Here is a 230,686-nt window from a genome sequence, read left to right as displayed (position 1 = left end):
GCGATGAGCCCGCTGTCCAGCGGCGCGAACCAGCTGAGGCCCAGCTGCCACAGCGGACCGGCGAACTCCTCCTCGCGGGGGCAGAGCGGGACGGCGTCGCCGTCGGGCCCCGCGCGGTACAGGTTCCACCAGCCCGTGCGGTCGCTGGCGAACAGCAGGCGTCCGTCGGGCGCCCACTCGGCCTGGGCGATCGACTCCTCGGGGCCGCCCGCGAACCGGCGCGCGCCGCCGAAGGTGCCGTCCGCGCGGACGTCGGCGACCATCAGCTCCGTGCCGTCCCAGGGCATCCTCGGGTGGTCCCAGCCGAGCCAGGCGACGTGCGCGCCGTCCGGTGAAAGCCGGGGCCCGGTGACGAAGCGGTGCGCGCCGTCGGACAGCTCCCGCACGGCCGCGCGGTCCTCGGCGGCCGAGCCGTCGAGCGGCACGGCGGCCAGCACGCGCCGTACGTCGGTGGGCTCTTCGCCGGTGAACTCCTCCAGGACGCACCACACCTCACCCCGGCCGAGGTGGATCCGCGGGTCGGCCCAGCGCCGCCCGCCGCCCACGTCCGAGACCGGGGTCAGGGGTCTTGGCTCCGCGCCGGGGGCGTCCGGCTCGTAGGCGTACAGGCGCTGGTCGGCGAAGTCCACGAAGACGATCAGTGGTCCGCGCGGGTCGTCGGGGCGCCCGGCTCCGGCCCAGGGCAGGCCGCCGTACTCGATGACCCTGCTGCGGACGTTCCACGGGGCCGGGAGCACGGACTCCTCGCGGCCGTCCGGGCGGCGCCGCATCAGGGCGCGCCTGCCCGCTTCCAGCGGGCGCGGCTCCGTCCACCACGCCTCACCCCCCACGAACCCCACGAACGCGGGGTGGCCGTCGTGCGCCGCGGCCAGGCCGGCGTCGATCGGGGACAGCCATGAGCCGTACGGCTTCGTCTGCGCCATGTCGTTCTTCTCCCCCAGAGTCCGTTCCCCCATGTTCCGTCAGGCCGTTCGCAGATAGCGGTCGAGGACCCGCGTCCCGAAGTGCAGTGCCTCGACCGGCACCCGCTCGTCCACTCCGTGGAAGAGCGCCTGGTAGTCGAAGCCCTCCGGCGTCCGCAGCGGCGAGAAGCCGTAGCCCCGGATGCCGAGCCGCGAGAACTGCTTGGCGTCCGTGCCGCCCGACATGCAGTACGGCACGACCCGGCCCTCCGGGGCGAACTCCGCCACGGCCGCGCGCATCTTGGCGAACGTGGGCGTGTCCACCGGCGCTTGCAGGGCCACCTCCCGGTGGTGGAACTCCCAGTCGACGTCCGGTCCGGTGAGCCGGTCAAGGGTGGTGCGGAACTCTTCCTCGCCGCCGGGCACGAATCTGCCGTCCACGTAGGCGGTCGCCTCGCCGGGGACCACGTTCACCTTGTAACCGGAGCGGAGCATCGTGGGGTTGGCGCTGTTGCGGACCGTCGGCTCGACCAGGTCGGCGGTGGGGCCGAGCTTCTCCAGGAAGCGGTCGACGTCGAAACCGGGGGCGTCCGGGTCGGCCTCCAAGCCGTAGATCCCGGCCATCTCCACCAGGGCCGCCCGCACGGTGGGGGTCAGCCGCACCGGCCAGCGATACTCCCCGATGCGGTGGATGGCGGCAGCGAGCCTGCTCACCGCGTTCTCCTTGTTGACCTTGGAGCCGTGGCCCGCCGTGCCGCGCGCGGTCAGCTTGAGCCAGCCGGTGCCGCGCTCCCCCGCGGCGATCGGGTAGAGCTGATTGCCGCGGCCGTCGTGGAAGGTGAACGCGCCGGACTCGCTGACGCCCTCGGTGCAGCCCTCGAAGAGCTCGGGGTGCTCGTCGGCGAGGAAGCCGGAGCCGTCGCGGGCGCTGGCCTCCTCGTCGGCGGTGAACGCGATCACGATGTCGCGCCGGGGCCGCACTCCGGCGCGCGCCCAGCCGCGCACGACCGCCAGGATCATCGCGTCCATGTTCTTCATGTCGATGGCGCCGCGGCCCCAGACGACGCCGTCGTGAACCTCGCCGGAGAACGGGGGCACGCTCCAGTCGGCGGCCTGGGCGGGCACGACGTCGAGGTGGCCGTGGACCAGCAGGGCGTCGGCGCCGGGGTCCGTGCCCTCGACGCGGGCGATCACGTTCGTGCGGCCTGGGGTGCGCTCCAGGAGCGTGGGCTCCAGGCCGGTCTCGGCGAGCAGCGCCGCGGCGTACTCGGCGGCGGGGCGCTCGCGGCACTCGCCGTCGCCGCTGTTGGTGGTGTCGATGCGGATGAGGTCGGAGGTGAACCGGACGACCTCGTCCAGCGCCTGGGAGTCGACCTGCTCAGCCATATTGCTCCTCGACCGCGGCTGAGGCGATCGTGGTGACCGCCTTGAACGTGCGAATGCCTTCGTACATGGTGGCGCTCGTGTACGTGACCTTCCGCTCCGCCACGCGACGCACTCCGGGAACAACCGTCGCCGCCATCGACAGGTGCTCCGCGTCGAACTCCACCGCCACGGTGAACGGTCCTTCCGCCACCGGGTCGTGCCGCACGGCGAGGGCGGCGGCCTCCTTCGCGGCGGCGCGGATGTCGGCCGCGGTGCGGGTGGGGGTGCGGCACACGGCCGCGTACCGCGACACGTGGTCCTTGACGGCCACCTTCAGGGCGCCGGGCGCATAGCCGAGGGCGTCCTCGCAGGCCAGGTCGTCGCCGGTGACGAGGATGACGGGGACGCCGAACTCGGCGACGACGTGGGAGTTGAGCAGGCCCTCGCTGGCGCGCACGCCGTTCACCCAGACGCCCGTGATCTGGTTGGCGAGGTAGGTGTGCGCGAGGACGCCTTCCATTCCGGCGCCCGCGTGGTAGCCGATGAAGGCGATGCCGTCCACCGCTCGGTCGCCGCCGTGCTGGACGCCCTCGACCATGGACAGGGGCTTGTGCCGGCCGGTGAGCATCTCGGCGCGCGGGTCGAGGTCTTCGAGCAGCAGATTGCGCATCGTCCAGTGCGCCTCGTTGATGAGCACCTCGTCGGCGCCGCCGTCGAAGAAGCCGAGCACGGCGGCGTTCACGTCCGAGGTGAACATCGACCTGCACCGCTCCCACTGCGGGGTGCCGGGCAGCACGTCGGCCGGCCAGGTCACACCCGTGGCGCCCTCCATGTCGGCGCTGATGAGGATCTTCATGCCTCGAAACCGTACGCGGTCGCGCCGACCCCGTGCCAGGCCTGTGGATAACTCTCACTGGTCCAGACCAGTTGAGCCGTCGGGTTCACCCGGACAGCCTCACGGGCTTACGGTCACGACCAGCGAGAACACGGTGGCGCGGGGTGGCCGGGGCGGGGCCGGGGCCGTGGTGTCAGGCCCCGCGGCCCGTGGTGTCAGGCCCCGCGGCCCACCACCAGCCACGTGGACGGCAGCTCGACGCGGGTGCCGTCGGCGGTGAACTCGGTCGTGGCCAGGGGCAGTTCCCCACTCGCGTGGACGGTCAGGCCCGCCGTCCGCACGCGGTCGAGGAGCTCGGCGTCGCTGACCTCGCCGGGTGCGATGCCGTGGGCGAAGACCGGCGCCAGCTTGGGCGGCGGGCCGCCCGCGTCCTGGACGAGCCGGGCCAGGGCCGGGCCCGCCGCCTGTGCCAGCTCGACCACGATGGCTCTGCCGCGCTCGCCGAGCAGCGTGGCCAGCGAGTCGGCCAGCGGCTGCCGGTCGTCCGGCTCGCACTGGTGCAGGACGCCCCGCATGTACACGTTCACGTCGCCGAGTTCCGCGTGCAGTTGCGCCGTCGCGCTCTTCTCGGCCGCGTCCAGCTGCCGGAACTCCACCTGCCCCGCCGGGTCGGCGCGCTGGGCGTGCTCGATCGCGGCGGCCGACAGGTCGACGCCGAGGACGCGCGGGAAGCGGTCGGCGATGAAGCGGGTCTGGGTGCCGTTGCCGCAGCCGACGTCCACCACCGGCAGTCCCGGCGCGGCCAGGTGCGGCTCGAACAGGGCCAGGTGGAGCCCGGCGGTGAGGGCGGGCTCGGCGTCCCAGAAGACGGCGCCCTCGTCCTCGGGGGCCTCGCTCCAGAATCCCTCCCACGCCTCCCGGTACTGACTCGTGACGCTCATGCCAAGCTCCCCAGGGTGTGACCGGCGCCGCCGAAGCCGACGACAAGATCGGTCTACCGCTCACGGGGGCGCTCGACAACCCGCACGCCCGCACCTTCACCACGCTTTCGAAACACGTTCCCCGGCGCGGTCCCGCGCGCGGGCGCAGGACCTACCGGCCGGGCGGCTCCAGTTCGAACCACACCGTCTTGCCGGTGCTCCCGCTGCTCGTGCCCCACTCCTTGGCGAGCCGTGTGACGATGCGCAGACCGCGCCCGAACTCGTCACTGGGGCCCGCGTTCAGCAGCGTCGGCAGCGCGGCGTCCCCGTCCTCGACCTCGCACAGGACCCGGCCCGAACGGACCAGGCGGAGCCCGATGCGCCCGCCGCGCGCATGCCGTACGGCATTGGTGACGAGCTCGCTGACCAGCAGTGTCCCCGTGTCGACCAGGGAGTCGAGGCCCCACGCGCGCAGTTGGCCGCCCACCAGTTCGCGGGCCCGGCCGACCTCGCAGGGGTCCGGGGCGAGCCGCCAGTGCCCGACGTCCGTGGACGCGACGCCGTTGAGGCGCGCCATCAGCAGCGCCACGTCGTCCTTGCGGCCGCCGCGCGTGTTGAGCGCGCGGATGATCGTGTCGCAGGCGTCGTCCATGGAGGCGGCCGGGTGGGCCGCGGACTCGACGAGCGTGGCGAGGCCGACGCCGATGTCCTCGCCGCGCACCTCGACGAGCCCGTCGGTGCACATCAGGAGCCGGTCTCCGGGGGCGACCCGTACGCGCACCGACTCGAAGGGAACGCCGCCGACCCCGATGGGCGCGCCGGTCGGCAGGTCGAGCAGTTCGCTGCGGCCGGAGCGGGCCCGTACCACCACGGGCGGTATGTGGCCCGCGTTCGCCAGGTGCAGCTCGCCCGCGATGGGGTCGTACACGGCGTACAGGCACGTCGCCAGATAGTGCTCGCCGAGGCGCTGCGCCAGGTCGTCCAGGTTCCGCAGGAGCTGGGCGGGCGGCAGGTCGAGCGCGGCCATGGTCTGCACGGCGGTGCGCAGCTGGCCCATCATCGCCGCCGAGTTCAGGCCGTGCCCCATCACGTCGCCGACGACCAGGGCCGTTCTGGCTCCGGGCAGCTTCACGGAGTCGAACCAGTCGCCGCCTACGCGGCCCAGGAGGGTGCCCGGCAGATAGCGCGTGGCGATGTCGCAGCCCGACATCCGGGGCTGGATGTGCGGCAGCATGCTGTCCTGGAGGGTGTCGGCGACCGACTCCTGGTACGTGTACATGCGCGCGTTGTCCAGGACGAGCCCCGCGCGGGCGGCGAGTTCGGCGCCGGTGACGCGGTCCATGTCGTTGAAGACGGGGCGCTCCCGGTGGCGCAGCAGGATCATGAAGCCGAGGACCACGTTGCGTGCCTTCAGGGGCACGACCAGCATGGAGCGGTGGTTGATGAGCGGGCGGATGTCGCGCTTCTCGAACTGCGAGGCGATGGCGTTGCCCATCTCCTCGGTGATGCGCGGCACCAGGACGGGGTCGCCGGAGGTCATGCACTGGAAGAACGGCGTGTGCGCGGGGAAGGGCATGGACTCGCCCACGGGCACGACGTCGTCCCAGCGGCCCGGCTCGTCGGTGTGCTCCACGGCGACGCGGTGCCACAGCGTGGTCTCGTCGGGGACGCCTTCGGGGAAGCCCTCGCCCGCGACGACCTGTTCGCGCAGATAGGTGCCCGCCACGTCGGTGAAGCGCGGCACGACCGCCTTGCTGACCTCCTGGATGGTGCGGGCCAGATCGAGCGAGGAACCGATGCGCGCGCTCACCTCGTTGAGGAACTCCAGGTGCTCGCGGACCGCCGCGTACTCCAGGTCCTCGGCCTCGTCCGCCGTCTGGGGCGCCGGGGCGATCCCGGCGGCGGCCTCCTCGGCGGCGCGCCGCTTGCGCGCCAGGCGTTCGGCCCTGCGGGGCACGCCCCAGTCGGGCGTCACGGGCACCCGGTCGTGCTGGCTGAACTCAAGGACCGGATAGCCCAGTTCCAGGACCTGCGAGACGATACGGGCGCTTTCGGAGACGCTCATGCTGGGGAGGATCTCCGGGAGCCGTTCGGCCAGTTCGGTCGCTCCGGGGAAGTCGGTGTGCAGCGCGAACCCTGGGGCTATGCGCTCCACATGGGCGCTGTCGGGAGCGTCGGCGGGCACCAGGCGCGCGGCGTCGGCGGCGAGTACGAGCAGCCGCTCGGGGCCGGGGCCGACGAGCGGATAGGCCCACCACAGGACGTCGATGCGCCCGGCGTCGCGCGCGGCCGCGGTCAGTTCGCGCGCGGCGGCGGCCACGGTCAGCCGGGCACGGCCCGCCGCCGGGTAGGAGATGTGGCCGTCCAGGGAGGTGCCGAGGTCCGGGCCGAGGCCGTCGTACGCGGCGTAGCGCGCTCCTTCCTGGGGCAGCGCGCCCGCGACGGGCAGCAGGTCGCTCGCCGGATGCCCCACGGCGTCTTCCCTGGCGTACCCGAACAGACGGCAGGCGCCGACGCTCCAGTGCGAGACGAGTCCGGTGCCGTCGATGACGACGACGGCCAGCGGGACGCGGCCGGGCACGACGCTGTGTGCCACCGACCCGCCGTCCGGGGTCTCACGCTCCATGGCCAAGGCTCCTTCCCGCGGGCGGCAAGATCTGCACCGCCCCTCAACCACCGTACGACCGTGGCGGCTCGCCGTGCGGCCCCTTGGGGGAATTGCCCCCGCGGGGGCGCCTCCGGGGCGCACGGGGCGCCGGGCGGGCGGCCCGCGGGGCGAGCGGTCAGTCCTCGTGGCCGAGTTGGAGGTCCCGCTCGGTGCGGCCGCCTCCGGCGACCTGGAGCACGGTGGCGACCGGCGGATAGCCCGCCGCGATCACCGTGTACTCGCCGGACGACAGGTCGACGAAGCGGAACGTGCCCTCGGGGCCGGTGGTGAGGGTGTCCACGACGTTGCCCGCGGCGTCCAGGAGCGTCACGCGCGCGTCCTCCACGGGCCGCCCGCCACCGGCGCGCACGGTGCCGCGCAGCACCGCTCCCCCGGCCAGCTCGACGTCCTGGCGGGTCTCCCGGGAGGCCTGGACGCTGACGGGCAGGGCGGCGGGGCGGAACGCGGGGGCGCTCGCGGCGAGGGTGTACTCGCCCGCCACCAGCTCCGAGATGACGTAGCCGCCCTCGCGCCCGCTGCGGGTCGTGGCGACGACGTCGCCGCGGACGTCCGTGAGGGTCACCGCGGCGTCCCTGACGGAGGTGCCGTCGGCGGTGCGCACGGTGCCCGCGAGGCGTCCGGCGCCGCCGAGCACGACGTCGAGCTCCACGGGGCGCTCGCCGACGGTGACGGTGACGGCCTGCGGCTGGTGGCCGCCCGCGGCCGCGATCAGCACGAACGATCCGGCGCCTGGAGTGGCGAGCGCGTACCGCCCGTCGTCGCCGCTCGCGCCCCGGCCGATCTGCTGGCCCGCGACGTCGATGAGGGTCAGGGCGGCGCGGGGCACGACGGTGCCGTCAGGGTGCTGCACGGTGCCGCAGACGGGCACCCCGGGGACGTACGGGGAGCGGGCCTCGGGGATGACCGGGGGCTCGGCGAGGGAGGCGTTCGTGGACGCGGCACTGGACAACAGGGGGGTCTCCTTGAGGAAAAAGGCCAGCAGCAGGCCGAGGACGAGCACCGGCACCAGGTAGAGGAAGATCCGCGGCATCGCGTCGGCGTACGCCTGGATGTAGCCCTCGCGCAGGTGCGCGGGCATCGCGTGGACGACCTGTGGAGTGAGGGATTCGGCGTCCGGCAGACCGGCGGCGTCGGGGAACCGGTCCGCGAGCGCGTCGGTGAGCCGGTCGGCGAAGAGGGTGCCGAAGACGGCGGCGCCCACGCTGCCGCCGATCTGCCGGAAGTAGTTGTTGGCGCTGGTGGCGGTGCCGAGGTCGGCGGGCGGCGCGGCGTTCTGCACCGCGAGCACGAGCACCGGCATGACCAGGCCGACGCCGGCGCCGAGGACGGCCATCCAGATGCTGTACTGCAGCCGGGGCGTGTCCGCTTCGAGGCGCGAGAGCAGGTACATGCCGACGACGGAGAGCGCGCAGCCGAGGATCGGGTAGAGGCGGTAGCGCCCGGTGTGGCTGATGAGGTGCCCGGCGATGATCGAGGCGCCGACGACGCCGCCCATCATCGGCAGCATCAGGAGCCCGGACTCCGTCGCGCTCGCCCCGTCGACCATCTGGAGGTACGTCGGCAGATAACTGGCCGCTCCGAAGAGGGCCATTCCGACAACGAGCCCTACTAGACCCGTGATGGCGAAGACGGAGTCGCGGAACAGCCGCAGCGGGATGATCGGTTCTGCCGCGAAGCGTTCGACGACCAGGAAGAGCACGGTCGCCACCACCGCCCCCGCGGCGAGCCCCAGGATGACGTGTGAGCCCCACGCGTACCGGGTGCCGCCCCAACTGCTCAGGAGCACCAGGCAGGTGGAGGCCGCGGTCAGGAACAGCGCGCCAAGGACGTCGAGGCGGCCCCTGGCCGCGGGCTTGGGGAGCTTCAGGACGAGCGCGGTGACCAGCAGGGTGACCAGGCCGAAGGGCACGTTGAAGTAGAAGCACCAGCGCCAGGAGAGATGGTCAGTGAAGAAGCCGCCGAGCAGGGGGCCCGCGACGGACGCGAGGCCGAAGGCGGCGCCGATCATGCCCATGTAGCGGCCCCGCGCGCGGGGCGGCACGATGTCGGCGATGATCGCCTGCACGCCGATCAGCAGGCCGCCCGCGCCGACGCCCTGAAGGGCCCGGAAGGCGATGAGCTGGTCCATGGTGCGCGACCAGCCAGCGAGCGCGGAGCCCACCACGAAGACCACGATCGCGAACTGGAAGACGCCCTTGCGCCCGAAGAGGTCGCCGAGCTTGCCGTAGACGGGAAGGCCGACGGTGGCCGTGAGCAGATACGCGGTGATCGCCCACGACATCCGGTCCACGCCGTGCAGTTCGCCGACGATCTTCGGCAGCGCGGTGGCCACGATCATCTGTTCCAGCGCGGCGAGCAGCAGGGCCAGCATCAGGCCGAAGAAGACCATGCGGACCCGGGCGGGGCTCAGCTCGTGCGGGGCCTGCCCCCGGGCCCGCGGGGGCGGGGGTTCCTCAGCCGCGTCGGCCACCGGTGGCCGGCTGACCGTCCGCTCGTCGTGCCCGGTGCTCTTCGTCAGCGTCGTCCCGCCCACCTGCTGCTCCCCTCGTCACGCCTGCGCGGCCCATTTCTCGCATTACGCGACAACTGCGAGCAAGCGCGACGAGTCCCCCCCGAGAGGTGCACCGGCGCACGTAAGCGCCGGTGGGAGCCCTACGGCGCACCACCGGGCCGTGCCGAAAACCACTCGAAACGGTGAGCGTGGGAGCAACGCTGAGGGGGCGGAAGGGAGTTGGGGTCCGCACGGCCGGTCCACCGGTCGTGCGGACCCCAACTCCCGTGGTCCGTGAGGCTACTTCTCGGCCGCCCCCAGGGGTGCTATTTCTCGGTCTCGGCGGCCAGGTTGGCCAGAACCGCGTCATAGATGCGGACGAGGCCCTTGGGGGCGAAGGTCTTCTCGAAGAAGCCGCCGATGCCGCCCGCACCGTCCCACACCGTGGTGACGACCACGCGCGCCTGCCCCTCGCCCCCGGGGGTCACGCGCCAGGTGGTGACCATGGACGAGTTGCGGTCCTTCTCGACGAGCTCGCCGTCGGTGGGCTCGCTCACCTCGAACAGACAGTCGCGGACGCGCTTGCTGGTCGCCTGGAGCTTCCAGTGGACGAGGGTGCCCTCGCCGTCGCCGCCCTCGCGCACCTCGTACTCGCTGAAGTGCTCGGACAGGACCTTCTCGCGCGTGCCGCTGTAGTCGGCGAGTGCGTCGAAGACGTCCTCCGGCCGCGCCGCGATGATCCGCTCCGTGGTCGCCTCGACCTGCGCCATGGCACTTCCTCCAGTTGGTGTCTCGGGGGTTCGACGGTCACCCAACCACCCCGCGCGGCGGCGCCCCAAATCGGGTCCCCCCAGGTCCGCGCTGACGGTCGCACGATCATGGGAACATGTGTTCTATTCTGTGGCCAGTGCTACCGAGGAGGCGTCATGCGCTGGGAGAACCTGTCCGACGGGCCGCGCCGGGGCGCCGCGGACGCCGCGCTGTTCGGCGCGGACGCGGTGACCACACGGACCTTCGACACCCCCGAGTTCCGCGGGGTCACCTTCCACGAGATCCGGGCCAGAACGATCGTGAGCCGGGTGCCGGGGGCGTCCCGCATGCCCTTCGAGTGGACGATCAACCCCTATCGGGGCTGCACGCACGCGTGCGTGTACTGCTTCGCCCGCAAGACCCACAGCTATCTGGACCTCGACACCGGGCTCGGCTTCGACAGCCAGATCGTCGTCAAGGTGAACGCCCCGGAGCTGCTGCGCCGCCAGCTCGCCTCGCCCCGCTGGCGCGGCGACCACATCGCGATGGGCACGAACGTCGACTGCTACCAGCGCGCGGAGGGCCGCTACCGGCTGATGCCCGGCATCATCGAGGCGCTGCGCGACCACGCGAACCCGTTTTCGATCCTCACCAAGGGCACGCTGCTCCTGCGCGACCTCGACCTGCTGCGCGAGGCCGCCGCCGTCACCGACGTCGGCATCTCGATGTCGGTGGGCTTCCTCGACGAGACGCTGTGGCGCACCGTGGAGCCGGGCACACCCGCGCCGGGGCGCCGCCTGGAGGCTGTGCGGGCGCTGAGCGAGCACGGCATCGACTGCGGCGTCCTGATGGCGCCGGTGATCCCGTTCCTCGGCGACCACCCGGACCAGCTGCGGGCCACGGTGCGGGCGATCGCCGAGGCCGGGGCGACGTCGGTGACCCCGCTCGTGCTGCATCTGCGGCCCGGCGCGCGCGAATGGTTCATGGAGTGGCTGGAGCGCCACCACCCGCATCTGGTGCGCCGCTACGAGCGCCTGTACGCGGAGGGCGCCTACGCCCCCAAGTGGTATCAGCGGCGGATCACCCGCCAGGTGCACGAGCTGGCCGAGGAGTTCGGCATCGGCCCCACGCGCGCGGGCGCCGCCCGCCGCATCCGTGCGCCCCGGGAGCCCGAAACAGCGTCAGGAGCCACTCAGCTGACGCTGTTGTGACCCCGCACGCCCTTCTGGGCGCCCGAGTGGCCCACGGAGCATAGGGGCAGGCGTCCAGGAGATGCTCCTTTCAGGTCATTTATCTCCAGAACGTCTCCTTCCGGGCAGGGTTTCCGGGACCATGCGGCGGGGGTCGTGGGCCGCACGGCCCCGGAACCCTCCGTCCTGGGAGGCTCGATGAGAAGAAGCGCCGTCTCTCTGTGCGGCGTCGCCGCCTTGGTGGCCGGTCTCGTCACGGTGGCCCCGTCCACGGCGGGCGCCGACCCGCGGACCGCTCCGCGCGCCCCGTACACGCCCAAGCCCCTCGTGTGGAAGAAGTGCGCGACGCCGTCCTATCCGAAGCTGGAGTGCGCGTCCCTGAAGGTGCCGCTCGCCTACGAAGACCAGCGCCACGGGCACGGCCGCCAGATCACGCTCGCCCTCTCGCGCGTGCGGCACACCGCGAAGCCCTATCAGGGCCCGCTCCTGGTCAACCCGGGAGGGCCCGGCGGCAGCGGTCTGACGATGGCCGGGGCCGTCGCCGCCGGACTGCCGAAGAAGGTGGCCGCGCGCTACGACGTCGTGGGCTTCGACCCGCGCGGCGTCGGCCGGAGCACCCCGTCCCTCAACTGCCGCCCGGGGCACTCCGCACCGGTGCGGCCCGATTCGGTGCCGGCCACGCCCGCCCTGGAGCGGGCCAACCTCGACCGGGTGAAGGCGTTCGCCAAGGCGTGCGCGAAGAAGCACCACGACCTGCTGCCGTACATCGACACGGTCAGCGCGGCCAGGGACCTGGACGCGATCCGGGCGGCGCTCGGCGCCCGGAAGATCAACTACTTCGGGTACTCGTACGGCACGTACCTGGGTGCCGTCTACGCGAAGCTGTTCCCCCAGCGCGTGCGGCGCATGGCACTGGACTCCGTGGTCGACCCGACGAACGTCTGGTACGAGGCCAACCTCACGCAGGACTTCGCCTTCGACGCCCGCCACCAGGCGTTCCTGGCCTGGGTCGCCAAGCACCACGCGGTCTACAAACTCGGCAAGGACCCCGCGAAGGTCGAGGCGAAGTGGTACGCGATGCGGGCCGCCGTCGCGAGGAAGCCCGCGGGCAAGAAGGTCGGCGCGGCCGAACTGGAGGACACCTACCTGCCGGGCGGCTACTTCAACGGCTACTGGCCCCTGCTCGCCGAGGCGTTCGTCGCGTACACCAAGGGCAAGACAGGACCGCTCGTGAACGCCTACGACACCCTGGGCGCCGTGGACGCGGCGGGCGACAACGGCTACTCGGTGTACACGGCCGTGGAGTGCAGGGACGCGTGGTGGCCCCGCGACTGGAGCCAGTGGCGCGAGGACAACTGGGCGGTGCACAAGAAGGCGCCCTTCATGACCTGGAACAACGCCTGGTACAACGCGCCGTGCGCGTTCTGGCCCACCCTGTCCCAGCAGCCGACGGACGTCTCCAACTCCGCCCTGCCGCCCGTGCTGCTCTTCCAGGCGACCGACGACGCCGCCACTCCCTACGAAGGCGCGATCACCCTGCACCGCAAGCTGCGCGGCTCCCGCCTGGTGGTCGAGTGGGGCGGCGGCAACCACGGGGTCACGCTGAGCGGGAACGCCTGCCTCGACCGGCATCTGGCGGCGTACCTCGACAAGGGCAAGGTGCCGCAGAGCGGTGGCGAGGTCGACGCGGTGTGCAAGGCGCTGCCCGATCCGAAGCCGCGCGGCACGCGCTCCGGCAGCGGGGCGGCGCGCGGCGCCGAACTGCACGGGATGCTGGGATTCCGGGGCTGAGCCACACCCAGTCCGGGACGAACGGCCCACCGCGCCCGGGGCGTTGTCAGACCCATGGTCCACCATGGGGATCATGAGCCGACTTACGCACCTCCACGCCCCCGACGGTGTCGCGCCCGCGACGGCGTACACCCACGTCGTGACGGGCACCGGCCGCCTGGTCGCCGTGTCCGGCCAGCTCCCCCTCGACGAGCGGGGCGAGCTGGTCGGCGCGGGTGACGCGAAGGCGCAGGCCCTGCGGGTGTTCGAGAACCTGCGCCGCTGCCTGGCCGCCGCGGGCGCCACCTTCGACGACGTGATCAAGCTGACGTACTTCGTCACGGACATGGCGCACATGCCCGCGGTGCGCGCCGCACGGGACGCCCACCTAGACCCGCGGCGGCTGCCCGCGTCCTCGGCCGTGCAGGTCGCGGCGCTGATCGCACCCGAGTTCCTGATGGAGATAGAGGCGCTGGCCGTCGTGCCGGAGGAGACCGCCGGGGAATCCTGAGCGGAGCGTCCGCCGCGCGCCCCGCGCGGGTCACCGCGCACCGCCGCGCGGGTCACCGCGCATCCCCGCGCGGGTCACCGCGCACCCCCGCGCCGGTCACCGCGCAACGCGCGTGGGTCACCGCGAAACGCGCGCGAGGGCCGCCGAGGCCGCCGCCGCCAGGCGCGGATGGGCACAGGCCGCCGTGAGCACCGGGATCGCCCGCGCGTCCCCGAGCGCGCCGAGGCCCTCCACACAGGCGAGCGCCACCTTGCCGTAGGGGTCGTTGGGCGTCAGGCGGCGCTGGAGCGTGACGATCAGCGCGGGCGCCGACTCCGGGGCGCGCAGCTCGGTGAGCAGCCGCACCGGGTGCAGCGCGTAGGCCACGCGCAGTTCGTTCGTCGCGAGCGCGGCGGCCGCGCGGGCCGTGCGCGGATCGGCGAGCCGGGCGAGCGCGTACGCGGCGGCGGCGCAGCGCGGCGGATCCCGGTGGTTGAGGAGCAGCACCAAGGGCTCGAAGGCGCGCTTGTCCCCCGCCGCGCCGAGCCGGACCGCCGCCAACTCCCGTGCCCACAAGGGCTGTCCCGCCTCCTGGAGCGCCCCCGCGAGCGCGTCCGGATCAGCGACGGCCAGCAGCCTCTCGTACGCTTCCAGTGCCCCCGACGCCGCCGCCTCGCGCCGTAAGCGACCCGTCACCGTCCGCAACTCCGCATCCATGCGGCGAGCCTAGTCGCGACGGAGGTCACAGGCACCGGGGGCTGGCGCGCTCGTTACTCGCCGGTTAATCTCAGGTGAGCGGGGCACACTCCTCGCGGACAGCTTTCTCAGCTCCTGACGGCCTGGTGACGCAGCCGTCGCGAGTGTTGTCGGTTCGGTACGCACGTACCGCAGGACGGCGTGGCTTCGGGACAGGGCCCGCCGGTTCATCCCTTCGCGCAATTCACGCACGCCGTACGCCACTTCACGCCGCTCGCGTGGCTTCCACGCGCGCGCTGACGTGTCCGGTGCGCCCCTGCCACGCGCCCCGCGCGTGCGCCCCTCAGTCGTCACTCTTTTCCCTGGAGTCCCCGCATGGACACTCCCTCCGCCAGTGCGTCCCGTACCTCCCTGGGCACGGTCGCCGTCGTCGGCCTCGGCACGATGGGCGCCGGCATCGCCGAAGTGCTCGCCGTCGCGGGCCGCGAGGTCATCGGCATCGACGTCAGCGAGGAGGCCGCCGCGCACGCCGTCGCCGCCCTTGAGGCCTCGACGGCGCGTGCCGTGCGCCGTGAGCGCCTCACCGAGCGGCAGCGCGCGGACGCCCTCGCCCGCTTCCGCACCTTCACCGACCTGCGGGCCGCCGCCGACGCCGACTTGGTGATCGAGGTCGCCCCGGAGTCGTACGAGATCAAGCAGCGGATCTTCCGCGAGCTCGACGGGATCGTCAGGACCGACACGATCCTCGCGACCGGCACCAACGCGCTGTCCGTGACCCGTCTCGCCGCGGAGTCGGCCCGTCCGGAGCGGGTGCTCGGGCTGCACTTCTTCAATCCGGCGCCCGCGATGAAGCTCGTCGAGGTCGTGTCGTCCGTGCTGACCGCCCCGGCCGCCGTCGCCGCCGTCACCGAACTCGCGGGCGCGCTCGGCAAGGAGCCCGTCGCGGTCGGCGACCGCCCCGGCTTCGTCGCGGACGGTCTCCTTTTCGGCTATCTCAACCAGGCCGCGGCGATGTACGAGGCGAAGTACGCGACGCGCGAGGACATCGACGCCGCGATGCGGCTCGGCTGCGGCCTTCCGATGGGGCCGCTCGCGCTGCTCGACCTGATCGGCGTGGACACCGCCCGCACCGTCCTCGACGCCATGTACGCCGAGTCGCGGGACCGGCTGCACGCGCCCGCCCCGATCCTCAAGCAGCTCAGCGAGGCGGGCCTGACCGGGCGCAAGGCCGGTCGCGGCTTCTACACGTACGCGGAGCCCGACAGCTCCGAGGTGGTGCGGGACGCGCTGACGCCCGTCGAGGGGGCGCGGCAGGCGCGGGGGCGCGAGGTGCGCTCGGTGGGCGTGGCCGGGTCCGGAACGATGGCGTCCGGCATCGCGGAGGTCTTCGCGAAGGCCGGGTACGAGGTGGTGCTCGCCGCCCGCAGCGAGGAGAAGGCCGCGACGGCCAAGAACCGTGTCGCCACATCGCTTTCGCGCTCCGTCGCCAAGGGCCGGATGACCGCGGAGTCGGCCGCCAAGACGCTGGACCGGATCGTGCCGAGCGGCTCGTACGAGGCGTTCGCCGAGGTCGACCTCGCCGTGGAGGCGGTCGCGGAGGACCTGGAGGTCAAGCGGCAGCTGTTCGCGACGCTCGACAAGGTCTGCAAGCCGGGCGCGGTCCTCGCCACCACGACCTCCTCGCTGCCCGTGGTCGCCTGCGCCCGCGCCACCTCGCGCCCCGGGGACGTGATCGGCCTGCACTTCTTCAACCCGGCGCCCGCGATGAAGCTCGTCGAGGTGGTGCGGACGGTGCTGACCGCCGACGAGGTGCACGCGACGGCCAGGGAGCTGTGCGCGACGCTCAAGAAGCACCCGGTGGACTGCGGGGACCGGGCCGGGTTCATCGTGAACGCCCTGCTGTTCCCCTACCTCAACAACGCGATCAAGATGGTTCAGGAGCACTACGCGTCCCTGGACGACATCGACGCGGCGATGAAGCTGGGCGGCGGCTACCCCATGGGGCCCTTCGAGCTCCTGGACGTCGTGGGCCTGGACGTGTCGTTGGCCATCGAGAAGGTGCTGCACCGCGAGTTCCGCGAGCCGGGCCTCGCGCCCGCCCCCCTCCTGGAGCATCTGGTGGCCGCGGGCTGCCTCGGCCGCAAGACGGGCCGTGGCTTCCGCGAATATGCCCGGCGCTGACGGGTCCGCGGAGGCCGGGGCCGGAGCGTACGACGCCGCGCGCGGCGGGCGCGCGGACTGGGGCGGGCTGCTCGAACCGTCGGGCGGCCCCGTCCCACGGGCGCACTCAGCTGCGCACATGCAGTACGTTCGGGGCATGTCCAAGGCCGCCAAGTCCTCACGTACGACCGCTACGCCCGACGCTCCGGAGAGCGCCGCGGGCAGCCGTGCCGCCGCCCAGCGGCTCAAGATGCGCCGCGAGCTGGCGGCCGCGGCCATGGAGCTCTTCGCGACCAAGGGCTACGAGGCGACGACGGTCGACGAGATCGCCGCCGCGGCCGGGGTCGCCCGCCGGACCTTCTTCCGCCACTTCCGTTCCAAGGAAGAGGCGATCTTCCCCGACCACGACGACACGTTGATCCGCGCGGAGGCCGTGCTCAACGCGGCGCCCGCGCACGAGCACCCGCTCGACACCGTGTGCCGGGGCATCAAGGAAGTCATGAAGATGTACGCGGCCTCGCCCGCCGTCTCCGTGGAGCGCTACCGGCTCACGCGCGAGGTGCCGACGCTGCGCGAGCGGGAGATCGCGTCGGTGGCGCGCTACGAGCGCCTGTTCACGCGGTATCTGCTCGGCCACTTCGACGAGCACGCCCACCACCACGGCAACGACGACCCGCTGCTCGCGGAGGTGGCGGCGTCGGCCGTCGTCACGGCCCACAACCACGTGCTGCGGCGGTGGCTGCGCGCCGGGGGCCAGGGAGACGTGGAGGGGCAGCTGGACCACGCCTTCGGGATCGTGCGGCGCACCTTCGGGACGGGGATCCCCGCCGGGCGGGACACGGTGCCCTCCGGGCCCGCGGCGACGGTCTCCGACGGCGGCGAGGTCCTGGTCACCGTCGCCCGCACGGACGCGCCCCTGGACGAGGTCATGCGCACGATCGAGAAGGCGCTGCGGGACCGCGGCTGAGGGCCGCGCCACCGCCGCGCCACCGCCGCACCCCCGCCGCATCGCCGTCGCACCACCGCCGCATCGCCGTCGCATCGCCGTCGCATCCCCACCGCACCACCGCCACGCCGCGCGCACGTACTCACTCGCCGGACGGGCTGACTATCTACCGGCAGGTAGTCAGCCCGTCCGGCTTTTGCATGCCCTCTGACCTGCAATGATCGATCATCGCTCAGATGAACCCACCCGGTGACAACTGAGAGAAACTATTGGCACTGAGTGTCTTGCCGACTGGCACGCGGTGTCATACGTTGATGTTGTCCGGGTGGCCGGAGCGTGGACAACACCCGCGCACCGGCTGTCCCCGCAAGCCTCGGCGAGCGCACCCGGACGCCTGCGTCACAGGCACCCTCCGCGCCCCACCACGGCGCCGCCAGAGCACCACCTCCGCCGAACCGACGGCACCGCTCCTTCGAACCCTTCGAGCACTCGAACCCTTCGAAGCACCACCCCGACGTACCCCTCAGAGCGCCCCGCCCGGGGCGCCCTTCGCCGGAGGCAACCCATGCAGGAAATCCTGGACGCGATCCAGTCGCCGGACACGACGGCCGCCGACTACGCCGCGCTGCCGCTGCCCGAGTCGTACCGCGCGGTGACCGTGCACAAGGACGAGACGCAGATGTTCTCGGGACTCGCCACGCGCGACAAGGACCCGCGCAAGTCGCTGCACCTGGACGACGTGCCGGTGCCCGAACTCGGCCCGGGCGAGGCCCTGGTGGCCGTGATGGCGTCGAGCGTGAACTACAACTCCGTGTGGACGTCGATCTTCGAGCCGATGTCGACCTTCGGATTCCTGGCGCGCTACGGCAGGGTCAGCGAACTGACGAAGCGTCACGACCTGCCGTACCACATCATCGGCTCCGACCTCGCGGGCGTCGTGCTGCGCACCGGCCCCGGCGTGAACGCCTGGAAGCCCGGCGACGAGGTCGTCGCGCACTGCCTGTCCGTGGAGCTGGAGTCCTCCGACGGGCACAACGACACGATGCTCGACCCCGAGCAGCGCATCTGGGGCTTCGAGACCAACTTCGGCGGCCTCGCCGAGATCGCCCTGGTCAAGTCCAACCAGCTCATGCCCAAGCCGGACCACCTCAGCTGGGAGGAGGCGGCGGCTCCCGGCCTGGTGAACTCCACCGCGTACCGCCAGCTCGTCTCGCGCAACGGCGCCGGGATGAAGCAGGGCGACAACGTGCTGATCTGGGGCGCGAGCGGCGGACTCGGCAGTTACGCCACCCAGTTCGCGCTCGCCGGGGGCGCCAACCCCATCTGTGTGGTGAGCAGCCCGCAGAAGGCCGACATCTGCCGTGCCATGGGCGCCGAGGCGATCATCGACCGCAACGCCGAGGGCTACCGGTTCTGGCAGGACGAGAACCACCAGGACCCCGTGGAGTGGAAGCGGTTCGGCAAGCGCATCCGCGAGCTGACCGGCGGCGAGGACGTCGACATCGTCTTCGAGCACCCCGGGCGCGAGACGTTCGGCGCCTCGGTGTACGTCACGCGCAAGGGCGGCACCATCGTGACCTGCGCGTCCACGTCCGGATACCAGCACGAGTACGACAACCGCTATCTGTGGATGTCCCTGAAGCGCATCATCGGCTCACACTTCGCCAACTACCGCGAGGCCTGGGAGGCCAACCGGCTCATCGCCAAGGGCAAGATCCACCCGACGCTTTCGAAGGTGTACTCCCTGGAGGAGACCGGGCAGGCCGCGTACGACGTGCACCGCAACCTCCACCACGGCAAGGTCGGCGTCCTCGCGCTCGCCCCCGCCGAAGGCCTCGGCGTGCGCGACCAGGAGATGCGCGAGAAGCACATCGACGCCATCAACCGCTTCCGGAACATCTGAGGCCCCTAGATGACTGAGCGCCAGAAGGACCGGCCGTGGCTCATGCGGACCTACGCCGGTCACTCCACCGCCGAGGCGTCCAACGAGCTCTACCGGCGCAACCTCGCCAAGGGCCAGACCGGACTCTCGGTCGCCTTCGACCTGCCGACGCAGACCGGCTACGACCCGGACCACATCCTCGCGCGCGGGGAGGTGGGCCGGGTCGGCGTCCCCGTCTCTCACCTCGGCGACATGCGGCGGCTGTTCCAGGACATCCCCCTGGAGCAGATGAACACCTCCATGACGATCAACGCGACCGCCATGTGGCTGCTCGCGCTGTACCAGGTCGTCGCGGAGGAGCAGGGCGCCGACATCGGCCTCCTCCAGGGGACGACGCAGAACGACATCGTCAAGGAGTACCTGTCCCGCGGCACCCACGTGTTCCCGCCGGGTCCCTCGCTCCGGCTGACGACGGACATGATCTGCTACACGGTCAACCACATCCCCAAGTGGAACCCGATCAACATCTGCAGCTACCACCTGCAGGAGGCGGGGGCCACCCCGGTCCAGGAGATCGCGTACGCGATGTCCACGGCGATCGCCGTCCTCGACGCGGTGTTCGCCTCCGGCCAGATCCCCGAGGACCGCAAGGGCGACGTCGTCGGCCGCATCTCGTTCTTCGTCAACGCGGGCGTCCGCTTCGTCGAGGAGATGTGCAAGATGCGGGCCTTCTCCCGCATCTGGGACCGGGTCACCCGCGAGCGCTACGGCGTCGTGAACCCCAAGCAGCGGCGCTTCCGCTACGGCGTGCAGGTCAACTCGCTCGGCCTGACCGAGGCACAGCCCGAGAACAACGTGCAGCGCATCGTCCTGGAGATGCTCGCCGTCACGCTCTCCAAGGACGCACGCGCGCGTGCCGTGCAGCTCCCGGCCTGGAACGAGGCCCTGGGCCTGCCCCGGCCCTGGGACCAGCAGTGGTCGCTGCGCATCCAGCAGGTCCTCGCGCACGAGTCGGACCTCCTGGAGTACGAGGACATCTTCGCGGGCTCGCACGTCGTCGAGGCCAAGGTGGAGGCGCTGGTCGACGCGTCCCTGGAGGAGATGGACCGCATCGAGCAGATGGGCGGCGCGATGGCGGCCGTCGAGTCCGGATACCTCAAGTCGCAGCTGGTGTCCTCGCACGCGGAGCGCCGCGCGCGGATCGAGGCGGGCGACGAGAAGATCGTCGGTGTCAACGTCTTCGAGTCGACGGAGCCGAGCCCGCTGACCTCCGACCTGGACACGGCGATCATGACGGTCGACCCCGCGGTCGAGGCGCGCGTGGTGACCGCGGTGGGCGACTGGCGCACCACCCGTCAGGAGTCCTCCGACCGGCAGGGCGGCGGCGACCCGTTCCACTTCCCGACCGTCCAGCAGACCATCGACCGGCTCAAGGAGGTCGCGGCGGGCACCGGCAACCTGATGGAGGCCACCCTGGAGTGCGCGCGCGCCGGTGTGACCACCGGGGAGTGGGCGGGCGCCCTGCGGGAGGTCTTCGGCGAGTTCCGGGCGCCCACGGGCGTCTCCGGGGCCCCGGTGGCCGTCACCGCCGAGGCGGGCACGCCGCTCGCCGTTGTCCGCGAGAAGGTCGAGAAGACGGCCGCCGACCTCGGCACCGGCAAGCTCCGCTTCCTGGTGGGCAAGCCGGGCCTCGACGGGCACTCCAACGGCGCCGAGCAGATCGCGGTCCGCGCCCGTGACGCCGGGTTCGAGGTCGTCTACCAGGGCATCCGGCTCACGCCCGAGCAGATCGTCGACGCGGCGCTCGCGGAGGACGTGCACGCCGTGGGCCTGTCGATCCTGTCCGGCTCGCACGCGCAGCTCGTGCCGGACGTCCTGACGAGGCTGCGCACGGCCGGGGCGAACGACATTCCCGTGATCGCCGGCGGCATCATTCCCAGCAGCGACGCCGAGGACCTGAAGGCGGCGGGTGTGGCCGCCGTGTTCACCCCCAAGGACTTCGGCATCACGGAGATCATCGGTCGTATCGTCGACGAGATCCGCAAGGCGAACCACCTCGACCCCCTGGAGGTCCCCGCATGACTCAGCAGCCCCCGGCCGTGAACCGGCTCCGCCCGCGCCGCTCCTGCCTCGCGGTCCCCGGCTCCAACCCGCGCTTCCTGGAGAAGGCCCAGGGCCTGCCCGCCGATCAGGTCTTCCTCGACCTGGAGGACGCGTGCGCGCCCCTGGCCAAGCCCGAGGCGCGGCACACGATCGTCAAGTTCCTCAACGAGGGCGACTGGACGGGCAAGACGCGGGTGGTGCGCGTCAACGACTGGACGACGGAGTGGACGTACCGCGACGTCGTGACCGTCGTTGAGGGCGCGGGCCAGAACCTTGACTGCATCATGCTGCCCAAGGTCCAGGACGCCCAGCAGGTCGTGGCCCTTGACCTGCTGCTCACGCAGATCGAGAAGACGATGGGCTTCGAGGTCGGGCGGATCGGCATCGAGGCGCAGATCGAGAACGCGAAGGGTCTGGTCAATGTTGACGAGATCGCCGGTGCCTCGTCACGTCTTGAGACGATCATCTTCGGCCCCGCGGACTTCATGGCGTCGATCAACATGAAGTCGCTCGTCGTCGGCATGCAGCCGCCCGGCTATCCGGCGGACGCGTACCACTACATCCTGATGCGCATCCTGATGGCGGCCCGCACCCACGATCTGCAGGCGATCGACGGCCCCTTCCTCCAGATCAAGAACGTGGACGGCTACCGCGAGGTGGCCCAGCGCGCGGCGGCGCTCGGCTTCGACGGCAAGTGGGTGCTGCACCCCGGCCAGGTGGACGCCGCCAACGAGGTGTTCTCGCCGTCCCAGGAGGACTACGACCACGCCGAGCTGATCCTGGACGCGTACGCGTACTGCACGTCCGAGGAGGGCGGCAAGAAGGGCTCGGCGATGCTCGGCGACGAGATGATCGACGAGGCGAGCCGGAAGATGGCGCTGGTCATCGCGGGGAAGGGTCGTGCGGCGGGGATGCGGCGCACGAGCACGTTCGAGGCTCCGGAGGCGTAAGGGACATGCAGTTCGGCCGCACCTACGAAGAGTTCGAAGTCGGCGCCGTGTACAAGCACTGGCCTGGCAAGACGGTCACCGAGTACGACGACCACCTGTTCTGTCTGCTCACCATGAACCACCACCCGCTGCACATGGACAGCAACTACGCGGAGAAGACGACCGACTTCGGGAAGAACGTCGTCGTGGGCAACTACATCTACTCCCTGCTGCTCGGCATGTCCGTGCCGGACGTGTCGGGGAAGGCGATCGCCAACCTGGAGGTCGAGTCGCTCAAGCACGTGGCGCCGACCTTCCACGGCGACACGATTTACGGGGAGACGACGGTCCTCGACAAGACGCCGTCCAGGTCGAAGTCGGACCGCGGCATCGTCTACGTGGAGACCAAGGGCTACAAGCAGGACGGCACGCTGGTCTGCGTGTTCCGCCGCAAGGTGATGGTGCCGACCGAGACGTACATCAAGGAGCGCGGCGGCGAGCAGCCCGGCCGCCCGGACCTGAAGATCCAGGAGAAGTAGCCATGAGCCGACTCGCCCAGACCCACGGCCTCACCGACGTGCAGCGGGAAATCCTGGCCACCGTCCGTGACTTCGTCGACAAAGAGATCATCCCGGTCGCCACGGAGCTCGAGCACCGCGACGAGTACCCGCAGGCGATCGTGGACGGACTCAAGGAGTTGGGCCTGTTCGGCCTGATGATCCCCGAGGAGTACGGCGGGCTCGGCGAGTCGCTCCTGACGTACGCGCTGTGCGTGGAGGAGATAGCGCGCGGCTGGATGTCGGTGTCCGGCATCATCAACACCCACTTCATCGTGGCGTACATGCTCAAGCAGCACGGCACGCCGGAGCAGCGGGAGCACTTCCTGCCGCGGATGGCCCTCGGCGAGGTGCGGGGCGCGTTCTCCATGTCGGAGCCGGGGCTCGGCTCCGACGTGTCGGCGATCACGTCGAAGGCGGTCAAGGACGGCGACGAGTACGTCCTGAACGGTCAGAAGATGTGGCTGACCAACGGCGGAACGTCAACGCTGGTCGCCGTGCTCGTCAGAAGTGACGAAGGACACTCCGCGGCCGAAACGGCGTCGGCGCCCCATCGCTCGATGACGACCTTCCTGGTGGAGAAGGAACCGGGCTTCGGCGAGGTCCGCCCGGGTCTGACCATCCCGGGCAAGATCGACAAGATGGGGTACAAGGGGGTCGACACCACCGAGCTGATCATGGATGACCTGCGTATTCCGGCCAATCGCGTGCTCGGCGGCGTCACGGGCCGGGGTTTTTACCAAATGATGGACGGCGTCGAGGTCGGCCGCGTGAACGTAGCGGCGCGTGGCTGCGGCGTCGCTCAGCGTGCTTTCGAGCTCGGCGTCTCTTATGCCCAGCAACGGCACACTTTCGGCAAGCCCATCGCCCAGCACCAGGCAATTCAGTTCAAGCTCGCCGAGATGGCTACCAAGGTCGAGGCCGCCCATGCGATGATGGTGAACGCAGCACGCAAAAAGGATTCCGGGGAGCGAAACGACCTGGAAGCGGGGATGGCAAAGTACCTGGCATCCGAATACTGCAAGGAAGTCGTAGAGGACGCGTTCCGGATCCACGGCGGCTACGGCTTCTCCAAGGAGTACGAGATCGAGCGTCTGTACCGCGAGGCACCGATGCTGCTGATCGGTGAAGGGACCGCCGAGATTCAGAAAATGATCATTGGCCGACGACTCCTCGAAGAGTATCGACTTCAGGGCTGAATGCCCGTTTTGGGGCGGTTTCTTCGAGATCACATCGAGAAGAAGATCACACTCAGTCAGCACGCACCGGCGGCCGACTCGGCTTCCTGGCTTGCCCAGTTGTGGCTCGCTACCGATACGATCCCGGGAAAGCCGCCGTCCCCCCGTATGCAGTGCGGCATCATCCGCTACGAAGGTCATCCATGCCCCACAGCCAAACCTCTGCACCTCGCGACAGCCTGGCCGGCGTACGCCTCGCGCGCGGAGCATCGCCGTGGCTCCTGCCGACCGTCGCCACCGCGGCCCTCAGCCTGGCCCGCGCGCGCCGGTCCAAGGTAGCCGCGACCCTCGCCGTTCCGACCACCGCACTCGCTGCGGGCATGCTGTGGTTCTTCCGCGACCCGGAGCGCGAGATCACCCGGGGCAGGGTGATCTCGCCCGCCGACGGCGTCGTCCAGAGCATCATGCCGTGGAAGGACGGGCGCACCCGCGTCGCGATCTTCATGAGCCCGCTGAACGTCCACGTCAACCGCGCGCCGCTGGCCGGAACGGTGACCTCCGTCGAGCACATCCCCGGCGGTTTCGTCCCGGCGTTCAACAAGGAGAGCGAGAACAACGAGCGCGTCGTCTGGCACTTCGACACCGAGCTCGGCGACATCGAGATGATCCAGATCGCCGGCGCGGTGGCCCGGCGCATCGTGCCGTACGTGCCCCAGGGCACGAAGGTGGAGCAGGGCGAGCGCATCGGCCTGATCCGCTTCGGCTCGCGCGTCGACATCTACCTGCCCGAGGGCGTGGACGTGGATGTCGAGGTCGGGCAGAAGACCGTGGCTGGGGTGACTCGCATTGACCGTGACTGATCCCGAGGCACAGACGGGCTGGGTGCCCGAGGCCGCCGAGGACGAAGCCGATGAGGAGATGCCGCTCTCGCTCCGCCTTTCGATAGCGGACACCCTCACGCTCGGCAACGCCACCTGCGGCTTCATGGCGGTGTACTTCACCACCACGGGCATCCTCATCCCGCACCTCACGGGCAGTGACGAGTCGGGCATGGCCCGCCACAGCGCGGCCACGGCCGTGATCCTGATGCTGTGCGCGGCGGTCTTCGACCTGTTCGACGGGCTCGTCGCGCGCAAGCTGCGCAGCTCGCCGATGGGCGCGGAGCTGGACAACCTCTCGGACCTGATCAGCTTCGGTCTCGCACCCGCGTACTTCGTGCTCGTGTACGGGATGGTCGCCGACGACGCGCACCAGCGGGTCGCGGCGGTGGGTGCGATCGTGGTGCTTCTCGCGGTGGTGCTGCGCCTCGCGAGATTCTCCTGCGTGACCTTGCGCGACGGCGTGTTCCAGGGGATGCCGTCGCCCTTCGGGGCGCTGACGGTGGTCTCCATCGTGCTCCTGGAGCTGCCCTTCGTGGCCACGCTCCTCGCGATCATCGGCACGGCGTGGCTGATGGTCAGCCGGGTCGAGTACCCGAAGCCGCGCGGCCCCCTCGCGGTGGCCATGCTGGCGTGGATCGTCTCGGCGATGGGGCTGCTCGCGGCGTGGGCGTTCGACGCGCCGGGCGGGCAGCTGCTGCTCCAGACCGGCTGCGCGCTGCAGCTGGTCCTCGGCGCGGTGATCCCCCTCTTCGCCACGGCCCGCAGGGTGAACAACTTCCGGGACAACCGGCGCGAGGCGCGGGCGGCACAGCTGCCGTAGCGCTTGAGCTGACACCGGGTGGGCCCGAACCTTCGAGGTTCGGGCCCACCTTTTTCGTGCCCGCCTTCGCTCCCGCCTCCGGGCCCGCTTCCGCTCCCACCTCCGGGCCCGCTTTCGCTCCCGCGAGAGCCATGGATCGACAGCTTTCGTTGGCCATCGCGAATTGGCCATTCCTCGCCGCTCGGAACCCCCGCTCGCGCTTCCGCTTTCGGGTGGCCTGTGGGCCTCACGCATGCCACGTCGTCGCGGTGCGCCCGATGAGGGCATTCCACTCCCCGTGCTGAATTCCGGCCAGCCTCTGCCGCATTCACTGTGAGCATGTGCAAAGAGCATGGCCGTGCGTAGAGTGATCGACGCTCACCAGATGATCTCAAGTCCGGGGCCCGGCAAGGGCCCTGGGCCTGGATGAACGCGCTTCCACATCGCCTTTCACTTGTCCTGCTCACGTCAAGTCAATGTGTGACGACACCTCCGAGGAAATCAACGCCTTGAGACAGAGAAGCAGATTCAGGGCCGCGCGCGTCTCCGTCAGCTGCGCCATCGCCACCGCGATAGCGATCGGGACCGCGACGCAGGCCTACCCCGCCACGGAACGACCATCCGCACCCGCCAAGGCCGCCGAAGGGCGCGGCGACGCGCCCGCTCCGTCCAAGCGGGCGGACGAGGACGGCCCCAAGGACCGGGTTCCCGCCAAGGACCGCGGCGAGGTGCTCGGCGACGGCTACGCCAAGTCCGCCGACACCGCGTGGACCACCATCGGTGACGCCACCGGATTCCATCTGATGACCGCCGACGAGGCCGACGGATACCGGTGGAAGACCGCCGCGACCCTGACCGAGCCCGGGTTCTTCGACACCGACACCTGGATCGGCAACGCCTGCGTCACCGCCTCCGGCGACCGCGCCCTCGTCGCGTACGCGCCGCGCACCTTCACCAACAAGCCGGACCTGATGGCGCGGGGCGCGTTCACGGCCACCGTCGACCTGAAGACGGGCGCGGTCAGGAAGCTCCCGTACCAGGCGAGTCTCGCCTACTTCTCGCCCGGCTGCGGCGATGGCGAGCAGGCGGTCCTTTCGCAGTTCACCGACGAGAAGACGTCGGACGAGAACGAGACGCGCCTGATCACGATCGACGCCCGCACCGGGAAGACGGCCGGGTCGGTCACGATCGACGGCCAGATCACCTCCGCGGTCCCGACCCGCGAAGGGCTCGTCGCCGCGCAGGGCAACGCGATCGTGCGGATCGGCGAGGACGCCAAGCCCCAGCTGGTCACGCGCACGGACAACGTCCCCTTCAGCCTCTCCGTCACCCGGGGCGGAGGTCTCGCCTTCCTCGACCGCGGGCGCGACGGGAAGGCCCCGGAGAAAGCCACGAAGGGCGCCGCGAAGCGCGGTGCGGCGAAGGCTCCCGCGGGCCCTGCGACCAAGGTCAAGTACCTCACGGGCGGCCAGGTCGCGGGTGCGGCGGCGAAGGCCCGTACGGTCGCCGAGGGCGCTCTGGCCGACGTCGACCTCACGCGCTCCGCCGACGGGACCGCGCTCGTCACCGGCGCCGCGAAGAGCGTCGGGCCGCTGCCCAAGGGCGTGCGGAACCCGGGCGGGATCGACAAGGACGCCACCGCCTCCACCCGGGCGCACGCCGCCGTGACCGCCGCGTGGGCCGACGGCAAGGACACCCGCATCCGCGCGTCCGAGTACGCGACGGCGCGCACGGCGCACATCGAGATGCGCCACCTGCCCACCAAGAGCACCCCCGACTTCGAGGCCAACCCGGCCACGGCCCCGGTCAACCCCGACCCGGCCGAGGGGCAGGACCGCTCCCCCGCCCTCGGCACCGCCCCGGTCGGGGGCGGCGCCGGCAAGGGCCGCGGCGGGCAGTCGCGCCTGGACATCTCCGAGCCGGAGTCCGAGCGCACCTGCTCGGTGGAGCGCGGCAACCCGCAGAAGCAGGCGTTCCAGCCGAAGCCCCGCCAGATCGAATGGGCGGTCAACCGGTCCGTCGAGGGCAACCTCGACGGCCATGTCTCCCGGCCCGCGAACTGGAAGAACATGGGCATGGGCGCCTACAAGCCCCAGTCCCTCATCGGCGGTCTCACTCCGCTCTCCGGCGGTGGCCGCATTCCCGCGCAGGTATTCCTCGGCATCACCGCGCAGGAATCCAACATGTGGCAGGCCACCCGCTTCGCCGCGCCGGGCACCACCGCCAACAGCCTCATCGGCAACTACTACGGCCTCAAGCACGATGAGCACGGGGGCGTCAACGACCCCTGGGCCATCAACTGGAAGGCCGCGGACTGCGGCTACGGCATCACGCAGGTCACCGACGGCATGCGGCTGCCCGGCAAGCCCTACGAGGACGGGCCCGCCCGGCCCGCCAAGCCGCGCGCGTACCAGGAGGCCGTGGCGCTCGACTACACGGCGAACGTCGCGGCGGGCGTGAACATCCTCGCCGAGAAGTGGAACTCGACGCGCGCCGACGGGATGACCGTCAACAACGGCGACCCGAAGGGGATCGAGAACTGGTTCTTCGCCCTCTGGGCCTACAACTCCGGCTATTACCCGAAGTCGGATACGGGGAAGAACGGCGGCAAGTGGGGTGTGGGCTGGGCCAACAATCCCGCCAATCCCACCTTCAAGCCCAACCGCAACCCGTTCCTCCAGACCGCGGCCGGTGGCCCCGACTACTCGCACGCCGCGAAGCCGCAGTTCTGGCCGTACCCGGAGAAGGTCATCGGCTGGGCCGCGAATCCGCTGGAGACGCTGGAGGAGCCGGGCAAGCTCGTCCACGGCTACCGCCCGGCCTGGTGGACCACCACCCCGCACCGCATCACGTCGAAGCCGCCGGTCCACCAGTTCTGCAGCGGCTCCAACGAATGCGACCCGGCGAAGATCAAGGAGGGGGCGTCGAACGACTCCCCCGCCACCGGACCCTGCCAGCGTTCGGACTGGAAGTGCTGGTGGAACACGAAGGTCGCGTGGAAGAACTGCGACAACCGCGAGTGCGGCTTCGAGCTGTTCCGCTTCGACAACACCTATCCGGAGGAGGCGGACGGCAACTCCCACCCGCCCCGGTGCGAATCCGGACTCCCGCTGGGCACCCCGGTCGTCGACAACCTCAACACCGGTCAGCGCGTCGCGGGTTCCGACCTCAGAAGATGCACGGACAGCGCCCAGTCGTCCGGCTCGTTCAAGTTCGACTTCGCCTCACCTTCAGCGAAGATGGACACGCATCAGCTCGGGGTGGGATACGGCAACCACATGTGGTTCTCCAGTACGCGCAAGGCCAGCTCCGAGGAGGCGAAGCGGCTGAAGGTCACGGGGACGTGGACAGGACCCAGCTCCACCAAGGGCTGGACCCGCGTCCTGGTCCACATGCCGAACGTCGCCGCGCGCTCCCAGCAGGCGAAGTACTCGGTGTCCGGCACCGATGCCACCACTCCTCCGCACCGGGTCGCCCCGCAGCGCGTCCGCGGCAACGAGTGGCGGTCACTCGGCGTGTTCAACTTCACCGGATCTCCGAAGGTGTCGCTGTCCAACATCACCGAAGAGGACGTGTCGGTGGACATCGCCTGGGACGCCGTCGCCTTCCAGCACCTCGACTCCAAGCCCTACCAGGTGGTCGGCATGGGCGACTCCTTCGCCTCCGGTGAGGGCGCGGACGACAAGGACGGAAAGGACTACTTCCGGGAGACGGACTACCGGGAGGACATCGGCAAGGACGGGGTGGTCAACAAGTGCCACCGCTCCAAGTACGCCTGGATCCGTGAGGCGAAGCTGCCGGGGAAGTCCAAGTCCATCGGTGAGCTCTCGGATACGTACGGCAATGTCGACCTGAGCTTCGTCGCCTGCTCCGGCGCCCGTACGTACAACATGTGGTCGGGCGGCAAGACCCAGGACAACTCGCTGCCCCAGATGGACCTCGGCTATCTCGACAAGAACACCGACCTGGTCACCCTCGCCGTGGGCGGCAACGACTCGCTGTTCGCCGACGTGATCTCGGAATGCATCCTCTACGCGGGCATCAAGCTCTGCCAGGACGCCGAGTTCGAGATGAGGGATCCGGACACGGGAAGCAAGACCGGTAGGTTGACCGGGGCGTTGAGGAACTTCCTCCCCGACTGGATCACCAGCCAGGTGAAACCGCGCATCGCGAGGGTCCTCAAGGAGATCAAGGACCGGGCGCCGAACGCCAAGGTCGTCCTCATGGGCTATCCCCCGCTCTTTGAGAAGGGCGGCGCCTGCGTGCCCGGAACCAACGTGGCGGAGGTTCTCTGGCTGAACGACGAGATCAGCCCGCACCTGACCAAGGAGATGGCGGCGGCCGCCAAGGAGAACGGGGCGACGTTCATCGACCCCGCGCAGGAGTTCAACGGCAAGGCGATCTGCGGCGACCCCGAGTCCATTCACGGCATCGTCACCGGCGGCCGGTCCGAGGCGGACAACTCGCTTCCCCAGCCGTCGATGAAGTCCTTCCACCCGAAGATAGCCGGCGCCCGCCTGTACGCTGACGCCCTGGAGCGCGGCCTGCGGTAACGCCCGGGCACACCCACGACCGGACCCGCCGTCGAGCGGTTCGGCCACAGCTGACCGACGGGCCCCGGCACGCGTGCCGGGGCCCGTCCCGCACGGTCTCGGAATCGACATGGACTACATACGACACGCCAAAGGCGCCCTCGCCGCCACCATGGCCACGGCCGCCTGCCACACCGTCATGTCCGGCGGCTACGCGTGGGCGCGCGATGCCAAGGACCAGGACCCGGACGCGTGGTTCGCCGGAGCCACCCAGTTCGTCCTCACCACGCTCGCCTCCTGGGCGCTCATGCCGCTGCTGCTGTGGGCCGTGATGCGCCTGACGCGGGAGACCGGCACCCAGCGGCTCGTCGTCGTCGGGAGCGTGGTCTGGCTGGGGCTTTCCGGCTACTCCATCGACGCCATCGACCAGTCGGGCGGGCACATGCCCGTGCCCGCCCTCGTCTCGTACGTCCTGATCTGCGCGCTGCTGTCCGGTCACCGGAGCGACAGCGACAGCGGCACCGGCTGAGCCCGACCGGGCCGGACCGCGGCGGCCCGGCCCGGTGGGGTTCAGGCGCTGAGGTAGTCCCTGGCGACGGCCGCCGCCACCCGTTCCAGGAGCGGGCCCGCCTCGGTCAGGCAGCGCTGGACGTCGGGTTCCAGGTCCGTGAGGGCGTAGGCGCGGCGGATGCCCGCGGCGCCGAGTGCCGACGGGGACAGGGCCAGGCGGCCGCAGACGGCGACGACGTCGACACCGGCGGCGCGGGCGGCGGCCGCCACCCCCGCGGGCGCCTTGCCGTGCAGGGTCTGCTGGTCGAGGGAGCCCTCGCCGGTGATGACGAGCCGTGCCCCGGCCAGGGCGGGCGCGAAGCCGAGCACGTCGAGCATCACCTCGATGCCGGGCCGGAAGGACGCGCCGAGGCCCACGAGGGCGCCGTAGCCGATGCCGCCCGCCGCTCCGGCGCCGGGTGCCTCGGCGTGCTCCAGGGCCGCCGGGCCCACCGCGTCGGCGAGCACCCGGGCGAAGTGCGCGAGCGCGGTGTCCAGGGCCGCCACGTCCTCGGGCGATGCGCCCTTCTGCGGGCCGTAGACCGCGGGGGCGCCCTTGGGGCCCGTGAGCGGGTTGTCGACGTCGCTGGCGAGGACGATGTCGGTGTCCTTCAGGCGCGGGTCGAGCCCGGACAGGTCGGCGGTCGCCAGGTCGCGCAGCGGCCCGCCGCCGGGGGCGACCGGCTGCCCGGCCGCGTCCAGGAACCGCCCGCCGAGCGCGGCCAGCATGCCCGCGCCGCCGTCGGTGGTGGCGCTGCCGCCGACGCCGAAGACGACGGTGCGCGCGCCCGCGTCGAGGGCGGCGCGGAGCAGCTCGCCGGTGCCGTACGTCGTCGCGGTGAGCGGCGCGAACACGCCGTCGGGCAGCCGTTGCAGGCCCGAGGCCTCCGCCATCTCCACCACGGCGGTGCCCTCGCGCAGCGCGTACGCCGCGTCGACCTGGGTGCCGAGCGGTCCCGTGACCCGTACGCTCCGGCGCTCGAACCCGGCCGCGACGGCCGCGTCGACCGTGCCGTCGCCGCCGTCCGCGACGGGCAGTGCCCGCACCGGCTGGTCCGGCACGACGTGGCGCAGGCCCTCCGTCACGCGCTGTGCGACCTGCACCGCGGTGAGCGACCCCTTGAACTTGTCCGCGGCGATCAGCACATGGCCTCGGTCACGGCCGTCGCCGTGCGCGGCGCCGTGGCCCCCGTCGTGAGCTGTCGTCGCTGCAGCGTCCGCCACCTTGCATTCCCCTTAGCTTTCGGGCCTTGCTCGCGTCAAGGCAGTCGCGCCGCTGCGACCATAACCGCAGGAGGGGCCCGCTGCCCAGGGGCGCAGGGGCGGCCCGCGGCCGCCGTGGCTGATGCGGGCGACCGGGGGGCGCGGCGTCCGGGAATTCGGTAGACCGGACCCATGACGCCCACGACGCCCACGACGCTGACGGCACCCGGCACGGACCTCGCGGACAAGGTGCTCGGCGGCTGGCTCGGCCGGATCGCGGGCAACATGCTCGGCAAGCCCGTCGAGCGCGGCGACTACTGGACCCGCGACCGCATCGACCGCTATCTGCGGCTCACCGACGCCCTCCCGCTCACCGACTACCTGCCCCCGCCCCCGCCCGGCGCCACCGGCTTCGAGCTGCGGCCCGAGTGGCCCTCCTGCGTGCGCGGCGGCATCAGCGGCAGCTGCCGCGACGACGACGTGGACTACGCGATCCTCGGCCTCGAACTGCTGCGCACGCGCGGCTTCGACTTCAGCACCGAGGACGTGGGCGAGCTGTGGCTGCTGCGGCTGCCGTACCGGCAGACGTTCACGGCGGAGCGCGCGGCGTACCGCAACCTCGTGAACGGCCTGCGGCCGCCGCTGACCGCGACGTACGACAACCCGTACCAGGAGTGGATCGGCGCCCTGATCCGCGCCGACGTCTACGGCTGGACGTGCCCGGGCGAGCCGGTGCGGGCCGCGGCCCTGGCCCGCAGGGACGCGGTGCTCTCGCACACCGGCAACGGCGTGTACGCGGCGATGTGGGCGGCGGCGCTGATCGCGGCCGCGTTCACGGCGGCCGGGCCGCGCGAGGCGGTGGACCGCGCGCTCGGGGTGATCCCGGCGGGCTGCCGGATCGCGCGCACCGCGCGCCGGGTGGCGGCGCTGCACGAGGCGCGGCTGAGCTGGGAGGAGACGCTCACGGCCCTGGACGGCGAGACGGCGGGGCTCGGCTGGATCCACGCGGTGCCGAACGTCGCCGTGCTCACCGCCGGACTGCTGTACGGCGGGGGCGACTTCACGCGCACGCTCGCGCTGACCGTGCGCTGCGGCCTGGACACGGACTCCAACGGCGCGACCGCCGGGTCGTTCGCGGGCGTCCTGTGCGGGGCGGCGGCGATTCCGGGGCGGTGGCGCGAGCCGCTGGAGGACCGGGTCAGGAGCGCGGTGTTCGGCTACGACGGGGCCCGCGTCAGCGAACTGGCGGCCCGCACCACGGAGTTGGCGCGGGCGTCCGCGACGGCGGCGCCGCCGCCCGCGTAGGCGCTCGGGCCGCTGCGGCTACGCTTCCCCCGTGACGACCCTCGACTACACCGCGTACATCGCCGGGCTGCCCCGCGTCCTCGCCGGAGCCGCCGCCCTCATCCGCGATCCGGCGGGCCGCCTGCTGCTCGTCGAGCCCAACTACCGCGAGGGATGGGCGCTTCCGGGCGGCACCGTCGAGTCGGACGCGGGGGAGAGTCCGCGGCAGGGCGCGCGCAGGGAGACCGCCGAGGAGGTCGGCCTGGACGTCGAGCTCGGCGGGCTGCTCGCGATCGACTGGGTGCCGGGGACGGCGACGCGGCCGCCGCTGGTGGCGTATCTGTACGACGGCGGGGTGCTGCCCGAGGAGCGGTTCCAGACGATCAGACTCCAGGAGGAGGAGCTCCTGTCGTGGCGCCTGGTGGACCGTGCGGATGTGCCGTCGTACCTGGCGGTGCCGCACGCGCGCCGGGTCCTCGCGGCGCTCGACGCGCTGGACGCGGGCAGCGGCACGGTGGAGCTGGAGGACGGCCACCGGGTCGCGTGATTCCGCCTGCTTCGGCGCGCGGTCCGCGCCGAAGCCGGGGAGAGTCGGTGGGGAGCGCTCGGCGAGCGCGGAAGGGCGGAGCACGTCGATGACAGCACCAGCACACCCTGAGGAGCCCCGGGTCCGTACGCACTCCTGGAGGCCGCCGGTGCCCTGGGCCGAGGCGGGCGACCTGAGCGGGCTCGAACACCTCCAGAAGATCGCCGCCGGGGAGCTCCCGGAGCCGCCCATCGCCTCCACCCTCGGCTACCGCCTGGTGGAGTTCGGTGAGGGCAGGGCCGTGTTCGAGGGCGACCCCGGCGAGCATCTGCTCAACCCGATGGGGACCGTGCACGGCGGCTATCTGGCCACCCTGCTCGACTCCGCCCTGGGCTGCGCGATCGCCACCGTGCTGCCCCGGGGCCGGGCCTACACCACGACGCAGCTCAGCGTGAACTTCGTGCGTCCGGTGTTCGCCGACACGGCGCGGCTGCGCTGCGAGGCGACCGCCGTCCACGTCGGGCGGACCACCGCCACGGCCGAGGCCCGGGTCGTCTCCGCCGCCGACGGCAAGCTGCGCGCCCACGCCACGACGACCTGCGCGGTCTTCGCGGCGCCGGGTGCGGGAAGCGGCGCGCGGTCATGAGCCGTACGACCGTCGTGAACCTCAAGGGCCACCGCGGCGACCCGGACTACGCCGACGTCGTCTATGTGGGCCGCGCCCTGCACCGGGGCGGCTGGGACCTGGCGGGCTCGCCGCTTGCCAGCCCCTTCCGGCCCGGCAAGGACGGGACGCGCGAGGAGGTCGTGGCGATGTACCGGGACCATCTGCTCAGCCGCCCCGACCTGCTCGCGCTGCTGCCGGAGCTGCGGGGGCGGCGCCTTGGGTGCTGGTGCGTGCCGGAGCCCTGTCACGCCGAGGTGATCGCCGAGCTCGCCGACTCCGGGGGCGGGGGCCGGGGGTTAGAACAGCGCGGCCCCGTTCTCGAACTCCAGCAGCCGCCGCTTGCGGTCGACGCCGCCGCCGTAGCCGGTCAGGCCGCCGTTCGCGCCGATGACGCGGTGGCACGGCACGATGACGCTGATGGGGTTCTTGCCGTTGGCGAGGCCGACGGCGCGGGACGCCGCGGGCTTGCCGAGGGCGTCGGCGAGCTGCCCGTACGTACGGGTCTCGCCGTACGGGATCTCCAGGAGCCGCTGCCAGACGGATCGCTGGAACGGTGTGCCGTGCAGGTGCAGCGGCAGGTCGAACTCCTTCAGCTCGCCCGCGAAGTACGCGGTGAGCTGCTCGGTCACCGGGCCGAAGGCCTCGGGGTCGCGGTCGCCGAAGGTCTCGTCGGCGGGGCGGTGGCGCTGCTCGGTCATATACAGGCCGCTGAGGGTGCCGTCGGTGGCGACGAGGGTGAGCGGTCCGTAGGGGCTGTCGATGACGGTGTGCGTGCGGTGCGTGTGCTGCATGGCGGTGCGGGCCCTCCGGTTCTGGCGGTCTCAGGGTGCGGGGATGTGGTTGATCGGGTGATCGTCGGTGGCCCACAGGTACTGGACGGCGTACGCGCGCCAGGGGCGCCAGGCCGCGGCGCGGGCGGTGAGCGCGGCGGGCGTGTGCGGCAGGCCGAGCCCCTGGGCGGCGCGCCGGACGCCGAGGTCGGAGGGCAGGAACGCGTCCGGGTCGCCGAGCGCCCGCATGGCGATGACCTCCGTGGTCCACGGACCGAAGCCCGGCAGCGCGGTGAGCTGGGCGCGGGCCCGCTCCCAGTCGTTCTCGACGCCGAGCTGGAGGGTGCCGCCGGCGAGGTGGCGTACGAGGGTCGTCAGGGTGGTGCGGCGGCTGCGGGGCAGCGCGAGCGACTCGGGGTCGAGGGCGGCGAGGGCCTCAGGCGTGGGGAAAAGATGGGTGAGGCCGCCCTCGGGGTCCTCGACGGGATCGCCGTGCGCGGTGACGAGGCGCGCGGCGTGGGTGCGGGCGGCGGCCGTGGAGACCTGCTGCCCGAGGACGGCGCGCACCGCGAACTCGGCCTCGTCCACGGTGCGCGGCACGCGCCGCCCGGGGGCCTTGTCGACGAGCGGGGCGAGCAGCGGGTCGGCGCGCAGCTGGCCGTCCACGGCGACGGGGTCGGCGTCCAGGTCGAGGAGCCTGCGGCAGCGGCTGATGGCGAGGGTCAGGTCGCGCGGATCGGTGAGGGTGAGGCGGCAGGCGATGTGGTCGGGGTGCGGGGTGAGGGCGGCGATGCCGTGCCCGTAGGGCAGGCGCAGGGTGCGGCGGTAGGCGCCGTCGCGCCACTCCTCGACGCCGGGGACGGCCGTCGCGATGAGGTGGCCGAAGAGGTTGTCGGGGTGGAGCGGGGCCCGGAAGGGCAGCCGCAGCGAGAGGGTGCCGTTGGCTCCGGGGGTGCGTCCTTCGTGGCCCTTGCGGGTGGCCGCGCGGGTGCGCAGTTCGCCGGGGGCGAGCGCGAAGACCTCGCGGACCGTGTCGTTGAACGTACGGATCGAGGAGAAACCCGCGGCGAAGGCGATCTCCGCCATGGGCAGCGCGGTCGTCTCGATGAGCAGCCGCGCGGTCTGCGCGCGCTGGGCGCGGGCGAGCGCGAGCGGCCCGGCACCGAGCTCGGCGAGGAGCTGGCGCTCGACCTGGCGGGTGCTGTAGCCGAGGCGGGTGGCGAGGCCCGGCACGCCCTCGCGGTCGACGACGCCGTCGGCGATGAGCCGCATGGCCCGGGCCACGAGGTCGGCCCGCTGGTTCCACTCGGGCGACCCCGGGCTGCTGTCGGGCCGGCACCGCTTGCAGGCCCGGAACCCGGCCTGCTGGCAGGCTGCGGCGCTCGGGTAGAACGTCATGTTCTCGGGCTTGGGCGGCACGACCGGGCAGCTGGGCCGGCAGTAGATCCGCGTGGTCAGCACGGCGGTGAAGAACCACCCGTCGAACCGCCCGTCCTTGGACCGCACGACACGGACACACCGCTCGAAGTCCCCGTGCATCCCTGCGGGCGCGGCTGTTTTCGGGGGTGACTGCACCTGCGGTGCGGGGGGCTGCTGTGCTGCGTGCCCTGCGTGGCGATCCTGCCCAGCGGGGCGGCCCAGACCGGCGGGGCGCTCTCGCCCTGCGGTGCGGCCCTGCCCCGCGGGCTCGGACCGCGTTGGTGTGGCTGTCAGTGGGCCCGCCCTGGTGCGGGCGGGCTGGGCCGTCCAGGGCGTGGGAGTGGTGGGGGTGGGCATGGGTTAAGGATCGGGGATCGGTGGGGGTGGTGGCTGGCGGGAAAACGACATCAGCCTTGTGCTGCCAGGGCCTCCTCGAACGCCTGGAGTGCTGGCTCGTCGAAGAGGACGAAGCGGATTTCCTCGAAGGTGGCCGCTTCCGGGGCGTCCCGTACGGCGTGGACGGCGATGCGGGCGGCGTCGCGCATCGGCCAGCGGTACGCCCCCGTCGAGATCGCGGGGAAGGCCACCGTGCGGGCGCCGACGGCGGCGGCGACGCGCAGGGACTCGCGGTAGCAGGAGGCCAGCAGCGCGGAGCGGTCCTCGGTGGCGGACCAGACGGGGCCCACCGTGTGGATCACGTGGGCCGCGTCGAGGCGCCCGGCCGTCGTGGCCACCGCCTGGCCGGTCGGCAGGCCTTTGCCGTAGCGCGCGGCGCGCAGTCGGCGGCAGTCGGCGAGGATCTCGGGGCCGCCGCGGCGGTGGATGGCGCCGTCGACGCCGCCCCCGCCGAGCAGGGAGGAGTTCGCCGCGTTCACGAGGGCGTCGGCGCGCTGCCGGGTGAGGTCGCCCTGGACGAGCGTGATCCGGGCGGTCACCGGTCCTCCCGCAGCCGCTTCCAGACGGCCTTGGCTGCGTTGTGCCCGGACATGCCGTGCACGCCGGGTCCTGGCGGGGTCGCGGACGAGCAGAGGAACACGGCGGGGTGCCGCGTGCGGTACGGGAACGCGGTGAGCCGGGGCCGCAGGAGCAGTTGCAGTCCGCTGGCCGCGCCGCAGGCGATGTCGCCGCCCACGTAGTTGGCGTTGCGGGCGGCGAGCTGGGGCGGGCCCGCGGTGGCGCGGGCGAGGACCCGGTCGCGGAAGCCGGGCGCGAAGCGCTCCAGCTGCCGCTCGATGGCGTCGGTCAGATCGCCCTGCCAGCCGTTGGGGACGTGCCCGTACGCCCAGAAGACCTCCTTGCCCTCGGGCGCGCGGGAGGGGTCGGCGACGCCGGGCTGGACGGTGATCAGGAACGGCGCGTCCGGGGCCCGGCCCTCACGCGCTGCGGCGCGCAGCGCGGCGCCGATCTCCCGGCTGTCGGCGCCGATCTGCACGGTCCCGGCGCGCCGCGGCGCCCGCGCGGTCCAGGGCACGGGCCCGTCGAGCGCGTAGTCGATCTTGAACGCGCTGGCGCCGTACCGGTACCCGTCGTAGTAGCGGCCGAGTCCCGCGATGCGGGCGAGCGCGGCGGGCGAGGTGTCGAAGACGTACGCGCGCGCGGGCGGCAGGTCGTCGAGGCGCTTGACCTCGTAGTCGGTGTGGACGGTGCCGCCGAGGTCCAGCAGGTACGCGGCGAGGGCGTCGGAGATGGACTGGGAGCCTCCGCGGGCGACGGGCCAGCCGCGCGCGTGGGCGGCGAGCGCGAAGACCATGCCGACGGCGCTGGTCGCGAGGCCGTTGAGGGGCGCGATGACATGGGCGACGAGCCCGGCGAACAGCGCCCGCGCCGGTTCGTCGCGAAAGCGCCGCAGCAGCCACGTCGACGGCGGAAGCCCGAGCAGCCCGAAGCGGGCGAGCCGCACGGGGTCGCGGGGCAGCGCGGTCAGGGGCAGCGCCATGAAGTCCCGTACCAGCGCGTCGAAGTGGGGCAGATAGGGCTCGACGAGCCGTCGGTAGGTGCCCGCGTCGCGCGGGCCGAAGGAGGCCGCGGTCTCGGCGACGGAGCGCGAGAGCACGGCGGCGCCGCCGTCGGGGAACGGGTGGGCCATGGGCAGCGGGGCGTGCAGCCACTCGAGGCCGTACCGCTCCAGGGGCAGGGCGCGGAACGCCGGGGAGTTGATGCCAAGGGGGTGCGCGGCCGCGCACGGGTCGTGCCGGAAGCCGGGCAGCGTGAGCTCCTCGGTGCGGGCGCCGCCGCCGACGGTGTCCCGGGCCTCGAAGACGGCCACCGAGTGGCCGCGGCGGGCCAGCTCGACGGCGGCGGTCAGGCCGTTCGGTCCCGCTCCCACGACGACGGCATCGAGCATCGACGGCACCTTCGGACTCCTTTGTCAGCCGATGGCCAGTGCCGCACAGGATATGCCGGAGGAACCGCGCCGCCGAGGTCGCGGGGGCCTGCGGCCGCGGCCCGTCGCCGCCCGCCCCCGGGCCCCGCCCCGGCCGGGCGGAGGGCCCGCCGCGCGGGCGGGCCCGCGCTCAGGCCCCGCCCGCGAGGGCGTCGGCGACACGCCGGGCCGTGGCCTCGTCCCGGGCGGCGGTGAACGGCAGGGCGTTGCCCCCGGTGATGGCGAAGGGCACGCCCTCGCGCGTGAGGTGGGCGCCGCCCGCCTCCTCGACCAGGAGCAGCCCCGCCGCGTGGTCCCAGGCCAGCTCCCAGCTGAACGCCACGGCGTCGAGCTCGCCGCGGGCCACGGCGAGGTACTCCAGGCCCGCGGAGCCGCAGGGCCGGGGGGCGAAGCCGTCGGCGCGCAGGCCGATCAGGGCGTGCTTCTGGTCGTCCGTGGTGAAGTCCGGGTGGGAGGTGGCCACCGTGAGGGGGCGGCCGGGCTCCGGGGCGCCGGTGCGCAGCGCCGTGCCGTTCAGGGCGGCGCCCCGGCCGCGGATCGCCGTGGCGAAGGCGTCGAGCGCGGGCGCGTACGTCCAGGAGGCGAGCACGACGCCGTCCAGGGCGAGGGCGACGAGCGTGCAGAAACCGGGGTCTCCGTGGACGAACTGGCGTGTCCCGTCGACGGGATCGACGATCCACACCGGCGCTTCGCGGGATATCGCCTCATAGGCGGAGGGATCAGCGTGCACCGCCTCCTCGCCGACGACGGCGGAGCCGGGCAGCAGTGCCGTGAGCTCGCGGGTGAGGAATTCCTCCGCCCTGCGGTCGGCGACCGTGACCAGGTCGTGGGGGCCGCTCTTCTGGACGACGTCCGCGGCGGCGAGCTGCCGGAACCGCGGCGTGATCTCCTCGGCGGCGGCCTCGCGGATCACGCGCTCCACGTCGGCGGCCTGACGTGCGAGAAAGTCGTCGATGCTTTCCTTGATGTGTCGTCCCTGCGTTTCGATCATGACTCCATGAGAGCACGCGGCACTGACATCCCGTGCGCGCGGGGTGAACAGAGGGTGGAATCCGGATGAAACCGACGGTTCCCCCGCCGCGTCAGTCGGCCCGGCCCCGCCGGAGACCCTTCAGCAGGCCCTAGCGCCCCGCCGGAGCCCCCTCAGCAGGCCCTAGCGCCCCGCCGGAGCCCCCTCAGCAGCCCCTAGCGCCCCACCGCGTACCCCTGCATCCCCCGCGGGTTCGCGGCCGCCGAGAGCACCCCGGTGCGCGGGTCCCGCGCCACCGCGCACAGCCGCCCCTCCGACCAGGCCTTCCCCACGGTCACCTCGTGTCCCCGGCGGCGCAGTTCGGCGACGACGGCCGGGTCGGTGCGGGACTCCACAGTGACGCTGCCGGGCCGCATGCCGCGCGGGTAGAACGACTCGGGGAAGGATTCGTTGTGCCAGTTCGGGGCGTCGATGGCGCCCTGGAGGTCGAGCCCGCCGCGGACGGCCCCGCGCAGGGCCACCGCGAGGAAGAAGTGCAGCTGCCACTGGTCCTGCTGGTCGCCGCCCGGCGTGCCGAACGCCATGACGGGCACGCCGTCCTTGAGGGCGAGCGACGGCGTGAGCGTGGTGCGCGGGCGGCGGCCCGGGGTGAGCGTGTTCGCGAGGCCCTCCTCCAGCCACGCCATCTGCAGGCGGGTGCCCAGGGGGAAGCCGAGTTCGGGCACCACCGGGTTGGACTGGAGCCAGCCGCCGGAGGGCGTGGCGGCGACCATGTTGCCCCAGCGGTCGACGATGTCCAGGTGACAGGTGTCGCCCCGGGTGGCGCCGTCCCGGGCGACGGTGGGCTCACCGGCGCCCGCGGCGGCCCCGGTGCCCGCCAGGGCGCCCCGCGCGTGGGGGGCCGGTTCCCCGGAGGCGACCGCCCGCGCGTGGGCGGGCAGGCGCGGCTTGCGGCCGCCGGGGCTGCCCGGCCTGAGCTTGTGGGAGGCCTCGCCGTCGACGAGGGCGCGCCGCCCCGCGTTGTAGGTCGCGCAGAGGAGGTCGTCGAGGGGCACGTCGGCGGCGTCGCCGTACCAGGCCTCGCGGTCGGCCATGGCGAGCTTGCAGCCCTCGACGAGCAGGTGCACGTAGTCGGCGGAGCCGTACGCGGGCAGTTCCGGCGGCAGCAGGGCGAGTTGCTGGAGGAGGGCGGGGCCCTGGCTCCAGGGGCCCGCCTTGCACAGGGTCCAGCCCCGCCAGTCGTACGTCACCGGGTCCTCGTACGTCGCCGACCAGGCGGCGAGGTCGGCGGCCGTGAGCGTGCCGGTGTGGCGCGTGCCGCTGGTGTCCATGGTGGGCCGGGCGGCCTGGCGCACCAGGGCCTCGGCGATGAAGCCGGTGCGCCACACCGCGCGTGCCGCCTCGATCTGCGCCACGCGGTCGTCGCCGCCCGCCGCCCGCGCCTCGGCGAGCAGGCGCCGCCAGGTGGCGGCCAGGCTCGGGTTGCGGAACAGCTCCCCCGGCGCGGGCGCCGCGCCGCCTCGCAGGTACACCTCCGCCGACGACGTCCACTCGGTCTCGAACAGCTCGCGCACCGCCTCCACGGTCACGCCGACGCCCTCCACGGGGGCGTGCCCGTCCTCGGCGTACCCGATGGCGTACTTCAGGACGTCGGCGAGCGGCTTGGTGCCGTGGTCCTTGAGGAGCAGCATCCAGGCGTCGAACGCGCCGGGCACGGCCGCGGCCAGCGGTCCGGTGCCGGGCACGAGGTCGAGGCCCAGCTCGTCGCGGTAGTGGGCGACGGTGGCCCCGGCGGGCGCCACGCCCTGCCCGCACAGGACCCGCACCGGGCCCGTGGCGGGCGCGAGGAGGAGCGGCACCTCGCCCGCGGGCCCGTTCAGGTGCGGCTCGACGACGTGCAGGACGAAGCCGGCGGCGACGGCCGCGTCGTAGGCGTTGCCGCCGTCTTCGAGGACGGCCATCGCGGACTGCGAGGCGAGCCAGTGCGTGGACGACACCATGCCGAAGGTGCCCTGAAGCGTGGGGCGCGTCGTGAACATGCCCGCAGGCTAGTCCCGGTGGCCGCGCCCACGGCCGCCCGGTCCGGCATCCGGTACGCCCGCCGCGCCGGGGAGCAGGCCGTGCGTCTGCGCCCGCAGGACGGTGGCCACCCGGTCCCTGGTGCCGAGTTTGCGGTAGATGCTCTGGATGTGTTTCTGCGCGGTGTGTACGGAGATGCCGAGGCGGCGCCCGATGACGGCGGCCGTCAGCGCGTCGGCGAGCAGTCCGAGGACGGTCAGCTCGCGCGGCGTGAGGTCGCCGCCGGGCGTCGCGTGCTCGGCCGCCGTGCTGTCGGGGGCGGGGGCTTTCCGGCCGCCCGGCGGTGTCGCGGGTGTCGCGCTGGCCGCGTGCCAGCACTCCAGGAGCTGGGCCTGGCGGTCGACCCCTTCGAGGAGGGGCTGGATGCGGCGCGCGTAGGCGAGTTGGGCCGTGGTGAAGGCCGGGCCCGAGCGGCAGACCAGGAAGTACCGGAACGGCCGTGAGGCGTCCGGCAGCGGCAGGCCGAGCAGATGCTCCGTGCCGAGGGCGTCGCGCAGCAGCCGCGCCGCCGCGCTGGCGCGCCAGGCGCGCTCGCCGAGGATCTCGGCGGCGGTGCGCGGGGCGCGGTCGCCGGAGGAGGCGTAGTGGTCGGCCAGCGGGCAGGCGCGGTGGATGCGCTCGCGCACCGCCGCGTCCGGCTCCCGCGCGGTCGCCGTGTCCGCCGCCCAGAAGCGCATCACGCCCTCGCCGCCCGGCTGTTCGTCCCGCTTCAGGAACACGAACTCCCCGCCACAGGTGCGCAGCAGCTCCGTCACCACCGGGTCCCATAACCGCCGGGGGTCCTGTTCCCGCAGCGCGGCCACGGCGAGGTTGAGCATACGCTCGTACTGCCCCACCGATAGAACAGACATTCCAGACACCATGTCTCCCCGTTTTTTATGCGCCGCTAACGCGTCCCTAACGCGCTCCTGAGGGTCGATACGCACTTTTACCCATACCACTCGACGCCCAGGCTGAGCGAGTCTGGAACGAGTAACCACGGCGAGCGCCAGCCGAAGCCGCCCCGCCGATCCGGCGAACTCACCACCACTGGATGCGAGAAGAGCCGTCCGGCCAGGCAACACACCTCACCACGACACCAGATTCCCGCCGGGCGCCCCCACCTCAGAATTCCCCAGGGAGACATGTCCCGCCAACGGGACAGAAACTCCTTAGCATATATGCCCTGATGGTTCATCAGAACAGCGACGATCACTCAGCGTACGGTGTACGCACAACACCGCGAAGGAACCCCCTCACCCTGGTGTTCCGGTTACCGTTGAGGCCGGAACGTTGTGGATGGCCGGGGCCGGGTGCCCCGTGGGCAGGAGGGTGTGCGGTGCACGGCGAGTACAAGGTCCCGGGCGGCAAGCTCGTCGTGGTGGATCTGGACGTCGAGGACGGGCGGCTGTGCCGGGTGCGGGTGGCCGGGGACTTCTTCCTCGAACCGGACGAGGCGATCCTCGCCATCGACGCCGCCCTGGAGGGCGCCCCCGCCGACACCGACGCGCCCGGGCTCGCCGCGCGCGTGGAGGCGGCCCTGCCCCCAGGGACGGTGATGTACGGGCTCACGGCCGAGGGCGTCGCGATCGCCGTGCGGCGTGCCCTCGCGCACGCCACGGACTGGACGGACTACGACTGGCAGCTCGTCCACGAGGGCCCGCAGCCGCCCGCGCTGCACATGGCGCTCGACCAGGTCCTGACGGAGGAGGTCGCCGCCGGGCGGCGGCCGCCGACGCTGCGGGTGTGGGAGTGGGGCGCCCCTTCGGTGATCATCGGCAGCTTCCAGTCCCTGCGCAACGAGGTCGACCCGCAGGGCGCCGAGCGCCACGGCATCGGCGTGGTGCGGCGGATCTCCGGCGGCGGCGCGATGTTCGTGGAGCCGGGCAACACCATCACGTACTCGCTGTCCGTGCCCGACGCCCTCGTGCAGGGCCTGTCGTTCCAGGACAGCTACGCCTACCTCGACGACTGGGTGCTCGGCGCGCTCGGCGACATGGGCGTCAAGGCCTGGTACCAGCCGCTGAACGACATCGCCACGGACGCCGGGAAGATCGCCGGTGCCGCGCAGAAGCGGATGGTCGGCCCCGGCGGCACCCCGGGCGCGGTGCTCCACCACGTGACCATGGCCTACGACATCGACGCCGACAAGATGACCGAGGTGCTCCGCATCGGCCGCGAGAAGCTCTCCGACAAGGGCACCACCAGCGCCAAGAAGCGCGTGGACCCGCTGCGCCGCCAGACCGGCCTGCCCCGCGAAGCCGTCATCGGGAAGATGATCGACTCCTTCCGCGGGCGGTACGGCCTGGCGGCGGGCAAGGTCAGCGACGCCGAGCTGGCCCGCGCCGAGGAGCTCGCGCGGACGAAGTTCAGCTCGCCGGAGTGGACGGCGCGGGTGCCGTAGGCCTTCCGGTACGGGGCTCGGCCGCCGGGGCCTTCGTCCAGGCCGTCGCGCCGATGCGGCCCGTGCTGCCGAGGTCGATCCCGCCGTCGGGGGCGACGGTCCGCGCGGGCCTGCCGGGGACGGGCAGCACCTGGAGCCGGGTGCCGTGGACGGGGTCCTTGGTGGTGTTGGCGTAGGTGTTGCGCCACACCACCCCCGCGGTCGCCGACTCGCCGTGCCGGAGCGTCACCGGGTGCGGCCCGGGGTCCTTCACAGCGGTCGTGATGGGCTCCGCGCCCCGGAGGCTGTGCACGTCGAAGGCGGTGCCGTCCTCGTCGAGCACCTGGAGCGTCGGGTAGCCGTCGAGACGGTACGTGCTGGTGCCGCAGTGGGTGAGCCACAGCGTCATCGCCCGCAGCCCCATCGCTCTGTCCACCGGGCCCTGCTCGAGCAGGGTGCCGGTCCTGCCCGCGCAGTCACGGGACGGCTGCGGCGGCTGCTCCGCCAGCTCGGCTCCGTAGCGGTGGAAGTCGTCCGGGTCGAGCGAATCGGCCGTGACGGGCCCCGAGGGCACGCCTGCCCCAGGAGCGCTCCCCTCACCCTCGTTCCGCCCGTCCCCCTGTCCGCACCCCGCGATCAGCAGGGCGCCGACACCAAGCACAGCGGCGCGTCTCAGCGGTATGCGGCTCATGCCGGGATCATGCCACGCCCCGCAACTCCCGCTCCCGCTCCCCCTCCCGCCAAGGCCACATCAACCCCACGTACACCACGAACGCCGCCCCAAGCCCCACGGCCCACCCATAGTCGGCCAGCGGCTCCAGGAAGGGGATCAGGCCGTCGCGCGGGAAGGGGCCCTTTCCGGGGTCCGAGTGCGAGCCGCCCACCGCGAGGAGCCCGCCCACGGCGAACGCGGCCACGGCCCGCCAGTTCCAGCCGCGCCGGTACCAGTAGCGCCCCTCGGGCCGGTACAGGTCGGCCAGGTCGAGCCGGGTGCGGCGGATCACCCAGTAGTCGGCGATGAGGACTCCGGCGACCGTGCCGAGCAGCCCGCCGACCACGCCGAGCCACACGAAGATGTACAGCTCCGGTGTCTCGATGAGCTTCCAGGGGAAGATGAGCACGCCGACGACACCGGTGATCAGCGCGCCCGTGCGGAAGGTGATGACCTTCGGCGCGAGGTTCGCGAGGTCGTACGCGGGTGAGACCACGTTCGCCGCGATGTTCACCGAGACCGTCGCGACCAGGACGGTGACCAGGGCGAAGAGCAGCCCGAAGACGTTGTCGGCCTTGGCGGCGAGGTCCACCGGCTCCCAGATCGGCTCGCCGTACACCGCCTCCGAGCCGGAGGTGACCAGCACGGACAGGAGCGCGAAGGCGGTCATCGTGGTGGGCAGGCCCAGGGTCTGGCCCCACACCTGGGCCCGCTGGCCCTTCCCGAAGCGGGTGAAGTCCGGGATGTTCAGGGACAGCGTCGACCAGAAGCCGATCATGCCCATGAGGGCGGGGAAGAACACCGGCCAGAAGTCGGCGCCCCAGCCGAGCTTCGAGGGCCGGTCGAGGAGCGGCCCGAGCCCGCCCGCCTTGTCGGAGATCCACACCAGCAGGACCACCGCGCCGACGAGCACGAACGGCGCCGCCCAGTTCTCGAACCGGCGCAGCGTCTCCATGCCCCGGTGGATGATGGCCAGTTGCAGCGCCCAGAACGCCAGGAAGCACAGCCACAGCGGCCACGGATAGCCGCCGGTGTGCGAGGTCTCGCTCCAGGCGCCGCCGAAGACCTGGTCGAGCAGCACGAAGATGCCCTGGCCGCCGATCCAGGTCTGGATGCCGAACCAGCCGCAGGCCACCGCCGCCCGGACAAGCGCGGGCAGATTGGCGCCGCGCAGGCCGAAGGAGGCGCGGGCGAGCACGGGGAAGGGGATGCCGTACTTGGGTCCCGCGTGGCCGGTGAGCAGCATCGGGAGCAGCACGATCACATTGGCGAGCGCGATCGTGAGCACGGCCTGCTTCCAGTCCATGCCGAACGCCACGAGGCCGGACGCGAGGGTCCAGGAGGGGATGTTGTGGGCCATGCCCACCCACAGGGCCGCGAAGTTGTAGGTGGACCAGTGGCGTTCGGCTAGCGGGACGGGTCTGAGGTCGTCGTTGGCGAAGCGGCTGTCGCGGGGGTAGGCGCCGGGCGACAGCTCGACGCGGCCGTCGGCGGCGGTGGTCTGGGACGGGGACGCGGCGGGCACGGCGTCGGTCATGGGCGGGCCCTTCGCTGGAGGGGAGTCAGGTCAGGGCCGGGATGACCTCCGCGCCATAGGCGTCGATGACGTCCTCGCGGGCGTCGTGCATGGCGTACAGGGCGAACTGGTCGACGCCGAGGTCCTTGAGGGCGCGCAGCTTCTCGATGTGCGCGGCGGCGGGCCCCACCAGGCAGAAGCGGTCGACGATCTCGTCGGGCACGAAGGCGGTGTCGGGGTTCCCGGTCCGCCCGTGGTGGGCGTAGTCATAGCCTTCGCGCTCCTTGATGTACGCGGTGAGGGCCTCGGGGACCAGCGAGGAGTGCTCGCCGTACTTGGCGACGAGGTCGGCGACGTGGTTGCCGACCATGCCGCCGAACCAGCGGCACTGTTCGCGCGCGCGGGCCAGGTCGGCGCTGACGTAGGCGGGCGCGGCCACGCAGATCTTCACCGCGGCGGGGTCGCGTCCGGCGGCCGCGGCCGCGTCCCGTACGGCCTTGATCATCCACTCGGTGAGATAGGGGTCGGCGAGCTGGAGGATGAACCCGTCGGCCTTCTGCCCGGTGAGCGCGAGCGCCTTCGGGCCGTACGCGGCCATCCACACCGGGAGCTTGCCGTTCTTGATCCAGGGGATGCGCAGGGTCTGGCCGCCGACGTCGGCCTCGCGGCCCTCGGCGAGGTCGCGGATGACCTCGATGGACTCGCCGAGCCGGGCCAGCGTGTTGGGGGTGCGGCCCGCGACGCGCATCGCGGAGTCGCCGCGGCCGATGCCGCACACGGTGCGGTTGCCGAACATGTCGTTGAGCGTGGCGAAGGTGGAGGCGGTGACCTCCGGGGTGCGGGTGCCCGGGTTGGTGACCATCGGGCCGACGATCAGCTCCCGGGTGTGCTCCAGGATCTGGCTGTAGATCACGAAGGGTTCCTGCCACAGGACGGCCGAGTCGAAGGTCCAGCCGTAGCGGAAGCCGTTCTGTTCGGCGCGCCGCATCAGGCCGACGACTTCGGACGCGGGCGGATCGGTCTGCAGGACGAGTCCGAAATCCACGGGGATGCCTCCTCGTTCAGGTACTGAGTTCTGGTACTGAGCTCAGGTAGTGAGTTCAGGTACTGAGTTCAGGTACTGCCTAGTCCAGGTACTGGCAGGTGGCGCGGGGCGTGTAGACGCCGTGCCCGGCGCGGCCGGTGAACGCGCGCTGGTCGATGACCACGTCGCCGCGCGACAGGACGGTCTCGACGCGTCCGGTGACGCGCCTGCCCTCGTACGCCGAGTAGTCGACGTTCATGTGGTGGGTCTGGGCCGAGATGACCTGTTCGGCCGCCGGGTCGTAGATCACGATGTCGGCGTCGGCGCCCGGCGCGATGGTGCCCTTCTTCGGGTAGAGGCCGAACATCCGGGCCGGCGTCGCGCAGGCGATCTCGATCCAGCGGCGGCGGCTGATGTGCCCGTCGACGACCGCCTGGTGGAGCAGGTCCATGCGGTGCTCCACGCCCGGCAGACCGTTGGGGATCTTGGAGAAGTCGCCGCGGCCGAGCTCCTTCTGGCCGGTGAAGCAGAACGGGCAGTGGTCGGTGGACACCACCTGGAGGTCGCCCGTGCGCAGGCCGCGCCAGAGCGCCTCCTGGTGCTCACGGGGCCGCAGGGGCGTGGAGCACACGTACTTGGCGCCCTCGAAGCCGGGCTCGGCCAGGTTGTCGGTGGACAGGAACAGGTACTGCGGGCAGGTCTCGCCGAAGACCGGCAGCCCCTTGTCGCGGGCGGCGGCGAGCTCCGCGACGGCCTCGCCCGCGGACACGTGCACCACGTACAGCGGCGCCCCGGCGACGCGCGCCAGCTGGATGGCGCGGTGGGTGGCCTCGGCCTCCAGGAGGACCTTGCGGACCTCGCCGTGGTAGCGGGGGTCGGTCTCGCCGCGCTGGAGGGCCTGCTCGACGAGGACGTCGATGGCGATGCCGTTCTCGGCGTGCATCATGATCAGGCCGCCGTTGGCCGACGAGCGCTGCATGGCGCGCAGGATCTGCCCGTCGTCGCTGTAGAAGACGCCCGGGTAGGCCATGAAGAGCTTGAAGGACGTGATGCCTTCCTCGACGAGCAGGTCCATCTCCTTCAGGGACCGCTCGGTCACATCGGAGAGGATCATGTGGAAGGCGTAGTCGATGGCGCACTTGCCGTCGGCCTTCGCGTACCAGGCGTCGAGGCCCTCGCGCAGGGAGCGGCCCACGGACTGCACGGCGAAGTCGACGATGGTGGTCGTGCCGCCCCAGGCCGCGGCCCGGGTGCCGGTCTCGAAGGAGTCGGAGGCGAAGGTGCCGCCGAAGGGCAGCTCCATGTGCGTGTGGGCGTCGACGCCGCCCGGGATGACGTACTTGTCGGTCGCGTCGATGACGCGGTCGGCGGTCCAGCTCCGTGCCGCCTCCGTACCGTGGGCCGCTAGCGCGGCGATCCGGCCGTCCTCGACGAGCACGTCGGCGTGGGTCTCCTCGGCGGCGGTGACGACGAGTCCGCCGCGGATCAGGGTGCGGTCGCTCATGGTGGTGCGCTCCCTTTGTGTACGGGGGTGGGCGTCGGCGGCGAGGCCGCGGGCGGGCGCCTAGGCGGCGCGCAGGGCCCGTTCCAGGATCGCGGCGCCCTCTTCCGCCTCGGCGACGGTCAGGGTCAGCGGCGGCGCGATCCGCAGGACGCTGGTGTGGTGGCCGCCGCCCTTGCCGAGGAGGAGGCCGCCCTCGCGGGCCGCTTCGAGGACGGCGGCGGCCGCGGCCGGGTCGGCCTCGTCCGTGCCCGGCTTCACCAGCTCGACGCCGATCATCAGGCCGCGGCCGCGCACCTCGCGGACGCCGGGCAGCTGGGCGCCGATGGCCCGCAGCCGCTCGATGAGCAGCCCGCCGACCCGGCGCGCGTTGCCCTGGAGGTCGTGTTCGAGCAGATAGGTGAGGTTGGCGAGGCCCGCGGCCATCGTCACCGGTGAGCCGCCGAAGGTCGAGATGGAGCCCGCGTCCAGGCAGTTCATGACCTCGGCGCGGCCGACGACACCGCCGATCGACATGCCGTTGCCGATGCCCTTGGCGAAGGTCAGCAGGTCCGGCGGCCCGGCCGCGCCGTGCGCCTGCCAGCCCCAGAAGTGGTCGCCGGTGCGGCCCCAGCCGGTCTGCACCTCATCGGAGATCCACAGGACGCCGTGCTCGCTGAGGACCTCGCGGAAGGCCGCGTACAGGCCGTCGGGCGGCGAGGTGAAGCCGCCGACGCCCTGGACCGGCTCGGCGATCAGGGCCGCGACGTCGCGGGTCTGGCCGAGCATGTCCCGCAGGTCCGCGACGCACGCCTCGGTGAACTCGGCGTCGCTCAGGGCCGCGTAGGGCCCGCGGGTGCGCAGCCCGCCGTGGACGTAGAGCGTCTGCAGCGGGGAGAGGTCGGTGGGCGACCAGGCGCGGTTGCCGGTGATGCCGACGGCGGCGAAGGAGCGGCCGTGGTAGCTGTTGCGCATCGCGAGGACCTGGCGCGAGCGGCGGTGCGCGGTGGCGAGCAGCAGCGCGGTGTCGTTGGCCTCGGTGCCGGAGGTGGTGAAGAAGACGCGGGCGTCGGGGATGCCGGACAGGGTGGCGACGCGTTCGGCGAGGTCGACCATCGGGCGGTTCAGGTACAGCGTCGAGCTGTGGATGATCCGGCCCGCCTGCTCGGCGACGGCCTTGGTGACCTCGGGCAGCGCGTGCGCGGTCATGGTGGTGAGGATGCCGCCGAAGAAGTCCAGATAGCGCCGCCCCTGGGCGTCCCAGACGTGGCGGCCCTCGCCGTGGGTGATCTCGATCGGCTCGTCGTAGTACAGCGCGAGCCAGTCCGGCAGGACGGCCCGGTGCCGGGCGTGCAGGTCCTTCACGGCTTGACCAGCCCTTCGTACGCGTCCGGGCGGCGGTCCCGGTAGAACGCCCACTGCTCGCGGACCTCGTCGATCAGGTCGAAGTCCAGGTCGCGCACGAGGAGTTCCTCCGCCTTGTCGCTCGCGGTCTCGCCGACGAACTGCCCGCGCGGGTCCACGAAGTAACTCGTGCCGTAGAAGTCGTTGTCGCCGTACTCCTCCTGGCCGACGCGGTTGATCGCGGCGACGAAGTACTCGTTGGCGACGGCGGCCGCGGGCTGCTCCAGCTGCCACAGGTAGCCGGACAGGCCGCGCGAGGTGGCGGAGGGGTTGTAGACCAGCTGGGCGCCGTTCAGGCCCAACTGGCGCCAGCCCTCGGGGAAGTGGCGGTCGTAGCAGATGTAGACGCCGATCCGGCCGACGGCGGTGTCGAAGACGGGCCAGCCGGCGTTCCCCGGGCGGAAGTAGAACTTCTCCCAGAATCCCTTGACTTGGGGGATGTGGTGCTTGCGGTACTTGCCGAGGTAGCTGCCGTCGGCGTCGATCACGGCGGCGGTGTTGTAGTAGAACCCGGACTGCTCGACCTCGAAGACCGGCACGACGATGACCATGCCGGTCTCGCGGGCGAGCTCCCGCATCCGGCGCGTGGTCGGCCCGTCCGGGACGGGCTCCGCCCAGCGGTAGTGCTCCTTCTCCTGGACCTGGCAGAAGTACGGGGCGTTGAAGACCTCTTGGAAGCCGATCACCCGCGCGCCCTGCCGGGCGGCCTCGCGGGCGTGCTCCTCATGCTTGGCGATCATGGATTCGGTGTCGCCGGTCCAGGTCGCCTGGACGAGTGCGGCGCGTACGACGTTGGCCATGAGATGCTCCTTCGACAGGACGTCAGAGAGCCTCTACGCCCGTAGACTTGGTGCGTAGACAGATGAACGTAAGCCCCCATCGACGGCCTTGCCAAGACCATCGTCAGCAAGCGGCGGAGTCGATCATGTTTCGCACCCGAGTGGGTGCGAAACGGGCGCGCCCGGCGCGCCTCAGGTGGTGAAGCCCGCGACGCGCAGCGCGTGCACGAGGTCCCAGTGGCGATCGTCCGACACGGCCTTGGCGGTGGTGATGAGCAGCGGGATGAGCCGCTGCGGATCGGTGTGCGCGCAGGCCGCGACGTCCTCGGCGCTGCGCACGCGCACATACGAGTCGAGGAGCGCGCGCGCCTCCCGCTCGCGCCCGGCGTCGATGAGGGCGAGCAGCGACTCGGCGATCTCCGGCGCGGGCCGGGCGACGCCCTGGCGCAGCAGCTTGCGGCAGTCCTCGCCGCGGCCCGCGCCCGCGAGCGCGTCGGCGACGGCGACGAGCTGGTCCGGCGGCAGGGACGCCGCCTCCCACAGCAGCGTCGCCCAGTCGGCGCCGAGGCCCGCGTGGTGCAGTTCCTCGGCGAAGAGCGGCAGGCGGGCCGGGGGCCAGCCCGCGGCCTCCACGAGCACGCCGTGCGCCTCTCCGCTGCGGCCCTCGCCGCGCAGCCGGATCAGGGCCCTGACGGCGTCGACGGTGACGCGCTCGTCATCGGCGCCGTCGGCGTCTTGGGCACCGGGATCGGGGTGGGCGCGCGGCTCCGCGTCGACGGCCTGGACGTAGCGCGCACCGCGCGGGGTCGCGGGCTCGCCCGCGCCCGGAGCGGGGGCGGGCTCGGCCGCGCCGTCGCCCGTACCGTCCAGGCCCGCGTACCGGGCGCCGCGCGGGCGGCGGCGTACGTCACGACGGCGCGAGCGGGCGGACGCCTGCGCGGGAACCTTGGGGGCGTCGGCGGCCTCGGAGGCCTCGGGCTCCTCGGGTGCCTCCGGAGCCCTGGGACCGGTGTCCGGCGCGGGGGCGGAGGCTGGGACGGGGACGGGGGAGGCGGGGCCCAGGGTCTCGGGACCGTAGGCGTCGCGCGCGTCGTAGGCATCGCGCGCGTCATAGGCGTCGCGCGTGTCGTAGGCGTCGCGCGTGTCGTAGGCGTCGCGCGCATCGAACCCGCCCCGTGCGTCGGGGGCGGCGTGCGGGTCGTACGCCGCGTGCGGGTCCTGGTCGTACGCGGCCTGCGGGTCGCCCACGCCCTGCGCGTCGAACCCGTCGGGCGGGACGCGCCCGGCGTGCGCGCCCTGCGAGCCGTACCCGCCAAGCGGGACCCGCCCGGCGTGCGTATCCCGTTCGCTCTCCGCGGCGTACGCGCCATATCCGTCGGGCGCGGCCTGCGCCTCCTGCCTGCCACGCGCGTCATACGCCTCACGTGCGGCGCGTTCGGCGCGCGCGGCGCGGGCGTCACGCACACCTCCCGCGTCGAGCCTGCCGCGCGGCGCGGGCGCGCGCCCGCGCCGCGCATCGGCTGCTGAGGGCTCCCCGCCGTCCGTGCCGCCGCCTCCGAAGTCCACCCACTTCGGCGCCCGCTCCCGGTCGAGGCGCTCCATGCGTGCGCGCAGCTCGGCGCAGCGGGCCGCCGCCCGCTCGTGGTCGTCGCGCACCCACGCGAGGTCCAGGTGGACGCGGTCCACCTCGTCGGGCGTGGCCGCCAGGGCGAGGGAGCGCGCGAGCTCCTGCTCCCGTTCGAGGGCGAACCGCTGCTCCTGGAGCATCATGTCGAGCCGGTCGCTGAGGAGTTCGCGGCCGCCGGGACGGTCGTCGTACGCGGCGACGGACGCCGCGTGCAGGGCCCGCGCCCGGCCGGTCTCGGCCTCGGCGACGCCCACGCCGACGTCGGCCGCGAGGTCGTGCAGCAGCGCCTGGACGACGTCCCAGGGCGGCACCTCGGCGCCGTCGAGACAGGCCCGCATCCCGTCGGGGTCGCGCGACCAGAACACGCCGCACCACCCGGCGCCCTGATCGAGGCGTGCCAGGAGCTCGTGCAAGTACCGTGCGAACTCCCGGACCTGTTCCGGGAGTTGTCCCACTGCCATCGTCGGGCACCGCCCCCTGGGAGACTGGAGTCTGCCGGTCCGGAAGATAACACCAGATGGGTGACGGCACGGCCGTACACGGTTTTCCGAAGTCTTCATTAATTACTTGGACGTGCGGCGCGATGCGTGGCTAGTCTGCGCACATGTCCAGTCCCGAGGCGAGCAGACGCTAGCCGCCGGCGCGCAGCCGGTGGCCCCCTTCTGATCCGGCCCGCAGCCGCGTAGCAGTTCCCCCTGGAACTCCGCGGCCGCACCGCCCTGGGACCATCGCCGCGCCGCAGTCACGGACCTCTCTTTCTTCCCTCCTTTTTCCTTCTCCACTGCCTGGACCCCGCTCCGTGCCCGGGGCGCCGCGCGTCCTCGCCGTGGCTGACATGGCCCTGGAGTCCCGCCATGCCCTTGGTCCTCTATCTGCTCGGTCTCGCCGTGTTCGCACAGGGCACCTCCGAGTTCATGCTGTCCGGCCTGGTGTCGGACATCGCCGCCGACATGGAGGTGTCCGTTCCCGCCGCCGGGTCGCTGACCTCGGCGTTCGCCGTGGGAATGATCGTCGGAGCGCCGCTGATGGCGATCCTGAGCCTGCGCTGGCCGCGCCGCCGCGCCCTGCTCGCCTTCCTCGTGACGTTCCTGCTCGTGCATGTGGCGGGCGCGCTCACCACCAGTTACGGCGTCCTGCTCGCCACCCGCGTGGTCGGCGCGCTCGCCAACGCGGGCTTCCTCGCGGTGGCGCTCGCGACCGCGACCGGCCTGGTCGCGCCGGACGCCAAGGGGCGGGCCACCTCGGTCCTGCTCGGCGGCACCACGCTCGCGTGCGTCGTGGGGGTGCCGGGCGGTGCGCTGCTCGGCCAGCTGTGGGGGTGGCGCGCCGCGTTCTGGGCGGTGGCCCTGGTGTCGCTGCCCGCCGTCGTCGCCGTCGCGCGCTCCGTACCGGCGGGCGCCCCCGGCGGCTCGGGCGCCGGCGCGCGCTCGGAGCTCGCGGCCCTGCGCGCCCCGCGGCTGCTCCTGACGCTGCTGCTCGGCGCGCTCGTCAACGGCGCCACGTTCTGCGCCTTCACCTACCTCGAACCGCTCGCCACCCACGTCACCGGCGTCGGCGGGGCCTGGCTGCCCGCGCTGCTCGCGCTGTTCGGGCTCGGCTCGTTCGCCGGGGTCACCCTGAGCGGGCGCGTCGCCGACAGCCGTCCGGTGCCGCTGCTCGTGGCCGGGGCGGTGGCGCTGCTCTGCGGCTGGACGGCGTTCGCGCTGACCGCTCAGCACACCGCGGCGACCGTCGCGTTCGCCTTCGTCCTGGGCGCCCTGTCGTTCGCGGTGGGCTCCACGCTGATCGCCCGCGCGCTGTACGCGGCGACGGCGGCGCCCACACTGGGCGGCGCGTTCGCCACGGCGGCGTTCAACGTCGGCGCGGCGGTGGGCCCGTGGGCGGGCGGCCGGGCGATCGGCGCGGGGCTCGGCTACCGCTCGCCGCTGTGGGTCAGCGCGCTCATGGTGGCCCTCGCCCTCGCCGTGGCGGGCGGGGCGGCACTGACCGCGCGCCGGGCGCGCGCCACGCGCCCCGCGGGCCTCACACCGGTATCAGGACGCACATCCGCGCCACCTCGTCCATAGAGAGCTCCAGGGCCGTCGCGAGCGCCGCGACCGTGAAGAAGGCGGGCGTCGGCGCCCGGCCCGTCTCGATCTTGCGGAGGGTCTCGGCCGAGATCCCGGCGCTCGCGGCGACCTCGACCATGCTCCGCTCGCCACGCGCCTCGCGCAGCAGACGGCCAAGCCGCTCACCGCGCTCGCGCTCTTCTGGGGTCAGTGGAGTGCGCACCATGCCCGCCATCCTACCCTCACCCCCATTTAAATACCGGTATAGTAATTGGCATGGTCAAGCTCAAGACAGACAGAGACATGGACGCGATGCGGGAGTCGGGGCGGGTGGTGGCGCGGGCCCTGGCGGCGGTCCGGGCCGCGGCGGCCGTCGGCGTGCGCCTGCGGGACCTGGACGAGGTGGCCCACCAGGTCCTCAAGGACGCGGGCGCCACCTCGCCGTTCCTGCACTACCGCCCGTCGTTCGCCCCGGTGCCCTTCCCGGCCACGCTGTGCGCGTCGGTGAACGACGCGATCGTGCACGGCGTCCCCGACGACTACCGCCTGCGCGACGGCGACCTGCTCTCCGCCGACTTCGGCGCGCTCCTGGGCGGCTGGGCGGGCGATTCGGCGATCAGCTTCATCGTGGGCGCGCCGCGCCCCGAGGACGTCCGCCTGATCGAGACCGCCGAGCGCGCCCTCCAGGCGGGCATCGCGGCGGCGACAGTGGGCAACCGGATCGGGGACATCGCCCACGCCATCGGCACCGTCTGCCGCGGCGCGGGGTACGGCATCCCGGACGGCTTCGGCGGCCACGGCATCGGCCGCCGCATGCACGAGGACCCCTCCGTGCCGAACGAAGGCCCCGCAGGCCGCGGCCTGCCCCTGCGGCACGGCATGGTGCTCGCCATCGAGCCGATGGTGATCGGCGGCGGCACGGACGGGTTCCACACCGCCCCGGACGGCTGGACGCTGCGCACGGACGACGGCAGCCGCGCGGCCCACGCCGAGCACACGGTCGCGATCACGAACGCCGGGCCGCGCGTCCTGACGGCGCTGTAGGACACGGGCGCCGCGCGCGGGCCGCGGGCCGCGGGCAGCCGCAGCGCTCCCGTACGACAGCTCTCCGTACGGCACCTCCGTACGGCGCCTCCGTACGCAAGCCCTCCGCACGACAACGAGGCCCGTGCCGCCCACCAGCTGGGCGGCACGGGCCTCGCTCATGCCCAGTGAACGCGCGGAACGGGACTACGGCGCGGGCCGCACCACCCTCGCCGATCCGCCGCCCCTGCGCTCCTTCTCCGCGGCGGCGACCCAGCGGCCGTCGGGGAGGAGCTGCACGCCGGTGGCCGCGCCGATCTCCGGGTTCTTCTTGAAGGAGTGGCCGAGCGCCTCCAGGTCGCGCCGCACGCGGCTGTCCCACAGGCCGGGCTCGAGCTCCGTCTGCGCGGCGTTGCGCTGGCTCGCGCGCGGCGCCGCGATGGCGTCCACCAGCTCCAGGTCCCGGTCGAGGAAGCCGGTCAGGGTCTGAAGGACGGTGGTGATGATGGTCGCGCCGCCGGGCGAGCCGAGCGCGACGACCGGCTCGCGGTGCTTGTCGAGCACGATCGTCGGCGAGATCGACGAGCGCGGCCGCTTGCCCGGACCGGGCAGGTTCGGGTCGTGCACGTCCGGGCGCGCGGGCGCGAACGAGAAGTCGGTCAGCTCGTTGTTGAGCAGGAAGCCACGGCCGGGCACCGTGATGCCGCTGCCGCCGGTGGACTCGATGGTCAGCGTGTACGCGACGACGTTGCCCCACTTGTCGGCCGCCGTCAGATGCGTGGTGTTCTCGCCCTCGTACGTGGTCGGGGCCGCCTTGCCGCTCGTCGCGCACGGCGCGGGGTGGCGCGGGTCACCGGGGGCGACGGGGCTCTCCAGGACCGCGTCGTCCTTGATCAGGCAGGCGCGGGAGTCGGCGAACTTCTGCGAGAGCAGCCGCTTGGTGGGCACGCTCTCGAAGTCGGGGTCGCCCACCCAGCGCCCCCGGTCGGCGAACGCGACCCGGCTCGCCTCGATGAAGCGGTGCAGATAGCGCGCCTTGCCCACCCGCGACAGGTCGCCCCGCTCCAGGATGTTCAGGGCCTCCCCCACGGTGGTGCCGCCGGACGACGACGGGGCCATCGAGTAGACGCCGAGGCCCCGGTACGTCGTCCTGGTGGGCGCCTGCTCCTTCACCTCGTACGCGCGCAGGTCCTTCATGGTCAGGTCGCCGCGGCGCGCGTTGCGCCCAGAGTCCGGGTCCACCGGCGGCTTCCTGACCGTCCGTACGAAGTCCTCGCCGATGTCGCCCCGGTACAGCGCGCCGACGCCCTCGTGCCGCAGCTCGGCGTAGGTGCGGGCCAGGTCGGGGTTCTTGAAGGTGGAGCCGACCACGGGGAGCTTGCCGCCCGGCAGGAACAGCTCGGCGGTGTCCGGGAAGTCCCGGAACCGCTTCTCGTTGGCGGCGGTCTGGGCGCGGAACGTCTCGTCCACCGTGAAGCCGTCGCGCGCGAGCCGCTCGGCGGGCTTCAGGAGGGTGCCGAGGCGTTCACTGCCCCAGTTGTCGAGCGCGGTCCGCCAGGTGGCGGGCGTCCCGGGCGCACCGACGCCGAGGCCGCTCGTCTGCGCGTCGGCGAACGGCAGCGGCTTGCCGTTCTCCAGGAAGAGGTCGGTGTCCGCGGTGCGCGGCGCCGTCTCGCGGCCGTCGAGGGTGTGCACGCTCTTGGTCTTCGCGTCGTAGTAGACGAAGTACCCGCCGCCCCCGACGCCCGCCGAGTACGGCTCGGTGACGCCGAGCGCGGCGGCCGTGGCGACCGCCGCGTCCACGGCGTTGCCGCCCTTGCGCAGCACCTCGATCCCGGCTGCGGACGCGTCCGCGTCGACGCTCGCGACCGCGCCGCCGTAGCCGACGGCCTCGGGCACCTTGGCCGGGGTCCGCCCGGACGCACCGGACGCACCACCCGTAGCGGCCGAACCAGCCGAACTGACCGAAGTGGCCGAATCCGGTCTTGTGCCCGCTTGGGCGGCGGTGGCCGGTTCGGCCGTCGTGCCCGGTTCCGCTGTCCGCGAAGGCGAAGGGGGCGCGGCCGCACCGACCGTCACCAATACCCCTCCGACCGCCAAAAGCGTCAGATTCCGCACTACAGCCCGTCGCATGTGCACCTCCAGTCAACATCCGTCCGCGCAGCGTAACTTCGGGCCCTCAGCGCCGCCACGCCGCCTTCCGAGGTGGCCGTGAATGGCCGCTAGCATGCGCGCCCATGACTGAAGACGTGCGCCTTCTCGTCCTCGGCCCGGGCGCGGCCGCCCTCGGCGCCGCCCTGGCCCTGTACCTCCGCGCGGGTCTGGCGCGCCGCGGCCTCAGGCGCCGCCGGGCGTTCTTCGGCCTGCCCGAGCACTCCGAGGCGCTGCTCGTGGTCAACCGCGAGGCGGGCGGCCCGGAGCTGACCGTGACCCGCCACGACGTGCTCTCGCTCATGGAGCTTTCCGCCCTCGTCAAGGAGTGCGGCGCGCACCCCCAGATCGTCCCCCACGACGCCGCGCCGCAGGGCTTCGGCGAGCGCACCGAGTTCTGCGTCGGCAACCCCGCGTTCCACCGCCGCATGGCCGCGCACATGCACTCGCTGCTGCCGGGCGTGCGCGTGAACGCCGACCCGGAGCCCGGCCCGGACCGCGGGGCCTTCCAGATCGGCTCCGAGCGCTACCGCCTGGAGGCGGGCGTCACGGAGTACGTGCTGCTCGCGCGGCTCACCGCGGGGCAGGACACGCGGCCCGTGTTCCTCTTCTGCGGCCAGCGGGCGATCACCAACCAGGCGGCGACCCGCTATCTGGCCCGCCACCACGAGCGCCTCGCCCGCAAGCACGGCGACGCGTTCGTGCTGCTCCTGAAGGTCGTGAACTCCCAGGCGTACGGCCCGGACGTGGTCGAGGTGGTCGAGGACGTGACCCGCGCGGCGCAGGAGCCGATACCGGCGCCGCCGGGCGGTCGCGCCTCGCACCGCGCCAAGTGAACGCACCGTGATCCACTCCTCGCGGAACGTACGCCTCCTATAACGCTTCCGTGACGCTGTCCTGATTTTCCGGACAGCGCGCAACCCGGCGGGGCCGTCGGGACTCTCACTCCGGGCAGGCAGTCAGCATTCGCACGGAGGTACGTTTCCTTGAGGTCCCGCAGGTCCCTGAGCCCCCGCCGCCCCATACGCACCCGGCACGCCGCCGTCGCGGGCGCCGCGGCGCTCGCGGCCGCCCTGACCGCCTGCTCCGGCGGCGGCTCCGGCGACGACGACGCCAAGGCCGAGAAGCCGAGGATCTCGGTGAACCTCACCGGCAAGCAGGCCAAGGCGGGCGTCCCGGTCACCGTGAAGCTCACGTCCAAGGACACCAAGCTGAAGGACGTCTCGGTCGCCGACAGCGAGGGCACCGAGCTCGCCGGGAAGGTCTCCGCGAACGGCCGCGGCTGGACCTCCACCCGCAAGGCCGCGCCGGGCACCAGCTACACCGTGCGGGCCACCACGGACAACGGCGGCAAGGCCGGGAAGTCCTTCACGACGGCCGCGCCCGAGAAGGTCAACAAGGTCACCATCACGCCGGGCCGCAACGTCAAGACCGTCGGCGTCGGCCAGCCCCTGTCGATCGTCTTCGACCACCCCGTCACGAACAAGGCGGAGGTCGAGAAGCACCTCAAGGTCAAGACGTCGGACGACACGACGGGCTCCTGGGGCTGGATCAAGAACTACGACGGCAAGGACCGCGTCGACTGGCGGCCCAAGGAGTACTGGAAGTCCGGCACGAAGGTCGAGCTCGACGCCGAGCTCAACGGCGTCGACTCGGGCACCGGCGGCGGCTGGTTCGTCCGTGACTACGACACCGCGATGACGGTCGGCAAGAATCAAGTCGTCAAGGTCAATCTTGACAACAAGACCGCGACGTTGACGCGCGACGGCGAGACCGTCAAGTCCGTACCGATGTCGGCGGGCACGCCCGGCGGCGAGAAGGCGTCCTGGGGCGGCACGTCGATCCTGATGGCCAAGGAGGGCACGATCAACATGCGCTCCGAGACCGTCGGCCTCGGCAACGCCTACGACAAGATGGTCGACTACTCGATGCGCCTGACCTGGTCGGGCATGTACGCGCACGCGGCCCCCTGGAACGCCGCGTACTTCGGGAACACCAACCACAGCTCCGGCTGCGTCGGCATGAGCACCTCCAACGCCTCCTGGCTGTACGGCCAGGTGCAGATCGGCGACCCCTTCGAGGTCTCGGGCAGCGGCTCCAAGGGCACGCCCGACCCGGGCAACGGCTACGGCGCGTGGAACCTCTCCTGGGCGGACTGGCAGGCCAAGAGCGCGCTGCGCTGAGGCCGCGCGGCCGACGGCGGGGAAACTCCACCGCTCAACCATCGTTACCCGTACGTAACTTACCGACGGGTTACCCGAGGTAAGCCCGCGCGGTTACCGTCAGGTCACTTTGCACCGGCACGTGTGAGGAGTGACCCGTGGGAAAGACGCGCAGAGTTGTGCGGACCACTGCCCTGGGCGCGGTATCGGCGGCGCTCGTCGCCGGTGCCGTGCCCGCCGCGCAGGCGGGACCGTTGTCCCGGGCGTCCGCGCCGGGCGTCCGCTTCGTCGACATCCCCGGCGACGGCGGCACCGTCCTCAAGGCCAACGTGGTCACGCCCGCGGGCGCCGCCGCGGACGGCTCGTACCCCGTGATCGTGCTGCCCACGAGCTGGGCCATGCCGCAGATCGAGTACATCGCGCAGGCCAAGAAGCTCGCCGCCGCGGGCTATGTCGTCGTCAGCTACAACTCGCGCGGCTTCTGGCAGTCCGGCGGCGAGATCGAGGTCGGCGGCCCCGAGGACATCGCGGACGCCTCCCGCGTCATCGACTGGACGCTGCGCAACACCCCCGCCGACCCCGGCAAGGTCGGCATGGCGGGCGTCAGCTACGGCGCGGGCATCTCCCTGCTCGCCGCCGGGCACGACGAGCGGATCAAGGCGGTCGTGGCGCTCAGCGGCTGGAGCGACCTCGTGGAGTCCATCTACAGCGGCCGCACCCAGCACGTCCAGGCGGCCGCCCTGCTCGGCGGCGCGGGCTATCTCACCGGCCGCCCGAGCCCCGAGCTGAAGCGCGTCCTGAAGGACTTCCTCGCCTCCGACCTGGACCAGGAGGACGAGATGATCGCGTGGGGCGCCAAGCGCTCCCCCGAGACCTATCTGGACGGCATCAACCGCAACGGCGCGGCCGTCATGCTCGGCAACGCCTGGGGCGACACCATCTTCCCGCCCAACGAGTACGCCGCGTTCTACGAGAAGCTCAAGGGCCCCAAGCGCCTGGAGCTGCGCCCCGGCGACCACGCGACGGCCGAGGCGACCGGCCTGTTCGGCCTGCCCAACGACACCTGGACCAGCACCCAGCGCTGGTTCGACCGCTACCTCAAGGGCGAGAAGAACGGCGTCGACCAGGAGCAGCCGGTCCAGCTGAAGTCCCGCTCCACGGGCGGGTACGAGGGCTACCCCGACTGGAAGTCGGTCGGCGCCGCCAAGGGCAAGCTGGACCTCGCGGGCACCACCACGATCCGGGCGAACGTCGACTCCGGCGCCAACGGCGGCATCGCGATGCTCTCCAACACCCTCGACCAGTTCCTGAAGCTGCCGCCGATGGCCTCCATGCCGCTGCTGCCGCGCCGGTACGCGGCCGTGTGGCAGTCGGAGCGGTCCGAGCGGCCCCAGCGCGTGCGCGGCACCGCCAGGCTGCACACCACGCTCAGCAGCACCAAGGAGAGCGGAACCCTCGTCGCGTACCTCTACGACGTGGGCCCGCTCGGCCTCGGCAAGCTGGTCAGCAACGCGCCGTACACCTTCCACGGCAAGACCCCCGGCAAGCCGTTCGGCGTCGACCTGGAGCTGTTCTCCACGGCCTACGACGTCCCGGCAGGACACAGGCTCGCCCTGGTGGTCGACACGGTCGACCCGCTCTACATCGAGCACAACCCGTCCGGCGCGCAGCTGACCTTCTCCTCGCCCAAGACCGACCCGTCGTACGTGTCGATCCCCCTGCGCGAGCAGTGATCTCCGGCTGCTGCCGGGCGGGCCTGGCCCTTCCAGCTACTGCTTCCCCTAGGGGGCGGGGGCCCTGGGGGGACCCCCTCCCGGCAGCAGCGTCCCTGGTTCAGCCGGGGCGACGTCCACGGCCTCTGTCTTGGGACTGCGCCGCTGGCGCTTGGACACCCAGTAGGCGAACCACGACAGCAGCATGCACATCCCGATGTAGATCGGCGAGATCACCATGACCACGGGGATGAAAGGCAAATCGTAGTCGAGGTTCGACGCGATCAGCTTCCCGGCGTGGAGGAACTCCTCATAGGTGATCAGATAGCCGAGCGAGGTGTCCTTCAGGGCCACGACCAACTGGCTGATGATGGCGGGCAGCATGGCCCGCACGGCCTGTGGCACCAGGACGTACGACATGACCTGAGTCTTTCTCATCCCCAGCGCGTAGGCGGCCTCCCTCTGTCCGCGCTCGACGGAGTTGACGCCGGAGCGGAACACCTCGGCGAGCACGGAGCCGTTGTAGAGCGTGAGCCCGGCGACCAGCGCCGGAAGCGGCTGGACCTTCAGCGCCACGAAGACGAAGAAGATCATCACGAGTACGGGCATGGCCCTGAAGAACTCGACGGCCACCGTGGCCAGCCAGCGCACCACACGGTGTTCGGAGAGCCTGCCGGTCGCGAGCAGCCCGCCGAGCGCGAGCGAGAGCACGGCGGCGATGGCGAAGGCCTTGAGCGTGTTGCCGAGCCCGCGCAGGAGCAGCTCCTGGATGCCCTTGTACTCGAACGGCGCCCACTTGGTGCGGGTGAACTGGTCGGTGTCGAACAGCAGGTACAGGACCCAGGCGAGGAGCCCGACGATGACGGCGGTCGACACGACGCCGTAGAGCAGGTGCCGCCTGCGGGTCCTGGGGCCCGGGATGTCGTAGAGGGCGGTGGCTTCGGGAGCGGTGGCGGTGGTGGTCATCGGGCGACTCCCCAGCGCTTCTCGAGGACGTTGAAGACGGCGCTGATGGCGAGGGTGATGATCAGGTAGCCCAGGGCGATCCAGACGAAGGTCCAGATGATGTTGTAGCCGAGTTCGCTGAGCGTCTTGTAGGTGCCGAGGAGTTCGGTGACGCTGAACGCGCCCGCGATCGCGGAGTTCTTGGCGAGCGCGATGAGGTTGGAGCCGACGGGCGGGATCACCGAGCGGAACGCCTGCGGCAGGATCACCATGGACAGGGTCTGACCGAACGTCATGCCGAGGCTGCGGGCGGCCTCGCCCTGGCCCCGGGGCACGGTGTTGATGCCGGAGCGCAGGGCCTCGCAGATGAAGGCGGAGGTGTAGCAGCCGAGCGCGAGGACCGCGAACGCCTTGAAGGGCAGGACGAGCCCGAAGCGCGGCAGGCCGAGCAGGACGGCGAAGAACAGCAGGGTCAGCGGGGTGTTCCGCAGGACCGCCACCCACACCGCGCCGAACACCCGGAAGGACCCGACGGGCGCCACCCGGAAGGAGGCCATGACGAAGCCGAGCACGAGGGCCAGGACCGAGGCGTACACGGTGAGTTCGACGGTGCCGAGGAAGCCGTCGCCGTAGGTGGAGAAGTTGTCCGTCAGTACGTTCACGACGCCTCCTCAGTTCGCCGGGTAGCGGTCGATGGCGGGCGGCTTCGGGGCGGGCACCCCGGACAGGCCGAGGGTCGCGTCGTACGCCTTCTTCCAGTCGCCGTCCCGTTCGCGGGCGGCCAGGGCGTCGTCGATGGCGAACCGCAGCGTGCTGTCGCCCTTGGGGACGCCGATGCCGTAGGGCTCCTTGGAGAAGGGCCTGCCGACCAGCTTGAGCTCGTCGGGGACCTTCGCCGCGTAGCCGATGAGGATGGCGTCGTCGGTGGTGACCGCGTCGACCTGATAGGTCAGCAGGTTGTCGACGCACACCGAGTACGTGTCGTACGCGACGAGCGTGGCCTTCGGGTAGTCCTGCTGGATGCGCTGGTACGGGGTGGAGCCCGCGGCGGAGCACACGCGCTTGCCGTCGAGGTCCTTCGGGCCCTTGATGTCCTCCTCGTCGTGCCGGACGAGGAGGCTCTGGCCCGCCATGTAGTAGGGGCCGCCGAAGCCGACGAGCTTCTTGCGGTTGTCGTTGATGGTGTAGGTGCCTACGTAGTAATCGATCTGCCCGTTCTGCAGGGCGGTCTCGCGGTTGGCGGAGGCGATGGTCTTGAACGAGATGCGCTTGGGGTCGAGGCCGAGCGAGGCCGACACCATCTTGGCGATCTCGATGTCGAAGCCGGAGTAGCGGCCGGTCGCCGGGTCCTTCTCACCGAGGTAGGGCTGGTCCTCCTTGGCGCCGACGACGAAGCGGCCGCGGTTCTTGGCCTTGCGCCAGGTGCCGGACGCGGGCAGTTCGAAGTCCTGGGCGACGCGGTAGACGGGCAGCTTCCCGGCGGCGGGGCCCTTGGTGGGCGGGCTGCCCTCCTTGCCGCAGGCGGCGGTGGCGAGCGCGGTCAGCGACAGGGCCGTGAGCAGCCCGAACAGACGTGTCGTACGCAGTGTCGTACGCATGGGACCCATCCCCCCGTCAGTGCTTGAGGATCTTGGAGAGGAAGTCCTTGGCGCGGTCGCTCTCCGGGTGCGTGAAGAAGTCCTCGGGGGCCCGGTCCTCGACGATCCGGCCGTCGGCCATGAACACGACGCGGTTGGCGGCCGAGCGCGCGAAGCCCATCTCGTGGGTGACGACCACCATCGTCATGCCATCGCGGGCGAGCGACTGCATGACTTCGAGGACCTCGTTGATCATCTCGGGGTCGAGGGCCGACGTCGGCTCGTCGAAGAGCATGACCTTGGGGTCCATGGCGAGCGCGCGGGCGATGGCCACGCGCTGCTGCTGGCCGCCGGAGAGCTGCGCGGGGAACTTGGCGGCCTGCGCGGCGAGGCCGACCCGTTCCAGGAGCTCGTGGGAGCGCTGGTCCGCCTCGTCCTTCTTGCGGCCCCTGACCTTGACCTGCGCCAGGGAGACGTTCTGCAGGACGGTCTTGTGCGCGAAGAGGTTGAACGACTGGAACACCATGCCGACTTCGGCACGGAGCCGCGCCAGCGCCTTGCCCTCCTCGGGCAGCGGCTGCCCGTCCAGGCGGATGGAGCCCGACTGGATGGTCTCCAGCCGGTTGATCGTCCGGCAGAGCGTTGACTTGCCCGACCCTGACGGGCCGATGACCACGACCACCTCCCCCTTGCCGACGGTGAGGTCGATGTCCTGGAGGACATGCAACTCGCCGTAGTACTTGTTCACGTCACGCAGCTCGATCAACGGATCGACGGCCATGCCCAGACCTGCCCACTCTCAGCGGTGTCGGTCAGCGCAAACTATCCACGGCAAAACTGGACTTATGGGACGACACGCACTTACGGGCATTAACCGTATTTGAGACCGTGAGTTCGCCGAGCGGTCATGACCTGGCCAGGTCGCGGCCGCTCCCCGTTCACGCCGCGACCACGCCCGTACCTATGCCTCCGAGGCCTCCGCGTACATCTGGGACAGCTCGGGGGTGCCCTGGACGGCCCAGTCGAGGCCCGCCGCGACCACCTGGAGCTCGCGGCCCGAGGCGAGGCCGACCACGGGGGTGCCGCCGGGCAGGACGTGCCACGCGGCGCCGGGGACGGTGCGGACGATGACCGTGCCGAGGTAGAGGCCCGCGTCGTTGCCGAACCAGGGCAGCGACTCCTGGTCGTCCCGCCAGCGCGGGGTGAGCTGGTCGAGCGCCGCCAACGAGGCGGGGCTGTCGTCCAGTTCGAGCCCGGCGCGCGCGGCCGTGGAGCGCAGCAGCTCGCACTCCGAGAACAGTTCGGCCACCCCGTCCGGATCTGCCTCGAAGGCGGCGGCGAGCCTCAGGCCCGGCTCGCTCCCGTGCCGCTTGCGCCACTTTTCCAGGAACGGAATGTTCATGACCGGCCTCTCCGTGGGGTGCCCGGGACGGCCGGGCGACGGATCCGCATTCCCAGGAATGTATCTTGCGGCAGTTGATCACGGAATCAGGCGAATCACTCCGTTCGGCCCACGTGCCGCACGCGGCGCGGCAGGGGCGGCCCCTACGGGCCGGTCAGCGGGGCGCGCGGGCTCATCGGCGGGTGAAGGCTCAGCGGCGGGTGAAGGCGAGGATCGTGGCCAGGTTCATCGGGCGGCGCGTGGAGAGGTACAGGTACGGCGCCGTGTGGTGCGGGCCGCGCAGTTCCACGCGCAGCGCGGTCGGCACATAGCTGCGCAGCAGCAGGTGCGCGTACGCGTTCGCCTTGCGGGTGCGCCACTCGAAGGCCTCGCCCGCGTCCAGGATCTCGGTAGGACCGAGCTCGTCGACGGGGATCGTCCGGCCGCCCGCCACCAGCGTGCCCGGGGTCACCACGATCCGCGCCGAGCCGTAGCGGTGGACGAGCGGGCCGAAGACGGCGACGACCAGCAGCACCCCGGCCACGGCGGCCGCCGGGCCGAACGGCAGCAGCAGCCCGCCGAACAGACATCCACCGCACACGACGAGGAACCACCAGCCGGCCGGAACACTCAGGCGCTCATCGTAAAGATGCATGCGCCCATCCTGGCAAAGGGACGGGGAGGGCGAGCGGCGGGGTGCGGGACACCGGCGGGGGGCCTGGGGGACGGCGGCACGGCGCGCGGGGCGGCATCTTGACGGGTATCTGATGACTCTTTAGCTTCGGGGCGCACCAGCCGTCCCCCGCGTGTCTCCCGCCGCGGCTCGATGGATTCGAGGAAGGGCCCGTATGCGCCGACGCTTCTGGGGTGCCGCCGCCGTACTCGCGCTGCTCGCCGGTGTCGCCCCCGCAGGCGTCGCCGGGGCCGCGCCCCCGCGTGCACCGGGACCGCTCCCCCTGGAGCGGCTCTTCGACAACAAGGCCGTCAGCGCCGACGCCCGCCCCGACGGCGCGGACTTCGACGGCGCGGGCGCCTCGCTGTCCGCCGCCGATCTGACGGCGGCCGGGTGGACTCCCGGGCGCGCCCTCGGAGTTGACGGCGCGCGGCTGCGGTGGCCGGACACCCGCGCGGGCGAGCCGGACAACGTACGGGCCGACGGCCAGTGGGTGCGGGTGCGCGGGCGCGGGGACGCGCTCGCGTTCCTCGTCGCGGGCACCGGCGGCGACGCGAGCGGCACGGGGAGCGTGCGCTACCGCGACGGCTCGCACGGCACGTACCGGCTGACCGCGCCCGACTGGCGCGCCGGGCCGCTCGCCACCAAGGCCGTGGCCCTGCCGCACGTCAACACCCCCGGCGGGCAGCGCGCCGAGAAGGCCAGGCTCTACGCGGTGACCGTGCCCCTCGCGCGCGGCCGCGAGGTCGCCTCGGTGCGCCTCCCCCGCCTCGGCCCGGGGCCGGACCTGCATGTCTTCGCCGTGTCCGTGCGGGGCGAGACGCGGGGGTGGACGGGCACCTGGTCGGCGTCGACGTCCGGGTATCCGGCGGTGGGCCCCTGGGCCGACCGGACCGTGCGGCTCGTCGTGCGCGCCAGCGCGGGCGGGCCCCGGGTGCGGATCCGGCTCGACAACACCTTCGCGGCGGCCCCGGTGCGGATCGGGAGCGCCAGCGTCGCCGTGCGCGCGGCCGGGGCGGGGGCGCGGGGCGCGCCGGTGGCGCTGGCGTTCGGCGGCGCGGGCGGGGTGGAGATCCCCGCCGGGGCGCAGGTGTTCAGCGACCCCGTGCGGTTCGCGGTGCCCGCGGGCGCGGATCTGCTCGTCAGCTTCCATCTGCCGGGTCCGGTGACCGCGGCGCCGGTGCACAGCCAGGCCCTCCAGACGTCGTACGTCAGCGAGCCCGGCGACCACGCGGCACAGGCCTCCGGCGCGGCCTACACCGCCGCGCTGCGGACGTGGCCGCTGCTCACCGGGATCGACGTCGGGGGCGGGCCCGGCTCTGTGGTGCTGCTCGGCGACTCCATCACCGACGGCGTCGGCTCCACGCCCGACACGGCCCGCCGGTGGCCCGACGTGCTCGCGCGGCGGCTGCTCCAGCAGGACGACGTCGTCCGGTACGGGGTCCTCAACCAGGGCGTCTCCGCGAACCGGGTGCTCACCGACCGCTATCCAGGGGACGGCGTCTCCGCCGACACCGGGGGCGTCAGCGCGCTGCACCGCCTCGACCGGGACGTGTTCGCGCAGACGTCCGCGCGGACCGTGGTCGTCTTCCAGGGCATCAACGACCTGCGGGCCGGGGCGCTGGCCGGAGACGTCGTGGGCGGGCTGCGGGAGATCGCGGCGCGCGCCCGCGCGCGGGGGCTGCGGGTGGTGGCGGCGACGCTGGTGCCGTGCGGCGGCGAGGCGCGGTGCACGGCCGCCGTGGACGCGGAGCGGGGCGCGGTGAACGCCGCGCTGCGGGACGGCGCGGGGTTCGACGCGGTGCTCGACTTCGACGCGGCGCTCCGGGACCCGGCGCTGCCCTCGCGGCTGCTGCCCCGCTACGACAGCGGCGACCATCTGCACCCCGGCGACGCGGGCCTGGCCGCCCTGGCCGACGCCGTGCCCCTGCCCCTCGCAGGGCGCCCCAGGCCCGCCCCTTCCCGAAACCGGGGCTCCGCCCCGGACCCCGTATCGGCGCCGCGCGCCTCGTCCTCAAACGCCGGACGGGCTGAAACTGGCAGGTTCTAGCCCGTCCGGCGTTTGAGGACGAGGCCGAAGGCCGATTGCTGTGAGCAGGGGAACGGGGGCAGCCGCACCCGGGTCAGTCCGACGCCGCGGCGCGCGTGCGCGGCGGACGCCGCGCCGCCGCACCGGCCCGTCGGACGGACCCTAGGCGCCGCGCCCACCGCGCCTCACCTCGCGCCCGGCTCACTCGCTGGCCAGGGCCTCGGCCTTGGCCTTGGCGGGCGGCTGCGAGCGGGACCAGCCGCGTTCGATGAGCGCGCAGACGAACCCCGCCACGGCGACGATCACGCCGAGCACGATCCAGCCGGGCTTGCCCCAGTTGACGCACATCGCGATGACGACGATGGGCGCCACGGCCTCGGACAGGCCGTGCCCTAGGCCCATCACGCCCTGGTACTGGCCCTGCGCCTCGGGCTTGGCCAGGGCGAACGACAGCTCGAACGTACCGGCGGCCTGCCACACCTCGGCCAGCGAGTGCACGACGATGCCGACGAGCAGCAGCGCGACCGCGATCCACGCGGCGGGTCCCGCCGCCACCGCCATCAGGATCCACGCCACCAGGAACAGCGGTCCTGACAGCGCGAGCAGCCGGGCCGCCGACGCGGGTCCGGTGATGGACCGGGTGGCGGGCACCTGGGTGGCGGCGACGATGACCGCCCCGAGGAACAGGACGATCGCGGCCATCCACCGCGGCGCGTCCGTGCGCAGGACGATCCACACCGGCAGCGCCTGGATCAGCACGAAGTACTGCAGGCTCGCGACCGACGACGCGGCGGTCAGGCTGAGATAGGTCCGGTCGCGCAGCGCCAGCCACCGGGGCGTCTTCGCCGCGGAGTCGTCGGCGTCGTCGGCGGCGTCGGCGCCCCGGGTGGGGGCGAAGTTCGGAAGGCGCGTCAGGATGGCGGCGGCGAGCAGGAACGTGCCGGTGTCGATGAGGATCATCGTCACGTACGCCACGCGCGTGTCGATGGCCAGGACGACCGCGGCCCCGATGGTGCCCGCCGCGATCCCGACGTTGGTCACAGCCCGCAGATACGTGCGCAGGCGCGCGCCCTTGCCCTCCTCCGCGAGCACCCCGATCATCGCGCCGCGCGCGCTGACGGTTCCCGCGCGGCCGACGGCAGCGGCGGCGGCCACGATGAGCAGCGGCCACAGGCTGTGCACGAGGAGCAGGCTGACGCTCGCCGCCGCCTCCAGGAGCATCGACCCGATGAGGACGTTCTTGGAACCCTTGCGGTCGGCGAGGTCGCCGATGAGCACTCCGGCGCCGAACCCGGCGAGCGACCCGACGGTGAGGCCGACGCCCGCGGCCGTCGGGCTCAGCCCCGCGGACCGGATGAGGAAGATCGTGCCCGCGGACAGGAACATCCCCATGCCGATGGTGTTCACGATGGTCGACAGCGCGAGGAGCCGCTGATGGGGATCGTCCGGACCGCTCACCGCGGCCCGGAACCTGCCCCACGAGGTCGTCATGCTCACGAGGTAGCCCCGAGGAAGGCGTCCTCGAGCCGCACGATGTGCGACTGGGTCCAGCGGGCGACGCGCAGGGCGCAGTCGCGGTCGGACTCGCCGGGGCGCAGGCCGTCGAGGACCATCGTGCGGTATTCGTCCACGCCTATTCCGCACTGCGGGGTGCTTTCCAGGCGGCGGAGGACCCACTTCTTACGGCGGCAGAGCTCACCGGAAAGGACGAGGGCGGCATCCGTGAGGAAACCCGCGGCGAGCCCGGCGGAAACGCGGGCCGTCTTGAAGTCACCGGAGTCGAGCTGACCGGCGACATCGGTGAGGCAGTTCTCGGCGTCGGCCTTCAGGAAACGGGCGAGGGCACGGCCGTACGACGAGCTTTCGAGCAGGTCACGCATTTCCTTGAAGAAGGCTTCGTTCTTCAGCGGAACGCCGATGGAAAGCCGGTAGATGAAGTCCTGGAGGAAGTCACCGGTGTTGCAGAACTCGACCTCCTTTTCCAGATAGGAGGCAAGAGCGGTGGCGAGCGTGTCGGTCGGCCACACCCGCAGGTCGACGCGCTGGTCGCCGTAGGCGCCCATCCAGACGGTCCAGCGCACGCCGCTCGGGTCGGAGCCGGGCCAGGTCTCCATGGTCTCGTCGACGGGGAGGTCCAGGTCCTCGTCGGCGAACGCGTAGATGTCGAGGTCGCTGAACGTGTTGCCCCAGCCGGCGGCCGTCGAGCCCGTCAGGCACACGGCCTTGGCGTCGGCAAGGCCGGGAAAGCGCTTGAGGATGGCATCGAAGGAAAGGTCGGGCTGGGTGAGAACCGACGGCTGGGGGACGATTACCTCAACAGTGGGGTTGAACATCGGATTCCTTCCGGATAACAGAGATTGGCGTACGAGAAGGGGCTGCCAGGGGTGGCAGCCGAGATTAATCAACGTTGCCTTAATCACGCCGCGGATTAGCCGAAACGCATGCTAGGCTCCGCGCCCATGAACGCAGCGAATTCCTCGGGTATATCGAATCGATCGTTGAAGCTCGTGCCGTGGAGCACGGGAACGAAAACGGACAGGGACGGCGGCACGGACGCGGCGCGGGGGCGCGGCACCGCGCTCGTGTGCGTTCCGTGGGCCGGGGCCGGTGCGACTCCGTTCCGCCCCTGGGGGCCGGTGATCGGGGACGCGGCCGATGTGTACGGCGTGCGGCTCGCCGGCCGCGAGAGCCGCCAGACGGAGCCGCTGCCGACGTCCCTCGACGAGGTGGTCGACGAACTGGTCGCGGAGCTGGTCGCGTTGGGCGCGCCGCGCGTGGCCCTGTTCGGCCAGTGCTCCGGCGCACTGCTCGCGTACCAGACCGCGCGGCGGCTGCACCGGACCGGCGAGGGTCCCGAGGTCGCCCAGCTGCTCGTCTCCTCGCAGCTCCCGCCGCGCGTGCTGGCCACGACCCGGGTGGAGTCCGGTGCGGACGTCTCGCGCTACGTGCCCGAGCACCTCCGGGACGAGCCCGAACTCCTGGAGGTGCTGCTGCCGATCCTCACCGCGGACATGCGTCTCGTCGCGGACTACGTCCACACCGCCCACGCGCCCCTCGACGTGCCGCTCACCGTGCTCTACGGGGCGGACGACGACCTGCTCGGCGGGGCCGACGTCGACGGCTGGCGCGAGGAGACCACGGGGCCGATCGCCTTCCACGAGGTCGCCGGGGCCGATCATCTCTTCGGCGGCGCCGCGTGGCTGGAGCTCGCCAAGGCGGTCCGCGCCGCCCTGACGTAGGCGCCCCGCGCTCGCGGCCGACCTAGCCATCGCCGAGGGAGGCCGCGAGCTGCGCGACGGTCGGGCGCGAGAAGACATCGACGACCTTGACGCCCGGCCAGCGCCGACGCAGGATCCGGACCACCTCGACGACCATGGCGGAGGTCGCGCCCAGGTCGAAGAAGCCCTCGTCCGGGTCGACGGTGTCCAGGCCGAGCGCCTCGGCCCACACCGCCGCGACCACGTCGACGGGGTCGCCGGCCAGGTCGGCCGCGGCCTCGGGCGCGCTTGTCGGCTCAGGCATCCATGGCCTCCCGCACCGTCGTGCCGACCAGGCGCAGGTGGTCCAGGTCGCCGGGGTCGAGAACGGTGACGATCATGCCGTCGACCCCGGCCTCGCGGTACTCCGCGACCTGGCGGCGCACGTCGTCGCGGGTGCCGCACAGGGCGAAGCCGCGAACGGCGCTGGGCGCCCGGCCCAGGAGCGTCCCGAGCCGTTCCAGGGACTCCTGGACCTCCGCCTCGGACTCGCTGATGATCGCGTGTCCCAGCCAGGTCCTGGTGATCTCGCCGGAGTCGCGGCCCACGGTGGCGCAGGCCTTCTCCAGTACGTCGATCTTGTGGCGCACGGTGGCGGGGGCGCCGAAGAAATTGCAGGCGTCGCCGTACCGGGCCACGGTCGGGATGAGGACGCGTTCGCCGCCGCCGCCGATGAGGATCGGCGGCCCTTCGAAGTTGATCGGCCCCGGCACGTTGAGCGGCTCGTCGATGCGGTGGTACGTGCCGGAGAACCGCGGTGCCTGCTCGGTGAACATCGCCCGGCAGATCCGCACCGCCTCGGCCAGTGCCTTCAGGCGCTCGCCCGTGGTCTGGAAGTCCAGGCCGTAGGCGCGGCACTCGTCCTCGTGCCAGCCCGCGCCGATGCCGAGGATCGCGCGTCCCTTGCTGATGACGTCGATGGTGGTCACCATCTTCGCGAGGAGCGCGGGGTTGCGGAATCCGTTGCAGGAGACGAGCACGCCGAGGCGTACGGACGAGGTGACGGCGGCCAGCGCCGCGAGCGTCGTGTACGCCTCCAGGATCGGCTCGTCCGGTTCGCCGACCGAGGCGATCTGGTGCACGTGGTCCATGGTCCACACGCTGTCGAAGCCCGAGGCCTCGGCGGTCCGCGCCATCTCGACGACACGGTCGAAGAGCTGGTTGTCCATGGTCCCGGGGAAGGAGTAGCCGGCTATCTGCAGGCCGACCCGGGTGACGGGTGGGCGACTCATCCGGCGACTGCCTGCTGCGCGAGCGCCGCGGCGTCGGCGGGCGTGGCGACCTGGAGGATGTCGAGTTCGACGAGGCGGGCGCAGAGCGCCCGCACGGGCTCCTCGATCTCCGCGGCCGACAGGTCCGAAGCGGCGGCGAGGCCCTCGACGATCTCGGCGACGCTGCGGCGCCCGTCGATGAGCCGCCAGACCTTGCGGGCGTCGGCGTCGATGACGTAGCGGCCGATGAGCCGTTCGATCAGCAGCCCGCCCTCGTGGCGCTCGGTGAGCTCCACGACCTGGTCGGGCACGCGGGCGGTCACGTCGAGGCGGCGGATCAGGACGTCGTGGGTGTGGACGGTGGTCATGCGGTTTTCTCCGTTTCCAGGGCCTGCTCGATGAAGGTCGAAGTGGCCTCGATGGTGGGCGCGATGAAGGGCAGGTCGATCGGCAGGTCGAGTCCGAGCTCGTCGTTCAGGCGGGCTCCGATCTCCACCGCGTGCAGGGAGTCGCCGCCGAGGCCGTCCAGGAAGTGCGCGTCGTGGGCGATGCCCTCGACGCCGAGGACCTCGCGCCAGACCGTCTCGACGAACGCGGTGATGTCCGCCGTGTCGGCGCGGGCCGGTGCCTGCGGCGAGGCGTCGGCCGCCTCCGGTCGCGCGGCCGGGCGTTCGAGCCAGAACCGGCGGCGGGTGAACGGGTAGGTCGGCAGGGGGACGCGGCCGCGCGGCTCGTCGGCGTGGTAGGCGGTCCAGTCGACGGCGACTCCCGCGCGCCAGGCCAGGGCCGCGGCGTCGGCCAGGTCGAAGGCCGGGCCGACGATGATCCTGCCCGCGCCCTCGCGGGCGGGCCCGGCGTCGGCGTCGGCGTCGGTGTCGGCGGTGCAGGCGTCGAGGGCCGCCTCCAGGGCGGCGGGGTCGGCTCCGGCGGCCAGCCACCGCGCGGCGGGGCGCGCCCAGCCCGGGGCGTCCACGCGGGCGAAGGTCAGGCCGAGGCGGAGCAGGGCCCGAGCGACGCCGAGCGCGGCGAGGGCACCGGCGCGCTGCGGGGCGAGGCCGCTCAGTTCGGCGTGTCCGGTGAGTTCGGTGAGGGTGGCGCGCAGCAACGGCGTGGTGGCGAGGAGCCGTTCGCCCATCGCGGCGAGTTCGCCGGGGGTGCCGTGGAGGGCCAGGGACCACCGTGCGATGGGCCGGTCGGCCTCGGCGGGGGCGCGCAGCCGCGCGACGGCGTCGGCGGGGTCGGTGACCACGGCCGCCCAGCGGCGGGCGAACCGGGCGCGCCCCACTCCGAGCGTGTACGCGACGTCGGCCAGGGCGGCGTCGTCGAGGACGGCCGTCGAGGCGAGCCGGTCGGCGAGCCGGTGGCGCATCCGGTTCAGCTCGTCGTCGTCGCGGGCGGACAGGGCGAGGACGTGACGCGAGCGGGCGGCGGGCGCGGCGGGCGCGGCGGGCGCCGCCTCCAGGACCACGTGCGCGTTGGAGCCGCCGAGGCCGAACGAGCTGACACCGGCGACGCGGGGCCCCTCGCCGTCCCAGGGCCGGGTCTCGGAGGTGAGGACGAAGGGGGTCGAGTCGAGGTCGATCTCAGGGTTGGGCGTACGGAAGTGGAGCGTTCCCGGCACGGTGGCCCGCTCGACGGCGAGGGCCGCCTTGATGAGTCCCGCGACGCCCGCCGCCGCGTCGGTGTGCCCGATGCTGGGCTTGACCGCGCCGAGCGTGAGGGGCGCGTGGGCCGGGCGGCCGGGGGTCGCGAAGACGCGCCTGAGCGCCTCGAATTCGACGGGGTCGCCGATCGCGGTGCCGGTGCCGTGGGCCTCGATGTAGCCCACCTGGTCGGGCTTGAGGTCCGCCCGGGCGAGCGCGGCCCGGATGACCGCTTCCTGGCCGTCGATGTTCGGGACGGTGAATCCCCCGCGTGACCCACCGTCGTTGTTGACGGCCCAGCCGCGGATGACCGCCCTGCGGTGGTCGCGGTGGGCGCGCGCGTCGTCCTCGCGCCGCAGCACGACGACTCCGGCGCCCGATCCTGGGATCGTGCCGGAGGCCTCGGCGTCGAAGGCCCGGCAGCGCCCGTCGGCCGACAGGATGCCGCCGTCGGCGTACGTGTAGCCGTCGACGTCGGGCATCAGCAGGCTCACGCCGCCCGCGAGGGCGATGTCGCAGTCGCCCGCGGCCAGCGCCGAGCAGGCGAGGGCCACCGCGCTGAGCGCCGTGGCGCAGCCGGTCTGCACGGTGATGGCGGGGCCGTTGAGGCCGAGCTTGAAGGCGAGCCGCGGGGCGAGGAAGTCCTTCTCGTTCGCCAGCGTGACGCGTACGTCGCCCGTGCGTCCCGCGGCGGCTTCCGTCGGGGCCACGTACTCACGGAAGTAGTGGTTCTCACCGGACCCGACGAACACGCCGACGACGGCGTCGTGCGCTCCGGCGTAACCGGCGTCCTCCAGCGCCTCCGCCGCCACCTCGAGGAGGACGCGCTGCTGCGGGTCCATGATGACGGCTTCCGTCGGCTGGATGCGGAAGTGGTCGGCGTCGAACGACTCGATGCCGTCGACCTTGGCGACCGCCCGTATGAACTGGCCGTTGCGGGCGCCTTCGTTCCGGGCGCTCTCGTCCCGCGCGACGGTCGCGTCTGCGGGCGCCCGATTCGACGACTCGACGCCTTCGACGAGGTTCGTCCAGTACTGCTCGACGTTTTCCGCGCCTGCGAATCGGGCCGCCATACCGATCACCGCAATTGGAGGTGCGTAAGGTGGCTTTTGCTGCATCTGTACGGCTCCTGGGATCAACGTGGCTTCGCGGCGAATCATTCGGCGGCGGCGCTCAGCGCGGCACGCGAGAAGACATCGGCGCGTGAAACTACCAGAGAGTTGTCACTGACATCAATCATTTTGATCACTCCGCATTGTGGCAAGTACTTCGGAACCAAAGGTTCCTGATTAGCGTGACGCATACGGCAATCCGATTCCGCAGCCAACTCCACGCATTTGCCGCGCAGTTGCCTCAACGGCACGCCGCTCGCGGGCCGTTGATGACTAGTTGACGACTAACGGAGACACGCCTGATCCGCGAAGCAAGACAGGCCCTACGGATATGCCGGATAAAACAGTCAGCCGAGACGCGTCACCCATGCGCTCGCGGCGTGAATTGTCCCGTTCGGGCGTCTCCTCATACCCGCTCCAGTTCATGCCGGAGGTCTTCGAGCTCGGAGCCGCCCGCCATTTGGCGGGTGAGTTCGTCCAGGGTGATCTCCGCACGGGCGTGGCTGCCCGCCATCGCGCCGCGCTTGAGGAGGACGAAACGGTCACCGACCAGGTAGGCGTGGTGCGGGTTGTGGGTGATCAGAACCACCCCGAGACCCGCGTCCCGGGCCGCGGCCACATACTTCAGGACCACACCCGACTGCTTCACACCCAGCGCCGCCGTCGGCTCATCCAGCACAAGCACCTTCGCCCCGAAATACACCGCCCGGGCGATCGCCACACACTGCCGCTCACCACCCGACAGCGTGCCGATGGGCTGATCGACATCCCGCAGATCGATGCCCATCCGCAGCAGCTCCGCATGGGTCGTCGCCCGCATCCGCTCGACATCCAGGCGCTTGAACGGCCCACTGCCCTTCGCCGGCTCGGAACCGAGGAAGAAGTTCCGCCACACCGGCATCAGCGGCACAACGGCCAGGTCCTGGTAGACCGTCGCGATCCCCCGGTCCAGCGCCTCACGGGGACTGGACAGCTTGGTCGGCTCGCCCTCGATCGAGAAGGTCCCCGCGTCATGCTGGTGCAACCCCGCGATGATCTTGATGAGAGTCGACTTACCGGCACCGTTATCGCCCAGCACGCAGGAGATCTCCCCCGCGTGCACCTCCAGCGAGACCCCCTCCAAAGCCCGGATATTGCCGTAGTACTTGCTGACACCCCGCAGTTCGACCAGCGGGGTACGGTCCGCGGGGATGGCTTCGGTCGTCATTTCGTCGCCTCCGCACGCTTGCGGACCCACGCGTTCAGCAGGGTCGCCAGGAGCAGCATCGCCCCCAGGAAGAACTTGAACCAGTCCGGGTTCCACTCCGCGTACACGATGCCCTTGCTGGTCATCCCGAAGATCAGCGCGCCCACCGCGGCACCCACCGCCGAGCCGTAACCACCCGTGATCAGACACCCGCCGATCACCGCCGCGATGATGTAGATCAGCTCATTGCCGACCCCCTCGCCGGACTGCACCACGTCGTAGTTGAACAGCAGATGCTGGCCCGAGACCCAGGCGCCGAACGCGACCCCCATATACAGGCCGATCTTCGTCAGACCGACGGGAACTCCCACCGCGCGGGCGGCCTGCTCGCCGCCGCCGACCGCGAAGATCCAGTTCCCCGCACGGGTACGAAGGAGAATCCAGGTCGCCACCGCCACCATCGCCAGCCACCACACAATGGTGATCTTGAAGTCGACGCCACCGATAGTCACCGTCGAAGCGAAGACGTCCTTGGCCGAGGCGAAGCCCTCCATGTCGGAGATCGACTTCGTCGACACCGTGCCGCTGATCAGCTTCGTGAACCCCAGGTTCATCCCCGTCAGCATCAAGAACGTACCCAGCGTGATGATGAAACTCGGCGGATCCGTACGGACCAGCATCACACCGTTGAACACACCGATCGCGAGGGTGGCGAGCAGCGAGACACCGACACCCACCCACACATTCGCCGTCATCTGATAGCTGAACATCGACGAGATCAACGCCGACGTCGTCACCATCACACCCGCCGACAGATCGAACTCACCACCGATCATCAACAGCGCCACCGGCACCGCCATGATCCCGATCGTCGACGCCGCATACAAAACCGTCGCCAGACTGCTCGTCTGCAGGAAACTGTCCGCGACGATCGCGAAGAACAAGAACACCGCCACAGCACCCACGACCGAACCCAGCTCAGGACGGCCAAGCAGCTTCTTCAACGGCGAGGTCTTCAGCAGGCGCTCGTCGGGTGCCTTCACGGGGGTGCCGGGGGCCGGTGCGGTCGTGGTCATCGGGTGCCGCGGGCGGTGTACTTCTCGAGCCGCGGCACGTCCTTCTCGGTGACGACCGCGGGTCCGGTCAGGACCGGCTTGCCGCCGCCGAGGACGTTCGCGTTGGTCTTGTACAGCCACAGCTCGTCGATGGCGAGGTAGCCCTGGAGGTAGGGCTGCTGGTCGACGGCGAAGCCGACCTCCTTCGCCTTGAGGCGCTTGACGACCTCGGCGTTGAGGTCGAACGTGTCGACCTCGGCCTTGCTGCCCGCGTCCTCCTTGGCCTTCACCGTCACCGCGGCGATCGGCGCGCCCAGGGTGACCACCGCGTCGATGTCCTTGGACGCCTGGAGCTTCGCGCTCACCGAGGACTGCGCGCCGGGCGCGTTGGTGCCCTCCACGTTGAGGTTTTCCACCGAGCCTTCGAAGGTCTTCTTCACGCCCGCGCAGCGCTGTTCCAGCGACACGTTGCCCTGTTCGTGGATGACGCAGAGCGCCTTCTTCTTGCCGCGCCGGTTCAGTTCCTCGCCCACGGCCTCGCCCGCCACCGACTCGTCCTGGCCGATGTGGCCGAGGGCGCCGAACTTCGTGGAGAACTCCGCCCCCGAGTTGATCGTCACCACCGGGATGCCCGCCTCTTCGGCCTTGCCCAGGACGGCCTTCATCGCCTCGGGCTTGGCCAGCGTCACCACGATCCCGTCGACCTTCTTGTCGATCGCGGTCTGGACGAGCTCCGCCTGGCCCTTGCCCTCCTTGTCGTTGGAGTACAGGAACTCCACGTTGTCCTTCTTCGCCGCCTGCTTGGCGCCGTTCTGGACGATGTCCCAGAAGGTGTCGCCCTCGCCGGAGTGCGTGACCATCGCGATCTTCATGCGGGGGGTGTTCACCCCCTTGCCGCTCCCGCCGCCGCTCCCGGAGGTGTCTTCGCTGTCCTTGCCGCCGGAGCCGCTGCACCCGGCCACGAGCGTGATCGCCGCCACGCAGGCCGTGATCCCGGCCGCGCCGCGGCTGTTGCCTATACGTGCTGTACGCACGGTCGTTCCCCGTTCCCTCAGGCCGCCCCGTAGCAACGGGGGCGGCTCGTGCACAGTGTCTGGTGGCCGGTGGTTCAGCGGTCGGCGACCGCGCTCACCGGTGTCTCGGCGTGCGCGCGCACGCGCTCCACGAAGTCGGCGAGCCGCGGCGCCTCGAACAGGGCGCGGGCGCCGACCACCGCGCCGAGCTCCTTGCGGGTGCGCCGGATGACGTTCGCGACCAGCAGGGAATGCCCGCCGAGGTCGAAGAAGTCGTCCTGCGGGCCGACTTCGGGGACGCCGAGCGCCTCGGCCCAGATGCCCGCCACGGCCGCTTGCAGGGAGTCGTCGCCCGTGGTGTCCCTCGGGGCGGCGGTGCGGGCGGCCGCGCGGGCCTGCTCAAGGAGGGACGCGCGGTCGACCTTGCCGTTGGGCGTCAGCGGCAGGGAGTCCACGGTCCGCAGCTCGTTGGGCACCATGTGGCCGGGCAGCCGGTCGGCCAGGAACGCCCGGAGCGCGTCCGCGGCCGGGCCGCCGGGGCGCACGGTCGCCCACGCGAGGAGCCGGGAGCCGACCGAGTCGCCGGTGTCGGTCGCGACGCAGGCGTCGACGACGTCCGGGTGTGCCTTGAGCGCCGCGCCGACCTCGCCCAGTTCGACGCGGTAGCCGCGGACCTTCACCTGCTCGTCGCGCCGCCCCACGTAGAAAAGGCGCCCGTCGGCGTCCGCCCGCGCGAGGTCACCGCTGAGGTAGGTCCTGCGGAGGTCACCGGGACCCCACTCCGCCACCCTGAAGGCGCGCGCGGTGGCCTCGTCGTCGCCGAAGTACCCGCGGGCGAGGCCCGGTCCGGACACCCAGATCTCGCCGACCTCGCCCACCGGGGTCGGTGTGCCGTCCTCGTTACGCAGCGACACGTCCAGGTCGGGCAGCGGTACGCCGATGGGGCTCGCCGTGCCCGCGGCCGCGTCCCGCGCCGTGATGGGGCAGTACGTGACGTGGACCGTCGTCTCGGTGATGCCGTACATGTTCACCACGCGCGGCCGCTCGTCGCCGCGGCGGGCGAACCAGCCGCTCAGGGTGGCCGGGTCGAGGCGCTCGCCACCGAGAACGATCAGGCGCAGGCGGTCGAGCCCGGCGGGCCGCAGCTCGTCGGCGCCGGTGAGCGCCGCCAGGGCGGAGGGGGTCTGGCTCAGGACCGTGACGGCCTCGCGGTCGATCAGGCCGAGGAGTTCGTCGGGGGCGCGGGCCTCCTCGTCCTCGACGACGACCAGCCGGCCGCCGAACAGCAGGGCGCCCCACATCTCCCACACGGAGAAGTCGAAGGCGTACGAGTGCAGCATCGTCCACACGTCGTCGGCGCCGATGCCGTAGAGCGCCGACGTCTCCGCCATCAGCCGCGTGACGTTGCGGTGCGTGACCTTCACGCCCTTGGGCGCGCCGGTCGAACCCGACGTGAACATCACATAGGCGAGGTCGTCGGGGGTGGCCTCGACGCTCGTCGCCGGAGCGTCCGGATCGGCGGCGTCGCCGATGAGCGCGAACGCTCCCGTGTGCCACTCCTTGGCGCGGACGGCGAGTTCGTCGTCGGTGACGATCACGCTCGCGCCGACCCGTTCGACCAGGCTCGCGAGGCGGGTGTCGGGGTACCGGGGGTCGAGCGGCACATAGGCGGCGCCCGCCATCAGCACGCCGAGGATCGCGGGGATCACCTGGCGGCGGGGGGCGAGCACCGGGACGAGGTCACCGGGGCGCACGCCCGCCGCGACCAGGCGCGCGGCGATCCGTCCGGCCAGGCCGTGCAGTTCCGCGTACGACATCGACGTGCCGCCCGCGGTGAGCGCGGTGGCCTGAGGACTCCTGGCGGCCCGCAGGGCGAACCACGCGTGCAGCGTGTCGGCCGAGGTGTCAGGCGATGTGTCAGGCGATGTGTCGGCTGACGCCGCGGACTTCGACGTTGGGCATTCCCTGCCGTTCACTTCCGGCACCACTTTCCCCCTGAGGATTTCATCTGACCCGACGTCGGATTGCCGAGGATGATAGACGCATCGCAGGGCGAACGGCGAGTAATTCACCGTCGCTGACTTCGGGCATTTTCGTGTGCCTCGCCGATCGCACGCACAGTCACCATCGCTGGAAATCGCGCCAGTGTGGGGGCTGTTCGCGCCGAGGCTGCTGAGATAGGGCCAGGACCGGAGTCGAATCGGCGCGCTGCCGCGATTCACATCCGCCCGGCGCACCGGAATTCTATACTCCCATTCCGCGCGTCACCATAACTCCGGACCGTCGCGCACGCCGTTTACCTCCCTTCCTTGGATTGCGCTCAATTCGCCCGCGCGGCATATCGTGGCGTCCGGGCGGCGAAGTGGCGTTCGACCGCCTCGACGTACCGCGGCCTGTTGACGGGATCGAACAGCGCGAAGTGGCCGCCGGGCAGGACGTGCACCTCGCATTCCGCCGTCGAGTGGGCGCCCCATCCCGCCAGGGCGTCCAGGTCGACCAGGCGGTCCTCGCGCCCGCACAGCACGGTGATGGGCGCGCCCACACGGACGCCCCTGCTCCGCCGGGCGCTCTCCGCGCCGAGCCTGAGGTCCGCGCGCAGGTTGTCCAGGAGCGCCGTCTGGCGGCCCGTGCCGCTCAGGAGGGCGGGCGGCATGCCGCCGCCGCGTTCGAGCAGCCTGAGGACGTCCTCATCGCTGGAGTCCGCGGTGAGCCAGCCGGTCGACTCGCGCGGCTGCTGCCCCGAAGCGATCAGGCCCACGCACCGCTCGCCGAGGACGTGCGCGAGGTGGAGACCGAGCGTCGCGCCCAGGCTGTGGCCGAGCACCAGCGTGGGCACGTCGGGCCCGGGGATCGCCGTGAGGCTGCCGAGCACCTCGTCCAGGGTGGCGCCGGGAGGCTCAGCCCTGCGGCGCTCGCGGCCCGGGAGCGTGAGCCCCAGGATCTCCACGTCGCCGGGGAGTTCGCCCACCAGGCGCAGATAGCGGCCGGGGCCGCCGCCGGAGTGCGGCACGACGAGCAGCCGGGCACGGGGCGCCGGTACGGGCTCTCCCCGCGGCCGCAGCGGCGACCACCACGGTGCCTGGGTGGTCGGTCGAACACTCACGATGGGGCCTTCCTCGGTCAGACGGCTTGGCAGACGGCTTGGCGGGCGGCTTGCTAGGGGGCTTGGGACGGCGCAGCGGGCGGGGTCACGTGAGCCAGGAGTCGGGCGCCGGGTTGCCGATCACCTTGATGGCGCCGGGCTCGTCCTCCTGGATGTGGCTGGCGCCCACCATGGCGAGGTCCCAGACGTCCGGCCGCACGTCGAGCGAGGCGAGGACACCGGCGAACTCCCGCCACGGCAGCGGCTCGCCGCGCTCCGCGCCCGCCAGCCAGGCACGGACGCGCCCCGCGGGCTCCGCGAGGTCAGGGCGCTCGGCGGCGCGCTCCCGCACGAGCTGGCCGAGGCGGTGGGCGGCCGCGTCGCGGTCGAGGCGGACGCCGCCGAACTCGCCGGAGTGCAGCACCCGGTCCAGGAGTTCCTCGTCGGCCGGGGACGGGACGCCCTCCGCCAGGCGGGCGAGCAGACGGCGGCGCGGCGCGGGGTCCATCAGCAGGTTCAGCTCGCGGACCAGGTCGGCCGGTTCGTCGGCGCAGTGGATCATGCTGCACATCCGGTTGGGCCGCTGCAGCAGGCTGCGCAGGCTGTCGGCGGCCTGCTGCGAGATGTCGGCCTTGCCCTTGAGCGAGCTGAGGTGCACGGTCGCGGGGACGGCGTGGTCGCCGTGGCTGCGCAGGAGCAGCATCAGGGTGGGACCCGCCTGGAGGACGACGTCGTTGACGGCGAGGCGGTCCAGGGTGGCCAGGGTGTGCTGGTGGCGCCAGAGTTCACGGCCCGTGTGCCGGTCGAAGCGGAACATCTCGGCACCGACGACGGTGAACTTGTGGTCGGTCAGGAAGTCCAGGATGACCCCGAGCTTGCCGGTGGCCATGCCGTCGGGCTTGACCAGCAGCAGCGCGGAGCGGTGCAGGACGTGGCCCAGCTGGTCGCCGAAGGCCTCCTGGCACTCGCTCAGCCCTTCGCGGAAACAGGTGTCGAGCTCGTAGTGGTACGCCTTGACCGGCATACGCGTGAGGGTGCTCCAGTTGGTGGGGCCCATCTCGCCTCTCACTCTCTCGTTCATGGTGGTGCGGGCGTTTCTGGTGGTTCGGGCGTTCCTGGTGGTGCGGGCGTTCCTGGTGGTGCGGGCGTTCCTGGTGGTGCGGCGTTCCGGTGGTGCGGGTCCGGTGTCAGCCGTTCAGCACGGCTTTCAGGCGGGCGAAGTTGGCGTCCAGGTCGGTGGAGAGGCCGAACTCGACGACGGCCATGTCCGCGAGCAGCGCGCGCAGGTCGCTCTCCACCCGCTCCAGGACGGCCGGGTCGTCCTTGCCCGCCGCGAAGTCCTCGCGGCACAGGCCGAGCGCCGCGTCGGCCCCCAGCGGGCGGACCGTCTGGTGGTCCCGGGTAAGCACGAGCAGCGCCCGCGGCCGCACGGCGGGGCGCAGCCTGCTCTCGTAGCGGGCGGGCCACTCCACGCGGCTCTTGTCGCGCGCGGGCACCGGCACGGCCCGCGCGTCGGCGAGCTCCGGCCTGCTCTTGATCAGCGCCGGGTCGAGGTAGGCGCAGCGGGGGTAGCCCCAGAACCGGCCCTCCGGGTCGTCGAGGTGGCGCATCATCGCGTCCTCACCGGCGAAGTCGGCGCCCTGGAACAGGCCCCACGCCGTGAAGGTCGACTTGCCGACACCGCTGGCCGCGGTGACCAGGGCCGCGCGCCCGTCGACGGACAGGGCGCCCGCGTGCAGCCCGTAGTGCCGCTCGGAGCGGAGCGTGAGGACGAGGAAGGCCTTCTCGACGAGCCAGCGGCCCCAGACGATCGGGTCGTCGAGGTCAGCCCTGGCCAGCGTCACCCGTACCGTCCCGGCCGCCGGGTCGACCGTCGCGCGGGAGCTGCCGGTGTCGAGGACGACCTCGTCCGAGGTGTCCCAGTGCGGGGGGAAGTACGGCGGCGGCACGGGGTCGCGGTCGGTGTCGGTCAGCTCGACGGACAGGCGCACGGTGCGCGGCGTCCACGGCCGGGCCGTGCCGTCGGGCCGCAGGGGGGCGCCGAAGAGCCTGCCGACCACGGCCTCGGCCTCCGGGGGCGCCGCGCAGACGACGCGGTAGCCGTAGAACTCGTAACTGTCCTCACTCATCAGCTGTCCCTCCGGGCTCGGTCGGTGGCCTGGGCGCGCAGGGCGCGTCCGGCGTCGTCGTACTGCTCCAGGACCAGGCGGCGCAGCGCGGCCGGGGCCTCCGGGTGGCGCTCCAGCCAGGACTCGGCCGCGTCGAGCGCGGGGCGGCCGCCCGCCGCCGGGTACAGGCCGAGCACGATCTGCTTGGCCATCTCGTGGCTGCGCGTCCGCCACACGTCGTGGAGGGCCGCGAAGTACCGGTCCGTGTACGGCGCGAGCAGGGCCGGGTCGAGGGTCTCGGTGAAGCCCGCGATGACCGCCCGCTGGAGCTGGTTGGGCAGGTCGCCGCCGGTCACCACGGCCGTCCAGGCGGCCGCCTTGGCGTCGGCGTCGGGGCGGGCCGCACGGGCCGTGGCCGCGTGGCAGGCGCCCGTGGGGGTGGCGTCGCGGCGCTCCTCGGCCGCGATGCCGTCCTCGTCGAGGCGTCCGGCGGCGGCCAGGCGCACCACGACCGCCCAGCGCACTTCGGCGTCCACCGCGAGGCCGGGCACCGCGAGGGGTCCCGGTGCCGCCCCGTCGAGGAGCGCGGCCAGCAGGTCCAGGTGTTCCTCGGTGCGGGCCGCCGCCACGAAGGCCCGCAGCCAGGCGAGCTGGTGGTCGCCGCCGCGCGCGGCCGTGCGCAGCCGCTCCAGGGCGGCCCCGGACCACAGCGCCGTGAGGCTCGCGCGCTCGGCGGGGTCGGTGAAGTGGTGCAGGGCGTGCAGGACCTGGCGGTGCAGGGTCTCCACGACGCCGATGTCGCTCTCCGCGCCGACGGCGGAGAGCACCAGGCGCAGATAGTCCCGGGCGGCCAGTTCGCCGTCCCGCGTCATGTCCCAGGCCGCGGCCCAGCACAGGGCGCGGGGCAGCGGCTCGGCGAAGGCGCCGAGGTGGCGCGTCAGGGCGCGCAGGGACGCGTCGTCGAAGCGGACCTTGGCGTAGCTGAGGTCGTCGTCGTTCAGGAGCACCACGTCGGGGCGGCGGTGCCCCACCAGGTCGGGTACGTCCGTCACCGCGGCGGCGACGTCCAGTTCCGTGCGGTGGACGCGCCGCAGCTCCCCGCTCGCGGCGTCCAGGGTGTAGCAGCCGACCGCGACGCGGTGCGGGCGCAGGGTCGCCTCACCGGGGACGCCGGGCGGCAGCGCCGGTGCCTCCTGGCGGATGCGGAAGGCGGTGATGACACCGTCCGCGTCCGTCTCGACCTCGGGCCGCAGCACGTTGATGCCCGCGGTCTCCAGCCACTGCTTCGACCAGGTGCCGAGGTCGCGCCCCGAGGACTCCTCCAGGGCCCGCAGCAGGTCATCGAGGCGCGTGTTGCCGTAGGCGTGGGCGGCGAAATAGGCGCGTACGCCCTCGAAGAAGGCGTCCGTGCCGACGTACGCGACGAGTTGCTTCAGGACGGAGGCGCCCTTGGCGTAGGTGATGCCGTCGAAGTTGACGAGGACGTCCTCGACGTCGCGGATCTCGGCCACGACGGGGTGGGTGGAGGGAAGCTGGTCCTGGCGGTACGCCTTGGCCTTCTGGTGGTTGGCGAACGTCGTCCAGGCGTCGGCCCACCGCGGGTCGGGCCCGAGCGCCTGGCAGGCGAACGAGCTGTAGGTGGCGAAGGACTCGTTCAGCCACAGGTCGCTCCACCACGCCATGGTCACGAGGTCGCCGAACCACATGTGGCTGAGCTCGTGGAGGATCGTCGCGGCGCGCTTGCGGTGGGCGGCCTCGGTGGCCCGGGAGCGGAACACGTACTTCTCGTGGAAGGTGACGGCGGCCGCGTTCTCCATGGCCCCGGCGTTGAAGCCGGGGACGAAGATCTGGTCGTACTTCTCGAAGGGGTAGGGGTGGCCGAACCGCTCCTCGAACCAGTCGAAGCCCTGGCGCGTCACGGCGAGGATCTCGTCCGGGTCGAGGTGCGCGGCCAGGCTCTGCCTGCAGTACAGGCCGAGCGGGATGGTGCGGTCGCCGCGCCGGGCCTGCGCGCGCACGGCGTGGTAGGGCCCGGCCGCCAGGGAGACGACGTAGGTGGAGAGCCGCGGTGTGCGGCCGAACGACCAGACGGTGCCGCCCTGGTGGTCCGTGGCCGCCTCGACGGTGGCGGCGGCCGTGTTGGAGATGACCGTCCAGTCGGCGGGCGCGCTCACGGTGAACCGGAATTGCGCCTTCAGGTCCGGCTGGTCGAAGCAGGCGAAGACCCGGCGGGCGTCGGCGACCTCGAACTGCGTGTACAGGTAGACGTGGTCGTCCTCCGGGTCGGTGAAGCGGTGCAGCCCCTCGCCGGTGTTCGTGTACGCGCAGTCCGCCACCACCCGCACCTCGTTGCGGCCGAGCGCGAGGTGCGCGAGCTCGATCCGGGAGTCCCGGAAGACCTGCTCGGCGGCCAGGGCGCGGCCGTTGACCACGACGTCGCGCACCGCGGGCGCCCGCAGGTCGAGGAAGACCGGCGCGTTGGGATCCGCGCAGTCGAAGCGGATCTCCGTCACCGACCGGAAGGTGCCGGAGCCCGCGGCGGCGCGCAGGTCCAGCGTGATGTCGTAACGGTCCACCGTGACCGCGCGCGAGCGGTGTGCGGCCTCCTGGGCCGTCAGGTTCGTTCCGGGCATGGGTCAGGCGTCCTCGCCGACGAGGAGGCGGGACCGCAGCCGCTCGACCGTGTCGTCCGTGAGCCCGACCCGGTCCTTGAGGTAGCCGTGCACGGAGCCGTAGCGGGCCTCCAGGTCGGCGAGGACCAGCTCCATGATCGTCGCGGGGGCGCGGCCGTAGCCCGGCCACTTCATGACCCGGTCGGGGTTGGCGGTGTGCCAGTCGGCGAGCAGCCGCTCGGTGGCCAGCTCCGTCAGGGCGAAGTCCGCGAGGACGTCCGCGCGGTCCACGCCGAGCAGGGTGAGGACGAACGCCCCGATCAGGCCGGTGCGGTCCTTGCCAGACGTGCAGTGGAAGACGACGGGGCCCGGGGCCGTCGCGATCTGCTCCAGGACCTGGCGGATCTCCCCCGCGCCGTCCTCGGTGACCTCGGCGAACCGGTCGGCGAGGTAGCGCCACGGGTCGAGGGCGGGGTCGATCTCCGCCTGGTCGTAGGGCCGGTGCTCGATGCTCAGGTTGGCGTAGTGGAACCGCTCGGCCTCCGGCACCCGGCCCTTGGCCTCGATCTCCCAGGGGTAGCGCAGGTCGATGACGGTGCGCACGCCGAGCTCCAGGAACCGCTCCCAGTCGGCGCCTTGCAGCTTGCCGAGCGAGTCGGCCCGGTACAGGGTCCGCCAGGCGACGGTCCTGCCGTCGTCCGAGCGGTATCCGCCCAGGTCGCGGAAGTTGTGCAGGCGCTCGAAAGCGACGTGCCGGTTCATCGGGTGTCTCCCTGTTCTTCGTGCGGCGGTTCTCCGTGCGGCGGTTCTCCGTGCGGCGGTTCTCCGGGCGACGGTTCTCCGTGCGGCAGTTCTCCGTGCGGCGCTTGTCCGTCGGGCAGCGCTCGTGCCGATGCCGCGAGTTCGCGGTTGCTCCAGGCCGGGCTTCCGGTCACTTCCTCGCCGAACCAGTCGGGCGGCTCGAAGCTCCTGGCCTCCTCGACGCTGGCGAACTCGACCTCGACCACGCGCAGCCCGGCAAGGGCCCCGTCGTACTCGTCCACGGTGGCCAGGTGGTGCTCCAGCGGGACGTTCCAGCGGTACTTGCTCAGGCAGTCGCCGCCCGCGAGCTGCCAGAGCTCCGCGAAGACCGCGTCGTCGATCGCGAACTCGACCTCCTGGCGCACCATGGCGCCGGAGGCGGCGTCGAAAGTCTTCACCGTCATGACGCGGGCGTCGCCCCTGGCCCTGACCCTGAACTCCACGGCGGCGTCGCGCGGCGAGAGGTAGGCCTGGCGCAGCCGCTCCCCGGTCGCGCCCGGGGGCACCGTCCAGCCGTCCGCCACCGTGAACTTGCGCTCGATCTCTAGGCTCATCGCACCTCCACCCGCAGCCCGCGGTCGGTGGTCAGACGCGCCCGGTCGAGCTTGCCCGAGGGGGCGAGCGGCATCTCCGAGACCAGCACGATCCGGTTGGGCAGCATGTGGGCGGGCAGCCGCGCGCGGCACGCCTCGCGGAGCTCCGCCGTGAGCTGTTCCGTGGCCGCCTGGCCCTCGGCGAGGGCCACATAGGCCACCAGGAGCGACTCGCCGCCGGCCGCGTCCTCGGCGATGGCCACCGCGTCGGCGACGGCGGGGTGCGCGCGCAGGGCCGCCTCGACCTCGCCGAGTTCGACCCGGAAGCCGCGCAGGTTGATCTGCCGGTCGTTGCGGCCGAGGTAGGCGTAGGTGCCGTCGGGCAGCCGCCGGGCGACGTCGCCGGTGCGGTACCAGGTCCGCGTCTCGTCGTCGCCCGCCAGCTTGAACCGGGGGAAGCGCTCCGCCGTCAGGTCGGGCCGCCCGAAGTAGCCGTCGGCGAGGCCCGGGCCCGCGATGTACACCTCGCCGGGCTCGCCGTCGGGCGCGGGGCGTCCTTCCGGGGTCAGCAGGGCCATCCGGTGGTGCGCGAGGGGCTCCCCGATCCAGGTGTCGGAGCCGTCGGACGCCACCCGGTCCTCGGTGAGCGGGCCGTACGAGACGTGCACGGTCGTCTCGGTGATCCCGTACATGTTGACCAGCGTCTCGGCGCCCGGCCGCAGGCCCATCCACCGGCGCACGGAGAGCGGGTCGAGCTGCTCGCCGCCGAAGACGACGTACCGCAGGGCCAGGGGCGCGGGGGCGCGTTCGTACGCCTTCGGCATGTACTTGAAGAAGCTCGGCACCGCGTTGAGCACCGTGACCCGCTCCCCGGCGAGGAGTTCGAGGAGGGCCGCGGGGCGGCGGGCGGTCTCCGGCGGCACGATCACGAGCCGCCCGCCGAACAGCAGGGCGCCCCAGATCTCCCAGACGGAGAAGTCGAAGCTGTAGCTGAAGTACTGCGTCCAGACGTCGTCGGGGCCGAACTCGAACGGCCCGTCCGAGCAGGACCTGAACAGTTCGAGAACCGCGCTCTCGGGGACGGCGACGCCCTTGGGCTGGCCGGTCGAACCCGAGGTGTAGATGACGTAGGCCGGTGTGCCCGCCGGTCTCGGCAGGGGCGCGGCGGGCGCGGGCGCGGCTCCGTCCGCGCGCGTCACGCGGACGAAGCCGGCGGGCAGCGCGGCGTTGTCCCGGCCCGAGATCGTGACGCGCACGCCGCTGTCCTTGGCCATGAAGGCGAGCCGGTCCGCCGGGTACGACGGGTCCAGCGGGACGTAGCCGCAGCCGTGGCTAAGGACGGCGAGGATCGCCGCGACGACCTCCCAGCCCCGTTCGAGGCTGATGCCCACCAGGTCCCCGGGCCGTACGCCGTGCTGGGCGAGACCGGCGCGGTACTCCCGCGCGGCGCTCTCCAGGTCGCGGTAGGTGAGGCCGTGCGGTCCTTGCGTGACCGCCACGGCGTCCGGGCGCGCGGCGGCCTGCCCGGCGAACACCTCGTAGAGGGACGTGGCGTCCTTCAGCTCGTGCATGGTTCTCCTGGTCACTCGGTGGCCGCCGTCGGCAGGGCGGTCAGGGCCGCGTGCAGCCGGTCGTAGCTCTCGTCCAGGTCGTCGGAGACCTGGAACTCCCAGATCGGCAGCCCCGCGAGGAGCGCCCGCAGGTCCGCCTCCACCGCGGCGAGGTCCTCGGCGCTCTTCGCGGTGGCGTAGTCCTCGCGGCAGCGGTCCAGGGCCTCGGTGAGGTCGAGCGCGCGCGGCGCGCCGCCCTCGCCCCTGACCAGGAAGACCAGGCAGGAGGGGCGGGCCCGCGGCAGCAGCCGGTCTTCAAGCGCCTCGGGGACGGTGACGCGGCACTTGGCGCCGTTCTCGATCGGCGCGGCGGTGGCGCCCTGGAGCGCCTCGCTGCGGGCGATCATCTCGGGGGTCAGGTACAGGGCGCGGGGGTAGCCCCACAGCGCGCCGCCGGGCTCGTCCATGTTCCTGGCCAGGATGTCCTCGCCGACAAGCCGTGCCCCGCGGTGCAGCGCCCAGTACGTGAACGTCGACTTGCCCACGCCCGCGGCGGCCGTCAGGACCGCGACGCGCCCCTCGGCCTCAATGGCCCCGGCGTGCAGCGGGTAGCTGCGCGGGGAGCGGCAGATGAGGTACAGGAAGAGCCGCTCCAGTATCCATCGGCCCCACACGGCGGAGCTGTCCAGGTCGGCCCGGGCCAGGGTGAGTTCGCCGGAGGCGGCCGCCGGGTCGAACACGCAGCGGGAGCTCGCCGTGTCGATCACGATGGGGTCGCCCGTCATGACGTCCAGGTTGTGCGGCGGGTTCACCGGTTCGGTGGCCGGTCCGTCCTGGACGGAGAAGCCGAGCCGTACGGCGGGTGTGTGGGCGTCGGTGAGGGCGTCGGCGGCGAGGGCGGGGCCGAAGAAGTCGCGCACCACGCCGCGCGCGGCGATGTCGTACGAGCACTCCACGCGGTAGCCGTAGGCCTCGTGCACGGAGTGCCGCCGCTCGGCGCCGAGCGTCGGGGCGGTGACCCGCATGGTGGTCGAGACGTCCTGGGCGGTGGGGACGAGGTGGAGGCGCTGGACGCCGCCCTCCTCGCCATCGGCCGCGCCGGGCTCGTCGGCGGGTGCGCAGTCGGCGCACGGCCGCGGGTCGAACCCGGCGAACCGGTAGGCCACTTCCATGATCCGGTTGCGGTCGGTGGCGCGGAAGTCCGCGGTCAGGTGCACCCCGGCGCGGTGCGCCTGGGCGATGAGCCAGCGCAGGATCGTGGCGCCGGTGCCGAAGGAGACCACGCGGCAGGAGGTGGCGAGGAGCTTGAGGCGCCAGCTCGTCTCGCCGCGCTCCAGGAGCAGCACGCCGATGGCGCCGTGGCTGCCGAAGCGGTCGGTGAGGCTCATGACGAGGACGTCGTGGCCGGGGTCGGCGAGCAGGGCGCGCAGGTCGGCGTCCGAGTAGTGCACGCCGGTGGCGTTCATCTGGCTCGTGCGCAGGGTCAGTTCCTCGACCCGGGCCAGGTCGTCGGCGCCCGCGTGCGCGATGACCAGGCGCAGGTCGAGGGAGGCGAGGAACTCCTCGCTGGAGCCGACGTGCTCCTCCTCGGCCCGCTCGCGCCGGAACCCGGCCTGGTACATCGCGCGGCGGTTCGCGGCGTCCTCGGTGACGTGGGCGGGGCTGAACTCCGCGAGGCCGGTCAGCTCCGTGGCGCGCTCGGCCTCGTACGTCCGCACGGCGGGCAGCTCGTGGGTGACCTCGGCGCGCTCGGTGGGCTGGTCGTCGATGAAGGCGATGACCGACTCGGCGAACTGGAGCTGGCTCGCGATGGCGCGCACGGAGTCCGACTTGCGGCCCCAGCCGATCTGCGGCAGGACGAAGTACTCGGCGAGGCCGAGCTTCTCCAGGCGCTCCCAGGCGAGGTCGTGGTCGTTGCGGCTGGCGACGGACTGCAGGATGCCGCGCGCGTCCAGCTCGATGACGGTGCGCCGGATGTCCTCGGTCAGCTCGACGTCCTCGTCCTCGAGGAGCGTGCCCCGCCACAGAGTGTTGTCCAGGTCCCAGACCAGGCACTTCACCAGGGGCGCCGCGGCTGCGGTCGGCGTCGGCCCGGCTGCGGATTGCGACATGATCAGATCTCCCAGAGTGTGGCGGCCCAGGCGGCGACCGGGCTGTTGTTCAGGACGAGCACGGCGTCGCCCCGCCGCAGTCCGCCCTCGGCGAGCAGCTGCTGGAGGTTGAGCACGACGTCCATCGCGCCCAGGTGGCCGAGGTCCGCGAGGTGGCGGCGGCAGACGGTGTGGATGTCCAGGCCGAGCAGGCTCTCGTAGAAGTCGAAGGCGCCCGCCGTGACGTTCTGCATCAGGGTCGCGGCGATGTCCCGCTTGGCGATCCCGGCGTCGGCGAGTACCTCGTCGACCAGGCGGCTCAGGCGCTCCCTGCTGCGCATGGCCAGCTCGAACCGGTAGCGGTCCGGGGACTGGCACTCCTCGCGCCACTCGTACCAGGGCGCGGACTTGTAGTCGACGCGGAACAGGTCGTGGAAGGTGCCGTCGCTCTCCATCCGGTGGGCCCGAAGGACCGGTCGGCCGCCGCGCACCATGGTCATGGCGTACGCGCCGTCGCCGATCACGGTGACCGGGTGGCGCACCCGGTCGGCGCCCGTGGGGCGGCTGGCGTGGGCGATCACCGCGCTGTGGCGGCCCGGGTCGGCGACGAGCAGGTCGCGGGCCAGGGCCCAGGCGGCGCTCGACCCGGTGCAGCCGAGGCCGTCCACGGTGAAGGAGAAGGCCTTGGTGAGACCGGACTCGGCCTGCACCTGGCCGACGTCCGAGCCGAGCAGCACGTCCGGCGAGCGGGGGCTGACCAGGAGCAGTAGATCCGGCTGGTCGGCATCGGTGAGGCCGAGCCCCCGGACGGCCTCGGCCGCGAGGTCCGCGGTGGCGCGCCCGTCGAACACGCCGACACTCTCCACGCCGCAGGTCCGGGCGAACTCGGCCTCCTCGTGGCCGAGCAGGCCCGTCTCCGGCAGGTCCGCCACCTTCGTTCGTTCGTCCGGCAGCAGACAGTGGACGGCCCCCAGGCCGATCTCGTCGCCGTGCCCTTCACGCGTCGTCATGCCCACACCGTCATCGCCTCGTCAGCCAGGAGCAGCTGGCTGATCTCGTTGCTTCCTTCGATGATTTCCATCAGCTTGGCGTCCCGGTACGCGCGGGCCACCACGTGCGAGGACGCCGCTCCCGCCGACGCGAGCACCTGTACGGCGCTGGCCGCGCCGCGCGCGGCGTGCCCGGCGGCCGTGTGCTTGGCGAGCACGGCCGACGAGGTGTGCCGCGGAAGACCGGCGTCCCAGTCGGCGCTGGCGCGTTCACACGCGTGGGTCGAGGCGCGCTCGCCCGCGTACAGCTCGGCGATGTGGCGCCGGACCAACTGGTGCTCCGCGAGGCGGCTGCCGAAGGTCTCCCGGCGGGCGCTGTGCCGTACGACCGCGCGCAGACAGGCCCGCGTCATGCCGACGCAGCCCCAGGCCACGGAGATCCTGCCGTGCGTGAGCGGCGACGTCACCAGGAGGGACACCGGCATCCCGGCGCCGCCGAGCAGGTGTCCGGCGGGCAGGCGCACGCCGTCCAGGCGCACCGTGGCGTGCCCGGCCGCGCGGCAGCCGAGCGGGTCGGGCACGCGCTCCACGCTCACTCCGGGGGCGTCGGCCGGGACTACGGCGATGGCGGCGCCGTTGCCGTACCGGCCGAAGACCACGAGCAGGGACGCGTAGTGGGCGCCCGTCACCCAGGTCTTCTCGCCCCGGATCACGATCGAGTCGCCCTCGCGGGTGATCTCCGTGGCCATCGCGGCCAGGTCGCTGCCCGCGCCCGGTTCGCTGAACGCCACGCCCGCGCTCTCGCCGGACGTGAGGCGCGGCAGGAAGTCGGCCTGCTGTTCCTCGGAGCCGAACCGCCGCACGGTCCAGGCGGCGATGCCCTGCGACGTCATGACGCTGCGCAGGGAGCCGCACGCCTCGCCGGTGGCGGCGAGCAGCTGCCCGGTGTCGGCGCTGCTCAGGCCGAGGCCGCCGAAGCCCTCGGGCACGTCGGCGCACAGGACGCCCTTGGCGCCGAGTTCGCCGATCACCTCGCGCGGCAGGTCGGCACGGCGGTCCCACTCCTCGGCCCGCCCCTCGGCGAGGCCGGTGGCGAGGGCGGCCGCCTGCTCCAGGGCCTCGTTCACGAGCGGGCCCCGTCCCCTGGCTCGGCCCGCAGCCGCTCGATGAGCGCCACCATGGCCCGCACGCTGCGGAAGTAGTCCAACTGCAGGTCGTCGCCCTTGACGGCGAAGCCGTACGTCGTCTCGACGTGGACGACGAGGCTGAGGGCGACCAGCGAGGTGATCGCCCCGGAGGCGAACAGGTCGGTGTCGGGCTCGACCGGCACCTTCACGCGGCTCTCCAGGAAGGCGAGCAGCTCGGATTCGATCTCGGCGGTCGTCGGCTGGGCTGCGGAGGGGGCTGACGAGGGGACGGACGAGGGAGTCACGGTGATCAGGGCCTCTCGGTCACGGTCGGGGTTTCCGAAGGAACGGCGGTGCTCTGGTGGGGGTGCGGACCCGTCGGGTCAGAGGGCGTACGCATAGAAGCCACGCCCCGTCTTGCGTCCAAAGTCCCCCGCGTCGACCTTGCTGAGCAGCAGGTCGCAGGGGGCGAACCCGGCGTCGCCGGTGCGCTCGTGCAGCACCCGGAGGCTGTCGACGACGTTGTCGAGGCCGATCAGGTCCGCGGTGGCGAGGGGGCCCGTCGCATGGCCGAGGCAGCCCTCGAACAGGGCGTCGACGTCGCCGTGGGAGGCGATGCCCTCCTCGACGATGCGCGCGGATTCGTTGATCATCCGCTGGAGGACCCGGTTGATCACGAAGCCCGGGCCGTCGCCCACCACGATCGCCTCGCGGTCGAGGGCCGTGAGCAGCGCCAGGGCCTTGCCGAGCGCGGCGTCCGAGGTGCGCGGTCCGCGGATGACCTCCACGGTGCGGATCAGGTACGGCGGGTTCATGAAGTGCGCCCCGAGGACGTCGGCGGGGCGCGCGGTGTGTCCGGCGAGCTCGTCGACCGGGATGCCGGAGGTGTTGGACACCACCGGCGTGCCGGGAGCGACGAGCGCGGACACCCGCTTGAGGACCTCGGCCTTCACCGACGGCAGTTCCACCACGGCCTCGATGACGGCCGTGGCGTCCTTCACCTCGTCGAGGGAGGTGGTGGTCACGAACGCGGGAGGCGTCGTGTCGCGCGGCAGCTTGCCGAGGAACTGGCCCTGGCGGACCCGCTGGGGCACTTCCTCTGCGGCCCGCTCCAGGGCGGCGGCGTCCACGTCGACGAGAACCACCGGGATGCCGTGGCCGAGCGCGAGCGCGGAGATGCCCACGCCCATGACTCCCGCGCCCAGTACCGCGAGGAGTTCACCCTGCTGTCGTTCCGTCACGTCTTCCTCACACTTCTCGGTCGGGTTCGGGGGCGACGCGGCTCCCGAGGAGTTCCAGGAACGCCGCGTTCTTGGCGGCGAGGTGCCGCAGCCCGGCGCGCAGCGAAGGACCGGTGGGCTCGGGGCGGTGGCCGCCCGCGGTCAGCCAGGGCCGCCATCCTTCGGCGTCCACCGCGTTGCCGCCGCTCTCGTGTCCGGCGAGGTCGTAGAGGGCCATGCTGCTCAGGACCTCGTTGTCCGAGGCGCGGGCCCGGTCGACGACGGCGGACAGCCAGTCGGCGCGGCTGAGTTGCCGCGTGGGCAGCCCGCTGTCGCCGAGCAGCGCGAAAAGCCGTCGCGCGCTGACCCCTTCGGGCGCCACCAGGTGGAAGGCCCGCCCCGCGGCGCCGGGCGTGAAGGCGAGGTCGACGACGGCCCGCGACACCAGGTCGATGGGGGCCATCGGCATCGGCCGGTCGTCCCGCGGGTGGGCGCCCGTGGCGATGCCCGCGGCCAGCATGCGCCACACCATGTCCTTGGTGTTGCAGGCGCCGGTGTCGGTGGCGCCGAGGATCAGTCCCGGCCGGAACACGCGGACCCGCAGGCCGTCGGCCTCCGCGCGCTCCAGGAGCCGCTCGCAGACCCACTTGCCGACGCCGTAGCCGCCCTGGGCCGGGTCCAGGGGCTGCTCCCTGGTCTCCAGGGTCCTGCCGTCGGCGCCGAGGGCGGGTCCGGTCGCGGCCAGCGAGGAGACGAAGCTGAACTCCCGTACGCCGTGCTCCCGCGCCCAGCGCAGCAGGGCGAGGGTGGGCAGGACGTTGTCGTCGCGCAGTTCGCTGTAGGGCTCGGTGAACACGACGCGGGCGGCGCAGTGCAGCACGTGCCCGACGCGGCGGGCCAGTTCGCCGTCCCGGTAGGCGGCGCAGACCTTGTCGACCTCGCGCAGGTCGCCGGTCACCACCCGCACCCGCTCGGCGGGGGGCTCGGGAAGGCCGTAGGAGGCCGCGGCCGCCCGCAGGCGCCGGGCGCCCTCGGCCTCGTCGTCGGCCCGCACCAGGCAGTAGACGCGGTGCGGCGTCGCGGCGATGAGCTGGTGCAGGAGGAACGCGCCGAGGAAGCCGGTGGCTCCGGTGAGGAACACGTCGCTGCCGGGCGCGGTCGTCGGCGACGCCGTTCCCAGCGGGAGCGTGAGGTCGGCGTCGACGAGGGCGCCCTCGCCGTCGGCGATCTCCCCCACGTCCGGCGTCGCGTCGGGCGTCGCGTCCTTGGCCCGCTGTCCGGCGCGCACGGTGGCCGCGAGCTTGCGCACGGTGGCCCGGCTGCCGCCGACGCGGTGCAGGTTGACCAGGACGCCGAGCCGGGCGTGGATCTCCAGGCCCATCCTGACCGAGAGCAGTGACGTTCCGCCAAGGGCGCCGAACTCGTCGTCGAGGCCCATCGCCGGGGTGCCGAACAGATCGGCCCAGATGGCCAGGAGCGCGTCCTCGACATCGTCGGCGCCCGACTGCGGTCCTTCGGCCGCCGGGGCCGCCACGGGGGCGGACAGGGAGCGTACGTCGATCCGGTCGAGGGCCCAGTAGCGGCGCCGCTCGTAGGGGTAGGTGGGCAGCGCGAGCCGTCGGCCCGCGCCTCGTGCGAGGTGCGCCCAGGCGACGTCGGCGCCGTGCAGCCAGGCCGTGGTGAGGGCCTCGTCCAGGGCGTCGGGGTCCGGGACGCCGCCCGGGCCGAGCGCGAGCGGGTGGGCCCCGGCCGGGGCGGGTTCGGCGGACAGCCACAGGACATGGCGGTCCTGCGGCGGATCGGCCGGTGCCTCGCTGGCCACGTCGGCGCGGCCCCCGAAGGCCTTCACCAGGTGGTCGAGGAACGCCTTGGGCGGTACGGGCCCGGCCCCCTCCGGCACGACCAGGAGAACCTCGCGCGGCGTGGCCCGCACGGTCCGCGCGTGCGGCGGGCGCGGCAGCCGCAGCGCGGCGGCGAGCCGGTCCGGGGCCGCGGTCACCACCCGGCGCTCGGCGAAGGAGCGGCGGCCGACGCGCAGGGTGTGGGCCACGTCGCCCGCCGGGTCCCCGGCGTCGACGCGGTCGGCCACCAGGCGGGACAGCGCGTCCAGTTCCGTGCGGGTGCGCGCCGACAGGACGAGCCGCACCCGCTCGCCGGGCTCGGCCGCGGGCCGGGTGGGCGCGGGCGGCGGGGCGAGCACCACGGTGGCGTTGGTGCCGCCGAGGCCCATCGAGTTCACCAGGACGTGCCAGTCGTCGCGGTCGGCATCGGCGCCGTCGACGGTGGCCGCTTCGGCGACGGTGGCGGCTTCGGTCGGGACGCGGAACGGGCTGTCGGCGAGGACGCCCGGGTCGCGGGGGTGCTCGAAGGACGGGTGCGGCGGCAGGACGCCGGTGTGCGCGACCCGTACGGCCTTGATGAACCCGGCGATCCCGGCGGCCCAGCCCGCGTGGCCGATGTTGGCCTTCACCGAGCCGAGGGCGCAGCCGCCGGGGCTCGGCGCCGGGGTGCCCGCGGTCTCGGCGGCGACGCGGAAGCCCTCGGTGAGGCCGCGCAGTTCGAGGCTGTCGCCCAGCTGGGTGCCGGAGCCGTGCGCCTCGACGTACCGGACGGTGTGCGGCGCCGTCCCGGCCACCGCGAGCGCACCGGCGACGACACCGGCGAGGCCGGTGGGGCTGGGCGCGGTGAAGCCGGAGCGCTGCGAGCCGTCGTTGCCGACGGCGCTGCCGCGCACCACGGCGAGCACGGGGTCGCCGTCGGCGAGCGCGTCGCTGAGGCGGCGCAGCACCACGGCGCCCGCTCCCGCGCCCGCGGCGGTGCCGGTGGACCGGGCGTCGAAGGGGCGGCAGTGCCCGTCCTCGGACATCACGCCGCCGGGCTGGTAGGTGTAGCCGACCAGCGGGTCGCTGACGGCCGCGCCGCCGACGACCGCGAGGTCGCACTCGCCGGACAGCAGGCTCAGGACGGCGTAGTGCACTCCGGTGAGGGAGGACGAGCACGCGGTCTGGACGCCGACCGAGGGGCCGCGCGTGCCGAGTTTGTAGGCGACGCGCGAGGCCAGGAAGTCGGGCGAGCCGCCGAGGGTGAGGTCCAGGTCGTCGACGGCGGCGGCGAGGCCGCCCTCGCGCAGCCTGGCCGCCTGCAGGGCCACGGTGTAGGGGCTCGGGCCGCCGCTGGCGAACACGCCGACCACGGGTCCCGTGCCCGCCGGGGACGGCGCGTGCCCGGCGGACTCCAGCGCCTCCCAGCAGACTTCGAGGAAGAGCCGCTGGCTGGGGTCGACGCTCTCGGCCTCGGCCGGGGAGTAGCCGAAGAACTCGGCGGCGAACAGCTCCACGTCCGCCACGGTGGCGGCGACGCCCACGAAGGCGGGGTCGGCGAGCTCCGCGTCGGACAGGCCGGTGGCCCGCAGCCGCTCCTCGGACTGCGCCCGCGTGGAGACGACACCCGACGCCAGGTTGTTCCAGAAGGCCTCAGGGCCCGGCCCGTCGGGGAAGCGGCAGCCGACGCCGACGACCGCGATGTCCGTCGGGCGGCTCATGCCCGGTCCTCCGCCGCCGCGGAGCGGTTGCGGCCGAGCAGCTCGGCCCGGGCGCGGGCGCCGAGCCCGGCGTCGGCCGGGGCGCTTGACGCCCCGGCGAGGAGTCCGGCCTGGGCGCGGATGGTGGTGTGCTCGAAGAGGTCCTCCAGGGCGATCTCGCGGCCCGCGAGTTCCTCCAGGTGCTCTTCGAGCACCATGACGAGCAGCGAATGCCCGCCCGCGTCGAAGAAGTTGACGTCGGTGTCGTGGACCTCGGTGCCCAGCACCGTGCTCCAGATCCGCCGTATCTCCTCCATCGAGTCCGTCATGGCTGGTCTTCTCCAGTCTCCGGGCCCTGGCCGGGCCGGTCGGCGTGCGCGCCCTTGGGCGCTGGGGGCGAATCGTCGAGGACCCGCGATTCCGGACGTGTGGCGAGGAGTTCGGCGGCCCGCGCGAGGGCGCCCAGCAGGGCGTCCACGGTGGGGCGGTCGAACAGGGCCGTCGCATAGGCCAGTTCGAGCTCGATGCGGTCGTCGGCGTCCCGCAGCATCAGCTCCAGTTCGTACTTGACGCGCAGTCCGGGCGGCGGCAGCTGCCGGGCCCGTACGCCGGGACCGAGGTCGGGCACGGCGGGCGGGTCCGACGCGGCGGTCACGAGGACCGGGGTGACGGGCGGGCGGCCGAGGCCGCGGCCGGGGTCAAGCCCGGCGACGAGCGCCTCGAAGGGGACGTCCGCGTACTGGTAGCTCGCCAGGCTCTCCTCCCGTACGGAGGCGAGGAGCTGGCTCCAGGTGGGGTCGCCCCTGAGGTCGGCCCGCAGCACGAGGGTCCTGATCAGGACGGCCACGGCGGCGGTGCCCGCGGCGCCCTCGCGCCCGGCCCAAGGGAAGGCGAAGAGGAAGTCGCGCTGGCTCCCTGTCCGCGCGAGCGCGGCGGCCAGGAGGGCGGACGCCGCCATCGAGGGGGTGGCCCCGGCGCCCGCGAGGACGGTGCGCAGCCGGGCGCTGGTGGCCGCGGAGAGCCGCACGGCGCTGCTGTCCGCGGCGGTGTCCTGCACGGCGGGGCGCTCGCGGTCGCGGGGCAGCGCGATGTCGGTGGGCGCTCCGCGCAGCCGCGCGAGGAGCTCCTCGGCGCGTGCGGCGGCGTCGGGCGCGGCCCCCTCGCCGGGCAGGTCGCCGGGCAGTTCGCCGGGGTGGACGGCGGCGGGCAGGTCGGGCCTGGCCCCGTCCTTCACCGCCCGGTAGGCCTCGCCGAGCTGGCGCAGCAGGAGCTGTTGGGCCCAGCCGTCGGTGACGATGTGATGGCAGACCAGGACAAGGACCGTGCGCTCGCCGAGCGCGGCGACCTCCGCCCGGGCCGGTGCCTCGGCGGACAGGTCGAAGGGCGTCCAGCACAGCTGCTTCAGGTGCGCGGCGAACCGCTCCTCGCCCTGCTCGGTCCAGTCGCTCTCGCGGACCTCGGGGGCGGTGCCGTCGGTCGTGTAGAAGACCTGCCTGCTCTCCCGGTCGAGGGTGAAGCGGGAGCGCAGCGCCGGGTGGTGGCCAAGGACGTGGGTCAGGGCGCGCGCGAGGGCGGGGCGGTCGAGGCTGCCAGTGAACTCCACGACGGTGGGGGCCAGATAGGCGGTGCGCTGGCTGGCGAGCCGGTCCAGGAAGAGCATGCGCTGCTGGATCGGGGTCGCCGGGTACCGGCCGTCGCGCGGTGTGGGCGCCGCCTCGCGCCGGGGTCCGGTGGGTGCCGACGCGCGCAGCCGGGCGAGGCCGTCGACCGTCGGCCGCGCGAGGAAGGCGCCGAGTGCGGGCGCGCCGCCCTCCTCGCGCTCGATGGCGGCGAGCATGCGCACGGCGAGCAGCGAGTGCCCGCCGAGGGCGAAGAAGTTGTCGTCGGGGGCGAGCGCGCCCGCCTGGAGCGCCTCCGTGTCGCGGCCGAGGCGGCCGTCGGCGGCCAGGGCGGCGAGGAACCGTTCGCTCGCCCAGCGCTGGGCCGGGTCGAGGTCGGCCGCCCGGCGCTCGGCTCGGGGCAGGGGCACGTCCCGCAGCGCGCGCAGCGCCCGGAAGTCGATCTTGTCGTTGGGCGTCATGGGCAGCGCGTCCACGACGTGCACCGCGCCGGGCAGGACGGCCGCGGGCAGCCAGCGAAGCAGCGGCTCCACCAGCTCGTCGTGGGTCGGCGGCTTGCCGGGGTCGGCGAGCACGACGTACGCGATCAGGCGCTCGGGGCCGTCCTCGGCGACGGTGACGGCGGCGGAGAGCACCGCGTCGTGCTGTTCTTCCAACAGCGCGGCGACCTCGGCGGGTTCGACGCGGTTGCCGAGGATCTTGACCTGGTCGTCGGCGCGGCCGAGGTACGCGATCTGGCCGTCGGCGCGGACCACGACGCGGTCCCCCGTCCGGTACATCCGGGCGTCCGGCTCGTCGGCCGGGGCGAACGGGTCCGCGCGGAACGCGTCGGCGGTCAGGTCGGGGCGGCCGAGATAGCCCTCGGACACCCCGGCCCCCGCGAGGTAGAGCTCGCCGGGCACGCCGGGCGGCAGCTCCTCCCCGGCGGGCCCGAGCACATAGGCCCGGGTGTTCCACACGGGGGAGCCGATCGGCGGCGCCTGCGGGTCGTCGGGGTCGACGGGCGCCGACAGGCTGGTGCAGGAGACCTCGGTGGGTCCGTAGACGTTGCGCAGGGACACCCGCCAGCGCCGTGCGCACTCCGCGGCGAGCGCGCGGGTGAGCCGCTCGCCGCCGAGGTGGATGAGGCGCAGCGAGGACCCGGTGGCGGCGACGCCCGTGGCTTCCTCGGCGTCCAGAGCCGCGCGCAGCAGCCCCGGCGTCATGGACACCACCGTGCTGGCGCGAAGGAGCCGCAGCAGGGCCCGGCCGTCCTTGCGCTCCACGTCGTCGGCGTAGACCAGTTCCGCGCCCGACGCCAGCGCGCGGAAGGTCTCGAACGTGGCCGGGTCGAAGGAGGTGCCCACCACGCACAGCAGCCGGTCGTCAGGACCGAGGCGGGCGTCGTCGGCCCACCACAGCACGGTGTTGGCGAGGCCCCGGTGCGGCACGGGGACGCTCTTGGGCCGCCCCGTGGTGCCCGAGGTGTGGATGACCACGGCGGTGTCGTGACCGGCGAGCGCGGGGGTCCTCCGTTCGCCCTGGGGGCCGTGCCGGAGCGCCGTCAGGTCGAGGACGCGCACGTCGGCGGCGGCTTGCCGGAGGGCCTTCGCCCCGGCCTCGTCGGCGAGGACCACCCGGGCGTCCAGGTCGGCCAGGACGTACTCCAGGCGCTCGACGGGGGTGTCCAGGTTCAGCGGGACGTAGGCGCCGCCCGCGCGCAGCGTGCCGAGCCAGCCCGCCACCAGGGCGGGGCCGCGCGCGGCGAGTACGGGCACGATGCCGCCGGGGCCACCGGCGCCTTCGGCGGTGAGGCGCGCGGCCACGGACCAGGACCAGTCGTCGAGTTCGCCCCGGCTGACCCGGGTGTCGCCCACGCGGACGGCGGTGGCTTCGGGGACGTCGGCGAGCCGGGCGGCGATCACGTCGAGCAGGGTGCGGTCGGCGGGCGGTTCGTTTCCGCTGAGGTCCCTGCGGGGTCCGGCGAGGACGCCGGGGACGGCGGCGCCCGGGGCCCGGCTTGACAGCGGAAGCGCGGCGAGCGCGGTGTCCGGGGCTCGTACGGCGGCGGCGAGGAGCGCGAGGTAGGCGTCGCGGAAGCGCTCGGCCGTCTCCGGCGAGCACAGGGCGCTGTCGTACTCGATGGTGGCGCCGACCCCGTCAGCGCGGTCCTCGATCAGGAACAGCAGGTCGTAGCGGGCGGTGCCGGTGGGCAGGAGCTCGGGCTGCCGCCACCGGGGGCGGTCCGAGGCGCGGGGGGCTGGCATGTTCTGCAGTCCGAAGGCGACCTCGACCAGAGGGCCGCGCCCGGCGCCCCGCTTGGCCATGGTGTAGGCCGTGAGGCGGTCGAAGGGGATGTCCTGGTGGGCGAGGGACCGGAAGGACTCCGTGCGCGACCGCAGGCACAACTCCTCGAACGTGAGGTCCGGCGCGGGACGGCAGCGCAGGGGCACGGCGTTGACGAAGCAGCCGACCACGGACTCCAGGACGGGCTTCGGCCGGTTCGCCATGACGGTGCCGACGACGAAGTCCTCCGCGCCCGACCAGCGGCGCAACACCTCCTGGAAGGCGGCGAAGAGCACGACGAAGGGCGTGGCCCGCAGCCGTGCGGCCAGCCGCCCGGTGTCCTGCCAGAGGTCCGCGGGCACGGGGAACGCCAGGTGGCCGCCCGCGCGGACGTCGGCGCGCGGGCCGCCGCCGGGGAACATCGGCGAGTCGGCGGCCTCGGCGAGGTCGTCGGCCCGCCGGGCCGCCCGGCCCTCCACGTCGCGCTGCTGCCAGGACTCGTGTTCCCAGGCGGCGAAGTCGGCGTACTGGGCCGCCGGTTCGCGGGCCGGGGCGGCGGCGCCGGTCAGGGCCGCGTCGTACGCCTCGCGCAGGTCGTCGAAGAGCGTCGCGAGGGACCAGCCGTCGATGGCGATGTGATGCACCGTCAGCAGCAGGGTGTCGCCCTCGGGCGCCCCCTGCCACAGGTGGCAGCGCAGCGGCGGTCCGCTCTCCAGGTCGAAGGGCGCCCGGGCGGCCGCGGCGAGCTCCTCCGGGCCCGGCCGGGTGTCCCGTCGGCTCACCGTGACGTCGAGGGGCCGCGCCGGGCCCACGCGCCGCACGGGACGGCCGTCGCGCGACGCGTACGTGGTGCGCAGCGTCTCGTGGCGGTCCACCAGGAAGCCCAGGGCGCGGCGCAGGGCGGGCAGGTCCGCCGCCTCGTGCCAGCGCAGCAGCAGCGGTACGTGGTACGCGGCCGTGCCGGGGTGCGCCTGCTCGATGAACCACAGGCTCTGCTGGGCCGTGGAGAGGGGCGCCTCGGCCGCGGCGCGCCGCGGCGGGGCCGGTTGCGTGTGCTCGCTCATCTTCGTCGCCGCCCCTCAGCCGTTGCCGGACGTCGAGTGCCGCACCGCGTCGATCAGTGCGGCGAGGTCGTCGGAGAGCAGGACGTCCGCGGGGCCGATCTCGGCCGCGGCGGCTTCGCTGATGCGGGACGAGAGCTGGATCGCGAGGATGGAGTTGCCGCCGGACGCGATGAAGTTGTCGTCGGCGCGGGCGTCGGGCACGTCGAGCACCTCGCACCACAGGCGCAGCACGTCACGGGGCAGTGGGTCCGGGTCCGTTTCGGGGAGTTCGCCGTCGGCGGGCAGCGGCGGCGTCCCGGCCCCGGTGTCGGGTGCGGCGTTGGTGTCGGCCGCGAGCAGGGCGGCGCGGTCCACCTTGCCGGTGGGGCCGAGCGGCAGCTCGTCCAGGACGCTCCACCGGGCCGGGAGCATGTAGTCGGGCAGCACCTGGGCCAGGGCGGCGCGCAACCGCCCCGGGACCGAGTCCCGTTCGGCGGCGTCGCGGCCGGAGGGCACCAGGAAGCCGACTAGCGCGGCCGACGCCCCTTCCCCGGACTTCTCCACCACCGCGGTGTCCACGAGCCCGGTCGCCACGGCCGCCCGTTCGATCTCCTCCAGCTCGACGCGGAAGCCCCGCACCTTCACCTGCCGGTCGAGCCGCCCGAAGATCTCCAGGCGGCCGTCAGGGCCGGTGCTCACGACGTCGCCCGTGCGGTAGAGCGTGCCGAGCTCCGCGGCGCCGGGGATGGTGACGAACCGTTCGGCGGTGAGGTCGGGGCGGCCCTGGTAGCCGAGCGCGACGCCCGGTCCGCCGACGCACAGTTCGCCGCGCTCCCCGTCCGCGACGGGCCGCAGGTCGGGTCCGAGCACATGGAGCGCGGTGTGCTGGATGGCGTGGCCGATCGGCACCCGGTCGACCGCGTCGAGGCGTTCGGGCGTGAGGTCGTAGTACGTGGCGAAGGTGGTGGCCTCCGTCGGTCCGTACACGTTGACCAGTCGGTTCGGCGGCCCGGCCGCGAGCACACGGCGCGCGGCCTCGGGGTTGAGGGCCTCGCCGCCCACGAGCAGCGTGTCCAGGACGCCCAGGGCGTCGGGGCGCTCGTGGGCGATCATGTGGAACAGGGCCGTGGTCAGGAACAGCGCGTCGACGCGCTCGGCGCGCAGCAGGCCGAGCCAGGCGTCGAGGCCGACGGCGGCCACGGGCGGCAGGGTCACGACGGTGCCGCGGGCGGACAGGGTGGCCCAGATCTCGAACGTGGTGGCGTCGAAGGCCGGGTTGGCGGCGTTGCCCACGCGGGTGCCGGGCGCGACGGCGCAGTACAGGGGGTCGTCGACGAGTCGGCGCACCGCCCGGTGCGGCACCACGACGGCCTTGGGCAGGCCGCTGGTGCCCGAGGTGAAGTTCACGTACAGCGCGTCGTCGGCGCCGCTCGGGTGGCTCGCGCCCAGAGAGGCCCCCGTCCACTCGCGGGCCACCTCGACCACGGGCAGGTCCGGGGCGAGTGCCTGGGCGCGGGCGCCGTCGCCGGGCGCGCCGATGAGGGCGCGGGCGCCGGTGCCGGTGAGCTGGGCGGCGGAGCGCCGCGTGGGTGCGCCGTTGTCGAGCGGCACGTAGTGGGCTCCCGTACGGGCCACGGCGAGCAGGGCCACCACGAGGTCCGCGCCGCGGTCCAGGGCGATGCCGCACGCGTCGCCGGGGCCGACGCCCACGGCGGTGAGACGCCCGGCGACCGTACCGGCGAGGTGCCACAGGTCGCGGTAGGTGAGCTCGCGTCCGGTGGTGGCCTCGCGCACGGCGAGCGCGTCGGGGTGGTCCTTGGCGTGCTGTCCGATGGGATGGTGCACTCCGGCCACGTGCTCAGCCCAGGAGTGCGCGTTCGTGTGGGTGTCCATGACGAATGACGTCTCTTTGAGAGGTCGGATACGGGCGAAGGTCCGGTGCGCGGGCCGCGTCAGCGTGCCGCTTCGGCCTGCTTCCAGAAGGTGCGCAGCCAGCTGAGGACGTTCCGCAGGGCGTGGTGGTTCGCGCCCGGCTTCATCGCCCCGCCCTGGAAGAACCGCTGGCCCTCGATCGCGGGGCCGAGCACGGAGATCCGGTCGTCGACGGAGCCGTCCGGGCGGATCACCCGGAAGTCGTCGGTGAGGTCGAGGCCGCCCGGCGCGAAGTCCTCGCCGCCGCCGGTGTGCGGGTTGCGCCAGACGCGGACGAGGCCGCGGCGCAGCAGGTTCGGGTAGAGCGGCGCGATGTCGGCCGCGGCGTCGAAGGCGGGGACGCGGGCGTCGACCAGGACGTCGACGGGGCGGCGTGCGCCGGTGCGCGGCCCGGTGACGACGAGGGAGTCGCCGTCGGTGTCCACCCGGGCCCCCGGCCCCGGGGACACGTCGAGGATGCCGTGGGCGACGAGCGCCTGGATCCGCTCCATGACCTCGGGCACCGGGCCGTAGGCGAGGCGGTTGTGCTGGCGCAGCCAGCTGCCGAGGAAGGCGCGGTGCGCGTCGGCGTGCAGGCCGCCGTGGTTCACGGCGTGGACGACGACCGGGCGCAGGCCGCGCCAGACGCCGTCGGCCGCGGCCTTGGCGGGGTTGGCGAACGTCCCCTGGCGCGCCCAGAGGTGATCGGTCGTCATGAACTCGAGCATGGCCTTGCGGTACTGCTCGGGCGACGTCTGATCGCTCGGCGCGATCGGGTTCAGGGTGCCTTCCCAGGAGAACAGGTTCCCCGAGGGAAGGACGGCGTGCCGGGTCGGCGACTCCAGGCCGGAGATGACCGAGGCGACCTCGGCGGGGTCGGCGAGCGCGGCCTCCAGGCGGGCCCGGTCGCCCTCGGCGAAGACCACGTCCGCGTAGCGCCGCAGCGCGGCGTCGAACGACCAGGGCCGCTCCTCGGCACGGAGCGCGGCATACGCGGAGCGGCCGAGGAACAGGGCCTCCAGGGCGTCGACGGCCTCCGCTGCGGCGCGCTCGATCGGCGCCGTCAGCGCGCGGACGGATTCCCCGGACGACGCGGTCCCCGCGGTGCGTTCGAGGAAATCACGCCGCGCTTCGGCCGAGACGTCGGCGAGATGCCGCCCGAAGTCGGCGCCGAACAGGGTCTCGTAGTAGAGCAGCGACATCTCGGCGACAATGAGCGGCAAGAGATGGCGCTCATAATCGATTTGCCGTTTCACCTCAAGACCTATGTGAACCCGGTCACTGCCGAATTTCTCACGCAATCGGTCAACGGCCGCCACGGTAAGGAATATCCCTTTCCGCTTCCGTTTCCCCGTTCCGGTCCCACTCGTCTCCTGCGGCCGAGCGAAAGCGAACATTCCGGATTCGCTGAAGGAAACGATGGAACGCGGCTCTCGCCCAGAAGGAACGTAACGCAGTTCACCGTCCGCGGTACGCCGGAATCGTCCGCCTCGCCCCTCGGTGAGATGAAGAATGACATCGATCCCGGTCAGCATCGTTCCTGCGCATCCGACCACCTGGCCTGGCCCCGCAATATCCGGAGTGAGCCGTTCCAGCAGGGGATAGGCGCTGGGCACGAATCGGGCGGCGGGGACGCGGGCCGCGGACTCGGCCCAGCCCCGGGTGCGCTCGGCGCGGGCGGGGTCGTTGTAGGAGTGGCCGGTCAGGAGGAGTACCTGGTCAACGGCCGTCCGTACGGCGGCGCCGTCCTGCCCCTCACCCTCGGGGGCGCAGGTGAGGAGCAACGGTCCCTTTTCGCCCGGCTTTTCGGCGAGGTCCTCGATATCGGTGACCTCGCCGTGGTGCAGGGTCACCGTGACGGAGGGCCGGGAGCGCAGTATTTCCACGTACGCGGAGAACTGCGCGCGCAGCGCGAGGCCGTGCAGATAGCGCTTCGGCCATCCGTCAGGGTCGATGTCGAAGCGGGGGTCCCCGGTCTCCTCGAACCGGCGGCGGCACCAGTCGTACAGGCTGGGCCTGAGCTCGTCGGGGAGCAGCGGACCCGCGCCCTCGACGCTCTCGTCGGCGCCGAACGACACCTGCCCGGCCACGCGGTTGAGGAAGCTCGTGGGGGCCTGCGCATCGCTGTGCACCCCGCCCGCGCCAAAGCGTCCGGTGCGGTCGAAGACGTGTATGTCCAGCTCGAGGGGGCCGTCATGGGCGGCGACGGTGGCCGCGAGCCGCTCCATCGCATAGGTGCAGTACGGACCGCCCCCGACGATCGCGAGGCGCATCAGAACCACGCCTTTCTACCCGCTGCTCCTCCACGTTCCCCATGCGGACCGGATTCGGACATACCCATCGGTTTGGCAAGATTTACTGCAGGCTGCACTGATCCTCTAACCCCCGTTACACAAGGACAGTTATCGACGGCGGGCGCTGACCGCTCCCCCGCTTCGCGATAATCCTTGACATCACGCTCAACATGGCACTCGGCTACATGAATGGCCGGACGGAGCGACGACTGCGTAAACGTACACTCCGCCCGAGCGCATGGCACCCCTCCAGTGCTTCAAGAATGTCCAAAGGGGCGCCGCGATCGGTCGAGTGTAGCTCTTAGCATTCACCCTGACTACCCTTAGTTTTCATGCGCAAAGGGTCCCGAAACGGACGGAACCGCCTAGCTTCGAGCATCTGTGACGGCTTGTCAGTTTCCCTGGAGCGGTATGTAAGGACAATGACGAATCGCACGGCTCGACAATGACGAGTCGCCTGGCTCCCTGAAGTGGAGCGGAACTTCTTAGAACAACGCGACGATTGCCTGCTAACCTTCCGCGTGCTTGTGTGGGCTATCTGCGAGTGGGATGTCGCGCTGGAGTACCGCGCCCCTTCTTTCGCCACAGCCGCCTGGCCGACCGTGCCGCTCTCGCTGACGGAACCAAGGACGGAGTCTCCCTGAATGACGGCCACCCACAGCACGGCAGAGGGACTGATCCGCCGCTACTACGCGTGCGTCGACCGTCAGGACCCCGCCCTGTTCGACCTGTTCCACCCCTCGATCCGCTACAAGCGGCCGGGCTACCCCGTGATCGAGGGCATGGCCGAGTTCCGCGAGTTCTACGCCAGGCGCCGCGTCATCGCGGAGGGCCGGCACGTCGTCGAGGCGCTGTTCCACGCGGGGCGACGGGTGGCCGTCGAGGGGCGCTTCACCGGCACCCTCCGCGACGGCTCGCGCACCGACCTGCCCTACAGCGACTTCTTCGACCTGGTCGAGGAGGCGGGCAGCGTCCTGATCGCGTCGCGCCGCACGTACTTCGACGACATCCGTGTGTGAAGGACCGTCACCGCCGTCCCCCCCGCGCGCCCTAGCCGAAAGACCGATGCCCCATGGACCCGCACAGCCCCTACGCACACGGCGAACGCATCGAGCGCGTCATCGCCCACCACGCCGCGCGCACGCCCGAGGCGATCGCCCTCCGCCAGGGGGACCGCGTGCTCACCTACGCACAACTGCGGCGGCGGTCCGCCACCATGGCCGAGGGGCTCCGCGCCGCGGGAGTGCGGCACGGGGACCGCGTGCCCGTACGCATGGAACGCTCACCGGAGTTGGTGGTGGCGCTGCTTGCCGTCCTGGAGGCGGGGGCGGCCTACATCGCCGTCGACACCGCCTGGCCCGAGGCCCGCACCCGCACGGTCATCCAGCGGGCCGGGGCGTCCCTGGTGGTGTCGGAGGACAACTTCGCGCGCCTCGCGGCCGGGGCGCCCGGGTCCCTCGCGCCGCCGCCCCTTCAGGACGGCACCGAAGCGGCGTGCGTCTTCTTCACCTCCGGCTCCACCGGGCAGCCCAAGGGCGTGATGTCACCCCACCGCGGCACCCTGCGCACCCTGGTCAACTGCCCGTCGATTCCCCTGGCCGCCGACAGCGTGTTCCTGCAGGCGGCGCCCCTGCCCTGGGACGGTCTCTCCCTGGAGCTGTGGGCCCCGCTCCTGAACGGCGGCTGCTGCGTCCTGCTCGACCGGGACCACCCGGCCCTGGACGCGGCCACGCTGCGCGCGGTGGTGCGGCGCGGCGTGAACAGCCTGTGGCTGACCAGCTCGCTGTTCAACGTGCTCACCGAGGAGGACGTCGAGGCCTTCCACGGCGTCCGGCTGCTGCTCGTCGGCGGTGAACGCGTCTCGCCGTCCCATGTCCGCCGGGTCCTCGCGGCCTTCCCCGACCTGCACGTCGTGAACGGCTACGGGCCGGTGGAGAGCACCATCTTCACCACCACGCACGTCGTGCGCGCCCAAGACGTCGTCGAGACGTCCACCGAGATACCCATCGGCCGGCCGGTGCCCCGGACCGGCGTGACCCTGGTGGACTCCTCCGGCGGCCGCACGAAGCCCGGCGACATCGGGGAGATCGCCATCTGTGGCGACGGTCTCGCCCTGCGCTACCTCGCGGACCCCGAGGCCACGGCGGCCGCCTTCTTCGACCTGGACGGCGTCCGCCACTACCGCACCGGAGACCTGGCCGTCCTGGACGAGGACGGCGACTACCGCTACCGGGGCCGCGCCGACCGCGAGTTCAAGGTCCGCGGCGTGCGCATCGCCCCCGGCGAGGTCGAGAAGGCCCTGGAGCTGCACCCCGCGATCGCCAGCAGCTGTGTGCTGCGCGTCGAGACCACACCCGGGCGGCCCGAGCCCGCCTGCGCGTACACCACGCTCGACGGCGCGCCCCTCGACCCGCGGGAGCTGCGCGACTTCGCGGCCCGCACGCTGCTCGACGCGATGGTGCCGACCCGGCTCCTGCACCTCAAGCAGCTGCCGCTGAGCGGCACGGGCAAGGCCGACCACGCGGCGGTACGCGCCCTGTTCGAGCGGAGCGCCGCCGCCGCACCCCTCACGGACCCCTCGTCCGACGCCGTCGCCGTCGCCGATCCGCTGCTCGCCGAGGTCGGACAGCTGCTCGGCCGCCCGGGGACCGCGGCGCACGAGGACCTCTTCCACGCCGGGCTCACCTCCCTGGACGCGGTGCGGCTCGCCTCCCGGATCAGCTCCCGCACCGGGGCCCACATCACGGCGGCCGACGTGTACCGCCAGCGCACCCTCGACAAGCTCCTCGCCCTGAGCGGCGACCGGGAGCGGTCGGCGGACACAGGCCCGGGACCGCTGGACGCCGGCCCGGGGGACGGACCCGCGTCCCAGGCCCCCGTGTCACGGGCCCAGGAACGCTTCTGGCTGTCCGAGGAGTTCTCCCCCGGCGACGCCGACAACGCGGTCGTGCTCGCGTACGTCCTGACGGGCGACCTGGACACCGAGCGGTTCGAGGCGGCCCTGCTCCAGGTGGTCGCCCGCCACCCCGTCCTGCGGACCGTGTTCCCCTACGAGGGCACCGCGCCGGTCCAGCGCGTCCTGCCCGCGGACGCCGCCACCGTGGCCCTGGAACACACGACCGCCCCGGCCGACGCCGACCACGGCGATCTGCGCGCGCTCGCCGAGGAGGTCACCGCGGACTGGTGGGGCGATCCCGTGCGCCTGGAGACGGAGCCTTCGCTGCGCCTGCGGCTGTGCCGCGTGGACGAGCGGACGCGTCTGTTCTGCGTGCGCGTGCACCATCTGGCCTTCGACGGCTGGTCAGAGACGCTGTTCATGGAGGACCTCGCCGCCGCCATGGAACCGGACGCCATGGAACCGGACGCCGCTGGCGCCGCCGCGCCGCCCCAGGTCACGTACGCCGCGTACAGCAGCTGGGAGCAGGAGCGGCTCGGCTCCTGGCTCGCGCACGACCTGCCGTACTGGAAGGAGGCGCTCCAGGAGCCGCCGCGGCCGTTCCTGCCGCGCCCCACCGAGTCCGCGACGCAGGCCCGCCGCGTCGAATCGGTCCTGCGGGTGTCCCCCGGGACGGTCGCCCGGCTGACGCACGCGGCGGACGCGTTCGGCGGTCCCCCGGTGTCCGCGCTGCTCGCCGCGGTCGGCAGGGCCCTGTCCGTGGTGTTCGACGCCAAGGACCTGTGCCTGGGCACCGTGTCGACCGGACGCCACCGCCCCGATCTGGAGTCGGTCGTCGGCTGCTTCGTCAACTCCCTGCCGATCCCGCTGACGGACGTGCCCGCGCTGGGGGCCACGGAGCTCCTGGCCACCTGCGCCCGGTCCGTCGCGTCGGGGTTCCAGCACGCCCGTACGCCGTTCGACGAGCTGGTGCGGTCGTTGGGGCCGCGGCGTGACCGGCACCCGTGGTTCCAGGTCTGGGTGATCCTGCAGCAGCGGCCGCCGCGGGTGCGCCTCGGCGCGGGGGTGAGCGCGGAGCCGGTGCGCGTCCGGCCGCCGCACACCGGCTTCGAGTTGATGGTCGAGGCGATCCCCCAGGCCGACGGCGCCTGGGACCTCGCGCTGAGCCGACGTGCGGACGGGATGTCCGAAGCTCAGGCCGAGCAGCTGCGCGACCGGCTCACCGATGCCCTGGAGGCGCTGTCCGCGGCCGCCTGACCCGCGCCCGCCCGCCGGGTCACAGGGTGAGGTCGACCACGACCGGGGCGTGGTCGGAGGCGCCCTTGCCCTTGCGCTCCTCGCGGTCCACGTACGCGTCGGAGACGGCCTTGGCGAAGGGCTCGTTGCCGTAGACGAGGTCGATGCGCATGCCCTTGTTCTTGGGGAAGCCGAGCTCGCGGTAGTCCCAGTACGTGAACGGGTGGTCGTACTTCAGGGGGCGGGGCACGACGTCGGTCAGGCCCGTCTCGCGCAGGGCGGTGAGCGCGGCGCGCTCGGCGGGCGTGACGTGCGTGAGGCCCTCGAAGCGGGCGACGTCCCAGACGTCGTCGTCGGTCGGCGCGACGTTGTAGTCACCGAGGACCGCGAAGGGCAGCGCGCCGCCCGCGTCCCCGGCGACGGCCGCCTTCAGGGCCTCGAACCACTGGAGTTTGTAGGCGTAGTGCGCGTGGTCGACCTCGCGGCCGTTCGGCACGTACACCGACCAGGCGCGCAGGGGGCCGCAGGTGGCCGCGATGGCGCGGGGCTCCTGCGCCCCGTCGTAGTCGGGCCCGCCGGGCAGGCCCACGGTGACGTCCTCCAGGCCCACGCGGGAGAGCAGCGCCACGCCGTTCCACCTGCCGGTGGCGTTGACCGCCGACTCATAGCCCAGCTCGCGCAGGGCTTCGGCGGGGAACTGCTCCGCGGTGCACTTGGTCTCCTGGACGCACAGGACGTCCGTACCGCTCTTCTCCAGCCAGGCCAGGAGGCGGGGCAGGCGGGCGGTGATCGAGTTCACGTTCCAGGTGGCGATGCGCATGCCGCCCAACCTACCCGCCGGGTGTGACAGTCGCCGGATCGGTCCGGATCGGTCCGGTCCGCTCCGGGGAGCGGACCGGCCGCGGGTCACAGGTCGGTCGACTCGCCCGGCGCGAGCCGGGTGTGGTCCGTGCCGCCGAGACGGCCGATGTGGGCGCCGTAGATGGGCAGCGCGAGATCCGTGAGCAGCGCGTCGTGGACGTCGTGGGCGCGCCGCGGCTTGACCTCGCGCACGTAGTCGATGACCTCGCCGATCTTGTTCCAGGGGGCCATCACGGGCACCAGGAGGGTGTCCACGGGGTGGTCGGGGACGGTGAGGGCGTCGCCGGGGTGGAAGAGGGAGCCGTCGACCAGGTAGCCGACGTTCGTGACGCGCGGCAGGTCCGGGTGGATCACGGCGTGCAGTTCGCCGTGGACCTGGACGGAGAATCCGGCCGTTTCGAACGTGTCGCCGTTGCCGACCCGGTGCACGCGCCCCGGGAAGGCCGCCGCGATCTGGTCGGCGACGGACGCCAGGGTCCAGATCTCGGCGGCCGGGTTGGCCTCCAGGGCGGCGCGCAGGCACCCCTCGTCGAAGTGGTCCGGGTGCTCGTGCGTGACGAGGACGGCGTCGGCGCCGACGGCCGCGTCGGCCGCGCCGAACCCCCCGGGGTCGATGACGAGCGTCCGGCCCTCCTTCTCGAGGCGCACGCACGCGTGGGACTGCTTCGTGAGCTTGATACCAGTCGTCATGCGTCCCATCCTGCTCCCCCGGGGGCCGTGCGCTACTCCTGGGGTGTCGTCTCCTCCTGGATCACCCTCTGGGCGACCCGGAAGGCGCTGTTGGCCGCGGGCACGCCGCAGTAGACGGCCGTCTGGAGCAGCACCTCCTTGATCTCGGCCGGGGTGAGGCCGTTGCGCAGGGCGGCCTTCACGTGGAAGGCGAGCTCCTCCAGGTGTCCGCCCGCGACGAGGGCGGTGAGCGTGACGCAGCTGCGGGTGCGGCGGTCGAGCCCAGGCCGGTTCCAGATCTCGCCCCAGGCGTAGCGCGTGACGAGGTCCTGGAAGTCCGACGAGAAGTCGTCGGCGCCCGCGAGCGCCCGGTCGACGTGCGCGTCGCCGAGCACCTCGCGGCGCACCTTCATGCCTTCGGTGTACGCGTCGGGCCGCTCCTCGGCCGCCTCCGGCTGCTCCGCCGGCGCGATCTCGGCGGCGGGCGCGGCGGGCGGCGGGGCGAGGACGGGCTTGACGGGCGGCGCCGCGATCGCGTGCTGCCCGGTCGCGCTGATGTCGGGCGCGGCCTGCCAGGCGCTGCCGAAGTGGCGTACGAGCAGGTCGGTGACCGCGGCGGGCTGCTCCACCGCGGCGAGGTGGGAGGCGCCGGGCACGACGGCGAGGCGGGCGTCGGGGATGCCCGCGACGAGGGTGCGGGCCTCGCCCTGGCCCGTCACCTGGTCCTCGGAGCCGACCAGGACGAGCGTGGGCACTCCTATGCTGGCGAGCTCGGCCCGGATGTCGAAGGAGGCGAGCGCCTCGCAGGCGGCGATGTAGCAGCCGGGGTCGGTGGTGCGCACCATCTGCACGGCCCAGTCGGTGATGGCGGGCTGGGCGGCCGCGAAGCCGGGCGTGAACCAGCGTTCGGGCGAGGTGCGGGCGATGGGGTCGAGGCCGTTGGTACGGACGATCACGCCGCGCTGGCGGAACTCGTCGGCGGTGCCGAACCGCGGCGAGGTCGCGATGAGCGCCAGCGAGGCGACGCGGTGGGGGTCGCGCAGGGCGAGCTCGGCGCCGATCGCGCCGCCGAGCGCGCAGCCCGCGTACCCGAAGCGCTGCACGCCGAGTTCGTCGACCGTGGCCAGGACGCGGCGGGCGAGCTCGCCGACGGAGTCCACCGGGTGCGCGGGCGCGCCGCCGTGTCCGGGCATGTCGAAGCGGAGCACCCGCCAGTGCTTGCTCAGCTCGGGCACCTGCCGGTCCCACATATGCCAGGTGGTCCCGAGCGACGGCCCGAGGATCAAGACCGGAGCGTCGTCCGGGCCGTCGAAGCGGTACTGAAGGGCAGGGGTGTTCGTCTCACTCACCCGCTCCACGCTAGTCACTCCGCGCGGCGGCCGGAGCAACGGGGCCCGAGAGTGAATGGCTGGTGGGCGGGCCGGGGTGACGTGGTGAGCGAGGTGGGGCGGCAGTGTGAAGACCGTCACCCCGCGTGACCGGGAGGACGAACGGCTCGTCGGCGAGGTAGTCCCGCCAGAACGCCGCGTCCTCGCCGAAGCGCGGCGAGCGCCGGTAGTCGGCCTCTTCCCTCGCCACGGCGTCGGCGTCCCGGAGCGGGGGCTCGGGGACCGGCTCGCCCGCGGCGATGGCGGTGTAGAGGTCGGCGCAGCGCAGCGCGAAGTTGTTGTAGCCGAGGCCGTCGTTCACGATGTGGTGGAAGAGCACGCAGAAGATCCAGCGGGCTGGGCCGAGCCGGATCGCGCCGAGCCGGAACAACAGGTCGCAGCTGAGGTCGAACCGCTCCTCCTGGATCTCCGTGAGCACCGCGTACAGGCGGGCCTCGGGGTCCGCAACGCCGCTCAGGTCGACGAAGAAGGGCTGCCACGCGCCGAGTTCGCGGGGCACGGCGCGCACGCCGGACTCGGTCTCCTCGAAGGCGGACAGGAGGTTGGCGTTCTCGCGCAGCGCTTGGCGCAGGGCCGCGTCCCGTACGTCCCTGTCGAGCGGCCCCTCGACCTCCCACCGTCAGGCGCACGGCCACGGCGGCCGGGGACCCGTGCGCGCCGGGGGCGGCGCCTGCCGGGCCGCCCTGCGATACCGCTGGTCAAGGGCCATACGGGCAGGGGCAGTTCGGGCGGAGGCCGCGGCCCGGGACCGGCGTCGGCGGACCTCGACGAGCCGCGCCCGGCGGGCCGCGGCCGCGGCCCGCCGCCGCCCGGCGGCCGGTCCCGCTGGCGGAACCGGTCCCTGGACCCTGCGCGACGACGCCTCGCTCCGCGCACGCCGAAGGACCCGGTCCGCGCCGGGCACGACGGGACCGCGCCCCGCACCGGGACGGCATCGGCCGCCCCACGGGCCGCTGGCGCCTCCGCCTGGAATTCGGTGCGGCCAGCGGAACGCCATGGGGAATTCCCGGGGTCCCGCCGGGCGGGTGGCCGTGTTGTCCCGCCACCCGGTGGCGCGTGTCCCGCGCGTGAGACAGCGCGACAGCGCCGGTTGCCGGGACCGCTCCCCCTTGCTCATACTTGACGATCTCCCGACGCCGCACGTGCCACAGCGTGACTTCCCCCCTGAATTCGGCACTGCGCAGGGAATGGCCGCGTGAGGTGCGGAGGCGACACTCGGAAATGGCTGATGCAGTGAACGGATGCCACGCGTTAGACGATTCACCTGAATTCATTGACTTTCGCTTACTTGGCCCTCTTGAGGTGCGGGTCGCCGGTATCGAGCGGAGCCTTCCGGGAAACCGGTCGAGGGTCGTGCTCGCGTGTCTGCTGGTCGCCGACGGCGAGGTCATGTCGGTGGCCCGCCTGGTGGACGCCGTGTGGGGGCCGACGCCGCCGGTGACGGCCGAGAAACAGATCAAGAACAGCGTCTCCGACCTGCGCCGACAGCTGTCCGGGGCGGGGGTGGAGCTGGAGACGGTGCCGCCCGGCTACCGGCTGCGCATCCACTGCGGCGACACCGACCTGCGGGCGTTCCGGCGCCGGGTCGCCCGCGCCCGCGAGCGGGTGGCGCGCGGCGGGCACGAGGCGGCGGCCGTCGCCGAGTACCGGCACGCGCTTGCCCTGTGCGGCGGCCAGGTCCTCGGCAACGTCCACAGCGAGTTCGTCGACGGCGTCGCGGCGAGCTTCCACGAGGAGCGGCTCGTGGCCCACGAGGAGTGCGTGGAGCTCGAACTCGGCCTCGGCCGCCACCGGACGCTGGTCGTCGAGCTCATGGACCTGGTCGAGGCCGCCCCGCACCGCGAGGGGCTCGCCTGCTGTCTGCTGCGCGCCCTCGCGGAGTCGGGCGACCGCGCCCGGGCCCTCGCGGTCTACGACCGGGTGCGCCGGGTCCTCAACGAGGAGTACGGCACCGATCCTGGCTCCCGGCTGCGCGGCCTGTACGAGCGGATTCGGGCGAACGACGCGGCGCCGCGGCCCGATGGCCCGCCGCACGGCCCGTCCACCCTGCCGCCCGACGCGCCGGACCTCGTCGGCCGGACCGCCGAACTCGACGCGGTCCTGGCCGCGGCACGCGCCGCCGCGCCGGGGCGCCCCGCGCACGGCGGCACGGTGGTCATCGACGGCATGCCCGGGGTCGGCAAGACCGCCCTCGCCGTCCGGGCCGCGCGCGCACTCGCCGACGACTACCGGGACGCGCAGCTGTTCCTCGACATGGGAGCGCACACCGGCGACGGCGCGCTGACGAGCCCCGCCACCGCGCTCGGGCATCTGCTCGCCGCCCTGGGCGTCCCCGACGGGGAGGTCCCGGCCGGTCTCCAGGAGCGCGCCGCGCTCTGCCGGGCGAGCCTGCGCACGCGCCGCGCCGTCGTCGTCCTGGACGACGTGGCGAGCAGCGCGCAGGTCCGGCCGCTGCTTCCGGACGGGGCCAACTGCCTGCTCCTGGTGACCAGCAGGCACCGGCTCGCCGGTCTCGACGGGGTCCGTACGGTGTCGCTGTCCGTGCTCTCCCCCGAGCTGGGCCGGGCGCTGTTCTCGCGCGCGCTCGGCGACGCGCGTGCCAGGCGCGAGCCCGCCGACGCGGGCGCGGTCGTGCGGCTGTGCGGCGGGCTGCCCCTGGCGATCCTGATCGCCGCGGCGCGCCTGCGCCATCGCCCCCACTGGACGGTGGCGGACCTGGCCCGCCGCCTCGCCGACGGCGACGGCCTCCTCGACGAGCTGCGCGCGGAGGACCGCAGCGTCGCGACCCGGCTCCTTTCGTCGTACCAGCGGCTGACGCCGGAACTCCAGCGGTTCTTCAAGGCGGTCGGCTGGATCCGGGGAGACCGCGTCGACGTGGCGGAGGCCGCGCGGCTCGCCGGCGTCCCGGCCGCCCGCGCCGAGCGGGCGCTGGAGGCGCTGACCGACCGGCACTTCGTCGAGCCGGGGACGAACAGGGCGGCGCGGCATAGGAGTTGAGGCCGTTCCAGCATTCCGGAATGCCTAATTCCGGAGCCACTCCACCACGGACCGCGCGGCATTCGGGGCACATATCACCGACACCCCGGGACCGCACGGGGGCGCGCCCATCAATGTCCCGCCAACGGGACAGCGGCAGAGAAGGGGCGCGCGACCGGCATTCCATAAAGAGGGGTTGACCAGCATAAATAGCATATGCAAATAGAATTGCGGGGCATCGAGCCTCATCCCGCCGCACGCACCGCCCATTCGCTTCCCGATCGGGAAGCGAATGGGCTCGCCACTGCCGGGAAAGAACCGTTCCACGGGTACGCGGCCATGGAGCCGCGGCGCGACAAGGACCGACGGCGACCCGCGGCCGAAGCCCGGCAGGAAAGCACTTTCTCCGGCCTTCCGCCAGTACCAATATTCAGGGTTGCGTTAGCAACACGGCGCTGGCTAGCGTACTAAGCGATCTAGCACTAGGTGATCTATACGACTCGGGATTGTCGTAGTTGACGGGGCGTGATGTCGGCAGGGGGCGCAGGCCAACACGCTCGCATGCACAGGGGGGTAGCCGCAATTTACCCAATTGGAGACACGCGACATGACTCCCGCTGAAGTCGGCTTACCGCTGGGGGCGTTGACTGCCCAAAAGGCATCGCTGCTCAACCGGCTGGCCACCAATGCCTCGCCGAGCAAAATGGGAATCAGCTTTCCCCAAGGCCTGACCCGGCAATCATGGGAAGCGATCGGCAATCAGCTGAGAGACGTATCCAATTCGTCTCTCTGGTGGCTCGCGGACTGGATGATCTACGGAGAGAGCTCGTACAGCTCGCACTACCGCGAGGCGATCGAGCGGACCGGTCTCGACTACAAGACGCTCCGCAACTACGCGTGGGTGGCCCGGCGGTTCGAGCACCACCGGCGGCGCGAGGTGCTCAGCTTCGCGCACCACGCGGAGGTGGCCCGCCTGCCCACGCCGGAGCAGGACTACTGGCTGCGCAAGGCGGAGCAGCGGTCCTGGTCCCGCAACGAACTGCGCAAGCAGGTGCGGACCAGCCTCGCCGAACGCGAGGGCACGGCGGCCGCACCCGCGCGCGCCGTCGGCACCGCGCACGCACGCCCCGTCGGCACGAGGAGGGTCGCGGCCCGGGCGCCGATTCCCGTCGGCCAGCGGCGCGTTCCGGCCGACCGGGCGCGGGTCGCGGCGGCCGAGATCCAGCCCTGCCGGGTCACGACGATCGAGATCGACCTGCCGGTCACCGAGTTCGACCAGGTCACCAGGATCGCGGAGACCTTCGGCCTGAGCCGCAGCGACTGGGCCGCCCGCGTGCTGCAGTCGGTCGTGCGGACGCTGGCCGAGACGAAGGCGGAAGGCGAGGCGCCCGTGCACGCGTCCTAGACAACGGCCCCGGCCGCGGCCCGCGTTGAGGTTTCGGCCCGCCGTCCCCGGTGAGGATCACTGGATGAACTCCCCGTCGGCACCGCCACCGCCAAGGCCGCCGGAGCCCGCGGAGCCGCTGGCCTCGCTGCCGTGCGTCGGCGCCGCGGACCTGGCGCGCGCGGCCCCCATGGCCGCCGCCGTCGCCGCCGTCGAGGCCGCCCTCACCACGGGCGGGCTCGACCCGGAGGCGGAGCCCGCCCGCGGCGTGGTGAGCGTCCCCGGCGGGCAGCTGCTCCTGATGCCGTCGGCGACGACGGCGTACACGGGCGTGAAGGTCGCCACCGTCACACCGGACAACCCCGCGCGCGGACTGCCCCGGATCCAGGGGCTCTACCTCCTCCTCGACGGGGCGACCCACACGCCGGTGGCGCTGCTCGACGGCGTCGCGCTGACCTCGCTGCGCACCCCCGCGGTGTCCGGCGCGGCGCTGCGGCACCTGGCCGTGCCCGGCGCCCGGCGGCTGCTCGTGTTCGGGACGGGCCCGCAGGCGTGGGGGCACGTGGCGGCGGTGCGCACGGTGCGGCCGTCCCTCACGCACGTGGACGTGGTGGGCCGCGACCCGGGGCGGGTGGCGGCGTTCGTGCGGCGCTGCCGCGACGCGGGCCTCGCGGCGGCGGCCGCGGCCCCGCGGGACGTCGCGCGCGCGGACGTCGTGTGCTGCTGCACCACCGCCCGCGCCCCGCTCTTCGACAGCGCGCTCCTGGCCCCGCACGCGGCGGTCGCGGCGGTCGGCTCGCACGAGCCGGAGGCACGGGAGGTCGACGAGCGGCTCGTGGGCCGGGCCACGGTCGTCGCCGAGTCCCGGTCCGTGGCGGAACGCGAGTGCGGCGACCTCGTACAGGCCGTCGCCGCCCGCGCCTTCGACCTCCACCAGCTGCGCACACTGGGCGAGTTGGTACGCGGCGAGGTGCCGGTCGCGCCCGGGCGGCCGCGCCTGTTCAAGTCGGCCGGGATGGCGTGGGAGGACCTGGCGGTGGCGGCGGTGGCGTACGAGAGGTGGCGCGGCCGCACCTGACGCGCCCCCGCCGCGCTAGGGGGTCGTCGTCGACACCACGTACACCATGGGGTGCTGGGGGTTGGAGCGGTTCACGACGATGTCCTGGGTGGGCGCCGGGTTGTCCTGGTCGTGGCTGACGCCCGACCAGGGTCCGGGGCCCGTGAACTCCCAGCCGACGACCTTCCGGTCGCGCTTGCTGATCGTGATGTCGTCCTTCTCCAGCTTGTCCACGCTGGTGCCGGTCTCCTTCAGGAACCGGGCCAGGCCTTCGTTGCTGGTGAGGAACTGCACGTACAGCCGGCTGGTGCGCCAGTTGTTGGTCTCGTAGTAGGCGACCTCCGCCGAGTACGGCGGGACCGGCACGTCGTAGAGGCGGCGCTGGACCTTGGAGGGCCAGCCCGCGGTGAGGCCGGTGGCGGAGTACTTCTTCTCCTTGTCGCGGCCGCTGTCGCGGGACTGGTTCGCGGAGATCAGCAGGTATCCGGCGGGGATGCCGATGAGCAGCACGATGATCGTCGCCGTGAGCCAGCGGCGGCGGAGCATATGGCGGCGGTCCTCGGGGTCGCGGTCCGCGGGCCGCCGCGGACCCTGCTGGTCGGGCGAGGAGGGCTGGCGGGGGACGGTCATCTACTGGGTTCCCTGGGCGGTGCGGTCGCCCGCGCGGCGGGCCTGGGCGTACCGCTCGTAGCGCTCGTAGCGCTCCACTCGGCGGCGGTTGGCGCGACGGAAGCGGCGGGCGACGAGCCGGGCGAGGTCGGCGGCGCCGACCATGCCGGCCTCGGGGCCGAGCTGGGCGCGGGCGATGCGGGCCTCGGGGCGGTAGCCGCGCCCGGTGAGGTGGCGCCGGAAGGCGTCCCTGGCGGGGCCGATGAGCAGGTCGTCGGCGGCGCTGACGCCGCCGCCGATGACGAAGCAGGACGGGTCGAGGGCGGCGGCGAGGTTGGCGATGCCGACGCCGAGCCACTGGCCGATGTCCTGGAGCAGCTCGACGCACATGGCGTCGCCCTCGCGGGCCAGCTCGGTGATGAGGGGCCCGGTGATGTCGGGGACGTTGCCCTTGACGCGCTCGATGATCCCGTACGCGACCGGGGAGTCCGCGGCGGCCAGCTCGCGGGCCTCGCGGACCAGGGCGTTGCCGGAGCTGTACTGCTCCCAGCAGCCGCGGTTGCCGCACGGGCAGCGGTGCCCGCCGGGCACGACCTGCATATGGCCGAACTCGCCCGCGACCCCGAACTTGCCGCGCTTGACCTGGCCGTCCTCCAGGATCGCGCCGCCGATGCCGGTGCCGAGCGTGATCATGACCAGGTGGTCCTCGCCGCGGGCGGCGCCGAAGCGCCACTCGGCCCACGCGGCGGTGTTCGCGTCGTTGTCGACGAGCACGGGCACCGCGAGGCGGCCCGAGATGCGGTCGCGCAGGGGTTCGTTGCGCCAGGACAGGTGCGGGGCGAACAGGACGCGGTTTCTGTCCGCGTCGACCCAGCCCGCGGCGCCGATGCCGACGGCGTGCACGTCGTGCCGGTCGGACAGGTCCAGGACCAGCTCGACGATGGTGTCCTCGACGACCTTGGGGCTCTTGGACTTGTCCGGCGTCTCCGTGCGCAGCGTCTCCAGGATGTTGCCGTCGGCGTCCACGACGCCCGCCATCACCTTCGTGCCGCCGATGTCGATGCCGACGGTGGGGACGCGGGGGGCCGTCAGGTGCGAACGGCGCTCACGCGTGCCCACGGTCCGCAGGACGGTGGCTCGTGCGGAGCCGCGGTGCGTGAGGTCGCGGTAGGTGCTCATCGGGCCGATTCTGCCTCACGCTCGCGGGGGCGCGCACAACGGGGACCGGGGTGCCCCGTAGGGGGCGCGGGGAACTGCGCGAGCAACCAGCGAAAAGCCGCAGACGCGTCTGCCGAGTGCTGAGCAGACGCGTCTGCGGCTTTTCGCGCGCTGAGCGCGCAGTTCCCCGCGCCCCTTACGGGGCGCTGCCCCCCAGGTCCGGGGCGGGAGTCCGCTCCAGTTCGTGCCGGAGGTCTTCGAGCTCGGAGCCGCCCGCCATTTGGCGGGTGAGTTCGTCCAGGGTGATCTCCGCGCGGGCGTGGCTGCCCGCCATCGCGCCGCGCTTGAGGAGGACGAAACGGTCACCGACCAGGTAGGCGTGGTGCGGGTTGTGGGTGATCAGAACCACCCCGAGGCCCGCGTCCCGGGCCGCGGCCACGTACTTCAGGACCACACCCGACTGCTTCACACCCAGCGCCGCCGTCGGCTCATCCAGCACAAGCACCTTCGCCCCGAAATACACCGCCCGGGCGATCGCCACACACTGCCGCTCACCACCCGACAGCGTGCCGATGGGCTGATCGACATCCCGCAGGTCGATGCCCATCCGCAGCAGCTCCGCATGGGTCGTCGCCCGCATCCGCTCGACATCCAGGCGCTTGAACGGCCCACTGCCCTTCGTCGGCTCGGAACCGAGGAAGAAGTTCCGCCACACCGGCATCAGCGGCACAACGGCCAGGTCCTGGTAGACCGTCGCGATCCCCCGGTCCAGCGCCTCACGAGGACTGGACAGCTTGGCCGGCTCGCCCTCGATCGAGAAGGTCCCCGCGTCATGCTGATGCAACCCCGCGATGATCTTGATGAGAGTCGACTTACCGGCACCGTTATCGCCCAGCACGCAGGAGATCTCCCCCGCGTGCACCTCCAGCGAGACCCCTTCCAGAGCCCGGATATTGCCGTAATACTTGCTGACGTCGTCAAGCTCGACCAGCGGCGTACGGTCCGCGGGAGCCGTCGCGTCCTGAGGAGCGGCCTCGGTCGTCATTTCGTCGCCTCCGCACGCTTGCGGACCCACGCGTTCAGCAGGGTCGCCAGGAGCAGCATCGCCCCCAGGAAGAACTTGAACCAGTCCGGGTTCCACTCCGCGTACACGATGCCCTTGCTGGTCATCCCGAAGATCAGCGCACCCACCGCGGCACCCACCGCCGAACCGTAACCACCCGTGATCAGACACCCGCCGATCACCGCCGCGATGATGTAGATCAGCTCATTGCCGACCCCCTCACCCGACTGCACCACGTCATAGTTGAACAGCAGATGCTGACCCGAGACCCAGGCACCGAACGCGACCCCCATATACAGGCCGATCTTCGTCAACCCCACCGGCACACCCACCGCACGCGCCGCCTGCTCGCCACCGCCGACCGCGAAGATCCAGTTCCCCGCACGGGTACGAAGGAGAATCCAGGTCGCCACCGCCACCATCGCCAGCCACCACACGATCGTGATCTTGAAGTCGACGCCACCGATAGTCACCGTCGAAGCGAAGACGTCCTTGGCCGAGGCGAAGCCCTCCATGTCGGAGATCGACTTCGTCGACACCGTGCCGCTGATCAGCTTCGTGAACCCCAGGTTCATCCCCGTCAGCATCAAGAACGTACCCAGCGTGATGATGAAACTCGGCGGATCCGTACGGACCAGCATCACACCGTTGAACACACCGATCGCGAGGGTGGCGAGCAGCGAGACACCGACACCCACCCACACATTCGCCGTCATCTGATAGCTGAACATCGACGAGATCAACGCCGACGTCGTCACCATCACACCCGCCGACAGATCGAACTCACCACCGATCATCAACAGCGCCACCGGCACCGCCATGATCCCGATCGTCGACGCCGCATACAGAACCGTCGCCAGACTGCTCGTCTGCAGGAAACTGTCCGCGACGATCGCGAAGAACAAGAACACCGCCACAGCACCCACGACCGAACCCAGCTCAGGACGGCCAAGGAGCTTCTTCAACGGCGACGTCTTCAGCAGGCGCTCGTCGGTCAGCGGGCGCTGGGGGGCGGGAGCTGTCGCGCTCATCGGGTCCCCCGCTTCGCGTATTCCTCGAGCTCGCCGGCCTGGTCCTTGGTGATGATCTGGGGTCCGGTCAGGACCGGCTTGCCGCCGCCGAGGACGTCGGCGTTGTACTTGTACAGCCACAGCAGGTCCACGGCCTCGTACCCCTGGAGGTAGGGCTGCTGGTCGACGGCGAAGCCGAGGTCGCCGGACTTCAGGCCCCCCGCGACCTTCTCGTTCAGGTCGAAGGTGTCGATCTCGGCCTTGCTGCCCGCGCCGTCCTTCGCCTTCACCGCCGTGTCCGCGAACGGGGCGCCCAGGGTGACCACGGCGTCGATGTCCTTGTCCGCCTGGAGCCTGGCCTCGATGGAGGACTGCACGTCAGGCATGTTCGTGCCCTCCACGTACAGGTTCTTCATGTCGCCCTTGAAGGTCTTCTTCGCACCCTCGCAGCGCTGCTCGTGACCCACGTTGCCCTGCTCGTGCAGCACGCACAGGGCCTTCTTCTTGCCCCGCTTGTTCAGCTCCTCGCCCACCGCCTCACCGGCGATGGTCTCGTCCTGCCCGATGTGGGTCAGCGCGCCGAACTCCTTGGACTCCTCCGAGCCCGAGTTCACCGTCACCACGGGGATGCCCGCCTTGCGGGCCCGCGCCACCGCCGCCTTCATCGCGTCCGGCTTCGCGAGGGTGACGATGATCCCGTCGACCTTCTTGTCGATCGCCGCGTCCACGAGCTGCGCCTGCTGCTGCGCCTCGTCGTGGTGCGAGTACAGGAACTTGATGTTGTCCTTGATAGCGGCCTGCTTGGCGCCGCTCTGGACGATGTCCCAGAACGTGTCCCCATCGCCCGAGTGAGTGATCATCGCGAAGGTCCAGCGCGGTGTATCCACCGCCGCCCTGCCTCCGGCCTGCGCCGCCTTCCGGGCGTCCTCCGCCCGCTTGCCGCCGGTGCTGCTGCATCCCACCAGGGACGCCCCGAGCACCGCGACCAGCACGGCACCCACCGCACGTACTCCAGTCCGAACCCTTGCCACGTCGCCGTGCCCTTCTTGCTGTGCAGTGTTTGCAGTACTTGCAGAGTTTGCTGTGCTCTCCGGTGCGGCCGGGTCCGCGGACCCGGCCGCCCAAGTATCGGTCACGCCGCTTCACCCCGTGGTCATCGGGTACCGCGGGCGGTGAACTTCTCCAGCTTCGGTACGTCCTTCTTGGTCACCACGGCGGGTCCGGTCAGGACGGGTTTGCCGCCGCCGAGGACGTTCGCGTTGGTCTTGTACAGCCACAGCTCGTCGACGGCGAGGCAGCCCTGGAGGTAGGGCTGCTGGTCGACGGCGAAGCCGACCTCGTCGTTCTTGAGCCGCTTGACGACCTCCGCGTTGAGGTCGAACGTGTCGACCTCGGCCTTGCTGCCCGCGTCCTCCTTGGCCTTCACGGAGACGGCCGCGATCGGCGCGCCCAGGGTGACGACCGCGTCGATGTCCTTCGTGGCCTGCAGCTTCGCGCTGATGGAGGACTGGGCGCCGGGCGCGTTGGTGCCGTCGACGTTCAAGTTTTCCACCGAGCCTTCGAAGGTCTTCTTCACGCCCGCGCAGCGCTGCTCCAGCGACACGTTGCCCTGCTCGTGGATCACGCACAGGACCTTCTTGCCGCCCCGCTCGTTCAGCTCTTCACCCACGGCCTCGCCCGCCACGGACTCGTCCTGCCCGATGTGGCCGAGCGCGCCGAAGCGCCGCGAGAACTCCCCGCCCGAGTTGATCGTGACGACCGGGATGCGCGCCGCGCGCGCCTTCTCCAGGACCGCGCGCATCGCCTCGGGCTTGGCCAGCGTCACCACGATCCCGTCGACCTTCTTGTCGATCGCGGTCTGGACGAGCTCCGCCTGGCCCTTGCCCTCCTTGTCATTGGAGTACAGGAACTCGACGTTGTCCTTCTTCGCCGCCTGCTTGGCGCCGTTCTGGACGATGTCCCAGAAGGTGTCGCCCTCACCGGAGTGCGTGACCATCGCGATCTTCAGCCGGGGCGTGCCCGCGGCCTGGCCGCCGGAGCCTCCGCCCTTCTCGTCCTCGTCGTCCTTGCCGCCGGAGCCGCTGCAGCCCGCCGCGAACGCGACGGCCACCAGGGCGGCTGCTGCCGTGCGGGCTGAACGCATGGCTGTACGCATGGTGCATCACCCTTCTCCCGGCTGATCCCGGCCGCTCCAGTGCGGCTGGTGGGAGTTCTAGCGGGGGCTGCCGCCCAGCGTCAATGACTTTGTCAGAACATTCTTACTACGGCTGGTCGGGTGGCCGCGTCCGACGGCGGCGTCAGGGGCGTACGAGCAGCTGGAACTCGAAGGAGTACCGCGAGGCGCGGTAGATGTGCGAGCCGTACTCCACCGCGCGGCCGGTGTCGTCGAACGTCGTGCGCCGCATGGTGAGCACCGGGGCGCCCTCCGGCTCGGCGAGCAGCGCGGCCTCGGCGGCGCTCGCCGCGCGGGCGCCCACCGACTGCCGGGCGCTGTGCAGGGTGATCCCCGCGGCCCGCATCAGGCGGTACAGGCCGGTGGCCTCCAGGCGCTCGGTGTCGAGGGCGAGCAGCCCGGCCGGGAGGTGGTTGCGCAGGTGCGCCATGGGCTCGCCGTGCGCGAGCCGCAGCCGCTCCACCAGGTGGACCTCGCTGCCCTCGGCCACTCCGAGGGCGGCCGCGGTCTCGGCGGACGCGGGCTCGACGACGTTGCGCAGGACCCGGGTCTCGGGGCGCTGGCCCGCCGCCTCCAGGTCGTCGTAGAGGCTGCTGAGCTCCAGGGGGCGCTTGACCTGGCTGTGCACGACCTGGGTGCCGACGCCGCGGCGGCGCACTAGCAGGCCCTTGTCGACGAGCGACTGGATGGCCTGGCGGACGGTGGGCCGCGAGAGGCCGAGCCGCCCGGCTAGCTCGATCTCGTTGCCGAGCAGGCTTCCGGGCGTCAGGGCGCCGCGCTCGATCGCCGCCTCCAGCTGCTGGGAGAGCTGGAAGTACAGCGGGACCGGGCTGCTGCGGTCGACGCCGAGGTGCAGGGCCACGGTGGGGTCCACGGCCGGTTTCGCGGCTTTGGCTGCTGCTGGTTCGGTCACGGGGTGAGCGTAGTCCGGGGCGATGATGACGGGAAGTTCGGAAGTTCTGTTGTCAGGACAAACCATTGACAGGAGCGCGGGTGCGTCGCGAAGGTGGGCCCATGCGCATCGGACTGATCGGAACGGGACGTATCGGCACCTTCCACGCGGCGGCCCTGGCCCGCCGTCCGGAGGTGGACTCGCTGGTGGTCGCGGACGTGGACGCGGCCCGGGCCGCGGACCTCGGCGCCCGCACGGGGGCGACGGCGGCGGACTCGGTGGACGCCCTGTTCACCGCGGCAGGCGTGGACGCGCTGGTGATCACGGCGGCGACCTCGGCGCACGCCGAGCTGATCGGCCGGGGGGCGCGGGCGGGCCTGCCGGTGTTCTGCGAGAAGCCGATCGCCCTGGACCTGGACGGCACGCTCGCCGCGCTCGCCGAGGTCGAGTCGGCCGGAACGATCCTGCAGCTCGGCTTCCAGCGCCGCTTCGACGCCGGGTACCTGGCCGCGCGCGAGGCGGTGCGGTCCGGCCGGCTCGGACGGCTGCACACGGTGCGGGCGATGACCTCGGACCCGGCGCCGCCGCCCGCCGCGTATCTGCCGCTCTCCGGCGGCCTGTACCGCGACTGCCTCGTGCACGACTTCGACATCCTGCGCTGGGTCACCGGGCGCGAGGTCACTCAGGTGTACGCGACCGGGTCCGACGCCGGTCCCGCGATGTTCCGCGACGCCGGTGACGTCGACACCGCGGCGGTGCTGCTCACGCTCGACGACGGCACCCTGGCCACGGCCACGGCCACGCGCTGCAACGGCGCGGGCTACGACGTCCGCATGGAGCTGGCCGGGGAGGCCGACCAGATCGCCGTCGGCCTCGACGCCCGCACCCCGCTCACCTCCGCGGAGCCGGACGGGCCCGGCGCCCCCGACAAGCCCTGGCCCGGCTTCCTGGAGCGCTTCGCCCCGGCGTACGAGGCGGAGCTCGCCGCGTTCGTCGACGTCGTGCGCGGCGAGCTGGCGAACCCCTGCGACGGCCGGGAGGCGCTGCACGCCCTGCGGATCGCGGAGGCCTGCGAGCTGTCGCGCGCGCAGGGCCGCCCGGTGCGCATGACGGAGATCGCCGGGGCCTGACGGCGGCTGCCCCGCTCCCCCACGACCACCGGCCCCGGGGCATCCCCCCTCCTCGGGGCCGGTCCCATGAGACCGCGGCGCGCCCCGGCGGCGCGTCTCATCCGGTGGCGCGGACCGTGCCCTGGGCCATCGCGCACAGCACCTCGGTGCCGTCGCCGTCCACGGCGAAGAGGTCGCAGCGGACCACGGCCTGACGGCGCGTGGCGTCGGCGACCGTCGCCCGGGCCACCAGGCGCACTCCGGTGGCGGGGCGGACGTACTGGATGGAGAAGCCGGAGGTCAGGACGGCGGGGCCGAGCGCGGTGCCCGCGGCGAACGTGATGCCGTTGTCCGCCGCGTACGACAGGACGCCGCCGTGCACGAAGCCGTTCTGCTGGAGGAGTTCGTCCCTGAGCGGGATCTCCAGGGTGGCCCCGCCGTCACCGAAGGCGGTCACCTCGGCGCCCACCAGGAGGCTGAACGGCTGGGCGGCGAGGGTCTTCTGAGCGAGGATGAGGTCCAGGGGCCGCGCGGGCGGTGGGGCGTCTGTCATGGCACGACTTCTACCACCCGGTAACCTCTGCGCCTAGGGCCCTGCTGAGGCATCTCCGTACCGCTACCAGCGGACGTCCAGGCGGCGCAGGCCGCGCATCAGCAGCCCCGGCCGCCAGTCCGTCGCGGGGCCGTCCAGGGCGAGGTCCGGGCAGCGCTCCAGGAGCGAGCGCAGGGCGATCCGGCCTTCCAGGCGGGCCAGCGGGGCGCCCAGGCAGAAGTGGATGCCGTGCCCGAAGGCCACGTGGCCCTGGGGGGCGCGGTGCAGGTCGAAGGCGTCCGGCGTGCCGTACTTCCCCGGATCGCGGTTGGCCGCGGTGAGGCCCACGACGACGACCGAGCCCGCGGGCACCGTCATGCCGCCTATCTCGGTGGGTTCGGTGGTGAAGCGGTACGTCGCGTTCTCCACCGGGCCCTCGTGCCGCAGGCCCTCCTCGATCGCGCCGTCGAGCAGGCTCATGTCGGCGCGCAGCTCGGCCAGTTGGGCGGGCCGGGTGAGCAGGGCGTGGAGGGTGTTGGTGATGAGGTGGACCGTCGTCTCGTGGCCCGCGATGAGCAGCAGATACGCCATGCCGCGCAGCTCCTCGTGGGAGAGGCGGTCGCCGTCCTCGGCGCGGGTGCGGATCAGGGCGCTGAGCAGGTCGTCGCCCGGGGCCTCGCGCTTGGCGGCGATCAGGACGTCCAAGTACGCGGACAGTTCGGCGAAGACCGCGTCCTCCCACACCTCCGTCGTCGGTGTGATCGCCTCGTTCGACAGGCGGCGGAACTCGTCGCGGTCCAGGTCAGGGACGCCGAGGAGTTCACAGATGACCGTCATGGGCAGCGGGAAGGCCAGCGCCTCCACCAGGTCCGCGCGGCGTTCCCCGGCGAGCATGGCGTCCAGGAGGCCGTCCGTGACGCTCTGGATGCGCGGGGCGAGGGCCTGGACGCGGCGGGCGGTGAACTCGCGGGCGATCAGGGAGCGCAGGCGCGTGTGCCGCGGCGGGTCCACCGTCAGCAGATACGGGCCGATCAGCTTCTCGTCCGGCAGCTCGGCGTCGAATCCCTCGCTCGACTTGGTGAGCCGGGGGTCGGCGAGGGTGGCCCTGGCCAGTTCGTGGCCCACTACCAGGTAGTGGTCGTCCTCGTGGTCCGGGGGTGGGAACCGGACCTTGTGGATGGGGCCGCGGGCGCGTAACTCCGCGTAGGCCCGGTGGGGGTTGGTGGTGAAGTCGTCGTATGCGCCGAGGTCGATGGCCTCGGTGGCCTCGGTGGCTTCTGCTGCCATGTGGGCCCCTCTCCGGGGTTGGCTGCTTTCACCTGCCAACGAACGCGGCGGCCCTCCGGGTTCCCTCGCGGGGCGCCCCAGGCCCGCCCCTTCCCACTCCGGGTGCGGCTGCCCCCGTTCCCCCGCTCACAGACATTGGCGCTCCGCGCCTCGTCCTCAAACGCCGGACGGGCTAGAACGTTCTAGCCCGTCCGGCGTTTGAGGACGAGGCCGAAGGCCGATTGCTTTTCGGGGGTCCAGGGGGCGGAGCCCCATGGTTTCGGGAAGGGGCGGGGTGGGGGAAGCCCCCCGGCAGGGACCTACGCCGCGTGCCCCCCGTCCACGGACACCTCGGCACCGGTCACGTACCGCGCCTCGTCCCCGACGAGGTACGCCACCATCGACGCCACCTCGTCCACGTGCCCGTAGCGCCCGAGCGCCGTCCCCGCCGCCTGCGCGGCGGCGTAGGGGCCGTCCGCCGGGTTCATGTCGGTGTCGATGGGCCCGGGGTGCACGAGGTTCGCGGTGATGCCGCGCTCGCCGAGCTCCCTGGCCAGCGCCTTCGTGAGGCCGATGAGGGCCGCCTTGCTGGTGGCGTAGAGGGTGCCGCCGGGGCCCGGCACGTGCTTGGCCATGCAGCTGCCGATGGTCACGACGCGCCCGCCGCGCCCCATGCGGGCGACCGCCGCCTGGGAGGCGAGGAACGTCGCGCGGACGTTGACGTCGAGGACCCGGTTCACATCGGCGAGGCCGAGCGTCTCCAGGGGGCCGATCGCGCCGGTGCCCGCGTTGTTGACCAGGATGTCCAGGCCGCCGAGGTCGTCGGCGGCGCGTTCCACGGCGCCCGCGGCGTCCCCGGCGTCGGCCGCGTCGGCCCGGATGGCGAACCCGCGCCGCCCGGCCGCCTCGATCTTGGCGACGACCTCGCGGGCCGCGTCCTCGCCCCGGACATAGGTGATCGCCACATCGGCGCCCTCCTGGGCGAGCCGCAGCGCGATCGCCGCGCCGATGCCGCGGCTGCCGCCGGTGACGAGGGCGGTCTTCCCGGTCAGCGGGGGCAGTGCGGGCGCGGTGGCGAGGGAGGAAAGGGAAGAAGAAGGAGAAGTGGTGGAAGACATGCGTGGCACTCTTTTCCGGTTCTGCGGCCTGCGCCGCTCGGTGCTTGCGTGTTCAATCAAAGCCGCCGCGCGCCCCGGTGGCTGGCGGCAAACGGACACCGATCTTCGGGGCCCGCACCGGCCCGGCGGGCGATGAGTTCCGCGCGGTGCGAGGGTCTTCCTAGGTGACGGGGCGCGGACGGCGCCCGCGGCCGGCAGTGCACGGAAGGCAGTCGCCATGAAGATCACACTCACCCAGTTCATGACCCTCGACGGCGTCATCCAGGCCCCCGGCGGGCCGCAGGAGGACACCAGCGGCGGCTTCGAGCACGGCGGCTGGTCCGTGCCGTACGGCGACGAGGACTTCGGCCGCTTCATCGACGAGGTGTTCCGCGAGGCGGACGCCTTCCTCCTGGGGCGGCACACGTACGAGATCTTCGCGGGGTACTGGCCCAAGGTCACCGACCCCGCCGACCCGGTGGCCTCCAAGCTCAACGCGCTGCCCAAGTACGTGGCGAGCACGACGCTCACGAGCGCCGACTGGCAGGGCACCCGGATCGTCGGCCGCGAGGACCTGGTCAAGGAGGTCGCCGCGCTGAAGGAGCGGCCGGGCCGCGAACTCCAGCTGCACGGCAGCGCGGGCCTCGCGCGCACGCTCCTGGACCACGACCTGATCGACACTCTGCACCTGCTGACGTTCCCGGTCGCGCTCGGCACCGGCAAGCGCCTGTTCGCCGAGGGCAGCCTGCCCACGGCCTTCCGGCACGCCGGGTCCCGTACGACGTCGAAGGGCGTCGCCATCAACTCGTACGACTGCGTGGGGCGTCCGGAGTACGGGAGCTACTAGTCGGAGTACGGGGTACGGGGCACGGAGTACGGGAGTCGCCGGGGCTCGGCCGCCGGGCGCGGGCGGGCCTGAGTGAAGCCGCGTCAGCCTGGGCCGGTTCGCTTCGGTGAACCCCAGTTGACCCCGGTTAACTCCCGGGAAATTCCTCGGACTTACTCAACATTGTCATTGACACATCAACCTCTACGCGCGTCACACTGGGCCCATGCGAATCCCCCCACGCATCACCCGACTCGTCAGTGTGTCCGCCGTCGCCGCCGCGTTCCTCGTCGGCGGCACCGTCACCGGCTCCGCGAACGCGGCGCCGTCCGCGCTGTCCGCGCCGTCCGCCGTCGTCGCCCAGGCCGGGTACTCCGTCGCCGCCGTCGGTGACATCTGCTACTCGGACCTGCCCGCGCAGGCGCACGACACGCTCCGTCTGATCGACCGGGGCGGGCCGTTCCCGTACCCGCAGGACGGCACCGTCTTCCAGAACAGGGAGGGCATACTGCCGAAGCAGTCCACCGGCTACTACCACGAGTACACCGTCAAGACGCCGGGCTCCTCCCACCGCGGCGCCCGCCGGATCGTCACCGGCGAGCGCAACCAGGAGGACTACTACACCGCCGACCACTACCGGTCCTTCGACCTGGTCGACCGCGGCTGCTGACCCGGCCGCCGGACTCTAGGGGCACGGCCTGGGGCGCCTCAGCGGGACTTGCCCGCGCTCTCGCCGGCGGCGAACAGCGCGAACGCGAGCACCAGGAGCGCGATGCTCAAGTACAGCTCGTAGCCGTCGGCGAGCGGCAGGCTCTGCACCAGGCCCCAGCGCACCCAGCCGGTGAGTTCGTACACCAGGCCCCCGAGTCCCTGGATCAGGACGAGGAAACCGAGTCCTTCGAGTAGCTGTTTCATGGCACAAGAGCCTCGCCCCGCGGCCCCCGCACGCACATCGGCCGCGGGGCGAGGACCGCCGTGCCGCACGGCCCCCTTCCTCCGGCGAAGCCGCGTCCAAAGTCGCGGGCGCCGAGACTTTCGTAGCCGATCACGGCAGGTGGGCGGGGGTGGGCCAGGAGCGTGCGTAGATTTGTCGATTGTGAACGACAGCACTGGTGCCCAGACGGCCGCGGCCGCGGCGGAGCCCGTCGTCCGGAGGTGGTTCCTGCCCTCCGCCGTCGCCGCCGAACTCGACCCGGACCGCCAGCGTGGCGGCGGCCGCAAGGTGCGGCGCACCCTGCGCGACTGGGTCGTCGACTTCTGCTTCTTCCTGGCGGCCGTGATCGTCGGCGCGCTGATCGCCGACGGCGTCGGCGACAACCCGCACCTGTCCGACGACATGATCGCGCTCGACCAGCTCATCGGCGCCGTGTCCTGCGCCGGCGTGTGGCTGCGCAGGCGCTGGCCGGTCGGCCTCGCCGTGGCGATGCTGCTCATCGGCTTCGTGTCCGACACCGCGGGCGGCACCACGCTCGTGGCCTACTTCACGCTCGCCGTGCACCGGCCGTTCCAGTACAGCGCGACCATCGGCGGCATCTCGATCGCCACGGTGCCGCTGTTCTTCTGGCTGCGGCCCGACAACGGGACGCCGTACCTGGTCTCGGTCGTCCTGACCTCGATGCTCATCGCCATCGTGCTCGCCTGGGGCATGCTCGTGCGCTCCCGGCGCCAGCTCCTCGTCGCCCTGCGCGACCGGGCCCGGCGCGCCGAGAACGAGGCCGCGCTCCGCGCCGAGCAGGCCCAGCGCCTGGCCCGCGAGGCCATCGCGCGCGAGATGCACGACGTCCTCGCGCACCGCCTGACGCTGCTCAGCGTGCACGCGGGCGCCCTGGAGTTCCGGCCCGACGCCCCCCAGGCCGAGATCGCCCGCGCCGCCGGGGTCATCCGCGAGAGCGCGCACGAGGCGCTCCAGGACCTGCGCCAGGTCATCGGCGTGCTGCGCGGCGGCGACACCGAGGCCTCCGGGCGGCCCCAGCCCACGCTCGCGGCCCTGGACACGCTCGTCGCCGAGTCCCGCGACGCCGATATGAAGGTCGTCCTCGACCTGCGGGTACGGGACCCGAAGGCCGTGCCCGCCGCCATCGGCCGCACCGCCTACCGCATCGCCCAGGAGGCGCTCACCAACGCCCGCAAGCACGCGCCGGGCACCGAGGTGACCGTCCTCGTCGCGGGCTCCCCCGACGAGGGCCTGACCCTGTCCATCAGCAACCCGGCACCCCCCGGCGAGGTCCCGCACGTGCCCGGCTCCGGCCAGGGGCTCATCGGGCTCACCGAGCGGGCCTCGCTCGCGGGCGGGCGGCTCGGCCACGGAGCCCGCCCCGACGGCGGCTTCCTCGTCGAGGCCTGGCTGCCCTGGGCCTCGCCCAACCGCCCGGACTGACCCGCTCAGGACCGTCGCTCCGGACCCTGCTCCCGGCCCAACTCCGGTCCCTCCAGGGCCTGCTGAAGGACGCCGCGCGCCTCCTGGATACGATCGCCGCCGCACACGAGCAAAGGCTCGCAACCGGAGGGGTGAACGCCGTGACGGCGGAGAACGCGCCGGACGACACCGGCCAGCCACGCGTCGGCGAACGGTTCATACGCGTACGCCAACGCCTCAGGACCCGGCGTGGCGCCGTCGCCGCGGGCACCGCCGCCGCCGTCCTCGCCGCGGGCCTCGGCAGCTGGGCCACGGACACCTGGCCCTTCGAGGACCGCGACCGCGAGCGCTACTGCTGGGGCGCCTGGCGGGAGGACAGCGGGCCCGCCGTCCTCGGCGACGAGGCCTTCAAGGGCGAGGACGGCCACAGCCGGACCGCCTGGGGCGCCGCGCCCACCGCCGCACGGCCCGAGGGGACCTGCGTCCTCGCGGTCCGCTCCCGGCACACGCGCAGCGGCGGCGCCAGAAGCGCCCAAGAGACCCAGGTGACGGTCGCCTACGGCCCCGCGCCGCAGCGGACGGCGGCCCGCCTGGAGTGGGTCGACTCCTTCCTCGGCGGCCGCGCGATGCCCCTGCCCGAAGGGCTGCCCGGCGCCGTCGACGGCAGCCACGGCCTGGTCGTCCTGCCCAAGCGCTGCGACACCCGCGACGGGCGTCCCACCGCCGTCACACTGCGGGCCAAGGAGGGGAGCCCTGGAGACGTCTTCGGCGGCACCGCCCCCGGGGGCGTCGACGACGTCGTCGAACTCCTGCTGTCCGCCGCCAACGCGGGCATGCGGGCCGCGGGCTGCGCCCCGGACGAGCCCCTGCGCGTCACCTCGCCGCTGCTCAGGCTGCCCGAGCGGGAGGAGGACACCTCGCCGTCCACGGCCGCGTGCCGCATCCCGGGCCTCCACGTCACGACCGGGCTCGGCGAGGAGGCCGACCGGCGCCTGGTGGCCCAGGTCGGCGCGGTCACACGGGACCTGCAGGCCTGCTCCGTGGGCGTCGACCGGTCCGGGCGGCCCGGGCGGCGTGCGGACACCCGGATCCTCGACGCCCTGATGATCCGTCAGCCGAGGCTCAACGCCCTCCTGGACGGGGTGACCGGCGACCGGCCGCCCGCGCGCGGCTGGCGCGGGAGTGGCGTGTTCGCCGCCGGTCACCAGGTCGTTCGGGCCGCGTGCGCGGGCCGCCCAACCACGTTCCTGCTGCTCGGCGCCAAGACGCGCGCGACCACGGGCCACTTCACCGCTTTCACCGACGCCGTGACACGCCGCCTGGGATGCGCGCCCCTCGCGCCGTCCGCGGCAGAGGGGGACGACCGATGAGGGACGACGACCGGCGGACAGCGGGCGCCGCGGAGGCCGGCGGGGCCGACGTGGCGGCGGCGGTCGCCACGGCCACGGCCGTGCCCCGGCGGCCCTGGTGGCACTGGCGGCGGCTCACGCACGGCAGGCTGCGGCCCGCACTCGCCGCCGCCGTCGCCGGGGCGCTGCTCGGCGGCACCGGGGTGGCCTGGCAGGCCGAAGCGGGGCCGTTCGCCGAGGAACGGAGGGCGTGCTGGGGCGCGTTCGACGAGGACGACGTCGCCGAGCTCTTCGACGGCAAGCGGGACATCGCGTCCTCCGAGATACCCGTCAGCTACGACAGGACCGGCTCCGAAGGACCGTTCGGCACCTGCCAGTTGAAGTCCCCGCGCGGCGCCCGCGTCACCGCCCGGCTGCACCGGCTCGACGCCCGCTTCGGCGGCGCGGGCGACCAGTGGGCCGACGCGTATCTGTCCGCGCGGATGACGCCCCTGGGCGGCGGACTGCTCGGCATGGTGTCGGACACGCGCGCGTGGCTCGCCGTTCCCGAAGGGTGCGTCGGCGGGCAGGGCGAGGACGACGGCCCCCTCGTCATCGACGTGGACACCAGCCGGATCATCTTCGATGACCGGGTCGACACCGACGAGCGCGCCCGGCTCGCCCGTGCCGTGGTGAAGCTCGTCAACGGCTATATGACCGACAAGGGCTGCGCCCGGACCCTCGCCGACCCCTCCACGCGGCTCACCGCACCGGCCCGCTTCATCACCGAGGAGCGCGACGCGGTGTGCGGCGTCAAGGGCCTGCGCGCGCACGGCGGCCGGAGGCTCGACACCTACCACGGCCCGCTGGTCACGGCGGGCTCCGCACCCGTGCGCACCTGCGACCGCGGCATCCTGTCCCCCCACCCCTCGCTGCGCCTGATGACCGTCGAGGACCCGCGGCTCGCCGTCCTCTACAAGGATCTCTCGCGCTACGGCGGGAAGCGCCGCATCACCGCCGCGGGTGACACCGAGGGGCACTCCCAGGGCCACGGCTTCCTCCGCGACGACATGGCCCTCTACCAAGCCGAGTGCCAGACCGGCGACGTCACCTTCCTGATCAGGGCCGACGACGGCGAGACCGCCGCCGACATCCGGGCCCTGACGCCCCGCTACGTCGCGGCCGAGGCCGACCGGATCGGCTGCGGCCCGCTGCGCCTGCGCCTGCCCGCGTGACCCCGGACCCGCCTCGTTACGGTAGGCCCATGAAACCGATCAGGCTCCTCCTCGTCGACGACGACCCGCTGGTACGCGCCGGGCTCTCCTTCATGCTCGGCGGCGCGGACGACATCGAGATCGTGGGCGAGGCGGGAGACGGCAGCGAGGTCGCCGCGCTGGTCGGCGAGGTGAAGCCGGACGTCGTCCTGATGGACATCCGGATGCCGACCATGGACGGCCTCGCCGCCACGGAGGCGCTGCGCAAGCGGCCCGGCGCGCCCGAGGTCGTCGTCCTCACCACGTTCCACGCCGACGAGCAGGTGCTGCGCGCGCTGCGCGCCGGTGCCGCCGGATTCGTCCTCAAGGACACCGCGCCCGCCGAGATCGTCGCGGCGGTACGGGCCGTGGCCGCCGGGGAGCCGGTCCTTTCGCCGACGGTGACGCAGCAGCTGATCTCCCAGGTGACCGGGGGCGGCCCGCAACTCGACCGGCGGCAGCGGGCGCTGACGCGGCTCGACGCCCTTGGCGAGCGGGAGCGGCAGGTCGCCGTCGCGGTGGGGCGGGGGGCGTCCAACGCGGACATCGCCGCCGAGCTCTATCTCAGCGTGGCCACGGTGAAGGCCCATGTGTCGCGGGTGCTCACCAAGCTGGACCTCAACAACCGCGTCCAGATCGCCCTCCTGGTCCACGACGCGGGCCTACTGGACGCCCCCTGACCGAGCGGCTCACGGCTGGATGGACAGATCCAGCCTGTCCGGCGCTTGAGGACAAGCACGCAAGCGCGGCAATCAAGCCCGTCCGGCGCTTGAGGACGAGCGCGCAGCGCGAAGATTCAGCCCGTCCGGCGATTGAGGACGAGGCGCGGAGCGCCGATCAGCCCCGCACGGCCCCCGCGGGGCTACGCGGGGCTACGCCGTCAGCCCCCGGTGACGGACCCGCAAGGCATCCGCCCCGGACTCCGTCAGGGACCCGAAGAGCCGCAGCCGCGAGATGCCGCCGTCGGGAAAGATGTCCACGCGCGCGTGGGTGCCAACGGCGGCCGCGGGCAGCACGAAGCGGTGGTTGGTGTCGGGCTGCAGCCGCGTCCGCGGCAGCGCCTCGACCCAGGCACCGCCCTCGCCGTCCTCGCCGCCCTCGCCGTCGCGCACGAACACCGCCGCCCACCCCGCCGCGTTGCCCTTCAGGTAGGCGGTGTCGATCTCCAGGGCCCGCACCTCGGCCCGCGCGGCGAGCCGGTAGCGGATCCAGTCGTGCCCCTGGTCGCGCCGCCGCCGGGTCTCCCAGCCGTCGTCCATCTTCCGGGAGCGGCCGGGCTGGATGGTGTGGGTGGCGGGCGAGTAGAAGCGGTCGGAGGCGTCCTCGACCTGGCCGCCGTTCTCCAGGGCGACCACGTCGAAGGTGCCGAGGGCGGTGAGCCAGTCGGGGTCGGCGACGACCTCGCCGTACACGCGAAGACGGGCGATGCCGCCGTCGGGGTGCTGGTTGAGGCGCAGGTGCGTGAAGCGCTGGGGCACGTCGACGGCGAAGCCGTTCGCGGCGTGGCCGCCGACCGGGGTGCGCGGTACGAGCACGGTCCACTTGACGTCGTCGGCGAGGAGTTCCCCGGGCGTCGGCGAGCCCTCGACGGCCGTGCCCTCCAGGGACACCGCCTGCGGGTAGTTGCCGCGGAAGTGGGCGGTGTCGACGACGACGCCGTGGACGACGCCGGGCGCGCCGAGCCGTACGAGCGCCCAGTCGTGGTCGTCTTCCGTGGGCCAGGGCTGCTCGGCGGACACGCCCCGGCGGCGCCGGGTCTCCCAGCCGTCCATGACCTTGCCCTTGTGCCCGAAGTGCTCGGGGTCGAACACGGCGGGTCCCGGAAGCAGCAGGTTCTCCCGCATGGCGAAGAACTCGTCGTTGGCGGCGATGACTGCGGCGCCGAGCTGCCGGTCGGCGAGGTTGGCGTACTGGGTGAAGGGGAAGTCGGCGGTGCGGTAGTCGGCGAAGGGCTCGCCGCCGCCGTAGGGGTTCGCGTCGCCGGTGAAGCTGGCCAGGGGGGATTGCTGCCGTGCCGTCACGGTGATCAGTTCTTCCTTTCCAGTAGGAGGCCCGACGGCGCGCTGAACTCGCCGTCGGACACGATGCGCTGGCCCCGCAGCCAGGTGGACTTGACGACACCGCTGAGCGTCTTTCCCGCGTAGGCGGTGACGCGGTTGCGGTGCTGGAGCCGGGCGGGGTCGACGGTGAAGGTCTCGTCGGGCGCGAGGACCACGAAGTCGGCGTCGCGGCCGGGCGCGATCGCGCCCTTGCGGCCTTCGAGGCCGACCAGGCGCGCGGTGTTCGCCGCCATCCAGCGCGCCACGTCCGCCAGGCCGTGGCCGCGGGCCCGCGCGGCCGTCCACATCGCGGGCAGGCTCAGCTGGAGGCCGGAGATGCCGCCCCAGGCGGTGGCGAAGTCGGCGGTCTTCAGGTCGGCGGTGGACGGGGAGTGGTCGGTCACGACGCAGTCGATGGTGCCGTCGGCGAGCGCCCGCCAGAGCAGGTCCTGGTTGGCGGCCTCGCGGATGGGCGGGCAGCACTTGAACTCGCTCGCCCCGTCGGGGACTTCCTCGGCGGTGAGCGTCAGGTAGTGCGGGCAGGTCTCGACGGTCAGGTGTACGCCGTCGCGCTTGGCGGCGGCGATCAGGGGCAGGGCGTCGCCGGAGGACAGGTGCAGGACGTGCACGCGGGCGCCGATGCGCCGGGCGAGCGCGATGAGGCCCTCGATGGCGGTGTCCTCGCTGGCGCGCGGCCGGGTGGCGAGGAAGTCGGCGTAGCGGGGACCGCTCTTCGCGGGCGCGGCGGCCAGCTCGCGCGGGTCCTCGGCGTGCACGATGAGCAGCCCGCCGAAGCCGGCGATCTCCCCCATGGCGGCGGCGAGCTGGTCCTGGTCCAGCTCGGGGAACTCGTCCACGCCGGAGGGCGAGAGGAAGCACTTGAAGCCGTAGACGCCCGCGTCGTGCAGGGGCCTGAGGTGCTTGACGTTGTCGGGCAGGGCGCCGCCCCAGAAGCCGACGTCGATGTGCGCCTTGGGGCGGGCGACGCCGCGCTTGGTGTGCAGGTTGTCGACGGTCGTCGTCGGCGGCAGGGAGTTGAGCGGCATGTCGACGAGCGTCGTGATGCCGCCCGCGGCGGCGGCGCGCGTGGCCGTCCAGAAGCCTTCCCACTCGGTGCGGCCGGGGTCGTTCACGTGGACGTGCGTGTCGACGAGCCCGGGCAGCAGGGCGTGGTCGCCGACGTCCTCGACGCGGGCGCCGGGCTCGACGGGCATGTGGTACGGGCGTACCGCCACGATGGTGCCGCCGCTGACGGCGACGGACGCGGCCCGCGGCCCTTCGGGGGTGATGACGCGCGTCGAGCGCAGCACCAGTTCGACGTCGGACACCGCGACCCCTCTCTGCTCCGGCCCAGGGCTCGCGCCACCGGGGTCCGCCGCCTTCCGGCCAGCGGAATTCAACGTTCTGTTGAAGGAGTTTTCACCCAGCCGCGCGCCCCGTCAAGGGTCTATACGTTTCCACGAAGTGGAATTATGATTCCGAGGGTCAGAATGGAGGTACGTACGACAGGGGCCACCCCAGGAGGCCGCGGCACGCCTGGCGAGACCGGACAAACACGCACTGACCGGCACGGACACCCCGCCCGCGCCGGGTACGCCCCCATAAGCGCCCGGTAGGCTCTTACCGCCTGCCAGTTGAAAGGAACGCGCCGTGCCGACGTCCAGCGCCAGCACCACCGACGCCGCGAAGCCCGCCACTCCCGCGCCCGCGAGCGGTGGCGTCCAGTCCCTCGAGCGCGCCTTCGACCTGCTCGAGCGGATGGCGGACGCGGGCGGCGAGGTCGGCCTCAGCGAGCTGTCCGCCAGCAGCGGCCTGCCGCTGCCGACGATCCACCGCCTGATGCGCACGCTCGTCGCCTGCGGGTATGTACGCCAGCAGCCCAACCGGCGCTACGCCCTCGGCCCCCGCCTCATCCGCCTCGGCGAGTCCGCCTCGCGGCTGCTCGGCACCTGGGCGCGGCCCTATCTCGCCCGGCTCGTCGAGGAGACCGGCGAGACCGCGAACATGGCCCTGCTCGACGGCGACGAGGTCGTGTACGTGGCGCAGGTGCCGTCCAAGCACTCGATGCGGATGTTCACCGAGGTCGGGCGGCGGGTCCTGCCGCACTCCACCGGCGTCGGCAAGGCGCTGCTCGCGCACACGCCGCCGGAGGAGGTGCGGGCCCTGCTCGCCCGCACCGGGATGCCCGCCGCCACGGAGAAGACCATCACCACCCCGGACGGCTTCCTCTCGGCGCTCGATGAGGTGCGGCGCGCGGGGTACGCCGTCGACGACAACGAGCAGGAGATCGGCGTGCGCTGCCTCGCCGTATCCGTGCCCGACTCGCCGACGGCCGCCGCCATCTCCATCTCCGGGCCCGCGGGCCGGGTCACGGACGAGGCGACCCGCGCGATCGTGCCGGTGCTCCAGCAGGTGGCCGCGGAGCTCTCCACGGCCCTGGCCACATCGGCCCCCTCGGCCTAGCCACAGCCCTTTCCGCCTGGGCCACGGCCCCCTCGCACGCCACGCCTCCGCCCCGGTACGAGCCCGTCACGGCCCGCACCGGGGCGGAGGCGTATCCAGGCACCGCCTGACGCGTTCGCCGCGGTTCCGCTCGGGACGCCAGGGCGGCACCGGGGTTTCCCAACCGGAATTGAGTGCTCCGCTTGTGCGTTACCCGTATCCGGTCTCCACATCCCCCCTCGCCGCACCCCCGCCCGCACCGTCATCAGCAGCCGTCATCACAGCGCCACGCGTCGGACGAGCTCCGAATCCGGACGCGGCCGGCGCCATGACGTGTCCTGCTGGCGGGACATTCCGGCGCGCCGCCGGATGCGTCTAAAAGCGTGCGCGCATTCCTCTCGGCACTGGGGCGGGCTAGCATCCCAACTGCCCTTGCCCACAATTCCTTCAGCAGTACCCATTCCCTGATCGGCGAATCGGTCCCAGCGCCGCCCAGCGCGACCGGTAAGCCGCGCCCCGCCCGCGCAGGCAGGGCGGAAAGCCACCCCGACGGGACGCCCCGTGCCCATCGGACCACCCCCCACCAGCGGCGGGACGAGAGTCACGTAAGGACAGCGACAAAATTCCCCGTGAATGAGCCGCCGAGCCGATGAATACAGAAAAGGCGCCGCGGATGCCTTTCCTCTCGCCCACGGCGGCCATTCGCCGACGGCCACCCCCTTGTTGGGCCGCGAACAGAAACCCAACATGGACATGAAGTCGACCTAGGTGTTTCCGCGATCGGATTGCCGCCGCGCCGAAGCACCGCGCACACCAGCCCTCCACAGCCTCCACAGCCTCCACAGAACGACCACACAGGAGTTAGTCGAGTGATTCCTCTTTCCTTCGCACAGCGCCGTATGTGGCTTACACACCAAATGGAGGGCGGCGCCGAGACCTACAACATCTCCCCGGCGTTCCGGCTGACCGGGCCGCTGGACCAGGACGCCCTCATCGCGGCGATCCGCGACGTGGTCGAGCGGCACGAGATCCTGCGCACCATCTACGTGCCGGACGACGACGGCGAGCCGCACCCGCGCATCCTGTCGACGGCCGAGGCGGCGGTGCGGGTCCCGGTGGTCGAGGTGGCCGCCGACGACCTGGACGGCACCGTCGACGAGTTCATCGCGCACCGCTTCGACCTGGCCGCCGACATCCCGCTGCGGGCGACCCTGTTCCGCCTCGCCCCGGAGGAGCACGTCCTCGTCCTGCTCATCCACCACATCGCGTCGGACGGCGTGTCGGGCGGACCGCTGGCACGGGACCTGACCGCCGCCTACACCGCCCGCCTGGACGGCAAGGAGCCCGGGTGGGAGCCGCTGCCCGTGCAGTACAAGGACTACGCGGCCTGGCAGCGCGAACTGCTCGGTGACGTCGCGGACCCCAAGAGCCTCGCCGCCGCGCAGGCCGAGTACTGGCGCAAGGAACTGGCCGGGGTGCCGCAGCCCCTGAACCTGCCCCTCGACCGGCCCCGGTCCGCGTCCAGGGGTTCCGAGGGCGACGTGGTCCACCTCATGGTGGAGCCGGAGGTGGCGGCCGGGCTGCAGAAGCTCGCCGACGAGCGCGGCATGACGATGTCGATGGTCATGCAGGCCGCGGTCGGCGTGCTCCTGAGCAAACTGGGCGGCGGGGACGACGTCACGATCGGCGGCCCGATCGCCGGGCGCACCGACGAGGCGCTCGCCGACATGGTCGGCTTCTTCGTCAACACGCAGGTGCTGCGCGTGGAACTCGCCGGTGACCCGTCGTTCGCCGACCTGCTCGCGCGGGTGCGGGAGAAGTCCCTGGCCGCGTACGAGCACCAGGACGTGCCGTTCGAGACGCTGGTCGAGCTGATCAACCCCGACCGCTCCGCGTCGTACCAGCCGCTGTTCCAGGTGATGTTCGCCTGGCAGAACTTCGAGAAGGCGGACTTCGAACTGCCCGGCCTGAAGGTGCAGTTCGAGCAGTACCTGACGCAGACCTCGCTCGCCGACCTGTTCTTCAGCGTCGCCACGGACGAGGCGGGCGCGATACGCGGCGACCTGACGTACGCGACGCAGCTGTTCGACCGCGACACGGCCGAGGCCATCGCCGCCCGGTTCGTGCGCGTCCTGAAGCAGCTGACCGCCGCGCCCAAGGCGCCGATCAGCACGGTCGAGGTCCTCGCGGAGGACGAGCGGGACTGGCTGGTGCGGGGTCTCAACGACACCGCGCGCCCCGTCGCGGCGAGCACGCTGCCGGAGGCGTTCGAGGCGCAGGTGGCGCGGACGCCGGACGCGGTCGCGGTGATCGCCGAGGACGAGACGCTCACGTACGGAGAGTTCAACCGGCGCGCCAACCAGCTGGCGCACTGGCTGGTGGAGCAGGGCGCGGGCCCCGAGCAGCTGGTGGCGGTGCGCATCCCGCGCTCGGTGGATCTGCTGCTCGCGGTGTACGCGGTGGTCAAGGCCGGTGCGGCCTACGTGCCCATCGACATCGACCTGCCCGACGACCGCGTCCGGCACATCCTGGCGGGCGCGAAGCCGCTGCTCGTCCTGGAGAAGACCCTCCCGGACGTCTCCGGCTACCCGGAGGCGAACCCGGAGCGGAACCTGTCCCCGGACAACGCCGCGTACGCCATCTTCACCTCCGGTTCCACCGGCGGCCCCAAGGGCGTGCCGGTCGCGCACCGTTCGATCATGAACCGCATCCAGTGGGGCCTTGAGCACTTCAACGTCACGGTCGAGGACCGGATGCTGGTCAGCACCTCGGCGAGCTTCGACGCCTCGGTGCCGGAGATGTTCTCCAACCTCCAGATGGGCGCCTCCATCGTCGTCGCCCGCGCCGACGGCACGCGTGACCCCGCCTACCTGGCCGAGCTGATTCAGCGTCAGAAGGTGACCGGCGCGTTCTTCGTGCCCTCGCTGCTCTCCGTGTTCGTCGCCGAACCGGCCGCCAAGCACTGCTCCACGCTGCGCTGGATCGAGGTCGCCGCCGAGGCGTTCCCGGCCGCCCTGGCCAACCGCTTCACCGAGCTCCTTCCGCACGCCTCCGCGAACAACCTCTACGGACCCACCGAGGCCACCGTCGAGATCACCGGCTGGGAGCACGTGCCGGGCTCGGACCGGGTGCCGATCGGCACGCCGATCTGGAACGCCCAGGTGTACGTGCTCGACTCGGCCCTGCGCCCGGTCGCACCCGGCGTGGCCGGTGAGCTGTACCTGGCCGGTGTCGGCCTGGCGCGCGGCTACCTCGGGCAGACCGGCCTCACCTCGGAGCGCTTCGTGGCCTGCCCCTTCGGTGAGCCGGGCACGCGGATGTACCGTTCGGGCGACCTGGTGCGCTGGAGCAAGGACGGCCAGGTCGAGTACATCGGCCGCACCGACCACCAGGTCAAGGTCCGTGGCTTCCGCATCGAGCTCGGCGACATCGAGCACGCGCTGACCGGGCACCCCGGCGTGGCCCAGGCCGTCGTCGTGGTGCGCGAGGACCAGAAGGGCGACCAGCGCCTGGTCGGCTTCGTGGTGCCCGACCCGGACGCCGCCGTGGCCGACGCCGAGACCCAGGTGGACGAGTGGCGCCACGTCTACGACGCCAGCTACGCCGACGACGGCGAGGCGGCGTGGGGCGAGGACTTCAAGGGCTGGAACTCCATCTACACCGGCGAGCCCATTCCGCTGGAGGAGATGCGGGACTGGCGGGACGCGGCGGTCGAGCAGGTCCTGCGGTACGCGCCGAAGCGCGTCCTGGAGCTCGGCGTCGGCTCCGGCCTGCTCCTTTCGAAGATCGTCGGTGAGGTCGATGAGTACTGGGGCACCGACATCTCGCCCACGGTCGTGGACCGGCTCCGCGCCCAGGCCGAACAGGCCGGGTTCGGCGACCGGGTGACGCTGAGCGCCCAGGCCGCCCACGACACGTCCGGGCTGCCGCTCGCCTCGTTCGACACCGTCGTGCTCAACTCGGTGGCGCAGTACTTCCCCAGCGCCGAGTACCTGGACCAGGTTCTCAGCCAGGCCATGGAACTCCTCGCGCCCGGCGGCCGCCTCGTCGTCGGCGACGTCCGCAACGCCACGACCCTGCGCCTGCTGGTGACCGCCGAGAAGCACGCGGCCCGCCCGCACGCCTCGCACAGCGAGGTGCGGACGCTGGTGGAGCAGGCGCTGCTCGCCGAGCGGGAACTGGTCGTCGCCCCGGAGTGGTTCACCGAATGGGCCGCGAACCGGCCCGTCGGGGTCGACATCCGGCTCAAGCCCGGGACGGCGCACAACGAGCTGACGCGGCACCGCTACGAAGTCATCCTGCACAAGGAGCCGGTCGAGGCCGTCGACCTGTCGGCCGTGCCCGCGGTGCCGTGGAGCCGCGAGATGACCGGCCTCGCCGCCCTCGACGGGCAGCCTCAGCCGAGCGGCCCGGTGCGGGTGACGGGGATACCCAACGCCCGGCTCGTGGAGGAGGCCGCCGCGGTGACCGCAGGCGGTGGCGGTCCGCGGACGCAGGCCCCCGTCGGGGGTCCCGTCGACCCGCAGGACCTCGCGGACTGGGCGCGCGAGCGGGGTCTGGAGGCGATCCTGACCTGGTCGGGCGAGGCCGCCCACAGCTTCGACGCGGTGCTCGTGCCCGTGCGGCACGCCAAGCAGCGGCCCGTCACCGGCGGGTTCGTCCCCAGCGGGACGGTCGGGCGGTCCTGGGCCAACGCCCCCGCGCTCGCCAAGTCGATCGGCCCGCTCCTCGCCGAGCTGCCCGGGTACCTGCGCGAGCGGCTTCCCGACTACATGGTCCCGGCCGCGGTGGTGCCCCTTTCGGAGCTGCCGCTGAACCCGGCGGCCAAGGTGGACCGGGCGGCGCTGCCGCTGGAGCTCACGGCGACGGTCAGCGGCGGAGGGCCGCGCAACTCCCACGAGGAGAAGCTGTGCGCCCTCTTCAGCGAGCTGCTCGGCCTGGAGCGGGTCGGCATCGACGACGACTTCTTCGCGATCGGCGGGCACTCGCTCCTGGCCACGCGCCTGAGCTCCCGCATCCGCAAAGAGCTCGGCATCGACATGCCGCTGCGGACGATCGTCGAGTACCCGACGGTGGCCGAACTGGGCGCGATCGTGCTGGCGGGCGGCATCCCCGGCGACCACGCCGACTCCTTCGAGGTCGTCCTGCCGCTGAACCGGGACCCCGGCACGGGCAAGCCCCCGGTGTGGTTCTTCCACGGCGGCGGCGGCCTCGGCTGGGCGTACTTCACCTTCGCCCCGCACCTCGACCGGCAGGCGTACGCCATCCAGTCGCGCGGCTCCAACGGCACCGACCCGGTGGCCGCATCGGTGCAGGAGATGGTCGAGGACTACCTGGAGCAGATCCTCAAGACCCAGCCGGAGGGCCCCTACTACCTGGTCGGCTGGTCCTACGGCGGCCCGCTCGCGCACGCCGTCGCGGCAGGCCTCGACCAGCGCGGCCACAAGGTCGCCCTGGTGGCCGTGCTCGACTCCCAGCCTGCCGCTGCCCGTCCGGAGAGCGGTTTCAAGCAGGTGTCCGGCAGGACTCCTGACCTCTACCGGGCGGACGTCGAAGAGGTCTTCGGCCAGTTCATGAACACCGACAACATGGACAGCTTCCTGGTGAACATGTCGCGGGTCGGCGCCAACAACCTCAACAAGATGGGCGACTTCGAATCGCCGGTCTACGACGGCGACCTGGTGTACTTCAACGCGACCCTGGACAAAACCAACGGCGTCACGTCGTACGGGCCCGACTGGCGGCCGTTCGTCCGCGGCTCCATCGAGGAGTACGAGGTGGAGGCCACCCACCACGATCTGCACATGCCCAAGCCCGCAGCGCAGATCATGAAGGTCATCGTCCGCAAGCTGGCGGAGGAGTGACGGCGGCGGTGTGACGCACGACGGCACGGGCGGCGCCGGGCAGGCGCCGCCCGTGTCCTGACAGCGACGGGGATCCTGAGAGCGACGGGCGGGTGCGGGTTCACGCCACCCAGGTGGCGCGGCCCGTCTCCCCGCCGTCGCCCTCCCGCAGCCCGCCCTCCAAGGCTGCGGCCAGGCGCGCGGCCACCCCGTCGTACTCCCCGGGCGCCAGCGTGAACGGCAGCCGCAGCCGGTGCTCATGGGTGCCGGGGTCCGCCCCGAACCGCGACCCGCCCTCGATCCGCACCCCGTGCGCGAGCGCGGCCCGCGCGAGGGCCGAGGCGACGGGCGCCCCGAGGTCCACCCACAGCGAGAGCCCGCCGGGCGGCAGCCGGAACCGCCACTGGGGCAGGTGCCGGGCGAGGGCCGCCGCGAGCGCGTCCCGCGAGCCCCGCAGCCGCTCGCGGCGCACCCGCAGCACGTCGTCCGCCCCCGCGAGCAGATGCAGCGCCACGAGCTGCTCGATCACCGGCGTGGCCATGTCCGCGGGGACCCGTGCCATGGCCAGCTCCGTGATCATCCGGGAGCCCGCCCGCACCCAGCCGATGCGCAGGCCGCCCCAGTGCGACTTGCTCAACGAGCCCACGGTGAGGACCTGTTCGGCCACTCCGTGCGGCGCGAGCGAGGCGAACGGCGCGGGCGGCGGCACGTCGAGGGCCATCTCGGCGATGGTCTCGTCGATGAGCAGCCAGGTGCCGGTGGCACGGGCCGTCTCCAACAGCCGCACCCGCTGCTCGCGCTCCATCAGGGCGCCGGTCGGGTTCTGGAAGTCCGGTACGAGGTACGCGATGCGGGGCGCCGCCTGCCGCAGCGTCGACTCCACCAGGGCCGTGTCCCAGCCCGCGTCGGTGACCGGCACGGGCGTGGCGCGCAGGCCCGCGCGGCGGATCGCGTCCAGGGCGTTGGGGTAGGAGGGGTTCTCCACCAGGGCGCGGTCTCCGGGGCGGCCGAGCAGGGCGAGCACCAGGGAGATCGCGTGCTGCGCGCCCGTGGTGACCAGGATCTGGTCCGGCAGCGTCGGCAGCCCCCTGCGGGTGAAGCGGTCGGCGATGGCCGCGCGCAGCTCCGGCAGGCCGAAGGGGTGGTAGCCCGCCGTCGGCGCGTGCTCGGGCAGCCGGGCGGCCGCCGCCGCGAGCGCCTCGCTGAGCTCCGGCTGCGGCGCGGCGGGCGCCGCGACGGCCAGGTCGATGACGCCGTCACCGGCGGGGAACGCCGCCACGCTCGACGGGCGGCGCCCGTCCGGCAGCTCCGTCCAGGTGCTCGCGCCCCGGCGGCTGCGCGCGAAGCCGTCATCCCGGAGCAGGTCGTACGCCGCCGTGACCGTGGCCCTGCTGACACCCAGTGCCGCCGCGAGCTCGCGCTCGGCGGGCAGGCGCGTGTGCAGCGGGACGCGCCCGTCGAGCAGCAGCGTCCGGACCGCCTGCGCGAGGGCGCGGTAGCCCGGGCGCGCCCCGGCCGTGTCCGTCACGAGCTGGGCCAGTCGCGCCCCGCCGAGCCGACGGTCCATCGACGGCACCGCCTCGACCTCTGCCATGCCAGCTCCCTTGGATTGGCCCTGCTCTCCAGACCAATCAGCGTACAGACTCGGCGATCAGCGGCCGCTTTGGCCACCGTACTGGCCTGGTGGCGGCAGCCACACGTACGGGAAGAGGCACGAGGAGACGACGTGAACGGCGAGCGGGACGAGGCGGCGGGGCGTGTGGTGGTCGGTGTCAGCGGCACGTCCCTCGCGGGCCTCGCCGCCCTGCGGGCCGCCGCGCGGGAGGCGCGGCGCGGCGGGCGGACGCTGGTGGCGGTGACGGCGTGGGAGCCGCCCGAAGGGGAGTCGCTGTATCTGCGCCACCCCGACAAGGAGTGGGCGCGGCACTGGGAGGCGGTGGCCCGGGAGTCACTGGAGCAGGCCTTCGCGGAGGCCTTCGGGGGCGAGCCGGGCGGGGTGGCCGTGGAGCGGAGGGTGGTGCGGGGGCCCGCGGAGCGGGTGCTGTGCGGGGTCGCCTCTCGGCTGGAGGATCTGGTGGTGGTGGGGGCGGGGCGGGGGTGGCCGCGCGGGCGGGTGCGGCGGCGGGTCGAGGCGCGGGCCGTGTGTCCGGTCCTTGTGGTTCCGGCGCCCGGGGTGCCGCGGGGGCTACGGCGCGCCTTGCGGCGGGCCACGGTGGCGGACTTCGCGACGCCGTAGCCCTCGCGGGGCGCCCCAGGCCCACCCCTTCCCGCTTCCGGGTGCGGCTGCCCCCGTTCCCCCGCTCACAGACATTGGCGCTCCGCGCCTCGTCCTCAAACGCCGGACGGGCTGGAACTCTCAGCCCGTCCGGCGTTTGAGGACGAGGCCGAAGGCCGATGCTTTTGGGGGTCCAGGGGGCGGAGCCCCTTGGTTTCGGGAAGGGGCGGGGTGGGGGAAGAACCCCCGGCAGAGCCACCCGGCAGCGTCACCCCACCCCGAAGCGCTCCACCGCCCCCCGCACCCCGGCCAGCGCCCCCGCCAACGCGCTGACGGACCCGATGGACCCCGCCACCAATAACAGCGACCGCCGCAACCGCCGCGTCTCCGGCGCCCCCGCGGCAGCCATCGCGGCCATCGCCGCCAACTCGTCCTCAGCTATCGCCCGGTCAGGGAACTCCCCAGGATGCGCGGCGAGTTCGCGCCGTAAGCGGGACACGGCGGCCCGCAGTTCCGTTACTCGCGGATCCTCGAAGCCACCCGTCGACACTCTTCGCCCCACGCTCCGCAACACAGCTCTCCCCCTCGCACGTCGTTGTGCGGCGGCCGTAACTTTCCGGCCACGCCCCGGCCGGAACAGGGTCCCCAGAACGCATGAGGTAAGCAAGGGTCATGACTGAATCACTGCCCGTACCCCTGTCAGCGTCAGCGGCGGCATCAATGTCACCGTCAGCCCCCGGGACCCCTCCCGACATCGCCGGTCTGCTGCTCGCGGCGGGCGGCGGGCGCCGCCTGGGCGGCTGTCCGAAGGCGCTGCTCGAACGCCGTGGGGAGCTGTTCGTGGAGCGCGCGGCGCGGGCGCTGCGCGAGGGCGGCTGTACGCGCGTGCACATCGTGCTCGGGGCCACCGCCGACGTCGTGCGGGAGCAGGCGGACCTGCCGGGGTGTGTGCTCGTCGACAACCCGGACTGGCGGGAGGGTATGGGGAGTTCGCTGCGCGCGGGGCTCGCGTCCCTTGGCGCGACAGACGCGCGGGCCGCGCTCGTCAGCCTCGTCGACCAGCCCGGCGTCGGCGCGCCCGCCGTGGCCCGGCTGCTGGCCGCGTACCGCTCCCCGGCCACCCTGGCCGCCGCCGCGTACGACGGCGAGCGCGGGCACCCGGTGCTCTTCGGCGCCGACCACTGGGACGGCATCGCGGCGTCGGCGACGGGCGACCAGGGGGCCCGCGCGTATCTGAGGGAGCACGCGGCCGCGCTCACGCTGGTGGAGTGCGGGGACGTGGCGGAGCCGTACGACATCGACACGTTCTCGGATCTGGAGCGCCTGGAGTGAGCCCGCCCCCCCGTCCAGGCCTCCGGCCCCGCCCCGCCGCCGCCCCGACGCCCTCTGGCAGCCCCGCCCACCCCCTGGTCCACTGGGAGTGACCGCGGTGGCACTCAGAGCCGTGTTGTGTCGACGGAGAGAATCTCGACGTCAACAAACGATTGAACTTCCACCATGAGGAAACTAGTATCCACTGATCAGAAGCGCCGGACACGTCAGACGGCGCCCATCGTCGTATCTCGGCGCCGTGGCACTCAGTGCCGTGCCGCGGGGCCGCCAGCTCGCTGAAGGAAGTGACAGCTCATGTCCGCACCAGCGCCGTCCCCGCTGGCCATCGTCGACGCCGAGCCCCTGCCCCGGCAGGAAGAGGTCCTCAGTCCCGCGGCCCTCGCCTTCGTGGCCGAGCTGCACCGGCGGTTCACCCCGCGCCGCGACGAGCTCCTGGCCCGCCGCGCGGAGCGCCGCGCCGAGATCGCCCGTACGTCGTCCCTGGACTTCCTGCCGGAGACCGCCGCGATCCGCGCGGACGACTCCTGGCGCGTGGCCCCCGCCCCGGCCGCCCTGAACGACCGCCGGGTGGAGATCACCGGCCCCACCGACCGCAAGATGACCATCAACGCGCTCAACTCCGGCGCGCGGGTCTGGCTCGCCGACTTCGAGGACGCCTCCGCCCCCACCTGGGAGAACGTGATCCTCGGCCAGCTCAACCTGAGCGACGCCTATGAGCGCCGCATCGACTTCACCGACGAGCGGACGGGCAAGTCGTACGCCCTGAAGGACGCCTCCGCACTCGCCACCGTCGTGATGCGGCCGCGCGGCTGGCATCTGAGTGAGCGGCACCTCACGGACGCGGACGGCACGCCGGTCCCGGGCGCGCTCGTCGACTTCGGCCTGTACTTCTTCCACAACGCCCAGCGTCTCGTCGACCTCGGCAAGGGCCCGTACTTCTATCTGCCGAAGACCGAGTCGCACCTCGAGGCCCGCCTCTGGAACGAGATCTTCGTCTTCGCGCAGGACTACGTGGGCCTCCCGCAGGGCACCGTCCGCGCCACCGTCCTCATCGAGACGATCACGGCCGCGTACGAGATGGAGGAGATCCTCTACGAGCTGCGCGACCACGCCTCCGGTCTTAACGCCGGGCGCTGGGACTACCTCTTCTCCATCGTCAAGAACTTCCGTGACGGCGGCCAGAAGTTCGTCCTGCCGGACCGCAACCTGGTCACGATGACGGCCCCGTTCATGCGCGCGTACACCGAACTCCTCGTCCGCACCTGCCACAAGCGCGGCGCGCACGCGATCGGCGGCATGGCGGCGTTCATCCCGTCCCGCAAGGACGCCGAGGTCAACAAGGTCGCCTTCGAGAAGGTGCGCGCCGACAAGGACCGCGAGGCCGGGGACGGCTTCGACGGCTCCTGGGTCGCCCACCCCGACCTGGTCCCGATCGCCATGGAGTCCTTCGACAAGGTCCTCGGCGACCGGCCGAACCAGAAGGACCGCCTTCGCGAGGACGTCAGCGTCGCCGCCGGTGACCTCATCGCCATCGACTCCCTCGACGCCAAGCCCACCTACGCCGGCCTGGTCAACGCCGTGCAGGTCGGCATCCGCTACATCGAGGCCTGGCTGCGCGGGCTCGGCGCCGTCGCCATCTTCAACCTGATGGAGGACGCGGCCACGGCCGAGATCTCCCGGTCTCAGATCTGGCAGTGGATCAACGCCGGGGTCGTCTTCGACGACGGCAAGCCGGCGACGGCGGAACTCACCCGCGAGGTCGCTGCCGCGGAGCTGGCGGCGATCCGAGCGGAGCTCGGGGACGAGGCCTTTGCGGGGGGTAAGTGGCAGGAGGCTCACGATCTGCTGCTCCAGGTTTCCCTGGACGCGGACTACGCCGACTTCCTTACGCTGCCTGCTTACGAGCGGTTGCGTTAGCTGTTCGGGTGCGGGTTGCCTGTGGCTGATCGCGCCCACGCGGCGGAGCCGCAAATCGACACAGCCCCGCGCCCCTTCGGGGCGCTTCGGCTCGGCCTATGTGTCTACTTGCCGTGCAAGTTGGGGACCCTCTTCAGCCAGGCGGGGCGGCCCGCCTCCGTGGCCCGGGCGCGCTGGGCGTCCTCGGTGGCGAGCTGGTCCCGGGAGGGGAAGTCCGTGGGGAGCCAGGCGGCGGAGGCGCGGGCGCGCGCCGTGAGGTGGGTGACGTAGGCCTCGCGCAGCGCGTCGGGGCCCGCGAAGCCGGGCTCGTCGGTCAGCCAGGCGTCGGGGACCTCGGCGGTGATCTCGCGCAGCAGGTCCGCCGTCACCAGCGGTGCGAGCCGGGTGTCCGCCGCCTTCGTGTCGGGGCCGTAGCGGCCGAGGGCGTGCTGGCGGAAGTCGTACGCCTTCTCGGCGGTGGCGAGGACCGACGAGGCGTCCCAGCGGTGGTGGAAGACGAGCGCCGCGCCGTGGTCGATCAGCCACAGGCGCGGCGGGCGGACCCCGAACGTCGGCCAGACCATCAGGTTCGAGCTGTGCACGGTGCGGTCGACGTTGGCGGTGAGCGCGTCGAGCCAGACCACCTCGCCCGCCTCCACGGGGTCCACGTCGAGGTCGGTGTCCGGACCGAAGTCGCGCGCGCCCGGCAGGTAGTCCATGCCCAGGTTGAGGCCCGCGCTGCGGCGCAGCAGGTCCTGGACCTCCTGGTGCGGCTCGTCGGCGGCGACGGCCGGGTCGAAGTGGGCGAGGACCAGGTCGGGCACGCGCAGGCCGAGGCGGCGGGCCAGTTCGCCGACGACGACCTCGGCGACGAGGGCCTTGCGGCCCTGCGCGGAGCCGGTGAACTTCAGGACGTACGTCCCGAGGTCGTCGGCCTCGACGACTCCGGGCACGGAGCCGCCCGCCCGCAGGGGTTCCAGATATCGGACAGCCGTCACTTCTCGCAGCACACCGCCACCCTAACCGGGTGCCGCAACGGGTTTTTTGGAGCGAGCGGACCTTGATCCATAGGATCCGCTGATGATCACCAGAAAACGGCTCGCGGCGGGGCTCTGTGCCCTGGTCGCGACCCTGAGCACGGGGCTTTCGCCCACGGTCGCGCACGCGGCCGACGCACCGGACGACACCGAGGGCGGGGCGAAGCCCAAGGTCGAGCTGCTCCTCGACGTGAGCGGCTCGATGCGGGCCCGCGACATCGACGGCAAGAGCCGGATGGCCGCGGCGAAGCAGGCGTTCAACGAGGTGCTCGACGCCACCCCCGAGGACGTCGAGCTCGGCATCCGCACCCTGGGCGCCAACTACCGCGGCGACGACCGCAAGACCGGCTGCAAGGACACCGAGCAGCTCTATCCGGTGGGCCCCCTTGACCGCCGCGACGCCAAGGCGGCGGTGGCCACGCTCTCGCCCACCGGCTGGACGCCGATCGGCCCGGCCCTGCTGAAGGCCGCCGACGACCTGAAGGGCGGCGAGGGCTCGCGCCGCATCGTCCTCATCAGCGACGGCGAGGACACCTGCCAGCCGCTCGACCCGTGCGAGGTGGCCCGGGAGATCGCGGCCAAGGGCATCAACCTCACCGTCGACACCCTCGGCCTGGTCCCGAACGCCAAGATGCGCGCGCAGCTGAGCTGCGTCGCCGAGGCCACCGGCGGTACGTACACCTCCATCCGGCACACCGACGAACTCGCCGACCGGGTGGGCCAGCTGGTGGACCGCGCGGCCGATCCGGTCGTCAACCCCGTGGCCGTGGACGGCGCCGACCGCTGCTCGGCCGCGCCTCAGCTGAAGCCCGGCCTGTACACGGACCGCGCCGCGTTCGGCGCGCACCGCTGGTACCGCGTGGACGTGGCCCCGGGCCAGGAGCTGCGCGCCTCGGTGAGCGTCGGCGCCGACCGGGCCGTGAACAACGACTACGGCGTGCTCATGCGGGCCGTCACGAAGCACGACCGCGAGATCGTGCGTGGCTCGGAGGCGGGCGACGGCCGCACCGATGTCATCTCCACCGGGCTGCGCTACCCGAAGCCCGAGCGGGACGACGACGCCGACGACGCCGACGAGAAGGAGACCGTCTGCCTCCAGGTGTCCCACTCCTACGCGCCCGCCGCCGGTGCCGCCGGTTCCGCCGCCAAGGGCAAGCCCGGCCTGCCCCTCGAACTGGCCGTCGACGTCGTGGACGCGCCCGACGACTCCTCCGACGCGGCGGCCTTCGGCCTCGGCCGCGGCTGGTGGCTGCTCGGCGCCCTGGTGCTCACCGGGTTCGTGGGCGGTGTGCTGTGGGGCTGGCTCTCGCGCTGGCGCGTCGCTGTCTGGAGGACGAACTGATGCGTACGAAACGTCTGTTGGCGGCTGTCGGGCTGCTCGGCCTCAGCGCGCTGCTCACCTCAGGACCGGCGTTCGCGGCCTCCGGTGACGACGGGAAGGAGCGCCGGGACGCGGGCACGTCCTTCCGTACGGCGACGGAGATCGAGCAGGGTCACCGGGCCACGGCGAGCGCCTCGACCGGTGACTACCTGTACTGGTCCTTCCCCGCGGACTCCGGCCAGCGGCCCACGGTCAAGGCGACCGTGAAGCTGCCCGAGTCCGCCGCGGGGGCGTCCGACGCCAAGTGGCGGATCGACGTGTACGACGGCCTGCGGCGCCGCCAGTCCTGCATGTACGGCATGCAGGCGCGCGCGGCCGCGAGCGCATCGGTCGAGCTGGCCTGCACCCTGCGCACGGTCCGCGCCTGGGCGGAGCCGTGGTCCAACGATCCGCTGCCGGGCACGTACTACGTGCGCCTGACGGCGACCGGCCTGCGCACCGCCGACCTGGGCCAGCCGGTCACCGCCGAGGTCGAGGCCACGTCGAAGGACATCGGCGGCGCGGCGGCGGTGGACGGCACCCTGGGCGAGCCGCTGGTACCGGGCACCCGCCCCTCTCCCGCCGAGCCCGAGGACGGCTGGTCCTCCGGCTGGTGGACGGACCGCTGGGTCTGGACCGGCGCGGGCGGCGTCCTGGCGGCACTGGCGGGCGTCGGCGGCTACACCCTGACACGCGGAAACGGCAGGGGGAGCACGCCGAGCCCGTCCGGCGTCGCCTGAGGGCAGCCCCTGGCGTTGACATGCGGAAGCCCCGTCCGGACCTCGCCGGAACGGGGCTTCTCCGCCTCAGCGGCGGACGCCTCGGGCTTGGCTTCCGCGGCCGCCGAGAGAGGCGGCCACGGCGGACGTTCCGGGGAAGTCCTCGGGTACGGCATCCATGATCAGCTCGTCTACGGGTGCGCCGAGCCAGAACCCCGACCGGCGGAGCCGACCGGCGGGACGGAACCCCGCCTTCTCGTACGCGCGGGCTCCGGCCTTGTTGGGCTCAAGGACCTTGAGCCAGACCACGCGCAGGTGGGCAAGGTGGAACGCCCAGTCCAGCGTCAGGCGTGCCGCTTCAGCGGCGTGCCCCTTCCCGCGTTCGGCGGGGGCGAGGACCATGACGAACTCGGCGGTGCGCGCGATGGGGTTGACTTCCAGAATCGTCATGCCCACGGGCGTGCGGTCGTCCAGCCGGACTACCTCGAACTGCTGGAACCGGTCGTTGCCGCGCTGACGCTCGTACCCGGCGGCGCGGCTCTCCCAGGCTTGCGCCCACTGGTTCCCGTACCCGTGGATGGTCACGGGGTCGTTCTCCCACGCGTGGTATTCGGGCAGCATGTCCGCGCGGGGCATGGCGAGGGCGAGCGCTTCGCCGGTCAACAGGATGTGCGGGTCACTCATGGTCGAACCTTCCTGGTGGCCCGTGCCGCTCCGGGCCCGTCTGGGGTGTAGGTGGGCGCATACAGCGCGGTCTCCGCGGGTTCCTCGACCGGTTCGCCGCGCGCGTCGGCTATCCAGGCGTGCAGCCGTACGGGATCGAGGGCCACCCCGTGTCGCCACTCGGCGCGACGTCGAGCGACCGTCAGCACGAGTGCGGCAGCCGTCGAGTCCTCCAGGCATGCCCAGCGCATCGGCAAGAGCTGTGCGGCCCAGCGAACGGCGCGGACAGCGTAGCGAGTCTGTGAGGCCGTGGCTGGGGGCAAATCGCGCCCTGAACACGCGAGGCGGACGAGCCGAGCGAACCGGTTCCGGCGACGACCGGTGGCCCGCGCGGCGGCGGTGGCGAGGACAGCCGGTGCGGCGACGACACGCCACCGCACCGGGACCGGAGCCGACTCGGGCCGGGTGGCGGATCGTTCCACGGTTCCCCACGTCAGAGCGGTTTCCGGGAGGTCGACGACGGTCGCGCCCATGGCGGTTACCGCGTCGGACGTGGGGCGCAGCTCGGTCGTGCCCGTGTCGTAGTCGATCACAACGGATGCGTGAGAGGCACGGGCGACCACGGTGTTGGTTCTGCTCACCGTGCACCCGCCGGGGTCGGTGCGGTCCGCGTCCATGCGGTCCCGGGCGCGTGCTCGACTGCCTCTAGCCACACCTCGGCGGCGAGGGCGGACAGCAGTGGGGGCCACACCGTCTCCGCGCCGAGGGCAGTCGCGTGAATCGCCGCTCGCAACGGCACGGGGTTGATGAGCCCGAGCGCCGCCAAACGCCCGTCCGCGAGGCCGAGTACGCGCCGCCGGTTCCTGCGTAGCCCTAGGTGGAAGTCGCCGACCATCAACCCCTTGGCGGCTCGTCCGCGGTGCGCGTCGGGCAGCAGATCGGCGAACGTGTCGGCGAGCATCGGCTTGTACCGCCGAGCCGAGTACCGCTGTTCGATAGGAGCCGAGACCACCGCGTCCAGGACCGCCCCGTCAAAGTACGGATTGTGCAGCGTGAGCCCAAGCGCGTCAGCGAGCTGGATGTCTGAGTACGCCGACCGCGCCACCGTGCGCAGCCCGGCGACCAACGCCGTGTCCACATCGGGGCCCGTGGGAACGCTCGCCCTCGGCACCGGCGCCGTGAGCCATCCGGGACGTCCGGACTCCGACCGGCCGACGCGGGCGGCGTTTCCCCGCAGCGCGGCAGCGATCAACGGGCGGGGGCTTTGACGACGCAGCCGGGCCCAGTCCCGGGCATCCCCGAGCAGCCGGACCCAGTTCCCGCTGCGGGCGAGGCTCGCCAGGTGCCCAGGGGTGGACAAGAACAGGTTGTCTCCTCCGTCCCCGGTCAGGTGACAGGCGGAGCCCGCGGCGGCCATCGTGCCGAGCTGGTCCGAGAACATCGACCACACCGCCGAGGACGGAGCCGGTTCGTCCGTCACGGGCATCGGCACGTCGGCGGCCGCGAACGGCAGGTGCCGGACGTCGAGCGGGAACGGCGCTCGGGTCAGAGCCGGGACGGTCAGGCCTTGCGCGTACCGCAGGTCCCCGCCGCTGGTGACGCCCGCCGGATGCGCGGTCACACCCGTGACCGGCCCGTACCGCGCCGCGAGCAACGTCACGGTCGTTGAGTCCAGGCCCGCCAGATCGGTGGTTGCGGACACTCCCTCGACCCGCACCCGGACCCCATCCCCGAGCGCGCGCCGAAGCGCGGCCGAAGCATCCTGTGGTGTGCGCCGTCTCGGCGACCACCAGCGGGTGAACGACGGTCCGCCCTCGGCGTCGAGCGTCAGCAGATGCCCGGCGGGAACCGGTGCGACCCCTGCCCATGCGCTACGCCCCGTTGCGGGGCTGCGCTTGTCGTGGAGGAACGCGGCGAGCCACCCGGTATCGACGCGCCCGCCGACGAGCGGGGCCAGCGCGAGGGAGCTGGACCCCCATACCGTTCCGTCCGGGGTGCCGACCGTGTAGAGGGGCGAGGCTGCCCCGGCGTCCGCGAGGACTTCCACGCGACCCGGCCCGGTCAGCCGAACTACGGTGTGCGAGCCTGCCCACGACCGTGCGACCGTCGCAACCTGGGGAGCAGACAGAGCACGGGCCAAGTCGCGTTCGGTGGCCGAGCACGGGCCGAACACGGCGATTCGCGCGCTGCCGAGTTCCACGGTCCGTACGTGTTCGGGCTGCCAGTCCCCGCAGACCCATAACGCCGGGTCGTGCCAGAGCAGACGTGCGCCCACGGGCATTGCGGTGGGTCGGCTGCCGGGTGAACTTCCGCCGTACCAGCGCGCTTTGTTTTCTTCCATCTCGTCACCTCTCCCGCCGCTGCCATAGGGGGCGGCCCCCGTTGGGATCTCTCCCGCGGGGGCCGCCCTAGGGTTCGCCTAGTCGTACGGCGTCTGCTTCGACTCGACTCCCGTGCTCTCACCGCCTCGTGTCAGCGCGGCAGCGTCGCCCAGAATGATGACCGGCGGAACGTCCAACTCTTCGGACGTGTTCGTGATGTGCTCCTGGTCCATGTGTCCTTTTCCTTTCGCGTGCGAGGTGGATATGGACTCCGCTGAGAGAGGGGCCGTCTGTCCTCGCGGTGGCGCTGTACTTGCGTGGGGGATACTCGGGTGCCCGTATCGGGGGTTCGTCGTGCGGCTCGTCTGCGGGCACGTCCACCGGCACGACCCACACCGTGTAGACACCCGTGTGGTCGGCGGCACTGAGCATGAACGGCCACCCGGCACGAAGCCGTTCGTGCGCCTCTTGGCGTCTCGCCTGGTCCGCGCACCATGCCCGCAGCTCTGTGGGCACGTCAGGAGCCGACTCCGGTAGGGGCAGCGCTCGAACAGCCTTCGGCTTCCGCTCAAGCCACCAGACCCCAGGTGCGGGGTCAAGGCCGTCGGCGATGCGGTGCGCTTGCGCGCCCACCCAACGCATCACGATGCCGAGATACGGGGTCTTGAGGGAGCCGAGCACGACGCGCACCGACTCACCGCCTCTGTGCCCCGCGGGCCCCGTACCGACCGCTTCAGCCTGATACTCGCGGCGGGTGGTGGGCGCGTGGGGGCTCGCCGTCGTCGCCGCGTCATCCGAAGCCACACCGGGGCCGTGCGGGGAGCCGTGCTGACCGTCAGTGAACTCGCCGCTAGACACGTCCGCTCCTCTCCGTAGTGCTATCACTACCGGGGAGGTCAGCGTGGCCCACGCCTGGGAACCATTCAAGCTGTCGAATGAGAACGAAAGGTTGGCGAACGGCCCTTGAATCGCAAGGAATTGAACCCCGACGCTTCGCCCCAAGCGGCGTATGGAGCGCGCCTCCGCAGCCTGCGGGAGACGCACGGCTGGACTCAAGATGATCTTGCCGATCGCCTGGGGTATTCCAGTGTGCATATTTCGGCGGTCGAAACTGGTCGGAAGCCTCCAACTCTCCGCTTCTCGCGTAGCGCGGACCGGACGTTCGGGCTTGAAGGCTCCGCCGATGCGTTCGAACGTGAGTACCGTCAGATTCGCCAAGGTGGCCTCTTGGAGGGGTTCCCGGAGTACGTCAAGTACGAGGCTCGGGCCGTGGAACTCCGGCTGTACAACATCGGCATCATCCCTGGCCTGTTGCAGACACCGCAGTACGCGCGGGTCCTGGCCGACAGTGCCGTGCGGCGGGGTGCCATCACGCCCGAACAGGCCGATGATCGCGTGACGTTCCTGGCAGAGCGCCAGGCCGCTCTGGTCCGCCCCCGCCCTCCCATGATGTTCGTGGCCATGGACGAAAGCTGTATCCGCCGTACCGTCGGTGGGGCGGCCGTCATGGACGCCCAGCTAGCGCGTCTGGTCGAGTTCGCCGAGTTGCCGAACACGCTCTTGCAGGTGGTGCCGTACGACGTCGGTGAGCGTCGCACGTTTGACCTGCCCGTTAACCTCCTGACGCTGCCGGATCGATCCGTGCTCTGCTACGCCGAGTCCCAGGCGCAGGGCAATCTAGACCGAGAGAGTGCGTCCGTGGAGCCCATGTTGACGGCCTACCATCAGCTACAGGCCGAATCGCTGTCGCAGGCGGCATCTGTGGCCATGATCGAGCAGGTACGAAAGGGCACATCGTGACGACCGAATCCCCTCGCTGGTTCAAGTCTTCGTACAGCAACAACGGTGGCGACTGCGTTGAGGTTGCCGCCAACCTTGTCGTCACGAGCGGTATCGTCCCCGTCCGTGACTCCAAGCGCCCGAACGGCCCGGCCCTGAACTTCCCGGCCGACGCTTACTCTTCGTTCGTGTCGGGCGTCAAGGCAGGTTGGTTCGACAACACCTGACCACTCGTCGAGACGCCGGACGGGCTGAAACCGGCAGGTTCCAGCCCGTCCGGCGTTTGAGGACGAGGCGCGGAGCGCCAATGTCTGTGAGCGGGGGAACGGGGGCAGCCGCACCCGGAAGCGGGAAGGGGTGGGCCTGGGGCGCACCGCGAGGTCACCCCGCCCGCAACGCCTTGGCCAGCGCCCCGTCCCCGCTCACGACGATCCGCCCGCCCCGCACCCCGTCGGCGACGCCCAACACCCCCCGCGCCACGCTGACGGCAGTCCCCGCGTCCAGCGACATCCGGGCATCGGGCACCGAGGGCGCGGGCCCGTCCCCGTACGAGACGCCCCCGTCCTCCCCCACCCGCACATGGAACTCGCCTTCCTCCAGGCGCACTTCGAGCACCCCGGCCTCCAGGGCGACCGCGTCGAGGAGCGGCAGCGCGAACCAGTGGGCGCGCACCGCGTCGGTGGGACGGCGCTCGGCGAGGCCGGGGGCGCCCCAGGCGGCGAGTGCCCGCAGGGCGGGGAGCAAGTCCCGGCCGCGCTCGGTGAGTTCGTAGACGTACGCGGCGGCGGGCGGCGGGAGCTTGCGGCGGGTGGTGAGGCCCGACTGCTCCATGTCCTTCAGGCGCGAGGCGAGCACATCGGTGCTGACGCCCGGCAGGTCGGCGTGCAGATCGGTGTAGCGGCGCGGCCCGAGGAGCAGTTCGCGGACGATCAGCAGGGTCCAGCGGTCGCCGACGGCGTCCAGGGCGCGGGCGGCGGCACAGAACTGGTCGTAGCCGCGGCGGGGTCGAGGTGGCATGCGTCGCAGTCTAGACAATGTGTTGGACTTTCCAAGCTCCCGCTTGGTAAAACCAAGTATCGCACGCCACGGGAGGCACACCGCATGGAGTTCCGGCAGTCCAGCAAGCTCAGCGAGGTCTGTTACGAGATCCGGGGCCCGGTCATCGAGCACGCCAACGCCCTGGAGGAGGCGGGCCACAGCGTGCTGCGCCTGAACACGGGCAACCCGGCGGCCTTCGGCTTCGAGGCGCCCGAGGAGATCGTCCAGGACATGATCCGGATGCTGCCGCAGGCGCACGGGTACACGGACTCGCGCGGCGTCCTCTCGGCCCGGCGCGCGGTGGTGCAGCGCTACCAGGACCTGGGCATCGACGACCTCTCCGTGGACGACGTCTTCCTCGGCAACGGCGTGTCCGAGCTGGTCACCATGGCCGTACAGGCCCTCTTGGAGGACGGCGACGAAGTCCTCATCCCCGCCCCGGACTTCCCCCTGTGGACGGCCGTGACCACCCTGTCCGGCGGCAAGGCCGTGCACTACCTGTGCGACGAGCAGGCCGACTGGTACCCCGACCTCGACGACATCGCCGCGAAGATCACCGACCGCACCAAGGCGCTCGTCATCATCAACCCGAACAACCCCACGGGCGCGGTCTATCCGCGCGAGGTCCTCCAGGGCATGCTCGACCTCGCCCGCCGCCACGGTCTGATGGTGTTCGCCGACGAGATCTACGACCAGATCCTGTACGACGACGCGGTGCACCACAGCGTCGCCGCGCTCGCCCCCGACCTGGTGGTCCTGACCTTCTGCGGCCTGTCCAAGACGTACCGCGTGGCGGGCTTCCGCTCCGGCTGGCTGGTGGTGACGGGACCCAAGCAGCACGCGCGGAACTACCTGGAGGGCCTGACGATGCTGGCCTCCATGCGGCTGTGCGCCAACGCCCCCGCCCAGTACGCGATCCAGGCCGCGCTCGGCGGCCGCCAGTCCATCCGGGAGCTCACCGCCCCCGGCGGCCGCCTGCACGAGCAGCGCGACCGCGCCTGGCGGAAGCTCAACGAGATCCCCGGGGTCAGCTGCGTGAAGCCGAAGGGGGCGCTGTACGCGTTCGCGCGCCTCGACCCCAAGGTGCACGCCATCCACGACGATGAGAAGTTCGTCCTGGACCTGCTGCTCCAGGAGAAGATCCAGGTGGTCCAGGGCACCGGCTTCAACTGGCCGCGCCCCGACCACTTCCGGGTCCTCACCCTCCCGTACGCTGACGATCTGGACGCGGCGATCAGCCGCATCGGCCGCTTCCTGAGCGGCTATCGCCAGTAGCCCGCGGCCGCCCAGGAGCCCACCGCCGCGACGACAAGGAGCGCGCCCGTGCCGGTCTGTCCCACCTGCCAGGTCCCGTCCCTGACCCAGTTCGCCTCGCCCGAGCTCGTCGGGAAGATCGTGTACGAGGGCCACGACCGGGCCGACGACCCCGCCTGGCGCACCTCGGGCGCGGCCACCGTCGAGGACTACGCGCGCTGGTGCGGCCACCTGTGCGGGCTGACCTGTCTGCGGATGGCCCTCGGCCCTGACGCGCCGTCGCTGTTCGAGCTGCGCGACGGCGCCCTGAAGTATGGCGCGTACACCGAGGACGCGGACGACGGCACCATCCGGGGCCTGATCTACGCGCCGCTCGCCGAATACGTCCGCGAGGAGCTCGGCCGCGAGGCCACCGTGCACCGCCACCTCACGCTCGACGAGATCGGCGGCCTCGTCGACGCCGGGCGCACGGTGATCGCGTCCGTGCACTACGAGATCCGCCGCCCCGAGCGGCCCGCGCCCGGGCGGGGCGGGCATCTGGTGCTCGTCACGGCGCGCACGGCGGACGGGGGCCTGCACTTCCACAACCCGTCGGGGATCGACGCGCCCACGCGCACGGCCTCGCTCCCCCGCGCGCGGTTCGAGCCGTTCTTCGCCGGACGCGGTGTGTCCTTGCGCTGACGGTCGGTCATGACAGGACGTCATCCGCCCTGTCAGGATGGCGCGATGATGCATTCAGGCAGGGTCGCCGTCGTCGGCGGCAGCGTCGCGGGGTGCGCGGCGGCGCTGGCCGCGCACCGGGGCGGCGCGGACGAGATCACCGTGTACGAGCGCGCGGCGGGCCGCCTAGAGGACCGGGGCGTCGGGCTCGCCGTCCACAACTCCCGTTACACGGAGCTGGAGTCGGCCGGCTATCTGGACGCGGACATGCCGTGGGTGCAGCTCGTCAGGCGCCGGTGGTACGTGCGCGACGAGGCGGCGCCGGGGCCGCTCGGGCATGAGATCGCCGTGATGCCGTTCCCGTTCCGCACCTACAACTGGGGTCCGTTGTGGGGGGAGTTGCGGCGCCGGGTGCCCGAGTCGGTGACGTTCCGCACCGACACGGCCGTCACGGGGGTGCGCCCCTGTCCGGGCGGTGCGGTGGTGGAGGCCGACGGGGGCACCGAGCGGTTCGACGTCGTCGTCGGCGCGGACGGCTACCGCTCCGTGGTCCGCGAGGCCGCCTTCCCCGGCGTCGGCGCGACGTACGCGGGCTATCTCGCCTGGCGGGGCGCCTATCCCGCCGCGCGCCTGCCGCACCCGGAGCTGTGGGCCGACGAGGACTGCGTGTACGCCGTCTTCGAGGGCGGGCACATCATCCTGTACCGCATCCCGGACGGCGCGGGCGGCCACCGCGTGAACTGGGTCCTGTACACCGCGCCGCCCCGGGACGTGGCCGCGGACCTCGGCTTCGCCCACCCGCGCAGCCTGCCGCCGGGCGGCCTGACGGACACCCTGAGCGCGCACCTGGCGTACGTGGCCGACGTGCTCCTTCCGCCCTACTGGGGCGCGGTGGTCCACGCCACCGCACCGGCGGAGCTGTCCCTCCAGCCGATGTACGACTTCACGGCGCCCCACTACGCCCAGGGCCGCGTGCTGCTCGCGGGCGACGCGGCGACGGTGGCGCGCCCGCACACCGGTGGCGGCGCGGTCAAGGCCCTGCAGGACGCGACGGTCCTGGAGGCCGCCATCACCACGGCCGTCACCTGGCCCGACGCCCTGGAGACCTATGACACGGACCGCACCGTCGTCGGCCGCACCATGGTCGACCTGGGCAGACGCCTAGGCCGGGCGTTCGTCCAAGAGACCCCCGACTGGCACGCCCTGGACCAGGCGGGCCTCGAGGCGTGGTGGAAACAGGCCGACGGCGCGGGCGCGTTCGGGGGGCGTGAGCTGCGGCGGCGCTGACGGCGGGCGGGTGTCCCGCGGTCAGGACCGGCGTGGCACCCTCGGTGGTGGCCGATCTTGGAATCGGCCGCCACCGAGGGTGCCACGCACCGAGAGGACGTATCCGCCATGGGTGACCTTCTGCTCGTACGGCACGGGGAGACCGCGTGGGCGCTGTCCGGCCAGCACACCAGCTGGACGGAGATCCCCCTCACGGACAACGGCCGCGCGCAGGCGCGTTCGCTCGCGCCGCTGCTCGGCAAGTACCGCGTGGACGCGGCCTTCACCAGCCCTCGCGCGCGGGCGCGGGAGACGGCGGACCTCGCGGGCTTCGCCGACGCGCGCGTGGACGAGGATCTCGCCGAGTGGGACTACGGCGCGTACGAGGGCGTCACGACGGTGGAGATCCACCACACCCGCCCCGACTGGTTCCTGTTCACGGACGGCGTGGCCCCCGGCCCGCCGGAGCACCCCGGTGAGACGCCCGAGCAGGTCGGCGAGCGCGCCGACCGCGTCCTCGCCAAGGTCGACGCGGCGCTCGCCAACACCGAGGGCAGTGTCCTGCTCGTCGCCCACGCCCACTTCCTGCGCGTCCTGACGGCCCGCCGCCTGGGCTTCGCCCCGTCGGCGGGCGCGCACTTCCAGCTGGCCACGGGCACGGTGAGCAGGCTCAGCTATGAGCATGGGCGGCCGGTGGTGGCTACGTGGAACGTGCGGCCCTAGGGGGGCTCAGTCGTCGCGGCTGCTGACGAAGTGGATGAGCCGGGCGGCCGCGGCGCAGGCCCCGGGGCCGAAGAGGATGGCGGTGATGACGGCCGACTCCGGGTCCCGCGCGCTGAACCAGAGGGTGAGGCCCGCCGCGGCGAGCAGCACGCCGACCAGCCAGCGGACGTGGGCCCTCGGGTCCGTTTCCCGGTCGAACGGGGGCAGCAGGCCCAGCGCCACGCCGATGAAGGGCACCGCGAGGGCGAGCGCGTACACGCTGGCGAGCGGCACGAGCAGCAGGGCGACGAAGACGCTGCCCGCGACGGCTCCGCCCAGCTTGGGCCAAGCGCCCTGGCCCGCCACGGCGACGATGAGCCCGACCAGGCCCAGCGCCGCGATGATGCCCGGCATGTGTGTCCTCCAGCGAGTGAGCGGCGGGTGGGCCCCGCGCGTTCCGTGCGGTCACGACGTATCCGCTCGCCCGGCGGGGGTCGGTCAACCCCCGCCGGGCGAGCGGGTGTCGCACCAGGCTAGCTACTGTGTTCGGGACTCCCTTCCAGGTCCTTGTCGGCGCAGAAGCGCGCCTTCTTGGGGTTCGTCCCAGGGTCGGACGGAGGGCTGATGGCCCACGGGTTGCCCGTGTGGCCGCTGTCGGGGGTGCACTGGCCGAAGGGGTTGGCCCAGCCGTCCCACGGAGGGTTGCCCCCGGGCGACGGAGCCCGGCTGAACTGCACGAACTCGCCCCTGGTCACGGGCTCCTTCGAGTCGCGGGCAGCGCCGTCCAGGTCCATGGCCTTGCCGTTGTGGTACAGGTACTGGCTGGGCATGTGGCTGGAGCGCAGCACGGGGCTGTCGCCGCGCTTCTTGACCGTGCCGTCGGCGCAGGCCTTGAAGTTCAACTCCTGCCAGATGGGCGGGGCCTGGCCGAAGATGGACCCCGTGAGCGGCCCGGTCGCGCCGCCCGTGTTGAACAGGGCCTGGAACTGTTCCGTGGCGATCTTCACGACCCAGGTGGAGAGCCGCTTGTCGTCGTAGACCCGCTGCTGCCAGCGGTCCACGGCCTTCGACGTGGACCCGGCACCGAGCATGGGCCGGTAGCCGATGGACCCGCCCGAGGTGTAGAGCGCGGCGACACAGGTGCCGTTGTCGGTGAGCTGCGCCGCCCGGCCCGCGTAGGCGTAGGCGCGGCCCGGCATGACGCCGGTCTTGTTGGGGTCGACCCTGGTGTCGCGGCCGTCGTGCTCGTTCATGTCCTTCGCCGTGTACGACAGGTCCGGCGGTTCGATGCCGTAGTCCTGGTGCAGCGCGGTGAAGAACTCCATCAGGTACTTCGGCAGATGGGTGTCGCCCGTGCGGTTGTCGTACTCGACGGCCTCGCTGCCGTCGACGATCTTCCCGTTCTCGCCCACGACGAAGGACACCTGCGCCTTGGAGCGGATCTTGTAGCGGCCGTCGTCGGTGTCGAAGAACGCGGGCTTGGACGCGCTGGTGGGCCGGTCCTTGTAGCTGTTGGCGAACCCGATCCAGCGGGCGAGGCTACTGCCGTCGGGGTGGTTGACCGGATCGGTGCCCGAGCGTTCGATCTCGTCCTTCCACCGCTGCATGGCGGCCTTGGTCTTGGGGGCCAGGCAGCCCGCGTCCAGTTGCGTGCCCTCGCAGGTCTTGAGGTCGACGGCGTCCGAGGCGAGCTTGTGCCCCCAGTCGTACAGCTTCTGCCGCGACTCGAAGGGCGAGCTGACGATCCACGAACTCTTCTCGTCGCCGTTCAGGTCCTGGTTCTCGTCGAAGAGACCCACCGCGTCCACCGTGTGCTCGGCGTACTTGCCCTTGATGGGGGCCACGGCGACCGCGTCGAAGGCGATGTCCTCGTCGCCGGTGCCGTCACGGGTGGTGGTGCTCAGCTTGACCTTGGGCGGGCCGTCGAACATGAAGGCGCCGAGGGTCACCCAGCGGTTCTTGCCGCCGCCGCCCGTGTTCCTCTGGTCGATGATCCGGGTGCGGGTGCCCTTGGCCGTCTCGATCTCGTACTTCGCGTACGCGGTGTGGGCGCCGTGGTCGGGCAGGTGCACCATGACCTTCGCGGGGCCCTTCACGTCCTTGGTGAACTTCCAGGTGCCGGTGAACTTGAGCCGGTTGCCCTTCTGGTCGTTCTGGCGGGTGTGGCCGAAGTAGAAGTGGCCGCCGAAGCCCGCGCCGAGCTGGTGGAGGTCGACCTTGGCGGGCCACACGGGAACGATGGTCGTCCCGTCGTGCCCGAGGCCCGCCTCGCCCGCGCCGAAGTCGAGGCTGAAGCTTCCGTCGTTGTCCAGCGGGGCCATGGCGCACCCCGCTCTGACCGGCGGTGTGCCCGCGGGCACGTCATCGACGACCAGGGCGTTGGCGGGCAGCCCGGTGGTGGTGCAGTTGGGCGGGTAGGCGGTGCCGTCGGGCTCCTCCGCCCAGTCGACGGGGAAGCGGGTGAAGTCGTTGCCGCAGGAGTAGTCGCACTTGTCCTTCCACTTCACCGACTTGCTCCACCAGCACTTGAAGTCGCCGCGCTTGCAGGGGCCCGCGCCGTCCTCGTTCTCCGCCCCGTCACCGATCTTGCCCGGGTCGCAGTCGTTGGCGGAGGTGCAGAACGTGTCCTCCGGCGGCTTGACCTTGGCGCGGTGGTACTTGGCCGAGCCCTCGACCTTGGCACCGCCCTCCGTTCCGTTCCACCACGCCGCGAGGAACGCGGGCACCACCTTGCCGGGAGACTCCAGGTACGCGGGCGGGTGCGCGGCGAAGCCGAGGACCTTCTCCTGGTAGGGCCAGTCCTGCGGGTGCGCGGCGTCCGAGGCGTCCTCGACGCCGTCGCTGTTCTCCATGAAGGGGTCGCGGCCGGCGTCCCACTCGGGGTTGGCGGGGTTGTTGGCCCAGCCCACGCCCCACGGCTTGCCGTCGTTCTTGTTCGGGTGGAATCCGGCGTTGTACGCCCACAGCGCGAAGGTCCAGTTCTCCAGCTTCGCCGGGTCGCCGTCGTTGACCTTGAGTCCCCCCTTCCTGGTGTCGTTCCACTTGGACGCCAGGATCTGCAGGCCCGCGGCGATGTTGGCGGTGTAGTCCAGGGCGACCGCCCGCTGCTTCTCGTACGGCCAGGCCTTGCCGCCCTTGCCGTTCTCGCGGCCCGCGAGGCGCATGTGGTCGGTGACCTGGGTGATGCCGTAGCCGCAGTCGGGCTCGTTCCAGTTCACGTCCCAGTCGTTGTCCGGCTTGCCGTCGTAGTAGTCGATGCCGTAGTAGTTGCCGATCAGCGGGTTGCCGGTGACTCCGGGCACCACGGAGCGGTTGGCCTGCCACATGTTGGACTCCTGCGCGGTGACGCCGAGCATCACCTGCGCGGGCACACCGCCGCCGCCCTCCAGTGTCGGCTTGGGGAAGAGCGTCTGGGGCGCGTAGGCGGGCATGCCCAGGTTCTTCCAGTTCGCCGCGCGCTTGACGTGCTTGTCGAGGTTGCCGCGGATGGCCTGGTTGACGGCCCATTCGACCTGGCGCGGCTTGGGCTGCGTCGCCTGGTTGCGCGGGTCGTTGCGGGGCACCGAGCAGACGCGCTCCGACTCCACGATCTCATTGCGGTCGGAGGCGGCGGCCCGGAAGCCCGCGCCCTTCGCCGCCTTCCCGGACGGCTGCGCGAAGCGCTTCGCGGCCTTGCCGTCACGCGGCTTGCCGCCGGGCAGCGCCGGAGTGCGTTCCCTGCCCTGGGCGCTGAAGAAGGCGCGCCGCTCGCCGGGGGCCACGGTGAACGTGGCCTTCTCGCCGCTGTCCAGCGCGGTGAGCTTGACGTTCACGGGGCGGGTGCCGTCCGCCGCCTCGGGGTGGATCAGGGCGCCCTGCCCGTCGGTCCACGCGGTCTCGGTGAGGACCGCCTCGCCGCGGGTGGAGACGAGGGCGTCCTTGGGTACCCCAGCCAACTTCTCCACGGTACGCGGTAGTTGTGCGCCCGGGGCCTTCTTGGCCTTGCCCGTCACGTAGACGGTTCCGGCGCCGCGGGTGAGCCCGGTGTCGGTCAGCGGGCCCGTGGCGAGGACCTTCGCCCTGGCCTTCGCCGGGCGGGCGGTACCGACCTGACCGGCGGTGATGCGCTTGACCCGGGTCGTGGCGGCCGTACCGGCGCTGCTCCCGTGTGCCCGCTGCCGGTCCAGGAAGACCACGCCGCCGTCAGCGTCGGGGGTCAGCCGGTACGGTACGGCGTCCGTGCGCACCAGCGGAGTCGTGCCGCCGTCACGCCGGACGCGGACCACCTGGGCGCCCGCGGCGGCCACGAGCGAGCCGTCCTTGGCGACGACGGCGGACGTCACCTGCCCCTTGGTCTCCACGGGCTTGGACAGCTTGCCCGTCACGGTGTTCAGCCGGGTGAGGCGGGTGGCCGGCTTGTCCTCGCCGCCGGACTGGGTGAGGACGGCGCTCTCGCCGACGCCGCAGCCCGGGTTGTAGTACGAGAGCGAGACCTGGAGCGGAAGCTTCTTCACCTGCCCCGTGTCCAGCTGGACGACGGCGGCGAACGCGCCCCGGGCCATGAGGTGGGGCTTGTTGGTGAACGTGCGCGGCGCGTACACCACCACGGCGCGCTTCCCGGAGCCGGTCACGCAGGCGTTGCCGATCCAGGCGTCCGTGTCGAAGCCCGGCTCGGACAGCGACGCCGTGGTCTTCCAGGCGTAGCCCTCCTTCTCACGGGCCGTCAGGAGGTGGAAGCCGTTGGCGTCGCTCGTCGTCGTCCAGACACGGTCCCCGGACTTCTTGTAGTCGCCGCCCAGCAGGGACTTCCGGTCGCCCGGCGGCACCTCGTCGGGCCGCTCCTCGGCCGGTTTCCCCACCGAGGGCTTCTTGCCGACCGGCGCGTTGGGCGGGTCGTCGGCCCAGGCCGCGCTCTGCAGCATTCCCCCCAGCACAGCCCCGGCGGCGATCGCCGCCAGCGGGGCCCGTGCTCTCCTGCCGATTCTCACGTCATCTCCTCGTGGTGGTGCGCCGTGCGGGCAGCACGGACCGGCCCCGCGGTGCCCTGTGGGGCGGTCCGGGGGCTTGAGACACAGAAAGTGCCGGGACACGGAAGGTGTCGAGACACGGAAATGCCCGGCCACGGCGGCCGAAGGTCCAACGGCGGCCGGTGCCGGGCATCTCGCGGCGGGGGTCTCCCCGCCGTCGTCGCGCGGGCGGGGGTTCCCCTCCCCCGCCCGCGCGGGCTCGCGGTGCGGCGCGGTGCGGTGCGGTGCGCCGCGGGTACGGCGGTGCCTCAGACCGCCTTGGCCTTGGCGACCGCGTCCTTCGTCGCCTTGGCGGCGTCGTTGAACTCCTTCAGGTGCTCCGCGATGGCGGTGCGCTGGATCTTCGACTCGGCGTCGAACCAGGTCCGTTCGACGTCGTACTCGTCGCGGCAGGCGACGTCCGCCTTCGCCGTGGCGATCTCCTCGGGCGTCACCTTCTCCGGGTCGCCGAAGGCGGGGTCGTCACTGGCGTCCAGCGGCTGCTTGTAGTCGTAGCCCTTCGCCTTCATGCAGGACGACCACTTCGCGAACACGTCGGCGACCTCGGGAGCCTCCTTGGACTTCTCGAAGGACTCACCGCTGATCTGCTGGACGATGTCGGGCGACACCGCGTCGGGCACCTGCCCGTCGACCTTCTGCACGCAGCCCTTCAGGACGGCCTCGTCGGCGTCCGACTCGTCGACGGCCCCGGCCTCCATCGCCTTGTCGTACGCCTCTTGTTCACCCTTGGCGGGGTGATAGCCACGCTCGGCTGCGAGTTCCCCGTCGTGGAGGCCGTAGCGCCAGTCGGTCAGGGTCTTCCCGCCGAGCTCGGGCAGGTCGGGGGCGGGCTTCCAGGCGTCGAACCCGGCGGCGCTCATGCACTGGTCGATCAGTTCGTCCCGGGACGTGGTGACCACGCTGATCTGGTTCTTGGTCGGCATGTACGACTCGACGGGCAGGCGCCAGGTCGCCGGGTCGTCCGGGTTGCCGACGTGGGCCCGGGCGACCTGCCCCAGGGCGGCGCCGCCGCGCGCTCCCGCCGTCTCACGACCCCCTCCTGACGCACCGTCATCCATCGTGACGTACACGCCGCCCGCCGCCGCGGCGACCGCGAGGACCGCGGCCGGGACGATCGCCTTCGCTGCCAGTCTCATGTTCTTCTTCCCCCCGCGCACCGTACGCACTAGCGGCTCCACTTGAACGACGCGTTGTTCTTGTAGACGTTCCGGAACCAGGCGATGGACTGGTACGGGTTCATCACGTCCTGGGCGCCCCGGTATCCGGCGTTGTAGTAGATGCGGGCCTTGTACTTGTAGTGCTCGTTCTCACCCGACGCGGCGTTGTTCTTGATCTTCTTGTTGGAGCCCGGCCAGGGGTTGCTCGCCCCCTGGGGGCAGAAGCGCAGCGCGGACGTGACCCCCACGACCCCGTCCGGCACGTCGCTGAAGTTGCTTACGCTGTGACCGATGTTCCGGTAGACGCCGTTCTGGCCGCGCTCGTACCACAGATGAAGCTTGAACTTGGAGCGTGAGGGGCTCTTGCACGCCTGCGGACTGTAGAGATTGTCCGTGTCGAGGGCGACGGCGGTGGGGCCGCCGACCCCGATGACGACGGCCGCGAGGCCCGACGCCACCACGAGGCCCTTCCCCAGCCTCCGCGCCCGTCCCCGTGTTCTCGTTTCCCTGCCCATAACGCTGTCCCCGTCCTTCCCCCAAAGCCAGTGGTCCGCACACGCTCAACATTTGCAGTAGAAACGAGTGCAACGATCACCCTAGGCATGGCGGGACACCGACAACAGGCCGGACGCCCGACTTGGCTCAATAGCGACACCGAGCCGCCGAGGGGCACCGACCGACGCCCCCGCCCACCACCCCGCCCCTCCCTTGCCGCCGCAAGGCTGCACATACCGTCGGGTCGAGTGAAGGAAGTGCGTACGGGGAGGCGAGTGGCGCCGAGTTGGCTGGAACCGAACGGAGGGCGCACCAGCGCCACGAGGTGCCATTTCCTCCGGGTGAGGGCGGCGGGACCGCGAGAACCAGCGACCGGAGACGCGCCCCTCGACGCCGCACACCCACCCCCGCCCTTCACAAGAGCGCACCACACCCCACCCGCCAACACGGCGCACCCCAGGCGCTTCCACTCCAACCCCCGCACACACCGTCACGGCGCGAGTGGGCACGACACTCGCCCGCACCCTCACCTCCCCCACCACTGGCGAAAGCAAATCGCGAGCCAGCGTTGAGGCGCGCCCTGGGGCGACTAGCGGCGCCGGGGCGACGCCAGCAGATACCGCCACCCCCGCCCCGCGCGCGCGTCCCCGTGCTCGCTGACGAGCCACCCCGCCCGCTCGAGGGCGGCCCCACAAGCCCGGACGCCGTCCGCTGACTCCTCCCGCACCTCCACCGCGTCCGGCTGCGCCGTGTCCGTCACGCGATAGCCCGCCCGCCCGGGGCCGGCGGGCACCCGGCCCGCCGCCTCCAGGGCTATCGCCACGGCCCGCACGCGGTGCGCCCGCTCCCAGGCGCACGGTGTCTCGCGGTCACCGTCCGCGTTCGTCATCCGCCGCATCTCGACGATGCCGAGCCAGGCCCCGCGCACGTCCCGCGCCCGCGCGGGCCCGTCGTCGGCGCCGGGCGGGTCCTGCTCCGTTCCGGTGCGCGCGACGAACACCCCCGGGCGCGCCTCCACCGGCGCCGCCTCGGGGACAGCGCCCACCGGCTCCTCGCGGACACGGTGCCCGGCGGGCGTCAGGAAGTACGCGTGCGGCGGCCGCGGATGCCGAAAGGCAAGCCGCAACCGCGCGAGCCCCGCAAGCTGCGCCTCGCTCCCCCGCAGCCGCCCCGTCACCGGGTCCGCCCCAGCAATGATCCGCCGCTGCACGGCGTTCACAGGCTTAGCCATACCTCGATGCTCCCGCACCCCACTGACAACGGCCCGGCCGCGGAGACCCGCCTTCACGCAGCCCCAGTCGGGGGATCCCTGATACCGCGGCCTCAGCCGCTTACCGGCGGAACGAACGTGGGCCTCAGCGCGGGCGGCAGGTCGGACATGGTCCCGAAGACCAATACGCGCTCAGGGTTCATGTCGTCGTTGTCCGGTGTCGCGATGATCCCCGACGTCAACAGGATCTGAATCAACGGATTCTGCATGTGGAGACCCACCACCCCGGGATACCGGACGACCGGCGTCTCAAGATTCTCAGCGGCGAGACTGTCGACAGCCGCCTGGACGACCTCGGGGTCACATCTCCACACCACCGATACGGCAGCCGAGGCCGTCTCACTGTCCGGTTCGACGTGGACCGCCGCCCCCGACCAGTCTTCCGTACCGGCCTCCCCCTCGCGGAAGGCGGGAAGACCAGCATGCCGGAGCGCCTGGACCGTCCGCGCGGCCAGCGCGTTCCGAACAGCGAGAACCTCTTCAGACGCACGAACAAACCCAAACTCGGACATGGACCCCTTCCTCGGCGATGGCCGCACGAACCCGCTAGCTCTCGGAGCGCACCTCGCCCCCAGGCTCCCCCACGAAGTACAGGTAACCGTGAGAGGCGATGGCGAACTGGGCCGCCGCGAGCAGCTTGCGCACCGTGCTGTTCTTCTTCTCTTCGGGGAGCCGTTCCAGCTCCGCCACGAACCGCTCCAGCTGGAGCTCGTTCAGCATGGTGTCCCCGTGACGCTGCACGAAGCCCAGCACGCTGCCCTCCGGCGCTGCCTCGCACAAGGACAGGAATGTCCCCTTCCGGTCTTCGTGTGTGCTGGCCATGCGCCTGCGGTTCCGGTCTTCCACGTACACGACGAGAGGCATGCGAGGCGCCTTTCCACGAGGTTGTTGTTCAGGCCCACGGAGCGCAGGCAACACGGAAGGCTTTCCTAGTCCCCGGAGACATACAGATAGCCGCCCCTGGACAGTGCTTGCCTCGCCATCTCCACCACGCGGCGGACGGCCTCCGTCTTCGACTCCTCGGGCAGCCAGTCCAGTTCCCCCACGAACCACTCCAGCTGGCGCTCATTCAGCATCGTGTCACCACAGCTCTGCACACCGCTCATGACCGTGCCTTCCGGCGCCGCCCGGCACGCCGCCATGAAGCTTTCCTCGGCGTCGTCGCCTACGGCCTCCGAAACGCGCTCGTGCAGCCGGTTCTCCCGGTAGATCTGCATGTCTCCCCACCTCTTCCACCTCCTCAGGTGGCCGATGACCGCTCACTCGGACGCATCGTACGTGCGCCTCCCGAGGCATCGGGCCCATGACCGCCCAGGGCGGCCGCCTCCAGTGCGTCACCGGTCATGTCGATCACGATGGCCTCTGCACGCATGTCGGCGGGTAGGTGTGGCCGCTCTTGCGCACGGCAGACGGCAACGCGCTTCGTCGGCTCCAGGACGGTTCGCACCACATCCAGCACGGTCGCATCCGTCCGTGAAGGAGACGGCGCCCCTGGCTGGAATGTTGGGAGGCAAGGGGCAGTTGAAGGTTCAGCAGACGTGTGCCGTGGCCGGGAATGGGTGCGGGCGGGTCGGGGTGGATCGGGCAGAACCGTATAGAAGAGGGACAACCGTGTCGCAGCAGGAGACTGGCTCCGGGCCGGAGGCCTACGTCGTGGGGATTTCCGTTCGGGGGTACGAGACCGACTCCCAGGGGCATTTGAACCAGGCCGTGTACCTCCAGTACGCGGAGCACGCTCGGTGGTCGATGTTGCAGGCCGCGGGGATTCGGCAGGCCGATTTGATCGCTAAGGGGGTCGGGCCGGTCGCGTTGGAGAACACGCTGCGGTATCGGAGTGAGTTGCGGGCGGGGGACGAGGTGAGTGTGTCGTGCCGGTTCGTCTGGGGAGAGCGGAAGGTGTTCTCGGTGGAGCAGGTCTTCACCAAGCCGGACGGCACCGTCGCCGCGACGCTTTCGGGGGTGGCGGGGCTGCTCGATCTGAGGGAGCGGCGCATGGTCGACGATCCGAAGGGGTACTTCCGGGCGCTGGCCTCGGACGCGCGGGTGCTCGGGCTTTAGGGCGGGGCTAGGTCGACAGGGACTTCAGGTCGGCTGTGTCTAGGTGTAGTGCTGCGGCTGCGATGTTTTCCTCTAGGTGTACGAGGGAGGAGGTGCCGGGGATGGCCAGGACCGCCGGGGAGAGGGAGAGGGACCAGGCCAGGGACACTTGGGCGGCCGTCGCCTCGTGTCGTGCCGCCACGCGGTCGAGTGCCGCCAGGTGCGGGGCGCCCGCGCCGCCCAGAGGGAAGAACGGTACGAAGGCAATGCTCTCGCGGGTGCACAGGTCGAGCATGGCGTCGGCGTCCGCGTCCCGGGACACCGGGCTGTACCTGTTCTGCACGGCGGCCACGGGCGCGATGGCGCGGGCCTCGGCGAGCTGCGCGGCGCTGGCGTTGCTGACGCCGAGGTGGCGGATGAGCCCCTGTTCGCGGAGTTCGGCGAGGGCCTCGAAGCGGCCGCCGCCGGGGCCGTCCGCGCTCAGGAAGCGCAGGTAGACCAGGTCCAGGTGGTCGCGGCCCAGCTGGCGCAGGTTGCGGTGGACGTCGGCCTTGAGCTTCGCCGGGCCCGCGGCGTCCAGCCAGTTGTGGCCGGGGTCGCGGTCGGGGCCGACCTTGGTGGCGATCACCAGGTCGTCGGCGTACGGGTGGAGGGCCGCGCGGATCAGGTCGTTGGCGGCGAGGTCCTCGAAGAAGTAGAAGGCTGCCGTGTCGATGTGGTTCACGCCCAGCTCCACGGCCCGGCGAAGGACCGCGACGGCGGTCTCCGGGTCGCCCGCCGGGCCCTCCCAGGTGCGGCCGGGCAGCCGCATGGCGCCGAAGCCCATGCGGTGTACGGGCCGGTCGCCGCCGATGGACCACCGTCCGGCCGCAGCGGCGGGTGGCAGCGGTCGCGTGGACTTCTCGGGGGCGGGCGTGTTCTCGTACGGGGTCGGGTTGGGGGTTGGGTTTGGGGTTGGGTTTGGGGTTGAGGTTGGCATGGGGTCATCTTGGGGTCGGTGCGGGTCCGGATGAGTGAGGTGGCAGGTTGTTGCCATCCAGGGCGGGGGCGAGGGCATGGACGGTGACGCGATCGTCACACTGCGCGGGGAGCGGGAGCTGGTGCTGCGCGCCGGGGACCTGTTCGCCTCCGCGCGCGAGGAGTTCCTGTGCGGGGCCGCCGACCTCGTCACCTGGTCCGGCGGTGTGAACGCCGTCTTCGCCGACGGCAAGCGCCCGCCGCTGAAGCCCCAGCCGTGCGACGGCCTCGCCATGCGCAAGGTGTACACCCGCCGGGCCCTCGGCGACGCGTACTCCGAGCGGCGGCTCGCCGCGATCGCCGCGTCCGGTGCCGACGTGCGCATTTCGAGCGCCCCGCTCGCCCGCGAGGCCATCGTCATCGACCGGCGCGTCGCTGTCCTCGCCGGGTCCGAGTCCCGGGGGCCGCGCACGTACACGGTCGTGCGGGTGCCGGAGGTCGTTGAGGGCGTGTGGTCCCTGCTGTACGCGACCTGGGAGGCCGCCGAGCCGCTGGGCAGCGCGCTGGCGGCGGGGGCGCCGGTCCTGGACGAGGAAGCGCGTCTCGTCCTGCGGGCTCTGAGCGACGGGCTCACCGACGAGGCCGGGGCCAGGCGGCTCGGCATGTCCCTGCGGACGTACCGGCGGCGGGTCGCGGAGCTGCTGGCGGAGGTGGGGGCGACCTCGCGGTTCCAGGCGGGGACGCGGGTGCGGGTGCCGTAGGCCTCGGGCCCCGTGACGTGGGGGTGCATTGGCGCTTCGCGCCTCGTCCTCAAGCGCCGGACGGGCTTTAACTCCCGGGGCGGGCTTGAAGGTGCGGGACATCGGGGGTGTTCCGGTCGTCGTCGGGCGGGGCCCGTGCGCGGCATACCGGTGGGTGTGCCTGGTGCCGCTCACCGTCCGGCCCCTCAACCCCTCGCCCCACTCCGGCCTTTGGCGATATCCGTGCACTCATGGGGCTTTTTGGGGCCACTGGCCCCGATGGCCGCATTTCGCCTGCCTGGTACGGCGGGTCCGCCACGAGAGTGAGCCGGTGTACAGACCGGCGCCGTCCGTCGCCGGTCGGGCCTCGTCGACAGAACCGAAGGGACACGCATGTCCGACATCCAGCTCGCCAGCGGGATCTACATCATCGGCGCGCACATCGGTTTCCGTACGGTCCTCACCCCCACTCCCCACGCCGTCCAGCACGGCCGCCCCGTCATCGCCGCGCCCGAGCTGATCCCTCCGATAGTCCAGGAGTGGATCATCGAGCGCGCCACCGAGGACCTGCCTGGCCAGTACCACATCCGCGCCGCCCACGGCCCCGCCGACCAGTTCCTGAACTACACCGACGACCAGGTCTACGTCCGGAACGGCTCCCCCGTCGCCTGGCGCATCCAGCCCACCCCGTTCGGCATCCAGATCGTCTCCGACAAGGAACTCGTCGTGCGCGCGGAGCACGTGGGCGCCCACGTGCGCGTCGCCCCCGAGGACGACTCCCCCAACGAGGCCTGGACGCTCCACCGCATCCGGTAAGCGCCCCCTCGGCCCCGGTCACGCCCCCGCGCGCGGCCGGGGCCGCCCCGTGTCCCCATCCAGCCGTACGCTCGCCCACACCGTCTTGTCCCCGGACCGCCCCGCCACCACCCCCCACCGCGCCGCAAGCGCCGCCACCAGGGCCAGGCCCCGGCCCGACTCCTCCCCCGGCCCCGGCAGCCGCACCTCCCGGGGCAGGCCGCCGCCCTGGTACTCGTCCGTCACCTCGATCAGCACCTCGCCCTCCAGGAGCAGCAACCGCAGCCGGAAGTCCGGGCCCGCCTCCCGCGCGTGCGTGGCCGCGTTCGCCGCCAGCTCGGCCACGATCTGGGCGACCGCGTCGGAGGGTTCGGTGTCGTACGGGATGCCCCACCCGTCGAGGTGGAAGCGAGCGAGCCGCCGGGCCAACCGCGCGCCACGCGGGCTCGCGGTGACACACTGAGTGAACATATGTACGGGTGTGGGGGTTTGCGCCTGAGGAACCATGAAACCCAAGGTGACCGGGCCCCGCCTGGGTCGTAAGGGACTCGACTCGTACGGAAAGTAAGTGTACGAGCGCGAAGTGTGGACAGCGCGGGTAACTGACCGTGAGCATGGGCTTGTTGGCGGGGACGGTTAGCGAGCGTCAGGGGATACCCGTGATGTCGTCAAGTACGCCGGGCTCGAACGAGCCCGAACCGACCGATGGCCTCAAAGCCTTCGGTGCGGCCCTTAAGAGCTTCCGCAAGAGGGCGAGGTACACACAGGACTCACTAGCCAACGAGATCGGCTACTCAACACACTTCATCGCCTCCATCGAGCAGGGCAGGCGGTTCCCGCCGCCGAGGTTCGTGGACCAGGCGGAGGCCACGCTGGACGCCTTCGGGACCCTGCGGCTGATGGTGCATCAGCTCACCAGGCAGCGGGGGTTGGCCACTTGGTTCAGGCACTGGGCACGCTTGGAGCAGGAGGCCATCACCCTCTACACGTACGAATGCCGCTTGATTCCAGGGCTGCTGCAGACACCCGCGTACGCGCGGACGCTGTTCGCCAATCAGCTGCCACCGCTCGGCGACGACCAGGTCGAGGCTCAGCTCACGGCACGCGCGGAGCGACAGAAGCTGCTCACAGACCGCCCCAACACGGCCTACGGCTTCATCCTGGAAGAGCACCTGTTCCTCCGGAACGTGGGCGGGACCGAAGTCACACGCGGGTTGATCGACCACGTGCTCCAGCTCGCCGAGCGCCGAAACATCGAGCTCCAGATCATGCCGCTCGCGCAAGAGACTCATTCAGGACTCGATGGGCCCATGCAACTACTGGAGACTCCGGAGAACCGGTGGTTCGCCTACTGCGAAGGGCAGCGCTCCGGCCAGTTCATCTCCGAACCGAAAGAGATCAGCGTGCTCCAGATGCGGTATGCCAGGATGCGCTCACAGGCTCTCTCCTTCGAAAACTCGGTGAGCCTACTGGAGCGGATGCGAGGAGCATGATGAGCGCCCCCGAACTGGCCTGGTTCAAAAGCAGCTACAGCAGCGGCGGTGACGGCGACTGCGTTGAAGTCGCCCTCGCCTGGCACAAGTCCAGCTACAGCGGCGGCGATGGCGACGACTGCATAGAGGTAGCCACCTGCCCCACCACCATCCACATCCGCGACTCCAAGCACCCCCAAGGGCCCCAACTCGCCCTGAACCCGGCAACCTGGGCCCACTTCGTCACCCACACCGCCCGGCGCAGCCGCTAGCACCGACGCGCAGTTCCCGCTGCCGCCGTCGAGGATGCCAAGGGCCAGCGATCTGGCCAGCTCATGTCCGACACTGCGAGGAGCATCATGAGCACCACTGAACTGGTCTGGTTCAAAAGCAGCTACAGCAGCGGCAGCGGCGACGACTGCGTCGAAATCGCTCTCACCTGGCAGAAGTCCAGCTACAGCGGCGGGTCGGGCGACGATTGCATAGAGGTAGCCACCTGCCCCACCACCATCCACATCCGCGACTCCAAAGACCCCAAAGGGCCCCAACTCGCCCTAACTCCCGACGCCTGGGCCGACTTCGTCACCCATACCGCCCGGCGCAGCCGCTAATCCCCGACACGCAGTGAGCCTGCTGGAGCGGATGCGAGGAGCATGATGAGCACCCCCGAACTGGCCTGGTTCAAGAGCAGTTACAGCAGCCCCGACGGCGACGACTGCGTCGAAGTCGCCCTCTCTTGGCACAAGTCCAGCTACAGCAGCAGCCCGGACGGCGACTGCATAGAAGTAGCCACCTGCCCCACCACCATCCACATCCGCGACTCCAAGAACCCCGAAGGGCCCCAACTCGCCCTAACCCCCGGCACCTGGACCCACTTCATCACCCACACCGCCCGGCGCAGCCGCTAGGCCGTGTATCGAAAGTGGATCTTTACCTGTGAATCATCGTGTTTCATGGGGCGGGGAGATCTCACGGATGAACAGTGGGCTGCGTTGGAGCCGTGTCGAGGTATCCGCCAGTGGCTGTGACCAGCATGTTCGAGATACATCCTAGACCGCCGCCTCCCGCATCCCAGTCAGAAAGCCCCTCACCGCGGCAAGTTCCCGCTCGTCGTATCCCCGCAGCAGGTCCACCGCCCGATCGATGAGCGGTCCGAAGTAGGACCAGCCGAGGGTGACCGCCTGCTCGGCCACTTCGATGGTGACTTTTCGGCGGTCCCGCGCATCGCGCACCCGCCGCACATGCCCGGCCCGTTCCAGGCGGTCGACCAGTGCTGTGGTTCCTGCCGAGTTGAGCCCGAGAGCGGTGCCCAGGTGCCCTGCCGTGGTCTCCTCGCCAGCGCGGGCGGCGTCCATCAGGGCGATCAGCGCCCGCACGTCGGTGGGGTGCATGCCGTTGCGCTGTGCGAACCGGGTGCTGTGCCTGCCCAGGTCGACGGCCACCGCGCGCAGCAGGTGGACGATCTCCATCTCGGGCCCAGGCTCGGCTCGTTCGACGAGTTCCTCACCCTCCTGATCGGGCACGGACCACCTCCACGTATCATCGCGCTCAACAAGTATCTTGCTGAGCGAGATAATAGAGGAGTCGCCGTTCATGAACGCTCGCGATACGTACGACGCCGACAACTTCCTCATGGCCTACGACAAGGTCATGACCAAGTGGCCTGCCGCTCGCGAGACGGCGACCGTTCCCACGCCCTTCGGCATGACACACGTCAACGTATGCGGCCCGGCCGACGGGCCCTCGCTCGTCCTCCTGCCCGGCGGAGGGGGCGCCACCTCCGCGTCCTGGTACGCGCAGGCCGCCGAACTGTCCCGCACCCACCGGGTGTTCGCCGTCGACTTGATCGGCGCCCCCGGACGCAGCACTCCCGACGGCGACCGCCGCCCCCGTACGGTCGCCGACCTGTCGGCCTGGCTGGACGCGCTCCTCGACGGCCTCGGAGTGGCCGAGACCGACCTGGGCGGACACTCGTACGGCGCCTGGATCGCGCTGCATCACGCCATGCGCGCGCCCGACCGGATACGCCGCCTGGCCCTTCTGGACCCGACCCAGTGCTTCGCCGGGTTCAGCCCGGCCTACCTGCTGCACGCACTGCCCATGCTGCTGCGGAACACACCCCGCCGGGTCCGCGCCTTCCTGGAGTGGGAGACCAAAGGCTCCGCCCTCGATCCCGACTGGCTCGCCCTCCAAGAGGCGGCCGCCGGTTTCCCCTCTCTCCGGCCCGTAATCGGGCCGCGCCCGGCACCGGACGCCCTGCGCGGCCTGGACCTGCCGGTCCTGCTGCTCCTCGCCGGAAGCAGCAGGACCCATGACCCCGCCAAGGTGGCCGCCCGCGCCGAGGCGCTGCTGCCGCGCGTCGCAACGACCGTGCTGCCGGATGTGTCCCATCACGCGCTTCCGCACGCCATCCCGCCCGAGGCGAACCGTAGCCTCGCCGGCTTCCTGGAACGGTCCGGTGACTGAGTCCCGCTAGTACCCGACGACCAGGCCGGTGGCGCTGAGGATCGGCACCACCGGCTGGTAGTACGTCGAGCCGCCCGACGTGCAGTTCCCGCTGCCACCGACGAGGATGCCGAGGGCCGCGTCGCCGCTGAAGGCGGGGCCCCCGGTGTCGCCGGGCTCGGCGCAGACGCTGGTGCGGAAGAGTCCGTTCACGGTGCCCTGCGGGTAGGTGATCGAGACGTTCACGGCCTGGACGGTCCCGCAGTGCATGCCGGTCGTGGGGCCCACCCGGCACACCTGCTGGCCCGGGGTCGGCTGTGCGGCGCGGTTGATGCGGATGATGCGGCCCCCGCCGCCGTTGAGTTCCGAGGGATAGCTGATGCTGGTGTTGGTGTAGCGCACGATCGCGTAATGGCTGCCGGGGAAGACGACCCGCTCGGTGACGCCCACGGGGACGGTGCGCTGGGCGTCGGCGTACCACTGGGTGCCGGGGGTGCCGCAGTGGCCGCCCATGAGGGCGTAGTACGTACTCCCGCTCCTGGCGTTGAAGCCCACCACGCAGCGGCTGCCCGCGCCGTAGAGGAGGTCTCCCCCACGGATCACCGTGGGCGCGGCGGCGGCGGTGGACGCGGACGCGACGGCGGGGGCGGCCGCCAGCAGGCCGAAGGCCGCGAGCGCGGCGCACAGTAACTGGGCGATGAGTCGACGGAGCCTCATGATGCCTCCCGTGGGGTGAGGTTGACGGCGTGGGCATTGTCGCGAAGGCCGGGGTGCTCGTCACGGGGTGCGGCGCGGGGGGTCTCAGGGGTTTGTTTTGAAGCGCTCGCTTCAGAACATGCTAGGGTCCACCCGAGTTCTGGAGCATCCGCTTCAAAACACCTGATCCACACCCGGGAGGGACCCCATGCCGCTTGCGGTCTACGTGCTGGCGCTCGGCATCTTCACCCAAGGAACATCGGAGTTCATGCTGTCCGGACTCCTGCCGGACATGGCCGAAGAGCTGGGCGTCTCGATCCCCGACGCGGGCCTGCTCATCTCGGCCTTCGCGATCGGCATGGTCGTCGGCGCGCCCCTGCTTGCGGTGGCCACCCTGCGCTGGCCGCGCCGGACGGCGCTCGTGCTGCTCCAGGCGGTGTTCGTCGCCGGGCACGTCGTGGGGGCGCTCGCGCCGGGGTACGGGGTGCTGTTCGCGACGCGGATCGTCACCGCCCTTGCGTACGCCGGGTTCTGGGGCGTCGCCGTCGCCACGGCCGTCGCCCTGGTGCCGAGCGAGGCCAAGGGCAAGGCCGTGGCCCTGGTCGCGGGCGGCCTGACGCTCGCCACGATCGTCGGCGTCCCCGCCGGTACCGTCCTCAGCCAGTCCGCGAGCTGGCGGGCCGCGTTCTGGGCGGTGGCGGCGGCGACCGCCGTGAGCCTGGCCGCCACCGTGTTCGCGGTGCCGGGCGGCCGGGGCGCCCGGGAGACTCCGTCCGTGCGGGCCGAGCTGCGCGGGATGCGGCGGCCGCAGCTGTGGCTCTCGTACGCCGTCACCGGCTTCGCGTTCGGCGCGGTCATCGTGACCTTCAGCTATCTCGCGCCGCTCCTGACCGACGAGACCGGGCTCGGCGAGGGCTGGGTGCCCGCCGTGCTCGCCCTGTTCGGGGCGGGCGGCATGCTCGGCCTGCTGATCGGCGGGCGTACCGCACAGACGCACGCCACCACCACCCTGACCTGGGGTCTCGCGGCGCTCACCGCGATCTCGGCGGCGCTCGCGCTCACCGCGCGGAGCCCCCTCGCGGTCGTCGTCACGCTCGTGTTCCTGCTCGGCGGCGCCGGATACGTCACCAACCCCGCCCTCCAGTCCCGCGTCTTCACCCTCGCCCCGGGCGCGCCCACACTCGTCGGCGCCACCAACACCGCCGCGTTCAACGTCGGCAACACCCTCGCCCCGATGCTCGGCGGGCTCACCATCGACGCCGGGTACGGCTATACGTCCGTGGCCTGGGTCGGGGCGGGGCTCGCGGCCGCCGGGTGCGCCCTCGCGGCCTGGGCCGGGCGCCTGGAACGGGCCCGTCCGGAGACCCCCGCACGTTTTGAAAAGGTATTCCAAAACAGCTAGGCTGCGCCGCATGGCCAGGCCACGACAGTTCGACGAGGACCGCGTCATCACCGCGGCCATGGAAACCTTCTGGCGGCACGGGTACGAGGGCACGTCCACCCGGGACCTGTGCGACAGCACGGGCCTCGGCCCGTCCAGTCTCTACAACACCTTCGGCGGCAAGCGCGAGCTGTATCTGCGCGCCCTCGACCGCTACTACGAGACCGTCACCGCCGCCCAGATCGAGCGGCTCCAGGGGCCCGGCACCGCCAGGGAACGCCTGCGCGCCATGATGCTGACCTCCCTCGACAGCGACCTCGACGCGGACGACGGGCGCGGCTGCTTCGCCATCAACGCCGCCATCGAGCTCGCCGGCCTTGATCAGGACGTCAAGCGGGTCGTGCGGCGCAACTTCGCCCGCGTCGAGGACGAGGTGTGCGCCGTCGTCGCCTCGGGCCAGAGCGCGGGCGAGATCCCTAAGGACCGCGACGCCCGCGCCCTGGCCCGCCTCATCCAGAGCAGTTACTACGGGTTGCGGGTCCTCGGTCGCGTACAAGACGACCGCAACGTCCTCCTCGCCACCGTCGACCACACCCTCGCGGGGCTGTGACCGTCACGGGGTGCGCAGCTGGCTCGCCGGGATGACCTCCTGCGCCTGGTGGGGGCTGGACCACAGCAGCTTCAGGTGCGCCTCGCCCGTCTGCTCCGCGTAGTCGACGCGGATCGCGTGGCGCCTGCCCGCCGTCAGCGGCACGCGCGCTTTGTCGACCTTCGGCTCGTGCGGACTCCAGGAGTCGATGACCAGCTTGCCGTCGATCCACACCCGCACCATGTCGTCCGACACCGTCGTCAGCGTGTACGTCTCGCTGCGGCGCGGCTCGACCGTGCCCGTCCAGCGGACGCCGAAGCGGTCGGAGGGGATCGACGCGTGTGGTGAACCCGTGTACTTCCAGGAGTGGTTGACCGTCGGGTCGGTGCGGGTGACCTTCGGCGTCCCGGACAGCTCGGCGTTGTCGAAGACCTCCTGCCTGAGGCCCTTGCCGTCGCCGGGGCGTGCCGCGCGGCCCGGGTCGATCCGCAGCGCGATCACCGTGGCGTCGGGGTTCGTGGCCGCGCCGGACGGCGTGAGATCGTAGCCGTCGCCGGACTTGGTGACGGTGACCTGCTGGGAACTGCCCAGGACTCGGGCCGACTTGATGGCGAAGTCGGTGTTCGCCTTCAGGTGCAGGGGCTGTCCGGGCGCGGGCCAGCGTGTGACCGCCGCGTACAGGGTGTCGCCCTTGCGGCTCACCGCGCCCCAGCCGGGCTCCTCCACCAGGCCGCCGTAGCGGGCTCCGTACACCGCCTCTCCCTGGCCCGCCGTCCGCAGCCAGTCACCCATCCGCTTCAGCCGGTCCACGGACGGCTGAGGGACGCGGCCGCGCGCGTCGGGACCCACGTTCAGCAGGTAGTTGCCGCTGCGCGATGAGGTGGCGAGGAGATTGCGGATCAGGGTTCCCGGCGACTTCCAGTTCTGGTCGTATCGGGCGAAGCCCCAGTGGTCGTTGAGCGTCATGCACGACTCCCAGAGCTGGCCGTCCACCGGGGCGTCGGGGATCTCCTGCTCGGGCGTGCCGTAGTCGCCGTCGACGACGCGGCGCTTGCCGACGCGGTTGTTGACGACGAGGTCCGGGTTCAGGCCGCGCAGATACGACTCCAGGCGCTCGCCGTCGCGGGCCGTCCACGGGTTGTGCGGGTCCTCGGTGTCCCACTCGCCGTCGAACCACAGCAGCGCCGGGTCATAGGTGTCGATGAGCTCCTTGAGCTGGGCGTACATGCGCTTCTCGTACTTCGGGAAGGTCGCCGGGTCCGGGAAGTCGGGGTCGTGCCAGTCCCAGATGGAGTAGTAGAAACCGAGCTTGATGCCCGCCGCGTCGGCGGCCTCCTTGAGCTCTGCGAGGATGTCGCGGCGCTTGTCGAACGACGAATGGTCGCGCAGGTTCCAGGAGTTGACCTTCGTCGGCCACATCGCGTAGCCCTCGTGGTGCTTGGACGTGATGACGATGTACTTCATCCCGGCGTCCTTCGCCGCCCGCACGACGGCCTTCGCGTCGAAGTCGGCCGGGTCGAACGCCTTCGCCCGCTTCTCGTAGGCGTCCTTGGGGATCTTGCACTGGCGCTGGATCCACTCGGCGTTGCGGCACACCGTCCCGTCGGGGCGCGTGTACTCGCCCTCCAGGTTCGCGTACGCCCCGAAGTGGATGAACATGCCGAAGCGGTCCTGGCGGAACCAGTTCGTGCGGTCGGCGGTGAAGGGGTCGTCGACCGCGTGGTCGGTGCCGGGGCCCAAGGCCCGGCGGGCCTCGGGCGGCGGCTGCGGCACGGGCGCGGCGGCGGCCGCAGGCAGGGCCGAGGCCGCGAGCGCGGCGGTGAGGAGCAGGGCGAGTGCGGGGGCTCTGCGTCGCATGGGCGGCTCCTGTTCGTACGGGACGCTCGGAACGCTCGGGACGCTCGGGAACGTAGGAGCGGATACATCGGATGTCAATGGGGGGAAGTCTGGATTCCGCCGAGTGATTCGCGACGATCACTGTGTGCTGGTCCGATGAATCGTGAGGGCGCCCTTGGCGCCCGGGGAGGTGCCGCGCCTGACCGCCCGCAGAGACGCCGTACGCGGCGCGGCGCCTGACGGCGGGTTAGAAAGCGGGGTCGCCCGGGGCATTGTCACGTCGGTACGCGCCGCGCCCGCCCCGACCCACGGGAGCCCCCATGCCCCAGCTGCCCCGCCGCACCCTCCTCACCGCCCTCGCCGGAACCACGGGGGCCGCCATGGCCTGCTCGGGAGGGCGCGCCGCCGATGGCGCCCCCCTGCGGGCGGGCACCGCCGCCGGAGCGGAAGGCGCCGCCGCCGACGCGGCCCGCAGGCTGCTCCCCCGCCACGCCGACCAGCTCACCTTCCGCACCGGCGCGGACGCCGAGGACGCCGACACCTTCCGCGTGTCCGGGACGCGCGGCCGGATCACCGTGACGGGGCCGACCCCGGCCGTCCAGCTCAAGGGCCTGTACCACTACCTGAAGCACACCTGCCGCGCCAACGTCACCTGGGCGGGCCACCAGCTCGACCTGCCCGCACGCCTTCCGGGGCCCGCCGCGCCCCTCACCGGCCGGGCGAACGCCCCGCACCGCTTCGTCCTCAACGACACCAACGACGGCTACACCAACGCGTACCACGACTGGGCCTACTGGGAACGCGAGATCGACGTGCTCGCGCTGCACGGCTACAACGAAGTCCTGGTGTACCTCGGCGCCGACGCCGTCTACCACCGGGCCTTCCAGGAGTTCGGGTACGGCGATGCGGAGCTGCGGGCCTGGGTGCCGGGGCCCGCGCACCAGCCGTGGTGGCTGCTGCAGAACATGGCCGCCTTCCCGCACCCCGTGTCGCGGCAGCTCCTTCAGCGCCGGGCCCGGCTCGGGCGGCGCGTCACCGACCGGCTGCGCGCGCTCGGCATGACGCCGGTGCTCCCGGGGTACTTCGGCACCGTCCCGCCGGGCTTCGCGGCCCGCAACCCGGGCGCGAGGACCGTGCCGCAGGGCGACTGGGTGGGCTTCGCGCGGCCCGACTGGCTGGATCCGCGCACCCGCCACTTCGAGCGGGTCGCCGCCACCTTCTACCGTGTCCAGAACGACCTTCTCGGACCCTCCACGATGTACAAGATGGACCTGCTCCACGAAGGCGGGAAACCCGGCGACGTGCCCGTGGGCGACGCCGCCCGCGCCGTCGAGAAGGCCCTGCGGGCCGCGCGCCCGGGCGCCGTCTGGGTGATCCTCGGCTGGCAGCACAACCCGCCCAAGGCGCTCACCGACGCCGTCGACAAGGAGCGCATGCTCGTCGTCGACGGCCTCTCCGACCGCTTCCCCCACGTCACCGACCGCGAGGCCGACTGGGGCTCGACACCGTACGCGTTCGGCTCCATCTGGAACTTCGGCGGCCACACCTGCCTCGGCGCGAACACACTGGACTGGGTGAGCCTGTACGAGAAGTGGCGCACCAAGGACGGCAGCGCCCTGCGCGGCATCGCGCTGATGCCGGAGGCCGCCGACAACAACCCCGCCGCCTTCGAGCTCTTCTCCGAACTCGCTTGGCATCAGGGTGAGTTGGACCTGAAGGAATGGTTCGGGAGGTGGGCTGTCAGCCGCTACGGCGGCGCCGATCCGCACGCCGCGAAGGCCTGGGACGTGCTGCGCCGCACCTGCTACGGCACCACCCGCGCCGACTCCTGGGCCGAGGGCGCCGACGGTCTCTTCGGCGCACGGCCGGGGCTCGCGGTGCGCTCCGCCGCGTCCTGGTCACCGAAGCGGGCGCGCTACCGCCCCGAGGACTTCGAGCCCGCCCTCAGTGAACTCCTCGCCGTACGGCGGGAGTTGCGGGGCTCGGCCGCCTACCGGCGCGACCTGCTCGACGTGGCACGCCAGGCCCTCTCCAACCGCGGCCGGGTACTGCTGCCCCGGATCAAGGCGGCGTACGACGCCCGGGACCGCGCCCGCTTCGAGGCGCTCACCCGGACCTGGCTGCGCCTGATGGCGCTCCTGGAGCAGCTGGCGGCCACCGACGGGCGGCACCTCCTCGGGCGCTGGGTCGCCGACGCCCGCGCCTGGGGCGCCGACGCCCGCGAGCGGGACCAACTGGCCTATGACCAGCTGTCGTTGGTCACCGTTTGGGGCACCCACGCCGGGGCCGACGCGGGGCTGCGGGACTACGCCAACCGCGAGTGGTCGGGCCTGGTCGGCGGGTTGTACCGGCTGCGCTGGACGACGTACTTCACCGAGCTGCGGGCGGCGCTCGAGGAGGGCCGGGAGCCCCGGGCCACCGACTGGTTCGCGCTCGAGGACGGATGGATCCGCGACCCGGGAGCGATGCCCGTGCGGCCCACCGGGGACACGTACACGATCGCGAAGAAGGTACGGGACGCGCTCGCCAAGACCCGCTGACCGGGCCCTTGCGTCGCGCCCCCGGACGGCGTCCGCCGCGGCCGGGGGCGCGACCCCCTCACCAGGAACTACTGGTCAGCACCTCACCTGGCGTCAGGTCAGCTCGGGTTCGGGCACTCCTTCCACTTGACCCGGTAGATCGTGCTGATGGCCCCGTCGGTGGAGTCCATCGTCATGAAGCTGGTCTTGGTGCGGTCCGAGGTGCCAAGGTCCACCCGGAGCTCGGTGTTGATGTTGAAGTTGCGCTTCTTGCCACAGGGCGCCCACACCAGCTGGGTCACCTCGGTCTCGTCGGTGGCCTGCCAGTTGTCGGCGACCGGGCCGCTGAAGATGTGCGACTTGGCGCCCGTGTCCGGGGAGCCCTGGAAGTAGTACGAGGCCTTCTCGGTGCCCTTGGCGCCCCGCTCCAGCGAGGCGAAGCCACGGTAGTCGGCGCTCGCGATCGCGTAGGTGAAGCCCTGCGGGACGTGCACGATCAGGCTGAGCTGGCAGTTCTTGCGGAACGCGGTGGGCGCGGAGTTCCCGCCCGCCTGGGCGAGGTAGTCGCTGTAGGTGACCGTGAACGCCGTGTTGTCCTGCGAGACGGCGACGGCGGCCGTCCCTCTCGGGCAACCTGAGCCGTTCACGGTCGCTATCTCGATCACGATCTTGTCGGGCGGCGGGTCGCTGAACCCCGAGGGGTCCTGAGCGGGCAGACCCGCGGCGAGCAGGGCGGCCAGGGCGCCGCCCGCGAGCAGTGCAGCGGACATGTTCGTGCCTCTCCCATCGAGTGCTTCGGCTCTCGCGTCACACGCGCAGGGCGTACCGCGCGAGGTGGGGGATGGAGCGTGTGCTGGGAGGAACTGGCTCAGCCCTCGCACGGGTCCGGGACCGGCCTGCGTGCGATGAGCGGAGGCTGAGGGTGCTGGGATCGTACGGACCAGCGTGAGCAGCGACTAGGGCGATGTCCGGCCATGTACGAGCGCCGTCCTGGGTCCTCTGTGACGGGCACCCGTGCTTGACGGGTATACGTCACCTTCAATCTCTGGTAGGAAACCTTCCTAACAAAAGCGGTCAGCGCTCGGAACCATGAATTCCCCCCTCTGGAGGTCCCGTTGCACGCCCCTGCCACCCCCCACAAGGCCACCACGCGACGCACCGTCATCGGCCTGCTCGGCGCCGCTCTCCTCGCGGGCCCCCTGCTCACCACCCCGGCCGCGGGCGCCACGCCCGTCCGCCACGCCGGGGCTCCCGCGGCCGCGGCCGTCGGCCTGGACGACCCGGCGAAGAAGGAGATCGCCATGAAGCTGGTCTCCAGCGCGGAGAACTCCTCGCTCGACTGGAAGGCGCAGTACAAGTACATCGAGGACATCGGCGACAAGCGCGGTTACACCGCCGGGATCATCGGCTTCTGTTCCGGCACCGGCGACATGCTCGACCTCGTCGAGCTCTACGCCCAGCGCAAGCCCGGCAACGTCCTGGAGAAGTACCTGCCCGCGCTGCGCCGCGTGAACGGCTCCGACTCGCACGCGGGCCTCGACCCGAACTACACCAAGGACTGGGCGAAGGCCGCCAAGGACCCCGCCTTCCAGCAGGCCCAGAACGACGAGCGCGACCGCGTCTACTTCAACCCGGCGGTCAAGCGGGGCAAGGCCGACGGCATCGGCGTGCTCGGCCAGTTCGCGTACTACGACGCCATCGTCATGCACGGCGACGGCGGCGACAGCACCAGCTTCAGCAGCATACGCAAGCGCGCCCTGCGCACCGCCAAGCCCCCGGCGCAGGGCGGCGACGAGGTCACGTACCTGCACGCCTTCCTCGACGCCCGGGTGTGGGCGATGAAGCAGGAACCGGCCCACGAGGACACCAGCCGCGTCGACACCGCCCAGCGCGTCTTCCTGAACAAGAAGAACCTCAACCTCAACCCGCCGCTCGACTGGAAGGTCTACGGCGAGTCGTACCACATCAGCCGCTGACCGGCGGCGGGGGCGGGCCGTGGCCCGCCCCCGCACCGGCCGGTCAGTGGGCGGGTTCCTGCTTCGGGACCCGTGACTCGGAGATCTCCTCGCCCGGTTCCATGGGGGCGGTGACGTCGTCGTCCTCGCTGCCGCCGCCGATGTGGTTGAAGAGGAGGTTGAGGACGACGGCGGCGACGCAGCCCGTGGAGATGCCGGAGTCCAGGATGATCCGCGCGGTCTCCGGGAACGCGTGGTAGAACTCCGGTGCCGAGATCGGGATCAGGCCGACGGCCAGGGACACGGCGACGATCAGGACGTTGTTGTCCTTGTCCAGGCCCGCCTTGACCAGGGTCTGGATGCCGCTCGCCGCCACCGAGCCGAACAGGACGACGCCCGCGCCGCCGAGCACCGGGCGCGGCACGACCGCGATCAGGGAGGCGGCCACCGGGCACAGGCCCATCAGGACGAGGAAGCCGCCGCCGGTCGCCACGACGTACCTGCTGCGGATCTTCGTCATCGCGACCAGGCCGATGTTCTGCGCGAACGCGCTGCACATGAAGCCGTTGAACAGCGGGCTGACCGCCGAGCCGAGGGTGTCGGCGCGCAGGCCCGCGGCGATGGTCTTCTCGTCGGCGGGGCGGTCCACGATCTCACCGAGGGCGAGCATGTCGGCCGTCGACTCCGTCATCGAGACGACCATGACCACGCACAGCGAGACGATCGCGGCCGCCTGGAACTGCGGGGCACCGAAGTGGAAGGGGGTCGGGAAGCCGACGACGTCCGCGTCGGCGACCGGGCCGAAGTCCGTGACGCCGAAGGGGATCGCCACCAGCGTGCCGACGACCAGGCCGAGCAGCACCGCGATCTGCTTGACGAAGCCGCGCGTGAACCGGCGGAGGAGCAGCACGATCAGCAGGGTGATGCCCGCGAGCGCCAGGTTCTTCCGCGAGCCGTAGTCGTCGGCGCCCGGGTTCGGGCCCTGTGCCCAGCCGAAGGCCACCGGCATCAGCGAGATGCCGATCAGGGTGATGACGGTGCCGGTCACGACGGGCGGGAAGAAGCGGACCGCCTTGGAGAAGAACGGGGCCGCGACGAAGCCGAGGATGCCCGCGACGATCACCGCCCCGAAGATGACGGGCAGCGCGTCGTCCTTGTCCTTGGTGGAGTCGACGACGGCGATCATGGGCGCCACACCGGCGAAGGTGACGCCGTTGACGAACGGCAGACGGGCGCCGATGTTCCAGACGCCGAGCGTCTGGAGGAAGGTGGCGAGGCCCGCGGTGAACAGGCAGGCGCCGGTGAGGAAGGTCAGTTCGGTGGCGGACAGGCCGATGGCCGCGCCCACGATCAAGGGCGGGGCGACGACGCCCGCGTACATGGCGGCGACGTGCTGGAGGCCGGTGGTGGCCATCTTGAGCGCCGGGAGGCGCTCGTCAACGGGGTGCTGCGCAGCGGGAGTCGCTGCGTCCTTGGGGGAACTTGGCTTGGCGGCCACGGCGGACCCTCCGGTCGGTTACACGTCACCGGGTGACGAGGGTGTCAGGGAGGTGGTGCTGTGGAGCAGACAGGAGCAGACAGGAGCAGACAGGAGCAGGCAGGAGCTGGCAGGGCGTACGGGTCCGGGGGCGCACACGTGGTGCGCGCCCCCGGCCACGGTGACCGCGGACCCCGCTCGGGTCCGCGGGCGCCGGCCAAGGGCCGTCCCCCTCAGCCGGACATCTGCGGTCGCCCGCGCGGTCAGCGCTCGGCGGCGATCCGCGCGAGGCGCTGGGCCTCGTCCCGTGCTGCGCGGGCGACGGCGTCCTCGTCGACGCGCAGCAGGCGGCCGTGTTCGACCACCGGCTCGCCGTTCACGAGGGAGAGGGTCACCGGCGCCGCGGCGCCGAAGACGAGGGCGGTGACCGGGTCGGCGATCGTGGAGTGTCCGATGCCGTCGAGCTTCCACAGGACGAGGTCGGCGAGCTTGCCCGGCTCCAGGGAGCCGATCTGGCTCGCGCGGCCGAGGACCTGGGCGCCGCCGAAGGTGCCGAGGCGCAGGGCCTGACGGGCGTTCAGGGCGGCTTCCTTGTGGGCGCCCAGGCGGTTGATGAGCAGCGCGTTGCGCAGCTCGGTGTGGAGTTCGCCGGACTCGTTGGAGGCGGTGCCGTCGACGCCGAGGCCGACGGGGACGCCCGCGGCCAGCATGTCGGGCACCCGGGCGATGCCCGCGGCGAGGCGGGCGTTGGAGGACGGGCAGTGGGCGACGCCGGTGCCGGTGCGGGCGAAGGCGGCGATGTCGGAGTCGTTCATGTGGACGCAGTGCGCCATCCACACGTCCTCACCGAGCCAGCCCGTCGACGCGAAGTAGTCGGTGGGGCCCATGCCGAACAGCTCGTGGCAGAACTTCTCCTCCTCGACCGTCTCGCTGCCGTGGGTGTGCATCCTTACGCCGAGGCGGCGGGCCAACTCCGCGCCCTGGCGCATGAGTTCGGTGGAGACGGAGAAGGGCGAGCAGGGCGCCACGGCCACCTGTGTCATGGCGTCGAAGGACGCGTCGTGGTGCTCGGCGACGGTCGCCTCGGTCGCGGCGAGCGCCCCTTCGAGGGTCTCCACGGCGAAGTCCGGGGGCAGGCCGCCGTCCTTCTCGCTGCGGTCCATGGAGCCGCGCGCCAGGGTGAAGCGCACGCCCGTCTCGCGGGCCGCCCCGATGATCGCCCCGGACAGGTCGCCGGAGCCCTTGGGGTAGACGTAGTGGTGGTCCATGGCGGTGGTGACGCCGCCGCGGGCCATCATGGCGAGGGAGCCCCGCGCGGCGGCGCGGACCATGTCCTCGTCGATGCGCGCCCACGTCGGGTAGAGCGCGACCAGCCAGTTGAACAGGTTGTGGTCGGTGGCCAGGCCCCGGGTGATCCACTGGTAGAAGTGGTGGTGGGTGTTGACGAGGCCTGGCGTGGCGAGATGGCCGGTGCCGTCCACGCGGCGGACGACGTTCTCCAGGCCCTCGGGGGCCTTTCCGGCGCCGAGGGACTCGATCCGGTTCCCGGCGACGACGAGGTGGCCCGAGGCGTACTCGGTGTCCTTCGCGTCGACGGTCGCGAGGGCGACGTTCTCGATGACGGTGCGCTGCGGGGCTGCCGAAGGTGCCATGGTGCGTCCTTCTCGGGTGGGTGGCGAGGAATCGGGCACGGCAGGACCCTAGGGAGATTTGAGTGCCGCGGCGTGGCCGCCACGGGTGCCGAGATGGTGGAAGAACAGGTTGAGCGTGACCGCGACGAGCGCGCCCGCGCTGATGCCGGAGCCGAGCACGGTCTGCGCCCAGGCCGGGAAGTCGGCGTAGAAGGCGGGCGCGGCGAGCGGGATGATGCCCGCGCCGAGCGCCACCGCGACCAGGACGATGTTGGAGCTGTCGTCGAGGCCCGCTTCGGACAGGGTGCGGATGCCGCTGACCGCGATGGAGCCGAAGAGCACGATGCCCGCGCCGCCGAGCACCGGCATCGGGACGAGGCTGACGACCGCGCCGAGCACGGGGAAGGCGCCGAGCACGATCAGGGCGCCGCCCGCGACGGCGACGACATAGCGGCTGCGCACCCGCGTCAGCGAGACCACGCCGACGTTCTGCGCGAACGCCGAGGTCGGGAAGCCCCCGAAGACGGGTCCCACGAGCGTGGCGATGCCGTCGGTGCGCAGGCCCCGGGTGAGGGTGGCGCCGTCGGTGCGACGCTCGCAGATCTCGCCGAGCGCGAGCATGCCCGCGCTGGACTCGGTCATCAGGACGAGCATCACCAGGCACAGCGAGAGGATCGCGGCGGGGTGGAACTCGGGCGCGCCGGAGGCGAAGGGCGTGGGCAGGGCCGCGAGGGGCGCGGACCTCAGCGGTGAGAAGTCGGCGAGCCCGAACGGCACGGCCGCGAGCGTACCGATCAACAGGCCCATGAGCAGGGCCACTTGCTTGAAGAAACCGCGCGCGAACCGCTGGAAGAGCAGGATCACGACGAGCGTGAACGCGGCGAGCGCGAGGTAGCGCATGTCGCCGAAGTCGGCGGCGTCCTTGTCCCCGCCCTGCGCCCAGGCGACGGGCACGGGCATCAGCGTGACGCCGATGAGGGTGATGACGACGCCGGTGACCAGCGGCGGGAAGAACCGCAGGAGCCGCCCGAAGAAGGGACCGACGGCCAGGCAGAAGAGCCCGGCGACCAGCACCGCCCCATAGATGGCGGGGAGTTGGTGGCCCTTGGCGCTGTTCTCGGCGATGGCGAGCATCGGCGCGATGCCCGCGGAGGAGGCGGCGTTGACGAACGGAAGGCGGTTGCCGACGGCGTTCTTGACGCCGAGCGTCTGCAGGAGCGTGGCGAGTCCGGCGATGAGCAGGCTCGCCGCGATGAGCCGGGTCTGGGCGGCGGCGTCGAGGCCGACGGCCTGGCCGATGATGAGCGGAGGGGTGACGACGCCCGCGTACATGGCCGCGATGTGCTGGAGCGCGGCGGGGACGAGCCGCGCGGCGGGGAGCTTCTCATCCACCGGGTGGCATGCGTCCGGCGGGGTGGAACACGGGCCGTCGGTCGGCCCTTCGGCAGGCTGTGCCATGGCTGTCGTTCCCTCCGGTGTGGCGCGCCCCGGCCCCGCGGGCGGCGGGGCGCGCGTCCCGCGTCAGAGGTTGGTCATGTCGACCGGGATCCGGGCCTCGGTGCCTTCCCGCAGGATGGTGGCCTCGATGAGGCCGTAGGGGCGGTCGGCGGCGTAGTAGACCGCGCCGTCCTTGGCGTCGTTGTCGAGGCCGCAGAAGGAGAGGTCCTGGCGGAAGTGGTGCTTGTTGGGGGCCGAGAAGCGGATCTCGTCGATCTCGCTCCGGCTGTTGATGACCCGCGAGCCCATTTGGTAGAGCGTCTGCTGGAGCGAGAGGGAGTACGTCTCCACGAAGGCGTGCAGGATGTGCTTCCTGGCCTGCTCGTAGGACGTGTTCCAGCTCGGCGCGCGCTGCTCGTCGCTGGTCCAGTTGTACCGCCACCACGTGGACAGGGACGTGGCGAGGATGCGGTCGTAGTCCTCCTTGAGGGTCGTGTACTTGTCCTTGATGTAGCCCCAGAACTCCGAGTTGGTGGTGTTCATGACGGTCAGGTCCTTCAGACCGCTGAGCACCTCGAAGTCCTGGCCGTCATAGGTGATCTGGGCCAGGCGCGTCTCCTGGCCCTTGCGTACGAAGGAGTGCTTGACCTCGTCGGCGCCGATGAACTTGGAGTTGGCGTCCGAGGCGGCGATGCGCTCCCAGGCGTACTCCTCGATGCGGATGCGCGCCCGGTGGATGGTGGGCTGGCTCTCCACGAAGTGCCGGGCGAGGTGGATGCCGTACTGCTCCGCGGACTCGATGCCGTGTTCCTTGGCGAAGGCGAAGCAGGTGTTCTTGGTGGTGTCCGTCGGCAGGCAGTTGGCGTTCGAGCCGCTGTAGTGGACGTCGTCGAGGTCGCCGGAGAGGGCGACGGAGACGTTGAGGTCCTTGATGTGGTGCGTGTCGCCGTCCCGCGTGATCTTCACGACGCGGTTCTCGGCCTTGCCGTACTGGTTCTGCCCCAGGATCACCGGACGGGCGTGGCGGGATGAATCGGCCATCTGCTAGCTCCCTCGGTATACGGAGTAGCCGAACGGGTTGAGCAGCAGCGGTACGTGGTAGTGCTCGCCCGGCACGACGGCGAACGTGATCGCCACCTCCGGGAAGAACGCTCGGTCCGCACCGCTGTCCCGATTCGCGGGGGCGTCCTGCTGCGCCTCGGCTTGCTTGGCGTGCTTGGCTTGCTTGCTCAGGAAGTACGCCTCGGTCGCGAAGTCCAGGCGTACGTGGGTGGTGCCCTCCGGCAGTGCCGGGAGGTCCTTGCAGCGCCCGTCCGCGTCGGTGGCCGAGCCGCCGAGCGGGGTCCACTCGGCGGCGTCGCCGCGCGCGGCGAGCTGGACGGCGACGCCCGCGGCGGGGCGGCCGACGCTGGTGTCCAGGATGTGCGTGGACACGGACGCGGTGGTGGCGGTGCTCATGCGCGGTCCTCCTCCAGGAGACGGGTGAGACGGATGCGGTTGATCTTGCCCAGCTCGGTGCGGACGATCTCCCGCTCCCGCTCGGGCGTGTTGCCGATCCGTTCCCTGACCGCGTCCCGCATCTGCTCGCCGGTCCTGCCGGTGGCGCAGATCAGGAAGACATGGCCGAACTTCTCCTGGTAGGCGAGGTTCAGTTCGAGCATCTCGGCCTTGAGCTCGGTGGCGGCCCCGGCCATGCCCCGCTGTTCGCGGGACGAGGTGGGGTCCCCCGGCTTCGGGCGCCCGATCGGCGGGTGCCCCGCCATCGCCTCGGCCAGGTCGGCCGCGGTCAGCTCGGCCAGGGCGGCGTCGCTCGCGGCGTACAGGGCGTCGGTGGTGGCGAAGGGGCGCTGGGCGAGGAGTGCGCTCCCCCAGGCCGTCGAGGCGCAGACCTCGTGGAGCGCGGCGCGGGCCGCGGGCTCGTCGAGGGCGTTGAACCGGGCCGGGCCCGGTGTCGTGGTGCTCGAAGTCACGGGGGCCTCCGGGGCCTTTGTGCTGGACGGGCTGCGCATAGCTAACGCCGTCGGAAACACGGCGTCAACACTTTGTTGAAAACTTCAGGTAACAAAGGCCGCCGCCCGGTGAACGGACGACGGCCTGGTGTTCTCGCGGCGCACACCGCTGTGAGCTGGGGCTTCAGCTGGAGCGATTGAGATAGTTGTAGACGGTGAAGCGGCTGACGCCGAGCGCGGTCGCCACCGTCTCCACGCCGTGCCGTACGGAGAAGGCGCCGCGCGCCTCCAGTATCCGTACGACCTCCTGCTTGGTCTTGCGGTCCAGGTCCGCGAGGGGTCTGCCGTGCTTGCGCTCCAGGGCAAGCAGGATGTGGTCGAGGGAGTCGGCGAGCTGCGGCAGGCGCACCGCGAGCACGTCCCTGCCCTCCCAGGCGAGCACGACGTCGTCCTCGCCCGCCTCCTCGGGCGGCAGCATCCGCCCGCCCATGGCGTCCACGAGGGGCTTGACCGCGAGGGCGAAGGGGTCGTCGCCGAAGCCGGTCATCCGTCACCCCCGGCGACCACGTTCACCTGGAGGGAGACGCGGGTCGCGCCCGCGCCCAGGGTCTTGCGCAGCATCGCGTCGACCGCGGCGAGCACGGCGTCGGCGTCGCCCTCGGCGGTGTTGCCGAACGGGCCGACGTCCACGGCGTCGAGGTCGGCTCCCTGGAGGACCTCGCGGGCCACCACCGCGTGCGGTGGCGCCTCGTCCAGGTCGAAGGGCTCGGTCGTGAACTCCACTCTCAATCGCACGGGGTCAACCTACTGCGCCGCGTGGAAATCCCGTCAGCCCCTCTTGACAGCTTCCACGGACCGGAGGCAGTCTTCCGTTAAGCAGAAACAAACTTCCGCAATACGGAAGGAGCGCGGAAGCCCCATGGGATACTCCGACCAGCGCTTCAATGTGAACCTGTCGATCCTCTTCACCGAGCTCCCGCTCCTGGAGCGGCCCGCGGCGGCCGCGGCGGCCGGCTTCGAGGCCATCGAGCTGTGGTGGCCCTGGGTCGAATCGCCCACCCCCGAGCGGTCCGAGCTCGACGCCCTGAAGCAGGCGATCGAGGACGCGGGCGTGAAGCTGGTGGGCCTGAACTTCTACGCCGGGCGGCTGCCGGGCCCCGACCGCGGCGCCCTGTCGGTGCCCGGCGAGGAGAGCGAGCGGTTCCGCGCGAACGTCGACGTGGCGGCGGACTTCGCCCAGGAGCTCGGCTGCCGGGCGCTCAACGCGCTCTACGGCAACCGGGTGGACGGCGTCGACCCGGCCGTCCAGGACGCACTCGCCCTGGAGAACCTCCAGTTGGCGGCGCGCGCGGCCGACCGCGTGGGCGCGGTGCTGCTGATCGAGGCGCTCAACGCCGTGGAGTCGCCGCACTGCCCGATCGTCAGCGCCCCCAAGGCCATCGAGATCGTGGACAAGGTCAACGAGGCGACCGGGCTCGGCAACGCCAAGTTCCTGATGGACCTGTACCACCTCTCCATGAACGGGGAGGACCTGCCGCGGGTGATCGCCGCGTACGCCGACAAGACCGCGCACGTGCAGATCGCCGACAACCCCGGCCGCGGCGCCCCCGGCACCGGCTCGCTCCCGCTGGAGGACCTCCTCGACCAGCTCGGCAAGGCGGGCTACGAGGGCTGGGTCGGCCTGGAGTACAAGGCGGGCGACCGCCCGAGCCACGAGTCCTTCGGCTGGCTGCCCGCCGGGGCCCGCGGCTGACGCCCACCCAGCCAGGACCGCCCCGCCCCGCCCCGTACCGACGCAAGCAGAGAGGTTCCCCATGAGCACGCTCCCCAAGGTCGCCTGGATAGGCCTCGGCATCATGGGCTCGCCCATGTCCGAGAACCTGATCAAGGCCGGTTACGCCGTCACCGGTTACACCCTGGAGCAGGACAAGCTGGACCGCCTGGCCGCCGCGGGCGGCACCGCGGCCGCGTCGATCGCCGAGGCCGTGCGCGACGCCGACGTCATCGTCACGATGGTGCCCGCGTCGCCGCAGGTGGAGGCCATCGCGTACGGCCCCGAAGGCATCATCGAGAACGCGAGGTCCGGCGCGCTGCTCATCGACATGTCGTCGATCACCCCGCAGACCTCCATCGACCTGGCCAAGGCCGCGGGCGCCAAGGGCCTGCGAGTCCTGGACGCCCCGGTCTCCGGCGGCGAGGCGGGCGCCATCGAGGCCGTCCTGTCCATCATGGTCGGCGGCGCGCAGGCCGACTTCGACGCGGCCAGGCCGCTCCTCGAAGCGCTCGGCAAGACCATCGTGCTGTGCGGCCCGCACGGCTCGGGGCAGACGGTGAAGGCCGCCAACCAGCTCATCGTCGCGGTCAACATCCAGGCCTGCGCCGAGGCCGTGGTGTTCCTGGAGAAGTCCGGCGTGGACCTGAAGGCCGCGCTCGACGTCCTGAACGGCGGGCTCGCCGGGTCGACCGTCCTGACCCGCAAGAAGGACAACTTCCTGAACCGGGACTTCAAGCCCGGCTTCCGCATCGACCTGCACCACAAGGACATGGGCATCGTCACCGACGCCGCCCGCACCGTCGGCGCGGCCCTGCCCGTCGGCGCCGTGGTGGCCCAGCTCGTCGCCAGCCTGCGCGCGCAGGGCGACGGCGGCCTCGACCACTCCGCGCTCCTTCGCTCCGTCGAGCGCCTCTCCGGCGACCAGGTCGCCTAGCACCGAAGACTTCCGGGCCGCGGCGGCGCTGACACCTGTCCTGTCGCGCCCAGGCGCCGCCGCGGCCCGGAACCCCACCCCCTCTGATCAGTTTCAACAAACTGTTGACGTGGTCGATCGGGCGTCCTTACGCTCGCGTCACCTCACGCAGTCCCCGCAGTTCTGCACGGAAGGCCGACCTACCACCATGCCGAAGCGCGTGCTCACGACCGAGTCCGGCGCCCCCGTCGCCGACAACCAGAATTCCGCCACCGCAGGCGTAGGCGGCCCGCTCCTCCTCCAGGACCAGCACCTCCTGGAGAAGCTCGCCCGCTTCAACCGCGAGCGCATCCCGGAGCGCGTGGTGCACGCCCGCGGCTCGGGCGCGTACGGCTACTTCGAGGTGACCGACGACGTCACCGGGTTCACGCACGCCGACTTCCTCTCCGAGGTCGGCAAGCGCACCGACGTGTTCCTGCGCTTCTCGACCGTGGCCGACAGCCTCGGCGGCGCGGACGCGGTGCGCGACCCGCGCGGCTTCGCGGTGAAGTTCTATACGGCTGAGGGCAATTACGACCTCGTCGGCAACAACACCCCGGTCTTCTTCATCAAGGACCCGCTGAAGTTCCCGGACTTCATCCACTCGCAGAAGCGCGACCCGTTCACCGGCAAGCAGGAGCCCGACAACGTCTGGGACTTCTGGGCGCACGCCCCCGAGGCCACGCACCAGGTGACGTGGCTGATGGGCGACCGCGGCATCCCCGCCTCGTACCGCCACATGAACGGCTACGGCTCGCACACCTACCAGTGGACCAACGCCCAGGGCGAGGCCTTCTTCGTCAAGTACCACTTCAAGACGAACCAGGGCGTGCGCAGCCTGTCCAGCGAGCAGGCCGCGGAGCTCGCGGGCCAGGACCCCAACACGCACCAGACGGACCTGCTCCAGGCCATCGAGCGCGGTGTGAACCCGTCCTGGACCGTGCACGTGCAGCTCATGCCCGCGGCGGACGCGGCCGACTACCGCTTCAACCCGTTCGACCTCACCAAGGTGTGGCCGCACCGGGACTACCCGCTCCAGCGCGTGGGGCGCCTCGTCCTCGACCGCAACCCGGACAACGTCTTCGCCGAGGTGGAGCAGGCGGCCTTCTCCCCGAACAACTTCGTTCCGGGCATCGGCCCCTCGCCCGACAAGATGCTCCAGGGCCGCCTGTTCGCGTACGCGGACGCGCACCGCTACCGCCTGGGCGTCAACCACACCCAGCTCGCGGTGAACGCGCCGAAGGCCCTGCCCGGCGGCGTGGCGGACAACTACGGCCGCGACGGGCTCATGGCCACCAACGCCTACGGCCGCGACCGCAAGAACTACGAGCCCAACTCCTACGACGGGCCCGCCGAGACCGGCGGCGCGCTGTCCGCGCCGCTGGCCGTCTCGGGCCACACCGGTACGCACGCGGCGCCCGCCCACACCAAGGACGACGACTTCTTCCAGGCCGGTGAGCTGTACCGGCTGATGTCGCCGGAGGAGCGCGACCGCCTCGTCGCGAACATCGCGGGCGGGCTCTCCCAGGTGTCCCGCGACGACGTCATCGAGAAGAACCTCGCCCACTTCCACGCCGCCGACGCCGACTACGGCAAGCGGGTGGAGGACGCCGTGCGCGCGCTGCGCGGCGACTGAGGCTCCCTCACCTCACAGACTGCGCCGGGGACTTGACGGGAGGTCGGTCCCCGGCGCGAATCCGGGACCGCGGTGCGCCTGCGGCGGGCCAGTGCGGTGGCAACGGCCGCCGGCGCGCCGCGGTCCCGGTCCCTTTTTCCTCCCACCCGCCCACCCTTACACCTGCGGCTGCCCCCGCACCCCCCGACCTAGCGGCTCTCGGCTGGGTGGGTGGAAATACCCGCGCTGGCGCGCTTGTCCTCAAACGCCGGACGGGCTGAATCTTCGCGCTTGCGCGGCTGTCTTCCCACCCACCCACGCGCGAGCCGCTAGGTCGGAGGGTGTGGGGGCAGCTGGGGATGTAAGGGTGGGCGGGTGGGAGATAGCCCGTCCGGCGATTGAGGACACGGCGCGGAGCGCCGAGGGCTACGCACGCCTGGCCGCGAGGCCTTCGGTGAGTACCGCCACGGAGAACGCGAACCGCGCGTCCGCGTCGTCGGGTGCGAGCGCCGCGACCCCCGCCAGGTGCGGCAGCGCGTCGGCGTCCGTCGCCTGGAGCCACGGCGGCGGATGGGCCGTCAGGTCGGCCGGGTCGAGATGGGCGGGCGGATGGTCCCGTACCGCGTCCTCGAACTCCACGAAGCCGACGACGAGCCGGATGGTCTCCATGCAGGCCCGGTAGGCATCCGCGGGGGCGAGCCCGACCGCCGCGTAGAAGCCGATAAGGGCGTCCACGTTGCGGAGCATCGCGGGGTGATGGGCCAGGGTGATGTTCTCGCGCAGGGCGAGGGTGGTCATGCCCGGATGGCGACGGTAGTGGGCCCGCAGGTCGTCGCAGAAGGCGCGCAGGCTCCGCCGCCAGGACTCGGGGCCCGCGTCGAGACGCGGCGGCCGCCAGGTGGCCTGGAAGATCTCGGCGGCGACCGTCACCAGGTCCCGCCGGTCGGTCACGTAGTGGTACAACGCCCGCGCGGACACGCCGAGTTCGGCGGCGAGGGCGCGCATGGTGAGGGCCTCGGCGCCGTGCTTCCCGAGGTAGGCGAGCGCGGCCTCCCCCACGCCTTCGCGGGTCAGAGTGGCCCGACCCTTGCGGTGGGTGGGCCTGCGCCGTGTCGTGCCGGTCATCCCCAGAGGCTAGCGGAGGCGCCCGGACCACTGGCGGCGCGGGGCGGCGCGGGCCGGGCGCTGAAGTTCACACGTGTTGACTTTAAGCGGCGCGCACTCCAAGGTGAGTCCGACTAAGGCTTGCCTCACCTTGCTTGGAGTCTCGATGCCCCGTCTCCCGGGCCTTGCCATGGACCTCCGGCCGCTGCGCGAAAGCCGCGACTTCCGGCTGCTCCACGCCGGTTTCCTGGGGGCCCTGATCGGCACCCTGATGACCTCGGTGGCCGTCGCGGTGCAGGTGTACGAGCTGACGGGGTCGTCGCTGCACATCGGCCTGGTGAGCCTGGCGCGGGCGCTTCCGCTGGTCGCCGGCGTCCTCGTCGGCGGGGTCCTCGCCGACCGGATGGACCGCAGGACGCTGATGATCGCCACGCGCCTGCCCCTGGTCCTCGTGGCCGCCGCGCTCGCCGTCAACGCCCTCGCCGCCGAGCCCCGGCTCTGGGTGATCTACGCGGCCACCGCCGCGACCGGGCTCCTCGCCGGGCTCGGCGGGCCCGCCATGCTGGCCGCGATCCCGGCGCTCGCGGGCCCCGAGCGGCTCGCCGCCGCGGGCGCCCTGCTCGCCGGCTCCACCCAACTGGCCGCCCTCGTCGGGCCCGCGGCGGGCGGCGCGCTCATCGCCGGGCCCGGGCTCGCCGCGTGCTACGCGGTGGACGCCGCCGGGTTCCTGGTGTTCACGGCGGCGCTGTTCTTCGTACGACCGCTGCCGGTGACGTCGGCTCCCGCGCCCGGCAAGGGCGTACGAAGGGCGTTCGGCTCCCTCGCCGACGGCCTGCGCTTCGTGCGGCGCCACCGCGTGGTGCTCGGCCTGCTGCTCGTGGACGCGGCGGCGATGGTGTTCACGATGCCGCAGGCCCTCTACCCGGCCCTGGCGGACGAGCGGTTCGGCGGCGGGGCGACCGCGGTCGGCCTGCTGTACGCGGCGCCCGCCTTCGGCGCCCTCGTCGGCGCGGCGACCAGCGGCTGGACGGCCCGCGCGGGCGGGCACGCGCTGGTCGGCGCGGTGCTCCTGTGGGGGGCCGCGCTCACCGGCGTCGGCCTCAGCTCCTGGCTGCCGCTGGCCCTGGTCCTGCTCGCGCTCGCCGGACTCGGCGACCTGGTCTCCGAGACGCTGCGCTCGGCGCTGCTCCAGCACACCACGCCGGACGAACTGCGCGGCCGCGTCAGCAGCCTGTGGATGGCGCAGGCGACCGTGTCGCCCGCCCTCGGCAACGCGGCCGTCGGCCTGCTCGCCGAACTGACCGGCGCCGCCGCCGCGGTGACGATCGGGGGCCTGGTCTGCGTGGGCGCGACCCTCGCGGTGGCGGCGGCGTTCCCGTCGCTGCGGCACGCGCGGCTCGCCGTCCCGCACGCAAAGGCGCCCGCTCCGGAGCCGGACTCCGGTGCGGGCGCCTCCGCCACGGCGCGGGCGGACGCGGACTCGGACGTCAGACCTTCAGCGTCTTGATCGCGCTCGGGGCGTGCCACGGTTCCGTGGCGATCTCCTCGAACTCGGTGACGTCGCTGATGTCGGCCGTGCGGCTCATCGCGATGTTCGTGATGCGCTCCAGGATCGCCTCGACGACGACCGGCACGCGGTACTCCTGGGCCAGCTTCTTGGCCTGCTCGAAGGCGGCCCCGAGTTCGTTCGGGTCGGTCACGCGGATCGCCTTGCAGCCGAGGCCCTCGGCGACCTTGACGTGGTCGACGCCGTAGACGCCGAGCTCCGGGGAGTTGACGTTCTCGAACTCCAGGTTGACCTGGAAGTTGATGTCCAGGCCCGCCTGGGCCTGGCGGATCAGGCCGAGGTAGGAGTTGTTCACCAGGACGTGGACGTACGGGATGCGGTGCTGGGCGCCGACGGCAAGCTCCTCGATGAGGAACTGGAAGTCGTAGTCCCCGGAGAGCGCCACGACCTGGCCCTCGGGGTCGGCCTTGGCGAGGCCGAGCGCGGCGGGGATGGTCCAGCCGAGCGGGCCCGCCTGGCCGCAGTTGATCCAGTGCCGGGGCTTGTAGACGTGCAGCATCTGGGCGCCCGCGATCTGCGAGAGGCCGATCGTGGACACGTACCGCGTCTCGGGGCCGAAGGCCTTGTTCATCTCCTCGTACACGCGCTGGGGTTTCATCGGGATGTCGTCGAAGTGCGTGCGCCGCAGGAGCGTGGCCTTGCGCTCCTGTCCGGCGGCGATCCACGCGGTGCGGTCGGGCAGCTTCCCCGCGGCCCTCAGCTCGCGCGCGACCTCCACGAAGAGCGCGAGGGCGGCCTTGGCGTCGGAGGCGATGCCGTAGTCCGGGGCGAAGATCTTGCCGATCTGGGTGGGCTCGATGTCGACGTGCACGAACGTGCGGCCCTCGCGGTACACGTCCAGCTTGTAGCCGGTGTGGCGGTTGGCCCAGCGGTTGCCGATGCCGAGGACGAAGTCGGACTCCAGGAACGTGGCGTTGCCGTAGCGGTGGGAGGTCTGCAGGCCGACCATGCCCGCGTTCAGCTCGTGGTCGTCGGGGATGACGCCCCAGCCCATCAGGGTGGGGACGACCGGAGTGCCCGTCAGTTCGGCGAACTCCACGAGGAGTTCGGCGGCGTCGGCGTTGATGACGCCGCCGCCCGCGACGATCAGCGGGCGCTCGGAGGCAAGCAGGAAGCCGATGGCCTTTTCGATCTGGGCGCGGGTCGCGACGGGCTTGTAGACCGGCAGCGGCTCGTACGTCTCAGGGTCGAACTCGATCTCGGTGAGCTGGACGTCGATGGGCAGGTCGATGAGGCAAGGTCCGGGGCGGCCCGAGCGCATCAGGTGGAACGCCTGCTGGAAGACGCCGGGGACCTGGGCGGCCTCCAGGACGGTGACGGCCATCTTCGTCACGGGCCCCGCGATCGAGGCGATGTCGACGGCCTGGAAGTCCTCTTTGTGGATCACGTGCGTGGGCGCCTGTCCCGTGACGCACAGGATCGGGATCGAGTCGCCGATGGCCGAGTAGAGCCCGGTGATCATGTCGGTGCCCGCCGGGCCCGAGGTGCCGACGCACACGCCGATGTTGCCCGCGGCCGCGCGCGTGTAGCCCTCGGCCATGTGTGAGGCGCCCTCGACGTGGCGGGCGAGCGTGTGGTCGATGCCGCCGCCCTCCTGCAGCGCCTTGTAGAAGGGGTTGATCGCGGCACCCGGCACCCCGAACGCGGCGGTGACGCCCTCGCGCTTGAGGATCTCGACTGCCGCGCGGGCAGCGGTCATACGAGCCATGGAGTTCTCCTGCTTCGGCTGGCGGACGCACCGCTCCCGTCGCGCCCCGCGGTGAGCTGTGCATCCGGTCCTGCGGTGGTCTCGCCTTGCGGCCTCGAACAAGCAACTTCCACATTGTGGAAACTATGTTCTGCTATATGGAAGCAATGTAGGAGGGTGGCGCCAGGCCCGTCAAGGGAGTTCGAACAGAACGGCCAGAAGCTCAAAATCGTGTATCGGCGTCGTCGCTTTCCGTACGACCATGGGCCCAGACCTGTGCGGCCTGGGGTGCCGGACGGACCAGGGGGCGGTGAGAGCGATGGCAGCGGACGGGGTCCCGGTGCGGTGCCCGGTGTGCCGCCACGAGCAGGCCTACGCGCCGCCCGCGTTCCCCTGCGCCTGCGGCGCGCCCGTCGTACCGCCCGTCGCGCACGGCGCCGCCGTCACCCCCGTCACCCAGCGGACGTGGGCGGACGACTGGGTGACCGTGCGCTGCGGGGCCTGCGGCCGCGCCGCGGACTGGCCGCAGCCCGAGCTGGGCTGCGCCTGCGGGGCCGTCCTGCGCATCCCCGTCGTCTCGGAGCGGCCGGTCCTGGCGGCGGAGCCGCTCCCCGAACCGCTCCCCGAACCGCGGCAGGCGCCGGGGCCCGGCCCCGCCCCGGCCCCGGTCCCGCCGCCGCGCACGGCGCCCGCGCCCCGGCCCGCGTTCCGGCCCGTGCCGGTCCGCAGCGCCCGGGACGCGGTGACCACCGCCGCGCTCTATCTGCGCTGGCTCGGCTACGCGGACGTGCGCGACGCCGAGACCGGGCGCGACGGGCGCCCGCCGTCGGGGGCGCGGCTCGCGGCGCGCGGCGTCCTCGCCCATGTGGAGCCGTCGGTGCGGCCCGTGTCGCTGCGGGACGTGGAGTGCGCCTGGCTCACCGCCCTCAGCCACGAGGCCGCCTGCGTGTGCTTCGCGCTGTGCGACTTCACCCCCGCCGCCCGGGGGCGGGCCGATGAGCTGGGGGTGCCGCTGTTCCGCATCGCGCTCACGGGGTGCCCAGCGGCGCTCAACGGGGTGGCGGCGGAGCTCGCGGCGCGGGGGCCCTCCGGGGGTGCGGGCTGAATCGCCCTTCGGGCTCGTCCTCAAACGCCGGACGGGCTTGAATCGTCGCCGTCGTGCTTCGCTCAGGCCGCTAGCTGTAGCGCTCCCTCAGTTCCACCTTGCGGACCTTCCCCGACACCGTCATGGGGAAGGCGTCCAGGAGCCGCAGATGCGCGGGGATCTTGTAGTGGGCCAGGCGGCCCTCGCAGAAGGTCCTGAGTTCCTCCAGGCTCAGCGCCTCCGCGTCCTCGCGGAGGATCACGCAGGCCAGCGGGACCTCCCCGTACCGCTCGTCCGGCACCCCGATCACCTGGACGTCGGCGATCTTCGGGTGGGCGTACAGGAACTCCTCGATCTCGCGCGGGTAGACGTTCTCGCCACCCCGGATGATCATGTCCTTGATGCGGCCGACGATCTGGACGTACCCGTCATCGCGCATGACCGCGAGGTCCCCGGTGTGCATCCAGCGCCCGGAGTCGATGACGTCGGCGGTCCGCTCGGGGTCCTGCCAGTAGCCGAGCATGACGCTGTAGCCGCGGGTGCACAGCTCGCCGGAGGTGCCGCGCGGGAGCGTCACGCCCGTCGCCGGGTCGACGACCTTCACCTCGACGTGCGGGAGCACCCGCCCCACGGTGGCGGTGCGGCGCTCCAGGTCGTCGGCCATGCGCGTCTGCGTGGACACCGGGGACGTCTCGGTCATGCCGTAGCAGATGGAGACCTGCTCCATGTGCATCTCCGCGACCACCCGCTTCATGACCTCGACGGGGCACGGCGATCCGGCCATGATGCCGGTCCTGAGCGACGACAGGTCGTAACGGGCGAAGTCGGCGAGGTTGAGCTGCGCGATGAACATCGTCGGCACGCCGTACAGCGAGGTGCACCGCTCCCGCTCGACCGCGTGCAGCGTGGCGACCGGGTCGAAGGACGGCGCCGGGATGACGACGCACGCGCCGTGCGAGGTGGCGCCGAGGTTGCCCATCACCATGCCGAAGCAGTGGTAGAAGGGCACGGGCAGGCAGACGCGGTCCTGTTCGGTGTAGCCGATGGTGCGGCCCACCCAGTACCCGTTGTTGAGGATGTTGTGGTGGGAGAGCGTGGCGCCCTTGGGGAAGCCCGTCGTGCCCGAGGTGTACTGGATGTTCACCGGGTCGTCGCAGCTCAGCCCGGCCTCGCGGGCGGCGAGTTCCTCGGGTGTGACCGCCCGGCCCGCGTCCAGGAGCGCGTCCCAGGAGCCGTGGCCGATGTAGTGCACCTGCCTGAGGCCGGGGCAGTCGCCGCGGACCTCGTCGACCATCGCGCGGTAGTCGCTGGTCTTGTGCGCCCGCGAGGCGACCAGCAGACAGATGCCCGCCTGCTTCAGGACGTACGCCAGCTCGTGCGAGCGGTAGGCCGGGTTGATGTTCACCATGATGGCGCCGACGCGCGCGGTGGCGTACTGCACGAGCACCCACTCCGCGCAGTTCACCGCCCAGATGCCGACCCGGTCGCCCTTGCCGACGCCCGCGCCCATCAGACCGCGCGCCACCCGCTCGACGGCGGCGCCGAACTCCGCGTACGTCCAGCGGACGCCCGCGGTGACGTCGACGAGCGCCTCCCGGTCGGGCCAGGCGGCGACGGCCCGGTCCAGGTTCTGCCCGATGGTGTCGCCGAGCAGCGGCGTGGTGCTGGTGCCGTGCGCGTACGACAGTGCCGCTCCGGGCTCCGTGCGCGCGGTCACCGGAAGTCCTCCTCGCGGTACTCGGCGTCGGAGCCCTTGGCCGTCGCCTCGCGCAGCTCGATGCGGCGGATCTTCCCCGACACCGTCTTGGGCAGCGCCCCGAACTCCAGGCGGCGCACCCGCTTATAGGGCGCGAGGACGGCCCGCGCGTGCTCGAAGAGCAGCTTGGCGGTGCCCGGCCCCGGCTCGTACCCCGCCGCGAGCACCACATACGCCTTGGGCACGGCCAGGCGCACCGGGTCGGGCGCGGGCACGACCGCGGCCTCCGCGACCGCCTCGTGTTCGAGCAGCGCGCTCTCCAGCTCGAAGGGCGAGATCTTGTAGTCGGAGGCCTTGAACACGTCGTCGGAGCGGCCGACGTAGGTGAGGTAGCCCTCGTCGTCGCGCGCGCCGATGTCACCCGTGCGGTAGTAGCCGCCCGCCATCACCTCGGCGGTGCGCTCGGGGTCGCCGTGGTAGCCCGTCATCAGGCCGACGGGGGCGGCGGACAGGTCGAGCGCGATCTCGCCCTCGGGCGCGCCGGGCTCGCCCGTGACCGGGTCGAGCAGGGTGACCGCGAAGCCGGGCGTGGGGCGGCCCATGGAGCCCGGCTTCAGGGGCTGGCCGGGGGTGTTGGCGACCTGCACGGCCGTCTCCGTCTGGCCGAAGCCGTCGCGGATCGTCACGCCCCAGTCGCGCCGCACCTGCTCGATGACCTCCGGGTTCAGCGGCTCCCCCGCCGCCACCACCTCGCGCGGCGGGGTCGCGAGCTGCGTCAGGTCGGCCTGGATGAGCATGCGCCACACCGTGGGCGGGGCGCAGAAGCTGGTGACCCCGGCGCGGTCCATCTCGCGCATCAGGCGAGCGGCGTCGAAGCGCGTGTAGTTGTGGATGAACACGGTCGCCTCCGCGTTCCACGGCGCGAACAGGTTCGACCAGGCGTGCTTGGCCCAGCCGGGCGAGGAGATGTTCAGATGCACGTCGCCGGGTTGCAGGCCGATCCAGTACATCGTCGCCAAGTGCCCCACGGGATACGACACATGGGTGTGCTCGACGAGCTTGGGCCGGGCGGTGGTGCCGGAGGTGAAGTACAGCATCAGCGGGTCGTCGGCGCGGGTGACGCCGTCGGGCACGAAGTCGGCGGACGCGGCCTGTGCTTCCTCGTACGCCACCCAGCCGGGCGCGGCGCCGCCGACCACGATCCGGGTGTACTCCCCCGGTACGTCCGCGAACTTGGCGGTGTCCTCGGCGCGCACCACCACGTGCCGGGCCCGCCCGCGCTCGATCCGGTCGCGCAGGTCGGCCGCGCCGAGCAGCGGCGTCGCCGGGATGACCACGGCGCGCAGCTTCATCGCGGCGAGCGCGACCTCCCACAACTCGGCCTGGTTGCCGAGCATGACGACCACGCGGTCCCCGGCGGCGACCCCGAGGCCCCGCAGCCAGTTGGCAGTGCGCGCCGAACGCCCGGCGAGCTCCGCGAAGGACAGCCGGACCTCGGAGCCGTCCTCCTCGACGATGTGCAGCGCCGTGCGGTCGTTGCCGTCGGCGATGGCGTCGAACCAGTCGAGGGCCCAGTTGAACCGCTCCGGGCGCGGCCACGCGAACCCTTCGTAGGCGGCCGCGTAGTCCTCGCGGTGGCGCAGCAGAAAGTCCCGCGCGGCCCGGAACCGCTCCGTGCCGCTGCCCGACCTGGTCACCGTCATGTACATCCCTCGTCTTCCGCCGTCGCCCGGCCGCCGCTCGGCTGTTCCTCAGCCGCCCCGGCATCCGTACCATCGTGGAGTTCGTGATGTGGGTCTCACCACCCCCGAACGGGGGTGCTGTGCGGTGAAGGGGCGGGCGCGTGACAGCTGCGAGCGCGGGTGAGACGGGGGACGTGCGGGCCGCGCTGCTGCGGCTGCGGCGCGCGACGGGCCTTCCAGTGGCCTTCGGCGGCCTCACCGAGGCGGTGGCGCCGGGCGCCGCCCCCGGCATCCGCATCGGCGAGCTCAGCGGCACCGGCACGGGGGTGCTCAGCGGGCTCGCCATCTCCTCGGGGCACGGCCTCGGCGGCAAGGCCCTCGCCCTGGCCCGGCCGTGCGCCGTCACCGACTACAGCTCCTCGCGGCACATCAGCCACGAGTACGACGCCGCCGTGCGGGCGGAGGGCCTGCGCTCCGTGCTCGTGGTGCCGCTCGTGGTCCGCCGCCGGGTGCGCGGCCTGCTGTACGGGGCGCTGCGCACCCCGCTGCCCCTTGGCGACCGCGCCGTCGCCGCGGCCGTCGCCGCCGCGCGCGACGTCGAGCAGGCCCTGGTCGTCCGCGACGAGGCCGACGCGCTGCTCGCGTCGGCGCGGGACATGGCCCAGGAGCCCGACGCGGGCGCCTGGGAGCGGGTGCGCGAGGCCCACGGGGCCCTGCGGGCTCTTGCCGCGAGGACCGCCGACCCGGTGCTGCGCCGCGAGCTGCTCGGCGTGTGCGCGACCCTGACGTCGGCGCCGCCGGTGCCCGGCGTCTCGCTGGCGCCGCGCGAGGTGGACGTGCTGACCTGCGTCGCCCTCGGCACCACCAACGCCACCGCGGCGGAGCGCCTCGGCGTCAGGCCGGAGACCGTGAAGGGGTATCTGCGCTCGGCGATGCGGAAGCTGGGGGTGCATACGCGGGGGGAGGCGGTGGTGGCGGCCCGGCGGGCGGGGGTGTTGCCGTAGGGACGGGGGCTGTCGTAGCGGCGGGTCGGCCCCGGCTTCGCGCGGCCCGCCGGGCCCCGCCCTAGGCGTCGATGACGGGCCCGAACCGTACGTCGTACGAACCCGCGGCCGGGGCCAGGACGCCCAGTGTGCGCACGGCCTCCTCCTCGACCTGCGCGCGCCGGGCCTTCGCCAGGTCCTCGAACAGCTCGACGGTGACGAAGGCGGAGGCCCGGCCCGGTCCTTGGCCTCGTCCTTGGCCCCACCCTTGGCCTCGTCCAAGCGCCAAACCCCCGCGACGAACCCGTCGACGAGGAGCACGCTGAAGGACTGGTTGGACTTCCAGGTGCGGCCCTTGAAGGCGGCGGGCAGGACGCGGGTGCGGTCGGCGTGCGAGAGCAGCAGGTTGTCGAACTCGGGCAGGAACCTCGGGGGCGCCGGGGTGTCCGGGTCGGGGCGGGGCGCGTCGGGCAGGTCGAACAGCTCCGTGCCGCGCTCGTCGCGGAAGACGCGCAGCTGGGGCCGCAGGCGTTCGAAGGAGTCCCGCAGGTGGGTCAGGCCCGCCCAGGCCTGCATGTCCTTGACGGAGGCGGGCCCGAAGGCGGCGAGGTAGCGCGGGACGAGGCCGTCGGCTGAGGGCGCCGGGTCGAGCGGGCGGCCGAGCCAGTGCTCGGCGGTGGTGAGCGCGACCTGCCCGCCGCGCCGCCACAGGCCGCGCGGGGTGACCTGGATCAGCGGGAGGAGGCAGCGGGCGGCGATGCCGAGGGACTGCGGGTCGGCGTCGGGCCAGTGCCGCAGCAGCTCGGCGCGGATCTGGGCGGGGGTGCGGGGCTCGTCCTCGACGAAGTCGCGGGCGAGCGCGGCGAGCCGGTCCAGGTCGACGCCGTCCAGGCCCTTGCGGAACGCCCGCAGCTCGCGGTCGATGGCCGCCTGGGTGAGCGGCCGCAGCGTGAGCACGTCGGCGGCGGTCAGGGTGTGGACGGTGGAGCGCATGGTGACGGCGCGCACCGCCGCGCGGTCGCTCATCAGGGCCGACAGGTCCAGCGGGTCGAAGCCGTCGAGGCGGGCGGCGAGGGCGTGGTACGGCGGCTTCACGTTCTGCGCCTGGAGGCCCACGAGGTGGGTCAGGGCGTCCTCGGCGGACATCGGGGCGCGGCGCAGCAGGAGCTGCCGGTCGAGGGTGGCGCGGTTCAGGGCGCGGCGGCCAAGGACCGGGGCCGGGGCCGGGGCCGGGGGGCCTGCCGGGGTCTTCGTCATGGTCCGCACGCTAACGCGGGTTGCGGACACCTATGGTCCGCAAGCGGCGGGAAGGGCGCCGCGCTCGCGCCATCTGCCGCATATATCCTGCTCCGGGGCGCCTGCCCAGGGGGTACGGGGGCGGGCGGCCCGGACGACCGCGACCGGCGGCGACCCGTCGGCGGCCCTCCAGGGCCCCCGGGCCCCTCGGCGGCCGGCGCGAGCCGGTGGCGCGGGCGACCAGACGAAGCGGCGACAGGAAGGGCCCCCGGTGACCCCGGAGCGACGAGCACACCGCCCACAGCAGGCGCGCAAGCACTCCTGGCGGCGCGCGCCCGAGCGGCCCGCCACCCCGTCGGCCGCCGACCCGGCCGCCCGGCACCGCTCCGAGAAGGCCCCGGCGCCCCAGGCCCCGAGCGTGGTGCAGGCGGCCCTCTACCGCGACGGCGTCCGCGTCTCGTCGCCCGCGACGCTCGCCGAGACCTACCGCGAGCTGCGGGCCCGCCCCGACGGCATGGCATGGATCGGCCTCGCCCGCCCCACGGAAGCCGAACTCCTCTCCCTGGCCGCCGAGTTCGACCTGCACGAGCTGGCCGTCGAGGACGCGATGGAGGCCCACCAGCGCCCCAAGCTGGAGCGCTACGGCGACACCCTGTTCGTCGTCCTGCGCGCGGCGCGCTACCTGGACGCGCCCGAGGAGGTCGACTTCGGCGAGCTGCACGTGTTCGTCGGCGCGGACTTCGTCATCACCGTCCGGCACGGCGCCGCCCCCGACCTGTCGGCGGTGCGCCACCGCATGGAGGAGGACCCCGAACTCCTGCGCCTGGGCCCCGAGGCGGTCCTCTACGCCATCCTGGACGCGGTCGTCGACGGCTACGCACCGGTCGTCTCCGGCGTCCAGAACGACATCGACGAAATCGAGACCGAGGTCTTCAGCGGCGCCCCCGAGGTCTCCCGCCGCATCTACGAACTGGCCCGCGAAATGGTCGAGTTCCAGCGAGCGACCCGCCCCCTGGTCGGCATGCTGCACGGCCTGATGGCGGGCTTCGCGAAGTACGGCACGGACGAGGAACTCCAGCGCTACCTGCGCGACGTCGCCGACCACGTCACCCACACCAGCGAACGCGTCGACGGCTTCCGCCAGGCCCTCGCGGACATCCTCACCGTCAACGCCACGCTGGTCACCCAACAACAGAACGCAGAAATGCGAGCCCTCGCGGAGGCGGGCTTCGAACAGAACGAGGAAATCAAGAAGATCTCCTCCTGGGCGGCCATCCTCTTCGCCCCCACCCTGGTAGGCACCATCTACGGCATGAACTTCGACACCATGCCGGAGCTGAGCTGGACCTTCGGGTACCCGTTCGCGATCGGGCTGATGGGTGTGGTGTGCGTGAGTCTGTACTTCATCTTCAAGCGGCGGGACTGGCTCTGATTCCCGCTTGCCAAGCTCAATCCCGTCCTCCGCCAAGCGTCTCGCCGGTGGCCGTTGTGCATCCGCAACGGACAGTGACATCGGCGCAAGGGACGGAGCTACGAGTCCCCAGCCCTGTGCAGCCGCCATAATGGGAGCATGGCCTCCCACCCGCAGCACACTGGACCCGGGCCGAGGAACCTCTCGGGCGCAGACGCCGAGGACCTCGCACTGTACCGGGAAAAATTCCGCCGTCGCCTGCCGGAGTCACTGGACGAGCTACACGGGCCGACCCACGGACTCGTGGAGCTGCCGCTGCACCTGGCCTGGTCCGGAATGACCGTGTACGACCTGGGTAAACCTCGTCAGCGCATGGGCCTCTACCGCACCGTCCTGCACGAGGGCCTGCACGACGACCTGCCCCGCTACCTCAACCAGGACCTGCTCCTCCAGCTGTGGCCCGCTCTGCGCACCCTCGTCGGTCGCACCGTGCGCACCGTGTGGGAGGACGCCTTCCCCGAGCTCGCCTCCCGCACCCGGGCAGCCGCGTGACGGACATGCCGGAGCTGCACACGCGGCTCCTGGCGGATGTGATCGCCCTCGGCTCGCCGTATCCCCTGGTCCTCACGGGCGGGTACGCCGTGCGGGCGCACCGCCTCGTGAACCGGCCCAGCCAGGACCTCGATGTCGCCACCGAGAACCCGGCGCCCATGGCCGACATCGCGGCCACACTCTGTAGCGGTCTAGCGGCCCGGGGCTGGACAGTACAGACGCTGGAAACCGCCCCGCTGTCCGCTCGCTTCACCGTGACCGACCCCGCCACCGGGCAGGAGTGCGAAGTCGACATCCTCAAAGAGATCTTCTGGCGGCCCATCGCCCAGAGCCCGTACGGGCCCGTCCTCGCCGAGGAGGACGTGATCGGGACCAAGGTTCGCGCCCTCGCCGATCGCGGGGCGCCCCGCGACCTGATCGATGTGTTCGCCGCGTCCCTCCGCTGGACGAATGCCGAGTTGGAAGAGTTCGGCCGACGTCACGCCCGCGGTCGCTTCGAGCGCGAGGACCTCCAGGCGAACCTGACCGGCGCCGAGTGGACTGACGACGAAGCCTTCACCGCCTACGGCCTCGACGATGCCACCATCTCCGCGCTGCGCACCTGGGCCATGGAGTGGGCCGACGACCTTGCGAGCCGCCTCCTCGAAGAAGCCGGTGGCCCCGACATCGACTGATCGCGCCCAGGCGAGACCGCACCTGCCAGGCCGTGAGTGTGCAAGCAGCCTGCGTGACACACAGGACCCGGGCCTCTGGAAGAGGTCCGGGTCCCTACAAGGCAGTGTCATGCGGCGGCAGTGCGCGCCAGCGCCCGGGCCTTCGTCGCCCACTCCCCCATCCTCGTGATGGCAGAGGTCAATTGCTTCACGGCGGCGGAGATCTCCTTTGCCGGCTTGTGGAGGTATCGGCTCACCCGAATCATGGCGCCTGCGGAGGTGCCGAAGGAGCCGATCTGCGCCAGACCGTCCTGCGCGGCCTCGTCCAGGGACATCAGCTGCTCCAGGAACTCCTCCGTTCCCTCGCCGCGTTCGTCGGGGGGTGTCATCTCGATCAGGCCCAGAGCAGCTCGCACGCCGCTGTCCATGGTCGCCATCCGTTCCGCGAACGCGACGGCGACGGTGTTCAGTTCACCCGCCGGAGCACTGATCGTCTCCGCGTACCGGGCGACGGCGGCGAGCCGTGCGCTCATCGGCGCGTTCGCCTGCGTCAGGTCGAGCATCTCGCTGCCGGATTGCTCGGTCAGCGCCCCAATCGTCTCGATCGTCTTTGTGATGGCCTCCATGTCGGCGGTCATCTCGTCCAGTCCGTCCTCGATGACGGCGAAGTCGTCGAGCAGACCGGGCGAGTCCTCGTCCTCCCCCTTCCCTCCGTCATCGGCCTCCGAGCCGGAGGCCGGCCCGTCACCGGCCTGGAGTCCGCGTAGCACCCGTGCCGGCGTGAGAAGTTCGAAGCCGTCCCGGAGCCCGGCCTCCAGCGTGCTCTCAATCTCCTTGCGGGCTCCCGCCAGCTGGCTGCGCGTCCGCTGGTATCGGATCGTCCTGATCGATGCGATGTCGAAGGGCAACTGCCCGGCCTCTCCGATGTGGATCGTCGGCTTGCCGGTGATGTGCCGCAGCCCCAGCTCGTACATCACGTTGGGGTTGCCGCCGCTGACGTCCGCGACGACCAGATCGGACTCAACAACGTGTCGGCAGATCTGCTCGTTGATGTCACCGGCGTGCGCGATGCCGTCCGCGCGCACGGCGTTGATGCCGTACTTCTCGCAGGCGGGGGCGATCACCTGCTCGAAGATTCCGAGGTGGTGCTCGTACGCCTCGCGCTCGGGGCTGCCGTGGGCGGCGTGCGGGTCACCGATAGGGCCGACGACAAAGCACCGCCGGGCCTGGTCGGACTCCTGTCGGAGCGCCTGTGATTTGATCATTCGGGAACCTCCGATGTATGAGCGTGGATCTCGTGGGGTCGGGCTGCGGGCGCCGTGTCGTCCTCCAGAGGGACGACGTACAGCGGCCGCTCCTCGATGCCGAGAGTGCGCAGCAGGTAGGCGGTAGGGATGCGGTAGCGTCCGCCGACCCGCAGCACAGGGCACGGGAAAGCACCGAGGCGGACCAGCTTGTACGCCGTCGCGGGGCAGACGCCGAAGGCGCGGGCCGCTGTGCGCAGGTCGACGCACAGGGGCAGGTCGAGGGCCTCCGCGAAGCCGAGCGGCGGGCCGGACCGCCCACTCACCGCCGGGCTCCCGCGGGGCGCAGGACCAGCGTGCCGATGAGGTCGGCCTCCTCGTGACGACGAGCCCGGAACACCAGGTCGGGCAGGCGGGTACCGGTCCGGCGGCCGTCTTGTGGAGGGTGCGACTCGGCGAATCGGAGTGTGGCGTACAGGCCGTCCCGGCGGGGCGGAGGCGTGATGTGCAGTTCCCACCCCTCGGGCGGGCGAGGCCGTTCCTCCGGCGGGGCGATGGCGTTGCGGCCATCAGCCATGGCACCGATGTCGACGACGGGAACCTCCCGCGTGATGCGCTTCGCGTAGGCCCACATCCGGTTCACCGCCTCCTTGATCAGGCGGCCGCCCGTGTCCGGGCTGTCCGGATCCGCCGCGTCAAGGGCGGCAAGCACGGCCAGAACGGCCTCCGACTCCAGATCAGCCCGGCCGACCCGCCGCCAGCGGCGCAAGATCCGGTGCAGGTTCCGGTACAGCCCGGGGAGGGCTAGCCAGACGACAAGCAGCCGTCCGGCGCCGTCGCCGTTCCGTGGCTCCGTCATGGCCTCGGTGACGGCCTGTCGCCAGACCGCCGCACCCAGCGCCGCGTCCCGTCGAGGGCCGTACAGCGCCCTCCTGCTCTCCTCCGGGGAGAGCAAGACCGCGCGGGAGTCGATGTGCACCGTGAGGGACGGCCGCGTGACGCCGGGCGGTCCGAGGACGCCCCGGTCGATCCAGGCGAAGACACTGCCGGGCACGATCGGTGTCATACCTCCTCCTTTCCGGCCTCGTCAGGCCGGAGATACGCCAGGGCGGCAGCGACTCGGCCGCAGGCCCGCGCGAGATCAGTCAGGGCCGACCGCAAGGCCGCGTACCGCGCCAGGCGGGCGGGGTGCGCCGTCCCCTTCCGGCGCCGGGACCGTGCGGTGGGCGAGGCAGGCGGGTGGAAGTGGATGCCGCCGTACACGGCGTGGCCGACGTTCACCCCGTAGTCCGCCCACTGGTTGTCGCCCCGCTCGCGCCAGGGCGAGGCCTTGTAGGGGGCCGTCACCGAGTGGGCCCGGAGCCGGCTGGCGGAGGGGGAATGGGCAAGCCGACGGTGAGCCCGCCGACGACGTCCCGGCCGACGGCGGCGCCCTGATGGACGTACTGGGACAGGGCCGTCCTGCTCGGGACGCCGACGGCCGACGCGGGCTTCGGCTCCGGCGCCTCCGCCACGGCTGACCGCACCTCGTGCGGCGCATGGCCCGGCACGTGGATCCAGCCGTATCCGCCGAACTCCTTCACCCGCACATGAACACGCACATACTGCGCGGGATCGAGGTCCCCCCGCCGGGACCGCACGACGTCCTGGTACAGCCGGTCCGACACGATGACAACGAGATCTGCCGTGGTGAGGGTGGCCAGCACGGCTCGGAGCTGAGGCGCGTTGATGTAGCGGGCCACGGCGACCGGGGCGGGACCGGCGTGCCCGAGGGCGGCGTCAGCGGCCACGCCCGTGTCCACGGCCAGCCGCAGCCTGACACGCTGAGCGGTAGGGCGAGTGTCGCGGTCCCCCAGGCAGACCGCGAGATGGTGGACGAAGGGGCCCAGGACTGCGTCCTCCGGCGTTGCCTCGGGGAGGACGGCGAACTCCAGGTCACCCTGCGGCTGACACGTCCAGGCTGCCCGGTCAAGGCCGGCCAGTGCCGCCGCCTTGTCCAGCGTCCAAACCAACTCGGACTGGACGGCCGACTGCGTCCGGGTGTCGAGCCGGCTGTACTGCTCCACGTCCGCGGCCAGACACAGCCGACGGCGTGTCAGATCGCCCGGCGGGCGGGAATGAGAACGCTCTTTCACAACAACTCGCCACCTTCCAGAAGGGGTTGGGTGCGGTGCACGCCAACTGTGGGAGGAAGGGGCGGGAGCGGCAAAGGATGCCGTATTAGTGCGGCTTACTTGCCATGCTGCCAGGTGACGGCACACTCAGCCGGGCTGCCTTGCGCAGGCGGGCCATGTCCTCAACGGAGGTCTGCCGGGAGCCGGTGGTGATGATCTTGCGCTTCCGCAGGTGAGCGAGAGCCTTGTGAACGGTGTCCGTGGTGGACGCGGTGAGGGCGGCGAACTCCGACTGGGACAGCTTCACCTCGATGCGCACCTTGTTCCAGTTGGGTCCCCTGAACGTCTCCGCGGGCCGCCCATGCGACTCGGCAAGTTCGACGAGGACACGCGCCAGCCGAACCAGGACCGGGTAGCCGCCGAGTTCGAGCCGCAGGCGGTCGGATCGGCGCAGCCGACCGCAGACCATCTGGAAGAGGGACAGCGCCATCTCTGGATGGGCAAGGAGAAAGGCCTCCAGCTCATGCCTCGGAACGACGGTGGCGACCACATCGCCGCAGGCGGTGACCGTGGCCGATCGCGGTCCGACACCCACCGCCGCCATCTCGCCCACGACATCCCCGGCGATCCAGATGTCCACGAGTGACACCCTGTCACGGTCCAGCCGGGCGGTCACCTTCACCAAGCCCTTTTGGAGGACCACCAACTCCTGTGTGTGGTCGCCCTCATGAATGAGTACGTCTCCCACGGCGTAGCGGCGTCGACTGCCGAGCCGGGCGAAGGCGGCGCGTGATTCGGGCGACAACGTTTCGAGGAAGACCACGCGACCGTTGGGGTTCGAGCCGTGCATCATGTGCACAGCACAGCACTCGGTCACCGCGACTGCGATCGGTTCCGGTCTGGCTGCCGGGGCGCCGGACGCACGCCGGGGCGCGTGGCGGCGCACACCTGGAGCATCCTGCGGGCCGGTCTCGCTAGCTCCGGTCGGAGTCGTTGATCGCCTCTGCCACACCATGGGACCCGGAGAGCAACAGCTGGTCAAGCAGATCGAGGATCTCAGACCGGCGCGCGGGTGAAGATGCCTGGACATACGCGCGGACCAACAGGCGGCCGATGTGGCGGGCGTCGGCCGCCGCACCGCGGGTGAGGTCGGCCGAAGCGGTTCCGAACACCGCGACAAAGCGCCGCACGCCGGTCAGAACCAGTTTGTCAACCCGGTCAGGAGCATCCTCGAACGTGATCAGCAACTGATGCAGTGCGGCCCCGAAGGCGTGGGAGTCGATCAGTGCGGTCAGTGTCCGTCGATAGGGTCCCAGACGTCTGCCGCGCAGCGCGGCAGCCACTGCGGCGGCGGCTTCCCGCACGTCCTCCTTGGGGTCATGGAAGAACCGCACGAGTGCGTGATGGGCGAGCGCCGCATCACCGGTGTTCAGGAGACGCTGGGCGCATACGTCGGCGGCTCCCTGCCGCTGTGCCGTGTCGTTACCGGCGAGCACATTGGCCAGCAGGCCGGGCGTCTCCCACTCCATCGCGGCCAGCGCGGCGATCTGGCCACCAACCCGACGCACCGGCGCCACCGGGGAGTGCAGCATGCGCTCCGTCAGTGGCCTGGCCGACGCCGGGTCCCCGTGCATCAGGGCAACGGCGAGGCGGCGAACATAGGGTGACGCCAGCAGGTGGTCGGGGGCCTGGACGAGGATCGCGAACGCAGCGGCCACCGCCGGGCGATCATGACGGATTGCTGCATGCAGCACATGGGCCACGCACGCCCGGACGTCGAGGGAGCGGTCGGCTGCCAGTCGGCTCAGGCGAGGGACAATCAGGGCGGCGCGGGACCCGTCCACGTCATGGACGAGTAGATCACCCAGACTCTCGGCCGCGCTGCCGCGTACGGTGTTGATCCCGGCGGTGAGCAGGTCACGCGCCACATCGCCCCCGCCCACGTCGAGCAGATCGGCGGCGCCGCCCGTCTCGCCCGAATCGAGTGCTCGGCTCAGGAGTGCCTCCACCAGGTCGAGCGGCGCATGGTCGAGGTACTTCCGCAGGGCGTGGCCCAGCCACCGGCCCTGCTCCGGCCCGCCCTCGACCGCGAAGTGCCGCACGGCCGCGAAGACGGTCTCCGGATCGTCGTACGGTTCGGCCTCACCAAGGCCGAGGAGCAGCGATGCGCCATAGGCCGGGTGCGCTCCCGCGTCGACCCGCACGGCGAGCCGCGCGAACCGACCGGGGTCCTTCACCGTCATGCTCCGCAGCACGTGGGACAGCTCGCGTGCCCCACCGGTATGGGTCGCCCAGTCCGTTCGGTCCCGGCTGTGCTTCCTCATGGCCCTCAGCCACTGGTCGTCACTCATATGCTGGGCCGCTTCCGCCGGGATGGGCGGTCCGACGAACCCACCCGTCACTCCCTCCGGTTCGCCTGGCTCCCGTCGGTCGCCGTGGAGTCGGCGGAGTTCTCCGAGCCGACGCGCCGCCCGCTCGGAGAGCCGCCTTTCGGGAAGCGCCGTAAATAGGGTGAACTCGTGCCAGGGAGAGAGTTCCTCGTCCGGGGGAAGGCGCAGGTGGAGCAGGGACTGTTCTACCTGCCCGAAGGCGTTGTCGGGCAGAGCGCCGCCGATGGCATGGAGGACCTCACGGGCGCCCCACACGACATTGGCAATGGAGCCGGACAACAGACGGTGTCTGCCCTGGAGCAGGATTTCGGCGGCCCACGGGGCGAGGTCGGAGCCCCCCGCGATCAGCGCCTGGTAGAGCAACCACTGCGCCGCATCGTATGGCTCGCTCGCCAGCTGTTCCACGAGCTGACGCGCTCGCGCGGCGTCCCGGCCTGCCGTACTCCGCAGAGCTTCGGCCGTGCCTTGCAGCAGGGCGTCAGTCAGGTCGTCGGGGTCCTCAAGGGGATGGCGGTACGAGAAGTGACGATCGTGGACGGGCCACCCCGTCTGTACCGGATAGGCGGTCAGGCTCATGACGGCCAGCAGGATCGGGAGCATCCGGACGCAGAACTCCTCCGGTGCGCCGGCAGCGGCGGCGGTCACCGTCTTGAGCGCCGCGTAGTCCCGGTTCAGCAGTACCGCCACCCTGCCTTGGTCGTCGAGCCGGAGTGCGTCTGGGTGTTCCGCCAGCAGTGCACCCAGCAACTCGACCGCCCAAAGGGGTTCTTGGGCCGCTAGGTCGCCCGCCGGGAACCAGAGGGCGTGTTCGGTGCCAGTGAAGAGGCCAGCTCGGACGCCGTCGAGCAGGAGGTCGAAGAGCGGTCGGCTGCCTGCGAGGCGGCCGTGGGGAACGATCTGGGTCAGCCACGCCCCGTACCCGGGGTCAGCGGCGTGCGGTTCGAGAAGGCGGGCCACCCTGTCGGGTAGGGCATCGGCGACTGCCACCAGCAGCCGTACCGCCGAGTCCTGTTCTCTCGTGTCGGCGCTGCCGAGCCAGTTCTCGAAGACCCCTTCGTCGTCCCCACGACAGAACCAGGCGGGCGTGCCGAGCATGTCGACGAGGCGGTCGCGGAACGGCGGACGCGTTTCCAGCACACGGGCGACAGCGCCCCACTCGCCGACGGTGGGAGCGTCCAGGCCGCGCAGCACGGCCAGGGTCAGGTGCTTGAGGTGGTAGCGGATGTCTGGACTCGTCAGCAGTGCCTCGACCTCGTCGACGAAGCGTTCCGGGTCGAGGTCCCGCAGGTGATCGAGCACCTGTCGAAGCTGTCCGCGGCGGAACAGCTCCTGCTCCCCGCCGGTGAGGAAGGCGACCAAGCTCTCTCCACGTCGGAGCCAGTCGCGGGCGAAGGCGTAGTCGAAGAAGCTCTCGTGGAAGAAGACCATCTGGTGCCCGTCGCGCACAAAGACAGACTCCGACTCCAATACCTTTCGGCTGGCGACGAGGTCGTCTGTGTCAAGCACGCTGTACGGCACGGACAGCCGCTGGCGCGCACTCATCGCGGCGACGACGGCCGAGACCGCGTCGTGAAAACGCACAGACGGACGCCGGGCACACTGCTCCTGCTTGGTGTCCCAGAAGGCGTCGAAGAGCTGCCGGGTGGTGTGGAAGAGGAGGGCTTCTGCCTTGTCCGCGACCTGCTCCAGGAGGACGAGATGCAACGGTGAGCACAGTAACGCCCGTTGTGGCGGGGCCAGTCGGGAAACGTCCAGGCCCATGACTGCAACCGCATTGTCGACCTGGCCATCGGAGAGCGACCCGACCGTGACGCGTGTGCAGTGGTCCGGAGCAGCGAGCCTGCGGATGCGGGCGTCGGCCTCGGTGTCGAACGCCCGGCAGGCCATGACCACCCGCATGCCGGGATGTGCCGCAGCCTCGTCCACCAGGTCGGCCACCGCGTCGAAAGCTTCCGGGATGCGCCCCGACGCCATGCTGACGGCGTCGAGCTGGTCCACAACGAGGACGCAGGGGCGCCCATCCGCCACGGCACCGAGTGCGCCGACCGGGGACGTGGGCAGGCCGACACGCTGGCCCAGTTCATGGGTTGAGCCGAAGGGATCCAGACGGTCGAGACGGAAGGCGAGAACCGGAATGGCCGCCTCGTTGAGGGCGGTGAAGGCTTGGTGCAGCACAACGCTCTTCCCGCCACCCGCGATTCCGGTCAGCAGGACGAGCCTCCGGGTGCCTTCGCTGGCCTCCGCGACGAGGCAAGTGGCCTCCTCCCGGGGGATTGCGGGCCGAAGCAACGTACGTTCGACGCTCGCCGCCCACCGGCGCGTCACCGTTCCCACAGCGTCGGACACCGCGACCACGTCGGCTCGCCCGACACCCCGCAATCCGTACGGCGCCAGCCGGGTGGTGAGGGCCGCCGCGTCGAGTGTGGTTCCTTGGCTGTCGAGCAGGACTTGCCCGAGGGCGTGCGCCGCCAAGCGGCCCGGTGCTCCGGACAGAACCTGTTCGGCCAAGACGGCGTTGGTGTGCACGAGGTCCCGTTCGTCGTGCCACTCCACCCGGAGCCCTCTCAACATCCTCCAGGCCGTCCCGGTGGAACCGTAGATGCCACCCGAGGCGAGGACATCGAAGGGACCCCGGAGTTCGTCCGTCAGCCACTCGGCTTCGAAGGAGGCGAGATCGTCGGAGCGGCGGGCGCGGTCGGCGAGTTCATCGATCGCGCGAGCGGGGACCACGGAGACAAAGTGGAACGTCCGGCCCGCCTCGACATGCGGACGCAGGCTCTCCCACACTCCCTTGGCGTGGAGAGAGGCCACATTCCAGTTGTTCGCGTTGCGGTTCTGCCGCTTGACCTGGTGCACCTCCGTCCCGTGGTCGTGCCGGTAGACGAACTCGACCCCGTCGCCCAGCAACCCACCCGGTTCGAGGCAGAGCGATGTGCCCGAGCCCAGCAGCACGTACAGGGCATGTCTGATCGTCCAGGCTCCCTCGTAGCGGTTGCCGAACTTGTCCGTCTCACCACCCAGCCGCGGTGCCACCGTGCCCCCTGCTCCTCCGGCCCGGCCAAATGGGCCGCGCGCGTGCGCGGACGCTACCGCATGTATGCGAGAACCACTGAGCAAGCCTCATGCAAAGCTGGCGGCCAGCCGTCTTCTACAGCAGCCGCGATGTGGGCCATCTCTGGGGAGGACTTGGGGAGTACGAACGCTACTGGGGGAGCGCGGGGGAGAGAGAATCGGATGCGCACCGCGACGTCAGCCTGAAAGGTGATGAAAGCAGCATCAGCGCTGGCCAGAGCCATTAGTGATCACATCAGCACAGGTCAACGCCACCCAGCAGGCAACTTCAAGAAGATCTCGTCTCGGGCCGCCATCCTCTTCACCCCGACGCTGGTCGGCACGATCCACGGCATGAACTTCGGCGCGATGCCAGAGCTGAACTGGGCCTTCGGCTATCCCTTCGCGATCCTGCTGATGGCGGTGGTGTGCGTGAGCCTGTACTTCATCTTCAAGAGGCGGGACTGGCTGTAAACAACACTCCCCGCCAGCCAGCTCGATTCACATTCAGCCACCGCCCCTCGAAGGTGAAGCCCAACTCCGCCCTCACTCCCTGACGTTGGCCCTCTCCTTCCAGCCGCGCGAGCGATTCCCTGGATAGGAGCGGCGAGGGGAGACCGGTAGTCCCTTCGGGCTCAGGCGCCCACTATCCCGTCGACGCCCTCGCGCAGAAGGTCCGCGTGCCCGTTGTGGCGGCCGTACTCCATGAGCACGTGCACCATCACCATCCGCAGCGATACCTTCTCGCGCCACCTCGGCTGATACCCGGCCTGGTCCAGGGACTCAGCCTCCCGCTCGATGCGGCGCGAGTTCTCCACCTCAGCCTCCCAGGCCCCGAACGCCTCGCCCCTGGTCGACGCGCTCGCGTCGTAGGCCGCCTGGAAGTCGATCTCGTCGGACCAGACCAAGGGCGCGTCGTTGTCCTCGAACACCCGACGGAACCAAGCGCGCTCCACCTCCGCCATGTGCCGCACCAGACCGAGCAGCGACAGCGTGGACGGCGGCATCGACTGCTGCCGCAATTCCTCGTCGGCAAGCCCTTCGCACTTCATGGCGAGGGTCGCGCGATGATAGTCGAGAAAGGCCCGCAGCGTGTCGCGTTCGCTTCCAAAGCTGGGCGGTCCTATGCGGTTGTCGCTGGTCACTGGCCGTACTCCTCATCCGCGCCGGTGTTCATGGCCAGAATCTACTCCCGTCAGCTGTCTCCATACGAGGCCCGTCGACCGGGGCCTGGCTGTCGCTACGAGGGGTGCCGTTCGCGGTCGGAGTGGCTGAGGGCGTTCGACACCATGCCAAGAGAGACTCCGACGCGACACACGGCGTCGCCTGTGTCTGCGGGTGCGTCGCCCAGCCAAGTGTCGGCGTAGTCACGGCGCCAGCTGGTGCACCAGGTAGGGCTGGCGCATCGACCTCGTCGCCGCAGCGCTCTGGGTCCAGATCGCGGAGGTGGTCAAGTACCTGTAGCACCTGTGCCCGGCCGAAGAGCCCTTGATCCCCGTCGGTGAGGAAAATGCCCAGGCTCTCGTCGCGCCGGAGTCAGTCGCGTGCGAAGGCGTATGCCGAATTTGTCCGCCTCACCTCCCGGCCACGGTGCCACCGTGCTCTCTACCGCCTCTCAGACGACCGCGTCAGCCACACGCGGCGCCGACAGTACGACACACGCCATGCGCACCCTCGCGCATTCTCCCCCTGACGCCCCAACAGAGTTCCAAGGTGCGACGGACACCCCTATCGATCCACACTGCCCAACCACAGCACGTCCCGGGCCCGGGTCATCGCCACGAAGAGCTGGCTGCGCAACAGCTCTTCGCGCTCGCGTGCTGTTTCGGATGGCTCTGGGGCGCCTGGATCGCCGGGCGGCGTCTCGTTCGGCAGGGCGGCTTGGTGCTGCGGCAGATGCACGCGCTTGAACTCCAAGCCCTTGGCCCTGCGATACGTCCCCAGTTTGACCGCGTCGATGGGGCTGCCGTCGTAGTGCTCCAGCAAGCACACCGGGATCTCCGCCTGGGTGAGCAGCCGCTGGTAGTGGCCGATGGCCCGCATGGACGGACACAACACGGCGACGTCAGCTCGCGCGCCGTTGGGCAGTGCTCGCAAGGCGTCCACAAGAGCGTGGTCGTGTTCGGCCAGCGCCGACTTCGTGAAGCGGACCACCTGCCCGTCGTGGTATGTGAGGTCGACGTCCCGGCGGCCGGATGTGCGCAGGCCGTCGATGTCGTCGAAGGTGTCGTCGGCGACGACAGCGAGGGCCGCGTCAAGGATCTGTTTGCTGTTGCGGTAGTTGGTGCGCAGCACTTGTCCGCGGTCGCCTCGGATGTCGATGCCGGCGTCAGCGAGGCGGAACCCTCCTGGGTAGACCGCCTGTTGACCATCGCCGACCAGCAACAACCCATTGGGGACATCGCCGACCAAGGCGTGCAGGAGGCGTACCCCGACGAGAGTGAGGTCCTGGACTTCGTCGACGATCACCGCCGCATAGCGCGGCTCGTCTGTGCGCCGCGTCGCCTCTGCCAGAGCGAGGGAGAGGACGTCATTGAAGTCGTGCACGCCGCGCTCGACGCGCAGGGACTCGTACTCCTCGTACAGCGCCCACACCGCCTGGCGATGCGGCTGGCGGAGCACCGCCCTGCGGCGGCGCCGAGGCACGGCCGCGTACTCCTCGAAGGCAGTGATGCCACGGCCCTTGATAACGTAGGCGATCTCGTCGCGCCAGTAGAGCGGAGCCGGGTCTATCTCCGCAAGCCGGCTGTCACGGCCGACGCGCTTCCAGGCGAGGCTGAAGGCGGTCTCGGCCTTGTCGCCATGCAGCCGGACCTGGACTCCGCGTTCCTGCAGGAACTCCTGCGCCCAGGAGTGCAGGCTGCGAAATTCTACCCGGCCAGCGACGGCCGGAGACATGGTCTTGAGGAAGGTGCTCTGCACCCTGGGCAGGTTGTTGGCGAACGTCACGTACAAGATCCGGCCGCTCGTGCGTCGTGCAAGGTGCGCCACACGGTGCAGGCCGACCACCGTCTTACCTGTTCCTGCCGGGCCGCTGATGCGCGCCGGTCCCGACCAGTTGCGGCGAACCAGCGCGACCTGGTCGGGGTGGAGGAACGTCATCCACTGCTCGATCGGGGCCCGTAACGCTTCCTCCAGGGCCGCGTCTCGCAGGCCGGACAGGTCGAAGAGACCCTCGGATTCCGCCAGGTGGGGATGGACAGGGCCGGATTGCTCCTGCTGGCCGACTCGCGATCCCTCGTAGTCGGGAAAAACACGCTCCAGATGGTCGGCGATCGCGCGGACCGATTCCGCACGCAGCCTGCCGCGCTCCGCCAGCAACGCGGGACCGACCTCTCGCTCCCCCAAGAGCCGAATCCTGTCGAGTACAGCGTCGACCTGTCGGCCCGCGAAGACCATGAGCGGCTGAACTGCCACTGGAGACAAGCCGAGAGACGCAACCGCGCCCTCAGCGACTTTCGTCACTGCCAGGAGCTTGGCCACATGCTCATTACGCTGCTCGCCTCCGGCACGGAGCTCGCCGCCTCCCACTGATGCGCCTGCCGACGCGCGGCCTGCCACTGTTCCCGCAGCAATCGCTCCTGGCGTCGCGCTTCCTGCGCCCGTCGCGACGCCGACCCACCTGCCCCCATACCCAGCCCCCCTCGTACGCGGAGTAGCGATCCTAAAACCATCCGCGAGCAGAAGGGCAGGGTGCACAATCGCCAAGTCAGAGTTTCCCCTCCGCCAACGACGCCCTGGTCGGCACCGTCTGCGGCATGAACTTCGAAGCGATGCCAGAGCTGAACTGGGCCTTCGGCTACCCCTTCGCGATCCTGCTGGTGGCCATGGTGTGCGTAAGCCTGTACTTCATCTACAAGCGGCGGGACTGGCTACAGCGGTAAGCCGACGAGGTCGACACTCTTTGTGTACGCGAACGATGCAGCACCTCTCTCCCGGTATGCCGGGGCGACCTCCCAGTGCAGCCACACCCGAACGCACCGCTGACCACCCCGGCCCCCCGCCTCCGCGCCGAGCGCGGAGGAGACGCCGAAGTCGAGCGCTAGCGGCAGTGCCACGATCGCGACGGTCAGCCCGGCGAGCTGGTCGCGGCGCGGTTCCCGGCGGGCGTCCGCCATGTCGCCGCGTGGCCCGCATCAAGTCCGCGACGTCCCTGCCCGCCAGCTCGTACACGGCCGTCGAGCCCTCACGTGTCGAGGTCACGATGCCCGACCGTGCCAACACCGCCAGCTATTGCGAGAGCGCGGCGGGCCCCACTCCGATCGCGGCCAACAGCTCCCGTACCGGCATTGGCCCGTCCCGCAACAGCTCAAGGACACGCATGCGCACCGGATGGCCGAGCATCCGGAGGTACTCGACCCTGCGGCGGGCGCTGCCCCGCACAGCCGCCCCGGCCGCCCCAACCGCCCCGCGGCCTGAAATACACTTCTGCGGTGACCGAGAACCTTCCCCCGTGCCCCCAGTGCTCCAGCGCGTACGCCTACGAGATGGGCGCGCTCCTGATCTGCCCGGAGTGCGGGCACGAGTGGTCCCCCGCCGCCGTCGAGGCCACGGACAGCGCCGAGGACGGGGTCATCAGGGATGCGGTGGGCAACGTGCTCGCCGATGGTGACACGGTCACCGTCGTCAAGGCCCTGAAGGTCAAGGGCAGCCCGTCCGGCATCAAGGCGGGCACCAAGGTGCGCAACATCCGCCTCGTCGACGGCGTCGACGGCCACGACATCGACTGCAAGATCGACGGGTTCGGGTCCATGCAGCTCAAGTCCAGCGTGGTCAAGAAGGCCTGACCCGCCCCGGCGGCGCGCCCGCGCGCAGGGACGCCGAGCGGCTCCGGTTCACCGGCGGTCGGTTCCGGTCACCGTACGGGTTCCTCACGGAGGTAGCCCTGGTCGATGAGCCACTGCACCGAGATGCCGTCCGGGAGCACGAACTGCGTTCCGCCGCCGGGCTGGTCGAACCAGGGAGCGACCTCGCCCGCCTGGATGAAGCCGTACTTCTCGGCGTCCTCCTGACTCCAGGGCCGGATCCAGGTGTACACGTGGTACCCGCACCCCACGTAGAGGGGAGGCAGGGAACGCCGGGCGAACGGCGTCCCCTCCGGGTGCGCGAACCTCCCCAGCGGACTACCGAACCGGTCCCACACCTCCGCTCCCCCGGCCGGCCGCTCCTGCGCCTGCTCCTGCTTTCGCCCGCGCCGCCACAGCCTCACGACCGCCCCCCGACCGGATAGGCGTCCACGTCCTCAAGGCGCACGCCCGGACACTGCCGCGGGATCCGCGCCCGGAACCTGTCGGACCACTCGGGCCTGACCAGCCTCAGCAGCTGGACCTGCCGGGCCAGCCACCCCACCCGGGTGTCGCCGCAGCCGGGCAGCAGACCGCGGTGTTCGAGCTCCCAGCGGGAGGCCGCGTCACGGGTGGTGTGCAGCGCCGCCCAGTACAGAAACTCGTCCAGGTCCCCGGCCGCGCGACGCTCCACCACCTTGCCGCGCTCCAGCACCACCCAGTGGACGGCGCCCTCGTGGACTTCGGCATGGGGAAAGCCCGCATCGCGCGGGCCGTCGCCGACGACGTCCGCGCCGTCGAGCCCTTCGATGCCCGACAGCGTGCTACGGACAGCCGCGTAGACACCCTCGACAGTTATCGTCATGCGGACGATTATCCCCTCCCGTGCGGGTACCCCCGGCGTGAACTCCGCCACACGACGGCCTCTCGCCAGTCAGCGTCCCCGCACCGCCGCGCCATCAGGACCCGTACCTGCCTCTCCGAAAAAAGCATTGGCCGCCGAGGCGAGCATGCGGCTAGGCTGGGGTTCGTACTTTTGATTGCATACCGGACGTACTCGCGTACCTCCAGTCACTGGGCCTCGTGCCTTTGAAAGGGTGTCTTGATGACCCGGCCCGCGCCGAGCGCGCCTCGCCGCACCGCGTAAGCGTCCGTCCGTTTCCGCCGCGCTGTCCGCGCGCGGCTGCCGGACGTGGGTTTCCGGTGTTCTCGTACGTCCACACCTCGCGCGCCTTCCTCGTGCAGGCCCGGCTTCCCCGTGAAGACCTGTGCGCCCGTGTGGGCTCCCACTCGTCGAGGCCGCTCGGCCTGCTCTTGCTGTCATGTCTGACCTCTCAGCAAGGAGCACCCGGGTGTCCACCCGCCATACCTCCCGCAACACCCCCACCCTCACCGTCGACACCTTCGCCTGCGCGTGGTGCGGCCTGACCGTGTCCGCGACCGTCGCCGACGGGACGCGTCGCAACCACTGTCCGTCCTGCCTGAATTCGCGGCACGTCACCGACCACGTCGAGGGCGGCCCCAGCGAGTGCCACGGCCGGATGTCACCGATCTCCATCGCCGTCCTTGGCACCGGTGACTGGATGGTCGTCCACCGCTGCGTGCGCTGCGACGAACTCACCTCCCACCCGGTCCACGCGGACGACAACCGGCTCGTCCTGATGCGCATGGCCGTGCGCCCGCTCGCCCAACCGCCGTTCCCGCTCGAAGCGTTCGGCGCCCTGTGACGGGCCGGAAGGAAGGAGGGGACGGTCATGCCTCGACGTAACACCGCCCGGCGACAGGCCTCCGTACGGCGGCGGCCGCAGCGGCACAAGG

The 230,686-nt window shown here is 72.0% G+C and carries 195 protein-coding genes and 4 pseudogenes (2 of these 199 cut by a window edge); 77 read left to right on the top strand and 122 right to left on the bottom strand.

All coding sequences use genetic code 11. The features are described from left to right. The 7 genes from AC07A4_RS16940 to AC07A4_RS16910 all read right to left on the bottom strand — a co-directional run. Positions 1–923, bottom strand: the 5' end (the start) of a protein-coding gene (locus AC07A4_RS16940; RefSeq protein WP_478598771.1) for a S9 family peptidase. It extends 1,069 nt beyond the left edge of the window; the window shows 923 of its 1,992 coding nt (coding positions 1–923); the start codon lies at positions 921–923; its stop codon lies off the left edge, out of view. 39 nt (positions 924–962) lie between these two features. Continuing rightward, the gene (locus AC07A4_RS16935; RefSeq protein WP_478598769.1) at positions 963–2,288 is read right to left on the bottom strand and encodes a M20/M25/M40 family metallo-hydrolase; all 1,326 of its coding nucleotides are present in this window, start codon (positions 2,286–2,288) and stop codon (positions 963–965) included. After that, on the bottom strand, positions 2,281–3,123 hold the full coding sequence (locus tag AC07A4_RS16930) for a M55 family metallopeptidase (RefSeq protein ID WP_478598766.1): 843 nt from the start codon (positions 3,121–3,123) through the stop codon (positions 2,281–2,283). The genes AC07A4_RS16935 and AC07A4_RS16930 overlap by 8 nt, the downstream gene beginning before the upstream one ends. Before the next feature lie 194 nt (positions 3,124–3,317). Then, positions 3,318–4,043, bottom strand: coding sequence for a class I SAM-dependent methyltransferase (locus tag AC07A4_RS16925; protein ID WP_478598763.1), 726 nt, complete (start codon positions 4,041–4,043; stop codon positions 3,318–3,320). 151 nt (positions 4,044–4,194) lie between these two features. Beyond that, positions 4,195–6,648: a SpoIIE family protein phosphatase gene (locus AC07A4_RS16920; RefSeq protein ID WP_478598760.1), complete on the bottom strand. Its 2,454-nt coding sequence runs from the start codon at positions 6,646–6,648 to the stop codon at positions 4,195–4,197. A 157-nt stretch (positions 6,649–6,805) separates the two neighbouring features. Beyond that, the gene (locus AC07A4_RS16915) at positions 6,806–9,223 is read right to left on the bottom strand and encodes an MFS transporter (protein ID WP_478598759.1); all 2,418 of its coding nucleotides are present in this window, start codon (positions 9,221–9,223) and stop codon (positions 6,806–6,808) included. Positions 9,224–9,507: 284 nt separating this feature from the next. After that, positions 9,508–9,951, bottom strand: a complete 444-nt coding sequence (locus AC07A4_RS16910) for an SRPBCC family protein (RefSeq protein WP_478598756.1) — start codon at positions 9,949–9,951, stop codon at positions 9,508–9,510. A 156-nt stretch (positions 9,952–10,107) separates the two neighbouring features. Here AC07A4_RS16910 and AC07A4_RS16905 point away from each other — a divergent pair, with 156 nt between their 5' ends. The 3 genes from AC07A4_RS16905 to AC07A4_RS16895 all read left to right on the top strand — a co-directional run bounded on the left by AC07A4_RS16905 (position 10,108) and on the right by AC07A4_RS16895 (position 13,402). Then, positions 10,108–11,142: an Rv2578c family radical SAM protein gene (locus AC07A4_RS16905; RefSeq protein WP_478598754.1), complete on the top strand. Its 1,035-nt coding sequence runs from the start codon at positions 10,108–10,110 to the stop codon at positions 11,140–11,142. Positions 11,143–11,319: 177 nt separating this feature from the next. Further along, complete coding sequence (locus tag AC07A4_RS16900) at positions 11,320–12,912, top strand: alpha/beta hydrolase (RefSeq protein WP_478598752.1); 1,593 nt, start codon at positions 11,320–11,322, stop codon at positions 12,910–12,912. A 73-nt stretch (positions 12,913–12,985) separates the two neighbouring features. Next, positions 12,986–13,402, top strand: coding sequence for a RidA family protein (locus AC07A4_RS16895; protein ID WP_478598750.1), 417 nt, complete (start codon positions 12,986–12,988; stop codon positions 13,400–13,402). A gap of 117 nt (positions 13,403–13,519) precedes the next feature. Here the strand turns inward: AC07A4_RS16895 and AC07A4_RS16890 are convergent, their stop codons facing one another. Then, positions 13,520–14,098: an adenylosuccinate lyase gene (locus AC07A4_RS16890; protein ID WP_478598748.1), complete on the bottom strand. Its 579-nt coding sequence runs from the start codon at positions 14,096–14,098 to the stop codon at positions 13,520–13,522. 354 nt (positions 14,099–14,452) lie between these two features. Between AC07A4_RS16890 and AC07A4_RS16885 the strand changes: the two genes are divergently transcribed. The 11 genes from AC07A4_RS16885 (at position 14,453) to AC07A4_RS16835 (ending at position 30,573) form a co-directional block, all read left to right on the top strand. Beyond that, the gene (locus tag AC07A4_RS16885) at positions 14,453–16,258 is read left to right on the top strand and encodes a 3-hydroxyacyl-CoA dehydrogenase family protein (RefSeq protein WP_478598746.1); all 1,806 of its coding nucleotides are present in this window, start codon (positions 14,453–14,455) and stop codon (positions 16,256–16,258) included. Positions 16,259–16,394: 136 nt separating this feature from the next. Continuing rightward, entirely contained in the window at positions 16,395–17,204 is an 810-nt protein-coding gene (locus tag AC07A4_RS16880; protein WP_478598744.1) for a TetR family transcriptional regulator, read from the top strand. A 544-nt stretch (positions 17,205–17,748) separates the two neighbouring features. Beyond that, the gene (gene ccrA, locus AC07A4_RS16875) at positions 17,749–19,086 is read left to right on the top strand and encodes a crotonyl-CoA carboxylase/reductase (protein WP_478598741.1); all 1,338 of its coding nucleotides are present in this window, start codon (positions 17,749–17,751) and stop codon (positions 19,084–19,086) included. Positions 19,087–19,095: 9 nt separating this feature from the next. Continuing rightward, a complete protein-coding gene (locus tag AC07A4_RS16870; protein WP_478598739.1) occupies positions 19,096–21,147 on the top strand; it encodes a protein meaA in 2,052 nt (683 codons plus the stop codon). Continuing rightward, entirely contained in the window at positions 21,144–22,118 is a 975-nt protein-coding gene (locus tag AC07A4_RS16865; RefSeq protein WP_478598737.1) for an HpcH/HpaI aldolase/citrate lyase family protein, read from the top strand. The genes AC07A4_RS16870 and AC07A4_RS16865 overlap by 4 nt, the downstream gene beginning before the upstream one ends. A gap of 5 nt (positions 22,119–22,123) precedes the next feature. Further along, the gene (locus AC07A4_RS16860; RefSeq protein ID WP_478598734.1) at positions 22,124–22,636 is read left to right on the top strand and encodes a MaoC family dehydratase; all 513 of its coding nucleotides are present in this window, start codon (positions 22,124–22,126) and stop codon (positions 22,634–22,636) included. A gap of 2 nt (positions 22,637–22,638) precedes the next feature. Continuing rightward, positions 22,639–23,853, top strand: coding sequence for an acyl-CoA dehydrogenase family protein (locus AC07A4_RS16855; protein ID WP_478598732.1), 1,215 nt, complete (start codon positions 22,639–22,641; stop codon positions 23,851–23,853). Positions 23,854–24,035: 182 nt separating this feature from the next. Beyond that, positions 24,036–24,692: a phosphatidylserine decarboxylase gene (locus tag AC07A4_RS16850; protein ID WP_478598729.1), complete on the top strand. Its 657-nt coding sequence runs from the start codon at positions 24,036–24,038 to the stop codon at positions 24,690–24,692. Further along, positions 24,679–25,533 carry a CDP-diacylglycerol--serine O-phosphatidyltransferase gene (gene pssA, locus AC07A4_RS16845; RefSeq protein WP_478598726.1) on the top strand — a complete coding sequence of 285 codons (855 nt, stop codon included), beginning with the start codon at positions 24,679–24,681 and terminating at the stop codon, positions 25,531–25,533. The genes AC07A4_RS16850 and pssA overlap by 14 nt, the downstream gene beginning before the upstream one ends. 488 nt (positions 25,534–26,021) lie before the next feature. Continuing rightward, positions 26,022–30,065 carry a GDSL-type esterase/lipase family protein gene (locus AC07A4_RS16840; RefSeq protein WP_478598724.1) on the top strand — a complete coding sequence of 1,348 codons (4,044 nt, stop codon included), beginning with the start codon at positions 26,022–26,024 and terminating at the stop codon, positions 30,063–30,065. Between the two features lie 109 nt (positions 30,066–30,174). Next, a complete protein-coding gene (locus AC07A4_RS16835; RefSeq protein WP_478598722.1) occupies positions 30,175–30,573 on the top strand; it encodes a hypothetical protein in 399 nt (132 codons plus the stop codon). Positions 30,574–30,614: 41 nt separating this feature from the next. Here the strand turns inward: AC07A4_RS16835 and AC07A4_RS16830 are convergent, their stop codons facing one another. After that, a complete protein-coding gene (locus AC07A4_RS16830) occupies positions 30,615–31,739 on the bottom strand; it encodes a glycerate kinase (protein WP_478598965.1) in 1,125 nt (374 codons plus the stop codon). Between the two features lie 249 nt (positions 31,740–31,988). Here AC07A4_RS16830 and AC07A4_RS16825 point away from each other — a divergent pair, with 249 nt between their 5' ends. The 4 genes and pseudogenes from AC07A4_RS16825 to AC07A4_RS16810 all read left to right on the top strand — a co-directional run. Beyond that, positions 31,989–33,101, top strand: a complete 1,113-nt coding sequence (locus AC07A4_RS16825) for an ADP-ribosylglycohydrolase family protein (RefSeq protein ID WP_478598720.1) — start codon at positions 31,989–31,991, stop codon at positions 33,099–33,101. A gap of 31 nt (positions 33,102–33,132) precedes the next feature. Next, positions 33,133–33,627, top strand: a complete 495-nt coding sequence (locus tag AC07A4_RS16820; protein ID WP_478598718.1) for an NUDIX domain-containing protein — start codon at positions 33,133–33,135, stop codon at positions 33,625–33,627. A gap of 88 nt (positions 33,628–33,715) precedes the next feature. Continuing rightward, positions 33,716–34,252: a PaaI family thioesterase gene (locus AC07A4_RS16815; protein ID WP_478598716.1), complete on the top strand. Its 537-nt coding sequence runs from the start codon at positions 33,716–33,718 to the stop codon at positions 34,250–34,252. Beyond that, a pseudogene (locus AC07A4_RS16810) lies at positions 34,249–34,560 on the top strand (DUF4326 domain-containing protein); the annotation flags it as partial. The gene AC07A4_RS16815 and the pseudogene AC07A4_RS16810, both read left to right, overlap by 4 nt. A gap of 9 nt (positions 34,561–34,569) precedes the next feature. Here AC07A4_RS16810 and AC07A4_RS16805 read toward each other — a convergent pair. The 7 genes from AC07A4_RS16805 to AC07A4_RS16775 form a co-directional block, all read right to left on the bottom strand. Next, positions 34,570–35,064, bottom strand: a complete 495-nt coding sequence (locus tag AC07A4_RS16805; protein WP_478598714.1) for a methylated-DNA--[protein]-cysteine S-methyltransferase — start codon at positions 35,062–35,064, stop codon at positions 34,570–34,572. Positions 35,065–35,094: 30 nt separating this feature from the next. Then, positions 35,095–36,582, bottom strand: coding sequence for an AlkA N-terminal domain-containing protein (locus tag AC07A4_RS16800; RefSeq protein ID WP_478598712.1), 1,488 nt, complete (start codon positions 36,580–36,582; stop codon positions 35,095–35,097). A gap of 287 nt (positions 36,583–36,869) precedes the next feature. Further along, positions 36,870–37,397, bottom strand: coding sequence for an O-acetyl-ADP-ribose deacetylase (locus AC07A4_RS16795; protein WP_478598709.1), 528 nt, complete (start codon positions 37,395–37,397; stop codon positions 36,870–36,872). Then, entirely contained in the window at positions 37,394–38,806 is a 1,413-nt protein-coding gene (locus tag AC07A4_RS16790) for a phytoene desaturase family protein (protein WP_478598706.1), read from the bottom strand. The genes AC07A4_RS16795 and AC07A4_RS16790 overlap by 4 nt, the downstream gene beginning before the upstream one ends. Positions 38,807–38,975: 169 nt before the next feature. After that, the gene (locus AC07A4_RS16785; protein WP_478598703.1) at positions 38,976–39,836 is read right to left on the bottom strand and encodes an inositol monophosphatase family protein; all 861 of its coding nucleotides are present in this window, start codon (positions 39,834–39,836) and stop codon (positions 38,976–38,978) included. Between the two features lie 194 nt (positions 39,837–40,030). Next, positions 40,031–41,854, bottom strand: a complete 1,824-nt coding sequence (locus AC07A4_RS16780) for a gamma-glutamyltransferase family protein (RefSeq protein ID WP_478598702.1) — start codon at positions 41,852–41,854, stop codon at positions 40,031–40,033. Between the two features lie 9 nt (positions 41,855–41,863). Further along, on the bottom strand, positions 41,864–42,745 hold the full coding sequence (locus AC07A4_RS16775) for a helix-turn-helix transcriptional regulator (RefSeq protein ID WP_478598700.1): 882 nt from the start codon (positions 42,743–42,745) through the stop codon (positions 41,864–41,866). A gap of 467 nt (positions 42,746–43,212) precedes the next feature. Here AC07A4_RS16775 and AC07A4_RS16770 point away from each other — a divergent pair, with 467 nt between their 5' ends. Beyond that, the gene (locus AC07A4_RS16770) at positions 43,213–44,277 is read left to right on the top strand and encodes a lipoate--protein ligase family protein (protein ID WP_478598698.1); all 1,065 of its coding nucleotides are present in this window, start codon (positions 43,213–43,215) and stop codon (positions 44,275–44,277) included. Here AC07A4_RS16770 and AC07A4_RS16765 read toward each other — a convergent pair. From AC07A4_RS16765 to AC07A4_RS16735, 7 genes are all read right to left on the bottom strand, one after another. Beyond that, positions 44,243–44,947, bottom strand: a complete 705-nt coding sequence (locus tag AC07A4_RS16765) for a DUF4232 domain-containing protein (RefSeq protein ID WP_478598696.1) — start codon at positions 44,945–44,947, stop codon at positions 44,243–44,245. The genes AC07A4_RS16770 and AC07A4_RS16765 overlap by 35 nt on opposite strands. Positions 44,948–44,954: 7 nt before the next feature. Continuing rightward, entirely contained in the window at positions 44,955–46,505 is a 1,551-nt protein-coding gene (locus AC07A4_RS16760; RefSeq protein WP_478598694.1) for an NCS1 family nucleobase:cation symporter-1, read from the bottom strand. Positions 46,506–46,530: 25 nt separating this feature from the next. Continuing rightward, positions 46,531–47,529 (bottom strand): TIGR03842 family LLM class F420-dependent oxidoreductase, encoded by a 999-nt coding sequence (locus AC07A4_RS16755; RefSeq protein ID WP_478598691.1) that lies wholly within the window; start codon positions 47,527–47,529, stop codon positions 46,531–46,533. Between the two features lie 79 nt (positions 47,530–47,608). After that, entirely contained in the window at positions 47,609–49,012 is a 1,404-nt protein-coding gene (gene hydA / locus AC07A4_RS16750; RefSeq protein ID WP_478598689.1) for a dihydropyrimidinase, read from the bottom strand. Between the two features lie 60 nt (positions 49,013–49,072). Continuing rightward, on the bottom strand, positions 49,073–50,353 hold the full coding sequence (locus tag AC07A4_RS16745) for an aspartate aminotransferase family protein (RefSeq protein ID WP_478598687.1): 1,281 nt from the start codon (positions 50,351–50,353) through the stop codon (positions 49,073–49,075). Then, positions 50,350–51,192: a nitrilase-related carbon-nitrogen hydrolase gene (locus AC07A4_RS16740; protein ID WP_478598684.1), complete on the bottom strand. Its 843-nt coding sequence runs from the start codon at positions 51,190–51,192 to the stop codon at positions 50,350–50,352. The genes AC07A4_RS16745 and AC07A4_RS16740 overlap by 4 nt, the downstream gene beginning before the upstream one ends. 171 nt (positions 51,193–51,363) lie before the next feature. Continuing rightward, positions 51,364–53,259 carry a hypothetical protein gene (locus tag AC07A4_RS16735; RefSeq protein ID WP_478598682.1) on the bottom strand — a complete coding sequence of 632 codons (1,896 nt, stop codon included), beginning with the start codon at positions 53,257–53,259 and terminating at the stop codon, positions 51,364–51,366. A 393-nt stretch (positions 53,260–53,652) separates the two neighbouring features. Here AC07A4_RS16735 and AC07A4_RS16730 point away from each other — a divergent pair, with 393 nt between their 5' ends. Then, positions 53,653–54,864, top strand: coding sequence for a Cmx/CmrA family chloramphenicol efflux MFS transporter (locus AC07A4_RS16730; protein WP_478598679.1), 1,212 nt, complete (start codon positions 53,653–53,655; stop codon positions 54,862–54,864). Here the strand turns inward: AC07A4_RS16730 and AC07A4_RS16725 are convergent. Continuing rightward, positions 54,821–55,072 (bottom strand): helix-turn-helix domain-containing protein, encoded by a 252-nt coding sequence (locus AC07A4_RS16725; RefSeq protein ID WP_478598677.1) that lies wholly within the window; start codon positions 55,070–55,072, stop codon positions 54,821–54,823. The two genes, AC07A4_RS16730 and AC07A4_RS16725, sit on opposite strands and share 44 nt — an antisense overlap. A gap of 50 nt (positions 55,073–55,122) precedes the next feature. On the opposite strand from AC07A4_RS16725, the gene map reads away from it, so the two are divergent. Further along, positions 55,123–55,890 carry a type I methionyl aminopeptidase gene (map, locus tag AC07A4_RS16720; RefSeq protein WP_478598675.1) on the top strand — a complete coding sequence of 256 codons (768 nt, stop codon included), beginning with the start codon at positions 55,123–55,125 and terminating at the stop codon, positions 55,888–55,890. A 186-nt stretch (positions 55,891–56,076) separates the two neighbouring features. On the opposite strand, the gene ggt is transcribed toward map, so the two are convergent. Beyond that, complete coding sequence (gene ggt / locus AC07A4_RS16715) at positions 56,077–58,002, bottom strand: gamma-glutamyltransferase (protein ID WP_478598674.1); 1,926 nt, start codon at positions 58,000–58,002, stop codon at positions 56,077–56,079. A gap of 104 nt (positions 58,003–58,106) precedes the next feature. Between ggt and AC07A4_RS16710 the strand changes: the two genes are divergently transcribed. The 3 genes from AC07A4_RS16710 (at position 58,107) to AC07A4_RS16700 (ending at position 61,915) form a co-directional block, all read left to right on the top strand. After that, complete coding sequence (locus AC07A4_RS16710; RefSeq protein ID WP_478598671.1) at positions 58,107–58,856, top strand: hypothetical protein; 750 nt, start codon at positions 58,107–58,109, stop codon at positions 58,854–58,856. 150 nt (positions 58,857–59,006) lie between these two features. Further along, complete coding sequence (locus tag AC07A4_RS16705; protein ID WP_478598668.1) at positions 59,007–60,203, top strand: L,D-transpeptidase; 1,197 nt, start codon at positions 59,007–59,009, stop codon at positions 60,201–60,203. Positions 60,204–60,340: 137 nt separating this feature from the next. Further along, positions 60,341–61,915 (top strand): CocE/NonD family hydrolase, encoded by a 1,575-nt coding sequence (locus tag AC07A4_RS16700; protein WP_478598666.1) that lies wholly within the window; start codon positions 60,341–60,343, stop codon positions 61,913–61,915. A 48-nt stretch (positions 61,916–61,963) separates the two neighbouring features. Here AC07A4_RS16700 and AC07A4_RS16695 read toward each other — a convergent pair whose 3' ends face one another. From AC07A4_RS16695 to AC07A4_RS16670, 6 genes are all read right to left on the bottom strand, one after another. After that, positions 61,964–62,860, bottom strand: coding sequence for an amino acid ABC transporter permease (locus AC07A4_RS16695; RefSeq protein ID WP_478598663.1), 897 nt, complete (start codon positions 62,858–62,860; stop codon positions 61,964–61,966). After that, the gene (locus AC07A4_RS16690; protein WP_478598661.1) at positions 62,857–63,501 is read right to left on the bottom strand and encodes an amino acid ABC transporter permease; all 645 of its coding nucleotides are present in this window, start codon (positions 63,499–63,501) and stop codon (positions 62,857–62,859) included. The genes AC07A4_RS16695 and AC07A4_RS16690 overlap by 4 nt, the downstream gene beginning before the upstream one ends. 9 nt (positions 63,502–63,510) lie before the next feature. Then, on the bottom strand, positions 63,511–64,437 hold the full coding sequence (locus AC07A4_RS16685; RefSeq protein ID WP_478598659.1) for a glutamate ABC transporter substrate-binding protein: 927 nt from the start codon (positions 64,435–64,437) through the stop codon (positions 63,511–63,513). Positions 64,438–64,453: 16 nt separating this feature from the next. Next, a complete protein-coding gene (locus tag AC07A4_RS16680) occupies positions 64,454–65,197 on the bottom strand; it encodes an amino acid ABC transporter ATP-binding protein (RefSeq protein ID WP_478598656.1) in 744 nt (247 codons plus the stop codon). Between the two features lie 180 nt (positions 65,198–65,377). Further along, the gene (locus AC07A4_RS16675) at positions 65,378–65,818 is read right to left on the bottom strand and encodes a DUF6278 family protein (protein WP_478598653.1); all 441 of its coding nucleotides are present in this window, start codon (positions 65,816–65,818) and stop codon (positions 65,378–65,380) included. A 190-nt stretch (positions 65,819–66,008) separates the two neighbouring features. Further along, the gene (locus tag AC07A4_RS16670; RefSeq protein WP_478598650.1) at positions 66,009–66,452 is read right to left on the bottom strand and encodes a DUF3093 domain-containing protein; all 444 of its coding nucleotides are present in this window, start codon (positions 66,450–66,452) and stop codon (positions 66,009–66,011) included. A 193-nt stretch (positions 66,453–66,645) separates the two neighbouring features. On the opposite strand from AC07A4_RS16670, the gene AC07A4_RS16665 reads away from it, so the two are divergent. Then, positions 66,646–68,520, top strand: a complete 1,875-nt coding sequence (locus AC07A4_RS16665; protein WP_478598647.1) for a GDSL-type esterase/lipase family protein — start codon at positions 66,646–66,648, stop codon at positions 68,518–68,520. Between the two features lie 180 nt (positions 68,521–68,700). On the opposite strand, the gene AC07A4_RS16660 is transcribed toward AC07A4_RS16665, so the two are convergent. Both AC07A4_RS16660 and AC07A4_RS16655 read right to left on the bottom strand, forming a co-directional pair. Beyond that, positions 68,701–69,990, bottom strand: a complete 1,290-nt coding sequence (locus tag AC07A4_RS16660; protein ID WP_478598645.1) for an MFS transporter — start codon at positions 69,988–69,990, stop codon at positions 68,701–68,703. A 2-nt stretch (positions 69,991–69,992) separates the two neighbouring features. Then, on the bottom strand, positions 69,993–70,832 hold the full coding sequence (locus AC07A4_RS16655; protein WP_478598642.1) for a hypothetical protein: 840 nt from the start codon (positions 70,830–70,832) through the stop codon (positions 69,993–69,995). A 174-nt stretch (positions 70,833–71,006) separates the two neighbouring features. Between AC07A4_RS16655 and AC07A4_RS16650 the strand changes: the two genes are divergently transcribed. Further along, the gene (locus AC07A4_RS16650; protein WP_478598962.1) at positions 71,007–71,738 is read left to right on the top strand and encodes a thioesterase II family protein; all 732 of its coding nucleotides are present in this window, start codon (positions 71,007–71,009) and stop codon (positions 71,736–71,738) included. Between the two features lie 22 nt (positions 71,739–71,760). On the opposite strand, the gene AC07A4_RS16645 is transcribed toward AC07A4_RS16650, so the two are convergent. The 25 genes from AC07A4_RS16645 to AC07A4_RS16525 all read right to left on the bottom strand — a co-directional run bounded on the left by AC07A4_RS16645 (position 71,761) and on the right by AC07A4_RS16525 (position 107,719). After that, entirely contained in the window at positions 71,761–72,021 is a 261-nt protein-coding gene (locus AC07A4_RS16645) for an acyl carrier protein (RefSeq protein ID WP_478598640.1), read from the bottom strand. Continuing rightward, the gene (locus tag AC07A4_RS16640; RefSeq protein ID WP_478598637.1) at positions 72,014–72,988 is read right to left on the bottom strand and encodes a TIGR03560 family F420-dependent LLM class oxidoreductase; all 975 of its coding nucleotides are present in this window, start codon (positions 72,986–72,988) and stop codon (positions 72,014–72,016) included. Before AC07A4_RS16640 ends, AC07A4_RS16645 begins: the two co-directional genes overlap by 8 nt. Further along, positions 72,985–73,335: a PqqD family peptide modification chaperone gene (locus AC07A4_RS16635; protein ID WP_478598635.1), complete on the bottom strand. Its 351-nt coding sequence runs from the start codon at positions 73,333–73,335 to the stop codon at positions 72,985–72,987. Before AC07A4_RS16635 ends, AC07A4_RS16640 begins: the two co-directional genes overlap by 4 nt. After that, the gene (locus AC07A4_RS16630) at positions 73,332–75,728 is read right to left on the bottom strand and encodes a beta-ketoacyl synthase N-terminal-like domain-containing protein (protein ID WP_478598633.1); all 2,397 of its coding nucleotides are present in this window, start codon (positions 75,726–75,728) and stop codon (positions 73,332–73,334) included. Before AC07A4_RS16630 ends, AC07A4_RS16635 begins: the two co-directional genes overlap by 4 nt. 400 nt (positions 75,729–76,128) lie before the next feature. Continuing rightward, positions 76,129–76,929: an ATP-binding cassette domain-containing protein gene (locus tag AC07A4_RS16625; protein ID WP_478598632.1), complete on the bottom strand. Its 801-nt coding sequence runs from the start codon at positions 76,927–76,929 to the stop codon at positions 76,129–76,131. Continuing rightward, positions 76,926–77,984, bottom strand: coding sequence for an ABC transporter permease (locus AC07A4_RS16620; RefSeq protein ID WP_478598630.1), 1,059 nt, complete (start codon positions 77,982–77,984; stop codon positions 76,926–76,928). The genes AC07A4_RS16625 and AC07A4_RS16620 overlap by 4 nt, the downstream gene beginning before the upstream one ends. After that, complete coding sequence (locus AC07A4_RS16615; protein ID WP_478598627.1) at positions 77,981–78,997, bottom strand: sugar ABC transporter substrate-binding protein; 1,017 nt, start codon at positions 78,995–78,997, stop codon at positions 77,981–77,983. Before AC07A4_RS16615 ends, AC07A4_RS16620 begins: the two co-directional genes overlap by 4 nt. A gap of 74 nt (positions 78,998–79,071) precedes the next feature. Continuing rightward, positions 79,072–80,952 (bottom strand): non-ribosomal peptide synthetase, encoded by a 1,881-nt coding sequence (locus tag AC07A4_RS16610; RefSeq protein WP_478598624.1) that lies wholly within the window; start codon positions 80,950–80,952, stop codon positions 79,072–79,074. Between the two features lie 344 nt (positions 80,953–81,296). Further along, positions 81,297–82,079, bottom strand: a complete 783-nt coding sequence (locus AC07A4_RS16605) for a thioesterase II family protein (protein WP_478598622.1) — start codon at positions 82,077–82,079, stop codon at positions 81,297–81,299. Between the two features lie 85 nt (positions 82,080–82,164). Further along, the gene (locus AC07A4_RS16600; RefSeq protein ID WP_478598620.1) at positions 82,165–83,139 is read right to left on the bottom strand and encodes a nucleoside-diphosphate kinase; all 975 of its coding nucleotides are present in this window, start codon (positions 83,137–83,139) and stop codon (positions 82,165–82,167) included. A 106-nt stretch (positions 83,140–83,245) separates the two neighbouring features. Beyond that, on the bottom strand, positions 83,246–84,187 hold the full coding sequence (locus tag AC07A4_RS16595) for a phosphoenolpyruvate carboxykinase (ATP) (protein ID WP_478598618.1): 942 nt from the start codon (positions 84,185–84,187) through the stop codon (positions 83,246–83,248). Continuing rightward, positions 84,187–86,799, bottom strand: coding sequence for an aminopeptidase N (gene pepN, locus AC07A4_RS16590; RefSeq protein WP_478598615.1), 2,613 nt, complete (start codon positions 86,797–86,799; stop codon positions 84,187–84,189). The genes AC07A4_RS16595 and pepN overlap by 1 nt, the downstream gene beginning before the upstream one ends. A gap of 3 nt (positions 86,800–86,802) precedes the next feature. Then, positions 86,803–87,540, bottom strand: coding sequence for a tyrosine-protein phosphatase (locus tag AC07A4_RS16585; protein ID WP_478598613.1), 738 nt, complete (start codon positions 87,538–87,540; stop codon positions 86,803–86,805). Beyond that, the gene (locus tag AC07A4_RS16580; protein ID WP_478598611.1) at positions 87,537–88,133 is read right to left on the bottom strand and encodes a CYTH domain-containing protein; all 597 of its coding nucleotides are present in this window, start codon (positions 88,131–88,133) and stop codon (positions 87,537–87,539) included. Before AC07A4_RS16580 ends, AC07A4_RS16585 begins: the two co-directional genes overlap by 4 nt. After that, positions 88,130–89,683 (bottom strand): amino acid adenylation domain-containing protein, encoded by a 1,554-nt coding sequence (locus tag AC07A4_RS16575; protein WP_478598609.1) that lies wholly within the window; start codon positions 89,681–89,683, stop codon positions 88,130–88,132. The genes AC07A4_RS16580 and AC07A4_RS16575 overlap by 4 nt, the downstream gene beginning before the upstream one ends. An 11-nt stretch (positions 89,684–89,694) precedes the next feature. Beyond that, positions 89,695–91,773, bottom strand: coding sequence for an HAD-IIIC family phosphatase (locus AC07A4_RS16570; RefSeq protein WP_478598608.1), 2,079 nt, complete (start codon positions 91,771–91,773; stop codon positions 89,695–89,697). Between the two features lie 2 nt (positions 91,774–91,775). Next, entirely contained in the window at positions 91,776–92,762 is a 987-nt protein-coding gene (locus AC07A4_RS16565; RefSeq protein ID WP_478598606.1) for a 3-oxoacyl-[acyl-carrier-protein] synthase III C-terminal domain-containing protein, read from the bottom strand. Next, on the bottom strand, positions 92,759–93,868 hold the full coding sequence (locus tag AC07A4_RS16560; RefSeq protein ID WP_478598604.1) for an acyl-CoA dehydrogenase family protein: 1,110 nt from the start codon (positions 93,866–93,868) through the stop codon (positions 92,759–92,761). The genes AC07A4_RS16565 and AC07A4_RS16560 overlap by 4 nt, the downstream gene beginning before the upstream one ends. After that, entirely contained in the window at positions 93,865–94,173 is a 309-nt protein-coding gene (locus AC07A4_RS16555; protein ID WP_478598601.1) for an acyl carrier protein, read from the bottom strand. The genes AC07A4_RS16560 and AC07A4_RS16555 overlap by 4 nt, the downstream gene beginning before the upstream one ends. A gap of 78 nt (positions 94,174–94,251) precedes the next feature. Further along, on the bottom strand, positions 94,252–95,109 hold the full coding sequence (locus AC07A4_RS16550; RefSeq protein ID WP_478598600.1) for a 3-hydroxyacyl-CoA dehydrogenase family protein: 858 nt from the start codon (positions 95,107–95,109) through the stop codon (positions 94,252–94,254). Between the two features lie 7 nt (positions 95,110–95,116). After that, on the bottom strand, positions 95,117–98,629 hold the full coding sequence (locus tag AC07A4_RS16545) for a thioester reductase domain-containing protein (protein WP_478598598.1): 3,513 nt from the start codon (positions 98,627–98,629) through the stop codon (positions 95,117–95,119). Continuing rightward, a complete protein-coding gene (locus AC07A4_RS16540; protein ID WP_478598595.1) occupies positions 98,626–98,937 on the bottom strand; it encodes a phosphopantetheine-binding protein in 312 nt (103 codons plus the stop codon). Before AC07A4_RS16540 ends, AC07A4_RS16545 begins: the two co-directional genes overlap by 4 nt. Then, complete coding sequence (locus AC07A4_RS16535; protein WP_478598593.1) at positions 98,934–103,556, bottom strand: amino acid adenylation domain-containing protein; 4,623 nt, start codon at positions 103,554–103,556, stop codon at positions 98,934–98,936. Before AC07A4_RS16535 ends, AC07A4_RS16540 begins: the two co-directional genes overlap by 4 nt. A 15-nt stretch (positions 103,557–103,571) precedes the next feature. Continuing rightward, positions 103,572–105,428, bottom strand: coding sequence for a non-ribosomal peptide synthetase (locus AC07A4_RS16530; RefSeq protein ID WP_478598590.1), 1,857 nt, complete (start codon positions 105,426–105,428; stop codon positions 103,572–103,574). A 59-nt stretch (positions 105,429–105,487) separates the two neighbouring features. After that, entirely contained in the window at positions 105,488–107,719 is a 2,232-nt protein-coding gene (locus AC07A4_RS16525) for an FAD/NAD(P)-binding protein (RefSeq protein WP_478598588.1), read from the bottom strand. Between the two features lie 665 nt (positions 107,720–108,384). On the opposite strand from AC07A4_RS16525, the gene AC07A4_RS16520 reads away from it, so the two are divergent. Together AC07A4_RS16520 and AC07A4_RS16515 are read left to right on the top strand one after the other, a co-directional pair. Further along, on the top strand, positions 108,385–108,759 hold the full coding sequence (locus AC07A4_RS16520; RefSeq protein ID WP_478598586.1) for a nuclear transport factor 2 family protein: 375 nt from the start codon (positions 108,385–108,387) through the stop codon (positions 108,757–108,759). A gap of 53 nt (positions 108,760–108,812) precedes the next feature. Next, positions 108,813–111,893, top strand: a complete 3,081-nt coding sequence (locus AC07A4_RS16515) for an amino acid adenylation domain-containing protein (protein WP_478598583.1) — start codon at positions 108,813–108,815, stop codon at positions 111,891–111,893. Positions 111,894–111,912: 19 nt separating this feature from the next. Here the strand turns inward: AC07A4_RS16515 and AC07A4_RS16510 are convergent, their stop codons facing one another. The 4 genes from AC07A4_RS16510 to AC07A4_RS16495 form a co-directional block, all read right to left on the bottom strand. Further along, positions 111,913–112,692, bottom strand: a complete 780-nt coding sequence (locus AC07A4_RS16510) for an exodeoxyribonuclease III (RefSeq protein ID WP_478598580.1) — start codon at positions 112,690–112,692, stop codon at positions 111,913–111,915. Between the two features lie 86 nt (positions 112,693–112,778). Then, complete coding sequence (locus AC07A4_RS16505; RefSeq protein ID WP_478598960.1) at positions 112,779–113,411, bottom strand: MBL fold metallo-hydrolase; 633 nt, start codon at positions 113,409–113,411, stop codon at positions 112,779–112,781. Positions 113,412–113,455: 44 nt separating this feature from the next. Then, the gene (pcaDC, locus tag AC07A4_RS16500) at positions 113,456–114,751 is read right to left on the bottom strand and encodes a bifunctional 3-oxoadipate enol-lactonase/4-carboxymuconolactone decarboxylase PcaDC (RefSeq protein WP_478598578.1); all 1,296 of its coding nucleotides are present in this window, start codon (positions 114,749–114,751) and stop codon (positions 113,456–113,458) included. A gap of 10 nt (positions 114,752–114,761) precedes the next feature. Then, positions 114,762–115,349 carry a condensation domain-containing protein gene (locus tag AC07A4_RS16495; RefSeq protein ID WP_478598958.1) on the bottom strand — a complete coding sequence of 196 codons (588 nt, stop codon included), beginning with the start codon at positions 115,347–115,349 and terminating at the stop codon, positions 114,762–114,764. Between the two features lie 794 nt (positions 115,350–116,143). Between AC07A4_RS16495 and AC07A4_RS16490 the strand changes: the two genes are divergently transcribed. The 3 genes from AC07A4_RS16490 (at position 116,144) to AC07A4_RS16480 (ending at position 120,228) form a co-directional block, all read left to right on the top strand. Continuing rightward, positions 116,144–117,787, top strand: a complete 1,644-nt coding sequence (locus tag AC07A4_RS16490; protein WP_478598576.1) for an AfsR/SARP family transcriptional regulator — start codon at positions 116,144–116,146, stop codon at positions 117,785–117,787. 586 nt (positions 117,788–118,373) lie between these two features. Continuing rightward, positions 118,374–119,171, top strand: a complete 798-nt coding sequence (locus AC07A4_RS16485) for an LmbU family transcriptional regulator (RefSeq protein WP_478598573.1) — start codon at positions 118,374–118,376, stop codon at positions 119,169–119,171. A gap of 64 nt (positions 119,172–119,235) precedes the next feature. Next, entirely contained in the window at positions 119,236–120,228 is a 993-nt protein-coding gene (locus AC07A4_RS16480; RefSeq protein WP_478598570.1) for an ornithine cyclodeaminase family protein, read from the top strand. A 15-nt stretch (positions 120,229–120,243) separates the two neighbouring features. Here the strand turns inward: AC07A4_RS16480 and AC07A4_RS16475 are convergent, their stop codons facing one another. The 7 genes from AC07A4_RS16475 to AC07A4_RS16445 form a co-directional block, all read right to left on the bottom strand. After that, entirely contained in the window at positions 120,244–120,837 is a 594-nt protein-coding gene (locus tag AC07A4_RS16475; RefSeq protein ID WP_478598568.1) for a sugar kinase, read from the bottom strand. Continuing rightward, positions 120,838–121,995 (bottom strand): ROK family glucokinase, encoded by a 1,158-nt coding sequence (locus tag AC07A4_RS16470; RefSeq protein ID WP_478598565.1) that lies wholly within the window; start codon positions 121,993–121,995, stop codon positions 120,838–120,840. It abuts the gene before it with no gap. A 175-nt stretch (positions 121,996–122,170) separates the two neighbouring features. Next, complete coding sequence (locus AC07A4_RS16465) at positions 122,171–123,019, bottom strand: ATP-binding cassette domain-containing protein (RefSeq protein WP_478598563.1); 849 nt, start codon at positions 123,017–123,019, stop codon at positions 122,171–122,173. After that, a complete protein-coding gene (locus AC07A4_RS16460; RefSeq protein WP_478598561.1) occupies positions 123,016–124,068 on the bottom strand; it encodes an ABC transporter permease in 1,053 nt (350 codons plus the stop codon). The genes AC07A4_RS16465 and AC07A4_RS16460 overlap by 4 nt, the downstream gene beginning before the upstream one ends. Next, entirely contained in the window at positions 124,065–125,078 is a 1,014-nt protein-coding gene (locus tag AC07A4_RS16455; RefSeq protein WP_478598560.1) for a sugar ABC transporter substrate-binding protein, read from the bottom strand. Before AC07A4_RS16455 ends, AC07A4_RS16460 begins: the two co-directional genes overlap by 4 nt. Before the next feature lie 122 nt (positions 125,079–125,200). After that, on the bottom strand, positions 125,201–126,190 hold the full coding sequence (locus tag AC07A4_RS16450) for a sugar ABC transporter substrate-binding protein (protein ID WP_478598956.1): 990 nt from the start codon (positions 126,188–126,190) through the stop codon (positions 125,201–125,203). Between the two features lie 154 nt (positions 126,191–126,344). Beyond that, positions 126,345–127,094, bottom strand: coding sequence for a GntR family transcriptional regulator (locus tag AC07A4_RS16445; RefSeq protein ID WP_478598954.1), 750 nt, complete (start codon positions 127,092–127,094; stop codon positions 126,345–126,347). A 140-nt stretch (positions 127,095–127,234) separates the two neighbouring features. Between AC07A4_RS16445 and AC07A4_RS16440 the strand changes: the two genes are divergently transcribed. After that, positions 127,235–128,242 (top strand): Gfo/Idh/MocA family protein, encoded by a 1,008-nt coding sequence (locus AC07A4_RS16440; RefSeq protein ID WP_478598558.1) that lies wholly within the window; start codon positions 127,235–127,237, stop codon positions 128,240–128,242. A gap of 97 nt (positions 128,243–128,339) precedes the next feature. Here the strand turns inward: AC07A4_RS16440 and AC07A4_RS16435 are convergent, their stop codons facing one another. The 3 genes from AC07A4_RS16435 to AC07A4_RS16425 all read right to left on the bottom strand — a co-directional run bounded on the left by AC07A4_RS16435 (position 128,340) and on the right by AC07A4_RS16425 (position 131,137). Further along, positions 128,340–128,774 (bottom strand): PaaI family thioesterase, encoded by a 435-nt coding sequence (locus AC07A4_RS16435; protein WP_478598556.1) that lies wholly within the window; start codon positions 128,772–128,774, stop codon positions 128,340–128,342. A gap of 63 nt (positions 128,775–128,837) precedes the next feature. Then, positions 128,838–130,040 (bottom strand): cytochrome P450 family protein, encoded by a 1,203-nt coding sequence (locus tag AC07A4_RS16430; RefSeq protein WP_478598553.1) that lies wholly within the window; start codon positions 130,038–130,040, stop codon positions 128,838–128,840. Between the two features lie 299 nt (positions 130,041–130,339). Beyond that, positions 130,340–131,137, bottom strand: a complete 798-nt coding sequence (locus AC07A4_RS16425) for an SDR family oxidoreductase (RefSeq protein ID WP_478598550.1) — start codon at positions 131,135–131,137, stop codon at positions 130,340–130,342. A gap of 217 nt (positions 131,138–131,354) precedes the next feature. Between AC07A4_RS16425 and AC07A4_RS16420 the strand changes: the two genes are divergently transcribed. Continuing rightward, complete coding sequence (locus tag AC07A4_RS16420) at positions 131,355–131,963, top strand: dihydrofolate reductase family protein (RefSeq protein WP_478598548.1); 609 nt, start codon at positions 131,355–131,357, stop codon at positions 131,961–131,963. A gap of 205 nt (positions 131,964–132,168) precedes the next feature. Then, complete coding sequence (locus AC07A4_RS16415) at positions 132,169–132,612, top strand: guanyl-specific ribonuclease (protein WP_478598546.1); 444 nt, start codon at positions 132,169–132,171, stop codon at positions 132,610–132,612. Between the two features lie 38 nt (positions 132,613–132,650). Here AC07A4_RS16415 and AC07A4_RS16410 read toward each other — a convergent pair whose 3' ends face one another. Beyond that, the gene (locus AC07A4_RS16410) at positions 132,651–132,857 is read right to left on the bottom strand and encodes a hypothetical protein (RefSeq protein ID WP_478598543.1); all 207 of its coding nucleotides are present in this window, start codon (positions 132,855–132,857) and stop codon (positions 132,651–132,653) included. 181 nt (positions 132,858–133,038) lie between these two features. On the opposite strand from AC07A4_RS16410, the gene AC07A4_RS16405 reads away from it, so the two are divergent. From AC07A4_RS16405 to AC07A4_RS16390, 4 genes are all read left to right on the top strand, one after another. Beyond that, positions 133,039–134,319 carry a sensor histidine kinase gene (locus AC07A4_RS16405; protein WP_478598541.1) on the top strand — a complete coding sequence of 427 codons (1,281 nt, stop codon included), beginning with the start codon at positions 133,039–133,041 and terminating at the stop codon, positions 134,317–134,319. 140 nt (positions 134,320–134,459) lie between these two features. Beyond that, the gene (locus AC07A4_RS16400; protein WP_478598538.1) at positions 134,460–135,668 is read left to right on the top strand and encodes a hypothetical protein; all 1,209 of its coding nucleotides are present in this window, start codon (positions 134,460–134,462) and stop codon (positions 135,666–135,668) included. Continuing rightward, complete coding sequence (locus AC07A4_RS16395; protein ID WP_478598535.1) at positions 135,665–136,861, top strand: hypothetical protein; 1,197 nt, start codon at positions 135,665–135,667, stop codon at positions 136,859–136,861. Before AC07A4_RS16400 ends, AC07A4_RS16395 begins: the two co-directional genes overlap by 4 nt. Before the next feature lie 29 nt (positions 136,862–136,890). Then, the gene (locus tag AC07A4_RS16390; RefSeq protein ID WP_478598533.1) at positions 136,891–137,559 is read left to right on the top strand and encodes a response regulator; all 669 of its coding nucleotides are present in this window, start codon (positions 136,891–136,893) and stop codon (positions 137,557–137,559) included. Between the two features lie 192 nt (positions 137,560–137,751). Here AC07A4_RS16390 and alc read toward each other — a convergent pair whose 3' ends face one another. Next, a complete protein-coding gene (alc, locus tag AC07A4_RS16385; protein WP_478598530.1) occupies positions 137,752–138,900 on the bottom strand; it encodes an allantoicase in 1,149 nt (382 codons plus the stop codon). Between the two features lie 5 nt (positions 138,901–138,905). Then, the gene (allB, locus tag AC07A4_RS16380; RefSeq protein WP_478598528.1) at positions 138,906–140,246 is read right to left on the bottom strand and encodes an allantoinase AllB; all 1,341 of its coding nucleotides are present in this window, start codon (positions 140,244–140,246) and stop codon (positions 138,906–138,908) included. Between the two features lie 322 nt (positions 140,247–140,568). On the opposite strand from allB, the gene AC07A4_RS16375 reads away from it, so the two are divergent. Together AC07A4_RS16375 and AC07A4_RS16370 are read left to right on the top strand one after the other, a co-directional pair. Further along, on the top strand, positions 140,569–141,381 hold the full coding sequence (locus AC07A4_RS16375; RefSeq protein ID WP_478598525.1) for an IclR family transcriptional regulator: 813 nt from the start codon (positions 140,569–140,571) through the stop codon (positions 141,379–141,381). An 848-nt stretch (positions 141,382–142,229) separates the two neighbouring features. Next, positions 142,230–147,224 (top strand): non-ribosomal peptide synthetase, encoded by a 4,995-nt coding sequence (locus tag AC07A4_RS16370; protein ID WP_478598523.1) that lies wholly within the window; start codon positions 142,230–142,232, stop codon positions 147,222–147,224. 100 nt (positions 147,225–147,324) lie between these two features. Here the strand turns inward: AC07A4_RS16370 and yczR are convergent, their stop codons facing one another. After that, complete coding sequence (gene yczR, locus AC07A4_RS16365; RefSeq protein WP_478598520.1) at positions 147,325–148,797, bottom strand: MocR-like transcription factor YczR; 1,473 nt, start codon at positions 148,795–148,797, stop codon at positions 147,325–147,327. A gap of 132 nt (positions 148,798–148,929) precedes the next feature. On the opposite strand from yczR, the gene AC07A4_RS16360 reads away from it, so the two are divergent. Next, on the top strand, positions 148,930–149,439 hold the full coding sequence (locus AC07A4_RS16360; RefSeq protein WP_478598517.1) for a universal stress protein: 510 nt from the start codon (positions 148,930–148,932) through the stop codon (positions 149,437–149,439). A 247-nt stretch (positions 149,440–149,686) separates the two neighbouring features. Here AC07A4_RS16360 and AC07A4_RS16355 read toward each other — a convergent pair whose 3' ends face one another. Then, positions 149,687–149,992 (bottom strand): DUF5955 family protein, encoded by a 306-nt coding sequence (locus AC07A4_RS16355; RefSeq protein WP_478598514.1) that lies wholly within the window; start codon positions 149,990–149,992, stop codon positions 149,687–149,689. 146 nt (positions 149,993–150,138) lie between these two features. On the opposite strand from AC07A4_RS16355, the gene AC07A4_RS16350 reads away from it, so the two are divergent. Further along, entirely contained in the window at positions 150,139–150,750 is a 612-nt protein-coding gene (locus tag AC07A4_RS16350; protein WP_478598511.1) for a nucleotidyltransferase family protein, read from the top strand. A gap of 294 nt (positions 150,751–151,044) precedes the next feature. Beyond that, positions 151,045–152,667, top strand: a complete 1,623-nt coding sequence (aceB, locus tag AC07A4_RS16345; RefSeq protein ID WP_478598509.1) for a malate synthase A — start codon at positions 151,045–151,047, stop codon at positions 152,665–152,667. Positions 152,668–152,771: 104 nt separating this feature from the next. Here aceB and AC07A4_RS16340 read toward each other — a convergent pair whose 3' ends face one another. Further along, entirely contained in the window at positions 152,772–153,656 is an 885-nt protein-coding gene (locus AC07A4_RS16340) for a HipA family kinase (RefSeq protein WP_478598506.1), read from the bottom strand. A 70-nt stretch (positions 153,657–153,726) separates the two neighbouring features. Between AC07A4_RS16340 and AC07A4_RS16335 the strand changes: the two genes are divergently transcribed. Both AC07A4_RS16335 and AC07A4_RS16330 read left to right on the top strand, forming a co-directional pair. Next, positions 153,727–155,025, top strand: a complete 1,299-nt coding sequence (locus AC07A4_RS16335) for a VWA domain-containing protein (protein WP_478598503.1) — start codon at positions 153,727–153,729, stop codon at positions 155,023–155,025. Next, positions 155,025–155,783 (top strand): hypothetical protein, encoded by a 759-nt coding sequence (locus AC07A4_RS16330; protein ID WP_478598500.1) that lies wholly within the window; start codon positions 155,025–155,027, stop codon positions 155,781–155,783. Before AC07A4_RS16335 ends, AC07A4_RS16330 begins: the two co-directional genes overlap by 1 nt. 66 nt (positions 155,784–155,849) lie before the next feature. Here AC07A4_RS16330 and AC07A4_RS16325 read toward each other — a convergent pair whose 3' ends face one another. The 4 genes from AC07A4_RS16325 to AC07A4_RS16310 form a co-directional block, all read right to left on the bottom strand. Then, positions 155,850–156,446 carry a GNAT family N-acetyltransferase gene (locus tag AC07A4_RS16325; RefSeq protein ID WP_478598498.1) on the bottom strand — a complete coding sequence of 199 codons (597 nt, stop codon included), beginning with the start codon at positions 156,444–156,446 and terminating at the stop codon, positions 155,850–155,852. Continuing rightward, positions 156,443–157,018, bottom strand: coding sequence for a lasso peptide biosynthesis B2 protein (locus AC07A4_RS16320; protein ID WP_478598495.1), 576 nt, complete (start codon positions 157,016–157,018; stop codon positions 156,443–156,445). Before AC07A4_RS16320 ends, AC07A4_RS16325 begins: the two co-directional genes overlap by 4 nt. A 44-nt stretch (positions 157,019–157,062) precedes the next feature. Further along, a complete protein-coding gene (locus tag AC07A4_RS16315) occupies positions 157,063–158,766 on the bottom strand; it encodes an albusnodin/ikarugamycin family macrolactam cyclase (protein ID WP_478598492.1) in 1,704 nt (567 codons plus the stop codon). 78 nt (positions 158,767–158,844) lie between these two features. Continuing rightward, positions 158,845–158,979 carry an albusnodin family lasso peptide gene (locus AC07A4_RS16310; RefSeq protein WP_478598489.1) on the bottom strand — a complete coding sequence of 45 codons (135 nt, stop codon included), beginning with the start codon at positions 158,977–158,979 and terminating at the stop codon, positions 158,845–158,847. 730 nt (positions 158,980–159,709) lie between these two features. Here AC07A4_RS16310 and AC07A4_RS16305 point away from each other — a divergent pair. After that, on the top strand, positions 159,710–160,546 hold the full coding sequence (locus AC07A4_RS16305; RefSeq protein WP_478598486.1) for a helix-turn-helix domain-containing protein: 837 nt from the start codon (positions 159,710–159,712) through the stop codon (positions 160,544–160,546). Then, complete coding sequence (locus AC07A4_RS16300) at positions 160,543–160,752, top strand: DUF397 domain-containing protein (RefSeq protein WP_478598484.1); 210 nt, start codon at positions 160,543–160,545, stop codon at positions 160,750–160,752. The genes AC07A4_RS16305 and AC07A4_RS16300 overlap by 4 nt, the downstream gene beginning before the upstream one ends. 154 nt (positions 160,753–160,906) lie before the next feature. On the opposite strand, the gene AC07A4_RS16295 is transcribed toward AC07A4_RS16300, so the two are convergent. Then, on the bottom strand, positions 160,907–161,542 hold the full coding sequence (locus tag AC07A4_RS16295) for a winged helix-turn-helix transcriptional regulator (RefSeq protein WP_478598482.1): 636 nt from the start codon (positions 161,540–161,542) through the stop codon (positions 160,907–160,909). An 84-nt stretch (positions 161,543–161,626) separates the two neighbouring features. On the opposite strand from AC07A4_RS16295, the gene AC07A4_RS16290 reads away from it, so the two are divergent. The 4 genes from AC07A4_RS16290 (at position 161,627) to AC07A4_RS16275 (ending at position 165,466) form a co-directional block, all read left to right on the top strand. Then, positions 161,627–162,838 carry a pyridoxal phosphate-dependent aminotransferase gene (locus AC07A4_RS16290; protein WP_478598480.1) on the top strand — a complete coding sequence of 404 codons (1,212 nt, stop codon included), beginning with the start codon at positions 161,627–161,629 and terminating at the stop codon, positions 162,836–162,838. Between the two features lie 48 nt (positions 162,839–162,886). After that, on the top strand, positions 162,887–163,498 hold the full coding sequence (locus AC07A4_RS16285; RefSeq protein WP_478598477.1) for a cysteine peptidase family C39 domain-containing protein: 612 nt from the start codon (positions 162,887–162,889) through the stop codon (positions 163,496–163,498). Positions 163,499–163,546: 48 nt separating this feature from the next. Next, on the top strand, positions 163,547–164,764 hold the full coding sequence (locus AC07A4_RS16280; RefSeq protein ID WP_478598952.1) for an FAD-dependent monooxygenase: 1,218 nt from the start codon (positions 163,547–163,549) through the stop codon (positions 164,762–164,764). A gap of 108 nt (positions 164,765–164,872) precedes the next feature. Then, on the top strand, positions 164,873–165,466 hold the full coding sequence (locus tag AC07A4_RS16275; RefSeq protein WP_478598475.1) for a histidine phosphatase family protein: 594 nt from the start codon (positions 164,873–164,875) through the stop codon (positions 165,464–165,466). A 6-nt stretch (positions 165,467–165,472) separates the two neighbouring features. On the opposite strand, the gene AC07A4_RS16270 is transcribed toward AC07A4_RS16275, so the two are convergent. The 8 genes from AC07A4_RS16270 to AC07A4_RS16235 all read right to left on the bottom strand — a co-directional run bounded on the left by AC07A4_RS16270 (position 165,473) and on the right by AC07A4_RS16235 (position 174,590). Beyond that, positions 165,473–165,859: a hypothetical protein gene (locus tag AC07A4_RS16270; protein ID WP_478598473.1), complete on the bottom strand. Its 387-nt coding sequence runs from the start codon at positions 165,857–165,859 to the stop codon at positions 165,473–165,475. 119 nt (positions 165,860–165,978) lie between these two features. Continuing rightward, positions 165,979–170,412, bottom strand: coding sequence for a golvesin C-terminal-like domain-containing protein (locus AC07A4_RS16265; RefSeq protein WP_478598471.1), 4,434 nt, complete (start codon positions 170,410–170,412; stop codon positions 165,979–165,981). Positions 170,413–170,699: 287 nt separating this feature from the next. Beyond that, positions 170,700–171,587 (bottom strand): hypothetical protein, encoded by an 888-nt coding sequence (locus tag AC07A4_RS16260; RefSeq protein WP_478598469.1) that lies wholly within the window; start codon positions 171,585–171,587, stop codon positions 170,700–170,702. A 29-nt stretch (positions 171,588–171,616) separates the two neighbouring features. Beyond that, positions 171,617–172,069: a hypothetical protein gene (locus AC07A4_RS16255; protein ID WP_478598467.1), complete on the bottom strand. Its 453-nt coding sequence runs from the start codon at positions 172,067–172,069 to the stop codon at positions 171,617–171,619. A 623-nt stretch (positions 172,070–172,692) separates the two neighbouring features. Further along, on the bottom strand, positions 172,693–173,334 hold the full coding sequence (locus tag AC07A4_RS16250; protein ID WP_478598465.1) for a hypothetical protein: 642 nt from the start codon (positions 173,332–173,334) through the stop codon (positions 172,693–172,695). A gap of 92 nt (positions 173,335–173,426) precedes the next feature. Beyond that, a complete protein-coding gene (locus tag AC07A4_RS16245) occupies positions 173,427–173,885 on the bottom strand; it encodes a hypothetical protein (protein WP_478598463.1) in 459 nt (152 codons plus the stop codon). A 34-nt stretch (positions 173,886–173,919) separates the two neighbouring features. Next, entirely contained in the window at positions 173,920–174,153 is a 234-nt protein-coding gene (locus tag AC07A4_RS16240; protein WP_478598461.1) for a hypothetical protein, read from the bottom strand. A 149-nt stretch (positions 174,154–174,302) separates the two neighbouring features. Next, on the bottom strand, positions 174,303–174,590 hold the full coding sequence (locus tag AC07A4_RS16235; RefSeq protein ID WP_478598459.1) for a hypothetical protein: 288 nt from the start codon (positions 174,588–174,590) through the stop codon (positions 174,303–174,305). A gap of 394 nt (positions 174,591–174,984) precedes the next feature. Between AC07A4_RS16235 and AC07A4_RS16230 the strand changes: the two genes are divergently transcribed. Next, positions 174,985–175,431, top strand: coding sequence for an acyl-CoA thioesterase (locus AC07A4_RS16230; protein ID WP_478598456.1), 447 nt, complete (start codon positions 174,985–174,987; stop codon positions 175,429–175,431). A 7-nt stretch (positions 175,432–175,438) separates the two neighbouring features. On the opposite strand, the gene AC07A4_RS16225 is transcribed toward AC07A4_RS16230, so the two are convergent. Beyond that, complete coding sequence (locus AC07A4_RS16225) at positions 175,439–176,389, bottom strand: aldo/keto reductase (RefSeq protein ID WP_478598454.1); 951 nt, start codon at positions 176,387–176,389, stop codon at positions 175,439–175,441. A gap of 76 nt (positions 176,390–176,465) precedes the next feature. Between AC07A4_RS16225 and AC07A4_RS16220 the strand changes: the two genes are divergently transcribed. After that, on the top strand, positions 176,466–177,128 hold the full coding sequence (locus AC07A4_RS16220; protein WP_478598451.1) for a DNA-binding response regulator: 663 nt from the start codon (positions 176,466–176,468) through the stop codon (positions 177,126–177,128). A 372-nt stretch (positions 177,129–177,500) separates the two neighbouring features. Further along, a complete protein-coding gene (locus AC07A4_RS16215; protein ID WP_478598448.1) occupies positions 177,501–177,923 on the top strand; it encodes a hypothetical protein in 423 nt (140 codons plus the stop codon). A gap of 18 nt (positions 177,924–177,941) precedes the next feature. Here the strand turns inward: AC07A4_RS16215 and AC07A4_RS16210 are convergent, their stop codons facing one another. After that, a complete protein-coding gene (locus AC07A4_RS16210; protein WP_478598445.1) occupies positions 177,942–178,373 on the bottom strand; it encodes an ATP-binding protein in 432 nt (143 codons plus the stop codon). 191 nt (positions 178,374–178,564) lie between these two features. Here AC07A4_RS16210 and AC07A4_RS16205 point away from each other — a divergent pair, with 191 nt between their 5' ends. The 4 genes from AC07A4_RS16205 to AC07A4_RS16190 all read left to right on the top strand — a co-directional run bounded on the left by AC07A4_RS16205 (position 178,565) and on the right by AC07A4_RS16190 (position 180,282). After that, positions 178,565–179,395 carry a helix-turn-helix domain-containing protein gene (locus tag AC07A4_RS16205; RefSeq protein ID WP_478598442.1) on the top strand — a complete coding sequence of 277 codons (831 nt, stop codon included), beginning with the start codon at positions 178,565–178,567 and terminating at the stop codon, positions 179,393–179,395. Further along, positions 179,395–179,646, top strand: coding sequence for a DUF397 domain-containing protein (locus tag AC07A4_RS16200; RefSeq protein ID WP_478598950.1), 252 nt, complete (start codon positions 179,395–179,397; stop codon positions 179,644–179,646). The genes AC07A4_RS16205 and AC07A4_RS16200 overlap by 1 nt, the downstream gene beginning before the upstream one ends. An 87-nt stretch (positions 179,647–179,733) precedes the next feature. After that, positions 179,734–179,985 carry a DUF397 domain-containing protein gene (locus AC07A4_RS16195; RefSeq protein ID WP_478598439.1) on the top strand — a complete coding sequence of 84 codons (252 nt, stop codon included), beginning with the start codon at positions 179,734–179,736 and terminating at the stop codon, positions 179,983–179,985. 45 nt (positions 179,986–180,030) lie between these two features. After that, positions 180,031–180,282: a DUF397 domain-containing protein gene (locus tag AC07A4_RS16190; protein WP_478598948.1), complete on the top strand. Its 252-nt coding sequence runs from the start codon at positions 180,031–180,033 to the stop codon at positions 180,280–180,282. Positions 180,283–180,423: 141 nt separating this feature from the next. Here the strand turns inward: AC07A4_RS16190 and AC07A4_RS16185 are convergent, their stop codons facing one another. Continuing rightward, positions 180,424–180,843 (bottom strand): MarR family transcriptional regulator, encoded by a 420-nt coding sequence (locus AC07A4_RS16185; protein ID WP_478598945.1) that lies wholly within the window; start codon positions 180,841–180,843, stop codon positions 180,424–180,426. 124 nt (positions 180,844–180,967) lie between these two features. Here AC07A4_RS16185 and AC07A4_RS16180 point away from each other — a divergent pair, with 124 nt between their 5' ends. Then, positions 180,968–181,840, top strand: coding sequence for an alpha/beta fold hydrolase (locus AC07A4_RS16180; RefSeq protein WP_478598436.1), 873 nt, complete (start codon positions 180,968–180,970; stop codon positions 181,838–181,840). 6 nt (positions 181,841–181,846) lie between these two features. Here the strand turns inward: AC07A4_RS16180 and AC07A4_RS16175 are convergent, their stop codons facing one another. After that, a complete protein-coding gene (locus AC07A4_RS16175) occupies positions 181,847–182,536 on the bottom strand; it encodes a S1 family peptidase (RefSeq protein ID WP_478598433.1) in 690 nt (229 codons plus the stop codon). A gap of 187 nt (positions 182,537–182,723) precedes the next feature. Here AC07A4_RS16175 and AC07A4_RS16170 point away from each other — a divergent pair, with 187 nt between their 5' ends. After that, positions 182,724–183,917 (top strand): Cmx/CmrA family chloramphenicol efflux MFS transporter, encoded by a 1,194-nt coding sequence (locus AC07A4_RS16170; RefSeq protein WP_478598430.1) that lies wholly within the window; start codon positions 182,724–182,726, stop codon positions 183,915–183,917. Positions 183,918–183,927: 10 nt separating this feature from the next. Beyond that, on the top strand, positions 183,928–184,506 hold the full coding sequence (locus AC07A4_RS16165) for a TetR/AcrR family transcriptional regulator (RefSeq protein WP_478598427.1): 579 nt from the start codon (positions 183,928–183,930) through the stop codon (positions 184,504–184,506). Positions 184,507–184,509: 3 nt separating this feature from the next. Here AC07A4_RS16165 and AC07A4_RS16160 read toward each other — a convergent pair whose 3' ends face one another. Further along, complete coding sequence (locus tag AC07A4_RS16160; protein ID WP_478598424.1) at positions 184,510–186,342, bottom strand: alpha-L-fucosidase; 1,833 nt, start codon at positions 186,340–186,342, stop codon at positions 184,510–184,512. A gap of 299 nt (positions 186,343–186,641) precedes the next feature. On the opposite strand from AC07A4_RS16160, the gene AC07A4_RS16155 reads away from it, so the two are divergent. Then, entirely contained in the window at positions 186,642–188,861 is a 2,220-nt protein-coding gene (locus AC07A4_RS16155; protein ID WP_478598421.1) for an alpha-N-acetylglucosaminidase, read from the top strand. Positions 188,862–188,959: 98 nt separating this feature from the next. Here AC07A4_RS16155 and AC07A4_RS16150 read toward each other — a convergent pair whose 3' ends face one another. Next, the gene (locus tag AC07A4_RS16150; RefSeq protein WP_478598418.1) at positions 188,960–189,610 is read right to left on the bottom strand and encodes a DUF4360 domain-containing protein; all 651 of its coding nucleotides are present in this window, start codon (positions 189,608–189,610) and stop codon (positions 188,960–188,962) included. Positions 189,611–189,955: 345 nt separating this feature from the next. Here AC07A4_RS16150 and AC07A4_RS16145 point away from each other — a divergent pair, with 345 nt between their 5' ends. After that, complete coding sequence (locus AC07A4_RS16145) at positions 189,956–190,816, top strand: chitosanase (protein WP_478598415.1); 861 nt, start codon at positions 189,956–189,958, stop codon at positions 190,814–190,816. Positions 190,817–190,859: 43 nt separating this feature from the next. Here AC07A4_RS16145 and AC07A4_RS16140 read toward each other — a convergent pair whose 3' ends face one another. From AC07A4_RS16140 to AC07A4_RS16105, 8 genes are all read right to left on the bottom strand, one after another. After that, entirely contained in the window at positions 190,860–192,293 is a 1,434-nt protein-coding gene (locus tag AC07A4_RS16140) for a nucleobase:cation symporter-2 family protein (protein WP_478598412.1), read from the bottom strand. Between the two features lie 242 nt (positions 192,294–192,535). Further along, complete coding sequence (locus AC07A4_RS16135; RefSeq protein WP_478598409.1) at positions 192,536–193,924, bottom strand: 8-oxoguanine deaminase; 1,389 nt, start codon at positions 193,922–193,924, stop codon at positions 192,536–192,538. 48 nt (positions 193,925–193,972) lie between these two features. Further along, on the bottom strand, positions 193,973–195,361 hold the full coding sequence (locus tag AC07A4_RS16130; RefSeq protein ID WP_478598406.1) for a nucleobase:cation symporter-2 family protein: 1,389 nt from the start codon (positions 195,359–195,361) through the stop codon (positions 193,973–193,975). A 63-nt stretch (positions 195,362–195,424) separates the two neighbouring features. Beyond that, the gene (gene pucL, locus AC07A4_RS16125) at positions 195,425–196,381 is read right to left on the bottom strand and encodes a factor-independent urate hydroxylase (protein ID WP_478598403.1); all 957 of its coding nucleotides are present in this window, start codon (positions 196,379–196,381) and stop codon (positions 195,425–195,427) included. Positions 196,382–196,384: 3 nt separating this feature from the next. Beyond that, entirely contained in the window at positions 196,385–196,798 is a 414-nt protein-coding gene (gene uraH / locus AC07A4_RS16120) for a hydroxyisourate hydrolase (protein ID WP_478598401.1), read from the bottom strand. After that, entirely contained in the window at positions 196,795–197,310 is a 516-nt protein-coding gene (gene uraD, locus AC07A4_RS16115; protein WP_478598398.1) for a 2-oxo-4-hydroxy-4-carboxy-5-ureidoimidazoline decarboxylase, read from the bottom strand. Before uraD ends, uraH begins: the two co-directional genes overlap by 4 nt. 163 nt (positions 197,311–197,473) lie before the next feature. Next, positions 197,474–197,836 (bottom strand): helix-turn-helix domain-containing protein, encoded by a 363-nt coding sequence (locus AC07A4_RS16110; RefSeq protein WP_478598395.1) that lies wholly within the window; start codon positions 197,834–197,836, stop codon positions 197,474–197,476. Then, positions 197,833–198,084, bottom strand: coding sequence for a thiamine-binding protein (locus AC07A4_RS16105; protein ID WP_478598392.1), 252 nt, complete (start codon positions 198,082–198,084; stop codon positions 197,833–197,835). Before AC07A4_RS16105 ends, AC07A4_RS16110 begins: the two co-directional genes overlap by 4 nt. Positions 198,085–198,208: 124 nt before the next feature. Between AC07A4_RS16105 and AC07A4_RS16100 the strand changes: the two genes are divergently transcribed. The 3 genes from AC07A4_RS16100 (at position 198,209) to AC07A4_RS16090 (ending at position 201,651) form a co-directional block, all read left to right on the top strand. Then, complete coding sequence (locus AC07A4_RS16100) at positions 198,209–199,042, top strand: TIM barrel protein (protein ID WP_478598389.1); 834 nt, start codon at positions 198,209–198,211, stop codon at positions 199,040–199,042. Positions 199,043–199,103: 61 nt separating this feature from the next. Beyond that, a complete protein-coding gene (locus AC07A4_RS16095) occupies positions 199,104–199,997 on the top strand; it encodes a 2-hydroxy-3-oxopropionate reductase (protein WP_478598387.1) in 894 nt (297 codons plus the stop codon). 187 nt (positions 199,998–200,184) lie between these two features. Further along, entirely contained in the window at positions 200,185–201,651 is a 1,467-nt protein-coding gene (locus AC07A4_RS16090; protein ID WP_478598384.1) for a catalase, read from the top strand. A gap of 405 nt (positions 201,652–202,056) precedes the next feature. Here AC07A4_RS16090 and AC07A4_RS16085 read toward each other — a convergent pair whose 3' ends face one another. Next, complete coding sequence (locus AC07A4_RS16085; protein WP_478598381.1) at positions 202,057–202,755, bottom strand: TetR/AcrR family transcriptional regulator; 699 nt, start codon at positions 202,753–202,755, stop codon at positions 202,057–202,059. A gap of 145 nt (positions 202,756–202,900) precedes the next feature. Here AC07A4_RS16085 and AC07A4_RS16080 point away from each other — a divergent pair, with 145 nt between their 5' ends. After that, positions 202,901–204,241 carry an MFS transporter gene (locus AC07A4_RS16080; RefSeq protein WP_478598378.1) on the top strand — a complete coding sequence of 447 codons (1,341 nt, stop codon included), beginning with the start codon at positions 202,901–202,903 and terminating at the stop codon, positions 204,239–204,241. Here AC07A4_RS16080 and gcl read toward each other — a convergent pair. Continuing rightward, entirely contained in the window at positions 204,222–206,000 is a 1,779-nt protein-coding gene (gene gcl / locus AC07A4_RS16075) for a glyoxylate carboligase (protein ID WP_478598943.1), read from the bottom strand. The genes AC07A4_RS16080 and gcl overlap by 20 nt on opposite strands. A 307-nt stretch (positions 206,001–206,307) precedes the next feature. Here gcl and AC07A4_RS16070 point away from each other — a divergent pair, with 307 nt between their 5' ends. Continuing rightward, positions 206,308–207,093, top strand: coding sequence for a hypothetical protein (locus AC07A4_RS16070; RefSeq protein ID WP_478598375.1), 786 nt, complete (start codon positions 206,308–206,310; stop codon positions 207,091–207,093). 70 nt (positions 207,094–207,163) lie between these two features. Here AC07A4_RS16070 and AC07A4_RS16065 read toward each other — a convergent pair whose 3' ends face one another. Together AC07A4_RS16065 and AC07A4_RS16060 are read right to left on the bottom strand one after the other, a co-directional pair. Continuing rightward, positions 207,164–208,789, bottom strand: coding sequence for an AMP-binding protein (locus AC07A4_RS16065; protein WP_478598372.1), 1,626 nt, complete (start codon positions 208,787–208,789; stop codon positions 207,164–207,166). Continuing rightward, entirely contained in the window at positions 208,786–210,471 is a 1,686-nt protein-coding gene (locus AC07A4_RS16060; RefSeq protein ID WP_478598369.1) for an AMP-binding protein, read from the bottom strand. Before AC07A4_RS16060 ends, AC07A4_RS16065 begins: the two co-directional genes overlap by 4 nt. A 140-nt stretch (positions 210,472–210,611) precedes the next feature. Between AC07A4_RS16060 and AC07A4_RS16055 the strand changes: the two genes are divergently transcribed. Then, positions 210,612–211,454: a helix-turn-helix transcriptional regulator gene (locus AC07A4_RS16055; protein WP_478598941.1), complete on the top strand. Its 843-nt coding sequence runs from the start codon at positions 210,612–210,614 to the stop codon at positions 211,452–211,454. A 300-nt stretch (positions 211,455–211,754) separates the two neighbouring features. Here the strand turns inward: AC07A4_RS16055 and AC07A4_RS16050 are convergent. Next, positions 211,755–212,579, bottom strand: a pseudogene (locus tag AC07A4_RS16050) (winged helix DNA-binding domain-containing protein); the annotation flags it as partial. 361 nt (positions 212,580–212,940) lie between these two features. On the opposite strand from AC07A4_RS16050, the gene AC07A4_RS16045 reads away from it, so the two are divergent. The 3 genes from AC07A4_RS16045 (at position 212,941) to AC07A4_RS16035 (ending at position 215,306) form a co-directional block, all read left to right on the top strand. After that, a complete protein-coding gene (locus AC07A4_RS16045; RefSeq protein WP_478598366.1) occupies positions 212,941–214,101 on the top strand; it encodes a magnesium and cobalt transport protein CorA in 1,161 nt (386 codons plus the stop codon). Positions 214,102–214,239: 138 nt separating this feature from the next. Beyond that, positions 214,240–214,632 (top strand): hypothetical protein, encoded by a 393-nt coding sequence (locus AC07A4_RS16040; protein ID WP_478598363.1) that lies wholly within the window; start codon positions 214,240–214,242, stop codon positions 214,630–214,632. A 5-nt stretch (positions 214,633–214,637) separates the two neighbouring features. After that, positions 214,638–215,306 (top strand): nucleotidyl transferase AbiEii/AbiGii toxin family protein, encoded by a 669-nt coding sequence (locus AC07A4_RS16035; protein WP_478598360.1) that lies wholly within the window; start codon positions 214,638–214,640, stop codon positions 215,304–215,306. 107 nt (positions 215,307–215,413) lie between these two features. Here the strand turns inward: AC07A4_RS16035 and AC07A4_RS16030 are convergent, their stop codons facing one another. From AC07A4_RS16030 to AC07A4_RS16000, 7 genes are all read right to left on the bottom strand, one after another. After that, entirely contained in the window at positions 215,414–216,550 is a 1,137-nt protein-coding gene (locus AC07A4_RS16030; RefSeq protein ID WP_478598357.1) for a hypothetical protein, read from the bottom strand. Beyond that, a complete protein-coding gene (locus tag AC07A4_RS16025; RefSeq protein ID WP_478598354.1) occupies positions 216,547–216,855 on the bottom strand; it encodes a helix-turn-helix domain-containing protein in 309 nt (102 codons plus the stop codon). Before AC07A4_RS16025 ends, AC07A4_RS16030 begins: the two co-directional genes overlap by 4 nt. Next, a complete protein-coding gene (locus AC07A4_RS16020; RefSeq protein WP_478598351.1) occupies positions 216,852–217,595 on the bottom strand; it encodes a hypothetical protein in 744 nt (247 codons plus the stop codon). The genes AC07A4_RS16025 and AC07A4_RS16020 overlap by 4 nt, the downstream gene beginning before the upstream one ends. Further along, positions 217,592–217,876, bottom strand: coding sequence for a hypothetical protein (locus tag AC07A4_RS16015; protein ID WP_478598348.1), 285 nt, complete (start codon positions 217,874–217,876; stop codon positions 217,592–217,594). Before AC07A4_RS16015 ends, AC07A4_RS16020 begins: the two co-directional genes overlap by 4 nt. Then, positions 217,873–218,595, bottom strand: a complete 723-nt coding sequence (locus tag AC07A4_RS16010) for a hypothetical protein (RefSeq protein WP_478598346.1) — start codon at positions 218,593–218,595, stop codon at positions 217,873–217,875. The genes AC07A4_RS16015 and AC07A4_RS16010 overlap by 4 nt, the downstream gene beginning before the upstream one ends. A gap of 154 nt (positions 218,596–218,749) precedes the next feature. Beyond that, the gene (locus tag AC07A4_RS16005) at positions 218,750–219,496 is read right to left on the bottom strand and encodes a Crp/Fnr family transcriptional regulator (protein WP_478598343.1); all 747 of its coding nucleotides are present in this window, start codon (positions 219,494–219,496) and stop codon (positions 218,750–218,752) included. Positions 219,497–219,617: 121 nt separating this feature from the next. Beyond that, entirely contained in the window at positions 219,618–224,066 is a 4,449-nt protein-coding gene (locus tag AC07A4_RS16000) for an NACHT domain-containing protein (RefSeq protein WP_478598340.1), read from the bottom strand. Between the two features lie 231 nt (positions 224,067–224,297). Here AC07A4_RS16000 and AC07A4_RS15995 point away from each other — a divergent pair, with 231 nt between their 5' ends. After that, the gene (locus AC07A4_RS15995; protein WP_478598337.1) at positions 224,298–224,558 is read left to right on the top strand and encodes a CorA family divalent cation transporter; all 261 of its coding nucleotides are present in this window, start codon (positions 224,298–224,300) and stop codon (positions 224,556–224,558) included. Positions 224,559–224,719: 161 nt separating this feature from the next. Here AC07A4_RS15995 and AC07A4_RS15990 read toward each other — a convergent pair whose 3' ends face one another. Continuing rightward, complete coding sequence (locus AC07A4_RS15990) at positions 224,720–225,229, bottom strand: DinB family protein (protein WP_478598334.1); 510 nt, start codon at positions 225,227–225,229, stop codon at positions 224,720–224,722. Positions 225,230–225,812: 583 nt separating this feature from the next. Then, the gene (locus tag AC07A4_RS15985) at positions 225,813–227,567 is read right to left on the bottom strand and encodes a UvrD-helicase domain-containing protein (RefSeq protein ID WP_478598331.1); all 1,755 of its coding nucleotides are present in this window, start codon (positions 227,565–227,567) and stop codon (positions 225,813–225,815) included. Positions 227,568–227,821: 254 nt separating this feature from the next. Here AC07A4_RS15985 and AC07A4_RS15980 point away from each other — a divergent pair. After that, positions 227,822–227,968: pseudogene (locus AC07A4_RS15980) on the top strand (CorA family divalent cation transporter); the annotation flags it as partial. A gap of 235 nt (positions 227,969–228,203) precedes the next feature. Here AC07A4_RS15980 and AC07A4_RS15975 read toward each other — a convergent pair. Next, positions 228,204–228,428, bottom strand: a pseudogene (locus AC07A4_RS15975) (ArsR/SmtB family transcription factor); the annotation flags it as partial. 89 nt (positions 228,429–228,517) lie between these two features. Here AC07A4_RS15975 and AC07A4_RS15970 point away from each other — a divergent pair. After that, a complete protein-coding gene (locus AC07A4_RS15970; RefSeq protein ID WP_478598328.1) occupies positions 228,518–228,871 on the top strand; it encodes a zinc ribbon domain-containing protein YjdM in 354 nt (117 codons plus the stop codon). 68 nt (positions 228,872–228,939) lie between these two features. Here the strand turns inward: AC07A4_RS15970 and AC07A4_RS15965 are convergent, their stop codons facing one another. Then, a complete protein-coding gene (locus AC07A4_RS15965; protein WP_478598938.1) occupies positions 228,940–229,227 on the bottom strand; it encodes a TNT domain-containing protein in 288 nt (95 codons plus the stop codon). Positions 229,228–229,289: 62 nt separating this feature from the next. Further along, complete coding sequence (locus tag AC07A4_RS15960) at positions 229,290–229,733, bottom strand: Imm63 family immunity protein (RefSeq protein WP_478598325.1); 444 nt, start codon at positions 229,731–229,733, stop codon at positions 229,290–229,292. A gap of 487 nt (positions 229,734–230,220) precedes the next feature. On the opposite strand from AC07A4_RS15960, the gene AC07A4_RS15955 reads away from it, so the two are divergent. Both AC07A4_RS15955 and AC07A4_RS15950 read left to right on the top strand, forming a co-directional pair. Next, positions 230,221–230,595, top strand: a complete 375-nt coding sequence (locus AC07A4_RS15955; RefSeq protein WP_478598322.1) for an RNHCP domain-containing protein — start codon at positions 230,221–230,223, stop codon at positions 230,593–230,595. A 27-nt stretch (positions 230,596–230,622) separates the two neighbouring features. Beyond that, positions 230,623–230,686: the beginning of an RNHCP domain-containing protein gene (locus AC07A4_RS15950; protein WP_478598319.1), read on the top strand. Its footprint extends 371 nt past the window's final position; the window shows 64 of its 435 coding nt (coding positions 1–64); the start codon lies at positions 230,623–230,625; the stop codon falls past the right edge of the window.

It is taken from the genome of Streptomyces sp. NPDC043996 (assembly GCF_056435225.1).
This window is presented reverse-complemented; position numbering and strand designations above follow the sequence as displayed.

Coding starts and splice junctions, on each gene's coding strand:
- AC07A4_RS16935 (WP_478598769.1), bottom strand. CDS start 2,288: ATGGCTGAGCAGGTCGACTCCCAGGCGCTGGACGAGGTCGTCCGGTTC.
- AC07A4_RS16930 (WP_478598766.1), bottom strand. CDS start 3,123: ATGAAGATCCTCATCAGCGCCGACATGGAGGGCGCCACGGGTGTGACC.
- AC07A4_RS16925 (WP_478598763.1), bottom strand. CDS start 4,043: ATGAGCGTCACGAGTCAGTACCGGGAGGCGTGGGAGGGATTCTGGAGC.
- AC07A4_RS16920 (WP_478598760.1), bottom strand. CDS start 6,648: ATGGAGCGTGAGACCCCGGACGGCGGGTCGGTGGCACACAGCGTCGTG.
- AC07A4_RS16910 (WP_478598756.1), bottom strand. CDS start 9,951: ATGGCGCAGGTCGAGGCGACCACGGAGCGGATCATCGCGGCGCGGCCG.
- AC07A4_RS16905 (WP_478598754.1), top strand. CDS start 10,108: ATGCGCTGGGAGAACCTGTCCGACGGGCCGCGCCGGGGCGCCGCGGAC.
- AC07A4_RS16900 (WP_478598752.1), top strand. CDS start 11,320: ATGAGAAGAAGCGCCGTCTCTCTGTGCGGCGTCGCCGCCTTGGTGGCC.
- AC07A4_RS16895 (WP_478598750.1), top strand. CDS start 12,986: ATGAGCCGACTTACGCACCTCCACGCCCCCGACGGTGTCGCGCCCGCG.
- AC07A4_RS16890 (WP_478598748.1), bottom strand. CDS start 14,098: ATGGATGCGGAGTTGCGGACGGTGACGGGTCGCTTACGGCGCGAGGCG.
- AC07A4_RS16885 (WP_478598746.1), top strand. CDS start 14,453: ATGGACACTCCCTCCGCCAGTGCGTCCCGTACCTCCCTGGGCACGGTC.
- AC07A4_RS16880 (WP_478598744.1), top strand. CDS start 16,395: ATGTCCAAGGCCGCCAAGTCCTCACGTACGACCGCTACGCCCGACGCT.
- ccrA (WP_478598741.1), top strand. CDS start 17,749: ATGCAGGAAATCCTGGACGCGATCCAGTCGCCGGACACGACGGCCGCC.
- AC07A4_RS16870 (WP_478598739.1), top strand. CDS start 19,096: ATGACTGAGCGCCAGAAGGACCGGCCGTGGCTCATGCGGACCTACGCC.
- AC07A4_RS16865 (WP_478598737.1), top strand. CDS start 21,144: ATGACTCAGCAGCCCCCGGCCGTGAACCGGCTCCGCCCGCGCCGCTCC.
- AC07A4_RS16860 (WP_478598734.1), top strand. CDS start 22,124: ATGCAGTTCGGCCGCACCTACGAAGAGTTCGAAGTCGGCGCCGTGTAC.
- AC07A4_RS16855 (WP_478598732.1), top strand. CDS start 22,639: ATGAGCCGACTCGCCCAGACCCACGGCCTCACCGACGTGCAGCGGGAA.
- AC07A4_RS16850 (WP_478598729.1), top strand. CDS start 24,036: ATGCCCCACAGCCAAACCTCTGCACCTCGCGACAGCCTGGCCGGCGTA.
- AC07A4_RS16835 (WP_478598722.1), top strand. CDS start 30,175: ATGGACTACATACGACACGCCAAAGGCGCCCTCGCCGCCACCATGGCC.
- AC07A4_RS16825 (WP_478598720.1), top strand. CDS start 31,989: ATGACGCCCACGACGCCCACGACGCTGACGGCACCCGGCACGGACCTC.
- AC07A4_RS16815 (WP_478598716.1), top strand. CDS start 33,716: ATGACAGCACCAGCACACCCTGAGGAGCCCCGGGTCCGTACGCACTCC.
- AC07A4_RS16805 (WP_478598714.1), bottom strand. CDS start 35,064: ATGCAGCACACGCACCGCACGCACACCGTCATCGACAGCCCCTACGGA.
- AC07A4_RS16800 (WP_478598712.1), bottom strand. CDS start 36,582: ATGCACGGGGACTTCGAGCGGTGTGTCCGTGTCGTGCGGTCCAAGGAC.
- AC07A4_RS16790 (WP_478598706.1), bottom strand. CDS start 38,806: ATGCTCGATGCCGTCGTCGTGGGAGCGGGACCGAACGGCCTGACCGCC.
- AC07A4_RS16785 (WP_478598703.1), bottom strand. CDS start 39,836: ATGATCGAAACGCAGGGACGACACATCAAGGAAAGCATCGACGACTTT.
- AC07A4_RS16780 (WP_478598702.1), bottom strand. CDS start 41,854: ATGTTCACGACGCGCCCCACGCTTCAGGGCACCTTCGGCATGGTGTCG.
- AC07A4_RS16775 (WP_478598700.1), bottom strand. CDS start 42,745: ATGTCTGTTCTATCGGTGGGGCAGTACGAGCGTATGCTCAACCTCGCC.
- AC07A4_RS16765 (WP_478598696.1), bottom strand. CDS start 44,947: ATGAGCCGCATACCGCTGAGACGCGCCGCTGTGCTTGGTGTCGGCGCC.
- AC07A4_RS16760 (WP_478598694.1), bottom strand. CDS start 46,505: ATGACCGACGCCGTGCCCGCCGCGTCCCCGTCCCAGACCACCGCCGCC.
- hydA (WP_478598689.1), bottom strand. CDS start 49,012: ATGAGCGACCGCACCCTGATCCGCGGCGGACTCGTCGTCACCGCCGCC.
- AC07A4_RS16740 (WP_478598684.1), bottom strand. CDS start 51,192: ATGGCCAACGTCGTACGCGCCGCACTCGTCCAGGCGACCTGGACCGGC.
- AC07A4_RS16735 (WP_478598682.1), bottom strand. CDS start 53,259: ATGGCAGTGGGACAACTCCCGGAACAGGTCCGGGAGTTCGCACGGTAC.
- AC07A4_RS16730 (WP_478598679.1), top strand. CDS start 53,653: ATGCCCTTGGTCCTCTATCTGCTCGGTCTCGCCGTGTTCGCACAGGGC.
- AC07A4_RS16725 (WP_478598677.1), bottom strand. CDS start 55,072: ATGGTGCGCACTCCACTGACCCCAGAAGAGCGCGAGCGCGGTGAGCGG.
- map (WP_478598675.1), top strand. CDS start 55,123: ATGGTCAAGCTCAAGACAGACAGAGACATGGACGCGATGCGGGAGTCG.
- ggt (WP_478598674.1), bottom strand. CDS start 58,002: ATGCGACGGGCTGTAGTGCGGAATCTGACGCTTTTGGCGGTCGGAGGG.
- AC07A4_RS16710 (WP_478598671.1), top strand. CDS start 58,107: ATGACTGAAGACGTGCGCCTTCTCGTCCTCGGCCCGGGCGCGGCCGCC.
- AC07A4_RS16695 (WP_478598663.1), bottom strand. CDS start 62,860: ATGACCACCACCGCCACCGCTCCCGAAGCCACCGCCCTCTACGACATC.
- AC07A4_RS16685 (WP_478598659.1), bottom strand. CDS start 64,437: ATGCGTACGACACTGCGTACGACACGTCTGTTCGGGCTGCTCACGGCC.
- AC07A4_RS16680 (WP_478598656.1), bottom strand. CDS start 65,197: ATGGCCGTCGATCCGTTGATCGAGCTGCGTGACGTGAACAAGTACTAC.
- AC07A4_RS16675 (WP_478598653.1), bottom strand. CDS start 65,818: ATGAACATTCCGTTCCTGGAAAAGTGGCGCAAGCGGCACGGGAGCGAG.
- AC07A4_RS16670 (WP_478598650.1), bottom strand. CDS start 66,452: ATGCATCTTTACGATGAGCGCCTGAGTGTTCCGGCCGGCTGGTGGTTC.
- AC07A4_RS16665 (WP_478598647.1), top strand. CDS start 66,646: ATGCGCCGACGCTTCTGGGGTGCCGCCGCCGTACTCGCGCTGCTCGCC.
- AC07A4_RS16660 (WP_478598645.1), bottom strand. CDS start 69,990: ATGACGACCTCGTGGGGCAGGTTCCGGGCCGCGGTGAGCGGTCCGGAC.
- AC07A4_RS16655 (WP_478598642.1), bottom strand. CDS start 70,832: ATGTTCAACCCCACTGTTGAGGTAATCGTCCCCCAGCCGTCGGTTCTC.
- AC07A4_RS16645 (WP_478598640.1), bottom strand. CDS start 72,021: ATGCCTGAGCCGACAAGCGCGCCCGAGGCCGCGGCCGACCTGGCCGGC.
- AC07A4_RS16640 (WP_478598637.1), bottom strand. CDS start 72,988: ATGAGTCGCCCACCCGTCACCCGGGTCGGCCTGCAGATAGCCGGCTAC.
- AC07A4_RS16635 (WP_478598635.1), bottom strand. CDS start 73,335: ATGACCACCGTCCACACCCACGACGTCCTGATCCGCCGCCTCGACGTG.
- AC07A4_RS16630 (WP_478598633.1), bottom strand. CDS start 75,728: ATGCAGCAAAAGCCACCTTACGCACCTCCAATTGCGGTGATCGGTATG.
- AC07A4_RS16625 (WP_478598632.1), bottom strand. CDS start 76,929: ATGACGACCGAAGCCATCCCCGCGGACCGTACCCCGCTGGTCGAACTG.
- AC07A4_RS16620 (WP_478598630.1), bottom strand. CDS start 77,984: ATGACCACGACCGCACCGGCCCCCGGCACCCCCGTGAAGGCACCCGAC.
- AC07A4_RS16600 (WP_478598620.1), bottom strand. CDS start 83,139: ATGAACGAGAGAGTGAGAGGCGAGATGGGCCCCACCAACTGGAGCACC.
- AC07A4_RS16595 (WP_478598618.1), bottom strand. CDS start 84,187: ATGAGTGAGGACAGTTACGAGTTCTACGGCTACCGCGTCGTCTGCGCG.
- pepN (WP_478598615.1), bottom strand. CDS start 86,799: ATGCCCGGAACGAACCTGACGGCCCAGGAGGCCGCACACCGCTCGCGC.
- AC07A4_RS16585 (WP_478598613.1), bottom strand. CDS start 87,540: ATGAACCGGCACGTCGCTTTCGAGCGCCTGCACAACTTCCGCGACCTG.
- AC07A4_RS16580 (WP_478598611.1), bottom strand. CDS start 88,133: ATGAGCCTAGAGATCGAGCGCAAGTTCACGGTGGCGGACGGCTGGACG.
- AC07A4_RS16575 (WP_478598609.1), bottom strand. CDS start 89,683: ATGCACGAGCTGAAGGACGCCACGTCCCTCTACGAGGTGTTCGCCGGG.
- AC07A4_RS16570 (WP_478598608.1), bottom strand. CDS start 91,773: ATGTCGCAATCCGCAGCCGGGCCGACGCCGACCGCAGCCGCGGCGCCC.
- AC07A4_RS16565 (WP_478598606.1), bottom strand. CDS start 92,762: ATGACGACGCGTGAAGGGCACGGCGACGAGATCGGCCTGGGGGCCGTC.
- AC07A4_RS16545 (WP_478598598.1), bottom strand. CDS start 98,629: ATGAGCCGCCCGACGGACATCGCGGTCGTCGGCGTCGGCTGCCGCTTC.
- AC07A4_RS16540 (WP_478598595.1), bottom strand. CDS start 98,937: ATGACGGACTCGATGGAGGAGATACGGCGGATCTGGAGCACGGTGCTG.
- AC07A4_RS16535 (WP_478598593.1), bottom strand. CDS start 103,556: ATGAGCGAGCACACGCAACCGGCCCCGCCGCGGCGCGCCGCGGCCGAG.
- AC07A4_RS16530 (WP_478598590.1), bottom strand. CDS start 105,428: ATGGACACCCACACGAACGCGCACTCCTGGGCTGAGCACGTGGCCGGA.
- AC07A4_RS16525 (WP_478598588.1), bottom strand. CDS start 107,719: ATGCGCCTCGCGATCGTCGGGGGCGGTCCGTACTGCACCTATGCGATG.
- AC07A4_RS16520 (WP_478598586.1), top strand. CDS start 108,385: ATGACGGCCACCCACAGCACGGCAGAGGGACTGATCCGCCGCTACTAC.
- AC07A4_RS16515 (WP_478598583.1), top strand. CDS start 108,813: ATGGACCCGCACAGCCCCTACGCACACGGCGAACGCATCGAGCGCGTC.
- AC07A4_RS16510 (WP_478598580.1), bottom strand. CDS start 112,692: ATGCGCATCGCCACCTGGAACGTGAACTCGATCACCGCCCGCCTGCCC.
- AC07A4_RS16485 (WP_478598573.1), top strand. CDS start 118,374: ATGACTCCCGCTGAAGTCGGCTTACCGCTGGGGGCGTTGACTGCCCAA.
- AC07A4_RS16480 (WP_478598570.1), top strand. CDS start 119,236: ATGAACTCCCCGTCGGCACCGCCACCGCCAAGGCCGCCGGAGCCCGCG.
- AC07A4_RS16475 (WP_478598568.1), bottom strand. CDS start 120,837: ATGACCGTCCCCCGCCAGCCCTCCTCGCCCGACCAGCAGGGTCCGCGG.
- AC07A4_RS16470 (WP_478598565.1), bottom strand. CDS start 121,995: ATGAGCACCTACCGCGACCTCACGCACCGCGGCTCCGCACGAGCCACC.
- AC07A4_RS16465 (WP_478598563.1), bottom strand. CDS start 123,019: ATGACGACCGAGGCCGCTCCTCAGGACGCGACGGCTCCCGCGGACCGT.
- AC07A4_RS16460 (WP_478598561.1), bottom strand. CDS start 124,068: ATGAGCGCGACAGCTCCCGCCCCCCAGCGCCCGCTGACCGACGAGCGC.
- AC07A4_RS16450 (WP_478598956.1), bottom strand. CDS start 126,190: ATGCGTTCAGCCCGCACGGCAGCAGCCGCCCTGGTGGCCGTCGCGTTC.
- AC07A4_RS16440 (WP_478598558.1), top strand. CDS start 127,235: ATGCGCATCGGACTGATCGGAACGGGACGTATCGGCACCTTCCACGCG.
- AC07A4_RS16435 (WP_478598556.1), bottom strand. CDS start 128,774: ATGACAGACGCCCCACCGCCCGCGCGGCCCCTGGACCTCATCCTCGCT.
- AC07A4_RS16430 (WP_478598553.1), bottom strand. CDS start 130,040: ATGGCAGCAGAAGCCACCGAGGCCACCGAGGCCATCGACCTCGGCGCA.
- AC07A4_RS16425 (WP_478598550.1), bottom strand. CDS start 131,137: ATGTCTTCCACCACTTCTCCTTCTTCTTCCCTTTCCTCCCTCGCCACC.
- AC07A4_RS16420 (WP_478598548.1), top strand. CDS start 131,355: ATGAAGATCACACTCACCCAGTTCATGACCCTCGACGGCGTCATCCAG.
- AC07A4_RS16415 (WP_478598546.1), top strand. CDS start 132,169: ATGCGAATCCCCCCACGCATCACCCGACTCGTCAGTGTGTCCGCCGTC.
- AC07A4_RS16410 (WP_478598543.1), bottom strand. CDS start 132,857: ATGAAACAGCTACTCGAAGGACTCGGTTTCCTCGTCCTGATCCAGGGA.
- AC07A4_RS16395 (WP_478598535.1), top strand. CDS start 135,665: ATGAGGGACGACGACCGGCGGACAGCGGGCGCCGCGGAGGCCGGCGGG.
- AC07A4_RS16390 (WP_478598533.1), top strand. CDS start 136,891: ATGAAACCGATCAGGCTCCTCCTCGTCGACGACGACCCGCTGGTACGC.
- yczR (WP_478598520.1), bottom strand. CDS start 148,797: ATGGCAGAGGTCGAGGCGGTGCCGTCGATGGACCGTCGGCTCGGCGGG.
- AC07A4_RS16350 (WP_478598511.1), top strand. CDS start 150,139: ATGTCACCGTCAGCCCCCGGGACCCCTCCCGACATCGCCGGTCTGCTG.
- aceB (WP_478598509.1), top strand. CDS start 151,045: ATGTCCGCACCAGCGCCGTCCCCGCTGGCCATCGTCGACGCCGAGCCC.
- AC07A4_RS16335 (WP_478598503.1), top strand. CDS start 153,727: ATGATCACCAGAAAACGGCTCGCGGCGGGGCTCTGTGCCCTGGTCGCG.
- AC07A4_RS16330 (WP_478598500.1), top strand. CDS start 155,025: ATGCGTACGAAACGTCTGTTGGCGGCTGTCGGGCTGCTCGGCCTCAGC.
- AC07A4_RS16325 (WP_478598498.1), bottom strand. CDS start 156,446: ATGAGTGACCCGCACATCCTGTTGACCGGCGAAGCGCTCGCCCTCGCC.
- AC07A4_RS16315 (WP_478598492.1), bottom strand. CDS start 158,766: ATGGAAGAAAACAAAGCGCGCTGGTACGGCGGAAGTTCACCCGGCAGC.
- AC07A4_RS16310 (WP_478598489.1), bottom strand. CDS start 158,979: ATGGACCAGGAGCACATCACGAACACGTCCGAAGAGTTGGACGTTCCG.
- AC07A4_RS16295 (WP_478598482.1), bottom strand. CDS start 161,542: ATGCCACCTCGACCCCGCCGCGGCTACGACCAGTTCTGTGCCGCCGCC.
- AC07A4_RS16290 (WP_478598480.1), top strand. CDS start 161,627: ATGGAGTTCCGGCAGTCCAGCAAGCTCAGCGAGGTCTGTTACGAGATC.
- AC07A4_RS16280 (WP_478598952.1), top strand. CDS start 163,547: ATGCATTCAGGCAGGGTCGCCGTCGTCGGCGGCAGCGTCGCGGGGTGC.
- AC07A4_RS16275 (WP_478598475.1), top strand. CDS start 164,873: ATGGGTGACCTTCTGCTCGTACGGCACGGGGAGACCGCGTGGGCGCTG.
- AC07A4_RS16270 (WP_478598473.1), bottom strand. CDS start 165,859: ATGCCGGGCATCATCGCGGCGCTGGGCCTGGTCGGGCTCATCGTCGCC.
- AC07A4_RS16260 (WP_478598469.1), bottom strand. CDS start 171,587: ATGAGACTGGCAGCGAAGGCGATCGTCCCGGCCGCGGTCCTCGCGGTC.
- AC07A4_RS16250 (WP_478598465.1), bottom strand. CDS start 173,334: ATGGCTAAGCCTGTGAACGCCGTGCAGCGGCGGATCATTGCTGGGGCG.
- AC07A4_RS16245 (WP_478598463.1), bottom strand. CDS start 173,885: ATGTCCGAGTTTGGGTTTGTTCGTGCGTCTGAAGAGGTTCTCGCTGTT.
- AC07A4_RS16235 (WP_478598459.1), bottom strand. CDS start 174,590: ATGCAGATCTACCGGGAGAACCGGCTGCACGAGCGCGTTTCGGAGGCC.
- AC07A4_RS16225 (WP_478598454.1), bottom strand. CDS start 176,389: ATGCCAACCTCAACCCCAAACCCAACCCCAAACCCAACCCCCAACCCG.
- AC07A4_RS16220 (WP_478598451.1), top strand. CDS start 176,466: ATGGACGGTGACGCGATCGTCACACTGCGCGGGGAGCGGGAGCTGGTG.
- AC07A4_RS16215 (WP_478598448.1), top strand. CDS start 177,501: ATGTCCGACATCCAGCTCGCCAGCGGGATCTACATCATCGGCGCGCAC.
- AC07A4_RS16210 (WP_478598445.1), bottom strand. CDS start 178,373: ATGTTCACTCAGTGTGTCACCGCGAGCCCGCGTGGCGCGCGGTTGGCC.
- AC07A4_RS16205 (WP_478598442.1), top strand. CDS start 178,565: ATGTCGTCAAGTACGCCGGGCTCGAACGAGCCCGAACCGACCGATGGC.
- AC07A4_RS16200 (WP_478598950.1), top strand. CDS start 179,395: ATGAGCGCCCCCGAACTGGCCTGGTTCAAAAGCAGCTACAGCAGCGGC.
- AC07A4_RS16195 (WP_478598439.1), top strand. CDS start 179,734: ATGAGCACCACTGAACTGGTCTGGTTCAAAAGCAGCTACAGCAGCGGC.
- AC07A4_RS16190 (WP_478598948.1), top strand. CDS start 180,031: ATGAGCACCCCCGAACTGGCCTGGTTCAAGAGCAGTTACAGCAGCCCC.
- AC07A4_RS16185 (WP_478598945.1), bottom strand. CDS start 180,843: ATGGAGATCGTCCACCTGCTGCGCGCGGTGGCCGTCGACCTGGGCAGG.
- AC07A4_RS16180 (WP_478598436.1), top strand. CDS start 180,968: ATGAACGCTCGCGATACGTACGACGCCGACAACTTCCTCATGGCCTAC.
- AC07A4_RS16175 (WP_478598433.1), bottom strand. CDS start 182,536: ATGAGGCTCCGTCGACTCATCGCCCAGTTACTGTGCGCCGCGCTCGCG.
- AC07A4_RS16170 (WP_478598430.1), top strand. CDS start 182,724: ATGCCGCTTGCGGTCTACGTGCTGGCGCTCGGCATCTTCACCCAAGGA.
- AC07A4_RS16165 (WP_478598427.1), top strand. CDS start 183,928: ATGGCCAGGCCACGACAGTTCGACGAGGACCGCGTCATCACCGCGGCC.
- AC07A4_RS16160 (WP_478598424.1), bottom strand. CDS start 186,342: ATGCGACGCAGAGCCCCCGCACTCGCCCTGCTCCTCACCGCCGCGCTC.
- AC07A4_RS16155 (WP_478598421.1), top strand. CDS start 186,642: ATGCCCCAGCTGCCCCGCCGCACCCTCCTCACCGCCCTCGCCGGAACC.
- AC07A4_RS16150 (WP_478598418.1), bottom strand. CDS start 189,610: ATGTCCGCTGCACTGCTCGCGGGCGGCGCCCTGGCCGCCCTGCTCGCC.
- AC07A4_RS16135 (WP_478598409.1), bottom strand. CDS start 193,924: ATGGCACCTTCGGCAGCCCCGCAGCGCACCGTCATCGAGAACGTCGCC.
- AC07A4_RS16130 (WP_478598406.1), bottom strand. CDS start 195,361: ATGGCACAGCCTGCCGAAGGGCCGACCGACGGCCCGTGTTCCACCCCG.
- pucL (WP_478598403.1), bottom strand. CDS start 196,381: ATGGCCGATTCATCCCGCCACGCCCGTCCGGTGATCCTGGGGCAGAAC.
- uraH (WP_478598401.1), bottom strand. CDS start 196,798: ATGAGCACCGCCACCACCGCGTCCGTGTCCACGCACATCCTGGACACC.
- AC07A4_RS16110 (WP_478598395.1), bottom strand. CDS start 197,836: ATGACCGGCTTCGGCGACGACCCCTTCGCCCTCGCGGTCAAGCCCCTC.
- AC07A4_RS16100 (WP_478598389.1), top strand. CDS start 198,209: ATGGGATACTCCGACCAGCGCTTCAATGTGAACCTGTCGATCCTCTTC.
- AC07A4_RS16095 (WP_478598387.1), top strand. CDS start 199,104: ATGAGCACGCTCCCCAAGGTCGCCTGGATAGGCCTCGGCATCATGGGC.
- AC07A4_RS16090 (WP_478598384.1), top strand. CDS start 200,185: ATGCCGAAGCGCGTGCTCACGACCGAGTCCGGCGCCCCCGTCGCCGAC.
- AC07A4_RS16085 (WP_478598381.1), bottom strand. CDS start 202,755: ATGACCGGCACGACACGGCGCAGGCCCACCCACCGCAAGGGTCGGGCC.
- AC07A4_RS16080 (WP_478598378.1), top strand. CDS start 202,901: ATGCCCCGTCTCCCGGGCCTTGCCATGGACCTCCGGCCGCTGCGCGAA.
- gcl (WP_478598943.1), bottom strand. CDS start 206,000: ATGACCGCTGCCCGCGCGGCAGTCGAGATCCTCAAGCGCGAGGGCGTC.
- AC07A4_RS16070 (WP_478598375.1), top strand. CDS start 206,308: ATGGCAGCGGACGGGGTCCCGGTGCGGTGCCCGGTGTGCCGCCACGAG.
- AC07A4_RS16060 (WP_478598369.1), bottom strand. CDS start 210,471: ATGACGGTGACCAGGTCGGGCAGCGGCACGGAGCGGTTCCGGGCCGCG.
- AC07A4_RS16040 (WP_478598363.1), top strand. CDS start 214,240: ATGGCCTCCCACCCGCAGCACACTGGACCCGGGCCGAGGAACCTCTCG.
- AC07A4_RS16035 (WP_478598360.1), top strand. CDS start 214,638: ATGCCGGAGCTGCACACGCGGCTCCTGGCGGATGTGATCGCCCTCGGC.
- AC07A4_RS16030 (WP_478598357.1), bottom strand. CDS start 216,550: ATGATCAAATCACAGGCGCTCCGACAGGAGTCCGACCAGGCCCGGCGG.
- AC07A4_RS16020 (WP_478598351.1), bottom strand. CDS start 217,595: ATGACACCGATCGTGCCCGGCAGTGTCTTCGCCTGGATCGACCGGGGC.
- AC07A4_RS16005 (WP_478598343.1), bottom strand. CDS start 219,496: ATGATGCACGGCTCGAACCCCAACGGTCGCGTGGTCTTCCTCGAAACG.
- AC07A4_RS15995 (WP_478598337.1), top strand. CDS start 224,298: ATGAAAGCAGCATCAGCGCTGGCCAGAGCCATTAGTGATCACATCAGC.
- AC07A4_RS15960 (WP_478598325.1), bottom strand. CDS start 229,733: ATGACGATAACTGTCGAGGGTGTCTACGCGGCTGTCCGTAGCACGCTG.